Consider the following 230,686-nt stretch of genomic DNA (forward strand, 5'->3'; position numbering starts at 1 on the left):
CTTGTTCTTCCCGAAAAAAAATCGGCCTTATCGACCAATCCTCCTTCCGAAAACGCCCTGCCTCATCAGCTAAGCGGGTGCAAATATAAGAACGTTATTCCGACTCCACAAAATGTTTGAGCATATTTTTTTTGAAAAAAAATCGTCAAAATCTTAACCGCTTGTTTTTCAATATCCATTAGAAAATATTCCTCTAAAAAATTATGAGAAAAAATTCCAGACGAGTCCAAACCTAATCACAAAATCGCGATAAGGATAGTTTGGAGCCGAGTAATAATTAGGTTCAGAAAAGAGGGAATTTAGATGTTCTGCCTTAAAATAAATTCGGGTCTGGCGAATTTTGGCATTGATGAAAACATCCAACAATGGATATCCGCCCAATTCTTCATTGTTCTGAATATAGAATTCGCCCAACAATGGATTATAGGCATTCATATTATAGGAGGTGAAATATTTAAAAGTTACCCCGGTTTGCACAAACATGGCCTTTTTGAACACATCACTGGAAAAGTACAAGGTATTGCGAGTGACCAATTCCGGCAAATTGAGCACTTGGCTATCCTGCGTGACATCTTGGTACATGACCGTGTTCATAAGGGCCCATTTTCGCCATTTAAGCTCCTTGGTGTATTTGACCTTTAGGTGATTGATGGTCGAAGTCTCCTGAAAGGGTTTTACAAATGCAGTTTCCTGCGCGTTATCAATCTGATCCTGGGTGGCGGTGGAGGCGAAATAGGTATAATTATCAATAGCACTATATTCAGCCTCCAATAATCCCAACCATTTGGAATCAAATCCGAAGGAAATGTTCTGAATGCTTACGTTGTCAAAAGTGTCATTGTTCTGCCAGTTAAAGTTTCGATAATCACTTTGGTAGAGCAGAAAGTTGAAATCCGGCATGCGGGATGATGCATGAATGGCACCTGTTACCGAGTTGTTCTCGTTCAATTGATATTTGGCCATAGCATCAAAATTATTCCCGGTAAGATCACCTACCACCGTATAATTGACATTACCACTAAGCGATAACGGTCCTATTTTATTGGAATAGGTACCGCCAACGGATATTTCTTCCCCTTGTAACTTGTTCTGGATGGTACCTTCGTCCGTGATCAATACACTATTAAAGTAGTAGTTGTAGTTGAAAAGGCTGACGTTTCCTGCCAACTTGCCCAACGTTCTATTGGAAAACTGAATGGTCCCTTTATTGAACATGGTCTTCAACCTTGCCCTATCTTCAATAGGCACCAAAAATGGATCTTCACCCAAGGCATCATTTTGGGCCGTTTGTCTAAAATCGTACATTTTGGTTTCATATCCGAATTCATGACCAATGGCCAATGAGGTGGGATCGGTGTCCGTGGAATCCTTTTTATGGTTCACCAATTTATAGCGTTGTTCCAAAACATACCGCTTACCCAATATTCGGTTGCGCGCATTGGTGTAGAGCAGGTCTATTTTGGCACGATCCTGAAAATCACCGGTCACATCGTCCTCAAACTGAGTTCTATCTTCCAACCCACCACTTTCCTGATCTTCCAATTCCTGGGCAGCAATATGACCCCTTACATCATAACGACCATTTTCCGTTACATAATTAAAGGTAACCCTGAACTTACCATCCTGGGCCTGTTCATACCTATATTTACCCAAGGACCTAAAACCTGTATATGCAACGGAGGCATTAAATCTTTTGGACATATTAAAGGTAAGCAGTGCGTCCAAGAACTGTCCCTGCTCCATAGTGGTCTTGAACATAAGTTCCGTCATGGGCGTGGGCACATTGTAGTATTTGATATCCTCCTTTTCAGCATAGCCAACGTTTTTTGCTGTGGCACCTATACTTGGATAATAAGAAACGTGCGAAAAATCCTTTCCCAATTCATTGTACTGTTGCCCCATATTGGCAAAGGGCATCAGTTCAAAATCATCGGCCCGTAAATAATTGTATTTGTATTCCTTCCTTATAGTAAGTGTGGTATCTAAATATGTAGTGTCCCTTAGGTAGGAAATGATTTTGTAGTCCTTGATCGTAATCGAGTCCTTTTTTTGGGGTTTTAAGGGGGTTTTGGCATTTCGAGCCTTCTTAGACCTCAGGGAATCCTTTGTAATAGAGTCAATTTGTTTGACCCCCAGTACATCGGAATGTTCTAATTTCAAAGAATCATTAGTCTTTGCTGGTGGCAACGAATCCTGTTGTGCGAAAATGGCCGGGGCCACAAAAAAGAATAGGGCAACAAATAAAAATCTCATTCTTTTATATTGGTCTGGCAAAGGTAAAAAGTTTTGTTTCTAAAGAAATGTGAAAACTCGGCGAATAAAAAACCCCTGCAATGCAGGGGTTTCGTTACTATATTCAAATAATTAAAGGCTAGGCATTAATAGCCGTCGTTCTGTACCATGTTGGAGTTGGCGTTGATCTCCCCAATTGGGATAGGGTACGCAAACAAGTCGTTAGGATAAGTTAAAGTTCCCAGACTATTCTGGGTGGAGCCCCAATAAGGTACTGTCTCACCGGTTCTCATTAAATCATCAAAACGGAAACCTTCGAACATAAGTTCTTTTCTACGTTCGTTAAGGATATCGTCCTTGGTCACACTTCCATACGGAGTCGCTCCTCGGTTATTGGCTATCAAATTGATCTGTGTAAGTGCATCGCCACCTGTTTCCAACAATGCCTCAGCATAGTTTAGAATTACTTCTTCATATCTGAACAATGGAATATTATCTGACCCAGTTGCCGTATCAGGGTATTTACCCATGTTACGCAAGCGTGTTCCACCATCTTGGTAACCCAAAATATCTTTACGCACATCGCCATCTTCAAAAAGGTCGATTACAGTACTTACCACTTGAAGGTCTCCATAGCCACCTGGAGCATCAGCTGGGTAGCGATAAATATAAGACAATGCATTTGAGCCTTGGTTATCGGCACCACTGAAGGCAAGCTCGAACAATACGTTTGAACCACCGTCTGTAGCCCAACTACTTACAAAGGATCCGGCCCCGATTACAGAATACAATCCTGAATCTATTACGGCCTCAGAAGCTGTAACCGCCCTACTCCAGTCTCCAAAGTAAACAGCAACCCTGGCCTCAAGGGCCTTGGCTACATATTTGGAAACAATGGTCTTAGAGGAATCATAACTGGCATCCATCATATCGAATGCAGTTTGCAAGTCGCTATAAATAGCCGCTTTCACTTCATCCACAGTGTTTCTAGGAGGAAAAAGGTCCTCTCCTTTGAACTCGGTTACGATAGGTACACCAAGGTTTCCACCTGCATGCTGTTGTCCAAAAACGCGTAGAAGATCATAATGGGCAAGCGCGCGAAGAATCAACGCCGCACCTTGAAGGTGCTCACCATAAGCCTGATCACCTTCCAATGTGGTTACATCGGTATTGATGACGATATTGGCATTGGCAATCACTTCATAGGCTTCTTCCCACATAAAACCTGTGTTTGCATTATACTGGTATTCCCCTTGTGTGGTAAACCTACCTGAGTTACCGTTGGAGAAACAGTTGTCCGAACGTACTTCATTCGTTGCGATCATATCGCGACCATAATAACCTGAGCCTGTCAGTGTATTGTGCGCTCCCTTCAAAATACTATAAAGGTTGTCCACCTTGGTCACACTACCCTCCACACTCTTGTTCTGAGACAGGGTAGGTTCAAGGCTGTCCGCTGTACAGGATCCCAAAATAAGACCTGCGGCAGCCACTACAGCCATATTAAATTTGTTAAATATTCTTTTCATCTTCTTTTTCTTAGAAATTTATGTTTACACCTAGAGAAATTGATCGAGATGGAGGAGTTTCAAGTCCTGTTTCCCCTGGATCCACAGTACCATTTTGGCTATCGATATCAACTTCTGGATCGAACAACAAATTGTCGTCCTTCACCCAAGTCAACAGATTGTTACCTCTTAGGAATATACTCAATTTGGTCAAACCAATGCTTTCCAAAGCCTTAGAAGGCACATCATAACCCACAGTTACAGCCCTCAAACGCATAAAATCTGCATCGTAAAGGTATTTTGAGTGTCTCTGCCATGGCGTTGCAGAAGTAGTGAACTTTCCATTTCTGGCAATATCACCAGGCTGCTGCCATCTGTCCAACAATGAGGTGTAACCATTGAAGGCCAATATTGGATATGCATTAGGCTGGTTCAAATACAAGTGCCATCCTTCATACACTTTATGTCCTCCAGCGTAGTAACCGGTAGCATTCAAGAAAAACCCTTTATACTTAAAGTTCAAGTTAAGACCTGCTGTTGTGGTAGGAACGGCATTGCCTCCTTGGAACACGGCCTCGGCTTCATTAAAATTGGTAGTAGTGGCGCCATCAACACCATTAACATACCATTCTTCAACACCTGTATCTGGGTTAACTCCTGCCCAAGTTGGCATGTACCAAGCATAAGCTGGGTGACCTGTTTCAATCCTGGTTCTTACAGTGGTAATGGTTCTTTCCTCACCATTTGGATCTACCGGGAGTTTGGTGATCTCGTTTTTCACATGCGACAAGTTACCACCAATGCTCAAGCTAAGGTCTTCGGTATTGATAACATTGAAATTCAAATCCAACTCAAAACCTTTGTTGTTCAGCTCACCAATGTTTTGAACTTGGCTTGAAAAACCTGTTGTTCTGGAAAGTGGCACATCCAATAGAAGATCCTTGGAATCCCTATTAAAATAGGCCACACTACCACTTACCACGTTTTTGAACAATCCGAAATCCACACCAACATCCAATGTATGGGATGTTTCCCAAGTCAAATCATTGTTACCGAAGGTATCCACATACTGCGCACCTTCACCTCCGTAATCGGCAGAGTAACCAAACAGGGATTGATATTGGTTAAGATCGATAAGCGCGTTACCGGTAACACCATAAGAAGCACGTAATTTAAGTGCATTTACAATGTCTGAATTGGCCAAGAACTCTTCTTTGTTCAGGTTCCAAGCAGCACCAACAGACCAGAAATTACCCCAACGATTGTCTTTGCTGAACCTTGAGTTACCTTCCCTTCTATAGGATAGATCCAATACATATTTACTATTGAACGCCGAGTAGTTTAATAATCCCATGTAGGCGCCAACGTACCAATCACTAAAAGATGAACTAACCCCGGTAGGAGTTCCCAAGTTATCCAAGTTCTGTAGGCCTTCGTCAGCAAAATTCTGACCATCGCCGCCTAAGAAGTAACGACGATTGGACTGGTATTCCTGAAGTAACTTGAACTTGAAGCTATGGTCCTCGTTCAAGTCAAAATTGTAATCCACATAGTTTTGGAACACATAGAACACGTTGGTCCTGTCATATTGACTGGCATCACCACTCGTCGCTTCTCCATAACCATAGGTTGGATTGGAATAGGTTCTGAAATTGTACAACTGAAAGTCAACGTTGAAAGTAGAGCCAAAAGTAAATCCTTTAGCAAAATCATAAGTTACGCCATTGTTGGTCACAATACGGGTCAACCTATTTTTGCTAGAATTGTTCTCTGTCAAATACAATGGGTTTGGCAAAGATCCACCAAAAAGATTGTAGCTTCCATCTTCGTTGTAAGGCAACAATAGAGGTGAAATAAAGTATTTCACGGTTCTTGGGCTTTCAAAATAAGCACTTGTTTCCAAGAAAGCATTTTGAAGCATGTGCGAAGCTTGGTTGCTGGATGAGAAAGTAACCTTATCCGTCAAATCCTTGGAAAAGTTCAAAGACCCAGAGATTCTCTCAAAATCAGAACCAATTACGGTTGCCTCTTGCTGCATATAACCCAAAGATGCGAAGAAAGTGTGCCCTTCGCCACCTCCAGATGCAGAAAAACTATGTTGTTGAATGATGGCATCCTTATTGGCAACAGCTTGGTCCCATCTTGCTTCTGGACGGCCATTGGCATCCCATTCAGCAAAAGGACCGGCAAGAAGGTCAGTCATGGCCTCGTCCTTTGACGTATAGAAACCATCATTAAAATATGCTTCAGCGGCAAGCTCCAAACGATTGGCTGCCGTCAACGGCACTGGACCAGTGATGGCATCATTTTGAAAACCATAGGTACTGTTGATACTGAATACGGTTTTACCCGCCTTACCACTTTTGGTTGTGATCAAAATAACACCGTTAGATCCACGGGCACCATATTGAGCAGTGGCAGAAGCATCTTTAAGAACAGTAATGGACGCAATGTTGTTTTGATCCAAACCTGCCAATGCAGACAAAGACGAATATGCACCACTGGTACCAACATTTCCATTGGTTACTGGCACACCGTCGATAACGTAAAGTGGGTCGTTACCTGCGGTAATGGAACTAATACCCCTAATACGGATATTGGCTACAGAACCTGGAGTTCCCGATGTGGAAGAAACCGTAAGACCGGATACGTTCCCCTGTAAGGCCTGATCCACGGAAGGCGCAATGATCTCGCCCAATTTTTCAGAATCCACCTTTACGATAGACCCAGTAATGTCAGACCGTTTTTGAGAGGTGTAACCTGTTACTACCACCTCTTCCAAGGCTTGGGCATCATCTTCCATATGAACGTTGATACTGCTGGATGCCCCAACGGTCATCTCAACAGTTTTTTGACCTACGTAGCTGAAACGCAACACTTGGCCAACAGAAGCGGAAATGGAATAATTTCCATCGAAGTCAGTCTGTGTTCCATTAGTGGTTCCCACTACCACCACTGAAACACCAGGCAATGGCAGTCCGGTTGCATCCGTTACATTACCCGAAATGGTTTTCTCTTGTCCAAAAGAGAAGGACATACACAATACCAAAAAAGGCATGAGCATGTACAAAAATTTAGTTCTCATTTACTATATTTTTTGAATTAGCAAGGCTAAAAATCTTTATAAAAAGTTGAGAAACAAAAAAATTAACAGCCCACAAGCCAGCGGAATTAACAGTTCGTTAGGTTAAGTTTTGTTAACTTTAACACTCACAAGAAACACAACATTCTGATTTCATGCGTTGTAAGAAAATATTTCACATTTATTTAACTTAATTTTCCATTTTAACAGCCTCAGTGTTAAATTTTTAGTCTCCATGTTAAAGTCTTGTTATCGGGACATTTTTGAAGCTGGAACGGACGAAGCAGGCCGTGGATGTCTTGCCGGACCCGTCACCGCCGCTGCCATTATACTCCCAGAAGGTTTTAAAAACCCTATCTTGAACGACTCCAAGCAGTTATCCGAAGCCAAACGGGATTTCCTCAGACCTATCCTCGAAATGGAATCCATCACCTTTGGGGTATGCCATGTTTTTGAGGATGAAATAGACGAGATCAACATCCTCAACGCCTCCATTTTGGCCATGCACAGAGCCTTGAAATTGATGGCCAAACCACCTTCCTTCATTCTGGTGGACGGCAATCGGTTCAAACCTTATCACAACATTGCCCATGAATGTATCGTGAAGGGCGATTCCAAATTCATGAGTATTGCAGCAGCTTCCGTTTTGGCCAAAACCCATCGGGATGAATACATGGAAAAAATCCATGAAGAATTCCCCATGTACAATTGGAAACAGAACAAAGGTTACCCCACAAAGGAGCACCGAGAGGCCATCAAACAATACGGATTGACGAAATACCATCGAAAAAGCTTCAGACAACTCCCCGAACAATTGACACTGGATATTTAAAAATCCTAACTTTGTTTCAAACTTCGACCATGAGACAAAAGCTGTTGTTCTGTTTGCTCACTCTTTTTATACTGGTATCGTGCACCAATGAGGTAAAGACCAAAGCCACGTTACTGGACCAACTCCCCCCCAACCCATCATTGATCTTAAAAATCAACAATCTCACCAATTTAAGGAGCGAGTTGAAAAACAATGCTTTTTTGGAAAAAATGAAAGGCCTGGCCAACCTGACAAATATCCTTGACAAGTTAAAGGGAATGGAATCCCTATCTAGTGAATCTACCTGCTTATTGGCCGTTTATGAAGTGGGCAAGGACTCCTATGATTTTGTTTTGATCACCAATACAAAACCAGAGCTATTTAATATTGAGGACGTGGCCAACAAAACAGTGGAAACGCTTACTTACCAAGGCTCCCAAATCACTAAATATAGCCTAGACAGTGTAGAGATTTACAGTTTGTCTCGCGATAAAGTAATGGTCTTCAGCTCTTCCAACCTGCTTGTGGAAAATATAATCAGGGCCAAAGAGGAAAATCCGATCGACCCTACTTTGAGAAAATTATATGAGGCGGCACCATCCAAGAAATCGGCCACCTTGTTCCTAAATTTGACCACTTCTCCATCCATATTATCTTTTGCTACATCTGCGGATGAAAAAGCGAGTCCCCTAGCAGAATGGGTTTCCCTTGATTTTACGGCCAATTCCGATCAAGTGAACCTTACCGGGATAGCCATGGCGCCCGATTCCACCAAAAACTTCATCAACCTGTTCAAGGGTACAAATCCACTGACCAATAAAACCCCTCAATTTGCGCCGCTCAATGCCCAAGCGGTGGTGTCGTACACTTTTGATGACTACCAAGTTTTCGCCAAAAACCAGAACACCTATTTAGATAGAACTAAACCAGTGGACACTTTGTTCAATACCATTGAGGAAATTGGCATCATCTACTTGAACAATCAAAAAGCGGTCCTTTTGAATTCTTATGGTACCGAGAGCCTCTACAATTATATGGACACCCATAAAACCGGTTCCGAATCTTATCAAAGCAGTGAGATCATGGAACTACCCGATAAAAATTTCATCACCTCAAGCTTCAACCCTTTGGTCAAAGATTTTGAGTCGAATTATTGCACCATTCTGGAAAACAGCTTTATCTATTCACAGGACAAGGAAACACTCCAGACCATAATCAGCAATTACAAAAGCACCTCTTCCTTTATCAATTCGCCCGTTTACATGACCGCGAAGACCCCTTTGGCCAGTGAGTCCAGCGTACTTTTTGTAGCTGATGGTTCCGGCATCCAATATTTCGCGGAAAAGGAACTTGCTCCGGAAGTCTTTCAATCCATTCAAAAAAATGATCTGGACAATCAGGCTTTTGCTTCGCAATTGGTGGCTGATAATGATTTTGCCCACTTCAACATGCTGGTTTCCAAAATTGGAAAAACCCAGGAAAGCAATTCGGTTTCGCCACTTTTCACTTTGGAACTGGATACCGATTTAGCCATAGACCCCCAATTTGTGACCAACCACAGGACCAAAGAACAAGAGATTGTGGTGCAGGACCAAAACAATGTACTGTACCTTATCTCTACCGATGGAAAGGTTTTATGGACCAAACAACTCGAAGGGAGGATTCAACCCCCTATTCAACAAGTGGACATATACAAAAACGGAAGGTTACAACTCGCCTTTTGCACCAATGACCAATTCATGCTAGTAGATCGTAATGGAGAGGATGTTCCACCTTTCAAGATCGATTTTGAAGGAGGCAACCTTAATCCGCTGGCTGTCTTTGATTATGAGGGCAAAAAAGATTACCGCTTTGTAATCACCCAGGGCCGCAAAGTATTCATGTACAACAACCAAGGGAAAATTGTGAGCGGCTTTACATTTAAAGAAGCACCGAGCAATATTGTTGGGGTCCCCCAGCATTTTAGGGTAAGCAACAAGGATTATCTCGTTTTCAAACTGGAGGACAATACCCTTAAAATTTTGCATAGGACCGGTAGCGATAGAATCAAAGTGGCAGAAAAAATCGATTTTTCCAACAACGAAGTCTTCCTGTATAAGAACAAGTTTTCTTTGACCAATAAAACTGGGGTGCTGCATCAAATCGACACCAACGGAAAATTGACCGCGACCAACTTCAACCTGAACAAAGACCACGGTATGTATGCCACCAGCAATACGTTGGTGTTCATGGATGATAACATATTAACAATCAAGGGAAGAAAGGCGGAATTGGACCTTGGCGTGTACACCAAACCTAAGATTTTCTACATCAATGATAAGATCTATGTAAGCGTGACCGATATTCAGAACCAGCAGATTTACCTCTTTGACAGTCAGGCCAAACCCATTCCCAATTTTCCGGTATTTGGCAGTTCGTTGATCGACCTGACGGATATGGACAATGACAAAAATTTGGAATTGGTGGCCAAGGATCAGGACAACTCTTTGATCGTTTACAAATTGAATTGACCCTTGGTTACGACCTATACAATTCTGGGTGCAGGTCATACATTTTCATTTAGTGCCAGTACATGATTTTGGTAGTTTCGGTAGCATTGCTTTTTCGATACAAACCAAAACACACTAAAATGAAAACCTCCAACAAACTATTCTATTGTTTAACCCTGTTCTTGCTCATCGGATCGGGAACACAGGCGCAGTTCTTGAAAAAACTGGCAAAAAAAGCCGAGGATGCCGCGCAACGAACGGTGGAACGTAGAGTGGAAAATGAAACTTCCAAAAAAACGGACCAGGCCTTGGATAGCATCCTTGAACCGGAATCGGGCGAGAAAAAAGCACCCACAACCTCTGGCGGGGGCGGTCAGGTAGAAAATCCTGAAACCCCTTTGGAAACCAAAGATGCACCGATAACCACCGGTTCCAAATCCATGACGGTGTACAGCAAATTCGACTATGTTCCAGGCGATAAAACCATTTTCTTTGATGATTATGCCCATGATTTCATTGGCGACTTCCCCTCCAAATGGAACACCAATGGATCGGGTGAAGTAGTCACTGTCAACGATTCGCCACAGCGATGGTTGGAATTGATTCCAGGTTACGGTATCTATTTTATCCCCAACGTGCCAGACCTACCCGAAGAATATACCATTGAGTTTGATATGTTGACCTACGGCTTGGACGATCAGACCTCTTCCACGGCCAACCTAAAAATTATGCTGAGTGACGACAAGACCTTTAATGAAGGGGACCATCATGTAGAGGTCTATATCCCAGTAGGGCAATACGCTGCGTTCAGCATAAGCATGCGAAACTACCTACGTGCCGAAGGATCTCCCATCAACAGTGAAGTCCGTGCCGATATTAGAAAGGCCGTACTTAACCAGCCCCATATCTCCATAGCCGTGAACAAATCAAGGTTTAGGCTATGGGTAAACGAGGAAAAATATGTGGACATTCCCAAACTAGTTCCGGAAAACAAGATCAGCACCCTCAAGTTCAATTCTAATGGCCTTCAGGATGGAAAGGAGAAAATCTTCATTTCCAATCTTAAAGTGGCCGAGGGAGGCGTAGATCTTAGACGAAAACTGCTTGAAGAAGGAAAAGTATCCACCAATGGCATCCTTTTCAATTCTGGTTCCGCCAATATCCAGCCCCAGTCCATGGGCATCATCCGCCAGATTTCACAAGTGCTTCAACAGGATACCTCCATCAAACTAAAGATTGTGGGCCATACGGATTCCGATGGGTCCGATGCAAATAACCTGAAACTTTCCAAGGACAGGGCCGAAGCCGTAAAAAACAGTTTGGTTACCGTTTACGGAGTGGCCGCGGACCGTTTGGTTTCCGAAGGAAAGGGTGAAGGCGAACCTGTGGGCGACAACAATACCCCTGAAGGCAAATCGCAGAACCGCCGAGTAGAATTCATAAAACTTTAAACCAAGACACTATATCATGAAATCGAAAATTTTAATTATCCTGACCACCTTTTTTGCCCTGAACCTATCCTTTGGTCAAACCTCCTGCAGCCAATACTACCCCATGGTAGAAGGCGCCACTTTTGAATACACCAGCTATGATAAGAAAGGTGGCGAAGAAGGCAAGATCAATTATAAAGTTACCAACGTAACGGGTTCCGGCGACAACATTTCGGCCACCATGGTGATGGATATTTCTGATAAAAAGGGCAATACCTATTCGTCGGAATATGACATTATGTGCGATGGCAATGTGGTAAAAGTGGATTTTAAATCGCTGATGAACGAACAGATGTTGAGCCAAATGGGTGATATTGAGATGGACATTACCGGAACAGATATTGAATGGCCCAATAGTTTGAATGTGGGGCAATCCCTCCCTGATGGTAACCTGAACGTAAAAATGAAAATGAGCGGGGCCATCAACATGAACATGAATGTGGAAACCATTAACCGCAAAGTGGAAAAACAGGAAAGCGTAACCACGCCCGCCGGTACGTTTGACTGCTACGTGGTTTACAGCGAAACCAAGACCAAAATGATGGTGGGCAACCAAGTTTCACCTTCACGCGTTTGGTTGTCTGAAGGTGTGGGCATGGTAAAACAGGAATCCTACAACAAAAGCGGCAAACTGATGACCAGCTCCATGCTGACACAGTTCAGTAAATAATTTTACTTTTTACTTAAAATGGAAACCCCGAGGCAATGCCTCGGGGTTTTTGTTATGTTATGTTTGGAAAAAATTTATCAGTTTTTCAGGTTGAATTTATCGGCTCGTATAACCGTCAGTTACAGGTTTGTTGGACGTATTGTCGTTTTGCATACAATGTTCCGTAATTCCAAATGGATTCCAGCCTGCCCTGAGCGAAGTCGAAGGGTAGTCGAATCCGTAGTATTTGTGGTAATAAATTGATGTGTAAAGTGTTTTATTACTCTCTATTTATCCATCTCCATTCAATATATTCAGATAAACCTTGTAAGTCTTGATAAACTGAAAAATGATTGTATCCATAACGGTGCAATTCAAATTTTAGTTTTTTACGATATTTCCTATCAATGATAATTTTTTCTAAAGCTCCTTTTGCAGGTGCTTTTGAAAAGGATTTAGAAGGATTTGGATGAATTGTAAATAAACCTTGTTGCGCAATTATTCTTTTAGTTATTGATCTTGGTTTATAAACTGTAACACTTTTAAATTCAAAAGGGTCTTTATCAGTTATTGCATAATTTTCGTATTGAAATTTATATACGGCAGCATCATAATCTGCGTCATTAGCAACTGCAAAAAATACAGCTATCATAGGATTTTGTGTCCAATCCAAAAGCCGTGTCGGAACTCCGTGATGTTGAGCAAAGGCAAGCCATTCCCAATTGTTTTCAGGTTTAATGCTTAAAAAAGGCAAAGAATTATCTTTAAAATATTCAATGGCTGATTTGTCACTAACTTTATTAAATGGTTCTCTTCCAGCCTTTGGCAATAATTCCCAATCAGCATTTGATTGTCCACGATATATTGTTGAGCGATTTGAGCTTTCAAGTAAATCGTGTAAATCACCAAACTTATTTATTTTGAATTCTTTCATTCACATTAAGGATATGAATCGCTATTAATGATTTATTTCGACCGATACCGAATCAACTTCAGCACAAGTAAGTGAAGTTAGCCTTTTTAGCTGAATTAAAACTGCTCCTTTTCTTGCTCCAATTCCGTTTCAAACAAACCTACAAACTAACGACCAGCCCCATGTTAACGAAGTAAATAAAGGATTTACCATTGCTGGATTATCAGACAAACCTGTCCATCCCGCAACGCAAATTCTTTGGCTCCCCAAGGTCGAAGTGTGATTTTGCTGAGATTGGGATGCAAATATTCTGGATGTGATAAGCTAATCCTTTTATAGGCTTCTTCAATGTTATTTGTTACAAGCCTAAACTCAGGTTGATGTTCCTTGGCCAATGCTTCGTGCTCAAAAAGCATGAGATGGAACTCATTGCTTTCAATCACACAAAATGGTTCCTTTGAACTCAATTCCTCATGCCCCATTCTAAGTCCAAGACAATCTACAAAAAACTTGAGACCGTCATTAATATTTTTATAGTAGACATTAGGAACCAATCTGTTAAAATCCATAGTTGACTTCATTTGACATTGACAGTTAAGGATTAGCTAAACTTCGTTTCAATGATTTTTAGCCTGAGATGAGTGAAGTTAACCTTTTTTCAAAACTAAAGTTCCAACTTCTTCAGAACTTGGTCCTTATCAACTTTTCGCAGCACCACAATACCAATGATAAAAAGTGGCAGCACCAATAACATGGGCACCATATATTCTATGATTTGACCTACCAAAGAGGTTGTCCCCAGGGCATCTTCTGGAATGTTCTCAGAAACTTTGATTCCTGGAAGCGTGCCAAGCAAAAAGAAGAAATTTATGAGTCCATGTGTAATGGCAAGTGGAACCAACTTGTTGGTTTTCAATAAAAGTACCCCAAAGAAAAAACCAATGAATGTTGCATAAATGCACTGCACCAACACTTGTGGGACATTGTTATTTACAGTTAAGTTCAAAAGATGTGTAGCACCAAAAAACAATGCCGGAAACAAGATTCCCAAAAACAATCCATTCCTTTTTAATATCAATTTTTGGATGAAAAGAGGTTGTAAAAATCCCCTGAACATAAACTCTTCGGCAAAACCAACCATTAAACATCCAAACAATAACAGTAAAACATCTGATATGGCTATGGACGAAATATCGCTTCCTATGAAAGAGGCCAAACCAAGTAAGAAGAGATACGCGGGTATGAGGTTTAGCCACTTCGAAGTCCATTTGTATTCCAAGGATAAACCGGACAAGGATTTGAGCCATATCTTTTTAATTCCCCAGGCACTCAAAGCAAAAAGGACGAACATTTTTAATGATCGTGATATGTACTCCACCTGAAAAGATGAGAAGTACCGCTCGGGAAGAATTTCATCAATAGGTATTAACATAATCGACCCAATAATGAGTACCATTAAAATACCGATAGCGAAAGGGGAAAAGTTTTTCATTTAGATTGATGGATTTGCCTTACGACGATGAATCCCCAGGTTTGTTACGTCGCGAAGAAATATGGGATGTCAATCAACTTTTGAGGTAATGCCCATAAATATTCAAATTATGGGACTGAAAGGAACGGGTAAAGGTCAAAGGCATTCAAACCCTTATGAAATGTTTCAAATGGCAGTCAATTATAGACTAAGAACAGAATGTAATTATTGTATAACTTATACTTCTGCCTTTTCGCAAACCAATTCCGCTTCAAACAAAGCAGCAAAATGTTTCAGGAGTTTGGTTTTCACTTCCTCCACATCCACTTCTTTTTTGCCCAGTTCCACATTCAGGGAAGTTACCGCCTTGCCTTTGATGCCACAGGGGATCATCATATCAAAATAGCCGAGGTCGGCATTTATGTTCAGCGCAAAACCATGCATGGTCACCCAGCGGCTGGCGCGTATGCCCATGGCGCAAATCTTTCGGGCGAAGGGAGTGCCTACATCCAACCAAACACCTGTTTCACCTTGGGAGCGTTCGGCTTTTATGCCATATTCGGCCAAGGTTAAGATCACCATTTCTTCCAAAAAACGCAGGTATTTATGAATGTCCGTAAAGAAGTTATCGAGATCCAAGATTGGATAGCCCACTATCTGTCCGGGTCCATGATAGGTAATGTCCCCACCGCGATTGATCTTGTAAAAAGTGGCACCTTTTGCAGCTAGTACCTTTTCATCCACCAACAGATTGTCGATATCGCCACTCTTGCCCAAGGTGTACACATGGGGGTGTTCCACGTACAAAAAATGATTGGGGGTTTCCACGTTTGTGCCTTCCCTTCGGTTCTTCACCTTGGTATCCACAACCTCCTTAAAAAGAGCTTCTTGGTAATCCCAAGTCTCCTTATAGTCTTTTCGGCCCAAATCCTGTACGGCAACTATCTTGTTCATACCGCAAAGGTACAAAGACTGCGGTTGAGAACCTATTTTTCCAGTTCTACCTCAAGGTCCAGCAATGCCGGGTTTTTCATGAGATCTAAGAAGTCCACTTGGTAGATCATGGTCTTTCCATCGGCACTAAAGGTGGCACCTTCGGCCGTGGTGGATTTTACTTTTTTGGGAAAGTGATATTTGAGGGTATACGAAGATCCCGAAAGGAACATTTCAGCACCTTGCATACTATCCAATTGCTTTTGAAAAAGTGCTTCGTTTACAATCTTGGCAGTGCGGGTAAACTTGTTTTTGGCAAAGGAATAATACACTTCCGTGGCTTGCTCCGAAGCCGGCATGGGCGCAGGTGCCTGTTGACTGTTCGGGCCCAACATACTGGCTTCCTGGAAGGTATTGAAAGCATTGTTCACCTCGCTGATATCCTTAAAATCGCTAAAAAGGTCGAACAACATTTCCTTCTTTTCAGGGTCCATCACCATGCGAAGGTTGAAGGGTTCCAATCGTTTCAGTTTGGCCTGTTCCTCTGGCGCCAATTGGGCAATACTGTCCTTATGCTCTTCCAAAAATTCCTTGAAAGAAATGATACTGTCCACGGCCTTCTCATTGGTTTTGGCCAATTCTTCACCGCCCATCTCCATCATATCGGAACCATCAAACTTAATGGAAAGCTTTCCGGAGCCGTCTTCCTGTATATCTATTTCCTCGGTAAAATTGCAAGAACTAATAAAAGCAATGGCCAAAAGACCAACCAACAACTGGATTTTTCTGATCATGGTTTTGTGTTTAATGGCCTATCCCTTTTTCGGACATACCAACTTTGGGGCTAAAAATAGCACAATAGCCTTTCTTCCACAATAATGGAACTCAAGTTATTGGAACGAATGCAACCTTTTCGACAAAATACGCCGAGACCGATCAATTGGGATTGTTCAAGATGATCAATGCTGCAATAACGCCGGGCACCCAGCCACAAAACGTCAGCAAAAGCACAATAAGGAACGACCCACAGCCTTTACCGATCACGGAAAGGGGCGGAAAAAGTATGGCCAACAAAACTCTCCAGAAACTCATTTTTTTGATTTTGATTGATGATACTTATAGGTAGCTGAATACCTCGATTTGTTACATAAAACCATTATTTTTAACAACCATCGCACGCATTATGAGATTTTGTGTTTTTGTCTTCCTGTTTCAAATATCATTCCTGTCGGCGCAGTATCGCTTTTCAGGGGAGGTGTCACTTGAAAATGCGGGTAATGCCATCTATTTGTCTTTGGTGGAGGACTACCGAAAATCTTCACGAATCTACTTGGACCAAATCGTGAACAAAGTAGCCGTTGATTCTTTGGGCGGGTTTCTTTTTGAAGGCGATAATCTTAGTACCGAAAACCGCATGTATCGGATTCATTTGGATGGTTGTTCGGATGAATCCGCAGGGGCCCACTTTTTAGGCCAATGCAACAACAGTAAAAGTGTTCTTTTCATTGCGAACAATACGGATATGGTGGAGTTCCCCACCTCCTTTGAGGAACAATCCCTCTGCACGATCAACTCCACCAATCCGAAATCTTCCTTATTGTTGGAATGGGAAATCCTAAAGGAGCGCATGGCCTATGATTTTGTGGATTACCCCAGTGAGACCAGCAAAAATCTCAACATGAAAAAATGGTTCTCGGAGCTGCAGAATTTTGGAGAAAAGACCAACGAACCTTTGGTTGAACTCTTGATCTATGATTTTTTATCGGACAAAAGGAACGAAACCTATTCCCATTATCTTCAGGATGTAAGTGTTAACCCATATTATGAAGAATTGTCCAACCGATTGGAACAAACCTATCCCGATGCCAGTTTTACACAAGAATATGAGGCCGAAATTAGTACGGACAAGGATTTGGCCAGTTTCAAGCAACCCAAAATAGCCAAATGGATGTGGGTGGCACTTTTAGTATTGGTCTTATCGCTTTTGGGGAACCTGTACTTTTTCATCAACCGAAGGGCAAAAATTAAGTCCCAAAATGATGACCTGATGCAGAAACTCACCCCACAGGAACAAAAAATTGTGCACTACATCTTGTTGGACAAAAGCAACAAAGAGATTGCCAATGCGCTTTTTGTGAGCCTCAGCACCGTGAAGACCCACATCAACAATCTGTACAAAAAACTCGATATTTCATCCAGGGAAGAAATCGTATTGCTCTTCCAAAAATAAAAATCGACCCCGGGTCTAGTCCCCATTTCCATCTACCAAAATCTGCATAACACCCTCATTTTGATGAATTTTCCAGCGAAAACATAAATCTGGAACATCATGAAACACACATGCACCTTTTTGTTGATCCTGATCTCGTTGGTCGGTTTTTCGCAGGAATTCAACAAGGAAATCAAAATGGAAAACGGCCAAACCTTTATGGTGGGCAAAATCAATCTGGATGGCTTGACCACTGCACCTTATGCCCAATGGTACCAAAAAGGAATGCAGGACTATGCCGTAAACCAAACCTTGGTCGACCTTTTCAAGAAGAACCTCAAAACCTACCATATCCAACTTTTTTTGGGTACTTGGTGTGGTGATAGCAGGCGGGAAACCCCACGGATCATCAAAATTCTGGAAGCGTCCGAATTTCCAATGGACCAATTGGAAATTATGGCACTGGACCACAGAAAGGACCAATACAAGAAAAGTCCGACTGGCGAAGAGAAAGGTCTGAACATCATCAAGGTGCCAACTCTCATCTTTTTCAAAGACGGCAAAGAGGTCAACCGGATCGTGGAAAGTCCGTTGGAATCACTTGAGGAAGACATGGCCCAGATCATCCTCAACAAACCTTACACGCCCCATTATGCATATTAAAGCGAGCCAAGGCAAGGAATTAAAGCGCAAAAGTGTAATTTTGCGCTTTAATTTTTTATAGACTATGCAACTATCGGAACAAGAAATCGTTCGAAGGGAAAAATTGACCAAACTCAGGGAGATGGGCATCAACCCATACCCCGCAGCATTGTATCCTGTTGATGCCACTTCCAAGAGCATCAAGAATGATTTTGAGGAAAGTAAGAAGGTGGTGATTTCCGGTAGGTTGATGTCGCGCAGGATCCAGGGTAAGGCATCCTTTGCCGAACTTCAGGATAGCGAAGGCCGTATTCAGGTATACTTTAACCGTGATGAAATTTGTCCTGGTGACGATAAAGACCTGTACAACGAAGTCTATAAAAAACTGTTGGACATAGGAGATATCATTGGTGTGGAAGGCGAACTGTTCACTACCCAAGTGGGTGAAAAAACGGTGATGGTGAAAAATTTCACGCTGCTCAGCAAATCCTTGCGCCCCCTTCCCCTACCAAAGGTAGATGATGAAGGAAAAGTGTACGATGCCTTTAACGATGCCGAGTTGCGTTACCGTCAACGATATGTGGATTTGATCGTGAATCCCCACGTGAAGGACACCTTCATTAAAAGGACCAAGATCACCAACAGTATTCGGGAATTCTACAACCAAAAAGGATATTTGGAGGTGGAAACACCCATTTTACAGCCCATTCCCGGTGGTGCTGCGGCACGGCCGTTCTTAACGCACCACAATGCGTTGAACATTCCCTTGTACCTGCGAATTGCCAATGAATTGTATCTAAAAAGATTGATTGTTGGTGGTTTTGATGGTGTTTATGAGTTTGCGAAGGATTTCCGTAATGAAGGGATGGACCGTACCCACAATCCAGAGTTTACCGTAATGGAACTTTATGTAGCCTACAAGGATTACAACTGGATGATGGACACTACCGAAAAACTTCTGGAAAAGGTGGCCGTTGATGCCACAGGCAGTTCCAAAGTACCGGTTGGCGACCATGAAATTGAGTTCAAGGCTCCCTACCCAAGGGTTCCCATTTTGGAGGCCATTAAAATCCACACGGGTTATGATGTGGCCGGGATGGATGAAAACCAGCTTCGTGAAGTGGCCCAAAAACTGGGCATTGAAGTGAATGAAACCATGGGTGTCGGTAAATTGATCGACGAAATTTTCGGTGAAAAATGTGAACACCATTACATTCAACCCACTTTCATTATCGATTATCCAAAGGAGATGAGCCCATTGACCAAGGAACACAGGGAAAATCCGAGGTTGACCGAACGTTTTGAATTGATGGTGAATGGGAAGGAATTGGCCAATGCCTATTCCGAGCTCAACGACCCCATTGATCAAAGGGAACGTTTTGAGGATCAGTTGAAACTTTCCGAAAAAGGAGATGATGAGGCCATGTTCATTGACCAAGATTTCCTTCGGGCCTTGGAATATGGAATGCCACCAACTTCCGGAATCGGTATTGGCATAGATCGTTTGGTCATGTTGTTGACCAACAATTCTTCCATTCAGGAAGTGCTGTTCTTCCCGCAAATGCGTCCCGAAAAGAAAAAAGTGGAACTATCCGAAGAGGAAAAAATCATCATGGACCTATTGAAACCTGTTGGTCAAATGCTTTTGGGCGAACTGAAGGATAAAAGTGGTTTGAGCGGCAAAAAATGGGACAAGAGCACCAAAAACTTGGCGAAACTTGGCATTTTTGAGGTCTCCAAAACCGATGATGGGCTTTTTGCAATCGACAAAAGATAAACCTTTGCACAACAATCGGTTTATCTAAAAATCAATTTTGAAAATAAACCTCAAAAACAGGGTGGGTCTTGATTACCTTTTCAATGGCCTGATTATTTTTTGTACCCTTATCGGAAACAAGTTCTATTTCGCCTTCACCATAAAATTGATAGGTATAAACAGGAATTTTCACTCCCAATAATTGGAATGTTCCATAATCTTTGTCCTTAACCCTGAAATTCTGGATACCCTCTTGTAAAAACTGCTTTACTTCATCATTTGAGTATAATTGAGGTAAATATTCGCTTAAAAGTTCCATTACCTCATTATTACTGGCCAATCCATTATAAAAAAGATGCGGCAGCAACTTTTTTATGGCTTTATCCAATTTACCCAAACCGTGATACGTTTTTGCGTACATAACATCAGTATAAATGGCATCGGCTTCCAATTCATTACCACAAAAATGTTTGTAGGGATAAATGTTGTCAAAGATTTTGATATACTTCAAAGCCGCTATGAAGTTTTCTTCCTCTAAATAAATTTCAGCAAGGTGCTTGGCACTCCTATTCTTGTATAATGTATACTGTTCCATTATTCCACCATAATTCTCATATTCATTAAACTCTTCCTCCATTATTCGCTCAAAGATCTGCTTGGCCTCCTGTTCCTTACCTAACTCTCTCAAAAGAAATCCTTGATTAAAAAGTGCTCTTGGTGCCAATTCTGAATCTGGATACTTTTCCAAGAATTTTCCAAAACCCAAATAAGCGGTCATAAAATCTCCTTGATAACTGGTTTCGGATAGTTCCTCAAACCATTCCAATTCCGCATCACTTTTATTGTTTTGCGCGAATACCATCAAATTAAAACCTAGAAATAACAACACTAACTTTCTCATAATTAACTAGTTTATATGCTCAATTTCTAAATTGGAAAGTTGCCACGCCAATGATTTTTAGGCAATCATGACTTTAAATGAGTGATAATAGCTTCATGATGAGTGAACTGGAAATCTGAATTATATGCTACTCAAAAAACAGCATGGTAATACCTAGATGATTTTCAAAATTTAACAAAAAAGCATAGCTTAGGATCCCATATGGAACTAAGCAAGAAAATAGGGCTGATTCTTGGGCCCATCGCCTTTTTTATTTTAACCAATTTGCCCTTTGAGTTGGTCTCCGCCAAAGGGGATCCTGTAATTGCCGTTGCTACTTGGATGCTGATCTGGTGGATTACGGAAGCGGTGTCCATATCGGTAACGGCACTGTTACCGCTGCTCCTTTTACCCATTTTAAAGATTTTGCCTATTGCCGAAGTTGGCGCCAATTATGGTAGTCCCATCGTGTTCTTGTTCTTTGGGGGCTTTGTGATGGCCCTGGCCTTGGAAAAAGTCAATCTGCACAGACGTATTGCCCTTAATATTATTCGACTCACGGGAACTACACCTAACAAAGTAGTATTGGGCTTTATGATCGCAACGGGGTCTTTGAGTATGTGGATCAGCAACACGGCCAGTACCGTGGTGATGCTACCCATCGCCCTTTCCGTTATCAATCTTTTGGTGGATGATGCCGATGGATTTACAAAAAACGACCAAAACTTTGCCCTCAGTGTAATGCTCGGAATTGCCTTTTCAGCCAACTCAGGCGGCATTGCAACGGTTATTGGAACACCTCCCAATTCTGTTCTGATCGGTCTTTTGGAAAATGAATACAATACCGAAATCTCCTTCCTAAAATGGATGACTATCGGTTTTCCCTTTGCCGTGATCATGATCGGCATCTGTTATTTGGTGCTCGTCAAATGGATGTTCCCCAACCGGGATTTAAAGTTCAATGCATCCAAGGATGTGATCCATGCCGAATTGGAAAAATTGGGACCTACCTCCGGCAAGGAAAAAATGGTATTGGTGATATTTGGGATTACGGTCTTCTTATGGATCTTTAGAACCTTGATCAATGCCCTTTTCCCAAAATTGGGATTGACGGACACCATGATCAGTATTTTTGCCGCCATTGCACTCTTTGCCATTCCCTATAATATCAAAAAAGGGGATTTCATCATCGAATGGAAGGACACTTCACGTTTGGCCTGGGGTATTTTGATCCTTTTTGGTGGTGGCTTGGCCCTTGCGGAAGGAATGTCTTCCAGCGGAATCGTGGACATGGTGGCCAACGCCATTGCCGAGAGTCAGATCAGTGTGTTGCTCACCGCCGGTCTGCTTATTTTCTTGATGCTCTTTATGACCGAATTAATGAGCAATGTAGCCTTGGTGGCCGTTCTGGCCCCCGTAGTTGCCGGTATTGCCATCGGTCTGAACATTCCTATATTGTATTTATTGATTCCGGTGACGATTGCCAGTAGTTGTGCCTTTATGTTACCGATGGCCACACCACCCAATGCCATTGTTTTTGCCAGCGGGTACGTAAAGATTCCTCAAATGGCCCGCGTAGGTTTTGTATTGAATCTGATTGCAGTGGTATTGTTGATTTTGGTCTTCAAGTTTGTGATTCCCGTATTGTTTTAAATAATAAATGACCCTTCCGGGCGGAAGGGCCATTCACAAACTAACTAACTCAAAAAAATGTAAGAAACTAACTCAACCTTACTCTACTCAATTTTATGGTAAGTGGGCATCTGCCCTTGAATTCATTGATACAAATGTATGACTGATTAAAGTGAAGATTTTTACAATTAGCCTTTTGTTAACGATTGATGCTTAGGACTATAAAAAATATTCTTCAGTGATTTAAGCCTTATCTTGACAAACTTTCAGTCTCTTCTTTAAAACGCTGACTTTTTTATCGGGAACTTGTCCTTTTCATACTTTTCGGCACAATATCCTCAACGGTGTTATTTTTTTGTTAACCCATATTTATAGGGATTTCATTAACATTAATGGCCAAACAAAAAGCCCTCTTACGAGGGCTTTTCATAACTAACTAACTCAAAAATTTTGTAAAATGAAAACTAAACCATCTTACCAGATTGCCCCGGCGTACGGGTCAAAATTTTCTGGGAGATACACTGAGGCATCAAAACCCAATTCAATTTTTTCTTCTTCTTCCATATAGTTGATGGATCCGATCGCCACCACATTGGTGTAGGGATCAAAGTTGGCAGGCAACAGGTATTCGCTATCGATACCCAATTCCAGTTCCACTTCATCATCCTCTATATAGGTAAAGGATTCTAGATCTACATAAACCTCGTAAGGAGAGAAACCTTCAGGTAGATAATCCTTGGTATTGAATCCTAGATCCATGTCCTCATCCTCAATGTAGTTGATCGAGCTCACGCTCACCACGTCGGTGTAGGCGTCAAAATCCGCAGGTAAATACTTTTGGGTATCAAAACCTAGGCTGGGTTCAACTTCGTTTTCAAGGTATATGATGGAATTCAAATCAAAATAGTTTTTGTAGGGGTTGAAACCTTCCGGAAGATAATCAGCGGTATCAAAACCAAGATCGACTTCCATATCGTCCTCTATATATACTATTTCATTAAGATCCAACTCATACGACCAATCTGATATGTTACTCAGATCCAAAGTTGATCCACTACCCTCCGCATTGATGTTCAATGCAGTATAACTGTTTTCCAATGTGCCCTGACTATCAGATTTAGACTGACTAGTAACGGCGTTCTGCTGTTCGTTTGCTATGGCGGCACTACTTATAAGAACACATCCATAGACCATTAATAACTTGTTCATTTTTTGATTGAATTTTTTGATTGATGTTATGCTTATAAGACTATACGGATTTTAAATTGTTACACCAATTATGATTTTTTTACGAAATTCCGATGTCGCTTAAGCCCAGCAATACAGGGCGTTTCAGCCCAAAGCACCAGTAAAACGCAGGACTGCCGAAGATTCGTATATCACGCGAAAAAAATGTGCGTTAATATTTATTTAACAGTAACTTTTAATGATTTTTAGGTTCTTTGAAAGCTTATAGTTATCCAAACTGACATCTAATGATCAAAAAAAATCTACCTAAACTAATTGTATTGTTCCTTTTATTGGGTTTCTACCAACCAGCGGAAGCCCAACTTTTCAAAAAGAAGAAAAAAGAAACCGAGGAAAAGAAAGAGTCGAAACCGAAACCTGGAGAGATCCAACCGTATGATAAGGTGATCACCAAGGACGCCAAAACCGATGCCGGACTTTTTAGCGTACACACGGTGGATGACAAATTTTATTATGAAATTCCAGATTCCCTTTTCAATAGGGAAATGTTGATGGTGAGTCGAATTTCCAAAACCGCTACCGGAATTGGCTTTGGTGGTGGAAAGATCAACACCCAAGTGCTCCGTTGGGAGAAAAAACCAAAACAGGTATTGCTTCGTGTAGCCTCTTATGAAAACGTGGCCGCCGATTCGCTTCCCATCCATGAGGCGGTGGTCAATTCCAACTTTGAACCTGTGTTGTATGCTTTCGAAATTAAGGCCATCAACAAAAAAGACAGCTTGAACCCGGCTACCGTTATCGAAGTAGACCCTTTGTTCACCAAAGATGTGAATGCCCTTGGTCTTCCTGATGGCATTCGCAAAAGATACAAGGTTACCCGCTTGGACAGCGATCGTAGTTATATCGAATCCGTTAAAAGTTATCCGCTGAACATTGAGGCGCGTCATGTAAAGACCTATATCTCCAACGAACCTCCCAGCAATGAAAGTTTGGGTTCCATTTCATTGGAAATCAACAATTCCATGATCCTATTGCCCAAGGAACCTATGAAACGCCGTTATTTTGACGAACGTGTAGGATGGTTTGCCAGAGGTCAAGTAGATTACGGTCTGGATGCCCAAGAAAGTAAAACAGTTACCTATTTGGACCGATGGAGGTTGGAAGTAAAGGATGAGGACATTGAAAAGTTCAAGGCCGGGGAACTGGTAGAACCTAAAAAACCTATCATCTATTATGTAGATCGTGCCACCCCAAAAGAATGGGTGCCATTTATTAAACAAGGTATAGAGGATTGGCAGGTTGCCTTTGAGGCCGCCGGTTTTAAAAATGCCATCTTGGCCAAAGACCCTCCATCCCCTGAAGAAGACCCAGAATGGTCCCCTGAGGATGTACGTTACTCCGTGGTGCGTTATTTGGCATCGCCTATTCCCAATGCGAACGGTCCCCACGTGAGTGATCCCCGTAGCGGTGAAATTTTGGAATCGGACATTAACTGGTACCACAATGTAATGAGCTTGTTACGCGGATGGTATTTTGTACAGACTGCCGCCATTAACCCAGAAGCCCAAAAAACCCAGTTCAAAGAAGCAATCATGGGTCGTTTGATTCGTTTTGTGTCTTCGCACGAAGTAGGTCACACTTTGGGATTGCCGCACAACATGGGAAGTAGCCCTGCCTATCCTGTAGATTCATTACGCTCCAAGGCCTTTACCCAAAAATTTGGTACGGCACCATCCATTATGGATTATGCCCGTTTCAACTACGTGGCACAACCAGGTGATGAAGGCGTTGCCCTAATGCCGAACATCGGTGTTTATGACAAATATGCTATTAGCTGGGGATATCGTCCTATTTTGGATAAATCCGCTACAGAAGAAAAACCAATTTTGAACAGTTGGATCCTTGAACATGCCGATGATCCCATGTACCGTTTTGGACACCAACAAGTGGGTGACATCCATGATCCAAGCTCACAAACCGAAGATTTGGGTGATGATGCCGTAAAAGCAAGTTTATATGGTATAGCAAACCTAAAACGAATTGTTCCCAAATTAATGGATTGGACCACCGAACCCGGTCAAAACTATGACGATTTGGAAACCATGTACGGACATGTAGTTTCCCAATTTGCACGATACATGGGCCACGTAGCCAACAACATTGGCGGTGTTTACGAATACCATAAAACCGCCGATCAAGAAGGTGCCGTGTACACCCATGTGAGCAAGCAACACCAAAAAGACTGTATGGACTTCCTACAGGTACAGTTGTTCGAAACTCCAGAATGGTTGATTGACCAGAATATTTTCAACAAAATTCAATATTCGGGTTCTGTGGAACGTATCCGTGCCTTGCAGGAGCGTTACCTGAACACCATGTTACAAATGGGCAAATTGGCCCGGGTCATTGAAAACGAAACCATCAATGGCAATCAAGCCTATGGTTTGTTGGAAATGATGCGCGACCTGCGCAGGGGCATTTGGTCCGAAACCCGAAGTGGTAAATCCATCGACACCTATAGAAGAAATCTTCAAAAGGCACATATTGACCGTTTGGGGTATTTAATGACTGCCGAGGATGAATCAAAACTTTCTGATTTTGGAGGATACCGCAAGTCTACCCCAGTAAATGGTAGCCAGTCCGATATACGTTCGGTGGCAAGGGCGGAACTCAACAATCTGAAAGGGGATATCCGATCTGGATTGTCCAGAATTTCAGATCCCATGAGCCGTTATCACCTTCAAGATGCCTTGGAGCGTATCGACATGATCTTAGATCCCAAATAAAGGAAATCCCTTTAGGGATAATATTAACGGGGTGTAATCGTACTTAATGTCGGTTACACCCTGTTTTTTGTTCCCTTCACATCTATAAAAAGGTATTTCGCAACATATCGTGAAGATTAAAATATGGTTTGATTATCTTAGTTATCCCAAATCTCATCATCATGACCTACAAAATCAAGAGCCTACTCTATTTCTGCTGTTTTATGCTGGCATCCCTAGCCTATTATATGGTAGACCAACACGACCAGTTCAAAGAACAGATCGTGGACAAATCCTATGTGGAAGCCGACTTCCATGATACCCAAAACTTGGAAAAACCCAAAGAAGACCAAGAGGAAGTACTGCCGTAAACCCTCCCAAAACCTTTTACTGTTAAAAGCGTCATAATTGTTGTTTGAATGATTAAACCTATGGGCCAAGCCTATGTCAAAGGTTCAAATCATTTAAAATTTAAACATATGAAACGATTAGCAGTAGTATTGGTCCTGCTCGCCACCCTTGGTGTTGCAGCCCAAAAAAATGATGGCCCAAGAATGCCGAAGGGTCCAAAAATGGACATGACGGCCGAAGAGATGGCCACCTTGCAGACCAAACACATGACATTGGCCCTTGATTTGACCAAAGCGCAGCAAGACAAGGTAATGAAGTTGAATTTGGAAGAAGCCAAACTGAGAAAGGTCAAGTGGGATGAGATGCAGGCGTTAAAAGAAAGTGGTGAGTGGAAAAAACCCACCGCTGATGAAAAATTTGAACGCCAGAATGCCCGATTGGACCAACAAATTGCTTTCCAAGCCAAAATGAAGGAAGTATTGAACGAAGATCAATACCAAAATTGGAAAGACATGAGAAAACACAATGCCAGGCATGGCGATAAAAAAATGCAGGAGAGAGGGAGAAGAGGATAGTGTTTTTTGTTGATTTTAAGGAGCCGCGCCTGCCATGGACGCGGCTTCTTTAATTTTAGGAATCCCCTATTTGTAATTCTTCACGCGGTCATCATTGATCACACCTCCCCAGTTAAGTCCGAAGGCAAAATCGTAGGTATTGCCCTCAGCATCAACATAAGGTTGCATATCACGAGGTACATCTTCAAACTGCAGTTCAACAGTTTTCATATCTGCAGGCATCTGAAATGGCAACAAAGCCGAAGGTTCTACTTTGCCAGATACCAAATCCATCAACGCTTGGTCCTGAACGCCCATTTGCACCAAAATGGCCGATGCATAAGGTTCGATTTCGGCAAAAACCATAGGTTTGGAAACCCTGACCAAAACTACAACCGGTTTTTCTCCCATTATTTTTTTGGTATCCTTTACCAAATCCAGATCGGTGGTATTGGAGGCCAAGAAGGTTTTTCCTTTGTAGGTACGGTTGGTAAAATCTTCCATTGGACTTCCCCCCGCCATACTACTATCCCTGGCAAAGGTTGCCGTGTAAGGACCGTATTGCAAACTAATGGGCACATAACCATTTCCTCCTTCTTCACTATCGGAAACTTCATATCCTACACCACCATTCGGGTTTTCAATACCAACTAGGGCAAAATCCGCTGCGGAAGGATCCTCTACAACATCATAATATTTAATGATCACATCCATATTGAAAGGAACTTCGTTACGCTCAGGCGTCGCGATCCCAAACCAATTTTTACTGGAGGCAACAAAGCGTTGTGGCACATAAACCTTTTTCTTTTCCTTCATGGGCAATACATTGCCTTGGTTTTTCAACATGACCACGGACCGCAATTGTGCCTGGTACCCAGCAGCCATAAATTCAGGCTTACCCACGGTCGCTTCTGTTGTGGCCACGTCCAAATACGGATTTTCAAAAAGTCCGGTCCTAAAAATATTCTTCAATAACCGAACTGCTGACAGTTCAAAACGTTTGCGCATATATTCCTCCCCATGTTCCTTCACCCCCATTTGGTAGGCCTCGATCACAGGATCCATATCATTGTTACCACCAAATTGATCGCATCCTGCTTCAATGATCTTGTAATGCCGTTCAGCAACACTCAAGTTTTCCACACCCCAAGGTTTTCCTTCAAAAACATATACAGAACTCACATCTCGGGTAATTCCCCAATCGGTACACACTACTCCATCGTACCCATACTTTTCCCTCAATAAATTGGTAATCAAATATTTATTATAAGCATTGCCTATATTTTCACCATTAACGGTATCCCTACCAGTTGAAATGGTATAATACGGCATCACCGCCGAAGCCATTCCTGTGGCACCTTTCAATTTAAAGGCTCCTTCCGTGAAGGGTTTCAAATGATCTTTCAAATTATTACCTGGATAAACGGCATAGGCACCATAACCAAAATGTGCATCACGTCCTCCTTCTTCCGGACCGCCTCCTGGCCAGTGTTTTACCATGGCATTCACACTTTGATAACCCCAACCGCCATCATCCGATGATTGAAATCCTTCCACGTAGGCCCTTGCCATATCGGTAGCCAATTTAGGATCTTCGCCCATGGTTCCATCAAAACGGGACCAACGGGGTTCCGTAGCCAAGTCAATTTGGGGGGAAAGTGCCGTTGCAATACCCAAAGCCCTATATTCTTTGGATGCTATATCCCCAAACTGTTGCATAAGTGCTGGATCAAAACTGGCAGCTATACCCAAACTGCTGGGCCACATGGATATGCGCCCACCCGCACCGGCATTGAATTCTGCATAAGAATCGCTTCCATGCCTTGGGTCGGAACTGGTATTCACGGGTATTCCCATCCCAATACCTTCCACAAAAGCCTGTGCATTGTTGTTCCATTGGGCGGCCACACCTGGGGTTTGTACACTGGTAATCAGCACATGCCGAAGGTTATCATCTTTTAAAAAAATCTTTTGGGCATCGGAAAGGTCGCTTGCCTTGGCCCCACTTTCTTCAAAAGGTTTACCATTGTAGGTCACTGGACCAAAAAATCGGTTACCACCCCCCGGTATGGATTGGTGGGCACTGTACAACATAAGTCCCGCGATCTGTTCCACCGTCATTTTGGAAGCCAAGTCGGTTGCCCTTTCTTCCACGGAAAGTCTCCAATCCTCATAGGGATCCAAAGTGCCATTTTTGTTCAAGTCCTTAAAGGCAAACCGGTCTACCGTTAAAATTTGGATCCCCGATTCAGGGGCATAGCCAAGAGTTGCGCCATCCGTATTTTCAACTAATTTATAGCCCTCCTTTTCGGCTTCCTTCCATTTGGGTCCACAGGCCACCACCAAAAAAGGTAATATAGCTACCAAGAGGTGTTTTTTTGCATTTTTCATTTTAAAGTTTGTTAGTTAATTGTAGTTGAGAATTTAATCCATTGAATTTACGGAATGATGGCCGAGTACGGAAATCCTTTTTACCAATTTCTGGCGTATATAACATAACCATCCTGAGAACTGCCTTTATCGTAACCCTTTAAATCCAAATAAGATGAAAGCACGTTTCTTGATTACCGTTATAACCACCCTTTTTGTTTTGACCATTAATTTCGCATAGGAAAAAATGCATTGTCCGCCTTCGGAATGTGCATTTCAACCAGGCGATCAGGCCTATGCCTTTGGGCACAAGATCAAACTGAGGGCCGAACCCAATACCACCTCTGCCGTTTTGGAAGAACTAAAGATCGGGGAATGGGTAAAAATTCTGGAAAAGACCCCATTTTCATGGCCCTACAAAGGCTTTGATTCTCCCTTTTACAAAGTAAACTACAATGGTATGACGGGCTATATCCTCGGGGGATTGCTCTCCGTGGAACGAAAAACCGTTGCTGGGCAACATTACTTTTTCACGTATTCCCAAGAAGGGGAAACAACCTTTTTGAACATTAGGACCGTGGTACATCGTTCGTATATGGAAAAGAAAGTGCCGCTTAGAAATCCGCATTTTACCATCAATACTTTGGGAAGTAAAGGCGTGCCCAATTTGGATGGCATCCTTTATGTGGATTACCAGGCTAATGCCTCCAACCTTGATGACGGGGGTATCTATCTGTTCCTCAACCATTTCAACCTATGTGATGCCGTGGCCATTTCCCAAGTTATGGACCAAGGTTCGTCCAATTATCTTTCGGAGCGATTGATCTTTCCTGATGATACGGATGGAATTCCGAATAAAGTATTGTACAAAATGGAAAAGGGCGAAAACCTGGACTTGGCTACTGAATGGAGACAAACGTCCATGGAATCACGTATTCTGACCTGGGCGGATGGGACCCTTTCACCGAATATTCGGGAGAAAAGAAGAATACCCTAATACTTGCTCAATAATTTATTCATTTTATCGTTTATATATCCGATATTTTTATTTATCGATTTTTTTAACGATATTTGAATAAATCGATTAATTAACCGATATGATAGCGATTCTCACAGGGGATATCATTCACTCTAAAGACCATAAGGCCAGCAAGTGGTTACCCATATTGAAGCAGGCTTTGGGCACATACGGCCCGGAGCCTCTAGCATGGGAAATTTATCGAGGCGATAGTTTTCAATTGGAAACCACCCCCGAACGAGCGTTGGAAGCAGCCATTTACATCAAAGCTTGTCTTAAACAGATACGCCATTTAGATGTTCGTATCGCCATCGGACTGGGAGAAAAAGACCATCAGGCCGAAAAGATCACCGAATCCAACGGAACGGCATTTTATCATTCCGGTGAGCGATTTGAAACCCTCAAAAAACAGACCTTGGCCCTAAAATCAGGGCATGAGGATTTTGATGAAACCATCAACCTAATGCTGCAATTGGCCACCTTGACCATGGACAACTGGCTCCCGGCAACGGCCAAGATTGTCTGTGCCGCATTGGAACATCCTAAAGCCAATCAGAAAGAGATTGCCTCCCTTTTGGACAAATCGCAAAGCACCATAAGTGAAGGATTGATCAGGGCAGGATTTGACGAAGTGCAAAAAATGATCCATTTTTACAGTACACAACTCACCCGATTATGACACTTTTAGCGCTACAACTGTTACTGGCCCATTTTGTGGGGGATTTTGTGCTGCAACCCACTAAATGGGTAGATGACAAGCTCCAAAAAAAGGGAAGATCCAAATACCTGTACTTTCACGTGGGTGTACATTTGTTGCTCCTGTTGCTCTTTTTGCAGTTTCAGCATTTGGGGGCCATAGCCGTTATTGTGGTGTTGCACTATGTGATCGATCTAGGAAAACTCACTTTTACCAACCCTAAAAATTACCGATGGCTTTTTGTAGTGGATCAAGTATTACATCTTTTGGTATTGGCCGTTGTGCTGTATTGGATCGAGCCCTATCAAATTCCGTTTGCGGACCTGTTCCAAGAAAAAAACCTACTGTTGGTCACCTTTTTGGTATTCGTGACCTTCGTTTCCGGTATTGTTATGCGGATGCTATTGGCACCTTATATTGATGAAATCGCCAAGGACGATGAACCAGGCGAAGGTGGTTCCCTAAAAAATGCCGGAACCTATATCGGAATGCTGGAACGGCTCTTTGTATTTGGGTTTATATTGATGCAGCAATGGGCAGCTATCGGGTTGTTGATCGCGGCAAAGTCTGTGTTCCGGTTTGGGGACCTCAACAAGGGCAAAAACCGAAAACTGACCGAATATGTCCTCATCGGCACCTTGCTCAGTTTTGGACTTGCTATCCTCTCCGGGATGTTCTACATGTATCTGGCCAACTAGTGCATAAAAAAACCGTCCCAAAGGGACGGCTCTCTCAATGAACAAATTAAAATAATGGGCACTATTTTATTTTAAAACCTGCTGATCACTCAGCACTTTCATACTTTCCAGAATATTACTTACCGCCAAAGTCATGGACTTGGCAGAAATGGTGGCACCTGAAATACCATCGATATCCTCTCCATAAGTCAAGGTTTTCCCAGACTTTCTTCCAATGAATTGTTGCAACCAACGTTGGCTGCCTACTTGTCGACCATGATCTTCACGATAGATTAAAATCTTTGATTTCTTAACGGTCAAATCTGGAGTGAACAAGACCACGTAATCAAAAACATTTTTCATACTCGGAGCTTCTCCCAAATACACAAAACCTATGGTTTCCTGACCTGATTTAACCCTGAAAAGGTTCTCGCCACCCAATTCCGAAGGGGTCTTTTGGTTCAGAGTTGCATCCACTTGGATCCATTCCAAGGAAAAATCCTCCAACTCAAAAGTAGTCTGTACGGCGCTATCCAGTTTTTCCTGAAGCTTTGGCGATATCTTGGGCAGTTGGAAGGCTACAAGAAAAAAGGCCGTGCAGAACACGGCCCAACCAAGGGCCTTAAACCTATTTTCCCTCGGCATTTGTAGCATGTTTTTTATCCGTGATAAACTTGTTGATGGTTTCAAGAATCTGAGCCTTATTGGCACCCTGTTCTTCCAATTGGTAGAAATGCATAAAGAGCGGTTGACCGTCTACCTGCTTCAACAAGGTCAGATCACCTTCACGGTTATAGACCTCATCCCAGGCAGCACGTGCAACGGCCCAAAAATCTTTGTGGGATGCCCACCAATCTGCGGCTACCTTGCAATCTGTATCGGCTACTTTTTTATAAATATTGAACCCTTTTTCTTGGGCCAAAAGCACATCAACCTTACCGTCTTTTCTAATGACCTTATCGTTGTCCTGTTCGTGCAACCAACCATAAGCAGTGATTTCCTGGCGGTTGCCACGGCTCATCACATTGTAATCACTTCGCTTGGAATACTCCCTTCTTGGAAGGGGTGAATCACTGGTATTTTCCCAATAATGTTTGCCATCTACATGCACCCAAGAAGACGAACCGGCATACCTTGGGCTATCATCAACCTGATATACTTTTTGTGTCCATTGTCCTTTTACGGCATTGGCAGGTAAGGTGGAGAAAGTCCAGTTATTGTCCTTGTCATAGTGATATACGGCTTGATTCTCGAATAACCAATCCTGTCTCCAGTGTTTGATCACGGTGCTATCATTGATCACCAATAAATGCTGAAGGGAAATTTTGTTGTCCTCATCAATAATGGGCAAAGCCAATTCCAAGGCCTTGGAGGTATAATCCAGTTTCTTTTCGTAATCGATTTCCGGAGCAAAGGTCTCGGTGTATTTAAAGGTCACTTCGTAGCATCCGCACATGTCCAGAATGGCTTGGCGGTCCAAATCTTTCTTTTTTTGAGAGAAGCCAATAGTTGTTCCCATGGCCATAAGCATCAGGAAGAGGGTTGTTTTTTTCATAATGGTATCAGTTAGATCTTTTCAAATTGTTCTGGACAAAAATACTAAACTTATTTAGATTGAATAAAAATAAAATATATATTTGCCCAGAAAAATAAAATAGAATGAGTCTAAATAAAAATACTGTACTGGTTTACATATCTTTCCTTATCTGTGCATTGGCGCTTTCACAGGAACAGGAAACCGTACAAAAAGACTCAATGGCTATGCAGAACCTCTCTGAAGTGGTGGTCACAGGCGAAAGTCAAGTGATGTCCCTCAGCAAAAAACTCTTTAAGGTTGGAGTGCTCAACCAACAGGATATAGCCAAAGTTGCAGGCAATAATCTGGCCGATATCCTCAATTACAATCTAAATATTACCGTTACCCCAAGTCCTTCTACAGGGAGGTCCACCATAAACATGTTTGGCCTTGATGGACAATATGTAAAAGTATTGATCGATGGGATTCCCATGGCCAGCGACAATGGCATGGGGAACAATATAGACATCACCCAGATCAACCTAGAGGATGTGGAACGCATCGAAATTGTAGAAGGTTCCATGGGTGTACTGTACGGGGATAACGCGGTTGCCGGGGTCATCAATATTGTTACCAAGCGCGGTTTGGAACAAGATGATTCTTGGCAGGTACAACTTTCCGTGCAAGAAGAAACTGTTGGCAAGGAGTATTCTTTGTTTGATGAAGGCAGACATATCCAAAACCTAAAAGCAACCCATCAGATCAACGATAAAGTTTCATACGCCATTGGTGCTTCCAGAAACGATTTTGCAGGTTTCTTTAATGGATACAAGGGTAAAAACTATGTGAAAATAGAAGACAACCGAGTGGTCAATGATAGCCTTCGTGGACAGGAATGGAACCCTAAAGAACAACTCACTGTTTTTGGCAACCTGAACCTAAACCTTGGAAAGCACAATGTTTTCTACAAAATCCAATATTACGATGAGTCGGTAAACGTGTACAACCACAACGTAATAGGAAGATTGGACAATAATGGCAAACCCAACCCTACCGCGTTGGATGAGATCTTCGACACCGATCGTCTATTGAACAACCTCAATGTTTCAGGACCAATTAACGGGCAGACCATTTACAACCTTTCCTTCTCCTATCAAAACCAAAAAAGATACTACCAACAATATGTGTACAACATTTTGCAGCAAGGTATTGAATCCTACATTGCCAATGACCTGAGTCAATCTTCCAAGATTTGGTATTCCAAGGGGTTTGTGAGCAATATAGTTCCCAAATCGGATTTTTTTAATCTGCAGTTAGGTTATGAGTTTACCCACCAGACCGGTTTTGACGCCATCGCAACCGGAGAATATTCCACTGACGTAGTGGAAAACACTTTGGAAAACTATGATTTTTTTGGGGTGGCGGATTTCAACCTATCCGATAAATTTTCAGTTTTTCCCGGCGCCCGGTATACCAATAATTCACAATTCGGAAATAAATTGATTTGGTCGCTTTCATCCACCTATAACATCACCAATACCTTCAAAATAAAGGCCGTATTGGGTTCCGCATTCAGGGCACCCAATTTTGAGGAGCTGTTCTTCTATTTTGTGGATGCCAACCATAATGTTCAAGGGAATCCTAATTTGAATCCAGAAGATGGTATTTCGGTTTTCCTCGACCTTGAAAATAAATATCAAATTGGGGATAGCGGCATCTTTAGAGCCGGTATCAAGTCCTTTTATTTTGATATCCAGGATAAGATTGCCAATGTACAAACGGATGATGGGGAAAACGGAACTCTGTTCACCTTTGACAATGTGGACTATTCCAAAATCTTGGGATTCTCCTTGGAGAACAGTATCAACCTGAACAATTGGCAAGCCTCACTTGGGGCCACCTACATGGGCGAATCCACAAGAATTGACGCATCGGAAAACAGCAACAGCGATTATTTATGGAGTTTTAACCTGCAATCGTCCATAGGCTACACCATTCCATCATGGGATACGACATTATCTGCACAATTAAAATATACCGGAAGAACCCAAGTGGTTCTGGAAACCGACGAAGACAGCCTAGTGGTTGGGCAAACCGACGACTTCACTTGGCTCGATGCATCCGTAAGGAAGGGCGTCACCAAGAACTTCGACATTACCCTCGGTGCACGGAACATCTTCGACATCGTTACGGTCAACTCAACGTCTGTGCCCACGGGAGCCCATGGCACCACTGCAGCATCCAGTAGGTTGTTCGGTAACGGAAGATCATTTTACCTAAAACTTTTATACAACTTAAATTTCAATTAAAACCAATGAAAAAATCAATTTTACTATCTGCGGTCATGCTATTGTTCCTTTTAGGTTCCTGTAGTGATGACGACTCCAAAGACCTTATCGACTTTACCGTAAGTTTTAATAGCGCTACGGTGAGCACCACTGAGGAAGATACTTCCAAAGATATTACCCTGAATTTCTCAAGGTCTGCTACCGAAGCAGGAACCATTACCATTTCGTACACTGGGGTAAACGCAGAATATGGAACCGATTTTAGCACAGATCCTGCCGGAGATTCCGGGACCATCTCTGTTCCCGTGACCGTGGGCGACCTAAGTGCGACCTTTACATTCAACAAGTTGGCAGATGCCATTGAGGGAACCACAAAAACAGTGACCTTTTCCCTGGACGGATATAGCAATACGGATTGGTCCAATGGATCCACCTCTTCCACTATGGTAAGCTATACCGAAATTGCCGCTACCGAAGGCGTAGTGGATACGGAAAATGGAGGATCTAACATACCCAACCAAGTGTATTTTGACTTCAGCTCTGCCACACAGACTGCCGTTAAAAGGGATACTTGGGAACTTGCCTTTTACAATGGCACCGAAAATAGGGTGTTCCTGAATTCCTCTCTTTTGGTTTCCGCGGTGGAATTGACCGGTGTGACCGACTTGCTTTCCATTACTGAGGATAGCGAGATTGATGCCCCAACAGACTTGTATACCCTTAATTTCTCCACCTATCAACAAGATCCGGTAACCGTAAGTACCGTTTCTGAATTATTGGTTGGGCTTCCTGTGGGATATACCCAATATGGGAATATAGATGAAGGCATCGTGTTCACGGATAATAAGGAAGGGGCCTTGGAAGGTACTGCTTTTGCAGAAGTGTCTACCACAGCTGGTGAAAACTACGTATACCTTGTAAGCTTAGGAAAAGAAATCCCAACCGAGCCCGCTGATCCAGGTAGTATTTCCACAACTGGTGGGGATAGAGGATTCATGAAGGTCAGGATCTTGACCGATGGGAACAGTTATACCATACAATATGCGGAACTGAACGAGACCGAAAGTTATTCAGAAATAACGGTAGCCAAAGATACCAACTACAACCTAACCGCCTTTAGCCTAACGGATGGACAGACCGTAAGTGTGGAACCAGCGAAAGGCCAATGGGACATCAACCTTAGTGGGGTGTTTTCCTATTATGGGGACTCAGGGGGTATTGTTGCCGGCCTAACATATTCCGATTATGTTTTGCACAACACCTTGGGCGATGTAGGAGTATATCAGGTTGTTGTTGAGGGAGATGTACCTTCCTACTCCAACTTTGGCATGGCCGATGTGGACGAAGCCTCTTTTGAGTATGACAACAGGGCCCTGATCGGTAGCGGCTGGAGAGATGCCTTTGGTGGCACCATCTATGAAGACCGCTATTATGTGCTTAAAGATGCTGATGGCAATTACTACAAGTTCAGGTTCACCGCTTATGTGAGTGCCGAGGGTGAGCGTGGCAATTACCAGTTCACCTACGAACGTTTATAAGAATCATTTATTCAGTGCTCAAGGCATAACCGCGCCATTCCCTTTGTTATCAAATCCATTCTTGCGGTTATGTTGAGTTAGTTTGTGTGAGAAGCGGGGCCTTGGTCCCGCTTTTTTCTTTTTTACGATACGATTAAAACCGATTGCGTCAACCCTTCCTCCCTATCTGTGGTACCTTGCTGTTAAAACACACAAATGCAGAAAGATATGGGAGTCATAGCAACGAACAAACGGGAATTGAATCTATACTTTAACGCCGATAGCAGCATCGGGATGCAGACTTTGGCCTTTGTGGAGGCCTCCAACAAAAAGGTTTTGGCCGTGGATTTGTCCAAGACCAAGGTCACAGGAACCCAATGGGCCGAACTGGCCGATCTTTTGCACATCCCCATAAAAGATTTGATCAACACGGAACACCCTGATTTTATACAAGCGTATGGCAAAAACCACGACTTGGCAAGTGATGACGATTGGCTCAAGATATTGCAAAAGAATCCAAAGGTGGTGAGCCAACCCATTTTGGTAAATGGCAACAAGGCGATGCAGGTGAACACCCCTTCGGACGTGTTGGCTTTTTTGGGAGAAATAAGCTAAATCCGCAATATCTCGCGTAGATACTACAACGAACCCATTCGGAAAGATATGACGGCAAGCCAAAAATCACGAATAGCAAAAATAGGAATAGGAATTCTGGTGGCCCTTTTGGTTGCTGGGGTTGCCGCCCATTTGTGGCTTACCCAAAGGGTAAAGTCGATATTGTCCGAAGAAATCCCTGCCCACATCCACCTTAACTATGAAGGATTGACCACCAATGTATTCTTGGGGAACATCAAGTTGAAAAATGTCAAGGTTCAGGATAGCACAACATCATTCCACTTAAAGGCGGAAACTGTTTCGCTTTCTGGGTTGAAATACCTACCCCTTCTTCAAAAGGGTAATATCACTATTTCAGAATTTCTGGTGGAATCACCACAAGTCACCTATCAAAAGAAAAAAACAGAACATGATTCCATTACGTCCAGTCAGAATCAAAGGGAACCAAAAAACATCAACATCCAAAACTTTCGCATCCATAACGGACAATTGAAACTGCTTCAACCCGATTCCGATAGCACCTTGGCACAACTTGAAGGCGTGGAGGTCTTGGTAACCGACATCATTCACAGCGCTGAAATTGCTTCCCAATCATTGCCCTTCACCTTTGGTGAATATGAAATTGAAACACAAAAAGGGTACTACGATTTAGGCCCTTTGGAAGATTTGCAATGGCAATCCGCAAAACTCAATACCACGGAAGGAAGCATTCAAAAATTGCAATTGCATACCAAATACAGTTGGGAGGAACTCTCCAAAAAGCTGGCCGTGGAACACGACCACTACAATTTGGTCATCGACTCGGTCCTGTTAAAGCAACCGGATTTTGGCATGACGGACCACTCGCCCAAATTCCATCTGGAAGCTCTGGAACTCCACCACCCCATTTTTGAGGTGTATCGGGACAAGTTGTTGCCAGACGACACCACCCATAAAAAATTGTACAACCAGGCGTTGCGCGACCTCGATTTTGATTTGCTCGTGAACACTATCCACATTTCCGAAGGAATGGTCGCCTACGAAGAACGGTTGGAGGCCGATGTAGAACCTGAAAGTCTTCGGTTTACGGATATTTCGGCCACCATCCGCAACCTGCATAGCAAAGGCAGTGGCATGGTCTCGGTGGCCGCCCAATCCCAATTGATGGGCGACGGGCAACTGACCTTGGATTGGTCCTTCGATCCGCAGAGCCAGAGCAACGACTTTTTGGCCTCTGGTTCGCTGAAACAGTTCCGAACCGAAAACATCAGTCCGTTTTTGCGAACCAACCTTGGTGCAGAGGTAAAAGGGACCATCGATCAAATGTATTTTACCATCAGTGGTAATGAAACGGAATCGCAGGGCGATATGAAAATGGCCTATGACCAATTTGAGTTCGTGGTGCTGAAAAAGGATAAATTGGGCGTGAACAAACTGCTCACGGCCCTCGTGAACATCTTTGCCAAGGAAAGTTCCAAGGCCGATCGCGACGGGTTCCGGCACGGGGATTTCAAAGTAAAACGCCAACCTGATAAATCGTTCTTCAACTACCTGTGGCTGAACGTAAAAAGCGGTTTGGTGGACACCATGACGGGCAAGGGCAAACAACGAAAAAAATAACCATGGCGAAGCAAAAGAAAAAAATATACAAGCGCAAACGGTACGTACTGCCCACGATCCTGATCGTGTTGCTCCTCGCGTTCCGCTTGGTGCTGCCCTACATCGTAAAAAACTACGTGAACAAGGTTTTGGCCGACATTCCCGGCTATTATGGCCATGTGGAAGACATTGATTTGTCGTTGATCACGGGGTCGTACACCATAGATCGGCTGTACCTGAACAAAGTAAATGCCGGTTCCCAGATTCCCTTTCTCGATTTTGAAAAAACGGGCATTTCCGTGGAGTGGAGTTCTCTGTTGAAGGGCAAGGTGGTGAGTGAAATCAACATGACCCGCCCCACGGTCATCTATGTGTTCGAGGACCAACAGAAGGAAAGCGAAGGCGATGCCGATTTTGATGATTGGACCAAGGCCTTGACGGACCTAGTGCCTATTGACATCAACAAATTGGAAATCCATGGTGGCAAAATGGCCTTTGTGCAGCTTTCGGCCGATCCTAACATAGACTTGCACCTTGAAAAAATTGAACTGTATGCCACCAACCTCCGCAATGTGGTGCGCAAAGAGGCCAAACTGCCCAGCAACCTGTCTGCCGATGCCATCAGTATTGGTGGGGGCAACCTGCATTTGGAAGGCCAGATGGACCTCGTAAAGCAGATCCCCGACATGGACCTTGCCCTGTCCCTTGAAAATGCGAACGCCACCGCCCTTAACGACTTTACCGACCACTATGCGGGACTCGATTTTGACAAGGGCACCTTTAACCTGTACAGCGAACTCGCCATTGCCGATGGCTACCTGAAAGGCTACCTAAAACCCATTTTAAAGGACACCAAGCTCATTGGCAAGGAAGATGCCTTTTTGGAGACCCTCTGGGAAGGATTTGTGGGCTTTTTTAAGTTTGTGTTGAAGAACCACAAGGAAAACACCCTCGCTACCAAAGTCCCTATTGAGGGCAACCTGAACGATGTAAAGACCAAGATCTGGCCCACGGTGACCAACATCTTCAAAAATGCCTGGATCAAGGCGTTCAAAGGGATCGTGGACAACGACATCGAGTTTGAAAAGGTGCAGGAAACCGCCAAGCAAAAAAGCTCAAAGGACAAAAAGGGTTAAGGGTTTTGGGTTGAAGGTTTCTGATTATTGTTTATTGGTCATTGCTAATTGTTCATTGTAAATTGTAGAATTCCCCTAGTTTTTTTATGGTTTTTACCCCATTCCAATTAGTTGAATATTAGTAATTTGCACAACATAATCCCGCCCCTTTTTTATTCCAGCTTAAGTACCCATTGCATATGGTTTCGTATACTAACCCATTAGGTGATGAGAAACGTTGTTGCAATCATTTTATTTCTGATGTCCACTTCCCTATTCGGCCAACAGACCGATACTATTGGGGAGTACTTTCTACAGCCCATTGAAGTACAAAAAAATGACAACCTATGGCAACTGGCGGAAAGACACTACCAGGACGGGCGGCAATACTCCAAATTCTGGACGGTTTCCAAAACCAAGGGACTTACGAATAACCCAGACAGCATTTACCCGGGTATGGTACTCTACAAACTTGCCAAAAGAACCCGGTTGCCTGATTATCATGAGCATAAGTTCGATTCGATTTATGCAGCTTTATTCAAGCAAAAAAGAGATTTGGATTCATTGAGTGTTAAAATAAACAAGATAAAAAAAGAAGTTAACGAACTAAACAAGGATTTGGTACTATCCATGTCTCAAAAAACTTGGCGCATACTTGTGAGTATTATTTTGGGCATTATATCCTCACTCATTGCAAGCAAAATTTATGACCGTTTTGGACCAAAAAATAAAAATAAATGGGCCGCCATTATACTACCAGGGCTACTTACTACATTACTATTTCTTACTGGGTTTGATGTGGATTGGGATATTCAATTGTTTGGGAATAATCCGTTGATACAGAAATGGGGGTATAGCACTCTTTTAGTTGTATTGATAGTTCTAGTTTTTTTGGCATTGTCAGGCAAAGAAGATCAACAAAATAAACCTATAAATACTTCTCAACTCCAAAATGTTATACCAGAATTTTACAAGTTTTTATTATCCGGTAAAAAGACTTCGATTGAATTTAAATATTGGATTGAACTCTGGGAAATGTATGGGGAAGAAAAGCTTTCGATCGAGATTCAAAACCTCCGCAATGCAAGAAGAAAACAAGAAAAAGAATTGATAGCAGATAATATAGAAAGCATGCTAAAATCAATAATCAAGAAATAAGTGATTACGGTTTTCCGTAAGGCCAAATGTTTGGGAATTAGTATTTTGGTTACTCCCCTTAAAGCTTACTGGGACACATTTATGCTTTGCATAAAGAAGATTAAATGCCTCTATAAGAATGCTTTTGGGATTTTTATGGTCTATATAAACAAGTTGTACGCAATATGAGCAAGAAAAGTGAAATTTAGATTAGGAAATTGGAAAATCGACTCAAGTAGTCTTGTTAGAGTTCATTGGAAAAAATACTATCCAAAACTAATCGTGCACGAAAAATTTGAGAAACCCGTAAAGTGGATTTTGAGAATTATAACGGTAGTCGGAATTACGACAAGTTTTCTGACTTTACCATATTGGGCGGGAATAGTAATATCCTTTGCTTTATTTGGAATTGAACAGTTTTTTGAAAAGACTCTTTTTGAATATTCTGTGATGATTCTTCAACCATTCCCAGAGTTTGAAATTGATTATGACCAATGGTTAACAAACGGATATTTTTTATTGAATCCAGAAATTGAGAACCACGCAGGTTATTTAAATTATTTCGGACCTGCTTATGCGGACAAAGAATATGCCATAAAATTCTTCAATTATATCAGATCTTGGAATCAAGACAATGATGAAGATAAAGAAAATAATATTTGCATTTCATTCATAATTGAAAGTGATGTCAGTTACTCGACTTATTTATATGCTAATCCTAACAGGAAATGGCTCGACCCAATGTTTGCGGAATATAAAAAATCGGTTGAACTTGAAAAATATGGAAAGCAACAGCAATCAATGGTAATGCAAATGGTCTTTTGGAAAAACCTAAAGATGAAACAAGGTATGTTTTTCCATAAATTTAGAAAACAACAAAAAGATGACGAACCATTTTATTTTGTTCCTTTTTACATTGATGATGGGAATCCAATTCCAATACAAGAATTAAGAGTTTGGAAAACTCATTATAAAATTAAAGGGCGTTCTAAACTAACACCAAACGAAGTTGAATATCATCATAAATAATAAAATACTGCACAGGACAATGGCTATAAGTTATTACTTATCCTGGATACTGCAGTCTAATAATCAATTTGACCCAAAATAACAAAAAATGGGATTTCATATCATCAACATAGAGAATGGCCGCTTAAAGCATGATTTTGTAGTTTCTTTTGAAGAGTTATCCTATATTGATTTTATCACTGAGAATTCTGTAATCTATCAAGGTGAAGAACACTGGAAACCATTCAAAATTTCGGAGTCAGAAAAATACTGTCATTTTGCAAAAGGCTGGTATAGGACAGGGATACGAGCACAAGAACTTTTTAAAGACCAAGCCATGGCCTTCGGTCTAATTTTGGAAGAATTAAATCAAGATCAGAAAAGCTTCATATCATACACGAGGAACGCAAAAAAACTATCCATAAAAAGAGGTGATTTTCTTGTCAGGAATTATGCAAATATTGAAGTTGATGTTAAATGTAGAGGGTTCAGGAGATATAACGGTGAAATATGTTTTGACTTCAAATGTGAAGACGCCGATAAGCATTTTAACATGCAAACTTTTACAAAAACCCCAGTCTTAATTGCAGTATATGAGAATGTAAACAGCAAACCTAGAGATACTGATGTGTACTTTTTTTCAATAAATGACCTAAAAAACAGTCAACTTGAAACTCATCATCGAAGTGATGTTGGAGAGTGTTATCGAATCCCTCTAAGTTTCACAACAAAAGGATTTGGATTTATTGAAGAAACCTTCGCTAAGCATACAGGTGTCAGGGAGAAATCATACACATTAGAAGAAAAAAGAATTAATCATCCCAATGCCTATCTAAAATGGACAGAGCAAGATGATGAAAAACTCGAAATTTTATATTGTGAAGGAAAGACAATAAGGGAACTGAGCGAACACTTTGGTCGCAACAATGGAGCAATAAGGTCAAGAATTGATAAGTTGGAACTGAAAGAAAAATATGATAGCTGATTTTCCCAAAAGTCATTGATTTTCCTATCTCCCCAATCATCATGTCCATCCGCGATGTCATTTCGAACCGACCGAAGGGAGCGTGAGAAATCCCAACCTCAAAAATAGATTTCTCAATCGTCGCTGCGTTCCTCATTTCGAAATGACACGGAACCCACTTGTCATTTCGAACCGACCAAAGGGAGTGTGAGAAATCTCGAAAGGAATAGATTTCTCAATCGTCACTACGTTCCTCATATCGAAATGACACAGAACCCAAATTGTCATTTCGATCGAACGGGAGAAATCTTCCAAGTTATCCCAATCTTCTTATTCAAATTGATTAATTTGATTCTCATTAAAGAGCCAAAACCATGCCCCCTTTCAAAATAATAAACCTATTGATTCTTTTAGTTTTGGTAATCCCCTTGCATTCCCAACAAGCACAAGAAAAAGACCTTTGCTCTCAATTGGTCACCTTGGTGGAGCGGGACCAACAATACCGGGGCACCAATGATATTATAGCCGATCATGTTAACCAAGTATTGGATTCCCTGATCCAAGCAAAAGGGCTTACCCCACAACAATTTGAGGCCCTGCCCGCACAGGAACAAGGCCCAACCAAACAATTGGCCATTAAGATTGCCGGGCAACAAATGAAACCCATTATCACCAATGATTCCTTGGCCCAACTAAAACTGGCTTTAGACCTTGAAAACACCAAAACCCTTATTGATCTGGTGCAAAAACACGGTTGGTTAACTTCCAAAAACTTGGGCTGCAGTCAATCCTCCAAAACGGTCTTGATCTTTAGGCATGCCCCAAAAGTGTACTGGGAGCAGGTTCGTGAAATCATAGAAAATGAAAAGGCCGCCAACCGTATTTCGGGTTATGAGTATTACGTGATCGATAACCATTTAAAGGGCAGGCCACCCATGACCAAAAAGTATGCTGATTTTACAAACGAGTAGATTATCCATACCAACTTTTTGTCATTTTGAAAAGGATAGGAAATTGGTGGTTGCATAAGTAGGTATAAAATTTTATTTTCATAATCACACATAACCACAACTATGAAAAATACCCTTGTATTTCTAGCGCTTATTTTAGCTGGAATTTTTGGCGTTCAAGCTCAAGTTTCCGTTTTAGACAACCTAAGCATAGAGGTACTCAAGGCCAAGGGCGTTTCCCGTAATTTCAATGTACGGTCCTTGAATACATCCAATACAAAGGAACTAACCAAAGTACTTACGCGGTGCCAAATAGAATCTTTGGATGAAGGCCCTGTTGATGTAAATGCATTCTCTTTATTGGACACCAGAAACAAAATCCGATATAAAATGGGGGATTTTAAAGCTTACAGAGCTGTTGGGGGGCAATCCAAAATGATGCTCAACGAAGAAATCTTAAACGAGAAAGGAAAGCCATATGGTGATTTACCTGACTATGACCCCAGCCATATGACTACACTTTTGACGGCTATTCCAATTTGGCCGTACCTGTCAACTTTGGCTCAGGAGGAAGTTACTTTTCCAAAAAGAAAAAACCAAGAATTCTTTACGTGCATTATGATTATGTAGACTATAAAAAATTCACAGCAGAGATATACTTTTACATATTGACCAATCCAAGGTATCAACCAAAGTTTGAGCTATATTATGGTAAAAGATTAGTGAGTGAAGTTGAATTTTAATCCATCCCAAAAATGAAGAATTTAGTATTATCCCTTATCCTTGGTTTCTTTTCTGTCGGCTTTGCCCAAGCCCAACAAACATCAACCCCACCCTCCAAAGAATCCATAGAAATGAAATTGAAATTTTTGGGGTATCGTTTTTACCAAGATGGGGAGCGTCTTTCATGGAAGGAACTCGTTGATGCAACAGAAAGAGCGGAAGAGGCCAATTTGCTCATTAAAAAAGCCAAGACACAACGTTTGATCTCCAATCTTATGGCAGGGGTTGGTGGTTTTATAACGGGAATACCTATTGGGCAGTCAATTCGTGATGACAATCCCAACTGGGAACTGGCATATATTGGTGGCGCTTTGTTTATTGTTTCCTTACCCATTTCATTAAAGGCCTTCAACAATGTCAACAAAGGAGTGGACACCTACAATATTGCCGTTGCCCCTTCGGCTGGTTATCATTTTCAACCAGAAGTATTTGTCATAAACAATCAAAATGGGTTTGGGGTGTCCCTAAGGTTCTAAAACCCTTCCCCACCACCTCAATCGTCCTATCCATCTTCTTTGTCATTTCGAACCGACCGAAGGGAGCGTGAGAAATCCCAACCTCAAAAATAGATTTCTCAATCGTCACTGCGTTCCTCATATCGAAATGACACAGAACCCAAATTGTCATTTTGAACCCTTGTCCCGAACTGTTAAAAAAAACCTAAAGCCTGCCCATTCCGTAACAACCCTATCCTAAAACCGTCTTGTAGGTAATCATCAAAAAACGTAAAAATGAAAAAAGCCTACGCCATCGTAGCCCTGGCCTTGTATTTCCTTTCCGCATGCTCCAAAAGCGACGACCCTTCCGACCCCAACGATACCTACCTACAGATTCCAGACCCGGTATTTGAAACCATTTTGGTGGAACAGGGTATAGACACGGATGGTGCGGTGAACCAACAAATGCTACGCACCGATGCCCAATACGTAAGCCATTTGGACCTTAGCTCTTCGGGCAGTTTTGACGACATCAGCGATTTGACCGGTATTGAAGGTTTCACCGACCTTACCTATCTGTCCGCCGGCGGGCACCAAATAACGGATATCGATTTAAGTGCAAATACCCAATTGGACACCCTGTACCTGCAGGCCAATTATTTGACCAGCATTGACCTGGGCAAGAACCCCCATCTTCTATTGGTGAACTTGGAATCCAATGAACTGGAATCCATGGATGGGTTGTCCAACGCCACCAAATTGAAAAAGCTGTTCCTGTCCTTTAATTACATGGAAGAACTGTATTTGGACAATGCTTCTTTGGAACTATTGCACATGGGGCAAAACGTGTTGAAATCCATCGATATCCGTGGAGCGGTGAACCTCAAGAACCTCTTTATGATCAGCAATGACCTCACCGCTGTTGACCTGAGCAGTAACGTGTTGTTGGAAACGGTATTGCTTTCGGACAATGCACTCCAAACGGTTGACTTTGCACATAACAGCAAGCTTACGCACCTTTATATTTCAAGTAATGCGCTGAACGGTCTGGATGTGAGCAATAACCTAGAATTGGTGGATCTGCGAGCAGACCGTAATCCGACGTTAAGCTGTATCAAAATTGCAGCAGGGCAGGAAATCCTCACCGTATCAAAATCGGATTACCAAGAATTGAACACCGTTTGCCAGTAAAACTGAAATGTACTAGAACACCTTCCCCACTGCCTCAATGGTCTTGTCCATCCAAGATGTCATTTCGAACCGACCAAAGGGAGTGTTAGAAATCTCAACCTCAAATTAGATTTCTCAATCGTCACTGCGTTCCTCATTTCGAAATGACACAGAATCGACTTGTCATTTCGACCGAATGCGAGAAATCTAAACCACTTGATTGTTCAAAAATTCCCAATCTGGATTAATGGAAGAAATCAGCCTATCCTTCTTTTCCCGTCGCCACTTTTTCAGTTCCCTTTCTCTAGCAATTGCCAGTTCAATGGAATCAAATCGCTCATAATAAACCAAATAAAAACAATTGTATCTTCCAGCGAATGATTTCTTTGCATGTTGACTATCAAACTGGTGCTGGGAAAGTCTGTCTTGGATATTATTGGTTACTCCAATGTATAATACGGTCCTTTTTTCATTAGTAGTGATGTAAATGAAATAAGGTGATAGCATACTTAATTTTATATAGATTTCTCAATCGTCACTACGTTCCTCATTTCGAAATGACAACCCTAACGTCATTTCAACCGAACGGGAGAAATCTCAGAACCACTCCAATAGATTTCTCAGTCGTTTCACTCCTTCGAAATGACACGGAATCGATTTGTCATTTCGAACCGACCGAAGAGAGTGTGAGAAATCTCGACCTCAAATTAGATTTCTCAATCGTCACTACGTTCCGCATTTCGAAATGACATGTAGTGACTAAAATACTTTTTTTACCGCCTCAATGGTTCTATCCAAATCCGAATAGCTGAGGGCATCGTTTAAAAAGTAGCTTTCAAAGGCAGAGGGCGGCAAGTATACTCCGTTGTTCAACATCCCGTGGAAGTATTTTTTAAAGGTATCGTTATTTCCCTTGGCCGCACTGGCAAAATCCACCACCGGTTCTTCCGTAAAGTGTACAGAGATCATACTACCAAAGCGGTTGATCTGGTGGGCCACCCCTTTTTCGGTCAAGGTTTCTGCAATGCCCTTGTGCAAATAGGCTGTTTTGTCCGCCAAACTGGTAAACACTTCGGGGTGGTTGTTCAGTTCAGTGAGCATAGCGAGTCCGGCACTCATGGCCAAGGGGTTTCCGCTCAAGGTCCCCGCTTGGTATACGGGTCCTTCGGGCGCCAAGTGCGACATGATTTCGGCACGGGCCGCAAACGCCCCCACGGGTAGTCCGCCCCCAATCACTTTTCCGAACATCACAATATCGGCATCAATGCCCAAGGCTTCCTGCGCCCCGCCCTTTCCCAATCGAAAGCCGGTCATCACCTCATCGAACAACAACAAAATGCCTTCTTGGGTACATAGTGCACGCAAGTCGGCCATAAACCCATCTTGGGGAATAATGCAGCCCATGTTGCCCGGAACGGGTTCCAAAATAATGGCCGCAATCTCACCCTTATTGGCTGCCACCAGAGCTTTTACACTTTCCAGATCATTAAAATTGGCCAGCAACGTATCCTTGGCCGTGCCCTGCGTTACCCCAGGACTGTTGGGACTACCAAAGGTAACGGCCCCACTTCCCGCCTGTATCAAAAACGAGTCGGAGTGACCGTGGTAGCAACCCGCAAACTTGATGATCTTGTCCTTGCCCGTGTACCCGCGCGCAAGGCGCACGGCACTCATACAGGCTTCGGTGCCACTGTTCACAAAACGGATTTTATCCACATTCGGCACCATAGAAACGGCCAGTTGGGCCAGTTCGGTCTCAATTTCGGTGGGCATCCCAAAAGAAGTGCCCTTTTTGGCCTTTTCGATCACGGCATTGATCACGGGTTCGTATGCATGACCCAAGATCAGCGGCCCCCACGAGGCAATGTAGTCGATGAGTTGGTTGCCATCCACATCATAGAGGTAGGCACCTTTAGCCTCCTTTACAAAAATGGGGTCGCCCCCTACCGCTTTAAACGCCCGAACGGGTGAGTTAACGCCTCCTGGAATGTATTTTTTGGCCTCTGCGAACAAGGCACTGCTTCGTTGGTAGATCATATCGTATTCTGTCATTCCCGCGAAGGCGGGAATCTATTTTATGTTTATGGATTCCGCATCGTGCTTCGACTTCGCTCAGCATCCGTGCGGAATGACAAATCGAAGACAAAGGTACATATCCTGCTTATTTCATGGAAACGGATTTTGACTACAATGCATCGTCATGCTGTCCCGATGGCTATCGGGATCGTTTCGGCATCCCATAATAAACTGTAAAAAGATGCTAGTGAGAACCTGAAACCAGTTCAGGTTGACGCGGTAAATGTAAGTCAGGGTGTTTCCTGAGCGGAGTCGAAGGAATATGGAGAACTATTTGCCTGTCATTCCTGCAAACGCAGGAATCCATCATGAACTTGTGGATTCCGCATCGTGCTTCGACTTCGCTCAGCGTCCGTGCGGCAGGCAAGAGTTAAGATTGACGTGGTAAATGTCAGTTCGAGCGGAGTCGAGAACGACATTTCACAGCATATCTCGACTGCGCTCGATATGACAGCTGTTGTAGATAAAAAATTACTGCGCTCTTCGGATGTTGAGTACCTGCCCGATGGAGATGATGTTATCGTTGAGGTTATTGAGGCGTTTGATCTCGTCCACAGAAATGTCATACTTTCTGGAGATGGCATACAGCGTTTCGCCCTTTTCCACCGTATGGGTCACCACTTCTTGAACCACGGGAACTTCATCCGTTGAAGGTTGACGTACGGTTTCCATGGGCGTATCCACTACGGCTTCGTCATATTGGTGCAGGTTGTAACGCTCGATCAAGGCAATCAACTTTTGCGGATATTGCTTATCCGTAGCATACCCCGCCTGCCGAAGTCCATGGGCCCATTTTTTATAATCGTCCCTTCGGTAATCGAACAAAAAGGCATAACGGGAACGTGAGGTCAAGAAAAGACTGTGATCCCTGAACGAAAACATGGGGTGATTGTATTTACGGAAACACTCGCCTTTGGCGTCGTCATCATGAAAATCGAACTCCCCTTCCCAACCTGTATGGCATTTGATCCCAAAGTGGTTGTTGGTTTTCAAGGTAAGCTCCCCGCGACCGGAACCACTTTCCAAAATACCTTGTGCCAACGTGATACTGGCAGGAATACCAAAGGCACGCATTTCGTATTGGGCTACCTCGGCAAAGGTCTTGATGTATTCTTCGGTATTGGAAATGGGAAAACGTTCAAACCTCCCCGGATCCTCTGGCATGGGATACAATTCCGAACCTTCGGCACTGCCATTTGGGAGGGCCGCAGGTTGTTTGGTCTCCGTCCTGCTCACTGTTGGAGCTCCATTTCGGTGGGTGGATCTTCTTTTTTTGGCCCCGCAACTGGAGAGCAGCAGTACTACCAAAAGTGCAAATCCGATTCGCTTGATCATACGTCCAATAAGGGTAAATTCTTCTTTTTCAATACCAGGTTCATGCCCTGAATGCCCTGTAATCCACCGGTATGAATGGCCAAGATTTGGGTATTTCGGGGGAAAACTTTCTGGTTTACAAGGTCAAAAATACCAAAAAGCATCTTTCCTGTGTAAATTGGATCTAAAGGAATTCCAGTTTTGTTTTTAAAGTCGTTGATGAAATGGATGAGTTCCCCCGTCATTTTTGCATATCCACCAAAATGATAATCGGTCATCAATTGCCACCGATCATTATGAGCGAAGTGGCTAATGGACTCGTTTAAAAAATCTCCTTTCAATGCAGGAAAACCTAGCACCTTCTGATGTTTTTGGGAAGCATTGATGAGTCCGGCCACAGTGCTACCCGTTCCCACGGCACAACAAATGACATCGAAAGTTGCATCGGATTCCGTCAATATTTCGGCACAACCCTTCACGGCCAAATCGTTGGTTCCACCTTCGGGCAAGAGATAAAAATCCCCAAATAATTTTTTAAAAGATTCAAGGAAGGATGCTTCTTCTTTTTGACGATAATCCTCCCTCGACACAAAATGGAAACGCATCCCTTGCGCATGGGCCAAGGCCAAAGTTGGGTTATGTTGCCATTGATCCTGTAATTCTTCGCCCCGGATGACCCCGATGGTATGAAAACCGTGTTCCTTACCTGCACAGGCAACGGCCGCAATGTGGTTGGAAAAGGCCCCACCAAAGGTGAGCAAGGTGGAATGGCCCTGATTTTTAGCTTCAACCAGATTGTATTTGAGTTTGCGGTATTTGTTCCCGGAAATCAACGGATGGATGGTGTCTTCCCGTTTGATGTACAGGGTCACGCCCTTTTCTTTCAAAAGGGGATGGTCTATATGCTGATTGGGGGTGTTCAATCCAAAGAATTAACGCGTCAGGTATCGTAAAAAACCAAAGGTTTTCCGCTTTTCAAGATACTGCATATCCTTTTCATGGGCATAGGCCTCGCGCTCAAAGCTGATGTTCTGGTAGGCTCGGTAACTGTCCAGATACAGCAATGTACGCAGCAACCATTCCGAAATGTAGAGGATGTAAAAAGGCAAGATCAACAGTTCGCGCTGTTGACGCAGATGGATACGTTCGTGGTTGATGAGCACCTCATCGTCCTTCAGGGAATCCTCCTTCAAGATGATGAACGGCCATAGGGAAAGGCCCACATAATTTTTATAGAAGACATGTTTAAAAACGAGTATCACCTGAAATGTATCAAAGCTTTCCTTACAAATATAAAGGCATAGCATCCAGAAAATAAGGCCATCCCGATAATAATAGTAACAATTTCGGTGAATAACCCTGTTTTCAAAATCTTAAAACCTTGGTTGCTTTGATCGGAAAGCCGTAACTTTCAGTAACGATAGGGTAATTTCATACATGAAAGAGCACATTCCCTTGGAAGAGGGCGATTTTTACTTTTCGGAAGAGGGATATAGGGTTTTTACGGAGCAGTACCTTTTAAAACGGGGCTATTGTTGCGAAAGTGGTTGCAGGCACTGCCCGTACGGGTACAATCCTAAAACCAATTCGAGACCGTAAATGCCTGATTCGGCATAATATTTGTGCATGTTTTACCAATCTCAAGAATTTAAAAAAAGTACTATGAAAAGTTTAAAACGTATTGCACTGGTCGCCTTCACTCTGGGTCTGTTCGTTTCCTGTAGCTCTGTTCAGGTAGTTTCCGATTACGACAAACAGGCCGATTTTAACACGTATCGAAGCTATGCCTTCTACAAAACAGGTATTGACAAGGCCCAAATTTCCGATCTGGACAAAAAACGCATCTTGCATGCCATTGAAACCGAACTGAGCTCCCGTGGATTTGTAAAATCGGACAACCCGGATGTTTTGATCAGCATTTTCACCAAGGAGCGTGAGCGTGTTGATGTGTACAACAACTACGGTTGGGGTTGGGGCGGATTCTACAATCCCTATGTTTGGGGTCCCGGATGGGGCTGGGGTTGGGGCAACAATGTGAGCACCCGCACCGAAGGGTCTTTGTACATTGATGTGATCGACGCCAACAAAAAAGAATTGGTATGGCAAGGCCGCGGTGTAGGCACCTTGAGCAACACCAAGAGCATTGAAAAGAAAGAGGAACGCATCCAAGAATTTGTTTCCCAGATCTTGAAGGAATATCCTCCCCAAACGGCAGTCGCCGTTAACTAAAATATTAGGAAGCTTTCCAAGCGCAAATCAACGTCATTCTGAATTTATTTCAGAATCTTATGATGGGAACCTGAAACAAGTTCAGGTTGACGAAATGAATTCTTTTTGGAAAGCTTCTTTTTTTGCCTCAACTTTTCCCTAAAGGGAAACCGATAACGATTTCGTATCTTTATGTTTGTTTAAAACTTGTGTGCATTTGGCAGGATCTTTAGGTCAAGACCGCCAATTCGAGTGAAATTCCAAAGGAATTTTGTATCGAGAAATCAAAGATTCAGCGCAGCTAATCGGTTTTGAATCCTGAAATTCTGGTTCTCGATACGATTTTTAAAAAGAAAAATCACTCGAACTGACAAATTTCAGCCCGAATGCATCCGTGACACATTAGAATTATTTATGACATACGAATCCAATCCCATTCTGGACAAACTTCCCAAGCACCTCAAACAGTTCATCAAACCGCAGAACTATGAAGACTATACGGCCATAGACCAAGCTGTTTGGCGCTATGTGATGCGTAAAAATGTGGATTATTTGAGCCAAGTGGCACACAGTTCCTATGTGGATGGGTTGAAGAAAACAGGCATTTCCATAGACCAGATCCCGAATATGTATGGCATGAACCGCATCCTGAAGGAAATTGGTTGGGCGGCCGTGGCCGTGGACGGATTTATCCCCCCTTCGGCTTTTATGGAATTCCAAGCGTACAATGTATTGGTGATCGCTTCGGATATCCGTCAACTGGAAAATATCGAGTATACTCCTGCCCCGGATATCATCCACGAAGGAGCCGGACACGCCCCCATCATTGCCAATCCCGAATATGCCGAATATTTAAGGCGCTTCGGGGAGATTGGCTGCAAGGCGATTTCCAGTGCCAAGGATTACGAACTGTACGATGCGGTGCGCCATCTTTCCATCATCAAAGAGGCCCATGGAACACCCCTAGAAGAAATTGAAAAAGCCGAAAAGCATATTGAATATCTGCAAGAAAATATGGGAGAACCAAGCGAAATGGCCCTTATCAGAAACCTACATTGGTGGACTGTGGAATACGGCTTGATAGGTACCTTGGAACATCCGAAAATCTATGGGGCAGGACTGCTTTCCTCCATTGGGGAGAGTGCTTGGTGCATGACGGACCAGGTGAAAAAAATTCCCTACTCCATTGAAGCGGCACATACCGAGTTTGACATTACCAAACCACAACCCCAATTGTTCGTAACACCTGATTTCGCTTTTTTAAGTCAGGTGTTGGAAGATTTTGCCAATACCATGGCCGTACGTAAAGGCGGACTTTTGGGTATCAAAAAATTGATTACTTCCCAAGCGTTGGGTACCATCGAGCTGAGCACAGGGCTCCAAATTTCAGGGGAGTTCCATAATGTAATCGAGCATGATGGCAAACCTATCTATATACAGACCAAAGGTCCGACAGCCTTGGCGTATCGGGAAAAAGAACTCGTGGGACATAGCACCGCTTACCATGCAGAAGGTTTTGGGTCGCCCATTGGGAAATTGAAGGGCATCAACATTGCCATTGAGGATATGGGGCCCCGAGATTTGAAGGCTTATAAGATCTATGAAGGGGAGCAAATTTCCTTGGAGTTTGAAGGCGGCATCAAAGTGGAAGGAACTATCATCACCGGCACCCGTAATCTGATGGGTAAGATCATCCTTATCACTTTTAAGGATTGCACCGTAACTCATGGGGAGAGGGTTTTGTTCCAACCCGAATGGGGATTGTACGACATGGCCGTTGGCCAAAGTGTGGTTTCCGCCTACAACGGTCCGGCCGACCTCAATAGTTTTGACCTCATCACCCATCAGTTGACCGAGACCACTATCAAACCAAAGAAAAGTGCCAAAAGGTTGCAATTGGAGCAATATTACCAGCAAGTGCGGGATTTTAGGGAAGGTACAAACACCACCATCTCGCGAAACAAGGTGTTCCAGGTCATCAAAAGTGAATTTCCAGAGGATTGGCTATTGCCTGTGGAATTATACGAACTGGCCAAACAAGGTGATGATTACCAGTTTCAAAAAGAGCTATTGGACCATTTGGAAAACATCAAACGCAACAATCCGGAAGTGGGCCATTTGATTGATGACGGCATCAAATTGGCAGAGGCCAGCTTGGTAAGTTAAAATCCTAATTTTTTAATATTGGATTCGGTTTCCTTCAGTTGGGGTACCATTGCCTTTTTGATGGGATAGAAAGCCAATTTCAAGGTTTTTCCATTACGTTTTACTCCGAGTTCCACCTCGTGGTCAATACTACCTTGCCAAATGCTGCGGGAAAACACCTCATCCCCTTCACGCAAACCCGCTTTCCAGGCGGCACTGCCTTCCACAACACTTTGGATTCCTTTTCGGTCTTCGGTGAATGTAAAGCCCAGCTCGTAGATGTCGTTCATGGGGTCATACTCCAATCCCAACTCATCAAACAATGCGTAAAGGTCCACCTTAAAGCCTTCTTCAATATGTGTCTGAAAAAAGGCTTCAAAATCATCACCCAAAAATTCCTGCATCACTTTAATGAAATAGGCATGGGTCAATTTTTGATCCTTTGCCTTGACATCGTTATAAATTTGATGCATCACATCATCCAAACTTTGTTTTCCCTCGGAGGTTTCACGGATTTTCTGGTCCAAATAGAAGGCAAACACCGCCCCTCGCCAATAGGGTAGTTTGGAATAATCCCGATTTCCCCAAAAATTATCATAGTTGATTTCCGCATTGGGGGCTTCTGCTACTGGCGAAGCATATAGATCGCGGATGGTGCGATTGATCTCATGGATATAAAAAGCTCCTGACAGACCATTGATTTTGTTTGCAGCGATATTCTTGAAAGTATAGTATTCTGTAAACCCTTCGCTGAACCAATACTGTTCCTCTTCGTTCGAATTTTTGATCGTATGCCCGATCCAGTTATGCATCAGCTCATGGTTGAACAGGTACACCAACTGTTCAATATCCGTAAAATCGTTGTTGGAAATGGAGGTGGCAAAGGAATTGGTGAGCCCTGTCCCTTGAAAACTGCTTCCTGTTTCCTGCGGAAAAGGCTGCATGGTCACCGTGAAATATTCCTGTGAATGGTCGTTCCAGAAATTACGTTGGCAGGTCAAGGTCTGCTCCAAAACTTGAAAGACATCCTCTTTTTGGAACGGAATCCATTCCCCTCGCGTGGCCAAACTGATTTGATTGCCCTGGATTTCGCCCGAAAGCACTTTAAAATCACCTCCCACAAAAATGGCACTTCCAAAAAGTTCCTTGTCCATTTGTTTCAACAGTTGTTTCCTTTCCTGACTCCCAAAGCTATTGTGGATGGTATAGTTCTCTGGGAAACCGGTCCAGTCCAAGGAAATATCCAACTGATCTTTGGCATTTTCAGGAACCATGAACATATTGTGTGAAAATGCATGGAAATAAGCATTGCTTATAATAGGTCGATAGATCCTGCCCGTTGACAAGTCACCATCAAAGTCCTGCTTGAGAAAATACTCAAACTCCAACTGTTTGGTGTCCTTGGGATACATCAAAACAATATGACTGCTATCGGCATCTTTTTCCACCACCCCTTCCACATTCAACAAACGCATCTCGCCTAAGGTGTTGAACAGTTTTTCCTGACCCCACGCCTCATTGGGAAACGACAAGGTGGTCACCCCACTGGTATCCGCGGGAATACTCATGTGTATTTTCAGTTGGGAAACACTATCCACCTTAACCGGGGTTATGGTGTAGCAGATATCGGCTTTGGGTTTTTTATTACAGGAAAAGAGAAAAGTGGCTAAAAGGCCGGTCAGTAGAGCTCTTTTAAACATGGATTAGATTGATTGATGAACTATAAAGACGCAAAAAAATGGAAAATGTGACAGCTTAATCCAAAATTTGACCCAAATCTTGCATATTCTGTACTGGAGTGTCTTCAAAAACCAGGGTCCAACCCATGGAATGGGTGAGCACCAAAATACGGGAAAGCTCGCTGACCAAGCGGTTTTCGGCATTGGAACGCAGGGTAGAAGCATCAATTTTTTTCATCAAGGAGGCATTCACATTGCGTTTGATCAAATTGTAATCTTCCGCCTTGAAAGGATTGAGGTAATCGGCAGTGACATCGTAATATTCAAAATCGGGGTTCATCTTGATCTCAGGTTCCGGAATGTTGGTGATCTTAACGGTCTTGTTCTCCTCATCCAGATCATAAGTGACCTGGGAAAGATCATAGACTACCATTACCTCGGCATTCACCACCACCAACGCTTTTTTCTGGGCGGTGACCAAAGGACCAAAGAGTTCGCGCGAATCTTTATAATTGTAGACTTCCGCAAAATGACCTTCCGTGACGATCAGCTTGGAAACGTTTTTGAGTTCTTGCTGAATCAACATGGAATTCTCCTGCAGAATGGTCTTTTTTTCCTTATCGTCGGTACATGATCTATAAATCAGAACCAAGGCAAGGGCAATAACAGCACCAATGAGTATTTTCTTCATTTATTCGAATTTCATGAAAGGATACCTTTCTTGAAGATACGTAATTTTTGCCCGGAGCGATGTTTTGAACTTCTGGTGCGCCTCCGATCCTGGGTTAAAGGGACGGTGCTGCAACCCTTTTCGAACGCTTTCCACTTCATCCATAATAGGGTATTCTTCGGAAGAAATCCAGACCGTTTTGAACTTTTCCCAGATGTAATCCACCGCCAACGCATTGGGATGCACCATATCCTCAGCATAAAAACGATAATCACGAAGTTCGTCCATCATGATCTCGTAAGCCGGAAAGTAGGACACATCTCTCGACTGCGCTCGAGATGATACGATTTGATGCAATGCCGCAATCAGATGTGACTTACTCCGTTGGTTTTCCACAAAACCATCCTTCAGGTGCCGAACAGGGGAAATCGTAAAAATGAGGTTTGCCTTGGGATTTGCCTTGCCAATCAAACTCACCAGATTTTCCAAACTGGACTGGATGGCATCCACCGAAAGCAATTTTTTAGTGAATTCTTTTTGGGGCACCTTGTGACAATTGGCCACTATTTTTTGGGAAGCCATATGTTCGTATACCCATGCCGTACCCAGAGTGATGATGATGTGTGAAGCACTTTCCACCCATTGCCTGGTTAGTCGCAACCTTTGGTTGACCAGTTCCAACAAAGTTTTTTGGTCATCGGAACGCACCTCGGAATGCGCATCGAAACAACGCCAGATGCCTTCTTGGCAAAACACTTCTTCTGGATGATAAAAAATACCTTCCAAAGCACGTTTTACCAAATTTTCCAAAGCCAAAGGCTGGAACAACACCCCGAAAGGATTTTGGTATTGGGGAAACTGATAGTATTCCAGCTTTTCCCCCATGTTTTCCACAAAACAAGAACCCAACAACAGCACTTTTCCCTGATAATCGATGGGATGATCTACTGGCTGTAAGGGTACTTTGGTCTGTAGTTCCATGTTTTAAAAATAGGTCATTCGAGCTTAATCGAGAACCACAAACTCAATTATCTATGGCATCTCAGGAGATCCTTCGACTCCGCTCAGGATGACATCCGGATGTTAAATCACTGATTTGAAACACCTATTATTTAAGATAATCCTTCACTTTATCCAAAGCTTCTGGAATACCGTCAGGGTTTTTACCCCCAGCGGTTGCAAAGAAAGGTTGGCCTCCACCACCGCCCTGGATGTATTTGCCCAATTCGCGGACAATGGTACCAGCGTTCAGGTTTTTGGAAGCTACCAATTCTTTGGAAATATAACAGCTCAACAAGGCCTTACCCTCACTTTCGGAAGCAAGCATTAGGAAAAGGTTATCCACTTGTCCGCCTATCTCAAAAGACAAATCCTTAATGCCGGCGGCATCCAAATCCACTTTTTTTGAAAGGAACTGGATTCCGTTGATTTCTTTCAATTCAGCGATCAGGTCATTTTTCAACCCTTTGGCCTTGTCCTTCAACAATTGCTCCACTTGCTTTTTAAGGGCAGTATTCTCTTCTTGCAAACTCGCCACAGCCTTAACAGGGTCTGGGGTATTGTGCAACAAATCTTTGATCTCGAACAACATGCGATTGTTCGTAAAGTAAAATTCTTTAACAGCATCGGAAGTGATGGCCTCGATCCTTCGGATACCAGCCGCCACGGCACCTTCGGACACAATTTTGAAATGCCAGATATCACCTGTGTTCTTCACATGGGTACCCCCGCAAAGTTCAATGGATTGTCCAAAACGGATGGTACGCACGGTATCGCCATATTTTTCGCCAAAAAGGGCCATGGCCCCATCTTCCATCGCTTGTTTGATGGGCACATTACGGTGTTCCTCCAATGCCAAGTGCCCATCGATTCTGGCATTGACGAAGTTTTCCACTTTTCGCAACTCCTCAACGGATAGCTTGGCAAAGTGCGAAAAATCGAAACGCAAGTATTTGGAATGTACTGCGGATCCCTTTTGCTCCACGTGGGTTCCCAAAATATCACGAAGTGCCTGGTGCAACAAATGGGTGGCCGTGTGGTTGCAGGCCGTTCTCCAACGTTGCTTATGATCCACTACCGCTTTGAAAGTCTCGTTTACATTATCTGGAAGTGATTCCGCAAAATGGACAATCTCGTTGTTTTCCCTTTTGGTGTCCACAATATAGGTGACATCACCGTTCGGGGCTTCCAAATAGCCTTTGTCACCCACTTGGCCTCCGCCTTCTGCATAAAAAGGAGTAAAATCAAGAACTAAATGATATTGCTTCCCATCCTTTTTACTGTCTACCTCTCTATATTTTACGATTCTTGCTTCTAGCTCCAAATTATCATAACCCCTAAATTCACTACCAGTTTGCCTTAAGATTATCCAATCTCCCTTTGAAACTTCGGATGCAGCTCTAGAACGATTTTTCTGCTGCTCCATAAGCTCATCAAATCCATCAACATTTACCTTAAGTCCTTGTTCTTCAGCTATAAGTTGAGTTAAATCCAATGGAAAACCACAAGTATCGTATAAATAAAATGCCATTCCTCCACTAACCATATCCTCATGGCCATTACCAATTACATCAGGACTATCCTTCATCAATTTTATAGTCTCTATTTGAGCTTGTAATTGATTTATCCCGAATTCAATAGTTTTCAAAAAGGAACTCTCTTCTTCCTTGATCACATTTTCTATCAATTGTTTTTGATTCTTCAACTCTGGGAAAGCGGTTCCCATTTGTTCACCCAACACCTTCACCAATCGATGGATAAACGGTTGATTGGTATCCAAAAACGTAAAACCATATCGGATGGCACGTCTCAAAATCCTTCGGATGACGTAACCAGCTCCTGTGTTGCTCGGCAATTGTCCGTCAGCAATGGAAAAGGAAACCGCGCGGACGTGATCGGCAATCACACGAATGGCAATATCCGTTTTTTCATCCTCACCATATTTACGACCTGTAATGACCTCGATTTCATGAATCAAGGGGGTGAACACATCGGTATCGTAATTGGATTGTACCCCTTGCAATACCATGCAGAGTCGTTCAAAACCCATTCCGGTATCAATATGCTTTTCAGGGAGAGGTTCCAGACTTCCGTTGGCCTTACGGTTGAACTGCATGAATACCAGGTTCCAGATTTCCACCACTTGCGGATGGTCCTGGTTCACCAAAGAGGCTCCCGGAATTTTTGCTTTTTCGGCCTTGGAACGAATGTCCACATGGATTTCGGAACAAGGTCCGCAAGGTCCTTGATCGCCCATTTCCCAGAAATTGTCCTTTTTGTTCCCTTTGATGATACGGTCTTCGGGCACAATGGCCTTCCAAAGATCATAGGCTTCCTGGTCCAACGGCAGACCATCGTCCTCGCTTCCCTCAAAAACGGAAACATATAGGCTTTCCTTATCTATTTTGTACACCTCGGTGAGCAATTCCCATGCCCACTGAATGGCTTCTTTTTTAAAATAATCCCCAATACTCCAGTTGCCCAACATCTCGAACATGGTGTGGTGGTAGGTATCCTTCCCCACTTCTTCCAAATCGTTGTGCTTTCCGCTTACACGTAGACACTTTTGAGTATCGGCCAAACGTTTGTGCTTGGCAACGGAATTCCCCAAGAAATATTCCTTGAACTGGTTCATACCTGCGTTGGTGAACATCAAGGTGGGATCGTCCTTCATGACCATTGGGGCGGATGGAACGATCTTGTGGTTCTTCACTTTGAAAAAGTTTAAAAACTGGGCTCTAACTTCTTGGGATATCATTGAATTCCTAGGGTTTTCTTAAATTTAACACTTAAAGCAAAACAATTTTTATATTTGTCTGTTTTGATAAAAGAGTGAGCAAAAATAGGATAAAATCCATACATGTCTAAAGTTAAGTACTATTACGACCCGGACACCCTTTCCTATCGAAAGATCGAACCGAAGAAATCCAAAAGGTACAGGAATGTCCTGCTATTTATATTGGGTTCTGCCTTGTTCGGACTTCTCGGTCTTGTTATCCTTTTGAACACCCGTTGGGTGAACACACCAAAGGAACTTTCTTTGGAGCGCGAGGTAAGGAATTACGAGTTACAGTTCGATATTTTGAGCAAGAAGATGCAACAAATGGAGCAGGTTTTGGCCAATATCGAAGATCGCGACAACAATATTTACCGATTGTATTTTGAAGCCAATCCCATTCCCGAAGAACAACGCAAGGCCGGATTTGGGGGAATCAACCGATACAAATCCCTTGAAGGTTTCAACAATTCCGAAATCATTATTGATGCCACCAAACGGTTGGATATCATCCAAAAACAAATGGTGATACAGTCCAAATCATTGGACGAAATCGCCAAACTTGCCGAGGAAAAGGAAAAATTGTTGGCGGCCATTCCTGCTATTCAACCTATTAATAATGAAGAGCTTACAAGAATGGCATCTGGTTATGGTTGGCGTTCCGATCCCTTTACCAAAGCGCGTAAAATGCACTGGGGAATGGACTTTACCGCACCAAGGGGTACGCCGATTTATGCTTCTGGTGATGGAAAGATTACCCGTGCCGATAACAAATCTTCGGGTTATGGAAAACACATCCGAATAGATCATGGGTACGGATATATTTCCTTGTATGGCCACTTGAGCAAGTACAACGTGACCGAAGGCCAAAAAGTGAAACGTGGCGACCTTATTGGGTTTGTGGGCAGTACCGGCCGTTCCGAAGCCCCCCACTTGCACTACGAGATCTTTAAGGACGGGGAACGCATCAACCCCATTAACTTCTACTACGGAAGTTTAACTGCCGAAGAGTTTGAGAACATGCTCAAACATGCCAATCAAGAGAACCAATCCTTGGATTAATGCACATAGAGCTTCCTGAAAAAAGATATTATGGCATTGGTGAAGTGGCCAACGCCTTTGGGGTGAACACCTCCCTTATCCGTTTTTGGGAAAAGGAGTTTGATGTGCTACAACCCAAAAAGAACGCCAAGGGAAACCGAAAGTTTACTCCTGAGGACATCAAGAACCTTCAGATGATCTACCATCTGGTCAAGGAACGGGGGTTTACACTTGAAGGGGCAAAGACCCATTTGAAGGAAGAAAAGCAAAAGGCACTTTCCACTTTTGAAGTGATTCAAAAACTGGAAAAAGTAAAGGCGGAACTCCTGAAAATAAAGGAACAACTATAAAACACTAAAACCATACGAAAATGAAAAAAGGCATCATTGCCATCATAGTACTGATCGTTATCGCAGTGCTTATTGGCGGTTGGTACGTGAGCACCAACAACAAACTTGTGGACATGAAAGGTCAGGCGACCAAACAATGGGCCAATGTGGAGAGTTCCTATCAACGTAGAAGCGATTTGATCGGAAACTTGGTGAAAACCGTTCAAGGCGCTGCCGATTTTGAGCGCACCACCTTGTCGGAAGTTATCGAAGCAAGGGCAAAGGCTACTTCCACCACAATCGATGCGAACAACATCACCCCAGAGCAAATGGCACAGTTTCAGGAAGCACAGGCCGGACTTTCCTCTGCACTGTCCAGATTATTGGTCACGGTGGAACGCTATCCTGACCTAAAAGCTAACCAAAACTTCCTGGAACTCCAATCCCAATTGGAAGGCACTGAAAATAGAATCAATGTAGAACGAAACCGTTTTAACGATTTGGCCGGGGAGTACAACATCAAGATCCAACAAATTCCCACCAATTTTGTGGCCAGTTTGGGCAATTTTGATCCTATGGCGCTTTTCACTTCCAAACCAGGAGCAGAAAATGCCCCCGATGTGAACTTCGAATTCAATTAAGCATGCCGAACATGTCGCACGTAGAGGAATTTTTGAGTGCCGAGGAGGAGCAGGACATCATCAATGCCATTGTTGAGGCCGAGAAGAACACTTCCGGCGAAATCAGGGTCCATATTGAGGCCTCTGCCAAAATAGACCATTTTAGCAGGGCCCAGCAAATTTTCCACTTTTTGAAAATGGATAACACCAAGGAAAACAATGGTGTGTTGATCTATGTGGCCGTGGACGATAAAAAATTCGTCATTTATGGGGATACAGGCATAGACAGAGCCGTGCCGAATGGATTTTGGGAAACCACTAAGGACACAATGGCCTCGCATTTTTCAAAAGGAAATTTTAAACAAGGAATCGTTGAAGGGGTTTTAATGGCCGGAAAGGAACTGCAGTCCCATTTTCCATGGAACCAAAACGACACCAACGAGCTGAGCGATGCCATTTCCAAAGGGTAGTTTCATACTTGCTTTTTTATGTGTCTCACTGGCTTGGGGGCAATTCACCATACCCGAAAAACCCAATGTTCAGACAAGCGTTTACGACTATGTAAACCTCTTGTCCACTTCCCAAAAAAGGGAGTTGGAACAGAAACTCATCCGTTATTCCGATAGTACTTCCACACAAATTGTAGTGGCCATTATCAGTTCCACCGAGGGAGAGGACATTACCTATCTTGGTGCGCAATGGGGCCACAAATGGGGCATTGGTCAGGCCGACAAGGATAATGGTATTCTTGTACTTTTGGCCAGGGACGACCGGAGGATCGCCATCAATACCGGTTACGGTGTGGAAGGCTCCCTTACCGATTTAATGTCCAAGCGCATCATCGAATCCGTCATCATCCCCGAGTTTAAAAAGGGTGACTATTACGCTGGTCTTGACAAAGGTTCCGATGCCATTTTTAAAGTATTGACAGGAGAGTTCAGTGAGGACCGCACCTTTGGTAATGCTACCCGATTCCCATTTGAAGCCCTGTTTCCCTTCATCATTTTCATCGTGATCCTGATCATTCTTTGGAGCAGAAAAAACAAAGGTGGTGGCGGCAATGGTGGCCGCAGGGGCAGTGGACTTGACATTTGGGACATGATCATCCTCAGCAATATGGGCCGTAGTTCCGGCTCTTCCGGTGGATTTGGCGGCGGTGGCGGATTTAGTGGAGGTGGTTTTAGTGGTGGCTTCGGTGGAGGTGGCTTTGGAGGCGGAGGAGCCTCTGGAGGTTGGTAGCTTTACCCACATAAAATCTTCCAAGACACATTTTCCCTGAAAATCACATCTTCCTAAAACCTAATAAACCTTGGACCTCCTCCACGCTGGTTCGGTGCTCCTTTACCTCCAAAGGAATCGAATTTGATGGTCAAACTTCCCATAAAATAACGCTTCAGTACGGTTCCCTGATAATCCTGAATAAAATCCTGTCCGGTAGTTCGTTGTGAGTTGATGTTCTGGTTGAGCAAGTCAAAGGCCAAAACTTTTAAAGTGGCTTTCTTTTTAAACATCTGAAGTCCCAAACTCATGTTCCAGAAAATGGCATCCTTATCAAAACCAGACCCTAAATTTCCATTGTAGCTGTAGGTGATATCATTCCCCCAGACCAAATTTTCAGGCCAAAAGGTCGTCAACTTAAAGGCCAAGTTATGGGTGATGTAATCGATATCGTTCACATTATCAAGATTATATCGAGTAGAATAGATACCCAATCGGTATTCTGGCTCCAGTTCTATTTTTTCCTTAAAGTTGAACAACAACCCGATCCTTGGGTTCAGGTTGAGGGTTTTGGCCTCTAACCTACTCCCATTGGTAAAACCGACTTGACGGCTGATATTGGCGTATGGATTGATGGTAAACTTCATGGTGTACAGGCTATCCTTTTTGATTTGCTTGGAATAACTGATACCCATCCAACCCCGGTAGTTTCCTGCCACATTTTGATAATTGGTGGTCCTGATAAAATTTTCATCCGTGGTAGTGCTTGAAACAATCTTGTCCTTTTCAAGGGTCATCCCAGAATAAACAAAGATTCCGGTCCGATCTTTCCAGTTGTAATTGTTATAATTCAAATAGATATTATGATTGATCTCTGGGCCCAAATTGGGGTTACCTATAATGATGTTCAAGGGATTGCTAACGTTCGGAACAGGTTGTAACTGGTTGACCGAAGGTACATTTAAATTGGTGTTGTAATTCGTGCTGAATCTTTTCCCATTACCTATGTCATAATTTAGGTATGAGTTGAACAAAAGATTACTGTAATCCTTGGAAAAGGTGGTGGATTGAATAAAATCCTCATTGTCCAAACCTATCTGTTCCAGCCTTGCCCGAAAGTTGAACCGTAGCTTTTTTCCGTTGGAACCAAACCCGATTTCGGGAATGTGTTTGTTTACATTGAAGTTAAAATCTGAGCTCAACGTTGAATTGAAAACATAGTCACCTGTTACCTCATCAAAATCGGCAACAGACCGTTCGTTGTTCTGCTCATTGTTGTTGTAGCTGTATCGGAAATCCAGATATAGATCTTTGTTCAGGGAGTGACGGTACGAAGCTCCCAACTCATAGGAATCGTTGGAATTATCGATCATGGTTCGCTGATCTTGGGTCTGCTCACTGGGGTTGTCCCCAAAAATACTGCGCTGTGTGTTCAAAAAAGATTCCGAATCGTTCACCCGGTTGTTGTTATCAAAATAAGCACGGACATAACTACCCAAGGTGTCAAGTTTTTTCATGATCTCCAATCGATTGCTAAAGTTTCTTTGGAAACCGTCCGTGGTCTGTAAACTGGTACTGCTGTTGATTAAATTTCCATCCTCATCCGTAGAAACCGTGTTGGACGCATCTGTAGAACGCGTGCTGTTCACATTCAAATTGGGCTGGATAGTGATCCTAGTGGTTTTGTCCACATCAAACTCCAAATTGGCAGCCCCTTGATTGGAAATGGTAGCCCCCACAAAACTGGATTCGGTATCGGTAAAATAACTACCATCGGGTAAAATGTTTTCCCGGAACGTTTTTTCGTCATTGTACGAATCGCTGTAGGCATAAAAATAGTTGCCGTCGGTTTTATACTTGCCTTTGTCCTGGTCCGCATAACTGGCTCCCAACGTGGACGAGGTGGTAATCCCCTGTCCAAACCCGAACGACATGTTGCCTATGGCAAACCCTCCATTGTTATTAAAGCTAAAGCCTCCTCCACGGGAATTTCCGACCATTTCATAAATTTCGTCAAAGGAAAACCCAGGATTATTGATGTTATTGGTACTCCCCAAAACACTAATGCGCTTGGTATCGTTAAAATAATTGAGCAATCCGTTGGCCTGGTACCGATCATCCGTGCCATAACCGCCTGATAATCTACCCATATAGCCTTTGTTCTTGTCCTCTTTGAGCGTAAGATTGATCGTTTTAGTCTCCCCATCCCCTTCATCACCCACAAACTCCTGCTCCTTGGTCTTGGTATTGGTAATTTGAATCTTGCTAATCACATCTTTGGACAAGGTTTTTGTGGCCACCTTCGGGTCGGTGCTAAAAAACACCTGCCCGTTGACCAACACTTGATTTACTTCCTTGCCGTTCACGGTGATTTTTCCATCGCTGTCCACTTCCACTCCGGGAAGTTTCTTCAACACATCTTCCACCGTGGCATCGGGCCGGACCTTGAAGGAATCCGCATTGAACTCCAACGTATCTTTTTTGATGGTGATGGGAACCCGTTCCCCGATCACATCGATTCCCGCGAGTTGTTGCACCCGCTCTTCAAGTTTAATATCACCGAGGGTTACTTCAGGTTTTAACTCTACTTCTTGGGCCACGGATTGGTAACCGTTGGATGAGAAGGCCAACCGAAGGTTTTTGTAGGCTGATTTTCCTTCCAAGGCAAAAAGTCCATCGGCATTGGTGATGGTGTACGTGACCAAAGTGCTGTCCTTTATGGTTTCGGCATAAACCGTAGCCGCTTCAATAGGGGTTCCCGTGGCGGCATCCACAATTTTGCCCTTCACCAAAAATTCTTGGCCGGACATTGAGGAAAAACAAAAAAATAGGGAAACGTAAACGAGGTAAACGTAGATTTTTTTCAAATGGCAGTTTGTTTTTGATTGACTTAGCTGTGAACCAAAATATTGCATTGAAATTTTATTAGCGATCCTTTTAACGAAACTTTGAGAAAATTTCAAGGAAAATTGCGCTTGGGCATAAAAAAATCATAAAAAACGCACGTAACAAATCCGTTGTTAAAAAATCGTTCGTAAATCCTAACACCCCATTCATCAACTTACCGGGATCCCATCCCTATTTTTGGCTATATTGTTGTACCAAATTCATAGATTAATTTTTTATACTTTTTGCCATGTCCCGGTTATTAAAAATCACCCTGTTTGCCTTCCTGATTTTTGTTTCATCCTGTAAAAAAAAGGAGGCCGTTGTTGTGACGGACAATCTCTTCAAATTCAAGGATTATATCAGTTACCATACCCATGGCAACCAAAGCATTTCTGCTCCCATTACCATTGCTCTGGCCCAACAATTGGAGCAATTTGAACTGAACCAGGAATTGCCCAAGGAGTATTTACAAATTTCACCAAAGGTGGATGGCAAATTGATCATTGAAAACGGTCGGGAACTGACCTTTCAACCTTCCGAATATTTAAAACCGAACACGGAATATGTGGTCACTTTGGCCCTGAACAAACTGTTCGAGAACATCGACAAGGAATTTAAGACCTATACTTTTAGTTTCAAGACCATCACCCCAAACTTTAAGATCAATTTGGGCAACTTGCAATCCTACAGCAAAGAGCTGCAATATTTAACTGGCACCTTGGATGCTTCCGATATTTTGGATGCCTCCAAAATAGAGAGCATTCTTTCCGTAAAGCAGGGCGATAAAAATGTTCCCGTAAGCTGGGACAACGCTTCGGAAAATGCCCAGTACTTCAGTTTTAAGATTGATAGCATCTCTAGAAAAACAGAAGATAGCGAGCTCACCATCAGTTGGACCGGAAAGGAACTTAGTATTGAAAACGAAGGTTCGGAAAAGTTCACCATTCCCGGATTGAACAAATTTGTTGTGGTGGATGCCAAGACCACTTCATCCCCTAATGCTGTTCTAACGTTGAATTTCTCGGAACCGCTGAAACAAAATCAAAACCTGAACGGTTTGGTGACCATTGAAAATGCCGAAAGCCTTCGGTATGAGATAAACGGAAACTTACTTAGAGTGTACCCTTCCAACCGGATTTTGGGTGAAGTACGGGTTAATGCTTTTGAGGGAATCAAAAGCGAATATGGGTTTACCTTGAAGAACACTTTTTCCGAACTGGTTTCTTTTGAACAGTTGAAACCTGCTGTACGATTGATTTCCAAAGGAACCATTCTGCCCAATGCCGCTTCCACGCCCATCTATTTTGAGACGGTGAATTTGTCAGCCGTTGAAGTCCGAGTGATCCAGGTTTTTGAGAACAACATGCTACAATACCTGCAGAACAATGACCTTACAGAAAGCTACAGTCCCGATTTCAGACCAGTGGGAAGAAGGGTGGCCTTCAAAGTGCTTCCCCTTGCAGAAAATGGGGAAGAAAATTCCAGTTATTGGAAAGCCCACGCCCTTGACCTGTCGAGCTTGATCAAAGTCAACCCAGGTTCCTTGTACCGAGTTGAATTCAGTTTTAAAAAGGAGCACACTACCTATTCCTGTGATGATTCTGAAACAACAGAAGATCAAACGGAAACCTATAAGTCCAGCGCGGATGAAGAATCCATGGAAGAACGCTATTGGGACAACGAGATCTATTATTGGAGGGACTATGATTACGATTGGGAGAACCGCGACAACCCTTGTCACCAGGCGTATTACAACTATGACAGGATTGCATCCACCAATCTTTTAGGCAGCGACCTTGGCTTGATCGTGAAAAAAGGAAAAAACCATTCCTATCATTTTGCGGCCACCAATTTATTGACCACCCAACCCGAAGCCAACACCAAGATAAAACTGTACAATTATCAACAACAATTGTTGGGAGAGGTGACCACGGATGCCTCCGGATTATCCATTTATGACGGGGATAAGAGCGTTGCTTTTGCCGTCGCGGAAAAGAACAACAATTTTGCCTATGCCAAACTTTTGGATGGCAACGCACTGTCTTTGAGTACATTCGATGTTTACGGAGAAGAATTGCAGCGGGGACTTCAAGGATTCCTGTATACTGAAAGAGGGGTTCACCGTCCTGGCGATGTGATCCATCTCACCTTTGTTTTGGACGATAAAGCCAATCCGTTGCCCAAAGGTCACCCCGTAACTTTGGAAGTAAGTGATGCCCGTGGAAAATTGGTACAGCGCAATGTGCTGACCGAAGGTACTTTGCCCATTTCTGAAGGCTTGTTCGCCAAAAAAGAGAACAAATTCTATTATTTCCCTATACCGACCCAAGCGGATGCCCCAACGGGAAATTGGTCCGCTAAAGTGATTGTGGGCGGTGCCCAATTCAACAAATACCTTAAGGTGGCCACGGTGAAACCCAACCGGTTAAAAGTGGATTTTTCCTTTGATAACGAAGTGTTGAAGGCCAACTCAAATAATAGCGGCAAGGCCATCGTACAATGGTTGCACGGAGCTCCCGCCCGCAACCTCAAAATTGATATCAATGCCAACTTGAGCAAAGCTTCCAATGCCTTCCCAAAACTGAAGGATTATGTTTTTCAAGATCCGGCACGCGACTTTTATGATACCGAACTGCAATGGATCTCTTCCAAATTGGATGGAAACGGTGAGTTGGCCATCAACGAAAAAATCAATGTGAACGGTAATGCCCCAGGCATGTTACAAGCAACTTTCACTACCAAGGTTTTTGAAGGTGGCGGGGATTTTTCCATAGACGTGTTCACCAAAAATGTGGCGCCCTACCCCTATTTTGTGGGATTACGATCCCCAGAGGCCAAGCAATACGGTTCTTTTATGACCGATGAGAATAATTCCTTTAGTGTGATTACTGTGGATGATCAAGGTAAACCGTCTGGCAATCGAAAACTGAAAGTTCAGATCTATAAAATTGAATGGCGTTGGTGGTGGAACCGTGGGTACGATAACCTATCCCGATATGAAAATGCATCCGTTCACAGTCCGTTCAAGGAAATGACGGTTACCACCGGAGCGGACGGCAAGGCCAACTTCAACCTAAAGGTACCCGATGATGATGGCGGACGTTTCCTAATTCGAGTGATCGATGAAGCAGGACATGCAACTGGGCGTACAGCTTATTTTTATCGCAATTGGTGGAAAAGGCCATCCGGAGATTCCGAAAGCTCCAAGATCTTGGTATTCTCGGCAGATAAGGAAAACTACAAATTGGGAGAACAGGCCAACATCACTTTCCCTTCGGATAAAGGTGGAAGGGCTTTGATCAGCATTGAAAACGGTACCGAAGTATTGTCCCAACAATGGGTAGAAACTTCTGCCAAGGAGACCAAGGCCACCATTCCGATTACAGCAGAAATGGCTCCGAATGCCTACATCAACATTTCCTTGTTGCAACCGCACGGACAGGCCACCAACGATTTGCCTATCCGATTGTACGGAGTGGTGCCATTGTTGGTGGAAAACCCGGCCACAATGCTCGAACCTCAAATTTCGATGCCCGAAGTTCTGGAACCCGAGTCATCGTTTAAGGTTACTGTTTCGGAAACCAACAAAAAACCCATGACCTATTCTTTGGCTGTGGTAGATGACGGACTTTTGGACTTGACGCGTTTTAGGACCCCGGACATCCATGCTTCTTTTTATGCAAGACAAGCGCTAGGAGTGAAAACTTTTGACATTTTTGATGATGTAATGGGTGCCTACTCCGTGAGCGTGGACAACATCTACGCCATCGGTGGGGGTGATATTGGCGCCGGGGCGAAAAATCGAAAGGCCCAACGCTTTAAACCTGTCGTCACCTATTTGGGTCCCTTTACCCTGAAGGCTGGAGAAAAAGCATCTCACACCATCGATATGCCAAATTATGTAGGCTCGGTTCGTACCATGGTCGTTGCCGGTAACTTGAACAGTGCCTACGGAAACGCCGAAAAAACCACTCCGGTTCGTAAACCTTTGATGGTGTTGACGTCCATCCCGAGAAAATTATCTCCTGGAGAAACCGTGACCATTCCGGTTACCGTTTTTGCCATGGAAGCCAAAGTGAAAAATGTAAAAGTTTCCATCAATGCCGGTAAAGCGTTAGAGGCTATTGGGGAAACAACCAAGAACATTACCTTCAATGCTGTTGGGGAACAAATCGTAAACTTCGACTTTAAGGTGAAACCTGCTTCCTCCTTCCAAACCATAACCGTAACGGCCAGTGGTGCAGGGGAAAGTGCGAGCAGCAAAACCGAAATCGATGTGGAAAATCCAAATCCCATCACCACCAAAAGCGAGTTATTCACTGTGGATGCCAATGGCAGCATGGCCATTCCTTTTGAAACGTTTGGCACTTCTGGCACCAACGAGGCTTTTATCGAATTCTCCACTTTGCCTCCAATGGATTTCAGTAAGCGATTGGATTACCTGTTGAGATATCCCCATGGCTGTGTGGAACAGACTACCTCGGCGGCCTTCCCACAATTGTTTTTGGCGGATGTGTTGGACATCACTTTTGAAAAGAAAAAGGATATTGAGAAAAATGTAAAGGCAGCCATCAAAAAATTGGGTGATTTCCAAACCCCGAACGGTGGACTCAGCTATTGGCCTGGTTATGGAAATGCCGATGATTGGGGTACGTCCTACGCAGGTCATTTTATGCTGGAAGCCAAACAGCAGGGTTATCAGCTACCGTTGACGTTCTTGACCAATTGGTTGAAATATCAAAAGACGGCAGCCCGTCAATGGAGCAATCAAAGTTCTGGTTATAACGATGATATTTCCCAAGCGTATCGCCTGTACACCTTGGCTTTGGCGCAACAGCCCGAGTTGGCTGCCATGAACCGACTTCGGGAAACTAAAAACTTGAGCAATGAAGCCAAATGGCGTTTGGCAGCTGCCTATGCACTGGCCGGGAAAAAAGAAGTGGCCCAAGAAATCGCCCAAAAGGCAAACATCAACTTTACACCAAGCAATTATGATTACCGAACCTATGGTTCCGTTTTCAGAAATAGGGCCATGGCACTGGAAACATTGGTGATCTTAGGAGATTCCAAACAGAGGGATTTGTCCATTTCTTTGGCCAAGGACCTTTCTTCCCAAAATTGGTACAGTACGCAGGAAACGGCTTTTGCCTTATTGTCCCTTTCCAAAATGGTCATGAAAAATGGAGGCAAGTCCATCGACCTAACTTATACCAGCAACGGAAAGGAAATTTCAGTGAAGACCGATAGGGTCATTGCACAAAGAGGGCTCACCATCACCTCCTTCAAAAATGAAATACAGGTGAAGAACAAACAAGGGAACACCATTTATGCCACCCTCACCCAGACCGGAAAATTACCCGTTGGACAGGAATTGGCCCTTCAACAAAACCTCAACCTCAATGTGGTTTATAAAGATGCCATGGGAAATACCATGGATGTTTCTGAACTACGGCAAGGAACTGAATTTCAAGCAGAAATTACCGTTTTCAATAGTTCCAATGACTATGTCGACAACTTGGCGTTGACCCATATTGTACCCAGTGGTTGGGAGATTGTGGACACTTCTTTTGCTGGCGGGGACAATCCGAATGCATCTAAGGCAGATCATGTGGATACCCGTGACGATCGCACCCATTTGTATTTTAACCTTGGGGCACGCAAGTCGGCCACGTTTACTGTTAAACTAAATGCCTCCTTCCTTGGAGATTACTATTTGCCGGGAGCCCAAGTAGAAGCCATGTACGACAACAACTACCAAGCACGAAACAAAGGAAATTGGATTAAAGTGGTACAGTGATGTGTTTCGAATGATCAATTTTTGGGAACGATTAAAAAGGTTTGCATACCGACATAAGATCAAGTTGGCCATTTTTATGGCCTTCTTGGTCTTGTGGTTGTTCTGTTTGCCTAAAAATCTGTTTGAAGATCCCACCTCAACCGTGGTAAACAGCGCCGATGGTTCTTTGATCGGAGCGCGGATTGCCAATGACGGTCAATGGCGGTTTCCTGAAATGGATTCCGTCCCCAAACGTTTTGAGGAATGCGTTCTTCTTTTTGAGGATGAATATTTTTACCAACACCCCGGTTTTAATCCCGTTTCCATTGTTAAGGCCATTGGTCATAACCTGACCAAAAAATCCCGCAGGGGTGGCAGCACCATTACCCAGCAAGTCATCCGTTTGAGCCGAAAGAACAAGTCACGGACCTATGGGGAGAAAGTGGTTGAAATCTTCCTGTCCACACGACTGGAATTGAGGTATTCCAAAAAAGAAATTCTCAGATTATATGCCTCCCACACCCCTTTTGGTGGCAATGTGGTTGGGTTGGAAACCGCGGCTTGGCGCTATTTTGGTATTCCGGCCCATGAACTGAGTTGGGGCCAGGCAGCCTCTCTGGCAGTGTTGCCCAATGCACCGGCCCTTATTTTTCCAGGAAGAAATGAGTCCATTTTTCTTGAAAAGAGAAATCGGTTGCTGGAAAAATTAAAGGATAAAGGTATTTTGGATGAAACCACCTATGAACTGGCCAAAGCAGAACCCCTTCCTCAAAAACCGGTTCCGTTACCAGATGTGGCTCCCCATCTTACGGAGCGCATAAGAACCGAACACCCGGGACAACGCATTACAACTTCAATTGACAGGACATTGCAACAACGATTGAACCTCTTGGCCGAAAGACACTACCATCAATTGAAGGGAAACGAAATCCATAATCTGGCTATTTTAGTGCTCAATGTGGAAACCCGAAAAGTGTTGGGGTATGTGGGCAACTCCCCTTCGGGAAAGGAACATGCCAATTACGTGGACATCATCACCAAAAAACGAAGTACGGGAAGCACCTTGAAGCCATTTTTATTTGCGTCCCTGTTGGACGAAGGACAATTGCTGCCTCATAGTTTGGTAGAAGATGTACCGACCGTGATTAACGGGTATCATCCTCAAAATTTTGATAAAAAACATGTGGGTGCCGTACCGGCCAGCAGGGCCCTTTCACGGTCCCTGAATGTTCCAGCCGTGCGATTGTTACGAGAATACGGTTTGCCAAAATTCTACAACAAACTCAAAAAAATGAACATGGCGTCGTTGGACAAGTCTTCTTCCTATTATGGGCTATCCTTGATACTCGGCGGGGCCGAAAGTTCCCTTTGGGAAATCACGCAGACCTATGCCGCCATGGCTTCCACTTTAAACTATTTTGTGGACCATTCCAGCACCTATCGCACCCATGAATTTGTGCAACCTTCGTATGTATCCAATACAGAAATTGATTTGGGAACACAGCAATTTGACCCACCCATTTTTGGAGCTGGGGCTATCTATTCCACTTTTCAATCCATGTATGAAGTAAACCGTCCGGAAGGAGATGAAAACTGGCACTTTTTTGATTCCTCCCAACCGATTGCCTGGAAAACCGGGACCAGCTTTGGTTTTAAGGATGCCTGGGCGGTTGGGGTAACACCCGAATATGCCATTGGGGTTTGGGCCGGTAACGCCGATGGCGAAGGAAGGCCCGGATTAACGGGAATCACAGCAGCAGCTCCTTTGTTGTTTCAAGTTTTGGATGCCCTTCCCCACAGCGGTTGGTTCCAGGAACCTTTTGATGATCTAGTTGAAGTGGAAGTGTGTTCGCAAAGTGGTTATCGGGCTTCGGTCTTTTGTGACGATGCAAAAAAAGAATATGTTCCTACTTATGGTACTCGAAGTGGCCCCTGCCCTTTCCACCAGCAATTGTTTTTGGATGCATCGGAAACCTATCGTGTAAACTCGGAATGCTATCCTTTGGAAAATATGAAAGCCAAAAACTGGTTCGTGCTCCCTCCTACCATCGAGTACTATTATGCGCTTTCCAACCCCAATTACAAGGAATTGCCCTCTTATTTGGCCAATTGTTCGGAAATGGAGAACCAATTGATGGAATTCATCTATCCGAAAGCCAATGAAGCGGTATTGCTCCCAAAAGACCTGGGAACCAAAACCAAGGACATCCTATTAAAATTGGCACATCAACAAAACAATGCCATCGTATATTGGTATTTGGACGGCACCTATATGGGCAAAACGGAAAACTTCCACGAACTTATTCTGGACATTGAACCAGGGGAATATATCCTTACGGCTGTGGATAACTCCGGCAACCGGATTCAGCAAAAACTGGAAGTTCTTTTGGCTTCTGAGCAGTAAAACCCTACTTCTTCCTCATAAAGATGGTCACCGGCACGCCCGTAAAATCGAAATTCTCCCGTAACTTATTTTCCAAGAACCGCTTGTAGGGATCCCGCACGTATTGCGGTAGATTACAGAAGAACGCAAACTGTGGATACGGTGTCGGCAACTGGGTACAGAACTTGATCTTCACATATTTACCCTTGTACGCTGGTGGCGGAGTATGCTCAATAATGGGCAACATGATATCGTTCAATTTTCGGGTAGGCACCTTTTTAGAACGGTTTTTGAACACTTCCACTGCTGTTTCAATGGCCTTATAGATCCGCTGTTTATTCAATACCGATATGAACAGAATTGGTACATCTTCAAAAGGGGAAATGGCTTCTTTGATCTTGGCCGTATATTCTTTTACTGAGTTCGTGTCCTTCTCCACCAAATCCCATTTGTTCACCAGAATCACGATACCCTTATTGTTGCGCTGTGCCAGCCAAAAAATATTCTCCACTTGACCATCAAAACCACGGGTGGCATCCATCAATAAGATACAAACATCGCAATGCTCAATGGCGCGAACGGAACGCATTACAGAGTAAAACTCCAAATCTTCCTTCACTTTGGATTTCTTCCGGATACCGGCAGTATCCACCAAATTGAATTCAAATCCGAACTGATTGTATTTGGTATCAATACTGTCCCTTGTGGTTCCGGCAATATCGGTCACAATATAACGGTCTTCCCCAATCAAAGCATTGATGAAGGATGATTTCCCTGCATTAGGGCGACCTACCACTGCAAAACGGGGCAATTCACTTTCTTCCTCTTGAATATCGGGCAACACCTTAACAAGTGCGTCCAACAATTCTCCTGTACCACTTCCGTTCACACTGGAAAGTGTAAAATATTCCCCAAGCCCCAAAGCGTAGAATTCCACTGCATCGGCCACACGTTGGGCATTATCTACCTTGTTCACGGCCAAAAAAACAGGTTTATTCACCTTGCGGAGTAACTTGGCCACGTCCTCGTCCATCCCGGTCACACCAGATTCCACATCCACCATAAAAATGATGGCATCCGCTTCCCCGATGGCCAATTCCACTTGCTTATCGATTTCTTTTTCAAAAACGTCATCACTCCCAAGCACATATCCACCGGTATCGATCAAGGAAAATTCCTTGCCGTTCCAGTCGCTTTTTCCATAATGACGGTCACGGGTAACGCCACTCACGGCATCCACTATCGCTTCACGGCGACGGATCAATCGGTTGAAAAAAGTGGATTTGCCCACATTGGGCCTCCCTACGATAGCTACAATAGCTCCCATCTGCATTAAATTTTGGCAAAAGTACCATTTATTATGAAGAAAAAATGATACCTTTTTTTATCATTTTCAAACTGTTATGAGCGACCTGACCAATGAGATCGTTTTAAGGCCCCGATTCCATGTTGCCTTAAAGACGGATATGGAGGCTTTAAAGCATATTTATGATGGCTGCAAAAAGGAAGGATTTTTGATCAGCAGGCTAGATGAGCATGTTTTTATCAAGTTCCGAAAGGCAGACACCAATTTTTGGACCCCACAATTACACCTTGAACTTTCTACCTATGAGGAAGGAATAAGCAACATTAGAGGTGTTTTTGGGCCCAACCCAACGCTTTGGACGTTTTTCATGTTTCTTCATTTTGGAGTGGGGACGCTCTTTGTGATCTTGGGGATTTTTGCCTATTCCAACCATTCATTGGGTAAGGACATTACTTTTTTGATGGTGGGCATGTTTTTTTTGGTGTTGCTCTGGTTTGCCCTATACGCGTTTGGGCGTTTGGGAAAATCGAAAGGGGAAGGACAAATGGAACAACTGAAATCCTTGTTCAGGGAAACCATTTCCGGGTTTCAAAGAATTTGAGGAAACCTATCCGTTATAGCCAAATCGTCTTAACTGTTGGGCATTGCTCCTCCAGTTTTTGTTGACTTTCACATAGAGTTCGATATGCACCTGCTTGGCGAAGAATTTTTCGAGATCCTTTCGGGCTTCTACCCCAACTTTTTTTAGGGCACTACCCTTATGACCGATAATGATTCCCTTCTGCGTATCACGCTCAACCATGATCACGGAACGGATTCGGATGATGTCCGCATCTTCTAAAAACTCTTCGGTTTCCACCTCAACGGAATAGGGAATTTCCTTTTTATAGTGAAGCAAAATCTTTTCACGGATGGTCTCGTTCACAAAAAAACGTTCGGGTTTGTCCGTCAGCTGATCTTTAGGGTAATACGGTGGTCCTTCAGGAAGCAGTTCTAGAATCCTTTCGAATACTTCCTTCACATTAAAATTTTCCAGGGCGGAAATGGGATGGATCTCTACACTGGGCAACTGCTCTTGCCAATATTGGATCTGTTCTTCCAAAATCTGTTGATCGGAAGTATCAATTTTATTGAGCAGCAACAACACTGGAATCTTACTGTTCTTGATTTTTTTGAAGAACTCCTCGTCCTTTAGTGCCTTTTCGCCAATCTCCACCATATACAACAACACATCGGCATCCTCAAAAGCGGATTTCACGAAATCCATCATGGAGGTCTGAAGTTCGTAAGCTGGTTTAATGATTCCGGGGGTATCGGACAAAATCATTTGAAAATCTTCCCCGTTCACAATGCCCAAAATCCTATGGCGGGTGGTCTGCGCCTTGGAAGTGATAATGGAAAGTTTTTCACCCACAAAGGCGTTCATCAATGTGGATTTACCCACATTCGGATTTCCAATGATATTTACAAAGCCCGATCTATGCACCTTTCTTCATTTTTTGAAAATATTGTTTGGAGGCTGCGTTTACCTTGGGCGAAAGATACAACACTGCGATCATATTCGGAATCACCATCAAGGCATAAGATAGATCGATAAGATTTTTGACAAGCTGCAAAGAGGCCACAGCTGCAAATACGATCATAATGACAAAGAACACGTTATACCATTTTCCAATTTTTGGATTGGTCAAAAACGAAAGGCTCTTCACCCCGTAATAGGAATACGTAAACAGGGTTGAAAGTGCAAAAGCGGCCACGATCACCATCAATAAAGTATCCCCGATGCCATACAATGTTTTTTCAAAAGCGGACATGGTCATGGTAATGCCGCTGCCATCTTCCAAATAAGCCCCGCTCAAAATGATAACCACTGCAGTGAAGCTACAGACCATAATGGTATCAATAAAAGGCCCCAACATGGCCACAAGGCCTTCCTTGGTAGGTTCATTATTTCGGGATTGGCCATGGTACATGGGTGCGCTACCCAAACCTGCCTCATTGGAGAACATGGCCCTTCGAACACCGATTATGACCAATCCCCAAAATCCACCGGTGACCATGGTATCAAAATTCCAGGCTTCAACGAAAATCATTTTAAGGGCAGGGAAAATATCACCCGCATTGCTGGCCATTACAAATATTACGGCCAATAGGTAAACTCCCACCATAAAGGGCACAATGGCAGATGCTACCTTTGCAATTTTGTTCAATCCCCCAAAAATGACCCCAGAGGTAACGATGGCCAAAAAGAACCCTATGGCCAATTTCCAATTGTATTCCGATGTGACAAACAAGGTTTCATGAGGTTTTACTACGCCCATAAATGCTTCGGTAAACTGATTGGCGGTAAAGACCCCCAAGAATCCGACCAACCCACAAATACTAAAAAATACGGCCATGGGTTTTGCCCAATTCCCCATCCCCTGGGTGATGTAAAACATTGGGCCGCCCTGTAATTTTCCTTCGGAATCGGTGCCACGGAACATGATGGCCAAGCTTCCGGAGTAAAATTTAATGCCCATACCCAGAAGGGCTGTAATCCAAATCCAAAAAACAACACCTGGCCCACCATCATGTATGGCAATGGCCACGCCAGAAATATTGCCCAGTCCCACGGTTGCGGCCACGGCGGCAGACAATGCCTGGAACGAACTTACATCGCCCTGGGCATTCTTGTCATCATATTTCCCAGATACCACTGCGAGTGCATGTCCAAAATACCGGAAAGGAATAAACCTGGAATAAAAAACCAAAAAGAGTCCCCCACCAATTAGAAGGATGAACATGGGCCATTCCGTGTAGGGTAAAATACTGGTGAGAAAATCGTTTATTGCTTCCATAAAGTCAAAATCCCGAATTTATGGATTTTAGACTGGATTGTACCCAATGAAAGAAGAATATTGAGATTCATTTGGAAATGATGTAAAAAGGGTTGTATATTTGCCGTCCATATCGCGGGATAGAGCAGTAGGTAGCTCGTCGGGCTCATAACCCGAAGGTCACTGGTTCGAGTCCAGTTCCCGCTACTACAAAGGGTTCTCCAAAAGAGAACCCTTTTTATTTGCCCTGTGCAATCACAATTTTTTTGATGTGGCAATCAATCTTTTGATCGCCAAATGATCGACTCGTCCTCTTCATTCAACTTTTCAATGAAATAGGAAGGCAAAATCCCCAAACGCTTTTTAAAGGCTGAATAAAACGTATTCAGATTGTTGAACCCACTTGTTGTAGCAATATAGGTCAACTTGCTGTTCCTGTACTCTTTATCTTCCAACAACCTATTTAATAAATGATTGATCCTGAGCTCATTGATATAATTATTGAAATTGGATTTCTTTTCGTGGTTAATAACCTGCGAAAGATATTTTTGATTCGTTTGCAATGTATTGGCCAGACTGCGAAGACTGCATTTGGGATCCAGAAAAAAGGTTTCGTCCTCCAACCGGTTGAGTTTTGTCAAGATAATTTCCTTGACATCTTCATCCATATAATTTGATCTTGAACTTTCTTTGACCACCTGCCCACTGGGATTTCTAACTTTATCCATAGCGACCAACTTTTTTTGGTTCAGCTTTTCAACGGCCAATTCCTTGGTCCTTGCAAATAACAATTTGTTTTTCTTACTGACTCTAAAGTATGAGAAGGTAGCGATGCTGCCCAAAGCCAAGGTAAGCACAAAAATGATGGTCATAAAGCGATAGCGTTCATCTTGAACCTCTGCTTTGATCTCAAGAATTTCTTTTTGCTTAGATATTTCCGAAATCCTTCTTTTGGCCTCCAATATTTTTACCCGTTGCTCCGATTCAATAGAGAACAGGGAATCACTGACCCTAAGATACAGATCAGAAAAAAATGCAGCCTCGCGTTTTTTGCCCAATGCCCTGTTTATGGAACCCAACGATTTGCTCACTTCCTTGATCACATCAAAGGCATTGATTCCTTTAGCGGACTCGTAGGCCAATTCATAATCCCTTTTGGCACTGATACTATCCCCCTTTTTTAAGTGCAGGTCGGCAGTGAGCAGATGAATACGTGGTTTTCTAAACCTGTAATTGTTGGAGTCAATAATATTTTGTGCTCTCAGGAGAAAGTCCTCAGCCTGCTTAAATTCAGATTCTTCTATATAGATGGTGGCTATGTTCATATAAACCACGCTCTGAATATAACTTCCCGGGCTTCCAAAGGATTGTTCAAGCTCTAGGTAAAAATCATAAATTTTAAGGGCTTCCTTGCTCCCACGAAGCTTGTGTGTCATTCTGGCCATTTCGTCAATCTTTGGAAAAACGTACCGTACCTCCTTCAATTCAAGTATAAAATCAAGTCCCTTTAAACAATTTTCCAAAGCCTTATCATATTCTCCCAATCTGAGATAAAAGTGGGATATGGCAGAATAGGCCCTCATCATGCAATATTGGTTCTTTGTCGCCTCCCCTTTCTCCAATAAATTCAATGCGGTCTCGTATGCCAGATCATATTCTCCCCTCTCTGTAAAAATGTAGGATTTGAGGGTTTCACCATCTGCTTCTATTTCGGTATAAAATTGGCACTTGTCATTGGTTTCGACCCGATCGATAAGGTCAATGGCACTATCAAATTCACCTTGGATGAAAAAAATAAAGGCCTGGTTCAAATTGGTTCTTAATAACGCACCATCGTAGCCCATGTTTGAAGCAAGCTGGTGAGCTTCATCATTATACTTTTTTGCCTTTTCCGTAGATTTGAAAATGTACCGTGTAAACAATTCCAAACAGAGATCTACCCTTTCCTTGCCTTCGGCATGTGATTTTTGTTCGAGGAGCGCTTCCAAACTTGGCAACCGTTGTTCATCAACCAGTCTTTCAATTCCCCTAAAGTAGGAATCCAGTTGTAACGGTGGTCTTTTTGGTGGTTCGTGTTGACTATATGCTGGCGCCATTGCCCAGAAAAGCAGTATAACCAATATATTCTTTAGCGACATTGGAGTGTTAGTTAGTTAGTTTATTGTGCTGTAAATCAATGCCCTTGAAGGCATCCAACCTTATCCAGGCAGGGGAACATTACCCAGATAATATTGCCATCCTATGTAATCTACAACTTACTTTCAAATCTTTTTCTATTTTTCCAAACATTTTTTTTAACTAAGCTTTAACATATAATGATGATGTAAAAGGCAAGCTAAAAAAAAGCAATGTTGAACAATTACAACATTGCTTTTAACTAAACTTGAATTAAACCTCAACTAACTCAAAATTTGACGGAAACTAATCCATAAATAAATCTTGAAGACCAGTTAACAGCATAATAAAAAACTAACTCAAATAAATTTAGCTCATCCAAAGAGTTAAAACACAATCAATTGAAACAAAACATCTTCAAATTCATGAATTTTAACCCGCTTTATCATGTTGTATTAGATTGACCTCTTTTTTGGTCATGGCCCTTTTCTAAAGCGCCATCTTTTGATTGCTCTTGGGACCGGAAAATTGTTTAAATACCAATAATTTTCCTTTGTTCTGTGTCACCAAAAACAAACTTTCCCCAACTGCATTTTTCACTGTGGCAATTGCCTTTGCATCTCCAGGGACCATAAACCCGCTGGTATTTGTTTTTACCGATACAAATTTTCCATTGCCATTCCCTTTTAAATACACCCCATTGAAAGCATCGTATCTTCCAATGAAGGTTTCGTTACCAAAGTCATTCCCCACTCCAAGGATGTCCACGTTCCCATCTCCATCCACATCGGTCAGGAGTATGTCGTTCAATGGGGCCAATTGCGCTTCAATGGGTAGCGTATGCAAAGCAAACTTGCCTTCTCCCAAGTTTTCTATATAAACACTTTCATCAAAATTGCCTTCCAAGGTCAATGCGCCTTTCAATTCCTCCTCACTAAAAAGAGTATTCAGAGAAGCTTCCGCATAATCGCGGAAGTAATCGAACTTTTTCCTGAAAAGTGGGCTTTGCAAATTCAAATCGCCCCAAAAATTCACAGGATAAGGTTGAAAATCCCCGTTTTTATCCTTCAAATAGGCAAAGAAGATAGGGTCTTGGGTACCATTTGCATCAAAATCCTTGGTGACCAAATGGACAGGTCTTTCTTCAGAAGGTTGAAAAAAATTGTTCTTGCCCAAGTTGCCGGCGACTAAATCAATATCGCCATCGCCATCCATATCCTTGGCCTTGATGGATTCCCACCAACCTATTTTACCTTCCAATCCAGTTGCTGCAATTTTCTGAAACGATGTGGTTTTATTTTTGAAAAATGTGATAGGCATAAATTCGCCAACAACAACCAAATCCGGTCTCTCATCTTTATCGAAATCGGTCCAAATGGCATCGGTAACCATTCCGATTTGTACCAGTTCAGGAGCCCACTCTTGGGTAATGTCCCTTAAAATTCCATTTTCATTTTTAAGCAAATAACTCCTTTCGGCCATGGGATATTGACCTGCCGGGGTTCTTCCGCCCACAAAAAGGTCCATAAAACCGTCATTGTCAAAATCCATTGCCCGGACCACCGATCCACTGGCATTAATCTTGGGCATCCTATTTTCATCCACAGTAAAATTTCCATTACCATCATTGATCAACATACGATCGTTGTAAAATTCACTTCCTACAGGAAATTCATTACTACCGGAAACCAGATAAAGATCAAGATCCCCATCGTTGTCTATATCGAACAACTCCATACCCAATTCCTCATGACCCATATCCTTTTTGTCCGTAAACATTTGGTGCTCCTTAAAATTTCCAGAGCTATCTTGGAATAAGATAGTGGGTGAATACCCTGCCGAACCTCCAATAATTACATCATCGAAAGTGTCACCATTAATATCACCTACCACCAGACATGGTCCATTTTGTGTCAATTTATGCGGAAGGATCCTTTGTTGGGAATTGAAATCCACAAAATCCTGCTCCATATGTTTATAGTCAATTCCCATTTGTGTAGACACCTCTGCCACCATTGGATTTGTCAACGGATTGGTTTTCAGCTCCAAAATATCTGGATTTTCTTGGTTTTGGCTGGATTGATAATCCAATTGCACCACTTGATTGGCAGGCACATTATTCAATTTACTGTATTTACCATCGGGCCATTGCACTTCGACCTCGGCAATGGTTGGATTGGTTCCCACACCAAAATGCACAATGGGTTCCATGGAAGACATATAACCCCTACTGAGATAGTGTTGGTAGTATTGTTGTTGATCATCTCCGTAGTGAATCAATATTTTTGTGCCGATGGCCAAAGGGTTTTCCTTGCTACCTTTTAATTGAATGCGGAGAGAATTATTCTTACCAAAAGCTTCATTTTCGGACTGGTTTTCGAAAACAAATGCTTCCTCGTTAATATTGTTGACCACATAATCCAAGTCGCCATCACCATCCAGATCGGCAAATACGGCTCCATTCGAAAAAGAGGGAATATTCAAACCCCATTGGGTACCGACTTCCTCAAAGGTCCAGTCTCCTTTATTTCGGTAGGCATAATTTGGAATTTTCACCACAGGAATGGAATCCAGGATTTGAGCGGGAGATAAAAACGATGCCGCTCCCAGTCTAAAATCTCCAAAATCCCGATCTGTTACATCCCTTGGAAATCCATTGGTAATCAATAGATCGCGATATCCGTCGTTATCCACATCCATAAAAAGAGGTGCCCAACTCCAATCGGTTTTGGATATTCCGGCCATAAGACCGATTTCACTAAAATTACCTCCAACACCGGAACCTTTATGCAACATGTTCCGCATGTACTGGTATTGGTAATCATATCTTTCGTTCAGAATGTACTCCAAATAATTGGTGCTCCCTATTGTAGTTTTCATGCGTTGGTTGGTTTCCCCCAACATGTCCAACGTAATAATGTCCAAGAAACCATCGTTGTCATAATCCGCAATATCGGATCCCATGGAAAACTTACTTTGATGTTTTATAAAATCCTCTATTTTGTTGGTGAAGGTTCCATCCCCGTTGTTGATATAGAGAAGATCATTGGTTAAATAATCGTTGCTTACGTGAATATCCGGCCATCCGTCATAATTCAGATCGGAAATGGCAAGCCCCAAACCGAATCCTTCGTAAATGATTCCGGCCTGTATGGTGACATCGGTAAAGGTACCGTCCCCATTGTTGTGATATAACCTATCATTGCTTATGGCCGTACCATCATTGATTTTTGGACGATAGTTGGTGGGCAAGGTGTGTACCTGTTGGTTGTTCAAAACGTAAAGGTCCAAAAGCCCATCTTTATCATAATCAAAAAAAGTGGCGTTCATGCTGTTGCTAGGGTCATCAATGCCATATTCAGCCGCCATTTCACGGAAAATTGGAATTCCGTTTTTATCAAGACCCTGATTTACGAAGAGTAAATTTTTTCGATGCTCCCCTTCTTCCTTCATGGCCGTGCAGATGTAGGCATCCAACCATCCGTCCAAATTGATATCGACCACCGCTACTCCGGTGCACCATTTGTTCTCTGCACCAATACCCGATTCCTTGCCTACTTCCTTGAACTTAAAATCTCCTTGGTTCAGATACAATTGATTTGCAACCTGATTTCCTGTGAACAACAAATCGCTTTTGCCATCATTATTGAAATCTCCAACGGCCACCCCACCGCCATTAAAAATGTACTCACTGGTTAGAATGTTGAAACTATCCGTTTCCACAATGTTATTGTTGAAGTGAATACCGGTATCATCAGCATGTTTTTGCTTGTACAAAACCAATGGGTCCTTTTGGCATGAAGCAAAAAAAATGGCAAGTATTAAAAGGGGGATACACTTTTTCATGTTAGTTTGTTTAGCTTATTGGACAGGTTTTTCACCTGTTAAAATCACCAATTTCCAATAATTTCAAAAGGCCGTGATAAAAAAATATCATGGCCTTTTGATTGTTAGGCTACTAATTCTAAAAATAAAAAATCATTTTTTTAGTACGCTGGATCTTGTGTTAAGGTTGGCGCACCGTCTTTCACAGACCTATCGATAGCCTCAATAGGAATTGGGAAATACTCATTCTTATTCTGTTGGAAAGATCTTCCTGACAAATAGGTCCTGTGCTGTGATTCACTTTGCAAATATGCATTCAAAACACTAGAGGATATTCCCCAACGTTGAAGATCGAAAAAGCGGTGACCTTCCATGGAGAATTCCAATCTGGTCTCAAAACGTACTGCTTGCCTGGCCACATCCTTATCGGTCCAAGCCGTGGTATATTCAGCAATGTCATAATTGGCAGCAGGAGTTCCTTCAACAATGGTAAAGTCATTACGCTCAGCACCTTGGGTAGCCATTGGAACAAAACCATCTGGATTTGCAGCCCTGGCCCTGATTTGGTTCACCAAACCTCTGGCCACTTCCAAATCTCCAACCTCAACCTCAACTTCTGCCAACCAAAGGATGATCATATCCAAACGCATAAGCCTGTAGTTGTTGGCAGAAAGGTTACCCCATCCACCTTGTCCGAATGCCTCTGGTTCTGCAACATGCTTCATACTGAAGAATGGTCCGGCATAGGTAAGGTCACGAACGAAATCGGTTTGGTAAATCTTAAACCCTTTGTAAAGGATACCTGGTCTACCCACGGAATGGTCGATACGTGGATCTAATGTTCCATTATAAGTTGACAAGGTAGTCACCGGATCTACAGTTGATGGCACATCGGCATCATCAAAAGTATCCAACATTGGTAGTCCGCCTTCTGTTTTGAAAGCATTCACCAGATTTTGGGATACTTGGTAGAAACCACAACAACCCCATGGATCAATGTATGGGTGAGCCAAACCGATACCTCTGTTGGCAGCATCACCGGTAGCACTGCTGATGGCATACTGAACTTCAAAAATAGATTCTGAATTGTTCCGTGTAGCCACTAGGAAATTGTCTTGGTACTTGTCCACCAAAGAGAATGGACCATTGTTCAAGATGTCTTCTAAAATAGGCTTGGCCTCATTCAATTTGGTTGCATTGGCAGACCCATCAGAATTCCATCCCTGGTACATTTTGGCCTTTGCCAAAAAGGCTTTGGCTGCCCAACTTGTTGGTCTTCCCACTTCACTTTGCGTTTCTGGCAAAACAGCGGCCGCTGCGGCAAAATCAGCTTCAATGAAAGGCCAGATCTCACGGTCGTTCGGGATCTTGGTGCTTTCAAGGTCGTTAAGATCAAAGTTCTCATCGCTAATATAAGTGGGCATTCTCCACATTTTTCTAGCTTCAAAATGGAACAATCCTCTTAGGAATCGAGCTTCAGCAATAATCTCTTGTTTTTGCTCCTCGGTAGCATCCTCTACTTTTTCCAAAGTTTTGATAACGTTATTGGTAGCGGCAACACCTTTGTAAAGTCCTCTCCATTTGTCACGGATATGAACATTGAACGATTGGAAGTCATATGCCTCAATAAAGGATTGCTCTGGCTGGTCACCAGCATCGGTTCCTTTCAAGGCATCATCAGAGGCCAAATTGAACACCCAGTTTTGAATGTCGTTATGCCATGTTTGACCTTCCAAACCTCCACCAGGCACCATGGTATATGCTCCAAGCAGAAGACCGTTGACACCATCCAAAGTGGCAACATCGGATTCACTGAATTGACCCTGTGGTTGTCTATCCAAAAAATCGTTATTACAACTCAGTACCAAAGCCAGCAAGCCAAGAGTTCCAAGCAATGTCGATATTATCTTTTTCATTTCTGTAAACATTAGTTTTCGTTATTTAAGTGTAACATTTAACCCCAAACTTATTGTTTTGGCCACTGGCTGGGAACCTCCATCATAACCTAGGGTAAGATTCCTTCTTGAGTCATCCGCGTTGCTCAATTGAACTTCGGGGTTAAGACCTGTGTATTTGGTGAAGGTGGCTATGTTCTGTGCCTGTACATATACTTGGGCCCTGTCCAAACCAATGGTAGATATAATTTTCTCAGGAAAGTTATAGGTCAACTGAATGTTTTTCAACCTGAAGAAACTACCATCTTCGATCAAATAGGAAGAAGGCCTACTGCTGATCTGGTCATTGGCATCCATGATAGGCGATGTGGCACCAGGATTGGCAGCAACCCAAGTACTAGGATCAGCCGTTGGATTGGTCGGTTGCCATGCATCAAAAAGTGCCCTTCTACTTCTGTTCCCTTGGAAGGTGTTGAAGTCAGCAAAATACCTTACGTAGTTGAACACATCGTTACCTTGTGATCCGTTACCAAAGATGTTCAAATCCAAATTTTTATAGCTCAAATTAATGTTGATACCATAAGTAAAATCAGGGTGTGGACTACCAATAATGGTACGGTCATCATCATTGATGACGCCATCGTTGTTAATGTCTGCCACTCTAAATTTACCTGGCGCATTATAATCACCATATGGAGCCCAAGCATCGGCCTCTGCTTGTGATTGGAAAATTCCTAGGTTTTTGAATCCATAGAAAGAAGACAATGGTGAACCTGCTTCGGTGATAGACAAAGCCGGAATCCTTCTACTTTGACCAAAAATACGGGTGCTTTCTCCTTCAAGAGCATCAACATTGTTCTTGTAAGTAGAAATGTTGGCACTTACCTCATAGGAGAAATCTCCTTTCTTATCCCCATAACTGATTCCCAAATCGATACCCTTATTGGTCATTTGCCCAACGTTAAAAGCTGGTTCATCTGCTTGTCCTGCCGTATAGGTAACTGGAACGTTGATCAACATGTCGGTAGTAACCCTTTTCCAAACATCTAGGTTAACAGACAACTTATTGTTCAACATTACCAAGTCCATACCGATGTTGTTAGAAGTTGTGGCCTCCCACTTGGCATTTGGATTTCCGAAAGCTCTTGGAGCGAATCCAATCTGTGGAGAACCAGTGGAACCATCAATTGGATAACCTCCAGTTAAGATATCCGAACGATAGGTTGTGTAGGCATTGTAGTCACCAATTTGCTGGTTACCTGTTTTACCCCAACCATAACGAAGTTTTAAGTTGTCAATCCACGTAACATTATCCATGAATTTTTCATCTGACATCCTCCAACCCAAACTAAAGGCAGGGAAAAATGCACTTCTGGAAGCTTGTTGGAACCTGGACGAGGAATCGTTCCTCAAGATAACCTGGGCTAAATATTTTCCGTCATAGTCATAGTTCAACTGACCGAATTGCGACCATAATGAATAATCCTGAAATACATATCCTCTGTTGGTTGCCGTAGTGGCATCACCCAAATCCAAATAGCTCAAAATATTGGTGGTCCCGAAAGCATATCGTTCACGACGTGCCTCAAAACGTTCTTCAAACTGTTGAATGGATTCCACACCTACATACGCCTTGAAATTATGAACTTCATTAAAGGTTTTGGCATAGGTCAATGTATTGGTCCATGTCCACTGATATTCATATTGCTCTCTAGCTTCGGAACTACGGATAAAGTTACCCTCTACATATTCAGGCTGTGGACGGTCCAAATTCTTTACTCTTTGCACCCTTGCATCCACACCAAAACTGGTACGTAGATCAAGTCCTGGAATCAACTCATAGTTTGCATAAGCATTCCCCAGTAGTCGTAGACCGTATCTTCTATCATCTTGATCTCTATGTAGTCGTGCATATGGGTTAAAGTTGTTTCCTAGGTTGGCTCCCCTACTACCCGCAAAATTACCGGCAATATCATAAATGGGAAGCAATGGATGGTGCTTGTAAGCACCGGAAACCGGGCTTTGCTCATCATCATTGGAAACGTTTCCTTTTAGGTTATCAAAGGAAGTCGTGAAATTTTCCCCAATGGTCAATTTCTTGTTCAACGTTCTAAACTCTGTATTGGCCCTCAAGGACACCCTATCATAGCTCGCGAACTTCACGATACTCTCTTGAGAGAAATAACCAAGACTAAAGGCATAACGTGCAGCTTCTGTTGCTCCCGAAGCCGAAATGTTATGGCTTTGAATTGGCGCCGATCTTGTTACTGCATCCCACCAGTTGGTATCGGCGGAACGGGTAATGGCATAAATATTACCTGGTTCCAAGGCATAAAGACTTGGATCCGTACCAGCATCGCCTTCATTGGCACCACTAGGGAATACATAGTCTGGAATGGTTACCTCGCCATTAGGTCCAAAAGTATACTGGCCATGGCTTGGTGTCTTACCAGCGTATAGATCGGCCAAATACAAGTATCTTCCGAGTTCTTCAGCGTTCAATGATTCCGCATCTTTTGCAGGGGACTGAATACCATAGTACGTATTATAGGTTATGGTGGGTTTCCCCATTTTTCCTTTTTTGGTAGTGATGATGATAACCCCGTTAGCCGCCCTAGAACCATAAATGGAAGCAGAAGAGGCATCTTTCAATACCTGTAGTGATTCTATATCATTTGGGTTCAGGTTAGATTGGCGTTGGGATGGCACACCGTCTATGATGTAGAGGGGGTCGTTGTTACCCAATGTACCAAAACCACGGATACGTACCGTAGCCTCACCACCTGGACGGGCATCGTTGACAATGGTTACCCCTGCGGCCCTACCTTGCAATTGTTGCGAAAAGGTAGTGGCAGGAACCGATTTCAACTCATCGGTATCCACAACCGTTACTGCACCGGTCAAATCTTTCTTGGCCTGTGAGCCGTAACCCGTTACCACGATTTCATCCAATCGGTTGGCGTCTTCTTCCATGGTAACATTAATTGTGCTTTGACCATTGACGGCCACTTCCATCGTTTTATATCCGATGTAACTGATTACCAATGTTGCATCGCTAGGGGCATCGATGCTAAAATTCCCGTCAAAATTGGTCTGGGTTCCATTGGTTGTTCCCTTGACCAGAACATTGGCCCCCGGTAAGGGCCCCGTCTCATCAGACACCGTACCCGTTACCGTTTGGGCTTGTGCAAAACCCATACAAAGTACAGCGGCCAAAAAAATAATTCTCTTGAAAAAAGGTTTTTTCATAAGTTCAATTTTAGGTTTGTGTTAGTTAATCAATTGAGATTCCATCATCTCCGACAGATGGAAAAAACATACAGTTTGTGTATGGTAAACTTAATTTTTAAAGGCTATACTTGTTGAGATATACACTATTATAAGCCTTCAAATTCATGAATTTTATAATAAATCATTCTTGTTTTTGTGCTTTTGGAAATAAATTTCTTAAAATCAATCGAAGGTCGTGTTTTAAAAACCCCGTCCCGATTATTTCAATCAGGTCAATAGATTCCCTTGTTCGTCCCATTCCGCAATTTCGTTGCGCTTACTTTGGTCCACACATTTGGCTATCCAAACAGAATCATAGGCCACACCATGTTGATCGAGCACATCTTGGGGAACACCATCCCAAACATTGGGCTGGTTTCCTTTATATCCCAAATCGGCAATTCCTACTTTGGACGTATAATATCCAGTCACAGTCAAGTTTCGCATCAAGGCAAAAAATTGAATTTCCAAAGGCTGTTCATCCAATGGAATTTCTGCATCCTGAAATGCAATGGTGTCCAAAATTTGCTTTTGTTGTTCCAGCGATGCGGTTTTGAATTCTTTATCAAAATGGGTATTGCATTGATGATCGAGCCACATAAGTCCACCCTTTAAGGTGAGTTCCAGTTCAGGAATATCTTTGGAAATGAACTCAATGAATTCGGGAACCTCGGCTTCAATGGGTCCCCCATGGGGCTCTTTTGGAGGCAAAATGATGGTGCTCAAAAGGGTGATGGTCTCCATTTCATGCTCATTGAACAACCGGATGGCCTTCAGTTTTTCTATGCGTTCCAATTCTTCCGAGGTCCTTCCAAAATAAGCATCATCCGATGCCGCAGGCACCTCAATCTCCGTATCGGTCTTGCAACCATGAAACATTAGGGCAGAAGCACCAGCCCCCATAATGATGGTTTGTATACTTTTTCTTCTGTCCATTTCCTATAGGTTTTGTTGTTTCAATTGTTCAATGATGTAGTCCGAGGCTCGCCATGAAAGTGCCAAAATGGTCCAGGTACAGTTCTTATCCGCTTGGGATGTAAATGGCCCGGCATCCACAACAAATACATTGTCCACATCATGCAATTGGTTGAATTTGTTGGTAACCGAAGTTTTGGGATCATCACCCATCCTAGTGGTGCCCACTTCATGTATGATTCGCCCCGGTGTGAGCAGTCCATAATCAACATCTGCCGAAGGTTTGTCCCCCAAAGGTTCGCCACCCATGTTATGGATGATCTCCTCAAAAGTGTCCTGCATATGCTTGGCCTGTTTTACCTCTAGGTCAGACCACTTGTAATTGAATTTAAGTACCGGAATCCCGAACTGATCAACCGTCGTGGGGTCGATCTCACAGTAATTTTCCTTTCGGGCGATACTTTCCCCCCTACCTGCCATGTGCACCACAGATCCGTAATATTTTTTCACATCATCCCGTAAAACATCACCATACCCCCCAACATTAAGTCCAAAAAACTTGTTGAATTCATTGGCATCAAATCCGAATCCGTAATTGGGTTGGCGCATTCCTCCCCCTACTTCAATATGGTAACCACGTGGAAAATCCAATTTGCTATTATCGCCCCACCATGGAGAATACACGTGCATACCCCCGGTTCCATCTTCGTTATAAGAAACTTTTCGGTTCATAAGGGCCGGAACAAATGCTGCGCGACTTGCTCCGGTTGAATCATGAAGGTATCTACCCACATGATCACTACTGTTACCCAATCCATTGGGATGTTGTTTGCTCTTGGAATTCAGCAGAATACGGGCAGAACTACAGGCAGAAGCGGCAAGTACCACAACCCTGCCCCTTAGTTTATATTCCTTTCTATCATCCTTGCTGATGTAAGACACCCCAGTTGCCTTTCCTTCTTCGTCCGTGGTTACTTCCCGCACAACGGAATTGACATAAATTTTGACTTTTCCCCCACTTTTTTGCGCTGGGAATATCAAGCAACTACCTGATGAGAAATCGGCATAAACAGAACAAGACCGGGAACATTGTCCGCAGTAAAAACAAACGCCCCTATCCTTGTTTATCCGCTTGGTCAACATGGAAAGTCGACCAGGGATTACGGGCACTCCAGATTTTTGGGCTCCGTTAATGTAGAAAAGCTCATGCAGTCTTGGTTTTGGTGGAGGCAGAAAAAATCCATCGGGATCATTCTCCAATCCTTCATTGGTCCCGTACACCCCGATAAGTTTGTCCACTTTATCGTAATAGGGTTTTACATCATCATAACCGATGGGCCAATCGTCCCCATGACCGTCACGGGTTTTTCCTTTAAAATCCTTTGGCCCAAAACGCAGGGAAATCCTTCCCCAGTGATTGGTTCTACCACCCAACATATGGGAACGGAACCAGTCAAACTTTGTTCCAGGTTCATGGGTATAAGGTTCCCCTTCAATCTCCCAGCCACCATAGGCCATATCCCAGCCACCAAAAGCCCTTGTGGTTCCTGCGCCTCTGTTGGGCGACTCGTAGGGCCACTTCAATTGGGTCATGGTTTTGGGGTCGGCCGGGTCAAAAAATGGACCTGCTTCCACTACAGCCACATTCAGTCCGGCGTCGGCCAATTGTTTGGTCGCCATGCCCCCTCCAGCGCCAGAACCCACTATGATCACATCATAAAATTCTGGTGCTTCTTTGATCTGCATCATACCTTTTCTTTGAAAAATTTGTTAGGGAAAATAGTATTATGACCAAAGAATCTTGAGGAGTTGGGAATAAAATAGACCCAAATTCAAGAATTTTATAAAGAATAGTGGTTTTTAGAAATTTTTGAAAGGGTATGATTTTTTTAAACCCTGACCGAACATGGAGATTTATCTGCGCTTTTGAAGCACTCCATCCACATAGATCCCGATAAGATGGGTGCGGATATCCACCGAGGTTTCCTTGTTGTCATTTCCCAATTTCACCATCATGGTCTGGGATGGAAAAAGTGGCATATGGCAACTGATGCAATTGGTAGGTTGGGATGTATTAAAATCCTGAGCAGTGTGCAGTTCTTTAGGTGACGAGTGGCATTCAATACATTTTGAGTTAAAATGTTGTGCATCTCCCCGCTGTTTTTGATGAGGATCATGACAGGTGGTGCAGGTCATTGTATCCGAATTTTTAAAGCATTCACTACTAGTTAACAGGCCATATTGATTGCCATGAACATCCAACTCTGCCTGCGTACGACCAAAATTGTAGTTTTTGGCATATTTGTCCAAACGTTCGCCAGCAACAAAGGAAAACGGATTGTCCTTGATCTGTATGGCACGCAACCCGGAATGGCACTGCACGCAAACATCCATTTTTAACTGGCGTGCTAGGGAATCTATCCTAACCACAGGGTCTATATTGTTTTGGTCAAGCTGTCCTGTCCTGAAATCCACATGCTTTTTTAACGGACCATGGCAACGCTCGCAGTCGATGCCATACATAAAGGATTCTCTCTCATAAATATTGGTGTTTCCCTTAAAATCCCCATTCTTGGCAAAGGTTACATGGCATTTGATACAATTATCGGTCACAGACCGGACAAACTTGTAGTTAGGATAACCAGGACTATTGATAAAATCATCGGTGAGGGTAAAATAAGATACCTGAAGTTGTGTGAGAAAATCATCGTTGAAAGACAAATACGATTGTCCCTTAACACCTGAGCCTACAACAATGTCCAATCGGGATCTATCCAAAACCTTGCCTGTTGATTTGGATGTTATGATCTGATAAAAATCCTCCCCATCTTGCTCAATTTTTGCAACGGCATCGATTAGATCAACCCCATGGGCAGAGCTATCGAAAGTACCCTTTAATGTTTCGGGGCTGGCCAATGCCGACGTTTTAAAATGAGGTGTTTGTATGTGGCTTTTATAAATATCTTGGTGACAGGCGATACACGTTTCCGATCCTGCAAATTGTTCCCCGTTGTAATGGGTAGGCATTACTTTTGCCACGGTTTGATAGACTTCTTCTTTCCCTTGATAAACCCAAAAAAATAAAACCGTCAATACCGCTATCAAAACGATAATTGTATATGCTATTTTAGATTTGAAAGTCACTGGCCAGATTATATTAACCTATTTTGAAAGGTAACTAAGGAACACATTTTTAATGGGATATCGAAATGGAAATGAAAAAGAAAAGCTTTACCCATTAAATTAGACCTATTCTATATCATTGATTATAAAATAGATACATGACTACAAGGAACCGAAGAAAATGTCATTTTACATTTAGCTTTTAAAAATTTTGAATGGTTCCCATCCAATACATTTAACAATTTTGTGCTCTGACTAAAACTACCATAAGGATTCCGCAACACTATTACAAAAGAGAAGCGGTAAAGCGAAATCAGATCGCATAACCTGTCCCTAACCTAGGGATCTAGTTTTATCCAACATGTACAGAAACCACTTGCCAATAAATGAGATTGTAATGAGTCTAGGGTGATGTTTGGTAGCTTTTCTTAGAATACCAATTTTGTTAAACCGACCTCAAGAAAAAGTGCAACAAACGTTTAAGTAAGCCTTATATTAAATTTAATACTGTGACAACTGACATTTGAAAAATAGCATCCCGACTTTCAAAATTGGCTTAAATAATTAGATTTTCAGAGTAAATTATTATCGGGGCTTACCTATTTTTATAGTTCATTAACGAATTTAACGGTTGTTTTCACTAAATTGTTAACAACGCTAATTCATCATCAATCAAAATGGGGCAATTTTCCAAAAATATTGTCTTCACTTTACTATTGTGCTATGTTGTTTGTTTACATGGGAATGCTCCCAACGCAATAAATGGCAAGGAATTCTATAACCTAACTTTTCAGGATTCCATCGAATGGGCAGATTACTATTATAATATTCACCGATACGAAAAAGCCATTCCACTCTATGAAAAGAGTTTAGAGGAATTGGATACTCCTGAAAAGGTTCATTCCTTAAAAAAATTAGCCTTAAGTGAAGCCGCCCTACATCAATCCAAAGAATCGGTATCCCACATCTACGATTATTTTAAGATCGATTTTCAACCCAATTTCCTTCAGCATGAAGACTTTGATGAAATTAGGGAAACCGAAGAATTCAAAAAACTGTCAGGTTCAGTTTTGCCCAAAATTTCCGCTTGGTCCATTTTGTACTTCTTTGTTTCCATTATTGGGTTTTATGTGATGTTCGTGCTCTTGTTGAACAAAAACATTGATCTACAGGCCAGGATCCTGATTTCTTTGTTTGTTTTTATTCACTCCCTGTTCATTTTGAACATCTGCGTGAACAACACCAACTACGTTTTTGAATTTCCACACACCTATTTAATGTCCACTTGGTCCTCCTTTTTATATGGCCCACTGCTTTTCTTTTATTTTAGAAGGGTGGCCAAATCCAGTGAGTTCAAATGGACAGATATTTGGCATTTTCTGCCAACAGTGGGGCTATTGATCTATATGATCTTTTTTGTCTATGCTTTTAGTGGCCCTGAAAAAATAGACCAAATGCTTACAAGGTTACAACAAGGCCTGAACCCTGGCGATTCCACAAAATTGACCTTAATGGTCATCATAAAGGCCATTTCATTAGCGATTTATGCCTATTTCGTGCATTTGATCATCGTCAGAAATAAAAACGGACTCGCCAAAAAAACACGGATTTGGCAAAAAAACATGTATGGTATCCATGTAAGTTATGTAGTCATCTATTTAGTTTATGGACTTTCCATTATGGCCGGCAAAAACAGTGGATTCCTATTTCATGCCCCCATTGTTTTAATGAGCACCATGGTACTTTATATTGGTTATGCAGCCAACGTACAGCCCAATGTGTTTAGTGGGCAATACGATTATACCAATATCTTGTTTCCCAAATACGTGAAATCAGGATTAACCGAAAGTCTGTCACAAGAACTAAAGGAAAATCTTCACTCCATTTTTCACCACGAGAAATTATACCGAAGGAACGATATCAGTTTAGATCTGGTGGCTGAAAAATTGGGCACTACACGCCACAATGCCTCGCAACTGATCAACGAGCACTTTAACATGAGCTTTCATGAGTTTGTAAACAGTCATCGAATAAACGATGCCAAGGAATTACTGGAAAACGAAAATGAACGCAACATTATAGACATAGCTTACGAGGTTGGATACAACAATAAAGTTTCGTTCAACAAGGCCTTTAAAAAAGACACCAATCTTACCCCGAGTCAGTATTTGGGAACCATCAAAACAAGGTAAACTCTTATCGGGAACACCCAAATTAACAAGGATTCTTCCTAACTAGTGGTCATCAATCAAAATCATCGAACAATGAAACGACTACTAACTAAAATCCTATCTAGGTACTTGGACGAAGAAAAGTCCATGAGGATTCCGGAAAAATCCTCCTGTAAAAAGTACAAGAAATCGGGACTCACAAGGGAACAGGCCGCATCCATTAAACAGAAAATCCAAATAGCACTGGAAGAAGACCATCTTTATCGGAACAATGCCCTTGGACTGGATGACCTTGCGGACCATATTCAACATAATCGATACAAGGTTTCCCAAGTAATCAACACGTATTTTGCCAAAAACTTTTACTCCTTTTTAAATGAGTATCGTATTCAAGAGGCAAAAATCCTTTTGGAAAAGGACCCAGAACTAAGTGTAAAGGCCATCATGTACGAAGTTGGTTTTAATAGTAAGAACAGTTTTTATTCATCATTCAAAAAAGTCACCGGACTAAGTCCAAACGATTATAGAAATATAGTCGGTTACGAATATGACGTACAAATGGCATAGGCAACAGTAAACATGTCCATTTCTCCTCAATTCGGTAAAGGACCTCTTCATTTTTGAAGGGGTCTTTTTGTTTTTAGTCCTTCTCTCAAAACCATCAAATCCACAAATGTTAAAAAAAGTCCTTCCCCATGGGCGCCCTTATTTTTAGGGTACTTGCCGTTTTAAAAGTACCCCTCCCCGTGTTTTAATGGGTTGATTTGTTATGCAATTGTAAAGGTAGGGCGGTGAGAGGCCTTACTTCTAAAAAAACAGAATCCATTAAGTTTTGTTCTCTTCCCAGAAGTACTATTTGAATTAGCTATCATTTTTTCCTAGCTCCGCCCACCTTTCTCAGTTGCCTGACTCAATTCAATTACTAACAAAACTTTATTCGTATGAAAGTAAAGAATCTGTTTGGAGCACTTCTGGCCTTGTGCCTGACCATGGCTTTTGCCTATGCTCAAGAAAAAACGGTCACCGGAACGGTCACGGACCAAGATGGTGTACCCTTGCCCGGGGTAAACATTATTGTGAAGGGCACATCCAATGGAACACAATCCGATTTTGATGGACAATATCGTTTGTCTGCCAGTACGGGAGATGTACTGGTTTTCTCCTATTTGGGACAACGGACCATTGAACGCAGCGTAGGTGCCGAAAGCACCATCAATGTTCAGATGGAAGAAGATGCATCCCAATTGGAAGAAGTAGTGGTCACCGCCCAAGGTATCGTAAGGGAAAAACGCTCTTTGGGTTATGCGGTAACCACGGTAGAATCTGAAAAGGTGGAGGCCCGACCAGAGGCGGACATCGCCAGGGTTCTGAACGGAAAGGTGGCGGGGGTCAACATTACCTCCAACAACGGACTGTCCGGTTCCGGCACCAATATCATCATCAGGGGATACTCATCGGCCACACAATCCAATCAACCTTTGTTCATAGTTGATGGTATCCCTTTTGATTCTGGCACCAACACCCAAACCAACTTTTTGGACGGCAACACGGAATCGAGCCGATTTTTGGACCTTGACCCCAACAATATTGCCAGCGTAAGCGTATTGAAAGGTTTGAGTGCCACCGTACTTTATGGTAACCGGGGTAGAAATGGGGTAATTTTGATCACCACCAAAGGTGCCGCTTCCGGTGATGCCCCTACCAAGACCGAAGTGAACGTGACCCAATCGGTTTTCATGTCGAATGCGGTTTTGCCCAAATTCCAGCAAAATTATGGAGGTGGATTCCATCAAGGTTTTGGGTACTTCTTCAGTAACTGGGGACCTCGATTTGATCGCACCGACGATGATGGAATTGCCAGTGCAGGGCAGTACATCGGTACAGGACCCAATGGAGAAGCCATTTTAAGACATCCCTTCAACTATATGGCAGACCCAACCTTGATTGCTGGTTTTGAAGATTTGTTGGATGACGAATATCCGTATAAACCATACAACGGGGTTGAAGAATTTTTTAGAACGGGATATGTGTACAGCACCTCGGTAAATGTCCGCGGTGGTTCGGAGAAAATCAGTTTCAACGCCAATTATGGCCGTACCGAAGATATAGGGGTAACCCGTGGCAACCGATTGTTGCGAAACAATTTTAGCTTAGGGGGCAATGCCAAACTATCGAACAATTTTACCGTTTCCGGTGTATTCAACTTTGCAAGAACGGGTTACAAATCGCCACCTAATGCGGTGAGTACGGGAAGTGGAGCTGCCTTTAATGGTTCTGCCATTTTTGGGGATGTACTTTACACTCCGATCAGTGTAGACCTTACCAATATCCCTTACCAGGCCGTTGACGGTCGAAGTGTGTATTACCGCTCCGGTAATGATATCCAAAATCCATATTGGACCGTAGCCAACTCCAAAACATCACAGGAAACCGACCGTTTCACCGGCAACATGTCCATGAGCTACGCTTTGAACGATTGGATGAACCTGACCTATCGAGTTGGGTTGGATACTTATACAGAATTAAACTCCTACGGGCAAAACAGAGGAGGTGTAGATGGACCTACCTTGGGTATTTTGAGAACCACTTCCGTACGGAATTCCATTTGGAACCATGACTTGATATTGAGTGCCGAAAAAAGCTTGTCTGAGGACCTTAACCTGACCGCCACCTTTGGTGCCAACAGCAGAAGGGATACCTATGCACAGGACGGTATTGAGAGTCAAGGACAGTTGGTATTCGGGGTTTTGGAACATTACAACTTTACCACCCCATCCTCGGTGAACTCGTTTTCCGGGGCCAACCTCAACCAAAATTTTGAGGAAAACCTAGTGGGTGTTTATTTAGACGCTACCGTTTCCTACAAAGATTTGCTCTATTTGAACGTTGTGGGCAGAAACGACTGGTCTTCCACCTTGGAAACTGAGAACAACTCTCTCTTTTATCCTGGGGCCAGCCTTTCGTTCATTCCAACAACTGCTTTTCCTGCCATTCAAGGAAATGCGCTTAACTACGCCAAGGTTCGATTGGGCTATGGTTCATCGGCCGGATTCCCTACACCCTTCAATACAAGGGATGTGTTGACTTTGGGTGCTAGGACTTTTGTTGACCTCAATGGAAATGTCGTCTCGGGCAATTCCGTTTCCGATGTATTAGGAAATAGGGATTTGTCGCCAGAAAAAGTCCAAGAATTGGAAATAGGCCTGGATACCAGATTGTTCAATAGGTTGAATTTCAACGTGAGCCTTTTCAAAAAATCGACCAAAGATTTGATCACCAACCGTACCCTGGATAGTTCCACAGGTTTCCGTTCCACTTTTGTGAATATCGGGGAAGTGGAGACCAAAGGTGTGGAAGTGGATTATGACCTCAACATCTTAAGGGAAAGCGAAGCAGGTTTTGGATTTAACTTGGCAGGTAACTTCACTGCCAATGAAACCATTGTAACCGATCTAGCCGAGGGCACCAACAATATCCTATTGACCTTTGCTATCTCCGGCGAGGCTGCCAACTATGCCGTTGAGGGAAGACCATTCGGTGTTTTCTTGGGTTCCACCATTCTTAGGGACGACAACGGAAACAAAGTGGTTGGCAACAACGGTCAATATTTGGTGAACAACAACATCACCGAAATTGGTGACCCCAATCCAGATTGGACCACAGGATTGATTCCGACCTTCACCTATAAAGGATTCTCACTTTCTGCCAATTTACAATACAGACACGGTGGCGATGTGTATTCTGTGACCACAGCCGGTTTGATCGGTCGTGGAGTGGTAGATCCGGATAAGCCCATCGACAGGGAAGCCAATTATATCCTTCCTGGGGTTTTTGCAGATGGAACGCCTAATAATGTGGCCATTACTTCTACCGAGTTCGGTTTCAACACCTATTTCGCAGGAGGAATCAACGAAGTGAACATTTACGATGGTACTACCATCAGGCTTCAAGAGGCTTCATTGGGTTATTCCCTTCCGAAGAAATTTTTGGACAAAACGCCGTTCGGAAGCATGTCGTTCACCCTTTCCGGTTCCAACCTTTGGTACAAGGCGGTAAACTTCCCCGATGATGTGCGGTATGACACCAACTCCTCCAGTACCGGTGTTGGCAACGGACAGGGAATCGATTTCTTCACTGGACCTTCCACAAGAAGATATGGACTCACCGTTAGGGCCTCATTTTAAAAACAGCTAACTCGTTTTAAAAAATACATTATGAAAAAAATATCAAAGATCATTTGTCTCCCATTTGTTGCCCTGGCCATTTTGGCGGGCTGTGAGACTACCTCCCTCGATGTTATTGAGAGCCCCAATGCCCTCAATCCATCACAAGCGAGTGTTGACTTCTTTTTAAATCAGATACAATTGATGACCGCCCAGATCCATTCCGGGGAAGAAGGTCGTGCAGAAAACGGATTGAGCCAATTTGGAATGGAACCCGTTCGTATACAACATGGATTTGGTCCTACCTATCGTGAAAATTACGATCCATCCAATTTTGACAGGGTCTGGGACAATGTGTATGCAAGGGCCTTAATCGATATCCGCACTATGAACCCATTGGCGGAGGAAGCAGGTCAATATACCCATATTGCCATTGGCCAGATCTTGGAAGCTTATATAATGATGTCCATGGTCGATTTCTTTGGCGATGTTCCTTATTCCGAAGCGGCAAAAGGTGGTGAAGGTATCCTGAATCCAAAACTGGATTCCGGGGCATCCATTTATGCGGCTGCCGACCAACTCTTGCTAGATGCCATCGTCAATCTAAATAAAGATGAAACAGCACTTCCGCTGAACGATTTGTTCTATAAAGGAGATGAGAGTCAATGGATCAAAGTGGCAAACACCATGCGCCTTAAACTGTACCTTCAAACTCGCATTGCCAATGCAGAAGGATTTGGGGCGGCGGTGTCCACGGCTCGTATCAATGAATTGATCAGTGGCAACCAATTGATCATGGACTCCGCTGATGATTTCTTTTTCCAATGGGGAACCAACAATGCGTCCCCAGATAGTAGGCACCCTTATTTTGATGCCAACTACGATGGTGCAGGGCCAAGTTCCGACTTCTATACCTGCAACTACTACATGAACCTGATGGCCAACCAATACAGTGAGCCCGATCCAAGGATTCGGTATTATTTCTATCGTCAACAAAGTGATTTCTCAGGCGCAGATGTAATTACCAAGGAATGTGTCACCGAAATTTCCCTACCCTCTTGGTGGGATCCTAGCGAACCATATTGTACTGTGCCAGCCACCAATGGCCTGGATGGTTATTGGGGAAGGAATCACTTGGACAACGATGGTATCCCTCCTGATGATGCCTTTAGGACTCTTCATGGAACCTATCCGATCGGTGGACCTTTTGATGATGATTCCTTTAGGAATGTCTCGGGATCTGCAGCAGTGAGCGAAGGATTGGCAGGAGCGGGCATTTCGCCCATTATGATGTCTTCCTATACTTATTTCATGTTGGCTGAGGCATCTTTGACCTTGAACACCACTGGAAATGCCCGTGATTATTTGGAATCCGGAATTAGGCAATCCATCGGCACCGTAGTTGAATTTGGAGCGTCCCTCGCCAGTGGAAGCGGATTTGAACCAACCAGTACTGCCATTGACAACCACGTTTCCGAAATTTTGGGCAATTATGATGCAGGCAACGATACTGACAAACTTCGCATCATTGTAGAACAATATTTCATTGCCCTTTGGTGCAGTGGAATAGAGGCCTATAACACGTATCGAAGGACAGGTCAACCAGATAACTTGACTCCTGCCTTTGCATTACAGGATCCTGGAACTTTTTTAAGGTCCATGTGGTATTCCCAGACTGCGGCAGACAGCAATACGAACATCACCCAGAAAAGTGCCCCTGACACTCCCGTGTTTTGGGATACCAACCCTGAAGGTTTTGTTGATTGATAAATATTAAAAATGACAAATATGAAAAGTACTTTTAAATATATTTTCGGTTTTCTCATTGTACTGCTGGCTTTTGCCGCATGTGAGGACAAGGACAAAAACCCGCTCAACGTGTTCGATTTGGATAATTCCAAGGCGCCTTATGTTCGTATAAAGCTGGATCAGACCATTGTTGCTAAGGGCGATTTGGCCACTTCTTCCTTATCGGGTACCGTGGATGATGCAAGTGACAATGTAGCCTCATGGGAACTTAGTGTTAGCATTGAATCTGGCGGGGTGGCAACTGACACCGTTGCTTTGACGACCATTACACAATTTCCTAGTGATATTTCCATCCCCTATACCGACATTGCCAGTGCATTGGGCATTACAGTGGACGATATTTCAGGTGGGGATTTTATTCGTTTCTTGGGTAAATCCACAGGTACGGATGGTACTGTGACCACTGTGGACAACTATAGCGCAAACGTAACAGGGCAGCCGGAACAATTGCAGGCTTTCAATTTTATTGTTCTGGTAAAATGTTCTCCTATTTCTGATGCCACCGTACCTGGAACCTGGATCATTGAGATGCAGGACCTTTTCGGGGATGGTTGGGATGGTGCCTTTGTTACCTTCGAAATAGATGGCGTTTCTACTAATTACACCTTTACCTCCGGAGATGCCGCAACGTTTAATGTGGATGTTCCCGCAGGAACAAGCCAGTTGGTGATTTCGTACACCAGTGGAGCATTTGAAGAGGAACATGTATTTACCATCCAAACACCAGATGGTGATGTACGCGGACCATTCGGACCAAATCCAAGTCCGTGTATTAATTAGCATACTATGTAACTCAACCTTAGAAGGCCCTGTTTATACAAAACAGGGCTTTTTGTTTTTCTTCAGGGTAAACCCAAATAGATTATTGTAAATATGGTTGTAAGTAGATTGATGGTTACCTCGTACCTTTGCATTTTCGTTTCAACCTCAACCTTAAACCTAGCCAATTTGGACAACCACTCGAATACAACCAATAAAAAGGCATTACTGTCCTTAGCCATCGGAGGTTTTGGCATTGGCCTTACGGAATTTGTGATTATGGGAATTCTTCCCAACATTGCAGATTCCATGGGCATTTCCATCTCCAAAGCGGGGCATTTCATTGCCATATATGCTTTGGGTGTTGTGGTTGGAGGTCCATTCATGGCAAGGATTACCAGTAAACTTTCCCCTAAGAAAACCTTGTTGTTCCTCATGGTTTGGTTTACAGTTTTCAATACACTGTCTTCCTTTTCAGGGAACTATTGGACGATGATGTTATTCCGGTTTTTGTCGGGTATGCCCCATGGTGCCTTTTTTGGGATAGGAGCGGTTGTATCTGGATACTTGGCAAAAGCCGGTAAAGCTGCACAGGCCATGGCCATTATGTTTTCCGGGCTTACGGTGGCCAATATCATCGGGGTGCCCCTTGGCACCTATATCGGTCAGGAATGGCACTGGAGTTTTTCCTTTATGTTGGTGGGAGTAGCAGGTATTGCAACATTGGCCAGTCTATATTTTTGGATGCCCAAACAATCCTTGGAAGAAACAGATGCTTCCAACACCAATAGTGCTTCCGAAGGATTGAAAAGCAAAAAGCTTTGGGCTTTGATTGCCTTAACTACCATCGGTACAGGGGGATTTTTTGCTTGGTACAGTTATATTGCCCCATTGGTCATCAACATCACCAATTTATCCGAAGCTACTGTAGGTTACGTGATGATCGTAGCTGGTGTGGGCATGTTCGTAGGTAATTTTTTAGGCGCCAGAATGGTAGAACATTTTCCTCCGGTAAAATGTGTTGTGATCAGTCTCTTGAGCATGACTACTATTTTGTTGATCAACTCTTTTCTTGCCAGTAACACTATCGCCGTTTTTGTAATCAGCTTTATTGTGGGTATGATTACGTTCTCCGTGACAGCACCAATCCAGATTGCCATCATCAAAGCCGCCAAAGGAGCCGAGAAATTAGGTTCTTCCATGAACCAGAGCGCGTTTAATATGGGCAACGCCTCTGGAGCTTATTTTGGTGGACTTCCTATGGTCTTTGGACTTCCTGTCACCTATGCAAGTGTGGTGGGTGCTATTTTAGCCTGCATCGGGGCCGGAATCGGAATTGCCATTTTGTACGCCCAAAAAAGCATATCCAAGAAAAAAAGTAAGGAATCCGTTTGTGCCTAGTGGCCAAACTACAATGTATTAATTTGTTCAGGTTTCATCATAAATAGTATCTTTAAGTATAGGCAACCTTAATCCAATACATTTAGATTTGAGAACATCATTCCTTTGGACAAGCTTCCTTTTCTTGGGGCTTTTGTTCCCTTCCCAAAAATATACTGCAGACGTTTCCAATTTCACATTCAATACCTTGGTCTTTTCCGATGAATTTGATTATTCAGGTAGTCCGGATATCAAAAAATGGCATCATCAAATCATCCCACCCGAAAATGGCGGATGGTACAATGGTGAGCTGCAACATTACACGAACAGGATCAAAAACTCGGAAGTGAAAGATGGTTCCCTCTTCATTAGGGCTTACAAAGAGCCATATACTGTTGATGGTTCCACCAAATCCTATACCTCTGCCCGATTGAACGCCAAATTTGAGTTTACCTATGGTAAAGTAGAGGTGAGGGCCAAACTCCCAACGGAAGCCGGTACATGGCCTGCCATTTGGACTCTGGGAAAAAACGTGAACGAACCAGGCAATTATTTTGGCGACCAATTCGGAAAAGTGGGGTGGCCGTTATGTGGGGAAATTGATATTTTGGAACAAACAGGATGGAATAAGAATAGTACCATTTCCCATTTTCATTGGGGCGACCTGAATACCAAGGAATATAAAAATGAAGGAGGGACACTTTCCTTTCCAGAAACGGAAGACGGATTCCATATTTTTTCCATGGAATGGACCGAAAAAAGTATCAAAACCTTTGTGGATGGCAATTTGGTGCATGAATTGCCCAACGGGGATGATAAACCCTTCAACCATGGACATTATTTGATCCTTAACCTTGCCCTAGGCGGTAATTTGGGTGGTGAAGTCCCGGATTCTTTCACAGAGGCCACCTATGAAATCGATTATGTGAGGATTTATCAATAGCTATTGACCCAATTCCCTGGCTTCAAACCCTACCAACTCTTGGTCCTCAAAGGTTGCGGTTACCTCAATAGGGTTACAACAAACTTCACAATCTTCAACATAGGTTTGGTTGGAAACAGAGGTATCCAAAAGAAATGAAATCTCTTCCCAGCAATACGGACATTGAAAAAAGTGTTCGTACATCGCACCTAAAATTCCACATTGAGCAACTGGCCGCTCACCTGTAACATGAACAGTTCAGCCAGTTTTGCATTGTATTTGGCCTGACTCTTAGCAAGCTCGGCGTTCAACAAATTCAATTGTGCCTGTCTAAATTCAATGGAGGTTACCCTACCTAATTTATAACGTTCATCGGTACGGTTAAAGTTGTTTTGGTTGGTCTGAAGGTTTTTTTCCTGCACCTCCAACACATACAAGGCATTGGAATAACTATCCCAAGCATTGCGGATATCACGCTCCACTTCCAATTCAATCTGCTTTTTCGCCAATTCTTGGTTCGCAAAGTTGATCTTTGCATTCTTGATTCCGGTTATGGTGCTTCCTCCATCAAAAAGGTTCCAAGACAAATTGATGGACCCCGTAACCCCAGTAGAAGTCGTTTGCAAGGTAAAAGCTAAGGGGCTATTGTTGTTGGATTCGTTCCAGCCATAGGTGCCAGTAAGGCCAATGGTAGGCAAAAAACCGCTTCTGGCCACCTTGATGTTGTTATCACTGATATTAATGTCCTTTTCTACAATTTGAAGCCTTACATTGTTCATTTTAGCTTCATTGTACATGTTTTCCATTTGCAAACCAGGAATAAATTTCACGGTAGTATCGGCAACAAAAAGATTGGTAAGGTCCCTATTCAAGATTAAATTCAGGTCACGCATGGTATTACGCAACAATTGCCTTGAATTCAACAGGTTGATGCTATCCGTATTGATATCCACCTCGGCATTAAGTACATCTAACCCGGTATTCTGACCAAATTCAAATTGGTATTGGGCACGTTTTAATCTATCCTTGGAAATTTCCATGGCCTGCTCCAAGGTATGGGTGTTTTCGGTCAAACGGGCCACTTCATAATAGACGGAGAACAACTGAAGAATGGTATTTTCAATAGTTTGCCTAACCTGAAGTTCTGTTTGTTGCGAACGCTCCTGAAAACTTTTGTAATTGTAATGTCTGCCCAAACCATCGAACAAAATATAGTTAACGTTAACTGAAGCATTGTACCTACGGGTCTCCGCACCTTCCGCGGTACGGGTGTCACCATTCGCCAAAACCCCTTCAGAGTTCTGCTTGTCTATGCTACCACCGGCATTGGCAGTCACCGTTGGCAGATAGCCCGAGTTCAGGATATTGGCATTGTTATCCCCTATCAATTTGGCATTCTTGGCCACTTGAATGCTCAAGTTGTTCTCCAAGACCATATCGATGGCCTCTTCTTTGGAAAGTACTTGATCTTGCGCATGCACATAAAGACCAAAAATCAAAAATAAAAGTGCTGTGTAATTACGACTGTTCTTCATTATCGTGTGGTCTCTTCTTCTATTGAGGTTCCGTGTTCTTCTGCGTGGATTCCATCATGATCAATTCCATTGCTACTGGGCAAACTTTCCTTTATCAACAACTCTTCTTCATCCCGTTCCCTAATGGCGCGTTCTACCTCTTCCGGGGTTACTTTTTCCCCTGTCCACAATCTTTTTGCTACCACTTTTACACTGTTTCCAAAGGAAAGGAACAGTGGAAGCATAAGAAGGGTAAGGATAGTTGCAAATGCAATTCCGTACGCAATGGAAATGGCCATAGGCTTTAAAAACTGGGCCTGTCTACTTCTTTCCAAAAGAAGCGGCGCCAAACCTGCAATGGTGGTGGCCGATGTTAAAAAGATGGCCCTAAAACGGGAACGACCCGCTTCATACAGTGCCTCGTCGAATTTAAGACCATTTCTTAGGTTGATGTTAAACTTACCGATCAACACCAATCCATCGTTTACCATGATCCCAATCAAAGCGATGATACCCAACATGGACAATATGTTGATTGGGAAACCATGGATCCAATGGCCCCAAGCCACTGCCGTTAAACTGAAGGGCACTAAAAGTATCAACAATAAAGGTTGACTGATACTTCTAAAGGTGAAGGCGATGGTGATAAAAATAAGGAACAACACTATTGGCCCTACAAATCCTAACGAACCGAAAAGTTTGTTGGCTTCCCTGTTCTGTCCTTCATAGGATGGTGTTATGGAGGGATATTTGGAAACGATTTCGGGCATTACCTCACTCCTGATCCACGCCATGGCATCGGTACCACTCGTAGTCTCTGCATCGGTCAAATCAGAAGACACTTGAATTTCTCTTCTTCCATCCAAGTGGTTGATGGCCACATCCCCACGTTCAATGGTGTAATTGGCAATTTCGTTAAGGGGAATACGGTCTCCGTTGGGTGCCACAATGCGCATTTCATCCAAATCGGTGATAGAGGATCGGTTCTCACGATCATAGCGAACCCAAACCCGTATCTCATCCTGTCCGCGTTGGAACCGCTGTGCCTGGGTACCGAAGAAACCAGCCCTTACTTGGTTCATCACCGTTCTTAGATCCAATCCCAACAAATAGGCATTTTCTTTAAGCTGCAACCGTATTTCCTTGATACCAGCCGGATCGTTATCGGTAACATCCTTGAGGTTGGCATTGTTAAGCATGGCCTGTTTCAATTCGTCTTTGGCCGCTTTTAATTCTGCAATATTATTGCCCAATAGGGAAACAGAAACTGGGCTTCCCCCAAAATTTCCACCAGATCCATAGATCAAACTCTCCACACCGATTACGGGTCCCACGAGTTCCCTTAACCTACCGGTGACCATATCGGTTCGGATGTTGTCCGGACGCTCCTCTCCTGGCAATAGGTTGATTTCCAATCTTGCCGAAGATGATCCAGGACCCAAATTCTTGATCATGTTCACAAAGAGCTTTTTGTCCATTCCCTTCAGGTATTTCTCCGATAACTCATCATTTACGATATGGGCCTTTTCCTGAATCAAGCTTATGATGGAATCGGTAACCTTTTCATTGGTACCGTTCGGCATCCGAAGTTCTATGGAAATCTGGTCGCTGGCCACCATAGGAAAGAAGGCAGTACGTACAATCCCTCCGCCAATAGATCCAAAGGTGAGTACCAAGGCCATAAAGAATAGGGCAAACGTCAATATTTTATATTGAAGGGCAAATTTTAGTGCTGGGCCATACCATTTGTCGCGCATGTAGGCCATGATATTATCCCCTATTTTGTTGATGACACGCAGCTTGGCAAATACCTGGGCAATGCCGGTCTTGGGTTTATCATCCAGCTTGTGCAATGCCTTGGAATGTGCCAAGTGGGCAGGAAGAATAATCAATGCTTCTACTAAAGAAACCAAAAGCGTAAGAATAACGATTACGGAAACTTCCCCGAAAAACTCCCCTATACGGCTATCCAAGAACAAAAAGATGGAAAATGCCAGAACCGTGGTAATAATGGCCGAAAGAATGGGCGGTATCACCTCCATGGTCCCTTCAATGGCCGCCTGAACCGGAGGTTTACCATCTTCGTAATGCTGATAAATATTCTCGGCAATCACAATCCCATCATCCACCAAAATACCGATTACAATGATCATCCCGAACAAGGACAACACGTTGATGGTCACATCGAACATCGGCGCAAAGATGAACATGCCCAAAAACGCAATGGGAAGTCCGAATGCCACCCAAAAAGCCAACCTCGTGTTTAGAAAAAGGGATAAAAAGCCCAAAACCAAAAGCATCCCCACAATGGCGTTCTCGGTCAACAATTGGGTACGTTGGTTCAAGGTTACCGATCTATCATCAATAATTTGAAGCTGAACATTGGTGTATTTTTCGTTGAAGTCTTTGATATATTCCTTCACATTGTCTGAAGAACCCAACAAATCCTCCGTATTGGTACTGGTAATGGTAACGTTTACCGCTAATTCTCCATTAAAATAGGAAGCATTGGGCGTTTCGGAAAAGCGGTCACGGATGGTGGCCACATCTTTCAAACGTACAGTACGACCTTCACTATCGCCTCGTACCACAATGTTGGAAAGTTCATCCCCAAAATAGGAACGGTTGTTCGCGCGAATCAAATATTCCTCAGTATCGGTCTTGATGTTACCCCCTGTAACCAAAATATTGTGATTGGCCACTGCTTGCGACACTTCATTGAAGGAGAGATTGTAGGCCAAAAGCCTGTTCTCGTCTACGGCAATTTCAATTTCCTCATCCGGGTATCCATCAATCTGAATTTGGGAAATACCATCAATGGCCCTCAGGTCATTCTCAATTTGGCGTCCAATTTGTTTTAGGGTAGCCAGTGGAATATCCTTGCCGCTGATGGCAAAACTGATGGTGGGCCGAACGGCTTCCAATTTGGCCACGATCAAAGGTTCCATACCGGTTGGGAAGGTCGGTACACGGTCCACCGCATTTTTTACTTCCAAAAGCATGAAATCCACTTCCCTGCCCTTTTCTATTTCCACATTGATAGATCCACTGTTCTCCCGTGAGGTAGAGGTCACACGTTCAACCCCTTCCAACCCTTTAAGGTTGTCCTCGATCTTTAACACAATACCCTCCTCAATTTCTTGGGGAGATGCCCCAGGATAGGTAATGGTAATCAGTATATTTTTGGATTCAGATAGCGGAAAAAAGGAGGATTTTAAGGATAGCATCCCCACAATTCCGAACACGACGAACGCCAATATAAAAATATTGACGGCCATGTGGTACTTTATAAAATAGGAAATGACCTTTCTCACGGCTGGGCAGTTTTATTGTATACTTTCACCAACATGCCAGCATAGGCTCCGGACAAAGGCCTCGAAACGATTACCTCCCCATCGGGAACATTTTTAAGCACTACGGTCTTGTCCGTAAAATAAACAGGGTCCACGTACATCAAATCGAGGATGGAATCTTTCACCACAAATATTTGGTCGTTGTCCAATAGCAGGGAACGGTTAATTTCTATAGCGTTGGCTTCTTCCCTGGCCTCCAGACTGGCCTCCAGATATTGGCCTTCTTTCAGGTCTGCACCATCAACCTCAATAGCCACGGTAATGGTCTGAGAACCTTGGTCTACCCTTCCATTTACGCGTGTAACCTTGCCGGTATATGTATTGGTCTTGTCCAAGTTGTGGAGTTCCACTTCCTTACCCACTTTTAAGAAATCGCCATAGGTTTTACTCACAGAAACTTCCAGTTCGTATTCCCCAGTGCTAATGAACTCTCCCAGTTTTTGTCCTGATCGGATCAAGGTACCTTCGGTAACCAAGGCTTCCGTCAACACCCCACTAAAAGGAGCGGAAATAATATATTTTGATAGACGCTGCTCCAAATTTTTAACCGCGTAGTAGTTGGAAATAATTCCTCTTCCCGTAATGAAAAACTTCTCCTTTTCCGAACCCATTTCAGGTAAGGCAGGCGTAGTTTTTTCCATGTCAAAACTATTAAGGTAGGTTTGCCATTTGGGATAGATTTCAGGATAATCCAATCGTAAATCCGGCATAATGGAAGTAAGCAGATTGTACAAAGTACTTTTTGCCGACTGCACGGAAGCGTAATATTCATCAGCATCGATACGGATCAAGGTCTGCCCAGCGGCATATTCCTGGCCACTTCTGAAAAGTTTGCTACCTGGCCTAAATACCCCTTGCACTTCGGAATAAAGCTCTACCCTCTTTTTGGCCTTTAAGTTTCCATTGGCAGGAACCACCAGTGGGATTGTTTTGTTCTTAACGGTATCCACAAAAACGGTCTTTACTACTTTGGGGGACTGTGGCCTTCTATTTTCTTTGCTACCTGCTATAACGCCCGCAAAATATAGGGATGCCAAAATGAGGATGCCGCCTATCACGGCCGAAATGATGAGCTTTCGCATGAGTCACTTGAATTAGTCGTTGCAAAACTATTCGCTACATTCTTTGTAATGGTTAAAGAAATCTTAAAAAGCATCCTAAACCATTAAAACAAAAAAGGGGATACATGCCTGTATCCCCAAACCAAACAAACTAAAGTAATAACTAACTACTCATTATTTTCATTGTTTTCATCGTCCTCAAACTTGGTATCCGCCATTCGGGAGCGATCAAACTCTATACTGTTAAATCTAGGATTAAGGGATTTGTCATCGGCATCGAACACCAAAAATTGCTTGGCATCCATGGCCTTTAAGCCCGTGTAGGCATTGAATCGATTGTTTTGTATCTGCAAGATTTGAAGGCTTGCCAATTGTGAGAACTCCACAGGAATCTCACCACCCAATTGGTTATTGGCCAAAACCAGTTCCTTCAATTGACCCAATTTGCCTATTTCAGCCGGAATTTCCCCTTCCAAACCGTTCTCGAACAGACCCAAAGCTTCCAATTTGGAAAGGTTTCCTATAGATTTTGGGATGATGCCTTTCAAGTTATTACTTGATAGGTTCAGTTCCTTCAAGTTTTTGATGTTCCCAAACGTCTCCGGAATGGGGCCGCTTAAAAAATTGTTGAACATGGAAAAGACTTCCAAATTCTTCAATTGTCCTATTTCTTGTGGGATGGATCCTTTGATCCTGTTCATTTCCAAACGGAATTCCTTTAAACTTTCCAGCTTCACAATATCCTTGGGCAATACCCCGGTAATATTGTTAAAGGCCAAGTTTAAACGGGTCAGGTATTTTAACTTGCCCAGACTTTCTGGCAAGGTACCGTCCAAATTGTTCATGAAAAGGGTTATTCCTACAACATGTCCATCCTGTACCTCAACACCTTTCCATTTTTCAACAGGGGCCTCAAGGTTCCAAGTAACCTTCCATTGCTCTCCTTTGGTACTATTGTATAGGTCAACTAGAACATCCCTTTCCCTTTGGGAAACTTGTCCGTTTGCCATGGAGATGCCAACTGAGGCAGTCAACAAAAAGAAGAAAATGGCCAATCGTTTCATTTAATACTTATTTACCTGTACGGAATTTACCTACAAATTAATAAGAATATGAAAAACCTTACAAATTAAATCGGCGAACTGATAAAAATTTGTTGTGAAGCAGCCCTAATCTGTGGTCAACTTTCAAAAGTGTTTATTATCCTAGGATTTCCAGTTCATTGGAGATGCTTTCCCATTCCTTCATTTGGGTCTCCAATTCCTTCTTTTTTCCTTGATATTTATCAAAAAAACCGGTTTTGGCGATGGTAGTGTCGTAGTCCATTAACAATTGATGGTCAATGTCGGCAATTTCCTTTTCCAATTGTGAAATGCGCTTTTCAACACCGCTCAATCGGTTCTTCAAGGACTTTAACTTTTTCTGGGTATTATAGTCGTTTTCCTTTGTTTCAGATTGTTGCTTTTCTTCTACCTTTTTGTCACCTTTCTCAATTTTTCTGAAATCATCAACTTTTCTTTGCTCCAGATAAAAGTCGATATCACCTAAATATTCCTTGATGTTTCCATCCTTGAACTCGTAGACCCGGTCTGTAAGCCCTTGGAGAAAATCCCTGTCGTGGGAAACCAGAATCAAAGTTCCTTCAAAGTTTTGAAGGGCCTGTTTTAGTACATTTTTGGATTTGATGTCCAAGTGGTTGGTAGGCTCGTCCATCACGAGCACATTGAAGGGCTGCAACAGCATTTTGGCCAGTGCCAAACGGTTTCGTTCCCCTCCAGAAAGCACCTTTACATACTTTTCCACGTCATCACCACGGAACAAAAAGGACCCTAAAATATCACGGACCTTACTTCTGTTGCTTTCATTGGCCGCTTCCAACATGGTATCGAGAATGGTTTTGCTGCCATCCAGATATTCGGCCTGGTTTTGGGCGAAATATCCCAACTGTACATTGTGACCTGTTTTTAGATTGCCATGATAGTCCAACTCCCCGACCATGATCTTAGCTAGGGTAGTCTTCCCTTGACCGTTCTGTCCTACAAAAGCGGTCTTGCTTCCTCTTTCCACCAAAAGGTCTATTCCTTCCAATACCTTTTTTTGACCATAGCTCTTGGAAAGGTTTTCTACCTCGGCAACCACCTTACCTGGAGTTACGGACACGGGGAAACGAACGGTCATTACACTGTGATCTTCTTCATCTACCTCTATTCGTTCTATCTTGTCCAGTTTTTTGATGAGCGACTGCGCCATGGAGGCCTTACTGGCTTTGGCCCTGAACTTTTCAATCAAACGTTCGGTCTGTTGGATTTGCTTTTCTTGGTTCTTTTGTGCACTGAGCTGTTGTTCCTTGATCTCCTTCCTCAGTTCCAAAAACTTGGTGTAGGGTTTGCCGTAATCATAGATCCTACCTAATGATATTTCTATGGTACGGTTGGTTACGTTGTCCAAGAACATCCTATCGTGCGAAACAATTACAACAGCGCCGGAATAATTGTTCAAAAACTGCTCCAACCAAATGATGGATTCAATATCCAAGTGGTTGGTAGGCTCATCGAGCAACAGCACATCGTTACTTTGTAAGAGAAGTTTGGCCAGTTCAATACGCATACGCCATCCACCGGAAAAGGTATCCGTAAGTTTTTCAAAATCGGCTCTTTTAAAACCTAGTCCCAACAATACTTTCTCGGTATCTCCTTGGTAATTGTATCCCCCTAAAATTTCATATCGATGGGTCACATCCGTAAGGTCCACCATCAACTGGTGGTAGCCCTCGCTTTCATAATCGGTGCGTTCCGCCAAAGCTGTATTGATCTCGTCCAACTGTTTTTCAAGGGATTTGATCTCGGCAAAGGCTTGGTAGGATTCCTCCAAAACGGTTCGTCCCAGTTCAAAATCGATATCCTGCTTTAAGAAACCGATCTTGATGTCCTTTTCCATGGCAATGGTGCCTTCATCCGGACGCATTTCCTTGGACAATAACTTAAGCAAGGTAGATTTACCCGCTCCATTTTTACCGATCAGACCGACCCTATCACCGCCATTCAATCGAAATGCGATTTCTTCAAAAAGATATTCGCCCCCAAAGGCTACGGAAAGATTGTGAACATTTAGCATTTTATGTGACCTGAATTACATATCAAAACTCGCAGTATCTTTACTTTTGCGTAAAAATCGGTGCAAATGTTAAAAAAAGGAACCAAAATCTACAGCATTTTAACAGGAAGTTGTCCTAGGTGCCAAGAGGAGAGCATGTATCAGGCCTCTAATCCCTATGCGCTTTCCCAAATTTTTAAGATGCACGAACGTTGCTCCCACTGCGGATTAAAATATAAAATCGAGCCCTCTTTCTTTTATGGGGCCATGTATGTGAGCTATGCCGTAGGTATTGCGTTTGCTGTTGCCGCTTTTGTGATTACCTATCTTTTTATCGGTACTTCATTGAAGACTTCCTTTATTGCCATCGTATCTACTTTGGTGGTTTTTATGCCGGTGATCATTAGGTTGTCCCGTAACATTTGGATCAATTTCTTTATCAAGTATGATGCAAATGCCATAGAGCATCATCACCCTATAAAAGGTTAATTTTTATAGTATTTTTTGGTGAAGCGTTTGATATCGATATCGGGATCGAGTGTAGTCCCATTTTCGATGTGATCGAACAATTGTCGTGAGGCATAGGGAGCGATTAGTACGCCCCTGGATCCAAATCCGTTCAATACATACAGATTTTGATGTTCCGGATGTCTGCCCACCAAAGGTCTGCGATCTGCTACGGTAGGACGGATTCCTGCCACGTGATTTAAAATCTCAAAATCGCATTTTAAAAAGGTGGCCAATTTTTCCAAAAGTTCATTCTTGGATTCTTCCGTGGGAATATTGGTCTTATCCTGCCATTTGTAGGTGGCCCCGACCAAGTATTTATCCCCGCCCATGGGAATGGTGAATACAGAAGACTTGATTACATTATCCTCCTTAAAATCGGGCGCCGAGATGATCAACAACTCACCCTTGGTCCCGTTCAAAGGCAGGTACCCAAAATTGGGATCCCGTGTTAGGCCATAACCGCATGCAAAAACAATTTTTTTCGCCTTTGCACCTTGGTATTCCACATAATCATTGTAATGAACAAGGGAATTATATTCAAAAGAATTTCTATCGAGAATGCCTTTTTCTTTCAGATAGGACCCATAGGCATTTACCAACGCTGCAGTATCTATCCTGCCCGTATGGTTTACTTCGCCAAAACCGAATGCCGCCTCAATGGACGGGTTTTGGTTCTGAACCAAATCTGTGGACAGAAAATGGTCCAATCCGGGTCGGTCGGCCGCTTCGAACCAGATATTCTGTTCCTCTATGGAGGCAAATTTGCGCAATACCCGTAGGGGGTAATCCAATTTAACCCCCAATTTTTGCTCCAACCCTGCGTAAAAAGGTTTGGCCTGTTCCAGTTGCTCGTTGGCCTTCCAGGCCATGGTAAAACGTTTTAAAATAACGGGGTTGTACAACCCGCCCGCTACTTGGGAAGCTTGTTGCGAACTGTCAGCAATAACCTTGAAAGATTTTCCTTCCTTTTCCAACACCTCACAAAAAGAAATTCCGGCCAAGCCCAAACCTACTACTATATAATCCAGCATGGACCAAAATTAGCCATATACAGCCTTCTTATTGCCAGGGTCAATGAAGTTTTTGCAAAAAAAACGCCGCACAATTGTGCGGCGTAATTTGTATTGAATTGGAAATTTGTCTTTTGGACCGAATTAGTAGGCCCACATGTCCTGCTCCCTATCCCTGATGGATTCTTTTATCCTCTGGGCTTCAAGCAACTGGAACAATGCATTGTCAAAAATGTAATCATCAATTTTGCGATCTTCATGTACGTTTTCCTCTTTGTAGATCACTGCATTGAAACGTCTAGCGTTCAACAGCATATCAAAGGAAAGAGGTCTTGCAGAGTTCCTCTGGTTGTATACCTTGGCCTCATGCAGGATCTGCCTGGCCGCTGGGAACCATACCCAGAACAATTCAACTTTATTGGAATTTGGATCTACAGACTCATCGTCAATAAAATTCACGTCGGGAGCAACAGGTGCAATCCCCAACAATCGATATTTAAGCTCTCCCTGGCGCTTGTCGAAATACCAGATACCTTTTATGTGGTACTCTTCGATGTCCGCAGCGGTAAGATCCCTTTTGTTAATGAACTCTGGGGAAATTTGCTCACCGGCATTCAACTGTTCGTAACCTAGGTCCGTGGTATCGATTTTGCTCAAGGTAGCGGAAAGATCTTCCAGTTTCCTCTTCTCAGTGAAATAGGAATCGGTATAGATTTCCGTTAGCTTTCCATTTCTGATGTTCTTCATCAGAACATCGTACAAAGACCTTCTATCTGCTCCAATACCTATGGTATCGGTTGGATAGTACAACGGAAAGTTTACACGCTCGTCAAGATCGACAATTTCCCATATGGTTTTGGACCAAAGGATATCCCTATCATCCACATAACCATATTTTAGGGGTTCATCGGCGTCCTGCTCTATTTGAGCTTGGGTCTTCTTACCAATATCATCGGGCAACTTGGCATTCAAAATGTTTGCCTGACCCATCATTGATACGGGCAAAACGCCCAACAATCCGATTATTAATACATTTTTCCAATTCATGATCACTTGTATACTTTTATACTTTATTAGTTTGTAAGCTCAACCATTACCGGGGATACTTTTTTCAACTTGTAATCCCTGTTGTTGGTGATGTAAGCTTGGATATCAAAGATTTGAATTGCATCTCCCCTACCAGCTCTTCTAAGAACTGATTTGGCCTGATCATTCAATTTGTTTCCGCTAACCACTACAGTAGGTTGACCAGGAACTTTGAACTTGAACTCACTTACAGAAAGATTCAAATCGAAATCGAAGTCTTCCAACATAGCGCTTACTGTGGAAATCTCTAGGTTGTTCTTTGGCATCTTGATGCTACCAGCTTCACCACGTACGGTACCACTAGGTCTTGGAATATCCTTGATACGGAACTCAGATTTGGTGGAGATACCTTTACCGTCAGGCAAAGTACCGGAAGCAGTGATGGTTACTGTTCTACCTGTACCTGGGTTCATGATGTACTGGCTACCACTTCTTCTGGTCAAACCGGCAGCTGAAGCAGACACTTTGTTATCAGGAATACCAGGAATGGAGATTGTCATTGGGTTGGCAACACCACGGTAAACCACGTTCATCTTATCTGCAGAGATAACGGCTGCGTTAGGCATAGAGATGGTGGCAAAAGTGTTGTTCACTTCTACAGGTACCTCGTTTCCGTCCTGCATATAGGTCATGGTTCCTTTAATGGTGTGGTCACCTGGGGTACCGGCACTAATCAACATTTTGATACCACCAGCTTCCAATGCGTAATCGGTTCCTTCCTTCAATGGTCTACCATCCAAGGTCAATTCAGCTTTTACCGGAGTAGAAGTCTTATCAGTCTTGCTCACAATAATCTTACCATCGTATTTTTCACCGGAATAGTAAGCTGTTTTAGGAGCTTGTAGGGCACTGGCAAAGTTGGTCAAAGAAACCGCCTCTGTCAACTCACCTTCCAAAAGGGTCTTCAATACTTCTTGTTCAGTAGTCTTGATATCGGCTTGCAACTGGGTAAGTTTGGTCAAGGAGGCTACCAAAGGAAATCCTTCAAAGTGGTAGTTGATCCAATCTTGACGGGTACCATCCCTAGTTTCTACCTTACCGTCGTCTTTTTTACCATCATTGGTAGCAAAACGGGTCTTAACAGATGCCTTCAAAGATTCGAAACCTTCAGCTGGCAAAGTACTGATCACACCTTCACGGTAATCATTGATCTGCTTCATGAACTCTTTTCCTTCAGGAGCCAAGTTGTCTCCTTGCCAGAATTTTTGATCCAAGAAATCAGATTTGTCCATGACCACGTAATCTTTAGGATCTTCAAGATCCTGGGTCATTCCTTTTTTCAATCCTTCCAAATACGTATAGTACGTATCGGAAAGCTCTTTGATCTTCTGAGCATCTTGGTAAAGTTCACCGTATTCTTCAGCATTTTCTTCCGCTTTTGTGCCCAAGCTGGCCAAAAAGTCAGAGTTACTTGCGTCCATACTGGTGTTTGAAGTCTCCAGTTTTTCGTTCATTAGTCCGAAAGCTGCAAGAACTTCCTTGCTCATATTCAGGGCCAACATCGCGATGAAGATCAAGTACATAAGGTTGATCATCTTCTGACGTGGTGTTTGTTTTCCTCCTGCCATGTTTTAATTAGATTTTAAAAATTAATTTGATTTGGGGTTGTTTTCTGTTGATCAAAAACTCTAATTATTTTCTACCTCCCATGGCGGAAAGCATACCTCCATAAACTCCGTTCAAAGAAGAAAGGTTGGTGGCCAAAGATTCCATTTGATCTTTCAAGGCACCAGCGTTCTGTACTACTTCTTCGTTGATAGAAGCTTGACGGCTAGCGCTTTCCAATTGTACTTTGTACAAGCTGTTCAATGACTCCATTTGAGCGGCTGCATGAGACAACTCTTCAGAGTATTTTTTGGTGTGTTGGATAGCATCTGTGGTAGGCGCGATGTTTTTAGCGGCACCTTCAAAACTTTTGATGCTCTCACCCAAGCTAGAGAATAGATTGGCGTCGATGTTGGCTTCTTTAAGCAACTCGTCCAATTTTCTGGAAAGGATACCTTCAGCTTCTTTGGCGTCTTTGGCATCTTGCTTTTTGCTAGCGGTTTGCTGACCACCTGCCAACTCTGGATAAACCAAAGCCCAATCGTATTCGTCATCTACTGGTTCAAATGCACTGATAGCGAAGATCAATGCCTCGGTAATAAGTCCAACCGCAAGAAGTAGTCCACCTGTAAGGGGTCCAAACTCCCAGTGAAGGATCTTGAACAATGCACCAATAATTACTACCGATGCTCCAAGCCCGTAGGCCATGTTAAACAATTTTTTTGTTGATTTTGACTGTGCCATAATTCTAGTTTTAATTAAGTTATATAAATAAGTATTTGGTTACAAACTTTGATTTATATAGCGTTCTCTCGATAAATGTTGTTTTATAATCCTCCTCTTCCGTTGGTAGAGTCTTCCTCTCCCATGTAATCCTGTACCGTTCTAAAGCCGATGTAGCTCCTTGCAGAATCCTGGTACTCGTAATCCCTGGTGCTCACCTGTAGGAAGTATGCAACATCCTTCCAAGATCCACCTCTAATTACCTTTCTCTTGTTTTGGCCAGATCCCACGTTAGGGTTCATGGTTGAAAGGTATTCGTAGGCTCCCGAATCGAAACTGGAATTGGTCCATTCCGAAACGTTCCCTGCCATATTGTACAAATTGTAATCGTTAGGTTCAAATGATTTGGCCTCCACGGTGTACAAAGCAGCGTCTGCAGCATAGTCACCACGCTGTGGCTTAAAGTTGGCCATAAAGCAACCGGTATCGCTGATCACATATGGTCCACCCCAAGGGTAGGTTCCCCCTTCAATACCACCTCTGGCGGCATATTCCCACTCGGCCTCTGTTGGCAACCTGAACTGGTTCACGAACTGCTTGCCACGAGATTTTTGATCGTCATTCTTGAATTTGGTCCTCCAGTTACAGAACGCCTTGGCCTGCATCCAGTTTACACCCACAACAGGATAATCACTGTAGGCATCGTGCCAGAAGTAATCGTTGTGCATGGGTTCATTATAGGAATATTCAAAATCCTTGATCCAAACCGTGGTATCGGGATAAATCTCCAATTCCTCGTGTCTGATAAAATCTTTTCTTCCTCCGGTCTTTGCCCTGGCGGCAGCCTCAATGTCCATCCAGCTGTACTTGTACTTCAACTTGGTCACATCGATAGACCTAAGTCCATTATAGCTTTCTTCTTCAGGAAGATAGATGGAATCCATTACTTCGGAATAGTATTCATCCGGATATTCTGAAGTATCCCAGATCAAATCCACATCCTTATTCAACGCCCTACCTTCATAGCCTGTTTCACCAAGTCCGGCATAGTTGTCGAGCATATATTTGTCATAAGCGGACAATTCGGTTGTATCAGTATCCTTAAAAGAATATTCACCAATACCTTCATCTTCCGGTCCAATGCCAAGCTCGTCGGCCAAGATGGCCAATCTGGTCCTAACAATGGAATCCTTTACCCACTCCACAAACTGACGGTATTCGCTGTTGGTGATTTCCGTATCATCCATATAAAAGGAACGTACGGTAACCGTTCTTGTCGGAGCGTTCAATACTTTCGCCTGATCCTCCTCAGCCTTACCCATTACAAAGGCGCCGCGGGGAATCAGTTCCATCCCATAGGGTTTTTCTGGATGCCATTGTTTTCCACTGACCCCAACTAGTTCACCTTTTGACTTGGATTTGGAGCCACAACTGCTCAGCAAAAAAACAAGTGCTAGAGATGAAAAGAATAGCTTTCTCATACTTTAGGTTAAATTATCGATTCAAGATTTTAGACTGTGAAACACATTTTCATTATTCTCAAAACTGATTTTTGAATAAATTATTGTGCAAACACAAGCAATGCTCAAAATTTTAATTTGTTTAGTTAAAGCCTTTTCTGTAGGCTTTGAACCACCTTTCTGGGATAATTTGGTTGCAAGCATCCAAATAGTCCTCTTCGGTGCATGGTAATAACGCAACCGAATTTGTTTTAGTATGTTCTGCTAAAATTGATGGCACCTCTACCCACCAACGTTCCGTAACATGGCTTTTGAAAAATACCAGTTCCTCGGAGTCCGTGGGTACGGTGAATTTTGTGAAGTCTTCGCTCTTGGAGCTGGGCTGTTCCTTGATCCTGAAACTCAACCCTTCTATAAAATACCAAATGATCTGGGCGATCATCTGAAATGCCTGTGGTGAATTCTCCCCTTCGTAAATACCGAAAAGGGAAACCCTGTCACTAATACCCGCATACCGGGCTATGGCGCATATCTCCCTTCCCGTGAATCCGTTAGGTGAAAAGTTTTTGGACATGCCTATTTCCGCAGCTCGGATGGCCCTCAGATCCAAGCTTACAATATCGCTACTTCTCAGCACAGGTTCTGCCAGACCAATATTGTTAGCAATCTCACCCAATCGGTACGCATCAAAGAAAAGACGCTCCATAAGATCCATCTCTTCCTGCGCATTAAAATAGCTCTGATAACCAATGTTGGAGAAATTGAAAAGATTGTTGGGTTTATCGGTAATGATCTTGCTCATATAGGAGTGGGAAGAGATCAATTCCTCATCTTCACCAAAATCAAAACGGCTATCTATGGAAACCAAATTGACCATATCCTTGATCTTGTCAAAGGCACGATAGGTGGGATACGTTATATCCTGGGTAAGTCCGATCACCACCGGAATGATGTTTTCTTCCAAAAGTCCGGCCACGATTTCCTTTACCACAAAATAGGTATCCTCCACGGAATCACCTTCTTCCACATCCCCAATATCGATGATGGTGGAGTTCCAATTGCCCATCATGAGTTTGTACAATTGGATGCGGACTTCACTCAAATCGAGTTTCTCCGGTTTCTTTTCAAAAGCGTTCCTGGATTCCAATACACCAAAAATGGCAACATCTGCTTGGGCGAAGACGGGAAGGCCGTCCTTTTCGGTGTGCATGAAAATGTTTTTGCCCAATGCCTGTTGTGGCAACAATTCGGAATGTGCCAATACCTTGTCCGAAACAGGGATCAAAAAATCGAACGCCATATTATTTCTTAGCTTTTGTCGCGGCTTTTTTCTTTGGTGTCTTCTTATCAATTAGGGCCTTGGCTTCTTCCAGTGTCATCTTGGCGACATCCACATCTTTGGAAAGCTCCACTTTTACCCTACCTTTTATAATGGTATGTCTTCCCCATCTGGCCTTTTCGATCCTGATCTTTTCCTCTGGCCAATCTTGGACCACTTTTTCGGCTTCCTTAATTTTTTTATCCTCGATCAATTCGATCACATCGGCTTGTGACAAATGATCAAAGTCGTATTTCTTGTTCACATTGATGAACATTCCATCCCATTTGATGAACGGTCCGAACCTTCCCTTGCCTTTGGTCACTTCTTTTCCTTCATAAGTGGCAATGGGCGCATCGGCCTTTTCCTTCTCTTCGATCAACTCAATGGCGCGGGCCAAATCCACATCAAAGGCACTTTCACCTTGATCCAGGGAGATGAATTTTTTACCGAAACGTACATAAGGGCCATATCGACCCACGTTGGCCTCTACTTCCTCTCCTTTGTGCACACCCAGTTTTCGTGGCAATTGAAAAAGTTCCATGGCTTCCTCAAACGTGATGGTACCGATGGATTGATCGGGCAACAAACTGGCAAAAAGGGGCTTTTCCTCTTCTTCCGCAGTACCTATTTGTACCATAGGACCAAATCGGCCCAAACGAACGGACACCTGACGACCGGTTTTTGGATCTACGCCCAAAACACGTTCCCCGCTAGCGCGCTCGGCATTTTCTTCAACTTGCAACACATTGGGATGAAAATCCTTGTAAAAGTTTTTCATCATTTCCTGCCAATCCTCATCACCTGCGGCAATCTCATCAAAATCTTCCTCTACCTTGGCAGTAAAATTGTAATCGAGGATTTTGGTGAAATGATCCACCAAAAAGTCGTTCACGATCATTCCGATATCCGTAGGCACCAATTTGCCTTTGTCCGATCCTACCATTTCGGAGAGATTCTGTTCCGATACCTTTTCAGATTCCAAAACCAATTGAATGTACTTTCTTTCGGTACCTTCTATGGTTCCTTTTTCCACATATCCCCTGTTTTGGATAGTGGAAATGGTCGGCGCATAAGTAGATGGTCTACCGATACCCAGTTCTTCCAACTTCTTCACCAAAGAAGCCTCTGTGTAACGATAAGGCGGCCTGGTAAACCTTTCTGTTGCAGAAATGTATATGTTTTGAAGAGGCTCTCCCACTCGAAGAGCAGGCAACATCCCTTCTTGTTCTTCCAAAATATCCTCGTCGTCCGTACCTTCTAGATACACCTTTAAAAACCCATCAAATTTGACTACCTCACCATTCGCGATAAATTCTTCATTATGGGTGGTGGCTTTGATCTTTACATTGGTGCGTTCCAACTCGGCGTCGCTCATCTGCGAAGCAAGGGTCCGTTTCCAAATCAGTTCATAAAGCTTGGACTGGTCCCGCTCCAAGGAAGGGGACTGTAATTTCATATCGGTTGGGCGAATGGCCTCATGGGCCTCTTGGGCACCTTTGGTCTTGCCCGTAAAGTTCCGTACTTGGCTGTATTCTTCGCCATAACTTTCAACGATGGCATCCTTGGCCGCAGCTAGCGCTTCGTTGGAAAGGTTGACGCTATCCGTTCTCATATAGGTGATCAAACCTGCTTCGTAAAGACGTTGGGCCACCTGCATGGTGCGGCTCACCGAAAAATACAGCTTACGTGATGCTTCCTGTTGAAGGGTTGACGTAGTAAACGGCGGTGCAGGGGATTTTTTGGCCGGTTTTTTGGCCAGATCGGCAACAGCAAAATCAGCACCGATATTATTTTTCAAAAAAGCCTCGGCAGCAGCCTTGGTCGGGAAGGTATTGTTCAACTTTGCAGCGAACACACTGCCCCCATTTGTTTTGAATTCTGCTTTTATCCTGAACGAACCTTCGGGAGTGAATCCCTCAATTTCACGTTCACGTTCCACAATCAAACGTACGGCAACGGATTGTACCCTACCTGCCGAAAGTCCTGGTTTTACCTTTTTCCAAAGCACTGGTGACAATTCATAACCCACCAAACGGTCCAATACCCTTCGGGCCTGTTGTGCATTTACCAGATTGTAGTTGATGTCCCTCGGATTTTCAATGGCCTTTTGAATGGCAGATTTGGTAATGGAGTTAAAAACGATCCTTTTGGTCTTGCTTTTGTCCAACTTCAACTCTTCCGCCAAGTGCCAAGAAATGGCCTCTCCCTCGCGGTCCTCATCACTTGCGAGCCAAATAACTTCCGCTTTTTGTGCAAGGTCCTTGAGTTTTTTCACCAAGGTCTTTTTCTCTTTGTCTACGGTATATTTTGGCTTGAAATCGTTCTCAACATCTACACCCAATTCTTTTGAAGGAAGGTCGACGATATGTCCGAAACTAGACTCAACTTGATAATCTTTTCCCAGAAATCGCTCTATGGTCTTTGCCTTTGCAGGGGACTCTACAATAACTAAATTCTTTGGCATGCACAGGGTTTTGTGGTAACAAAAGTATATTAAAATTTAAACTTTAAGATTTGAATGCTTTGATTTTGATACAAATCACCTAAAATCTTCATCAAAATTGAAAACCGACAATTATAAGTATGGGATTAAAATTGCAGTTGAATTAATTAGTATTTTTAAGGCTATAACTAGCTAAACCTCTTTAAAATGAACCATCGTTACTTGATCTTGGCGCTTGCCATGGTCTGTTGGCATCCAACCTTTGCACAAAAAAAATCGAACAAAAATACTCTAACCTATGACCAATCCCTCTACAGCGGAATGGAGTGGCGTATGGTGGGTCCGCACAGGGGTGGACGTGCAGGAACCGTAACCGGAGTTCCCAGCGACCCCAACCTATATTATATGGGTACTGCCGGTGGTGGCGTTTGGAAATCTACTGATGCAGGAAATTCTTGGGAGTGCATTTCCGATGGATATTTTGGTGGTTCCATTGGAGCGGTCGCTGTTTCGGAATCCGATCCCAACATTATGTATGTAGGTGAAGGGGAACAAACCCTTCGCGGTAACGTTTCCTCAGGGAAAGGACTATGGAAAAGTATGGATGCCGGGGAAACTTGGCAGTTTATTGGTTTGGAAGATTCCGAACATATTGCCCGTATTCGTATCCACCCAAAAAACCCGGATATTGTTTATGTAGCGGCCATTGGTAATTTATGGAAACCCAACAAGACTCGCGGCGTTTATCGTTCCATGGACGGCGGAAAAAACTGGGAAAAAGTGCTATACATCAGCGATAAGGCCGGCGCCGGAGATTTGATCATGGATCCCAACAACAGCCGTATCCTGTATGCGGCCACTTGGGAAATGAAACGAAACGGGTACCGCATGGACAGTGGCGGACCAGATAGTAAAATGTTCAAAAGTACCGATGGGGGTGATACTTGGACCGATATTTCTGAACATTCAGGCTTACCTGGATTTCCTTGGGGCATTGTGGGCATAGCAGTTTCTCCCTTGGATTCTGATCGGGTTTGGGCCATTATCGAAGCTAAGGACGGTGGGGTTTTCCGTTCGGATGATGCTGGGAAAACATGGAAAAAAATCAATGAAGACCGCGCCCTTCGTCAAAGGGCCTGGTATTACAGCAGAATTTATGCCGACACCCAAAATATTGACAAGGTCTGGATCATGAATGTCAGTTATGGAGTTTCTACGGATGACGGCAAGACCTTCACACTAAAAAATGCGCCCCATGGTGATCACCACGACCTTTGGATAGACCCCAACAACAACCAGCGCATGATCATAGCCGATGACGGTGGCGCTCAGATATCGAATGATGGCGGTAACAACTGGACCACCTATTACAACCAACCAACGGCCCAATTTTATAGGATTGCCACGGATAGTATATTCCCGTACCGTATTTATGGTGCCCAACAGGACAATACCGCGCTCCGAATTTCCCATCGTACATCAGAAAATGCCATTACGGAAGCGGATTGGGAACCCACCGCCGGCGGGGAAAGCGCGCATTTGGCCCCTGACCCTAAAAACAATCAACTGGTATATGGCGGAACCTATAAAGGATACATGAACCGATTGGACCATACCACGGGGCAGACCATTTCTACCAATGTGTGGCCGGACAACCCTGCAGGTTCCGGAGCGGAAATCATGAAATACCGTTTTAACTGGAACTATCCGGTTACCTTTAGTAGGCATGATTCCAATGTACTTTATGCGGGATCCAATTACCTTCATGCCACCACCGATGGCGGTCAGTCCTGGAAAACGATTTCCCCTGACCTTTCAAGAAGTCTCCCAGAAACCATCATGTCGTCCGGTGGACCCATCACCCAAGACAATACAGGGGCAGAGTTTTATTCCAACGTTTTTGTGATCAGCGAATCCATTCTGGAAAAAGGAGTCATATGGACCGGAAGTGATGACGGACTCATCCATGTAACACGGGATAATGGGGTAACTTGGGAAAATGTGACGCCTCCAGCTGCCATGTCCCCAAAATTGAATATGATCAACTGCATCGACCCAAGTCCATTTAAAAAAGGAACCGTGTATGTTGCGGCTTCTGCCTATAAGTTTGGGGATTACACTCCTTATTTATACAAGACCGACGACTATGGAAAAACTTGGAAAACGATCACCAATGGCATCACCGATAATTATTACACTAGGGCCATCCGGTCAGACAAGACAAGAGAAGGATTGCTTTATGCCGGTACCGAATGGGGCATGTTCGTTTCTTTTGATAATGGGGAATCTTGGGTGCCTTTTCAGTTGAATTTGCCCATAACCTCTATCAGGGACCTTCATTTAAGGGACAATGATCTTATTGCCGCCACACATGGTAGAAGTTTTTGGATGATCGATGACCTTACCCCTTTGCACCAACTTTCGGACGAGGTCAAGAACAGTGCTTTTTATCTGTACAAGCCCGATATGGCCTACCGAATGCATCAAGATGGGGGCTGGCAGGAGCCCGATACCAAATTAGTGGGCGAAAACCATCCCAATGGTGCTATTATCAATTTCTACTTGAAGGATTTGAAGGAAGGCGACAAGGTCTCTTTGGATATTTTGGAAATGGACGGAACACTCATCCGAAGCTATGCCAACACCGCATCACCGGATAGGATGAAACCATCGTCCATCCAAAAATTAGAGGTGAAAAAAGGGGGGAACCGAATGGTTTGGAACATGCGATACCCCGGTTATGAAGAATTCAAGGGGATGATCTTTTATTCGTCTCCCAATGTGGGCCCAAAGGTGGTGCCAGGTAGTTACAAAGTTCGCCTGACCTATAATGGGACCACCATGGAACAGACTTTTTCCATTGAAAAAGATCCCCGCATTCCGTTGACCCAAGATGATTTTCAACAGCAATTTGATTTTTTGATGAAAGTCCGCGACCAAGTTACCCGAGCAAACAAGGCCATTATCAACATTCGAGACATCAAGAAGGATTTGACCTATCTCAAGGAAAAAACAACGGATAATGCCGAGATCAAAAATTTGGTGGACACATTTGAATCAGAGCTTTCTGTTATCGAGAACAAGATCCATATGACCAAAAATCAAAGTAGCCAGGATCCTTTGAACTTTGGAATCCGGATTAATAACAGACTAGCTTTCCTTTTGGCAGACTCACAACGTGGAGATCAACGCCCTACCAAACAAGCCCAGGAATTTTTTGGGGAAGTCACCAAGGAACTTGATGTTCAGATTAATGAATTAAATGCTTTGGTCAAAAAACAAGCCACGGCCATTAATGAAAAAGTGGAGGAAAACCACATCAAAATGATATCCATGGAATAACCTAAACCATGCCGATAATAAAAAAACGCCCTTTAAAAGGGCGTTTTTATTTTTTAGAAATCCTATCAATCCAAACCAATCTGGCTCAACAGTTTAATATTGTTGTCCAAATATTCATATTGATACAGGACTCCGTCCCCTACCATGATCAAATGACTTTCCAACGGAATCACATCAAAGGTGACAATGTCTTCAAAATGGTTTAATTGCTGAAGATCATGGATATCGGTTTTATCATAAACCTTCAACCCTGAAGCTCCATCACAAACAAATAGCTTTTCATCCTTGATGCCTAATCCGTACGGACCATCCAAAGGATAGGATTCGGCTAGGACCGGACTTTCAATGGTACTGATGTCCACAATGAAGAGTCCACTTTCCGTTGCACCACACCAGTTACCTCCGCGAAGGGTTACATAAGCATAATCCCCATCCACCACCACGGGATCACAAGCGGTTCCATGTTGAAATTCGGATACGAACGTTGGCGTTGCAGGAGTGGTAATATCATAAATGTACATGCCGCGCATGCTGCCCAAAAAAAGGTAATTGCCTTGATTGAAAATGGTCTCAATATCGAATCCAGCGAATACATCCTCCAAATCCTTGGGATTGTCCAAATCGGAAATATCAAAAATGTTGATGTTATGGCTATCCACAGCGTACAAGTATTCCGCCACAATCTTGAATCGGGCCAACGAACCTCCTTGTCCTGTGCCGCTATCGGACGATTCTGAGGCGGCCAAACCATCCATCAGCACAAAGTCACCGTTTCTTTGTTCCACCTCCGATTTTAATCTTCTTTCGGTTGTGGTCTCCCAACCCACAACAATCTCCATATCATAGTCATAATCTTCGTACTCGAACAAATCGGCCTCCATCGGAAAAAATACGTTGTTGTACAGTACATCTTCCAACCGATTGACCTGCTGAATGTTATTGATATCGGATATATCAAGAACTACAAGATCCATCATGCTATCCGCAAACAAGTAATCATTTTTGATGGAGATATCGATATTTCCGGGAATGTTGATAAACCCAACTTTTACGGGTTGTTCTGGATTGCTATTGTTGATGACATGGATACCTCGGTATTTATCATTGATAAAGATGTATTCGCCGTAAGCATACACTTTTCCCGATTCTTCAATAGGTTTGGGCGCAATGATGGTAACGCTGGTGGCAAATTCCGCCTTGGTCATGACCAACGGTCTGGCCACGATATATTCGGCATATTGATCATCCGAATTATCATTGGAACAGGAAACCAAGAACAGTATGTTCAGGGACATTAAAAGGAAAAGGGTCTTTTTCATAGCGGTTTGTGTTTTAATCACATAGATGGAAATTTCATGAAAAGTTGCGCCATGTACGGCCGAAAATTTACTACGACCTCTACATGAATAAAGGCATCAACGGACGTAAACCAAGATGATTAACGGTTTCCTCAATTTAATCTTAAAAAATACTGCCATATTGTCACTAAAATGGAATAAGCACTATCTTTGCACCCCATTGAAGTAATATGATCAAGGACGAAAGCGTAGAGAAAATGATAGACGAGAGCCAACAGGGAACTCCCTTGGCGCTTCAACATAATGATAAAAACACCCGCAAACTTTATATTGAAAGTTATGGGTGCCAGATGAATTTTTCCGATAGTGAGATCGTGGCCTCCATCTTGTCCAAGGAAGGTTTTAACACCACCCAACTGTTGGAAGAAGCTGATTTGGTATTGGTGAACACCTGCTCCATTCGTGAAAAGGCGGAACAGACCGTACGCAAGCGTTTGGAAAAATTCAATGCCGTAAAAAAAATAAATCCGGGAATGAAAGTCGGCGTTTTGGGCTGTATGGCCGAACGTCTGAAAAGCAAATTCCTGGAAGAAGAAAAAATTGTGGACATGGTCGTGGGTCCCGATGCCTACAAAGACCTGCCCAACCTGATCCAAGAAATTGATGAAGGCCGAAACGCCGTGAACGTGATCCTCTCCAAGGACGAAACTTATGGCGATGTGGCCCCTGTTCGTTTGAACAGTAATGGTGTCACTGCATTTGTATCCATCACCCGAGGTTGCGACAATATGTGTACTTTTTGCGTGGTGCCTTTCACCCGTGGCCGTGAACGCAGCCGCGACCCACAATCCATTTTGGAAGAAGTGAACGACCTTTGGGAAAGGGGTTTTAAGGAAGTGACCCTTTTGGGTCAGAATGTGGACAGTTACCTTTGGTATGGCGGCGGACTCAAGAAGGATTTCGAGAAAGCCTCGGAAATGCAAAAGGCCATATCGGTGAACTTTGCCAAACTTTTGGAAATGGTGGCAGAGGCACAACCCAAAATGCGTATCCGTTTCTCCACCTCCAACCCGCAGGACATGACCTTGGATGTGATCGAGAGCATGGCCAAATATGACAACATCTGCAAATACATCCACTTGCCCGTTCAAAGTGGTAGCAATAGGATTTTGAAGGAAATGAACCGTCTTCACACCCGCGAGGAATATTTTGAACTGATCGACAACATCAAAAAAATTATTCCCGATTGTGCCATTAGTCAAGATATGATCACCGGATTCCCAACAGAGACCGAAGAAGATCATCAGGACACCTTGAGCCTTATGGAATATGTAAAATACGATTTCGGTTTTATGTTCGCCTATTCTGAAAGACCCGGAACCTTGGCAGAACGCAAAATGGAAGACGATGTTCCCGAAGAAACCAAGAAAAGACGTCTATCTGAAATCATCGACCTGCAACAAAAACATGCCCACTTCAGAACCCAAGAACACTTGGGCAAGGTTGAGGAGGTGCTGATCGAAGGACCTTCCAAAAGATCCGACGCCCACTGGATGGGTCGAAATTCGCAGAACACCGTAGTGATATTTCCAAAGGAACACTACCAAGTGGGCGATTTTGTCAACGTAAAGATCAATGAATGTACTTCGGCCACCTTGATCGGTGAGGCCTTGGAGTATTCAAAAAATAATTAACCACTTTTTGTTTCCCGGTTTGTTCACTGAGCGTAGTCGAAGTGCAAATCGGAATGCAAGAAAGAAAAGACACCTGCCGATGCAGGCAAAATAGAAAATGGAAAGTGTACAATCCATAAAACAACGGTTTGAGTTGATCGGTAACGATGTAAAACTCAACCGGGCCATAGAAAAAGCCATTCAAGTGGCACCAACGGACATCTCAGTTTTGGTGACAGGGGAAAGTGGGGTTGGAAAAGAATCCATCCCCAAGATCATTCATTCCCTATCGCACCGTAAACATGCCAAATATATTGCAGTAAACTGCGGGGCCATTCCCGAAGGGACCATAGACAGTGAACTTTTTGGACACGAAAAAGGCGCCTTTACCGGGGCCACCCAAACCCGAAGCGGTTATTTTGAAGTAGCTGATGGCGGGACCATCTTTTTGGACGAGGTAGGGGAACTTCCCCTCACCACGCAAGTACGTTTGCTCCGTGTATTGGAAAATGGGGAATTCCTGAAAGTAGGTTCTTCCCAAGTACAAAAGACCGATGTGCGCATTGTGGCCGCAACCAACATCAATATGTTCGAGGCCATCAAAAAGGAAAAATTCAGGGAAGACCTTTATTATAGGTTGAGCACCGTGGAAATCCATATTCCACCGTTAAGGGAAAGACGGGAGGACATCCACTTGTTGTTCCGAAAGTTCGCTTCGGATTTTGGACAGAAATACAAGATGCCCACCATCCGTTTGGAAGATGATGCCGTGCATTTGTTGCTAAAATATCACTGGCCCGGGAACATCAGACAGTTGCGTAATATTGCCGAACAAATTTCAGTATTGGAAGAAAACCGCACCATCTCCGCAGCCACTTTGAACAGCTATCTGCCCGATGCCGCCGGTTCCAATTTACCTGCCGTGGTGGGTCAGCCTAAGAAGGAAAGCGATTTCAGCAATGAACGGGAAATTCTGTACAAGGTTTTGTTCGATATGAAAAGTGACCTGAACGACCTTAAGAAATTGACCTTGGAACTATTGAAGGACAACGACACTTCCAAAGTGCAGAAGGAAAACGAAAACCTGATCCGAAAAATTTACGGCAACCATGATGAGGAAGAGGACATTGATCTAGAGGAAAATGTGGCAACCGAAGTTTTAGGGCTCCCAGAACCGGTGATGGAAGCTACAACTTCATCTGGTGTAGTGCTGCAACCCCAAGAGGACCGATATCATTTTGCCGAAGAAATCCAAGAGGAAGAAACCTTATCTTTACAGGAGAAGGAAATCGAATTGATCAAAAAATCGTTGGAGCGTAACCGCGGTAAGAGAAAAGCTGCGGCAGCTGAACTGGGCATTTCGGAAAGAACCCTTTACCGAAAAATTAAACAATATGATCTTTGATCTTCGATTAAAATGATTGCAAAACACATGAACATACAAAATGGATTTAGGGTCGCAGTGTTGGGAATAACCTTATTCCTTTCCGGTTGCGGGGCCTATAATTTTTCTGGAGCCGATGTTGGCGAAGCTAAAACCTTTCAGGTGAACTTTTTCCAAAATTACGCCGATCAAACTCCGGGTTCCGTGATTGTACCTGGATTGGACAGGGATTTTACTTTGTCCCTTCAGGATATGATCAACAACCTTACAAGCCTTTCTTTGACCGGAAACAATGGAGATTTGCTCTACGAAGGTGAAATTGTGGAATACAAGGTCATCCCGATGACGGCCACTTCCGATCAACGGACCGCGCAGAACCGACTCACCATGAGCGTGAACGTTCGATTTTTCAACAAGAAAAAACAGGACAACGATTTTGAACGAAGGTTCTCCTTCTTCTATGATTTTGATGCCGCCGCATCCCTGACATCGGTTCAGTCCGCGGCACATGAAGAAATTTTTGAACGACTGACACAGGATATTTTCAACGCATCCTTAGGTAATTGGTAACTACATTATGAACGTTTCGGATTTTATACATATTCTTCAGAACTCCAATACCATCCTTTCCCCGAAACAAACACGGGAACTGGAGGATATGATCGAGGAATATCCCTATTTTCAAGCGGCAAGGGCCTTGCACCTGAAAGGGTTGAAAAATCTGGACAGCTACAAATACAACAATGCCCTAAAGGTAACCGCAGCGTACACCACGGACCGCGATGTCCTTTTTGATTATATCACTTCCAACGAATTCGTTCAGAACAATATCGCCGACGCCATTGCGGGAAGAGGCTCTAAATTGGAGGACCAAAAGGCTATATCCGAAGAAATTGAACCCAACCCACATGCAGAAAGTATGTTGGTGGAATCCGAGGAACCAGCATTACCTCAAAACCTTCAAGATGCCGAACAGATTCTGAATCCAGAACTCTTTAAGACCAGGCCAAAGGAGGAGCCCGTAGTTCCCATTGAAAAGGAAAAAACTTCTAAACCTGAAAAGGAACTCAATCTGGGCAAACCCATTCCCTTCACCAAAAAAGAAAAGCATTCGTTCACGGAATGGCTGCAACTAACCTCCAAAACCGAGGAACAGGAAGTTGAGGAAAACGGGATGGAAGAACTGGAGCGGAAGAAGAAATTCGAGCTTTTGGACAAGTTCATCGAAAACAATCCCAAGATCGTACCTGCCGAAAATATGAACCCCAAAGTCAACATTAAAGAGTCCACGAAGTTCGATAAAAACGAGTTGATGACCGAGACGTTGGCCAAGGTGTATTTGGAGCAAAAAAAATATAAAAAGGCAATTCAAGCCTTTAAAATATTGAGTTTGAAATATCCAGAAAAAAGTGGTTTCTTTGCAGACCAAATTCAGGCGGTGAAGAAGCTGCAGAACGAAAAAGAGTAAAATAAAGAAATGAGCACGTTTACAATTTTTTTGATATTGATCATTATCGTGTGCCTTTTATTGGTGTTGGTCATCATGGTCCAAAACCCTAAAGGTGGTGGTTTGTCCTCTTCATTTGGAGGTGGAGGAACCCAAGTTGTGGGCGGTGTAAAGAAGACTGGTGACTTTTTGGACAAAAGTACCTGGACCCTTGCCACCCTGTTGATTGTGTTGATCTTACTTTCCAACGTTTCCTTGAAAGGAAACTATGGCAGTGCAGATTCCAAACTGTTGCAGGGCGATGACATTGAGTCGGTTCCAGAAACGGTTCCTGAAGAAGTGCCAGAACAACTTCCACCTGCCGGTAACACCAATCCAACGGATACTATCGGAGGATAATTCGAAGTGACAAAGTATACCAAAATGCCAGCTTGAATGACAAGCTGGCATTTTTGTTCCACAGAATGTCAGTTTTTGCGCATTGGCACAATTTCTGCCCAATTGATTCGAGAATTTTTAAATCAAATACCTAAAAATTAATAATATGGCTAAAGTAAATATCAAACCATTGGCAGATAGGGTGCTGATTGAGCCGCTACAGGCCGAGACCAAGACTGCCTCAGGTATCATCATTCCTGACAATGCAAAGGAAAAACCACAAAAAGGAACCGTAGTGGCCGTTGGCCCTGGCACCAAAGATGAAAAGGTGACCGTTAAGGTAGGTGATACCGTGCTTTATGGAAAATATGCCGGGACCGAACTTAAATTGGACGGTACCGACTATTTGATGATGCGAGAGAGTGATATTTTGGCAATTGTTTAATCAAAAAAATCAACTAAAGAGACATGGCAAAAGATATTAAGTTTGACATAGATGCACGTGATGGCCTGAAAAGAGGCGTTGACAAATTGGCCGAGGCCGTTAAAGTTACCTTGGGCCCTAAAGGTAGAAACGTCATCATCAGCAAAGCTTTCGGCGCACCCCAAGTAACCAAGGATGGTGTTTCCGTGGCAAAAGAAATTGAATTGGAAGACGCCCTTGAGAACATGGGTGCTCAAATGGTGAAGGAAGTTGCTTCCAAAACCAACGACCAAGCCGGTGACGGTACCACTACCGCAACCGTTTTGGCACAGGCCATCGTAAAAGAAGGTCTTAAAAACGTTGCCGCAGGTGCAAACCCAATGGATTTGAAACGCGGTATCGACAAAGCTGTTGAGGCTTTGGTAGTGGACTTGGAAAAACAAGCCAAAAAAGTAGGCAACGATTCTGATAAGATCAAGCAAGTTGCCTCTATTTCTGCCAACAACGATGAAGCCATCGGGGATTTGATCGCCACCGCTTTCACCAAAGTTGGTAAAGAAGGTGTGATCACTGTGGAAGAAGCCAAAGGTACAGATACATATGTAGATGTTGTTGAAGGTATGCAGTTTGACCGCGGTTACCTTTCTCCTTATTTTGTGACCGATACCGATAAAATGGTTGCCGATCTAGACCATCCTTATATCCTTCTTTTTGACAAGAAGATTTCCAACCTTCAAGAGATTCTTCCGATCCTTGAGCCAGTAGCTCAGTCAGGAAGACCTTTGTTGATCGTTGCCGAAGATGTGGAAGGTCAGGCTTTGGCCACTTTGGTAGTGAACAAATTGAGAGGTGGACTTAAAATCGCGGCTGTTAAAGCTCCAGGTTTTGGTGACAGAAGAAAGGCCATGTTGGAAGACATCGCTATCTTGACCGGTGGTACCGTTATCTCCGAAGAAAGAGGTTTCTCTTTGGAAAATGCTTCTTTGGATATGTTGGGTACTGCTGAAACCGTGACCATCGATAAGGACAACACTACAATCGTGAACGGTTCTGGTAAACCTTCTGACATTAAGGCAAGGGTAAACCAGATCAAAGCCCAAATCGAGACTACAACTTCTGATTACGACAAAGAGAAATTGCAAGAGCGTTTGGCTAAATTGGCCGGTGGTGTTGCCGTTCTTTATGTTGGAGCCGCTTCCGAAGTGGAAATGAAGGAGAAGAAAGACCGTGTGGACGATGCCTTGCACGCTACCCGTGCCGCTGTTGAAGAAGGTATTGTTGCCGGTGGTGGTGTTGCTTTGGTAAGGGCCAAAAAAGTCCTAGAAAAATTGACTACCGACTCTTTGGATGAAACCACAGGTGTACAGATCGTTGCAAAAGCCATTGAGGCTCCATTGCGTACCATCGTAGAAAATGCTGGTGGTGAAGGTTCTGTTGTAATCTCCAAAGTTTTGGAAGGCAAAAAGGACTTCGGTTACGATGCCAAATCAGACAAGTATGTAGATATGCTTGAGGCTGGTATCATCGATCCCAAAAAAGTGACCCGTATCGCTTTGGAAAATGCCGCTTCTGTTGCTGGTATGATCTTGACCACAGAGTGTGCCTTGACCGACATTAAAGAGGATTCCCCAGCTGGACCTCCAATGGGTGGCGGTATGCCAGGCATGATGTAATGCGCAACGCATTTATATAAAAATAGGACGCCCTGATTTTCATCAGGGCGTTTTTCTTTTTGTTTAGTAGGGAATCCACTAGTGGACCCAAGTACCAAGTTACTTTTTCTTACCAGTAGCTTGGGTAGTCTTCTTAGCAGCTGGTTTTACAGCTTTTGCAGGAGATGACTTTCCAGTTGACTTCGCTTGTTTCATGAGTCAAATAAATTAAAAACTATAGTAAATGTATTTCAGTTTTGAATCCAAAAATTTTTATTGGCTAAATATTAACTAAAATCCTTTCAAAAATTCAAGAAAATTAAATGCAATAACTTGTATTTCAGCAATTTAATCCATTTCAGCAACCACACTTCCACAGGTAAGCATAGCATCACCATAATAGGGATTTTTGATTTTCTTTTCAAGGCTCAACCAATTGGCTCCCTTATTATTGTCCGCCATAGGACAATGTTGCACATATAGTTTTTTGCCAATTCCCTTCATCTGATTACCGATCAAAATCATGTTTTCCGACAATGAGATAAAAACTTTGCGTTGTTCCTCAATCGTAGCTTTTTGGGTCATTGTTTTAAAATCCTCTGCCACCTTAGATGCATGGGATTGGCCCATGGCATCCATTTCTTTGGAAACCAATTCCTTTGCTTGCTTTGCCCCTGTTTCTGCCAATTGCTTCACTTTTTGTTGGTCAGAAGCCACCAAAGCATCCTTTAATTGCAGGTAATTGTCCAAAAGCCCATCAAATGTTTGTTGGGCCGCTTTGGAAAAATCCATTTTCATCCCAGTGGCCCCATGACCTTCATGCCCGGTCATGCTCATTTCTCCTTTGGGGTTCATCATGGATTTTTTGCCTTGTAACTGAGCGGCGGCGTCTACTGTGAAAGTTCCTTTTGCCACTACTTCTTCGCCTGAATCTAATCCTGAATGTACCTGATAATTACCCTCCATCAAATTACCCAATTCTACCTCCCTAAGTTCAAAAATAGGCTCGGTTGGATTTGGTTTAACATAGACTACGGAACGTTTTCCTGTCCAGAGCACTGCACTTTCTGGAACGGTCAACATTTCCTTGGCCCCATGATTTGCAACATCAATTTTACCCTGTACAAACATACCAGGTTTCAAAAGGCCTTTTTTATTATCGAGTTCGACCCTCACTTCCACTGTTCTCGTGGCATTATTCAAAAGGGGGTCTACAAAAGAGATGGTCGCACCAAAGGTTTCGTTGGGATAGGCACTGGTAGTCACTTCCATGGACTGTCCTTTTTTAAGTAGTGACAACTGGCTCTCATATGCATCAAAAATGGCCCAAACCGAATTAAGATTGGCCACTTTTACCAAAGACATACCGGTCTTTACATAATCTCCTTCTTCTACCATTATGGAGGACACTACACCCGAAACATTGGCATACACCGGAAAATTTTCCACTACTTTACCCGAGGCTTCTATTTGATCTACTTGGCTATCGGACAATTTCCACAATTTAAGTTTGTTGCGAACGGCCGTATACAATTGTGGTTGAGTGGATTTCAATCCAGAAGCAGTTAAAAGTTCTTGTTGCGCTGCTACCAATTGTGGTGAATAGATAGTGGCCAATTTTTGCCCTTTTCGCACTTCCTCCCCTTCAAAATTGATGTTCAATTGCTCAATCCTTCCATCAAAATAGGCCGATTGCACCGCGTCCGATTCTTGGTTTACCGCAACTTTTCCGGATAATTTTAGCTGGTCCGCGCCAGCATTTCCGGAACCGATCACTACCGTTTCCACCCCTGCCAAGGCAATGGCATTATCCGTCATTTTAATTTGATTTTGGGACAAACCCTCGCCAGCAGCATCTGCCGGGATCAAATCCATGCCACAAATGGGGCAGCTACCTGGTTCGGGTTGCATGATCTGCGGATGCATGGAGCAGGTCCACATCTGTCCCGAGGCCATTTCGGCTTCATGATCGTGGTCGGGTTCCGATTTTGTTTCGGAGCCATTTCCAAAAATAAGGTATCCCAAGAACAGTCCTATGACCACTGCGATCCCTACGTAAACTAGATTTTTATTTTTCATACCAATTATTTTTTTCGTTGTATGCGTTTCCTAATAGTTGGGGAAGATGTGAACCACAACAAAAATCCACTCAAAACCGTAATTAATCCCAAAAGGGAAAATGCCCGCAAAACCGTTGTGTTAAAATCGTCCCTTCCCTCATAATCCATAGTGTGGGTCATCCAAAGAAAATCGAACCAACGCCAGTTCCGATGCCTTACCGTTTGAAAAGATCCATCGGCCACGGAAACATAAGCCTTGATATTTTCTGGGGAATCATAAGTGATAACATAGGCAGGCAACCTTTTCTCCCTATATTCATGGTGCTTGTCGGTTTCGGTCAACAAGCTCACCTCTTTTACTTTTAGGTGATGTGCCATTTGTTTTTTGGCAACGGCCAAGGCTTCATCTTTAGTGATACCTTCCTTGACTTCACCACTTCTTGCATCTACCAAAATCTCATTGTTGATCCAATAGTATGGTTTGCCATCAATTTCCTTTAAACTCACCGAACTGATCTTGGACGGTACATTAATTTGGGATAGGCCTATCAATCCATCAAAAGCCATCGGTTCATGATGCATATTTCTAAAATGGTCGCCGTGGATCTCATCAATATCCGTCCAACTAAAATAAAGTCCACTTGCGGTCCACAGGATGAATTGGATGCCTAAAAACAGTCCCAAATATCTGTGGGCCTTACGAATCTTGATTGCGGTGTTGCGTTTTACCATTATGTATTAGTCGATTGATTTTGTTCTTAACCTTAAGGCGTTGGTGATTACGGAAACAGAGCTGAAACTCATGGCCAAGGCTGCAATCATGGGTGAAAGCAAAATACCAAAAATAGGATAGAGCACTCCCGCTGCCACCGGAACCCCGATGGTATTGTACACCAAGGCAAAGAATAGGTTTTGTTTGATGTTTTTCATGACAGCCCCACTCAGGTTTCTAGCTTTCACGATACCGTGTAGATCTCCTTTTACCAAGGTGATCATAGCACTTTCTATGGCCACATCGGTGCCAGTGCCCATGGCAATACCCAAGTCACTTTTGGCCAATGCCGGCGCGTCGTTAATACCATCCCCTGCCATGGCCACTACTTTTCCCTCGGATTGAAGTCGCTCTACTTCCTTCATTTTGTCTTCGGGAAGCGTTTCGGCTTTGTAATCATCCAAATTCAACTCTTGGGCCACGGCCTTGGCTGTGTTTGCATTATCCCCAGTGAGCATGATTACTGAAATACCTTTCTCTTGAATTGCCTTGATTGCTTTGGCACTGGTTTTCTTGATCTTGTCTCCAATGGAGACATAACCTTGACAAACCCTGTCAATGGCAAGGAAGGAAACTGTCATTCCCTGTTCTTGGGATTTTTTCACTTCTTCCTTCATGCAATCTTCAACCACAACCTTTGCCTTTTCCATCAACTTTAAATTGCCGAGATGGACTTGCTTGTCCTTGACCGTTCCTTCAACCCCCATACCGGAAACGGCATTGAATTTTTCAGTCTTTAAAATTTGAATATTGTTTTCCTTCCCGAATTGCACGGTTGCTTGGGCCAAGGGATGTTCGCTATTGACATTGATCGAGACCGCGTATTGCAAAAGTTGTTCAGAAGTATAGGCATCGCCAAAAGTACCCAAATGATCAAAAGTCGGTTTTCCTTCGGTAATGGTTCCCGTTTTGTCCACAATTAGGGTATCCACTTTGGCCATTTTCTCCAAAGCCTCGGCATTTTTGATCAATACCCCATTTTGGGCTCCTTTCCCAACTCCTACCATGACCGACATTGGCGTAGCCAATCCCAAAGCACACGGACAGGCAATGATCAACACCGCAATGGCATTGATCAAGGCAAAAACATAGGGCGGTTGTGGTCCAAAAATGGCCCAGACGGCAAAAGTGATGATGGAAATAATTACCACGGTAGGCACAAAATAGGCCGATACCCTGTCCGCTAAATTTTGAATGGGTGCCCTGCTTCGGCTCGCATCGTTCACCATGTTTATGATTTGGGAAAGCAGAGTATCACTACCCACTTTTTCGGCCTTCATCAAAAAGGTTTGGTTCCCGTTGATTGTTCCACTGCTAACCTTGTCATCTACTGTTTTTTCAACAGGGATGGGTTCTCCAGTGATCATGGATTCGTCCACGGAGGTTTCCCCTTCGATAATGACTCCATCCACAGGAATTTTTTCACCTGGTTTTACCCTTAGGATGTTTCCCAATTCAATGGCATCGATGTGGACTTCCTTTTCCTCTCCATCTACCAATTTAGTGGCTTTGTTAGGAGCCAGTTTCAACAATTCCTTGACCGCGTTGCTTGTTTTACTATGTGCCCTGGCTTCCAACAATTGTCCCAAGAGAACAAGAGTAAGAATCACCGTTGTAGCTTCAAAATACACATGTACCGCCCCAGAATGATCCTTGAACTGGTCAGGGAAAACATCAGGGAACAGCAACCCTAGAATGCTAAATACAAATGCCACCCCTGCTCCCAACCCGATCAGGGTAAACATGTTCAAATTCCAAGTTTTTACACTTCTGTAAGCACGTTCAAAAAACATCCATGTTGCATAAAAAACTACGGGCAATGAAAGGGCAAATTGCACCCAGTTCCAATAGGTTGGGGATAAAACCCGATACAATGGATTATTGGGTACCATATCGCTCATGGCGATCAAAAAGATGGGTAATGTGAAGCCAACGGCCAACCAAAACTTTTTCAGGAGTTTTTGATAGGTCTTTTCTTCGGAACTTGCCTCTGGCTTCATGGGAACCAGATCCATTCCACAGATGGGGCAAGATCCAGGCTCATCCTTAACCACTTCAGGATGCATGGGACATGTCCATTTTTCCTCTGACGACTTTGAAAGATTTTGTTCCTCCACCAGGTCCATCCCGCATACCGGACAATCGCCGGGTTTGTCATAAGTTTTGTCGCCCTCGCAGTGCATAGGGCAGTAAAAGGTACCCGTTCCTCCTTGGGTAGGTTGTTTTTTCTCCTTTTTAGGTTCATTTTGATGGTGGCCCGGCATGTGAATGCTATACCTGCCGCCATCTTGTGCCAATGCCTGCTCAAATGTTTCAAGGGGAATATGCTTCTCCATCTCAATCACAGCTTCGGCCTTTTCCAAATTCACCTCAACCGTGTCAACACCCTTTACTTTGGAAAGGGTTTGTTCAACATGGCTTCTACATCCATTGCAGCTCATTCCATGTATGTGATAGGTATGCTTCATCTTCTTATTTTTTTCAAAACTAAAGGATCGACATTCGCAGGCCTTTTACAATTTTGGGTTTCTTTTATACAATTTGATCCAACGATTTTCTGTTCCAATCCTGTACATTTCGATATTCGGACATGGACATTCCCGTGATTGTTTTGAACTGCTTTGCCAAATGACTGCTACTTTTATAGTTCAGGTCATAGGCTATTTCCGAAAAAGTTTTGTTGTCCATCTGAATTTCCTCCTTCACCTTTTCCATTTTTAGAAGGATAAAATATTTCTCAATCGTCAATCCTTCTTTTGCACTGAACATTTTGCTGAGTACCGAGTACTCCTTGTTCATCTTTTCCGAAAGGTATGTCGAGAGATTCTGGGAAAGATCCTTTTCAATAGCTTCAATCAGATATTTTTTAATGTCCGCTATGATGCTTTCATTCAAATTGGCTATCCATTCAAAGCCATTTTGATTCAGAATCTCTCGTATACGCTCTCTTTGGTTCGCCATGTTATTGGCAAATTGTATTTCACCCAAATCCATTTGTTCCACCACAATGCCTGCCTTCTGAAATTCATTTTTCAGAACGCTCTTACATCTGTCACATACCATATTTTTGACCTTGATGCGCATTGAAAATGGTTTTATGGGTTCAAATCGGTCTTTTAATTTTCGGCCTGAACCTCCTTGTAATCCTCGTTCAAAACATAGGTCATTCCACAAACAGGACATTTTCCTTCCGTGTCACTGCCACTTCCTTCGCAATGCATTGGGCACACATATTTGGAGGTATATTCCTTACCTTGTTTGTCTGCAGTTCCCATTTCATCCATGTTGTGGTCTTTATGGTCCATGCTGTCCATGTCATGGTCCTTGTGATCCATATCGTGGTCCATGGTCTCTTCCGTTGCAGCCTCATTGCTTTCAGCAGTTTTTCCTTTGCACGATACCGTAAGCACCAATACTGATGCAAATGCAATTCCGATAATTGTTCTGATGTTTGTTCTCATGTGATATATAAATTTACTTGTTAATTAAATAATTGATGGTGACAGACTGCATATAATACAGCTGCGTAGATTGAATTTGATTGGTTTGGAACTTTAATTGCAATTCCTGAATGTCCAGCACGTCATTAAAATTGATGGTGCCGGTCTCATAATTTTTTATCAAGATTTCTTCAGCATCCTTGGCCTGTTCCAAGTTTTTGGACTGGGTCTCGAAAGCGATTCTTGCTTCATTTCGCTGCGAAATGGCCTTGGCATAGGTATTCTCCAACACATTCAACCGTTCCACTTTCTGTAATTCGATTTCCTTTTGACGCAATTGGTTCTGTTTGGTCACCGATTTAAATTTATTGTTGAAAATGGGAATGGAGAAAGTGACCATGGGCATCAAAACGTCTTTTCCATTGTCACTCATCATCATATCCGTGCGTTCCGAAACGGGAATATAGTCCAACCCAATTCCAAAACTTGGGGCATTTTCCTTTTGATTGACCAATTCTGATTGGGCTACTGATTGAAACAATTGATCGTACTTGATCAGTTCGGGGTTCATGGTTAATCCTTTCTTCTCCAATATCGGGTCTTCGAACGGAATCTGCATTTCTTCCACCACTTCCACGCCAATACTTTCATCACGATTGAGCAAATTGTTGAAGACCGCTTGTTCCGCTAGATATTGTTGATCTAAAATTTGGCGTTGTTGCTGAAGTTCGTTCTGGCGTATCTGTAGTTTCAATACATCCACAGCCGAAGCCTTGCCAACCTCAACCGACGTAAGTGCCAATTTTTCATAGGTCTTCAATAACGCTATGTTCTCTTCCAGCACTCTTTTTTTCGCCTGAATGCCATACAACACATAATAGGATTGTGCCAAGGAAAGCGCCAATTTGCGTTTGGCAATCACAATTTCAGTGTATTCGGCATCTGCCATGGAACCGGCATAGTTTTCGCGTGCCGTGATTGTCCCGAACCAAGGAAGCATTTGGGAAACCGAAAAACGGGCCCTCTGTGCCCCAACACGGGTTTCGGGTTCACTCACAAAATATCCTGCCCCAAAAGTGGTATTGGGCAAGGTGTTCATTTCGTTCACTTTTTCCTCTGCGATGTTATATCTGAGTTCCATTGCCTGGATCACAGGGTTGTTCTGTTCTGCTTCTTGCAAATACGATTCAAGCGTCTGGGCTTTGGCACTAAAGGCCAATACTGCTATCAAAAGGAATAGGGTTTTCTTTTTCATCGACTTTGCATTTTAAGTTGTATTTCTCTTTTCCAACTATACAATACCGGCACCACAAAAAGGGTGATCAATGCGATCAACATACCCCCAAAACTTGGAATGGCCATGGGAATCATGATATCGCTTCCCCTACCGGTACTGGTCAACACGGGCAAAAGTGCCAAAATGGTCGTAGCGGTGGTCATCAAACAAGGTCTGATCCGTTTTTCTCCAGCTTCAAGCACGGAGGCCCGAATGCCTTTTAACGTTTCAGGACTGTTTTTATCAAAAGTTTGGGTCAGATACGTGGCCATTACCACTCCATCATCGGTGGCAATACCGAAAAGGGCTATAAAACCGACCCAAACGGCCACGCTTAAATTGATGGTATGCATCTGGAACAGATTCCTAAGATTTTCACCCATAAAACTGAAGTTCAGGAACCACTCCTGCCCATAAAGCCAAATCATCATGAAACCGCCTGCAAAAGCTACGGCAATTCCTGAAAAAACCATGAGTGATGTTGCCACGGATTTAAACTGAAAATACAGGATAAGGAATATGATCAATAAGGCCAATGGTACTACAACAGACAAGGTTTTCTTGGCCCTCAATTGGTTTTCGTAGGTACCTGTAAACTTATAACTGATGCCCTTGGGAACCACTAATTCGCCATTCTCTATTTTCTCAAGAATCTTGGCTTGGGCATTTTCGACCACATTCACTTCGGCAAAACCATCTTGCTTGTCAAAAAGAACATAGCCCACCAAAAAGGTGTCCTCGCTTTTAATGACCTGAGGCCCTTGCTCGTATTTAATGGTCACCAATTCACTCAATGGAACTGGATTTCCTTTGGCTACCGGCACATAAATATTTTCAAGATCGGTCGGGTTATCCCTCAATTCCCTGGGATAGCGAACCCTAATCCCGTAACGTTCCCTCCCTTCAACGGTTTGGGTGAGCGACATACCGCCAAGGGCCACTTCAAGTACCTGTTGCACCTCTTCGATCACTAGCCCATAGCGCCCCAATTTTCCTCTATCAATGTCGATCAACAAATAGGGTTTACCTACTATCCGATCGGCAAAAACAGCTTCATCCTTTACCCCATCGGCTTCTTTTAAAATAGATTCCAATCGAAGGCCAAAACTTTCAATCTCCTTTAAATCCTGTCCCTTAACTTTAATCCCCATGGGGGCTCTCATTCCAGTTTGAAGCATGACCAAGCGGGTTTCAATGGGTTGTAGTTTTGGTGCCGAGGTAACCCCAGGTATTCTGGTAACCCTAACAATTTCGTTCCATACGTCGTTTGGACTTTTAATCTCCGGTCTCCAGTTCCTAAAATATTCCCCATCGGTGTCAGGGATCAAAAGTGATCTATCGATCTTAAGGGGTTCCGCAACATGTAGTTCCTTATACTTTTCGTCCTGGTCCACTTCCAAATTTGGATTGGCAGCGAACTTGCCATTTTTCAGTTCGAAGTAACCATCCTTGTTTACCTTAAACCTTTGCGGATTTCCTTCCTCGTTCTTTTGGTACTCCGACCGATATTGAATGATGTTCTCGTACATGGATAAAGGTGCGGGATCTAGAGCGGATTCGGCCCTACCGGATTTGCCTACCACCGTTTCAATCTCCGGGATGGTGGCCACTGCCATGTCCAATTGTTGAACAACCCGCTTGTTCTCCTCAACCCCTGCATGAGGCAACGAAGTGGGCATCAACAAGAAGGAACCTTCATTGAGTGAAGGCATAAATTCCTGACCCGTGTTGCGCATGATCCAGAATCCGAGTACTGTGATTATGGTAGGAATGGACAGAAACAAGAGCTTGTTTTCCAAGGCCCAGGTCAAAATGCGGCTGTAATATATTCTGAAAAGATAAAAACCGCCCAAGAGCACACCACAAATCAACGCCACAAAAATCAGGTTGATGGCGATGCTTCTATCAAATCCCAAAGGTCTCCAATAGGTAGCCAACAGCGCAACAATTGTGGCAATGCTTATTCCAACATTTAATGTGCTCCAATGCTTTCCGTTGATAACATCCTTCAACCTCAACATCCCAGAAACCCCAAAGGCAATCAACACCAATCCCAGCCAATACCCAAAAATGATGGCCAACAATCCCAAGACAATCAACAGACCGTTCCATAGTTGTTTGAAAATTGGTTTCCGATCGTTTTTCTTAAAAATGATGGCAGCAAAAGGGGGTATCAGAAACAAGGCCACAATAATGGATGCCGTTAAAGCCGCGGTTTTTGTAAAGGCCAACGGGCGGAATAATTTCCCCTCAGCGCCAACCATAGTAAAAACAGGGATAAAACTGATGATGGTGGTAAGTACCGCAGTTACAATGGCCCCAGAAACTTCGGAAGTAGCGTTATAGACCACTTCGTCAATGGATAAATTTTCTTCATTCTCGTCCATATGACGAATAATGTTTTCGGACAAGATCACACCCACATCTACCATGGTTCCAATGGCGATAGCGATACCTGAAAGTGCCACAATATTGGCGTCTACTCCAAAATACTTCATGGCGATAAAGACCATGAGTACGGCAACGGGCAAAAGTCCTGAAATCAACACCGATGCCCTGAGGTTGAACACCATGACGACAATTACCAAGATGGTGATCAAAATCTCCAAGGTGAGTGCCTCGTTCAGGGTACCCAAAGTTTCTTGGATCAATTCAGTACGATCATAAAAGGGAACGATGGTCAATTGGGAAGTGGTTCCATCTTTCAATTGTTTGGATGGCAAACCGGCACTCAACTCCTTTATTTTTTCCTTCACATTGTTGATGACTTCCAATGGGTTTGCACCATATCGGGCAACTACCACCCCGCCAGCCACTTCTGCACCTTCCTTGTCCAAAATACCTCTTCGGACCGCTGGACCCAAGGAAACATGGGCCACATCTTTCACACGAATTGCCGTGTAATCAGTTGAAGTGACCACTGCGTTCTTGATGTCATCCAATGATTTGATGTAGCCCAAACCACGGACCAAATACTCTGCTTTGTTGATCTCCAAGGTTTGGGCACCAATGTCGCGATTGCTTTGTTTTACGACTTTCACCACTTGGTCCAAACCTACCTTATATTGTTTCATCAACTCGGGATCCACATCCACTTGGTATTCCTGAACAAATCCACCAATGGAAGCTACTTCGGATACCCCTGACGCCGAAGACAAGGCATATTTTACATAGTAATCCTGAACGCTACGCAATTCTTGAAGGTCCCAACCGCCTGTAACATTTCCGTCCTTGTCCCGGCCTTCCAACGTATACCAAAAAATTTGCCCCAAAGCTGTGGCATCGGGTCCCAAAGCAGGGTTTACGCCATCGGGCAACAGGTTATTGGGTAGTGAATTCAGCTTCTCTAGGATGCGACTTCGGCTCCAATAGAATTCCACATCTTCGTCAAAAATGATATAGATGCTCGAAAACCCGAACATGGACGAACTCCTGATGGTTTTAACTCCGGGAATCCCCAATAAGGAGGTAGTCAAGGGATAGGTAATCTGGTCCTCGATGTCCTGTGGTGAGCGACCTGGCCATTTGGTGAAAACAATCTGCTGGTTTTCGCCAATATCCGGAATGGCATCTACGGCCACAGGGTCACTGGGCAAAAAACCGGTTTCCCAATGGAAAGGGGTATTCACAGTTCCCCAGCCCAAAAAGAGCACAAGCAGCAAAATGGCCACCAATTTATTTTCGATTAGAAATTTGATGCTTTTGTTCAGCATAAAAATTTGATTTAGACAATAGATCGAGTGAAAAAAGCGCATAAACGCACTAGCCCGACCGTTAGGATCGGGAATGAATCAATCTATGTTAAATCAAATAAGGAAAGTCTGGTCCAGAACCTGTACATCCCGTATTAAGGGTGGTGGGTTGTACTCACTAAAATGATTGGGTTCCTTCTCATCTACTTCAATAAAATGAAAATAGGTATATACAAAGCTTACAATGAAGAACTGTTGGTCCAGACTAAAATCGTCAAAGGTGATTTTCAGGTCATGTTGACCCTTAACCGTGAAGGTTTCGTCGTTGCAACAGCCTTTTTCCATATCCATGGACATACCACAGTCATCCGCATGGGAAAACAAGGCAACATCCATCACCCGGCCCATACAAATATGCTTGTCCACCGTCCAGGAAACGGTAGAGGCCAGCACTAAAATGGCCATTAGGGAGGTTAGAAATTGATGGAAAATCTGCTTCATCTGACAACAAAACTACAAAATATTAACATTTATTGCTTTGCTTAACAGAAGTTTATGCTGCAATAAGGTAATTTTTGATTCATTTGTCGGACAAAATCCCAATTCAATACATTTGCAAAAAAGAATCCCATGCTTACATCTTTGGAACCCGAAGTACTCAAAATCCTTGACGATAAATCCCAATCCGTTGAAGCCCGTTTGGGTGAAATCTGCGAATTATTACGCAGCCATGTGAACTATTATGATTGGGTGGGATTCTACTTCAGAAATGGTGACAAAGAGGAATTGAAACTTGGACCTTACGCCGGAGCACCAACCGACCATACCATTATTCCCTTTGGTAAGGGCATCTGTGGCCAGGTGGCCTTGAGCAACCAGAATTTTGTGGTGCCTGATGTTGCCGCCCAAGACAACTACATTGCCTGTAGCATAACCGTTAAAGCAGAAATTGTGGTGCCCCTTTTTGTGAATGGTGAAAATGTGGGTCAAATCGATATTGATTCCAACACCCCTGACCCGTTCACTGAAGCCGATGAACGCTTTTTGGAATTCGTGAACCGCGAGGTGGCCAAAATTCTGTAAAACTTCTACAATTTTGTTGATAAACCGTTCTTCTTTTTCGTGACAAAAGGGGTAATTTTGTGCGCTTAATAAATTGATTCTAAGACACAGAAGATGACTGCCAAAAAAGCCTCCGCTGCATTGATTTCCGTATTCCATAAAGATGGTCTGGAACCCATCGTTAAAAAACTGGACCAACTTGGGGTAACCCTTTATTCTACAGGGGGAACCGAAACCTTTATTCGTGATTTAGGTATTGAGGTTGTTCCGGTCGAGGACGTGACCAGCTACCCTTCCATTTTGGGCGGACGTGTGAAGACCCTTCACCCTAAAGTTTTTGGTGGGATCTTGAACAGACAGGACAATGAAAGTGATGTGGCCCAAATGAAGGAATTCGATATTCCACAATTGGATATTGTGATCGTGGATCTTTATCCATTTGAAAAAACTGTGGCCAGTGGTGCTTCCGAGCAGGACATCATCGAAAAAATAGATATCGGTGGTATTTCCCTCATCAGGGCTGCCGCCAAAAACTTTAAGGATGTACTTTGTGTTTCCTCAATGGAAGATTACACAGAATTTTTGGAAATCATTTCCAACGGAAAAGGTTCCACTACGTTGGAAGAGCGCAAGCGATTTGCCACCAAGGCATTCAACGTTTCTTCCCATTACGATACAGCTATTTTCAACTATTTCAACAAAGACCAGGAAGAAGCTGTGTTGAAAATCAGTGAGACCAAAGGTCAAGTGCTGCGATATGGTGAAAACCCACACCAAAAAGGATATTTCTTCGGTGATTTTGATGCCATGTTCACCAAATTGCACGGTAAGGAACTTTCATACAACAACCTTTTGGATGTGGATGCCGCCGTTAACTTAATTGGCGAATTCAAAAATGACAATCCTACTTTTGCAATCCTAAAACATAACAATGCCTGTGGTTTGGCTACGCGAAGCACCATCAAACAAGCTTATGTGGATGCGTTGGCAGGCGACCCTGTTTCGGCCTTTGGAGGTATTTTGATTTCCAATGTTGAAATTGATAAGCCTACTGCGGAAGAAATCCATGATCTTTTCTGTGAAGTGGTCATCGCTCCCAGTTATTCCGATGAGGCATTGGAAATTTTACAAGGCAAAAAGAACCGAATCATTTTGGTTCAGAATGAAATAGAATTGCCCGAAACTTTGGTTCGCACTTGCTTGAACGGGGTTTTGGTACAAGATAAAGACTCCAAGACCGATGCCAAGGAAGACTTGGCCCCGGTAACGGACAAAAAACCGACCGCAGAGGAAATCGAGGACCTTTTGTTCGCTTCCAAATTGTGCAAACACACCAAGAGCAACACCATTGTTTTGGCCAAAAACAAACAGTTGTTTGCTAGTGGAACCGGACAGACTTCAAGGGTAGATGCCCTGAACCAAGCCATCCAAAAAGCAAATTCCTTCAATTTTGACCTGAATGGCGCTGTTATGGCCAGTGATGCCTTCTTCCCATTCCCTGATTGTGTGGAGATTGCGGACAAGGCGGGCATCAAAAGTGTCATCCAACCAGGAGGGTCTATCAAGGATCAATTGAGCATTGATTATTGCAATGAAAATGGAATGGCCATGGTGATGACAGGTACTAGACATTTTAAACATTAATTTTAGTACTTTAGCCGATAATTTTTACCGTTAATCCGAAAATAGACGCTTTTGTATGGGATTTTTTGATTTCATGACCGAGGAAATTGCAATTGACCTTGGTACTGCAAACACCCTGATCATCCACTTGGACAAAGTGGTGGTAGACAGTCCTTCCATTGTGGCAAGGGACCGTGTAACAGGAAAGATAATCGCGGTGGGCCGCGAAGCCAATATGATGCAGGGGAAGACCCATGAAAACATCAAAACCATACGACCGTTAAAAGACGGGGTAATCGCCGATTTCGATGCTTCGGAAAAGATGATGAACATGATGATCAAGAGCATTCCCGCTCTTAAGAAGAAATGGTTCCCGCCTGCCCTTCGTATGGTCATCTGTATTCCATCAGGTATTACCGAAGTGGAAATGCGTGCGGTTCGTGAGTCCGCTGAACGTGTAAACGGTAAGGAAGTCTATTTGATCCACGAGCCAATGGCCGCAGCCATTGGTATCGGCTTGGACATCATGCAACCCAAAGGGAACATGATCGTGGACATCGGTGGTGGTACCACAGAAATTGCGGTAATTGCACTTGGCGGTATTGTTTGTGACAAATCGGTGAAAATTGCGGGTGACGTTTTCACGAACGACATCATTTATTACATGCGCACACAGCACAACCTGTATGTGGGGGAAACCACGGCAGAGGCTATTAAGATAGAAATCGGTTCCGCTACGGAAGATTTGAAATCCCCACCTGAAGATAAAAGCATTCAAGGCAGGGACTTGTTGACCGGGAAGCCCAAACAAGTACAAGTTTCTTATAGGGAAATTGCCAAAGCACTGGACAAGAGTATTTTAAGGGTTGAAGATGCCGTAATGGAAACTTTATCACAAACTCCTCCAGAGTTGGCCGCTGACATTTACAATACCGGTATCTATTTGGCCGGTGGTGGTTCCATGCTTAGAGGTTTGGATAGAAGATTGTCCCAAAAAACCGATCTTCCAGTTTACATCGCAGAAGATCCCTTGAGAGCTGTAGTACGTGGTACGGGAATCGCCCTTAAAAACTTAGAGCGCTATAAAAGTATTTTGATCAAATAGGGCTGTTTTGAACAGTTCTGTTACTTTATAGGTATTCAACCTTACTTAACGATACGATTGCATGCAACGCATCATCAACTTTATTTTACGCTATAGAAATGCATTTCTTTACATTTTTCTTGCGCTCATTTCGTTGGTGATGACCATTCGGTCGCATTCGTATCATCAATCCAAATTTTTCAATTCTTCCAAATGGCTTTCCGGTAATGTTTATGGAACCGGACACGATATTTCATCCTATTTCGGGCTACGTGAGGAAAATGAAAGATTAGTGGAAGAAAACGAACGGTTGAGACGAATCCTATTCAACAAACCAACCGATCCTATTCCTTCTTTGGATTCTACCAATGTTGCTTTTGGTCTACTGAGTGCAAAACTCATCAAAAACAGTTTTTCATCACCGCGAAACTATCTCACTATTGACAAAGGAAGCAATGATGGGGTAAAACAAGACATGGGGGTAATTACCACCAAAGGTATTTTGGGAATCATAGAAAATGTGTCAAAAAATTTTGCCACGGTACAGAGTGTGCTCAATACCAAATCTAATATCAACGCCAAGATCAAGCACACCAATTATTTTGGATCATTGATCTGGGGGGGCGAGGATTACACCACTGCCCAATTGGTCGATATTCCCAGATTGGTGCCATTGGTTGTAGGCGATACCATTGTTACAGGTGGCATGTCGAGTATTTTCCCTGAGAACATACCTATTGGAATCATCAAAAAATATGACCTCAACGCTTCGCGAAGCTTTTACAATATTGATGTGGAACTGTTCAACGATATGGCCAACATCAAAAATGTATACTTGATCGAGAACCGAAACAAGGAAGAAATCAAAGAACTGGAGAACCAAACCGTACAATGAATAGCACAATTTTACTCAACATATTCAGATTTGTGCTGTTGATCCTGACCCAGGTCCTGATTTTCAACAATCTTAATTTTATGGGGTTCATCAATCCAATGGTGTATTTGATTTTCTTTTATTGGTATCCCATCAAAGTCAACCGGGCTATTTTCATGTTGGTGGCCTTTTTATTGGGCTTCACCATCGATATCTTTTCCGATACCATGGCCTTGAATGCCTTGGCATCCTTGACAATTGCCTATGCCCGTCCTGTTCTGATGCGGTTCTGTTTTGGGGTAAACTACGAGTTTCAGAATTTCAGTTTTAAGAATACCACCAATATTCAAAGGATCACCTTGTTGGCGTTGATGGTACTCATCCATCATTTTATATTCTTTTCGCTTGAAATTTTAAGTATTGACCATATCCTTTTAATTTTGAAAAAGGTTTTTGCCACAGGTATCGTAACTTTAATACTTTGTACATTATTTAGTTCACTTTTTAGTCCGAAAAGTGAATAAATTTGAAACTACATCGTTGGTAATAAAGGACTAGCGCCTACAAATCTGGTCGAGTATGAAAAAATTGCTTTTATCGTCAATTATCGTCATTATTGGGTTCACCTTTATTGGGAGATTGTCCTATTTGCAATTGTTCCGATTTTCACCAGATCAAATCCTTGACGATCCCGCCATCAAAAAAATATACGACTACCCAGAACGGGGGTACATTTACGATAGGGATGGTAAACTAATGGTAGGAAATCAACCTGCATATGACGTCATGGTCATCCCGCGAGATGTAAAGCCACTGGACACGTTGGAGTTCTGTCAGCTTTTAGGAATTGAAAAATCGGAATTCATCAGCAAGATGGAGAAAGCCCGGATTTATTCGCCTAGGCTACCTTCCGTTTTGGTGCCCCAATTATCCAAAGAGGACTACGCCAAACTTCAAGAAAAAATGCGGCATTTTGTTGGGTTCTATATCCAAAAAAGGTCGCTCAGGTATTACAACACCCATAGCGCAGCCAATGTTTTGGGGTACATCAGTGAGGTGAACGAAGGCGACCTTCTCAACAACCCTTACTATGTTGCAGGTGAACTGAAAGGTAGAACCGGTATTGAAATGCAGTACGAAGAAATCCTAAGGGGCAGAAAAGGGGTAAAACACATTCAAAAGGATCGCTTCAACAGGGATATTGGCCCATACAAAGATGGAAAACTGGATACTTTGCCCAAACAAGGCAAGGAAATCCACATTACCCTGGACAAAGAATTACAGGAGTATGGTGAATTATTGATGCATGGGAAGCGAGGAGGAATTGTGGCCATTGAACCCAAAACAGGGGAAATTTTGGCCATGATCTCTGGTCCAACCTACGACCCCAACCTTCTAGTGGGCAGGGAACGTTCCAAAAATTACAGTAAACTCCATTACGATACCATTGCTAAACCAACATGGGACCGTTCCATTTTGGCACAACCTTCGCCCGGATCACCGTTTAAGACCTTGAACGCCCTTATTGCACTCCAAGAAGGGGCAATCGACCCCAATACCAAGTTTACTTGTTACCACGGATTTTATGTGGGCAATACCCTAAGAGGATGCCACTGTGGTGGTGGTGTACGGAACCTGAATTCCGGTATCTACCTATCCTGTAATGCTTATTTTGCTGGCGTTTTTAGAAAAATCTATGATAAATATGGCTCCACCGATGAAGGCATGGATGCTTGGGACAAGCATGTCAAAAGCTTTGGGTTGGGCGATTATTTGGGAACCGATCTTCCTACAGGTGCCCCAGGAAGGATTCCGGATAAGGAATACTATGACAAATGGTATGGCGATGGCAGATGGGCCGCTTCCACCATTATTTCCAATTCCATTGGGCAAGGAGAAGTAGCCGCAACACCCCTTCAATTGGCCAATATGACGGCCGCCATTGCTAACAGGGGATATTTTTATACTCCTCACGTGATCAAAAGTGTGGGCAATTCTGGGGATATCGACCCCAATTTTACCACACCACATTACACTACCATAGACCGAAAATACTTCGAGCCCGTAATTCAGGGAATGGCCGATGTATACAACTACGGAACAGCTAGATGGCTTAAGATTCCGGGAGTTGATATAGCGGGCAAAACAGGTACAGTGGAAAACTATATCAGGGTAAATGGAGAGCGGATGCAGTTGACAGACCATTCCGTATTCGTAGCTTTTGCACCGGTTGAAAATCCGCAGATTGCCTTGGCCGTGTACATCGAGAACGGTTATTTCGGTGCCCGATACGCTGGACATATCGCTTCTTTATTGATCGAGAAGTATATCAAGGGTGAAATTACCCGAAAAGATTTGGAAACACGCATGCTGGAAAGGACTTTGGAGCACGAATACGCCAAACCTTATTCCGGTGAACCTTTCAAGATCAACGAGCGTGAGTGGTAAAGGCCCTTTTGGAAGGATAGATTGGATTACCGTGATCCTTTATGCGTTATTGGTTTTTATAGGTTGGATCAATATCTATTCCACCTCGCTGACCGACACAAGTCTTTCCATTTTTGATTTCTCCACCCTTTATGGCAAACAACTATTTTTCATTGGGTTGGCGTTTCTCGGTATCATTTTCGTGCTCTTTGTGGAGTCCAGCTTTTTTGAACGGTTCGCATCCATTTTCTATGTGGTTTCCATTGTTTTGTTGTTGGGGCTCTTTGTTTTTGGGAAGAAAATTGCTGGGGCCACTTCTTGGTACGATCTTGGATTTTTTAACTTTCAACCTTCGGAATTAGCAAAGGTGACCACTGCTTTGGCATTGGCCAAATTCTTAAGTGACATCCAAACAGACATACGGAATGGAAGGCATCAGTTGTATGCCCTGACCATAATCCTATTACCTGCAATACTGATTTTACCGCAGCCCGATCCGGGGAGTTCGTTAATCTATTTCTCCTTGTTCTTTGTCCTTTTTAGGGAAGGGTTCCCATTGTATTACCTCGGTATTCTTTTGGTGACGGTTATCTTGTTCGCTACCACATTGATGTATGGAACCGTTTGGGTGGTCATCGGATTGGTGATTTTGGCTTTATTGGTCTATACCTTTAAAAGAGCGTCGCTTAAAATTCCCGTACTGCCCGTAATTGGAGCCATTGTGGTTTCAACGCTTTTTTCACTTTCTGTAAATTTTGTGTTTGAACATGTGTTTGAACAACGTCACCGTGATCGCTTCGCACTATGGCTAAGCTTGGAAAAAGATGAGAAGAAATTGGAAGAAATCCGGAAAACCATTGGCTACAACACCTATCAATCCGAAAAGGCCATTGAATCTGGCGGTTTTTTTGGAAAGGGATTTTTGGAAGGTACCCGTACCAAGGGTGATTTTGTTCCAGAACAGCATAGTGATTACATTTTCAGTTCCGTTGGCGAAGAATGGGGATTTTTAGGCACAGCTACGGTCATCATTCTATTTTCAGTTTTCTTTCTTAGGTTGATTTTTATTGCGGAACGACAGAAAAGTGACTTTAGCCGAATGTACGGTTATGGAGTTATATCCTTATTGGTCTTTCACTATTTCATCAACATCGGAATGGTAATCGGTCTGCTGCCCACCATTGGGGTTCCGTTGCCCTTCTTTAGCTATGGGGGATCAGGACTCATCTTTTTCAGTATGTTGCTGTTCATCTTTTTGAAACTCGATTCCAATCGATTAAAAGACGGTATCTAAAATTTCCAGCCGGAAGTTTCCACTCTTTTTTCAATAACTTCTTGCCAAGCTTCAGGTTGGTTATGGAAAAAATCGATTCCAGTTTTTTCTTCCAAGTCATCCACCGATACCAAAAAACGCTGTAGCGGTGAATCACTTTCAGTTGCTGGAATTAAAAAAGCCAAGACTTCAGGCGCTTCCTCATTCTTTTTAAGTACGATCTTGTAAAAAGCCTTGGGAACGTCAACATCTTCCTCCCCAATTTCTTCCAACCCGTTCTCCAAAACACCACCTGTTACCACTACAAGGTCCCCATATTTTTTGCACCATTTTCTCACCTGCTGTTCCAATCGGTTCCAAACCCCTGCATTGAAATCTTTATCCTGGGGACTTATATTGCTCGTGTAAAAAGTTTCGTTATAAGCCTGTTCGGAAAATCGGCGATCGCCTGCTGGGCAAAGATGTCCACGATCATACCCTGAACCACGATAGTTTCTCCAATCGGCCGACTTAGTGCTCACCTTGGGGTCTTCAATAAAGTAAGGTCGCTTTCTGTCGTCATAGGTCAATTGGCTTTTTTTGAGTTCATAAACCACCCATTCCGCTTGTTCAAAGGGTTCATTATAGGAAAGAGAATAAAATTTGTGATGTACCACTTCACCTGTGGTGGAACTTGGCAAAAAATCAGTGTTAAACTCAACATTTTCTGGCCCATTGGGGTTAGAATAAGTGGAAGGCGTGTAAAAATTTTCGACCACCCAAAACGCTATCAAGCATAGGGCAAATAGAACGGTATAAAGTGTTTTTCTCTTCATGGATGTCCAAAATCGACACAAAACTAACCAAAATTGAAGGAGTAGTTTTAGCTTATTTACGTTGATTTGTCATTACTTTTATACAGCATCCTAAGGCATCAAACGATGATTACCAAACAGATTTTTCCCATAACATACATTTTTAGTGAAATTAAAATCTCCCTACTTACCGTCACGCTCATTGGTGTAGTGGTTGATGTTTTTCCACTTTTTTTTCCTGGTATTTTACCTGATATTCCCATTTCCATAGCAACCACATTGGGTATTGCCATTTCTATTTTGATTTCGTTTAAAGTGAATCAATCCTATGACAGATGGTGGGAAGCACGCAAGGTTTGGGGAGAGATAGTGAATGACTCCCGTACCCTGGTTTTACAATTAAAAATGTATGCAGATGCGAATAATCCCATGATCAAGACGATAGCTTACCGTCAAATTGCCTGGTGCTATTCCTTGGGGCAATCTTTGCGAAATACCGACCCCTTTAAAAATTTGAACGGTTTGATCTCGGATGCAGAATTGAAGGAAATTCAAGCACAAAAAAATATCCCTTTGGGTATTCTTAATTTTCAGACCGAATCTATTAAAAAGCTTTTTGACGAAGGAAAATTGGATGGCTTTTCCAGACTGCAATTGGAAGGAACTTTGGCCCAGTTGACAGCTTCGATGGGAAAATGTGAGCGCATCAAAAATACCGTGTTTCCGACTACTTACCGAAAAGGGTTGCACTTGGCCATTTACCTTTTCGTTATTTTTCTGGCCATGTCTGAACCGCTTCGTCTGTCCGTGATATTGGAGGTTTTCATTTTGGTCATCATCTCCATGGTCTTCTTTTTTCTGGAAAAGGCAGCTTTCAGATTGCAAGATCCATTTGAAAATCAACCTACCGATACCCCGGTAACCTCCATAGCAAGGACCATTGACATCAATTTAAGACAACTTGTTAGTGAAACAGATTTACCGAAACCCGTTGAATCCGACGATTTTTACATCATGTAATATTTGAACATAAAAAAAAACCGACTCGTTTTGGAGTCGGTTTTCTTTATTTTGAGAAATTGGTTACCCTTTTACGCTGACCAATTTTCTTTCTTGTTGTTTGATGTTGTTCAAATGCAGATCTTTTAGCACGTTAACAGCTTCTTCCACATAAATATCGCGGGCCAAATCCTTGTGCCATCTGTCCCTTTTCTCCCTTAGTACGGAGTCCTGGGTGAAAAGTTCAGTCTCATATTTCAAAGAACCGAAGGAAAGTTTGGAATCATAATCCCTCAATGTCTTGAACTTATCGGACTGCTTTTTGGCTTCTTCCGCTTTTTGAACATACGCATCATAGTTAAGAGAGATTACATTCTCATCTTGCTGAGCCTTGATCCATTTGGCGTTTTCCTCGATCAACTCGATCTGCGGATTGTTTTCCATTCGTTTTTTGCTGTTGGACACAGCTGTTTCAAAATCGATGTACCCATCCCAAATTTTATAATCAGCAGGAGTGATCTTGTCCCAACCCAATGGGTTTTGCTGATCACGCTCCCCAAGGTCGATATAGCTGTATTTATCCGGCATTACGATATCACTCTTCACACCTTCCAACTGGGTAGAACCACCATTGATCCTGTAAAACTTCTGAGTGGTCAATTTAATGGCTCCCAAATCACCTTGATCGTTGCTTCTCACGATACCATCCAATGGAATCACGTTTTGAACAGTTCCTTTTCCAAATGTCTGTTTGCTACCGATGATAACGGCCCTTTTGTAATCCTGCATGGCAGCAGCCAAAATTTCCGAAGCAGAGGCGGACAATTCGTTCACCAAAATCACCAGTGGTCCATCCCATTGAATACGTTCATCCTTATCTTCATGCACTTCTTTGCGCTGTCCTGAGGAACGAACCTGTACAATTGGACCATCCTTGATGAACAATCCAGCCATTTCCACAACAGTTTTTAAAGAACCTCCGCCATTATCCCTAAGATCTAGGATGATACCTTCGGCACCAGCTTCCTTCAATCTCTCCACTTCTTTGGCCACATCGGTAGCCGCATTGCGTTCGGTGTAATCTTCAAAATCCACATAGAACTTGGGCAGGTTGATCAACCCATATTTGTGGTCGTCACTGTCAATGGTAGCTGACTTTGCATAAGACTCTTCCAACTCTACCACATCCCTGGTTATGGATACGATTTGAATGGTTCCATCCACTTTTCTTACGGTTAGGTCCACAGTGGTGCCTTTTGGGCCTTTGATCAATTTGATGGCATCATCAAGGCGCATCCCAACGATATCGATAGGCTCCTCTCCTTGCTGGCCTACTTTCAAGATTTCGTCACCCACTTCAAGGGTTTGATCTCTCCAAACGGGCCCACCGGAAATGATTTCCACGATTTTGGCACCTTCAGGCTTTTTCTGTAGTCGGGCACCGATACCTTCAAACTTACCGGACATTCCGATATCAAATCTCTCTTTTTCCTCTGGAGCAAAATAAAAGGTGTGTGGATCAAATTCTTCCACGATGGTGTTCAAATATTGTACAAACCAGTCCTTACGTTCCAAATCGCCAACAAAGTCAAAAAATTCGTCCAAAGTGTTTTTGGTCACTTCCCTGGCTTCTTCTTCAGTGGCAACTCTGTCCACATTGGTTGGAATGTCGCTGAATGCCAAAATGGCTTCTGCGTCCACATTGGCTTCTTGGTTGGCATCAGAAATTTTGTTGTCAACCTTATTCTCGAATACGGTTAAGGTATTGTATTTCAATTGTTTTCTCCAACGTTCTTTCAACTGCTTTTTATTGGCAGCGAACTCTTGGTTCTCGTAGTCGATGTTGATGGTTTCATCAAGGGTGTAATCGAATGGTTCCGCCAATACTTCCTTGTAGATGTCTTTGGCTTCTTCCATACGCACCATCAAACGTTGGTACACGGCATTGAAAAAGGTGATATCGGTGTTCCTGATCTCGTCATCGATCATGAATCGATATTTTTCAAATTCCCTGATATCGCTTTCTAGGAAATATCTTTTTGTAGGATCAACAATGTCGATGAAGTCATCGAATACATTGGAGCTAAAATTGTCGTTAAGGTCTTTGGGTTCATAATGTCCCCTTTCCAAAACATAAGTAATCAAATCCAGCAAAAGCTTATCCTTGTCGTCGTTATCGAAAGACTTATTGGTAAAGCTACAAGAGGCTACTGCAACAAGAATAACCAAAAGTGCCAAGATAAAGTTCTTCTTCATAATGTGATTTTTTTCTGGAGCGAAATAATCTGACCTCATACCGTCAAATCTTCGTTACGTCATCCGTCGTTCTTAATTGTATGAATTCTCTAAGATACAGAAAAAACCGTGCCAGTTCTGATCGCCGCTTTTAATTTTTTGTTAAACGGCAGAGGCTCCATATCCTTATGAAAAACGTATTTTTATGCCTTTAATTATAATGCATGGAAAAACCACTCATTTTGGTCACCAACGATGATGGAATCACTGCTCCCGGGCTAAGGGCACTAATTCGCTCCATGAAAGAACTTGGTGAGGTGGTCGTCGTGGCTCCAGACAGCCCCCAATCGGGCATGGGACATGCCATTACAGTAGATAGCACCCTATTTTCCAAAAAAGTGGTGGTAGACCATAAAGAAGGTGCGCCAAGTGAGTACAGTTGCAGTGGAACCCCAGCGGATTGTGTGAAATTGGCCCTCCGCGAAATTCTGGACCGAACACCGGATATCTGTGTGAGCGGCATCAACCATGGTTCCAATTCTTCCATCAACGTTATATATTCCGGCACCATGAGTGCTGCCATTGAGGCAGGCATTGAAGGTATTCCAGCTATTGGCTTTTCCCTTTGCGACTATTCTTGGAACGCCGATTTTGAACCTTCCTTGGACGCCGTGAAGAAAATTGTTTCCGAGGCTTTGACCAACGGGATGCCCAAAGGAACCGTTCTCAATGTAAACATTCCCAAAACGGAAAAACCCAAAGGAATCAAGATCTGTAGACAGGCAAGGGGCAATTGGAAGGAAGAATTTGACAAACGCAGAAGCCCATCCGGAAAGGATTATTACTGGCTTACCGGGCAATTTGAACTGTTGGACAAAGGCGAGGATACCGATGAATGGGCGCTATCACAAGGTTATATTTCAGTGGTACCGACGCAGTTCGACCTAACTGCCCACCATGCCATACCACTAATCAACAATTGGAACTTAAATGAACAATAGAAAAGAAATCATTATTGGCTTTGTGGTAGGGATCATTGCCAACACCTTTGGCACTTTACTCTACATAATGCTATTTTCAGATTTGAGCATCGTCGACACCTTTAACGCCGCAGTGGACCAGGGCCATATTGGCAGTCTGCTTGCCTTGGGAGCCATATTGAACTTGGTTGCCTTTTTTGGGTTTTTGAGGATCAAAAGAGATAATAGAGCCAAGGGGGTGATGCTGGCTACATTGGTTACAGCGTTGGTTATTTTGTTGTATAAAGTGCTATCTTAAACCAACATTTTTTGCTTTTGAAGTTTCAAGAGCAAGACCAAAACCAAAATAAAATGTCCCAAATACCTACTAAAAAATATGACTTGGAGGATAGAATAGTGGAATTTGCAGCAAATGCGGCCTTATTCTATCAAGATTTGCCAAAAGACGCTATCGGCAATTACTATGGAAACCAATTACTGCGTTCAGGAGGAAGTGCCGCGCTAAATTTTGGTGAAGTACAAGGAACCAACTCTGGTAAGGATTACATCAACAAAGCTAGTCTTAGCCTGAAGGAACTCAAAGAATCAAGAGTGAATTTGAAAATCCTGAAGAAATTGGATTTTGGCAACAGTATTCGAAGAAACAATCTTTTGGATGAAGCGGAACAGTTGATAAAAATCATCGCAACGATCATTAAGAACAAAAAGGAAAATCCTTGAACTGCCAAAGTTTGATTCTTTAACTTAATTTTGAACTTGAACTTTTCCCATGAAATACTACATCATAGCTGGTGAAGCCTCTGGGGACCTGCACGGTTCCAACTTGATCAAGGCCCTCAAAAAAGAGGATACCTCAGCGGATATTCGTTGCTGGGGTGGTGATTTGATGGAACAAGCTGGAGGAAAATTGGCCAAACATTACAAGGACATGGCTTTTATGGGTTTCTTGGAAGTACTCAAGAACATTCCTACCATTTTCAAAAACATTGCCTTTTGCAAAGAAGACATTCAAAAGTTCAAGCCAGATGTCATTATTTTCATTGACTTTTCGGGATTCAACCTCCGAATAGCCAAATGGGCCAAGGAACAAGGTTTCAAGACCAATTATTATATTTCCCCCCAAATTTGGGCATCGCGTGAGGGCCGAATCAAAAAAATAAAACGGGATATTGATGCCATGTATGTGATCCTTCCCTTTGAAAAGGAATTTTACGAAAAAAAACATGGTTTCCCCGTTCAGTTTGTGGGACACCCGCTCATTGATGCCATAGAAAATACTGCTGTGGAAGAGAATCAATCCTTCCGAAAAGAAAACGGATTAGACCCTGAAAAACCTATTATTGCACTGCTCCCTGGTAGCCGAAAACAGGAAGTACAGAAAATGTTGGATGTAATGCTCTCCGTGAAGGGGGATTTTCCAGATTACCAATTTGTGATTGCTGGGGCACCCAGCCTTCCCGATGAATTTTATGAGCCATTTTTAAAAGGGAACAAAGTCGGGTACGTTTCCAACAAAACCTATACCCTGCTCAAACATTCGCATGCCGCTTTGGTGACCAGTGGAACAGCCACTTTGGAAACGGCACTTTTCGGTATCCCTCAAGTGGTGTGCTACAAAGGCAATTGGATTTCATATCAAATTGCGAAGCGCATTATCACTTTGGATTATATTTCGCTGGTGAATCTTATCATGGACCGAGTAGTTGTTAAGGAATTGATTCAGAATGATTTGACAACAAAAAATCTCACAACGGAACTCTCCAAAATTGTAACAGGACCTGAACGGGAACGCATTTTATCGGACTATAATCTGCTGCGGGAAAAATTGGGAGGAAGTGGTGCCAGTCAATTGGCGGCCAAATTAATCGTTGAAAATGTGTAGTTTTATCTTCCAAGAAAGAAAATCTATTCTTGGATGCTTCGTAAAACCATAATCTTACTGTTATTTTTTGCCATAATAGCCTGCGGCCCCGGCAAGAAAAAACGAACCTACAGCAAGACCCGGACCGTAACGGTTGAGGGGTCGACCGAAGACACTCTCCCCAGAAAATCCAAAAAAGAAGAGCGCATCAGCGAAAAGGCAGAGGCCATTATTTCCACAGCCATGTCCTATTCCGGCACGCGCTACAAGTATGGGGGTACCACCAACAAAGGCATGGACTGCTCCGGTTTGGTGTATGTTTCCTTAAAGGAAAATGATATTATGTTCCCAAGGAGTTCCTATCAGATGGCCATGGAAGGCCAAAAAATTGAAGTGGAGGAAGTCCAAAAAGGGGACTTGCTTTACTTTCAGACCTCCAAAAGCGGTAAACGGATCAACCACGTAGGCTTGGTTGTTGAAGTAGATGGGGACGACATTAAATTTATTCACGCCACAACCTCAAGGGGCGTTTTAGTATCCTCGTTACGGGAAGGATATTGGAAGTATGCCTTTGTAAAAGCTATGCGTATCCTTTAAGTGCGCCAATTGGATTTTGTGTCCGTTAAACTCACTTTGTGTGTGATGGCGGGCATTGTTTTGGGGTTTTATGGTGAATTGCCACCATCACCGTTTTTGTTAATATTGCTGATCCTACTTCCCGTTTTGTATTGGACCGGCAAAAAACAGTTAAGGGACGGGTTACCTATTTTTGAACTGTCTACAGCACTTTTTTCAATAGCCCTAGGTGTTTTTGTGGTGGGATTGGCCATTTTCCCTCTAGGTTCCTATCGAGTTGATCATGACCTGAACAAAGAGAAAACTTGGCATCTTAAAATCACGGAAACCTTAAAACCGAATGCTTATTCACAAAGGTTTGTTGCACAAGTTATTGCCGTTGAAGGCCAAAATTCTTCCGGGAAAGTCCTGCTGATTCTTCCTTCGGACAGTGTTGGTACAACTTTTAGGGTTGATAATGAACTGCTTGCTTGGGCACGAACTGAAAGTGTTCCACCTCCCGTCAACTCCCATCAATTTGATTACAAAGCTTATCTCGAAAAGCAGGGTATTCATCATCAAATAAGGGCCCGAAAAAGCACCTTTTTGACCTTGGAGAATTCATCCCAAACCCTTTTCGGGATGGCTTCGAATTTTCGGGAAAGCATCATCGTAAAATTAAAATCTTATGATTTTGGCCAAGAAGAACTTGGCGTTATCCAAGCCCTGTTGTTGGGGCAACGTGATGACATTTCCGAAGACACCTACAACAACTACATCAATGCCGGAGCGGTTCATATTTTGGCCGTTTCCGGACTCCATGTGGGCATTTTGTTGCTCTTATTGCAATTTCTACTAACACCATTGGAACGACTTCCCAAGGGCAAAACTTTAAAATTGATTCTCGTTGTAGCCCTGCTCTGGGCATATGCCTTTATTGCCGGGGCTTCCCCTTCCATTGTGCGTGCCGTGACCATGTTCTCCTTTTTGGCCTATGCCATGTACCTTAATCGACCCACAAATTCCTTCAACATTATTGCTCTGTCCATGTTGTTCATTTTGTTGGTGAAACCTTTGTTCTTGTTTCAAGTGGGTTTTCAGATGAGCTATGCCGCCGTGTTTGCCATTGTTTGGATCTATCCCAAAATGCAGCGATTTTGGTATCCTGAAAATTATTTCCTTCAGAAAATTTGGCAGCTGCTATCCGTTAGTGTAGCAGCACAATTAGGTGTTTTGCCCATTAGCCTGTTTTACTTTCACCAATTTCCGGCCTTGTTTTTTGTGACCAATCTGTTGATCATTCCATTTTTGGGGTTGATATTGGGACTGGGCATCTTGGTTATTTTTTTAGCATTGATAGATGCATTACCAACAACATTGGTGCTCATTTATGACCAAATCATCAGATTGATGAATGCCATTGTAGGTTGGGTGGCCCAGCAGGAAGGATTCCTTTTTAAAAATATTCCGTTTGATTCGGTGCAACTAATTTTGGGCTATGTTGTGGTCGTTGCCTTAGTGGTCTTTCTTTCTCGACCCAAATGGAAGTTGGCATTGATTCTCCTAACGGGAATCATCGGCTTTCAAGGTTGGAACTTATGGAACCAAGTGCAAATCCAAAATAAAGAGAACCTCATCTTGGCGCATCGGTCCAGGAATACAGTTTTATTACATCAAACAGGAAGTACCCTTCAGGTTTATACAACAGACTCCCTTAGTTTGGGAAGCTTGATCAGAGATTATTCCGTTGCCGAACGGATTCAAAAATCAGAAGTGGAACCAATCAAAAACTATTATTCCATCAACCAGCAAACCTTGTATGTAATGGATAGCTTGGCCCTGTATCCACAAACTTCAAAAATTGATTATTTGCTATTGACACAATCACCAAAAGTGAATTTGGAACGTGTACTGGACTCCATTCGACCTAAAATGGTATTGGCAGATGGCAGCAATTACAAAAGTGTGGCGAAACGTTGGGAGAAGACTTGCAAACAAAGAAAAATCCCTTTCCACTACACGGGTGAAAAGGGATTTTTCGATTTTAATATTGTAGTTCTGAAATCTACTAGGTAACGTCTCCCATCCATTTTTTAATGAACGGGCTGGCTGCAAAGAATATGATTCCCGCACCAACCGACACCCACACTACGTTGAGGAAGATATTCGGCATTTCCAACACGTTTTCGGGATCGAAGTTACCTCCGATCAAACCAGCGATAAGGTTACCCAAAGCGGCACCAACAAACCAGATACCCATCATTTGGCCCAAATATTTTCTTGGCGATAATTTACTGGTGGCACTGAGACCGACCGGACTAATGGTCAACTCACCGATGGAGTGCAAGAAATAAGTAAGGATCAAGGCGAACATTCCAGCCTTGGCGCCACTCGCCGCAACATGGGCGGCCTCCACCATCACCCAAAACCCGATTCCAAGTAGAATAAGCCCAATGGCAAATTTAAATGGGGTCCTGATGTTAATGTTTCTTGCGGCCAATTTCACCCAAATGGCACCAACGATTGGCGCAAAAATGATAATGAAACCAGAGTTGAAGGATTGCAACATTCCCGCTGGCATTTCCCAACCGCCGATGAATCTATCGGTAAAATCCCGTGCAAACAAATTCAAGGAAGATGCCGCCTGTTCAAAACCTGACCAAAAAATGGCAATACCCACAAACAGGATGAAAATAACCGACACTTTTTTCTTATCCGGCACAGAAAGGCCACCATTGAAAAGAATATTAAGAAAATATCCCATGGTTATCACTACGATAATAAGACCCAAAGCTTGTGCAATACCGGTTGCCGTAGTCACATCTATACTACCTGTAAATTGTAGCACAACCAAAAGAATCAATACCACTGCAACTATGGCATAGGTACCTTTTGAGTTGGATTTTCCAGTTTTTTCCAATTGTTTTACTTTGGGAACCATTCCTATATCGCCCAAATATTTTGGAGCAAAGAATTTATAGGAAATAAGTCCAAATAACATTCCCACTGCAGCCAGACCGAAACCTAAATGCCAGTTGTATTCTGCCAAAAGCGGAACCAATATCTGCCCCACGAAAGATCCCAAGTTGATTCCCATGTAAAAAATGGAGAATCCGGCATCTCGCTTCGCTCCATCTTCATTTTCATAGAGCTCGCCAACCAAGGTACTGATGTTACCTTTCAACAAACCGGTACCTAACGCCACAAAGGCAAGTCCTGTGAAAAATATGATAGGGGAACCCGGAATGGCCAAGATCAAATGGCCTATCATGATCAGAACACCTCCATAAAAAACGGCCTTTCGCTGTCCAAAAATATTATCGGCCAACCACCCTCCCGGTAAGGTCATCAAATAAACCGAAGCGGTGTAAAGTCCATAAACGGCACCCGCGGTTTCCGTAGTCAACCCAAGTCCTTCTTGAGCAGCATCAGTAGTCATGAACAAAATGAGGATGGCCCGCATACCGTAGTAAGAAAAGCGCTCCCACATTTCGGCAGAAAACAGCACATACAATCCTCTTGGATGCCTGAATTTTGGTTTGCCTCCGGTAGATTTTAAAACATCTGACATAATTTTCTAGTTAGTTTGATTATAAATTTTCCTTGACGAAGTTGGTCAACTTTGTAAAGAGATGTAGTCGAGTATTACCCCCGTAAATACCATGGTTCTTATCGGGATAAATGGCCCAATCGAACGGCTTGTTGGCCTGCACCAATGCCTCGATCATTCGCATGGTGTTCTGCACATGTACGTTGTCATCACCAGAACCGTGTACCAATAAATATTTGCCCTTCAACATTTCAGGATAGTTGAACGGGGAGTTATCATCATAGCCACTGGCATTTTCCTGTGGGGTCTGCATGTAGCGTTCCGTATAAATGGAATCGTAAAATCGCCACGAAGTAACAGGGGCAACCGCTATGGCCATTTCAAAAACATCATTGCCTTTTAAAATACAATTGGTTGACATGAATCCGCCATAACTCCATCCCCAAATCCCTGTTCGGTTCTCATCGATATAAGGGAGTTCACTCAATTTTTTGGCAGCGGCGATCTGATCTTCCACTTCGTATTTGCCCAATTCCTTTTGGGTCAATTTTTTGAAGTCCCTGCCTTTTAATCCGGTTCCCCTGCCATCCACGCAGGCCACAATATAACCTTCGGACGCCAACATTTCATGCCAGTAGTCATTGCTGCTGATCCAGCTGTTGGATACCGACTGTGACCCTGGACCACTATATTGGAACATGAAAAGAGGATATTTTTTATTGGGGTCGAAATTGGCAGGTTTGATCATCCACATATTCAGGTCGTACCCATTGATGTTGATGGTGGAAAATTCCTTTGGCGTCATTTCGTACCCATCCAATTTTTCCAAAAGGGCCGAATTATCCTTGATTGCCTTTACCATCTTACCATCCGAAGCAGTATGCAATGTAAACTCATAAGGTGTTGTGGCATTGGAAAAGGTATTGATGTAATAGGTATAGTTGGTACTAAATGCGGCCGAATTGGTGCCCACTTTGGTAGAAAGTCGTTTCTTTTTCTTCCCGTTGGTAGAAATGCTATACACATCACGATTGATGGAACCGTTCTCCACCGACTGATAAAAAATCCTGTTGTTCTTTTTATCGTACCCATAATAACGGGTCACTTCCCATGGGCCCTGTGTAATCTGATTCTTCAATTTGCCATCCTTGCCATATAGGTACAAATGGTTGTATCCATCTCCTTCGCTGGTCCAAATGAAACTGTCATCAGCCAAAAAAGTAAGGTCATCATCAATATCCACATAAGCATTGTCCTTTTCTTCCAACAGAAGTGAAACGGAATTGTCAATTGCCTTAACATCGAACAATTTCAGATCATCCTGATGTCTGTTCAACGTTTGCACGCTCAAATGATCAGGACTGTTCATCCATTTGATCCTAGGAATGTAATAGGCATCGTTCAAATCCACATTTGAAATGGCACCAGAAGCCACATCGAACATATGTAGGGTAACCAAGGAATTGTTCTCGCCGGCCTTGGGATATTTGAACTCATATTGATAGGGATACAGATTGGTCCCATAGATATCCATGGAGAAATTGGGCACCTCTGTTTCGTCAAAACGAAGGAAAGCAATCTTGGTTCCGTTACTGTTCCATTCAAAGGCGCGGACAAAGCTAAATTCTTCTTCATACACCCAATCGGTCACCCCATTGATGATGGTTCCCTTATGTCCATCTGTGGTCACTTGTTGGACCGATTTGGAAGAAAGATCCAAAATATAGAGGTTGTTGTCCGACACATAGGCCACTTTTGAACCATCAGGGGAAAGCGTTGGCTCCTGTATTTTGGTTTCGGAAATTTTCACCAAACCTTTTGTTGCAATATCATACACATAATAGATGCCCAATCTGGATCTTCTAAAAATAGGTTCCACTTCGGTGGCCAACAAAACTTTCGATTCGTCATCACTAAAAGAATAGGACGAAAAATAGGGAACGGTTTCCGAGGAAGCCACAATGGTCTCCACCTTTTCCAAAGTTTCATAATCGTACTTGTCCAAGCTACTGGATCGTGGGGAACGGTTAAAATTGAGGATGGTGTATTGCTTACCGTTGTTCATGGATCGCAAAACATCCATATATTCTGTACTGAACGCTCCTCCCCAAATTTCTTCGAGGGCTATTTTTTTCTTTTGTGCTGTAGAAAAAGTCAAAAAGCCAAAGAGGGTGAGCAATAGGAAAAACTGCTTGTTCATGCGGTATAAATGGATTAAAAACCTCCAAGTTTACTAATATTTATCCGAAAAATAAACTTTGATGTTGCATTTGCAACAAGAAGCATGGAGTTAAATTTCTCCAAATCGGTTCAAATTTTTGATGGCAATCGTCCAAAGTGGCAATATCCTTATATTTGAGTCCTTTTACCAAACACTATGAAGACGCCAGTTGAAGGATTTTCCAAACTTTCCAAAGCTGAAAAGATAGATTGGATCGCCAATCAATGCACAACGAATCCCGAAGCCACCAAAAAACTGTTGGAACGCTATTGGAACCCTGATTCCCAAGTACAAAAATTGCATGATGAGTTTATAGAAAATACCCTCACTAACTATTACTTGCCATTTGCGGTAGCGCCCAACTTTTTGATCAATGGGGAGTTTTATGCCGTACCCATGGCCATTGAAGAAAGTTCAGTTGTGGCCGCCGCCAGCAAAGCTGCTAAATTTTGGTTGGACAAAGGTGGATTCAAGACCACCATTTTGGGAACCGAAAAAGTGGGACAAGTGCATTTTATGTACAAGGGCAATCCTAAAAAATTGCAGGAATTTTTCAAGAAAATCCACCCGAATTTATTGAGTAGCGTTGCCTCCATCACCCAGAACATGGAAAAACGGGGAGGCGGTATCAATGCCATTGAATTAAGGGATTGCACCCATAAGATTTCTGGATATTACCAGTTGCACTGCACTTTTGAGACCTTGGATGCCATGGGTGCCAATTTTATCAATTCGTGCTTGGAGCAATTTGCCAAAACTTTGAAAGAACAGGCCAAAGGCCATCCGGATTTTTCCGAAGAAGAGAAAAATATAGAGGTGGTCATGAGCATCCTATCCAATTATGTTCCCAATTGCTTGGTGAGGGCCGAGGTGGAATGCCCTGTTGAGCAATTGGTTATTAAAGACATTTCCCCAGAGGAATTTGCCCAAAAATTTGTGCAGGCGGTGAACATTGCCAATGTGGAACCCTATCGCGCGGTGACGCATAACAAAGGTATCATGAACGGAATCGATGCCGTAGTGTTGGCCACGGGGAATGATTTTAGGGCCGTGGAAGCTGGGGTGCACGCCTATGCCGCAAAAAATGGGAGCTATTTCAGTTTAACACATGCTTCGATTGAAAATGATATTTTCAAATTTTGGATCGAGATTCCATTGGCTTTGGGCACCGTAGGTGGACTTACCTCTTTGCATCCATTGGTGAAGTTGGCGCTAGAAATTCTTCAAAATCCATCGGCCAAGAAATTGATGCAGATTGTTGCCGTTGCGGGATTGGCCCAGAATTTTGCCGCTATTAAAAGCCTGGTGACCACCGGAATCCAAAAAGGTCACATGAAAATGCACTTGCTCAACATGCTCAACCAAATGGGAGCCACCGAAAGCGAAAAAGCACAGCTTGTACATTACTTTAAACATGAAACCGTCACAAATGCTTCGGTAAAAGAAGCGTTGGAAAAGCTGCAAAGAACATGATGCAAAAGGAATTTTATAGCAACGGAAAATTGTTGCTCACAGGTGAATATGCGGTGCTGGATGGAGCACTAGCACTTGCTATTCCTACTAGTTACGGTCAATCGCTTAAAGCCGCACCTACCCATTCTGGACACTTGAATTGGGTCAGTTATGATGAATCGGACCGTGAATGGTTTCGAGCGGAATTTGATATTGAAGAACTGAAAATCATTTCAACCACGGACGCAAAAACTGCCGAAACCTTGGTGGTTTTGCTGCAACAGGCTAAACTGGACAACCCCCTATTCCTTTCAGACCATGAGGGATTTTTGGTGGAGACCCACTTAAGTTTTCCTCGGTCTTGGGGTTTGGGCACCTCATCTACTTTGATCAACAATTTGGCCCAATGGGCCCGGGTAGATGCCTATGAACTTTTATGGAAAGCCTTTGGTGGAAGCGGTTACGACATTGCCTGTGCGCAACACAATTCACCCCTAACCTACCAATTGAAAAAAGGTGAACCCCATGTTGAGGAAACTTCATTTAATCCCTTTTTCAAGGATTCATTATTCTTTGTCCATCTCAACCAAAAGCAAAGCAGCAAAGAGGCTATTGCAGCCTATAAAAATCGGTCAATAGACAAGGAATCTTTGGTCAAACGAATTTCTACCTTGACCCAAAAAATGATTGCCGCACCCAATTTGTCGGAATTTGAAATTTTGATGGAAGAGCATGAAACCATTTTATCCGAAACACTTGGTATTCTACCCATTAAACAAAAATTGTATCCTGATTATGCCGGAGCCGTTAAAAGTCTGGGAGCCTGGGGAGGTGATTTTGTAATGGCGACTGGAGATGAATCATCCATCGCATACTTTCATGACAAAGGATACCCAACCGTTATTCCTTATTCCAAAATGATTCTCTAATGCTTTCTTGATGAAACAATTCCTTCTTTTTTTGGCTCTATTAGGATTGATGGGATGCAAAACATCCATCCCTTCTGAAAATTACGTCACTCCCACTTTAAAAATAGAACCGCTTACCGAGCACACCTATTTGCACGTATCGTACTTGGAAACCGAAAGTTTCGGAAAAGTGAGCTGTAACGGAATGATTGTGGTGAACAATGGTGAAGCCATTGTGTTTGATACTCCTGTTAACAATGACGTTTCAGAAGAGCTTTTGAAATGGTTAAAATCGAAAAAATTGAAAGTCAAGGCAGTTGTGGCTACGCATTTCCATGATGATTGTTTGGGCGGACTTGAAGCATTTCATGCTGAACAGATACCTTCCTACGCCAACCAAAAGACCATTGAATTGGTACAGGACAAGCCGGTAACCATTCCATTGAATGGATTTTCAAAATCTTTGGATTTGCAGGTTGGGGATGAAACTGTGATTCTCGATTTTGTGGGAGAAGGACATACTGTGGACAATATTATCGGTTATTTCCCAAAAGAGCAGACCATGTTCGGTGGCTGTTTGATAAAATCCGTCGGGGCCGGCAAAGGTTATCTCGAAGATGCCAATGTTAAAGAATGGTCCCAAACCGTTTCAGAAATCAAGAAAAAATATCACCAGACCAAACTTGTGGTTCCAGGTCATGGCCAGTATGGTGACCAAAAATTGCTTGACTTTACTATTGAGCTCTTTAGGGAGTAGTTTGAATTTTTAACCAATCCAAATCCATCATTTATAAATCCATAGAGGTTGTTCGTCAATTGAAGGCCTTATCTGATGCTTCTTTTTTACACTTTTCTACTCAACTATGTAAAATTGAGTATTATGGCCATTTGGAACAATCCCTTGTTTATCAGTAAAAAAGAAAGATTCCTCAATCTAAGAATGCCTTTATTTTTGGCATTGGCATTACTTTCAAATTTGATCATGCTGTTTATGTTATGGGTGGATAAAGATCAAACTTCAATGAAACTTGTTGGACTGGCACAACTGGTTTCCTTTATGCTTTATGCCATTCTAATTTTGACACTGTTCATTTATCCCCAAATGCACAACAAAGAATCATTAGGATTCCTTTCCCTTCCGAGTATGCACCATCAGAAGTATGAAAAAACAGGACTTTCTGATGCCTTTTCGTTAGAATTGAAAGAGAAATTAGAAGATGTCATGAACAATCAAAAGTTGTATTTAAAACATGAACTTAGATTGGACGATATTGCAGAATTGCTGAACATTTCCAGGCATCATGCCTCCCAAGTGATCAATGAAAATTTCAACATGAATTTTTATGATTTTGTGAATGCATACCGGATTGAAGAAGCCAAGAAAATACTTTTATCCGGATTTGAAAGCAACTCCGATTCCATTTCGGACCTTGCCTATCAATGTGGTTTCAATAACCGTGTTTCTTTTTATAAGGCCTTCAAGAAAATTACACAAACCACTCCAACAGAATTTATGAATAAAGCTGTTTAAAATCCATGAACACATGATGCACTTTTATACGGCCTATCCTGCATTTCCTCCTTTTTGACCAAATGCTAACCGTGTTTTCATTTCTTATTCCCAACCAAAAATCACAAGAATTCCTTTTTGAAAATCCACTGGAAATTGTAAATGTAAATCCCTATCGGGAATGTTGTAAAGGTTTTTAAGCCTTAACAAGTGCCGTTGAATCTTTTAGTTTTTTTGCTCGGCAATCCACAAGGTGGGGGCTCTAAAACTTACTTCTTCCCCAAATTTCATTGTTTAGGAAGATTATTTGATTTAGCCTACAAATAAGATTTTACCTCCTGCCTTGCGCGATTGCGCTAACTAACTTTAATCAAATTTGTATGAAAACCAAAAAGTATTGGATGGTGCTCGGGCTGTTTCTCTTTGTATTTGGAACAGTTCTGGCTCAAGAAAAAAATGTTTCAGGTACGGTGACCGATCAGGATGGCCTACCACTTCCGGGGGTATCGATCTTGGTAGTGGGAACTTCCGTCGGAACCCAAACCGACTTTGATGGAAATTACTCCATCATGGCAAGCGTAGGAGGCACCTTGCGCTTCAGCTACATCGGACAAAAAACTGTGGAACGGACAGTTGGTTCCTCTGCTGTAATAAATGTCCAAATGCAGGAGGACGCCCAAGTTCTCGCAGAAGTGGTCCTTACTGCATTAGGACTTGAGAAAAAGAAAGATGAAGATTTAAGTTCATCAACTGCAGTTAATGTTGACGCTCTTAAAAAATCTGGAGAGACCGGGGTAATTCAGAGCCTGACAGGAAAAACATCAGGATTGCTTATTACAAAATCTACAGGAGACCCAGGAGCAGGCGCATACATTCAAATTAGAGGCCAAAATACAATTTTAGGAAGCGGATCTCCTTTGATTATTCTTGATGGGGTTCAGATTTCAAATACAAGTGTTGGCAGCAATACAGCTGGAGTTGTACAACAATCCAGGTTAAATGACATTAACCCTGAAGATATTGAAAGTGTAACCGTACTAAAAGGAGCTGCCGCTGCTGCCGTCTATGGAACCGGTGCAGCGAACGGTGTGCTTGTCATCAAAACAAAAAGAGGTGCTTCGGGGGGAAGGAAGCTATCCGTAAGCATTAAAAGTTCCGTTGCCTTTGATGAAGTCCTTGTGGAGCATGAAAAGCAAGGGAAATTTGGTCAAGGCTATCCTTTGTATTGGTCAACTGGTGACATAGCAGACCATAACGGAATTTTTGTCCCGAATACTGGTTTCTCATGGGGAGACAAGATTAGTGAAAGATCTGGAGCTGCTGATGAAATTGATGCTTCGGCAGGTTATTTTGAAGCAAGGGATGGATCAATATATAATTATATTGTCGCGCAAGGAAAAAATTCAAGGTCAGTTTACAATCGCTCAAACAGAGATCAAATTTTCAGGACAGGACTCACACTTGAAAACAACCTTTCGATTGGTTTCAATGGTCAAGATAGTCGTTCATTGTTCAGCATTTCAAATCTGGATCAAGAAGGTATTATTAAGGGGAATTCCAATTACAAAAGGTTTAACGTTCGATTTAACCATGAGGCTGAATTAACCGATAAAATTACGTTGAAGTTAAACTCTCAATACTCTAAAGTCAATTCGGATAGGATTCAAACCGGATCCAATACAAGTGGTTTATATCTGGGATATCTGAGAACTTCCCCTGATTTTGACAATTCGGATTATATCGGAACCTATTATAATGCCAATGGTGTTGCAACCCTAAACTCCCATAGGGGATATCGAAACCAAATTGGCTCATCAACACCTGCTTATAACAACCCCGGATGGACCATATATGAACAGGACAATCCAAACGTGGTTGAACGGTTCATAATCAATCCTGAGCTGGTTTGGATGTTCCTTGATAAGCACAGCGTAACTGTCAGATATGGTATCGACTATTACAATGATATCAGAGAAACTTTCTTCCCGGTTCGATCAAGTAGTTTTCCATCTGGTTCATTCTCAAGGGATGAAATCAAAGAAAAAAGTCAGACGCTCAACACATTTTTTACCTCTAATTGGGTACAAAATGAAAACTTTGGATTCACAAGTATTTTGGGTGCTCAATTGGAGTCAAATGATTATCATAGATTATCAGGTTCCTCAACCAATTTTACCAATCCCTTCGTGGATGACCTCAGAATCTTTGGAAATGCCGAAGGTAGCAATGAACTCCCTTCATCCTTTATGCAAGAAACAAGAAAATCTGGTGTATATGGGGTTTTGAATGCTGAAGCATGGCAACAGTTATATTTTGAACTTACTGCCAGGTATGAGAGGCCCAGCACCTTAGATAAAAATATTTTTTACCCAAGTGCGGCAATAGGATGGTCCTTTTCCAAGCTTATTGGAGAATCAGATATTTTGAGCTTCGGTAAATTGCGTGCATCCTATGGAGAAGTTGGTATTGAACCATCTGCTTATGCATCTTCAACTACTTTTAGTCCAGGAGGTTTGGTCTCCGGATGGGGAGATGGGCTTGCTGCTTCTGTTTATGGCAACCCTTTTACTCGTAGCACAACCCTAGGTAATCCAAATTTAAAGGAAGAAAGGGTTAAAGAATATGAGATTGGAGCTGATTTGAGATTCTTCAATAGTCGTCTTTCTATAGGTGGTACTTATTACGATAGGGTAACCGAAGATGTTATTTTACCGATTGATTTAGCACCGTCAACAGGGTTTTCAAACTATTTATCAAATGCAGCCGAAATATCCAATAAAGGGATAGAGCTTGATTTGAGTTATAAAATCATATCTACCCAAGATCTTTCTTGGGAAATTACCGCCAACTGGTCAAAGAACAAGAACATGGTTGAGGATTTGAGCGGTGTGGCGGAATATAGTCTTAACGGATTTACTGGAAGTACTTCCTCTGTAGTAGAAGGGCAGCCTTTCGGTGTAATTTGGGGAAATGATTTTCTTAGAAATGAAGATGGCACGTTACAATTGGACAGCAATGGTTTCCCAATAGCAGATCCTGAAAGCTCTGTTCTTGGAGACCCAAACCCCGATTGGCGTGGTGGTTTAGGGACAACATTCTCATTTAAAGGCTTCAATATTTCTGCCTTTGTAGATACTTCACAAGGCAATGATATGTGGACAGGTACAGAAGGTGTACTTAAATACTTTGGTATACACCCAGAAACCGCAAATGAATCAACCTCTGACATACCATTGGCCAATTACTATGGAGAAGTTTATCCGGCCGGAACCACTTTTAGAGGAAACATATATGATTTTGGCGGGGGTCCTGTAGCATTGGATGCAGATTGGTATACTGATTTAGGCGGAGGATTTGGAGCCAACACAAGTCAATTTGTTAAAGACGCCTCTTGGACAAGGTTGAGGGAAGTTTCGCTAGGATATTCCTTGCCGTCAAAAGTTGTTGAAGCAATAGGATTCACTAGTCTTGATTTTTCATTGACCGGCAGAAACTTGGTTCTGTGGACAGATATTCAAGGAACCGATCCTGAGTCAAATTTGACCGGAGCTTCAAAAGGAAGAGGATTGGATTATTTTACCAACCCCAGTACAAAATCTTATTTATTCACTGTTAGGCTAACTCTTTAATTAAAAAAAATGAAAAAGCAATTTAAAATATCATTTGTATTTCTGGCAATCCTTGCCATAATATCCTGTGAGAGTTATGTTGAAGACATTAATATTGATCCCAATAACTTTACAGATGCCCCAGGATCATTAGTTATCGGACAAGCTATGCTAACCGCTTCAAAAATATCGGAGAGTCAAGCCGCTAGGTACGCTGGTATTTTTACTGATCAGTTTAGTGGTTGCGACAGACAGTTCATCTCTTATGAAAACTATAATGTAATTGCAGGTGACTTTGACGATACCTGGACCGATATTTTTGCCTCTGGTATTGGACAAGCCAAATACGTGCAAGAGAAAGCTTCAACTGACGGGGATATTGTTCTCGAAGGGGTGGCACAGATAATGGAAGCATTACTTACAGGTGAAGCAGCAGCATTATTTGGAAATGTTCCTTTTACAGAAGCGGCCAACGCTACTGAGTTTCCAAATCCAACTTATGACAATCAATTGCAAGTTTTAGAAGGTGTACAACAAATTCTTGATCAAGCGATTGTAAAAGTTGAAAATACGACTGTTTCAAATGGATATGGATCTTCCATATACGTCCAGAACAGTGCAACTTGGAGAGAAATCGCTTTCAGTTTAAAAGCAAGGTATTATCTTATTGCAAAAGAGTATGAGAATGCCGCATTAGCAGCAGCGAACGGAATTTCGGCACCAGAAGGCGACTTACTTACCTATCATAGTGCAACAGATTTTCAAGAGAACATGTTTTGGCAATTTATAGTTGAACAAAGGGCCGGTTACTTAGGTATATGTAATGATCCTCTTTTAGTACAACTTTTAGACGGCACAAAACCAAGACTGTTGGAAACCCCCTGAGATTCAGAAAGATTAATACACTATTTCGATGTTGAAAATCTTGAATTAAACACCAATCAAGGAGGTTACTTTGCTATTGATGCTGCCTTCCCGGTTGTTTCATATCTTGAAACTAAACTAATTCAAGCGGAATCCTTAGCAAGAGCTGGAGATGATGGACTTGCTCCTTTTAATGAAGTTAGAGATTATTTGGCTGGCAAGTATAATGCAGAATTTCCTCATTCAGGAGCTAGCGGAAACGATCTTGTATCTCAAATCATTGAGGAAAAGTATATTTCACTACCTGGCTCACTACAAGTATTCCATGACGTAAGAAGAACAAATAATAGTATTGGTGTCCCAATAAAAAACAATCAAGCGTCGGATATTCCGCAGAGGTTTTTATACCCACAAGTTGAAATTAATGCCAATGCCAATTATCCAGGTTCCGAAAGTCTTTTTACCAAAACACCTTCAAACCAATAGACTTCAATTTCCAGTTTTTAATTACTGGAATCTGATAAAGAAATAAATAATTCAAACATTTAAAATTTTGGGAGGCCTGGTTTCTACTTGGCCTCCTTTTTGTTTTATAAAAATTATATTAAGCCAATCCAATTTATCCCCCCATCCATCCAAACCCCATATTCATCAATTCTACCCCATATTTATAAATCGTAGCCATTAAGTTTGGTGCTGATCATTAAATGCAGCTACCATGTTATTTCACAAAAGCATTGTCCTAATCTTGAGCATGGGATTTTACTTTACCAATTACATTGGTCACTGCCAAAGCAACAAACTCGCCACTGAACGCTTGGATCGTTTCATGCAAGAAAATTGCAAGTCCTATTACACAGAAATGGATTCGGTCAACATTGCTAAAGTACTTCGGCACAAAGTATACCACATCAACCAGGAAATCCAAAACCTGTATGGACAAAAAAATAAAGACTCCAATTTGTTCATTGTAATTGATGACGGACAACAAGTACAACCATTTGAAACTATCGGCAAAAACACCAACTTACCCAAACTGATGCATTTTATAAGGGAAGATTTCGTTTTAAATGACAAATCCGCTCCTTTATTCCAAGTCGTATTGGATGCCATTTATCCTCTCCCGGAATGGAAACCGGATAAAAGAGAGTATTTTTTCCGCGATGGTAAATGGTATTTTCTGCGTGATGCCTATTTCCGGACCAAACAAGGTTTTGAAATCACTATTGATGCAGATGGGAAGATTACAGGAATCTGTTATAAAATGAAATGGGACGACCATGAACGGTCGTGATTTACATAACAATTCTTCTTAAACAAAAAAACCTCCCAATTTGGGAGGTTTTCTATTTCTAGTTGTAAAGAATCCTAGTAAAAGATTCCTCTGTTGTCCTCGATTTCTGCCTTTTCTTTCAAGGCATTGTAAACGGCACCGTTCACCCTAGCAGCAGCACTGCTACGCAAAGTATTGGCATAGGTACTGAAGTTATCTACCTCAGGAGCAGCTTCTTTTTTGGTCACTTTTAGCATGAAAACACCAGTTTCCCCTTTGATCAAATTGGAGGTCTGTCCTTGGTCCAATCCAAAAGCAGTTCCTACTACCAAAGCCTCACGACCTGCACCTGGCAATGTTGGGGCTTTCATGGTTACGGCAGAAGCATTACTTAAACTTACATTGTTATCTGAAGCAATGGCCTCCAAAGCTTTCCCCTTGTTGGCGGCAATGATTCGTTCCGCTTTGATTTCCTTTCTGATCTCAGGTAATGCCATGGCAGAAGCATCTTCTGTGGACATCAATCCCTTTTTGTATTTTTTCGTCAACTGAACCACGGCATAACCATTGGTTACATTGAATCTTTTAATATCCCCTACATTGGTATCCGCATTAAATGCCCATTGAACCACACTTCGTTGTGCACCAAGACCTGGAAGGTTTTCATCCATTTCCCCTATTTTGTTCACTGGTCTGACCGTAAAGGAACTTTCCCTGGCAATGTCACCAAAATTCTCTGGTTCAGAATCCATGCTGGCCATCTCAAACTTGGTGGCATCGGTAAAAATACCGTTGATGGTTTCTTCGGAAGGTTGAAGTTCCCTCGCCAAAGTAGCAACTTGTACAATGTTCTGCTTATCATCAATTTTTATCACGTGGAAACCGAAAGGGGTTTCTACCATTCCTATTTCTCCCGTTTCATGTGAAAAGAGAAACTTGCGATAAGCCTCGGCCAATCTCACATTGGATTCTTGAAAATATCCGATATCCCCAGCACGTTGCGCAGCTGTTGGGTCATCAGAGTTTTCCCTTGCCAAAGCGGCAAAATTGGCATCTGCACCTTTAGCTTCCGCCAACAATTTTTTAGCTGTTTCCTCCGCTTCCTCTTTGGTTCTTGTAATCTCGGATCCCGCTCTTTCCGCACCAGCATAGGCAATAAGAATATGGCTGGACTTTACCGATCCATTGGATTTTTTATCCATGATCTTAGAAAGTTTGTAGTAATCGCCATCCTTGTAAGGACCATAGATTTCACCTACTCCTAAAGCCATCAAAGTATCGGCTACAGAAGAAGGTAAGTCATTTTTAGCCTTGTAGATGGTATCGAATTTGATATCGGAGTGTCTATCCAAAAATGCGGCCATGTCCTTGGTAGTCCTGAAACCTGGAACGGTATCATAGGAATCACTTCCTTCAGAATACTCCACGGTATCATCCAACAAAGCAGTAATTTCTGCTTTTACGTTGTTTTCATCTGTTCCAGAAGGCTTTTCTTCAAAATAAACGAAACGGATATCACGGGCCACATTCTGTTCGAACAAAGTTTTGTGAGCATCAATATACTTTTGGATCTGCTCCTTGGAAACTTCAATGGTACTATCTGCAATTGACGTATACGGAACTCGAACAAACTGCATGTCCACTTTGTCATTGGCCAATTTGTAATCGAATTTTCCCTCGGCCAATGTAGCACCCACACCACCTTTGATCAAGTTGAAATACATTCGCTCTTTGGCAGCTTCAATAATGGCTTTTTCATCCTGTAACCATGCATCATAGCGCAACGGATCGTTGGCCCTCCAATCGGCAATGGCACTTTTGAAAACCTCTTCATTGAATATTCCGTTCTCATCCTGAAAATCTGGGATTTGGGCGTAACCAGAAGTTTTTACAAACTCAATGATCTGATCGCTTTCCACATCAATGCCCAAATCTTGGAACTGTTGGTTCAGGATGGCTTTACGAACTTCTTGATCGTATACCATGTTCACCAGTTGCATGGATGTAAAACTTGGGGGATAGCTTCTAGAAGCGGTTTCTACCTTACTCCTAAAATCCTCAATGGAAATATCCTCACCATTTACTTCGGCCACAGAAGAACCTACTTTACCCCCTCCAAAACCATCACTTTTGAAAACTCCGGATATTACAAATGCGAACAAAGCCAGACCTATGATCAAGATCAAAACGGTTGTCCGTTTTCTAATACTCTCTAATATTGCCATTTTACTGCGTGTTTCTTTAAATTCAGTGGGCGAAAATACCACTTTCTTTTCAAATAGGAAAGCTTAAAAAGCTGCGGAAATTGTTAATCCTCAGTATTGATACGAACACTAACCAAATCAATTTTGGTATTGGACACTTCGAGGATTTTAAAGGTAAACCGATCTACGATTACTTCGGAGTCCTGTTCCGGGATTTCCCCGGTCTTGTTCACTATCAAACCTCCCAAAGTTTCGTACTCTTCCCCTTCGGGCAGCTCCAGTTTATAGTTTTCGTTGATGTAGTCCACCTCTAATCGGGCCGAGAAACGGTACTCGTTATCGCCGATCTGCTCTTCCAACAGATCAGTGGTATCATGCTCATCCTCTATTTCGCCAAAAAGTTCCTCGATGATGTCCTCCACGGTCAAAATACCTGCGGTTCCGCCATATTCGTCCAACACCACCGCCATGCTCTTGCGCTTTTTGGTCAACACGTTCAAAATATCTTGGATCAACATGGTCTCAGGAACCAACTCCACTGGCATTAATATGCTTTTGATGGTCTTCGGTTTTTTGAACAATTCATAGGAGTGGACATAGCCAATGATCTCATCAATATTTTCCTTGTAGACCAATATTTTGGAATAACCTGTCTCGGTGAACAGTTTGGTCAGATTTTTTGGGGTATCATTAAGTTCCACGGCCGTGATTTCGGTCCGGGGCACCATGACCTCCCTTGCCTTTACGGTAGAAAATTCAAGGGCATTCTGGAAAATCTGTATTTCGGAATCCACTTCATCTTCTTCCTGTACCGTTTCCATTTGTTCGTTGATATAGTCGCCAAGTTCCAATTTGGTAAAGGAAAGTTGCACCTCATCCCCTTTGGTCTTAAAGAACACCCGAAGGATAAAATCGGATACCTTGATCACGAACCATGAAATGAACGAAAACAGCACATAAAAGATATAGGCCGGAATCGCAAACAATTTCAACAGGGTGTTGGCGTAAATCTGGAACAAGACTTTTGGCAAAAACTCCGCCGTCAGTAAAATGATAAGGGTCGATATGATCGTTTGGGTCAATAGGCTGAAATCGGTCAGGACGGAATTCAAAAATTCGGATCCGGTGGGCAACATGCCCTGGAACCATTCCATAAGTACTTCACCCATGAACATTCCATAGACCACCAAGGCAATATTATTGCCAATAAGCATGGTTGCAATAAACTTGGAAGGTTTTTCCGTAAGAAGTCCCAACACCTTTGCCAAAAACCCTTCCTGCTTTTTCTCGATCTCAATATGGATTTTATTGGCGGAAATGAATGCAATCTCCATTCCCGAAAAAAATGCCGAGAACAGCAGGCAAAGGAGTATGATGATGATCGAAGTGTCCAAGACGGTTATTGGTTTTCCTTCTGTCTCTGTTCAAAACGTTTCCGGTAGCGTCTTCTAAATACGAACATGGCCACGGAAACCACGGCAAAAAAGATAAAAATGTAAGTATCCTTTGGGTTGATGCTCCAAAGGGTGGCTATCTTATAAAGTGATAATGCGGCTACGGCCAAGTACAGGTATTCGGTGTATCTTAAAATCTTGATCATTGTAGTTCCTCTTCTTCTTTTATGGTCATAAGACCAAAGGTCTTGTTGGCTTTAAAAAAGCTAAAATCTTTGTTGAAATCCATTCCCTCCCCGTCCATTACGGTTCCGTCATCAGGATTGGTATAAGTAAAAGCGGCCTCGGTAAATATCCAGTTGTTGCTTCTATCCAAATATAATTGCTCGGTTTCAAGTTTTTTTCCGTCAAAACTTTCAATGACCACGTTACCCTGCAAATCAATCAAATTGGTCTGTGAATAAATAATTCCGAAATCCGCGGTAACCACACTTTTTTGGCCTTTCTCGTCAAAGAAATCCACCTTGAGTCCTTTAGGAAAGGTACGGAATTTAAAGCTTTGGTTATCGAAATCTTCAGAAATGGGACTGGTAAGCACTGCGATGACCTTGGAGTTGGCAGAATCTTGCGAACTCATTGCTTCTATGGTTTCGGTATAGGTCAAGGTGAAGTTTTGGGCAACACCCTGGGGAAAAATAGGTTTGACGGCTTCTTCGCCTACCCTTTTGTATTCATCCTCACAGGACATAAAAAGGATTGCCACGGTAAAAACCGTGGCAAAACACTTTAAAATATTTCGTGATGTTCGTATCAAACTTATAGATTAGGCACTGTAACGCTACCACCTACCCAGCAGCTAAAGCTCACCGTTTTACCTGCCATACCGGAACTGAATATCATTTCCTTGGTAGGTGCTTTGGCATCATAGCTGGCCGCAGTTTGGCTAGCATGGCCACTAAGCGCAGGGTCTACCCTACCAGCTTTTCTTGCCATTTCAGCAGCTTTCCAGTAAATAGCCCTTTTCTCGAATGGTGTGCTACCACAATCGTTGGCACTACCGGCATACAAGTTGGCGATCAACAAATACGCTTTTCCATTGGATGCGTTGGCCTCTATGGACTTAAGGGCATAGTTTCTTGCTTGTGATGCACTGCTTCTGCGTACACTGGTTGCAATTTTGTATAGGATGTTGGATTTTTTATAGGAATCCGTCTCCAAGGATACCGCTTTGTTGAAATCGGCTACAGCTCCGCTGTTATCTCCAGCTTTTTGTTTCAATACACCTGAATACATATAAGCATCGGCTGATGGATCAAGGGCCAACTGGGCCTCGAACAATTTCCTGAACATAGGGTCATCGGTACATTCCTTAGAGAACATTCTACCAACGGCACCTTTAACCCATTTCACGTCTCCTTTTTTCTCCTCGTAGTTTTTCTCGTAAAGAGGAATCAAGTTGTTACAATCGGCAAGGGCACCCAATTTAGAATCGACACTACTGGCCACTTTACCGAAAGATTCGGAGTTGGTTTCATAGGCACTTTTCAATTTGGCCTCTTTAGAGGTTAGAGCAGTACCAGCATCCTCTTTTTCCAACAACTTTTGAAGGGCATCCGTCAACTTTTGGTTTTCCTCATCCAATTTGGCAGTTACGTCATCATAGGTATCAAAAACGTCTTGAAGTTCTTTTTTACCGGCACCGTGCAAATCTACCAAGCTGGAGAAATACAGATAAAGCGCCTTTGGATTGGTGAAGTTTTCCCTGTCCTCTTTAAAACCTTTGTCCAACATACTGAACAATTGCTCATCAGAAGCCATTTTATTTTCATACAACAACAAAGCCTTGTCTATGGCCACATCGGCCTTAGAATAGTTTGTTGGGAAATATTTGATACTGTTGTCATACAGGGCTAGCAAATCTTGGATGAAACCATCTTTTTCCGCTCCGGATGACTTGTCAATTTTATGTTCCAATATTCTTTCCCCATAGGAAAAGTTGGCCTTATTGATATCGGGGCAGCTTTCGTAAACCATTTTCCATGGTTCGTAAGCTGCATCATAATTTTTCACTTTGGCATGTTCTGCGTAAATGGAAAGATTCGTCATGCACTCGGGGTTCTGTGCCTGGGCCATACTTAATCCCGTCAACATAACGACCGTTATCATTGTTAAGTAGTGTCTCTTTTTCATCTTACTAATTTTAAAGTGGTTAAAGTACAAATTTTCATTATAAAATCCTCCTAAAGGATCCCTAATGGGTGGTTATTTATCAATTTTTAAAAAAATGGCCCCATCAATTTATTTTTCTTTTCTGAAACCATACGTCATTTAAGGATAAACCTATATTGATCTTCAAATAACTTTCCTCTATGAGGTTTGCGTCCGTGGTTCCCCGTCTACCCAACTCAAAACCGATGTTTGCATTGGAGAAGGAACCACCCAACGGCATACCTAGACCAAAAGTTATGCCAAAATTGTTTATCTCTTTTCCATTGACCTCCAAACCGCTTACATCATAGCGTAGCCCTGCCCGGTAGGTAACCCTTTTAAAATATCCGGAAAGTGCCCTGTAATCTGGAACCCAATACCCCCCGAAGGCATACGTAGAGGCATCATTATAGATTACATTTTGGAGCCCCAAGAAGCTATTGTCGAAATCGCTGTACTGTTGAAAACTATACTCGGCCCCCATGAACCATTTTTTATCCTCCCCAAAACCTAGGCCCAAAGTGGTACGGGTCGGAATCTTCAACTCGGTGTTCCTTAAATTGGTGGCATCCAAATTTACATCCACCACTTCCACATTGTTGCCATTGACAAGGGAGAACGACCCCAATGTTTGGGTGTTCTTTGATACCAAATTGCCTTGTGTGTTCACCAAAACGGAAGCAAACAAGGTGTACTTATCCTTGATCTTGGGGGTATAGTTCAAGGCATAATTAAAATCGTAGCCGTTGATCTTTGACTGACGATCGTCCAAGGTTCCAAATTGCACTCCTTCCACGCTTTGTATCCTTTGGTATTTGAAGGACCCAAAATTAAAATTGGCGGTGACTCCCAGGCTCAGATTTTTTAAGGGCTCAAAACCGATGGAAGCATACAAGCGGTTCAATCCGCCATCACCCGTATAAATATTGGTCACTTCTGCCCCATTGCTATTGGTCTTGGTATCGTTAAGGCTATACCCTACCGAAGTAAACGGCATAACCCCGAACCCCATTCCTATTTTTTGGGAGAGCGGAAATGCAATCGCCAAATAATCCAAGGTGGTGACCGAGGTGTTCTGTTGTTCGGACCAATCCTTCAATCGGTATTCTTTACGTGAAATTCCAGCGGTATAGGTTGTCAACCTTAGCTTGGAGTAGGCAGCAGGGTTGGTCAAGTTGATGTGGATACTGTCCCCATACATGGAGACACCTCCCATCATTTGGTTTTCCACAGAACCTTGGTCCCTATGATCCCCGATACCAAAATAAGAGTATGGTGAAATGGTCCCATTTTGCGCGAACATGCCATGGGCCATCACGCAAAAAAATGCAATCAGAATTTTTTTAACCATTTAGTCTTTGTTGTATTCCAGCAGGCCATTAAGCCCCTCCAAGAGAAATTTGGAGTTCGCAAATATGGTGTTTTTTAGCCTTTTGGCAAAAAAATGGGAGTCACCGCCTGTTAAAATAACTGTTAAATGTTGAAAGCGTGCACGATACTGGTCAATCACCCCGTCCACTTCACAGGCTACCCCGTTGATCACACCACTGTGCATACAGGATTGGGTGGCATTTCCGATGAAGTCGATAAAATCCTCAGGCTCCAATAGTGGAAGTCCGGCAGTTTGGTTGTGCATGGCCCTGTAGCGCATACGAATACCTGGCGAGATGGCCCCACCCATATATTCACCTGCATTGTTCACCATCTCATAGGTAATGCAGGTACCCGCATCAATGACCAAGGTATTCCCTGATGGATTTTGGTAAAACGCAGCTGTGGCCAACGCCAAACGATCTACTCCCAAGGTGTGGGGGGTGGCATAGCTGTTTTTGAAAGGTACTTTGGAAGCACTGGAAAGGACATGCACCTTGCAGAACAAGGCTAGAATATCCCGCTCCTTGTGGTCCAATTTGCCAACAGAGGAAATGATGGCATGACCGATTTTAGGATACCGCTCAAAGAGTTCCTTGACCTTGGACAAGAACAATCCCGACTCAGAGGCTTGGTCGTAAATGATCTTTCCGTTTTCAAAAACGGCATATTTTACCAAGGTATTCCCGATGTCGATCACAAGGTTCATGATACAAAGATCGAGAATTGGAAAAAATTCGATGCCTTTTTTCTTCTTTTTGTTTGTATATCCTAATTTTGAAATTATATTTGCACCCGCTTTAGGGCATGGTACCTTAGCTCAGTTGGTAGAGCAACGGACTGAAAATCCGTGTGTCCCTGGTTCGATTCCTGGAGGTACCACCACAAACCCTCGCATCCACAAGGATTGCGGGGGTTTTGTTTTTTAGCATTATACAAGAACAAAAAACCGAACAAAGTCCAGCTCAAGCAATAAGGAAACAGAGAATTGGGATGAATTAAGAAATAGCCAACAATGAGGTCTGCAAATCCGAGAACGCCTCTTTTTCAACTTCTTCTTGGGCAGCATTCACCTGAACGAAATTGCGTTCCACCAAAGCATATAAAGGTTCCGGGGTATCGTTATGAACAGATAGCTGTCCGTTTCGGCAATCGATTTCCAAAACGATAAGGGAAAGGTAATCCATTAAATGTTCGGCTTCATTGATCAAAATGCGAATGACCTGTAGTTGTACCGCATACTCCAAATTGATGCGCTGTACTTGGTCCAGTGCCTTTGCCGCCGATAGATGTCTCCAATGAATCTCCAAACCTTAATTTTTTACAAAAATAGGATAAATCGCAAAATAAGTTTACGATTACGAAACATTAAATTAACATTGAAATGGATTTAAACCGGATAGCCTCTACTTTCGCTTGCTGGTCATAAAGTCGCTAGGGCTTACCCCAAACTTTTCCTTGAAAATCTTGGAGAAATAGCTCCTACTGGTAAAACCTATGGAGTATACCACTTCCGAAATGTTCATCTCTGAATTGGCAATCAGGTCGCGGGCCACTTCCAGCCTGGCATTCCTGATGTATTCCGTTACCGTTTTGTTGTACAGCAACTTAAAACCTTCCTGCAATTTGGCCTGGGTAAGTCCGGTTTCAGCGGAAATCTCTTCCAAAGAAAATTCCTTGGCAATATTGTCCTCTATTTTTTTGGCGTAATCCCTTATTTCCTTCAACTCTCTCTTTAACAGCGAAGTAGGAAGATGCTTTTTCTTTACTTCCTTGTTGTGCTGCATAATGTGCATGGACAGGATCTGGTAGACCAATCCTTCAATCTGCATGATACGGATCATTCCCTTGCCCTTCACTTGGCGTAGAGCCGTCATCAAATCGGCCATTTTTAGGTTGTACGACCCGAAATAAGCGAAAACCCTTTCATGGTCGGTATCCAAAAACACCTCGTACAAGTGCTTGTTGAGAGAGTCGCCCTGATTCAACCTTCTATTCAAAAATTCTTTTCTGCGCACCTGGATCACACTTAGGGAAACGGTCACATCTTTTGGAAAATAACGATCGCTCACCCCTCCGTTCCTATTGGTCAAGATCACGGACTGAAATTGTTCAATGAATTTGATCTCATCAGTGGATTCATGACCAAACTTGTGCCCACTATACCCTTCCAAACAATAGTAAAAATTGATCGGGTTAAATTTTGAGGTGTCCACCATGATCATCACCTCATCAAAAAAGGTCAACTCATACTCCACCAGGCTAACACCCCACTCAAACTCAATAAAGCTCATATGGCCGCGGGCCTTATCACTATCAACGTTGAGGGTATATTGCCCCCATCGTTCCGTAATGGTACCACCTATAACTTTTCGCACTTGCTCCACCGAGTCGGCGGTTTTCTGTGCTTCTATATAAATTTTTATCATAAGTGTACCAGGCTGATCAAGGTTTATACATTTTGCGCCAACCCATAAAGATAGGTTTTGTTTGATCCTACGCAATCACCATTCACATTTATTTTGAATTCTCAGATTTTAACGCAAAAGCATCATCATTAAACCCTTTTGAGTCAACCAATTTTTGAAATAACCAGTTACTTGTGCCAAAATTGAAAACGCTATGATTTACAAACTTTCAAATGCCGCGGAAAAAAATGACATTGAAAAGGAGTTTGGCATTCCTTTTAAGTATCCCAACCTGTATACCCAAAATCCGTTGATCAACGGGTTCCACGAGACCAACCTTTCTGTGGTCACTACGGATAACCAACGGGAGATTACTTTCGCCATTTGGGGACTTATGCCCCAAAACTTTAAGGAAGATTGGTACATATTCCAGAACAATGCCAACACCCTGAATGTTCAATTGTCTGATTTGGAACAGGTAGATTGGATGAAGGAATCGTTCCACAAACGAAGGTGCCTGATCGTGGTCACCGGATTTTACACCCATATGATCAAGAATGGGAACACCTGCAGTTATTATTTATGTAAACCTGATGAACGACCTTTTTTATTGGCCGGGGTCTACAACACCCTGGAAGATGGGTTTCAGTGCACCGCTCTCATCACCAGTAGGATGGGTTCCTTTGTTTCGAGCTATCACGACATCAGCAATCTGGCCCCTATCATCGTTCCCAATGAACAGACCGATTTTTGGTTGTCCAATGATACCAAAGTTGAAGATCTTAAGGATTTCATCCAGAATCCACCTGAAGAAAACCTTAAAGCTAACCTCATGTCGAATGAATTCTTCCTGAACAATATCACTTATAATATGTAAAGCATCATGTTGGTCAATTGCTATAGCTAATGAGTCAACATAAAAACCGATAGCGACAACGACCCAGCATTTAGATCACGAAATTTGTAATGTACTGATTAAGAGTTAGTCAGGCATTAATCTAAAACCTGAAAATATGTTACGTTGGACAGTCACTTTTATAATCTTGGCCATTGTGGCCGGAATTTTCGGTTTTGGTGGAATCGCCGCAGGTGCGGCCAGTATAGCCAAAATCCTATTCTTCATCTTTATTGTATTGTTTATCATTTCGCTGATAACCGGTAGAAAAAGGATCTAGAAATTAGAAAACAAATAGAATCATTAACTTAAAAACACAGAACCATGAGAAAATCAATTAGTTTATTAATACTGTTCATGTCCATGGCCTTTACCATGAGTATGACCAGTTGCAGGGAAACAAAGGAAGATAAGATGGAAGACGCCATAGAAGAAGTTAAAGATGGTGTTGAAGAAGCCGGGGATGAGATTGAAGATGCCGCTGACAAGGTCGGCGACAAAATTGAAGAGGTCACCGATGACGATCCCCAATAGGATATCGTTATTCCATATACACAACTCTGGCAATTACTGCCAGAGTTTTTTGTTGGGGTATCATTCCCCGATTTGAAAAACTTGAAATTTCAATTTTACGCATTAGCTTAGTTGAACACTTGAACAAATCCCGTGAAAGCACTATTCACCATACTATATCTGGTTTTGACCGTTTGGGCCATTGGTGCCGTGATCTACCATGGTAGGCGCCCTTCCCGATCCATAAGTTGGGTATTGGCCATTGTTGCGCTGCCTTATCTTGGAGTGGTGTTGTATTATCTCTTCGGGATGAACCGAAGAAAGTTCAAGTTTTACAACAGCAAGGATTTTGAGAGAAGAAGACATTATAGATTCCCTGGACAGTCTACCCTTGAAAAGTTTCGGGTAAATTTTGATTCCGACATCCGGAAGAAGAGACTCAGCACCCTCATTAATGCCAATGCCGATACCATGGCCACTTGTGGCAACAAAATCACCGTGCTGCAGGATGGTGGCCAAACCTTCAATGCCCTTTTCAAGGCTATGGAAGAAGCCAAACACTTTATCCATATGCAATATTACATTTTGGAACAAGGCGGACTTTTAGACAAAATGCTGGAACTGTTTGAAAGGAAAATCAAGGAAGGGGTGCAGGTAAGAATCTTGTATGATTCCCTCGGCAGTTACCACCTCAGAGGGGAGCCCAAAAAAAAGTTTCAGGATATTGGGGTCGACATACATCCAGTGATGCCCATTCGGTTGAACAACCTATTGTTTTCCCTCAATTTTCGTAACCACAGGAAAATTGTGGTCATCGATAACAAAGTCGCCTTTACCGGAGGGGTCAACGTTTCGGACAAATACATCAAGTGGAAGAGCGAACTGGGCAAATGGAAGGATACCCACTTAAAATTGGAAGGCCCAATTGTTAATGACATCCATCTGGTTTTTTTGAAGGACTATTATTTTGCTAGCAAGAATGAACATTTTCAGATAAAGGACTATTTATTTGAACAGGATGAAGTAGGTTCTGCTTGTGCCCAGGTGGTGGTCGGCGGACCAGATTCCGATCATCCGGCAATCATGCAGCAATACATCAGCATGATGAACCAGGCCCAACGATCCATTTTAATCGCCAATCCCTATTTTTTACCTGGGGAAGCCTTTCTGCAGACCTTAAAGATCGTTGCCCTCGAAGGCGTGGATGTCACCTTGCTCATACCAAAAAAATCAGATTCCATAGCCGCCCAATTTGCCATGTTTTCCCAGTTTGAAGAATTGCTCACCATTGGGGTGAACATTTATTTGCGGGAAGATTTTTCGCATAGCAAGATTTTGGTGGTGGATGATGATCTTGTCTCCATCGGGTCCGGAAATTTTGACATCCGTAGTTTTGAACTCAATTACGAGGCCAACATCCTGATCTACGATCAGCAGATCACTTCGGAACTCAAGGAAGAATTCTTTGCCGTGTGTAAAAAAGCGGATATCATGACCTTGGAACGCTTTCGCAACAGGCCCTTTTGGCGCAAGTTTCTCGAAGGGCTCTTCAAATTCCTCAAGCCACTTCTTTAACAATTCTTTAATTGGTAATGGATCAATGTTTGATCGAAATGAGACAAGCCTCCCATCGGCCCTGATCTAGTTTTGTGTCAAAATAAACACATCATGAAAAATATCTTTATCATTCTTTTTTTAATGGGAGCCACAGCGATGAGCGCCCAGAGTATAGCCAAAAACGCCCTGGGTATCCGTGTTGGGGACAATGACGGTTTCGGCGGGGAAATCTCCTATCAACGGTACTTAAAAGAAAACAACAGATTGGAATTTGACCTCGGTTGGAGGGATTCAAATAACGTGGATGCCTTTAAATTGGTAGGTCTTTATCAGTGGGTAATGCCAATTGACGGAGGATTCCATTGGTATGTGGGTGCCGGTGGTGGTGTAGGTTCCTTTGATGCCGGTGACAACGATGGCGCCTTTGCCTTGGTTGCCGGTGACTTGGGTATTGAATACGATTTTGACATTCCATTGGTGATCTCCCTGGATATGAGGCCGGAGCTCGGGTTTAACGATAGTTACTCAGACGATCTGGACCTCGATATTGCCTTGGGTATCCGATACCAGTTTTAAAAATAAACACTAACACCTTAAAAAGGGGGACAACCATAGGTTTCCCCTTTTTTTACCTATTAGTTTTGAGAAAAAGACTTAAACAATTATTACTGTTCATAACAGGTTTATCGATCATATCACAATTTGTGTCACATCCCCATAAAAAAATACCGAAAAGCATAGAAAAAGAGGTTCGGATTGCCTTGATGCACTATCCTGAACTGAAAGATATTCCTATTGAATTCAAGTTCAAGAAGAACATAAAAAAGTCGGTGATGCAGGCACAACCTACCTTTGGGGCATTGTTCCGATCCAAGGACAAGCGGGATTACACCATCTTGATCAGTGAAAAGTTCAAGATAACCGGGGAAGAATTTAAAACTGTTGACGTTCCTTCGGATGTTTTGGTGGGATGGCTGGGTCACGAAATGGGACACATCATGGATTATCAACACAGAAGTGGGCTCAACCTCATCGGGTTTGGGTTTAGATATGTTCTTTTGAAGGAATTTGTAAAAAAAGCCGAACGTGCCGCGGATTCCTTTGCGGTAACCCACGGTATGTCCGACTATATTTTGAAGACCAAACGATTCATTTTGGACAATTCTGACATTCATCCCACCTACAAGGAACGGATCAAGCAATATTACTTATCACCGGACGAAATCTTGGAAATGGTTGAAGAAATGGATTCGACCAAAAACGGTTAGCTTTCCATTTCCTGGGCCACAAAGGCTTCCCATTCTTCAAACTTTTCCTCACCCATTACCCTTTCCATTTTTACTTGACCTCCCTTTTTCTTGTTGGCCCCGCTCCATTCGGCAAATACTTCTTGGGACACAAAAGAAACCTTAACCCCTTCCAAAGCTTTGGATCGGGCCACCTTGTAATTTTTGTTGGCCTGTTTTAAAAAGGAATCGAGGATTTCGGCCGTTTTGGTAGTGTCCTTGGATTCGTCTGATCCCAAATACCAGGAATGATAGAACCCATCATCAAAACGTTTGGCGCAAAGGGTATATTCCGGAATCTTGATATCCAGTTCTTCTTCCAGATGCTTCACGGCATCGTTCAACTTGTTCACGGACAATTGGGACCCAACGGTATTCAAAAAGAATTTGGTCCTACCCGTTATTTTGATTTCGGCCTTTTCCACATTTGTAAAGGCAATGGTGTCGCCGATTTCATACCTCCAAGCTCCTGATACGGTGGAAATGATCAACACATAATCCTCATCCTCTTGCACTTGACCCAAGGTGAGGGATGGTGCATTTTCAACCAAAGATCCATCTTCATTGATGTATTCGGGTTTAAAGGGCACAAATTCAAAATAGATTCCATTATCCGTGATCAAGGTCATGGCGTTAGTATCTGGCCTGCTCTGAAAAGCCATAAAACCTTCCGAAGCCAAATAGGTATCTATGATTTGAATGGGTTTGCCCAAAAGGGCATTAAAACTCTTTTCATAGGGATCAAAAGCCACCCCGCCGGAGGTGTACACTTGCAAATTGGGCCAAATTTCATGGATGTGCCCCACATTATGGTATTCAATGACCTTTTTCAACATCAGTTCCATCCACGAAGGAATACCGCTCAGTGCGCCAATGTCCCAATTTTTGGCTTCCTTGGCAATGGTGAGCACACGCTCGTCCCAATCGTCTATTTTGGCGATCTCATCCCCCGGCTTGTAATATTTTTTGAACCAAAAAGGGATGTTGCTGGCACTAATTCCGCTAATTTCCCCTTCTTTATGCCCTTTTCGCTCGCGTAGATCGGTGGAACTGCCCAACATCATAATTTCCTTTTCGAAAAAATCGGCGGGCATATCAAAATTGCTCAAGGCCAATATTTGCTTGATCCCGGCACTTTTGATGGAGGACAACATATCTTCGGTCACGGGGATTCTTTTCGACTTTTTACCCGTAGTCCCTGAACTCAGTGCAAAAAAATCGGGACTGCCGGGCCAAGTCACATCAGCTTCGCCATTTAAAGTACGTGACCACCATTCCTCGGAAATTTTGTTGTAATCAAAATAAGGCACCTTTTCGGCATAAGCTTTTGCGATGTTCTCCGATTCCAATATACTACGGAATTGATAGTGCTCCCCAAAATGGGTATCCTTGGCTTTTTCCAAAAGATCTTGAAGTACTTTTTTCTGTTCTTCAATGGGATTACGCTCCTTGCTCAAGGTATCCCTCGCTTCAATAAATCCTTTTATAATGTTTCCAATAATTGCCATATCGAAAGTTTTTAAATTGTATAAACCGAAACTACCGATGGATTTTTTGAAGGCTTTCCTCAATTCATTTTAAGGTTGACTTAAATCATTCAAAACAGAAAATTTTAAACCTGAACAGGCTAAAAGGAAACGGTTATACCGCCATTTTAACATTTTATAAAGTATTGAATTTTAAACTCTTAATGTTTTCATAAATATGAAAATCTGATGGTTCCATAGCTAGAAAATATAATGGCATGAACTATATTTAACGGACGGAGCATAACTTTAAACGAAAATGACACAAGAGTTACTAGCACACGCCGCGGAGTTTGAAAACAGACCCATGAGCCACATGTCTACCAGTGACAGGGTAGAAGCCTCCAGAGAGGCCAAAAAACTCATTCTTTCCATAAACGAGATCTACAAAAAGACCAAGGACTCCAAATTAATGGAGGTAATGAAAAGCCTGACCGAAAAAAAGCGTAAAATAGAAAAGCGCTTGAACGGGACACCGTTGGTTTAGACCTTTCACTTATCCCATTCATTACCAAAGCTTTATATTCTGGATTAAAATCGAAACTTACCCAATTTTTAAGTGTTTGATTTACAATTTATTGGAGATGCTTTTCAGTAAAAAACCGCTCTTTTGGCGGTTTTTCCATTTACAAAGCATTTTTTACCAATTATGTTCTTATTCCTGCAACGAATAAAATTGTAATTTGTAGGGAAAGTGTTTTGACTAATTTCGAAGAGCAATTAACTCAGAAGAAAAGCTAACACTCAATAAAATGAACACTATAGAAGCAAAATTAGGATACCTCTTTTGGTATTTTGCCATTGCACTTTCCGTTTATTCCCTCATTAGCAGTCTTTACAATTATATTTTTTGAGCTTACCTAAACACTAACCTTAAGAAATTCCTGTAGTTATTAATGTCTCTATTAAGGCACCTTCCTAGGTGCCTTTTCCTTTTAATCACCATTCCATTTTGGGCAACATGACTTCTTTTTTATCATGGGAGTTTTCCATGTTCACCAACACCTCATCCAAAAAGGAAATGGCTTTATGTATATGAGGCCCTTTGTTCAACATAACGCATTCTGCTTGTACCGAAGAGGTAATATCGGTAATCTCGGACCGGGAAGGTATTCCTTTTTTGGCCAAACTTTCCAAAACCTGGGTGGCCCAAACCACAGGAATATGGGCCGCACTGCAAAAGGACAGGATTCCTTCCTGCACCATGGCCATATTTTTCCAACCTACTTCCAATGCCAAATCGCCACGGGCAATCATCACCCCTATTTTCTTGGCCTGCATGGCGGTGATCAAAATGCCGACCAAATTTTTGTAGGCCATTTGCGTCTCGATCTTCAAAATAAGACCGAGGGAATCCTTTACGCCGAGCTTTTCCATTTCCTGTAAAAGTTCCCGAACGTCATCTTCCGTATTTACAAAGGAGAAGTTTACGATATCGGCATGCTGGGCCACAAATCTTAAATCTTCCTTGTCCTTTTCAGTCAATCCGGAAATACCCAAATCGATGGTCGGCACATTGATGCCCTTTTCCGATTTTAATTTTGAACCTTTGGCATCAGCCCTTGTAATTTCCACCTTGAACCATTCAGGATGGGTTTCCACCACAATCCCTTCAATCTTCCCGTCATCAAATAGAATAGGTGCGCCAACTTGCATGCGTTGAACCATTTCTGGGGGACTACAACCAATTCTTGCTGGCTCCTTTAGATTTCCTTCTTTATCAAAAAGGGGCAAAACCGCTTGGTCCCAATGGGAACCGACCAAAAGAAAATCGCCTTCCCGAAGCAACACATGCTGCTCCATACCCGGAAGTTTCCCAACGGTTCCTGTTTTTAATTTTTTCCTGGATGGTTTTAACGTGGTACCCGTTGCCAAGGTGATGGATTTAGGACTCAGTAAAAGGACATAATCATCATCAATTTGCACTACTTTGATTTTTCTTGATCTTCCACTAGCATCCTTTAGTTTGATGTCATCCCCAACACGAAGACTCTCCATCCATTGTTTATCCACAGGAATTTCATTGGATTTTAGTTCCCTATCCCCTTCCGCAACCAATTTGATGAATGCCATTCCCTTTTCTCCATGGGCGCTCTTTAAGGATTTGATTTTCTTGATTTTCGGACCTTCGGGGATTACTCCTGTCCTGATTTTGGGCCCTGCAAGGTCCATGGCAATGGTCACTTTAGTGGCACACTCATGCTCTGCTTTACGAATGTTTTCAATGATTGATTTCCAAACTTTCGAACCATCATGGGCACAATTGATCCGGGCACAGTCCATCCCATTTTTCACCATGCCCAAAACTAGGTGATAGTCGGTGGCCGCTTCCGAAGGTTGGGTTACCATGATGCGAACCCTCCTATCTTTTATAGGTGCTCCAAAAATCTTGTCGGTGTGTTTGTGCAACATTTTCTTTCCCTCACCAATGGATAAATAGTTGGCATCGGCAGTATCTGATGGTTTGGATCTCAGTCCGTCCACCATGGATTTTAAATTCACCAAACTTCCCAAAATATTTCCTTCGGCATTTGCCAAACGGGTTAAGCCCAACTGTTTCAAGGATTTTTGCATTCCCCGCACATCTAGACTTCGAAAGGCTGCATAATGCATCAGATTTTGAGCGCTTGTGACATATCTAGGGCACACCAAGGTGGTTTTAGAATGAATCTCCTCATCCTGTTCCCTGACCAAATGAATGACCTCCTCCAATTGGACGGCCAAATGATCAAGTTGTTCCTGGGTGGCAGGCATGGAAATAACTTTTCCTAAAGATCGGAAGGAAGTAGTTCAAAAAAACTGACAATGGTCAGACCCCAATCCAATTACCAAATAGATTCCATTTTTTTGATACTTTCTACCGTTACATTGGCTTCAGGATCCTTATTTTGAATGGTGATGGAATTATAAGGCTCGTTCGGGAAAATTTGTTCCGTCATTACCAACAAACCATCGTTGATAAATACCTCAATGGAAGATTGATCCAACAGAATTTTCAACTCCAAATCATCACCATCTAAAAGTTGTAGGGGCGCAATATGGATTTTGTTTCCAAAATCCTCTTGAAAATCTACTTTTCCAGATTTTCTTCGATCCAAAATAAACTGATTGTTATCGGCGTCCAAGGTCAAAACCAAAGTCTCTCCCAAGGCATTCTTAAAATTGATACTAAAATCTTTTGATGTGGTTTTTAGTTGGGTCACGGATTGATTCATCCCCTCAATAGTTTTTGTAGTCGTTTCACTTGGACCCACAATCCATGTTTTGGAAAGTTCCGAGGAGGCCAAACCATCTATTCCACTTATAGGGTAATTGGTCAAATAATACTCCAATCCGATTTTTTTGAGTTTCAATTTTCTTGGAACGGTCATGGAGCTTCGCCATTTTTCCGTTGGTGTATCCCTGGCATAAGTCCAATTGCTCATCCATCCAATAAAAATTCGATCACCGTTAGGCTCATTATTATAAGTAACCCCAGCATAGTTATCGGTACCGTAATCTACCCATTTGGGTTCCTTTTGATCAGTGGTAAAGGTTTCACCATCAAAATTTCCAATAAAATATTGGGTGCCACTGCCTCCATTGGGCGCTCCTGGGTTTATACTGATGAGCAATACCCATTTGGACTCCGTCTCTCCCTCCACCCGTAACGGAAAAAGGTCTGGACATTCCCAAACACCACCATGAGCTCCATATTCCTTTCCAAATTGCCCTGCTAATGTCCAATCCTTAAGGTTGGGCGAGGTATAAAATTGGGCGTGGTCCCCTGCCACTAAAGTCAAAATCCATTTTTTGGATGCTTCATGCCAAGTAACCTTGGGATCCCTAAAATCCTTGATGCCTTCATTGCCGATAACGGGGTTGCCCTCATATTTGGTCCAGGTTTCGCCGTTATCCAGACTGTAAGCGATCCCTTGTGTTTGAAAATCAGTTCTACCAGCTTTTTCCCCATCCATGTTGTGATACGTAAAAATAGCCACCAAAGGTGTTTCCCCATTTGTGGCAAACCCAGAAGTGTTTTGTTTGTCCACAACGGCACTTCCTGAAAAAATCAATCCATGCTCGTCCGGATATAAGGCAATGGGTTTGTGTTCCCAGTGGACCAAATCCTTGCTCACGGCGTGTCCCCAGTGCATAGGTCCCCAAACGGTATCGTCAGGATAATATTGATAGAACAAGTGGTACACCCCATCATGGTAGACCATGCCATTGGGGTCGTTCATCCAATTTGCTTCTGGGGAAAAATGAAACTGTGGTCGGTAAGGTTCTGAATAATACTCGGGTTCTTGGGCAGTTTCAACTTCCGTTTGCTTTTCCTTGCAACCCAAAACCAATAGGACCAAGGCCCAAAAAAAGTACAACTTGTTCATCAATGTGCATTTGGTTGAAGATAATCATTTTATGCGGACAGAAAGTATCCTCTCCACTTTTGGAAGAAGGTTAACATTAAATAAAGCAAACATCAATTGGCCATCGAAACAGAAAAATCTACCTATCTTTAAACTGCATTTTGCAATCTCTTTCTAAATTCAAATGTGTTGAGCAAAAGCCTTCTTTTGATCCTTACGCGAAACCCCGAACTTGGTAAATGCAAGACCCGATTGGCCGCTACGGTCGGGGATTCCGCTGCGCTAGAAATCTATAAGTTTCTCTTGAACCACACGGTTTCACTGACCAAAGGTTTAAGCGTGGGTAAATGGGTCTTTTATTCGGAGGAGATTTGGAAAGATGATATTTGGGACAACCACATCTATCAAAAAAAAATACAGGTGGGCAAAAATCTTGGGGAACGGATGTTGAATGCTTTCAAGGAAGGTTTTCAGGCTGGGTTCGACCAAGTCATCATTATTGGAAGTGATATGTACCACTTGACCCAGAAGGATCTTGAAGAAGCCTTTCACCAGTTGAAAAATCATGATTATGTGGTAGGCCCAGCGGAAGATGGCGGATATTACCTATTGGGTATGAGGCAATTGAATGAAAAATTGTTTCAGAACAAAACGTGGGGAACGGAAACGGTACTTGCATCGACATTACATGATTTAGATGGAGCCAACATTGCCCTTTTGGACGAACGAAACGATGTGGATTATTACGAAGACATCAAAGATATTGGGGTGTTTCAGCCCTTTTTAAAACATATAAAAACATGACGCAGGAACAATTAGAAGAATCTGTTGAATATTTGAAAAAACGGGGATTCGAAACCCCAGAAATAGGCATTGTGTTGGGCACAGGCCTAGGCCAATTGATCGATCATATCGAAAATCCAATCGAGGCCCATTACAACCATATCCCGCACTTTCCATTGGCCACGGTGGAGTTCCACACCGGTAAATTGATCTTCGGGATCATCGAGGGCAAAAAGACCGTGGTGATGCAGGGTCGTTTCCATTTGTACGAAGGGTACGATTTTGTGGACATTACCTACCCCATCCGGGTCATGCATTTGTTGGGCATCAAAAAACTGTTCATTTCCAATGCGGCAGGTGCCATTAACCTCAACTTTAAAAAAGGGGACATCATGCTGATCGAGGACCATATCAATCTGCAAGGTGGGTCTCCTTTGGCATTCCGCAACGTATCCGAGTTCGGCAATCGGTTTGTGGATATGAGTGAACCTTATGATGTGGACATGTGCAAAAAGATCCATGCCATTGCCACAAGGGAGAAGGTTTCCATCCAAAAGGGAGTTTATGCCTCTGTGGTAGGACCTCAACTAGAAACCAAGGCGGAATATCGGATGTTGAAAATTTTAGGTGCAGATGCCGTAGGAATGAGTACGGTACCCGAAGTAATTGTTGCCAATCATTTACGACTACCTGTTGTAGCGGTATCTGTTATGACGGATGAATGCGACCCGGATAACCTGGAACCTGTTAATATTCAGGAGATTCTGGACATAGCAGCCAAAGCAGAACCCAAAATGATCAAATTATTCAGAGAACTAATCAAGGAGATATGAGCTATTTAGATGCTACCCAAGACCTTTACAAAGAAGCAGCCCTCACCCCAGATGTTGGGCTTTGTTGTACCACTACACCCGTTTGGCAATTCCCAGGATTGTCCATTCCCAAGATCATGCAAGAAATGAACTATGGGTGCGGAAGTACGGTTTCGGCCCAAGATTTGGTCAACAATCCCAAAATTCTCTATGTGGGTGTTGGCGGAGGCATGGAACTGCTTCAATTTGCCTATTTCTCTAGACAAAAAGGAGGGGTAACTGGTGTAGATACTGTGGATGAAATGTTGGAGGCTTCAAAAAAGAACTTCAAAATAGCAGAAGAAGAAAACGATTGGTTCCAAAGTGATTTTGTGAACTTGGTAAAGGGTGATGCACTAAACCTTCCTGTTGAGAATGAAAGTATTGATGTGGCTGCACAGAACTGCCTTTTCAATATCTTTAAAATGGAAGACCTTAAAAAAGCCGTTGGTGAAATGTACCGCGTACTGAAACCCCACGGGCGATTGGTGATGAGCGATCCCATTTGCGAACAGCCGATGAACGATACCCTCCGAAATGATGATAGGTTGCGCGCTCAATGTTTAAGTGGCAGTATTCCGTTGAAAGATTATGTGAAGGTGCTTACTGATGCAGGATTTGGGACCATCGAAATAAGAGGTAGAAGATCGTACCGTGTTTTATCTCCCAACCATTACCCTACAGATGAACTCATCCATATTGAATCTATAGAAATTGCTGCCATTAAAGATCCCATGCCTGCGGATGGCCCTTGCATGTTCACGGGCAAAACAGCTATTTATTATGGGAACGAGGAATATTTTGACGATAAGAAAGGGCACGTACTTTTACAGAATCAACCTTTAGCAGTTTGTGACAAAACGGCGGCCGCTTTAGCCAAAGAATCGGATGAAATCCATGTAAGCGAAAGTACCTGGCACTATAATGGCGGGGGTTGTTGCTAATTATTTGGCAGTAAAATCTTTGGAAGATTCATAGTCCAAAAGGATTCCTTCTGAAATCCATTTTGCTAAGGCCTGTCTGTTATCCGGATCCAAAATACGGCGTTGGTCGAGCTTGCTTCGGATGTTCCCTATTTCAATATAGGCCATGGCCGGAAGGGTATTTTTCACCAAGTAAAGGCCACTACGCTCCATAAAAGTGCCGCTGTACACCCTATTCGGTTGAAATTTCTTGTATTTCGCCAAAAACGTTTGGTGTATGCTTTCGGCCAATCGTTGACCGTTTTTGCTTTTTTCGTGATGGTAAAAGAACACATCGATATTGGTTCCTTTACTACGACTATCCACATGAGTCACTAAAAGACGTTGGTATTTTCCCTTGTTCTTTAAGTATAAGTCGTTAACAGCTTCGGTGCGTTGTTTTAGTCGTGCCAACTGCCCAAGTGGAATGGCATTGGAAAGTACGGTTTCATCTGTATCGAGTTCCAGAACACGTTGATCACGGATTCCATCATTTTCATCCTGAACAATGATATGTACCTCAGCACCATGCGACATCAACTCACGCGCCAGGCGCAAGGTCACGTCATAGGCGTACTCATCCTCGGCAATCAGTTTGTCTTCATATTTTTCAACGGCTCCCGGATCGGGACCACCGTGACCTGAGATTAGATAGTAGACCGTGTCATCCAAACGGTTGCTAACGGAATCAATTTTGGCGAAATCCTTACCGAAAATAGGATATGAAATCCCCGTATCTGTTTCTTCGACCTTTTTTAAGGCCAAGGTATCCGGCAATATATATGAATGGCCCACGTATAGGGATTCGCTTTCACCCAATCGTTCGGAATTGAGCTCCACAAACCTGTTGTAATATTTGGTGGGACTGACATTGTATCGGCGCAGTAAAGAATAAATGCCATCGCCTTTTTCGGCCACCACACTGGACAAAGATTTTTGTGCCCCAACGAAAATGGGGAACAACAACATACATATCAATAGAAATGAAAAGGGGTTCTTTTGGTCTATCATTTAATTTTCAATTTCCAGGTCCACGAAGTCGTTTATGATCCCGTTGCTGATCCAACCTGCAAATTTCTTCTTGTCAGGACGGACCGCAATTTTATCATTCGATTCCTTGGAGGTGTTCTCCAGTGTCAGCAAACTAATGGCTGGCAGCATATTTTTTGCCAAATATAAGCTGTTCTGGTCTTCAAAAATCATATTGACATCTTTATACGATTTATTGGAAATACTGTTCTTCCTAAAAACGTTCTTGATATTCTCGGCAAATCGCTGTCCTTGTTCACTTTTGTTGTAGTGATACACGGCAACATCCATATTGGTCTTTTCAGTTACATCATTGGCACGAATGATGAGTGCTCGTTGGTATTTGCCGCTGTTTTGAAGGTATCGTTTGTTGATCACTTCAACATACTTGCCCATTCGTTGGTTTTCTGTTAGCATGATACTGTCTGAAACCTCCGTTCCCGGCATTTCTTTTCCCAAGATGTATACTTTGGCCCCATTCACCATAAGATCGGCGGCCAGACTTTGTGCAACCTCTTTCACAAAGCTGTCATCCGCATTTTTATTGGAATCCACAATGAGGTAATACACCGCATCCTTGAGTTTTTCGCTCTTTAGGTTCATTTGGGCCAGTTCCTTGTCAAAAATAGGAGTCTCGGTACCTTCAGTGGGTTTGACCAATACACCCGTTTTTTTAAAGGAATCCGGAGATTGCGGAATTTTGTATTCCACCCCGACCTTCAAATAACTGCCATCCTTGATCTGGTCGGCATTTAACGTCACAAATTCCTCATAATGTTTAGCGGGATCTAGCCCTTGTTTCCGAAGCATGGAAAATATCCCATCCCCTTGTTCGGCCACGACTTTGTAATACGGTTGTTCCTGGGCAAAAATTGCAAAGCACGCCCAAGCCCAAATAATGAGAGTTGATACTGATTTCATTACTGTAATTTTTAGGGGAAGGGGTGTACTACAAAGATGGCGAAAAAAGAGAAACCATGGCCCCAGGATCGCAAAAAAATTCGTGCAATCCCATTCAATACTTAAAGGTTGTATCTATGAAGCTTGGCATACTGCTTCCTAATTACGGATTCTGCTGGTTTGTTTTGGGGTGTAAACCGATTGTCGGCCAACCCCCCTACTTTATCATGGTGCATGAACCATTTCCAAACAAATCCGCCCGCGAACCAGTCCTCGTCCCAAAATTCCTCAAAAAGCACTTGCGTGGCATCGGCTTGGGCCTGTAGGTTCACCTTTTCCTCGTTCCGTTCCACCAACCAGGGTTTTTTGCCCGCATAGTCCATGCTTCTGTAACCAAACTCCGTGAACAACATAGGTTTTTTTACTTCCAAGGCAAGTTCCTTCAGTTTGGTTTTCCAGGGTTGCCATCCTTCCCGCATGGTCTGCATGGTAGGGTTTTGACGCTCGCAAATAGGAAAATAAGCATTTACCCCTATAAAATCGAGCTTGTTCCAAAATGGTGTTTTGGCATATTCGTCCCAATTGGCAGCATAGGTAATTTTACCTTTGTAAACTTTCCTGACCTCAGTAATAAGACGGTTCCAGTATTCGGGACGGTTCTTCACAAAGGAAGCGAGTTCAGTACCGATACAAAGAATTTCGGTATTGGTCTCTTGGGCCAATTCGGCATACAACAAAATAAACTTGGAATAGGAATCTTCGAGGTTCTCCCACTCGGCTTCACTTTGCATGGTCAGGTTTCCCGTGAATTCCCCATGGCGAATCCAAATTTGAGGCTTCATCATAGTGTGCACCCCATTTTTGTGCAACATTTCTATATACTGTTTTGCCCCAATCCTTGTTTCCCCGAACCATTGCCGCTCAGAGTTGAAAATCAATTCGGAAGAGTCGGCCTCGGGAATAAACCCGAAGGGCATAATGGCCGCATAATTGGCATGGATGTCCAAAACGGGATTTACATGGATCTGTGCCACTTCATCCCCAGAACTCACAAAACTTACCCCATTCACCTTGTCCTCCACGTTGTTTTTACAGGAGAGGGAAATCAGCAAAACAAGCATTATCAATTTCTTCATAGCCAATAAAATACTCTTCTAAAATACATTTTTATACAAAGTGTTGCTCCTTAAAATCATACTAATTTATTGAGATTGTGTTAAGTTCCATAATTTTAGTACGACTCAAGTTTTTAAACAGACCAAACCCATGGAACACATCGTCATTATCGGAAATGGGATTGCCGGCGTAACCGCTGCCAGACATATCCGTAAACTTTCCGATAAAAAGATCACCATCATCTCTTCGGAAACCCAATACTTTTTTTCCAGGACCGCTTTGATGTATGTGTATATGGGCCACATGAAATTTGAGCATACCCAGCCTTACGAAAATCATTTTTGGAAAAAGAACCGCATTGATCTGATCCAAGGTTTAGTAACCCAAATCAACACCGCCGACAAAAGCGTTTTGTTGGAAGACGGCCAATCTATTCCTTACAACAAACTCATTATTGCCACTGGATCCAAACCGAATAAATTTGGTTGGCCCGGCCAAGAGTTGGAAGGCGTTCAAGGGCTTTATTCCAAACAAGACCTTGACCTTTTGGAAAAAAATGCCCCGAACAACACCTTTTGCAAACGGGCAGTGATTGTTGGGGGTGGATTGATTGGTATTGAACTGGCTGAAATGCTTCGGACACGCAACATTCCTGTAACCTTTTTGGTTCGTGAAAACAGTTTTTGGAACGGTGTACTGCCCAGCGGGGAATCCCAAATGATCAATGAACATATTCTGGAACACCATATCGACCTTCGGTTGAATGCAACTTTAAAAGAAATTGTGGCCGATGAAAACGGAAGGGTAAAATCGGTGGTCTTGGCCGAAACCGGTGAAGAAATTCCATGTAATTCGGTGGGATTGACGGCTGGTGTGACGCCAAATATCGATTTCTTAAAAGATTCGGGCATAGCATTGGGCCGTGGTGTTAAAGTGAACCGATTCTTGGAAACCAACATTACAGATGTGTATGCCATTGGCGATTGCGCGGAGCAACACCAAGCCATTGGCAACCGTAGACCTGTGGAAGCCGTTTGGTACACGGGCCGTATGATGGGCGAAACTTTGGCCCAGACCATTTGTGGCAACAAAAAGGAGTATAATCCAGGACATTGGTTCAACTCTGCCAAGTTTTTGGACATTGAATACCAGACCTACGGATGGGTTTTCCCTGAAAAGAAGAAAAAGGAGAACGAAACCCATTTTCATTGGAGGCATACCAGAGAAAAAAATTGCATCACCATAGCTTTTGATCGAGATTCCAAACAACTGTTGGGCATCAATACCTTTGGTATCCGTTTGCGTCATCAGGTCATTGACCAATGGCTCAACGAGAAAAGGGATATCGATTTTGTGATGGCCCATCTAGCCGATGCGAATTTCGACCCAGAATTTTACAGGACCTACGAGAACGATATTATTTCCAAATTCAATGCCGATTTTGGGAAATCCATCAAACCGAAAAAGAAAAGCCTTAAAAGAATCTTCCAATTAGGTTGATTGGTTTTGGGCTTAAGGTCAATGGTCAATCGATAGCTTAAATGACAGCAATAGAAAAATTTGAAAGTGTAGAAGTTTTCGAGTTGACCAAAAAGATGGATCATGAAAGACCTGAAACAGCAATAAACAAAATAAGAGCATTTATGTTCTAAGGGGAAAACCAGAACGAAGGAACAACAAACAATGAACTATCAAACAAACAACAAAAGTATGGCCCTCACTGGGCAACCACCCAAAAGTTTAAGCCTTAACCAAAAACTTGCGACCGTTTTGGGCATGATGGGCATGGGCATTCTGTTATTGGCAACTTTCAATGTTGCTTTTCCAAACAAAACATTATGGTTAACGGTTTCCTTATTGGCCATATCCTTTGGAACTATTTGGTTTTCATGGGATGCCTATTCCAAAAAGCTCCCAGGTATCAAAAATGACGGGGTATGGTTCAAATCCATTTCCAGCAGGGGTTTATGGGGATGGATGGCCGGTCTGGCATTGACCGGGTTCTACATCATCCTCTATTTCTATCCCGAGTATTTGGGCCAAGTGAATGGTGGGGAAAATAAAGGTGTCATTGCACTTTTTGATCCTTTGAGCAAATTATTGAGCGGCAATCCCGCCAGCCAATGGTTTGTTTATGGCACGTTGTACACGGTGGCCATTTTAATTTTTGGGGTAAAATTCCTCTGGAAATACCGCCATAACCGTTATGAAAGATTACGAACGTTCAGCGTGATGTTCTTTCAATTGGCCTTTGCCTTTATTATCCCCGAAGTAATGGCCCGTTTGAACGGAGACAAAATTCTGGAAGGAGGCAGTCTACCCTATTACGACCTAAAAAGTGTATGGCCGCTGAACTATTACAATTTTGAAGGGTATCGTATCAAAGGATTTCTAAGTTCAGGGGATATCGGTTTTGCACTGTTGATTTTCGGCATCCTATCCATTTTTGTGATTACTCCCATCCTTACTTATCGCTATGGAAAAAGATGGTATTGCTCCTGGGTCTGCGGTTGTGGAGGATTGGCCGAAACTGCCGGGGATGCTTTTAGGCAATTGAGCGATAAATCTTTGAATGCCTGGAAAATAGAACGTTGGGTGGTCCACAGTGTAGTTGTTTTTGTTACGCTGATGACAACTGCGGTAGTCTATTCTTACTTGGGAACCGATACCAACAAATATTGGCTCACCAAAAGCACTTTTTTAATCGGGGTAACCGTATTGCTAACGCTCGTTTTCGGTTGGGTGATGATCTTTAAAAGGGCCCAGCTTCAAAAGGATGCCCAATATGGGGCCATTGGATATTTTGTAATCATCATCACCTTGATTGGGTTTCACTTCTTAAGCGGTGAAGGGCAGGTATTCCTCTTCAAATCGGAAACCCTTCGCAAAACCTATTCCTTTTTGATCGGAAGTATTTTTTCTGGAGTGATCGGTACGGGTTTCTATCCTATTTTTGGCAGCAGGGTTTGGTGCCGCTTCGGGTGTCCCATGGCTGCTATTTTAGGTTTCCAGCAGCGATTATTTTCAAGGTTTAGGATCACCACCAATGGCGGTCAGTGTATTTCCTGTGGTAACTGTTCCACCTATTGCGAAATGGGCATCGATGTGCGAGCCTATGCCCAAAAAGGCGAAAACATTGTCCGAGCCAGTTGTGTGGGTTGCGGCATTTGTTCCGCCGTTTGCCCAAGAGGCGTGCTCAAACTGGAAAATGGTCCGTTGGAAGGCAGAATCGATAGCAACCAAATTCTTTTGAGCAACGATGTGGATTTGATGAGTTTAGTGAATCAAAAATAAGCATCCCATAAATCTGTAGGCACTAACTTTCATTTCCAACTTAATTCAGCCCAAAATCCAAAGAAAAGGTTAGTTTTGGTCCCTCAAACACAAACCAAAATTGACCCCCTTGCATGGCGGATATTAGAGTCATTATTCCCGCAATCAACGAAGGAGATTCCATAGGAAAGGTCATTTCCGAATTGCCCGAACATGTTACTGAAATTATTGTCGCGGACAATGGTTCTCAGGACGATACGGCAGAAAATGCCCGTAAAGCCGGGGCAACAGTCGTCACCGAAACCCGCAAGGGATATGGCTATGCCTGCCTAAAAGGATTGGAATATATTTCCAAACAATCCAAAGTACCCGATATCATCGTATTTATCGACGGAGATTATTCAGATTATCCCGAGGAGTTGGATAAGGTGGTCGCCCCAATTTTGGAAAATGATGTGGATTTTGTGGTCGGTGCGCGAAAAAAGTCGCTCAGGGAACCCGGATCCATGACTCCGCAACAAGTTTTTGGGAACCAATTGGCCACTTTTTTAATGCGGGTACTCTTTAGGTCAAGATTTACGGATTTAGGACCTTTTAGGGCGATAAAATATGAAAAGCTCAAAGAATTGGGGATGCAGGACACAACTTATGGGTGGACTGTGGAAATGCAGTTAAAAATATTAAGAAAAAAAATGTCATATGCCGAAATACCAGTACGTTACAAACGAAGAATTGGCGTATCAAAAGTATCAGGTACGGTAAAAGGTACTATATTTGCAGGCATAAAAATCTTGGGTTGGATCTTTAAATACAGTTTAAAATAAATGGGACTTACTATCGCTTACATTATCATCGGCATTTACAGTACAGCCTTAATTTTGATTTTTATGTACAGCCTTTCGCAGTTGAATCTTCTGATCAACTACTTGGGCTATAAAAAGCGAAATGAGGAAGCTCCAAAATTCAATCTTTTGGATCCAAAGGAAATTCCCTTTGTCACCATCCAATTGCCCATATACAACGAAGAGTATGTAGTGGAGCGTTTGTTGGACAACATCGCCAAGATCGAATACCCTAAAAGCAAATTGGAAATCCAGGTTTTGGATGATTCCACTGACGAGTCCGTTTTAGAGACCGCCAGAAGGATCGAGGAACTTCAAAAAACTGGATTGGACATCCAACATATCCGCAGGGAAAACAGAAAAGGATACAAGGCCGGTGCCCTTAAAGAAGGGTTGGCCATTGCAAAAGGAGAATTCATCGCCATTTTTGATGCCGACTTTCTTCCCGAAGGCGATTGGTTGAAAAAGACCGTTCCTTATTTCAAAGATGAGGAAATCGGTGTGGTACAGACCCGTTGGGGGCACATCAACCGTGATTACTCCACTTTGACCCGTATCCAAGCTTTTGCTTTGGATGCCCACTTTACCCTAGAGCAAGTTGGAAGAAACTCCAAAGGACACTTCATCAACTTCAACGGTACCGCGGGTATCTGGAGAAAGGAATGCATCCTTGATGCTGGTAACTGGGAAGGCGACACCTTGACCGAGGATTTGGATTTGAGCTACCGCGCTCAATTGAAAAACTGGAAATTCAAATATTTGGAAGACGTGGAAACCCCAGCAGAGCTTCCAGTAGTGATCAGTGCAGCCCGTTCCCAACAATTCCGTTGGAACAAAGGTGGAGCCGAAAACTTTAGAAAATCCTTCTGGAGTGTGATTACTTCCAAGAACATTTCGGGCAAGACCAAGTTCCATGGTGTAATGCACTTGTTGAACAGTTCCATGTTCCTTTGTGTGTTTATCGTGGCCTTGTTGAGCATCCCTATGCTGTATATCAAAAACACTTTTGGACATTTGGGTTGGATCTTTGAAGTAACCAGCTTCTTCATCGTGAGTACCATAATCCTGTTCATTTGTTATTGGTTCACCTATAAGAGCATTCAGGGTAGTGGTTTCGATAATTTTGTGGACTATATCAAACTCTTTTTCACCTTCTTCTCGGTGGCATTGGGCTTCTCTTTGCACAATACCGTTGCCGTTTTGGAAGGACACTTGGGTAAAAGAAGTGAATTTGTCCGTACCCCAAAATTCAACATCAACAGCATTACGGATTCTTGGAAGGGCAACAAATACTTGGCGAAAAAGCTTTCCCCAAACATGATTCTGGAATTCGCCTTGATGATCTATTTCCTTTTCGGAATGTACAGTGCCGTACCTTTGAACGACTATGGATTGTTTCCTTTCCATTTGATGTTGTTCCTAGGATTTGGTTTCGTTTTCTTTAAATCATTGACCTCCAAGGCATAAACCATGCAATCTTATTGGCGACTGCACAGATACCCGATACTTTTTGCTATCGCGAGTATGCTGTTCTACGCCTCGTTTGCCTATGACCTTGTCCGAACGGACACAGTAAAACTGTTCATGCTCTTCGGTGCAACTTTTTTCCTGTACTACAAGATCATTCAGTTTGAAAAGTGGAACTTTAAGTTCCTTCTGGTAATAGGCATTCTTTTTAGATTGGTTTTTTTGGTTGCGGAGCCGAATCTATCCCAAGACTTTTACCGTTTTATTTGGGACGGGGAATTGATCAAGAACGGAATCAACCCCTACTTGTACACCCCGGACCAGTTGATGGAACAAGGGAAGGTAGTTATTGCTAACATGCAGGAACTGCATGCAGGTATGACCGAACTGAATGCACGCCATTACAGCAACTACCCTCCCGTGAACCAAATCCTCTTTGCCCTTTCCGCTCTTTTGGGTGGTGGTAGTGTTTTGGGATCCATAATTGCCATGCGATTGCTCATCATTTTGGCCGACTTGGGTGTGTTGTACTTCGGGCGGAAACTGCTCATACAACTCAACCAGGCCCATCATAGGGTATTCTGGTATTTCTTAAATCCACTGGTCATTATAGAACTCACGGGCAACCTCCATTTTGAAGGGGTCATGTTGTTCTTCTTCGTTTGGTCGCTCTACCTGCTTGCCAAACAAAAGTGGATATGGGCCGCTCCTGTTTATGCCCTTTCCATCATGGTCAAATTGGTCCCGTTGTTATTGTTGCCTATCCTACTCAAATACCTTGGTTTTAAAAAAAGTACAGGATTCTATGCGCTAACCATAATAGGATGCTTGGCCTTACTTCTCCCTTTTTATTCCCCAGTTTTTGTTGACAATTATTCCGAGACATTGAAACTTTGGTTTTCCAATTTTGAGTTTAACGCCAGCGTTTATAATGTGGTGAAAAAAATTGCGGTGACCTATTACGAAGCAAAACCGTGGGAACTCATTGATGCCTACGGTACACTAGTCACCAAAATTGTAGTGGTAGTTACGCTATTGATAGCCTTCATCCTGAAAAATCAAAAACTACCTACAGCCGTCACCTCAATGGTTTTGGCACTTTCCTGCTATTACTTTCTGACCAGTACCGTGCATCCTTGGTACGTGGTGTTCCTCATGGGGATTTCCATTTTTTCATCCCTTAGGTTTCCATTGATTTGGTCCTTGATGGTCATTTTAAGTTATCAAACCTATGCCAATGTAGACTTCAAGGAGCAACTTTGGTTATTGGCCATTGAATACATTTTGGTGATTGGCTATTTTATTTATGAAATGATAGGAGTGCTATCAAAAAAGTTATATTTCTTCAAAAAATAGTACCCATTCCTAGGCTTATTGGAATTAATTTGTACTTTTAACCCTCGAATGAAAGGACAAGAATACATATCATACACGTTGAGCGTACCCGCTCCAATCAGTCCATTTAGTCCCCGTCGCCGCCCGTAAGGGTGCAGTCTTTTATTGGAAATAGGTGAGTCCATTTCCCCAATACAATCAACAATTTATTATTTTATTACTGTTTAAACGCTTGCAATGGATATTCTAGTTGCTAACGAATCACATTTTAAATACGCACAGATCATCTGTGATACTATAGCTGAATCTGCTAAGGTTCGCGGAACCGGTATTGCCAAACGTACCCCCGAATACATCATGAAAAGGTTGCAGAACGGCAACGCCATCATTGCTTTGGATGGAGATAAGTTCGCTGGGTTTTGCTATATCGAAGTTTGGGGTAACAAGGATTTTGTCGCCAACTCCGGATTGATCGTTCATCCCGATTACCGAAACCAAGGATTGGCCAAGCAGATCAAAAAGGCCGTGTTCGACCTATCCCGAAAAAAATTCCCAGATGCCAAGATTTTTGGTATCACTACCGGTTTGGCCGTAATGAAGATGAACTACGAACTGGGTTACAAACCTGTTACCTTTTCGGAATTAACGGACGACCCTGAATTTTGGAAAGGTTGCCAAACCTGCAAAAACTTCGACATCCTTACCCGTACAGAGAAGAAAATGTGCCTTTGTACCGGTATGTTGTACGATCCCGAAGCCAAAAAAACCGAACCTAAAAAAATTGATAGCAAGGTTTTCCAAAGATTGAAACAGATCAAGGAAACCCTTTTTCTAAAAAAGAAACAATAAAAAGTCTCCCTTCGAGTGAAGTCGAGAATGGACATTGAATTTAAAGAATTATAAAAATGAAAAAATTAGTTTTAGCCTATAGCGGCGGATTGGATACCTCATATTGTGCCAAATCCCTTTCACAGGACGAAGGGTTTGAAGTCCACGCAGTGAGCGTGAATACAGGAGGTTTCTCCAAAACCGAAATCGAGGAAATCGAGAAAAAGGCCCTTGCCTTGGGTGCTACAAGCTATACCTCTATCAATGCGGTTTCTACCTTTTATGAGACCGTGGTAAAATACCTCATCTTCGGAAATGTACTTCGTAACAATACCTATCCGCTTTCTGTAAGCGCGGAGCGGATTGTACAAGCTTTGGAAATTGTAAAGCACGCCAAAAAAATCGGTGCCAAATATATTGCACACGGAAGTACCGGAGCAGGCAACGATCAAGTAAGGTTCGATATGATCTTTCAGATTTTGGCCCCTGAAATTGAGATCATCACCCCTATCCGAGACAAAAAATTGGCCAGGGAAGTAGAAATCGAATACCTAAAGGAAAATGGCATCGATTATCCTTGGGAAAAAGCCAAGTATTCCGTCAACCGGGGACTTTGGGGAACATCCGTTGGTGGTTCTGAAACCTTGACCTCACACTTATCCCTACCGGAAAGTGCCTATCCGAGCCAGTTGGAAAAAGAGCTTCCAAAAGAAGTAAAACTTACCTTCAAAAAAGGAGAATTGGTGGCCATTGATGGCGAAGAGAACAATCCAGTCGCCAATATTGAAAAACTATCCGAAATCGCTTCCAAATATGCTATAGGCAGGGACATCCACGTGGGTGATACCATTATTGGGATTAAAGGAAGGGTTGGTTTTGAAGCCGCTGCACCTTTGATCATTATCAAAGCACACCATTTGTTGGAAAAACACACCTTGAGCAAATGGCAACAGTTCCAAAAAGAACAATTGTCCAGTTTTTATGGCATGTTGTTGCACGAAGGCCATTATTTGGATGAAGTGATGCGAAACATCGAAGCCTTTTTGACCGATTCACAGAAGCACGTCTCTGGCGATGTTTTTGTGACCCTTCACCCCTACCGTTTCGAATTGAACGGGATTTCATCCGAACACGATTTGATGAACGCTTCCTTTGGAAGTTATGGGGAAATGAACAAAGGTTGGACGGCCGATGACGCCAAGGGCTTCATCAAGATTTTGTCCAACTCTGGGAAAATTGCCAACCACGTAAACCAAGATTATGATTAAAACGGGAATCATTGGCGGTTCCGGGTACACGGGTGGAGAACTGATCAGAATTCTGCTCAACCATCCCCATGCCGAAATCGACTTTGTATATAGTACCACAAGGGCCGGAAAACCGATATCCTCGGCGCATCCTGATCTTTTGGGGATGACCGACCTTCAGTTTACTGGAGAAATCAACTCCAATGTAGATGTCGTATTTCTATGCCTAGGTCACGGGAATTCCACTTCCTTCTTGAATGAAAATCCATTCTCGGCAAGCACCAAGATCATCGACTTGAGCAATGATTTTAGATTGCAGGCGGATTCCATGTTCAATGGCAAACGTTTTATCTATGGCCTACCAGAATTGAACAAATCTGCCATTCAATCTGCAGAAGCGATAGCCAATCCCGGTTGTTTTGCCACAGCTATTCAGTTGGCATTGTTGCCTTTGGCAAAAGCAAATTTGTTGAAGCATGAAATCCATGTGAATGCCGTAACGGGGAGCACTGGTGCAGGTGTTGGATTGTCCGCCACCTCACATTTTAGCTGGAGGAACAACAACGTTTCGTGGTACAAGCCTTTTACCCATCAGCATTTGGGTGAAATTGGGGAAAGTTTGAAATCTTTTGGCAATGCGGTGGGCAAATTGATGTTTTTACCGAATCGTGGCAACTTCACAAGAGGAATTTTGGCCACGGCCTACACCCAGTTTGAAGGTTCGCTGGACGATGCTAAAAAACTATATGCAGCTTTTTACCAAGATGCGGCATTCACCCACATGTCCGAAGAGGAAATCAACCTAAAGCAAGTGGTGAACACCAACCAGTGCCATATCCATTTGCATAAACATGATGATCTTTTGCTGGTAACCTCGGCCATCGATAATTTGTTGAAAGGCGCCTCCGGACAAGCGGTACAGAATATGAACCTGATGTTCGGTTTCCCAGAAACCGAAGGTCTGTTGTTAAAAGCGGGAGTTTTTTAATAGACCACAGATAGAGCTGTCACATCGAGCGCAGTCGAGATGTGAGCCTTGAATTGATGAAAATATATATCTCTCGACTGCGCTCGAGATGACAAATAAGAAAAATATGAAAATAGCCATCATAGGAGCAGGGAATTTGGGATTGGCCATTGCCAAAGGAATTTTACACACCAACGGCGCCACCACCATGTACCTCACCAAAAGAAACACCAAATCCATCAAGGATTGGGAAAAATACGGGAATGTGACCGTGACCTCCGACAATTTGGAGGCCATTAAAAATTCCGATATCCTGATTTTCGCCGTTCAACCCGGTCATTTTACAACCTTGCTGGAGCAAAGCAAAGACCTGTTGACCGAAAAACACGTGATCATCAGTACCATCACTGGATACAGCATACCAAAAATTGAAAGTATCATCGGGGAGGATAAATTCATCATCCGCAGTATGCCCAACACGGCCATTTCAGTTGGCAAGTCCATGACTTGTATTTGCAGTAACGAATTGGGCAAAAAACGCATCGATTTGGCCAAGGCTATTTTCAACCGCATGGGGCACACCATGGAAATTCCAGAGGACCAAATGCAGGCTGCCACAGTGATCTGTGCCAGTGGAATTGCTTTCTGGATGCGCTTGATTCGCGCCACCACCCAAGGAGCTATTCAGTTAGGGTTCGACGCTAAGGAGGCCCAAGAACTGGCCATGCATACCTGTAACGGTGCCGCTAGCCTCTTGATCGAATCAGGTAGCCACCCAGAAGAAGAAATCGATAGGGTAACCACACCTAAAGGGTGCACCATTGAAGGCTTGAACGAAATGGAACACCAAGGTTTGAGCTCCTCCTTGATCAAGGGAATCGTGAGTTCCTATGAAAAAATTAGCCACATTAAAAAGGGATAAAATGTCACATCGAGCGCAGTCGAGATGCGAAACTTTATTGATGAAAACATACACCTCTCGACTGCGCTCGAGATGACAAACAAAGGATTATGAAATTATTCGACGTATACCCACTTTATGATGTAACCCCCGTATCCGCCAAGGGTATTGAGGTTTGGGACGACAAAGGACAAAAATATTTGGATTTTTATGGCGGACATGCCGTAATTTCCATCGGACATACGCACCCACATTACGTAAAACGCATAGAAGACCAATTGGAGAAAATTGCCTTTTACAGCAATTCCGTACAAAATCCTGTGCAAGAAGCATTGGCAGTGAAATTGGGTAAACTTTCCGGCTGTGAGAATTATGACCTGTTCATGTGCAATTCTGGGGCCGAGGCCAATGAAAACGCCTTGAAAATGGCTTCGTTCCACAATGGAAAAGCTAAAGTGATCGCTTTCAAGAATAGTTTTCATGGACGTACTTCCGCAGCTGTGGCCGCCACGGACAACCCAAAGATCAACGCACCCATCAATTTACAGCAAGAAGTGACCTTTTTGCCTTTGAACGATTTTGAAGCCTTTGAAAAAGCCATTACCTCTGATGGGTATTGTGCCGTAATCTTAGAAGCCATTCAAGGAGTGGGCGGCTTGGATGAACCCACCACTGCATTTTACCAATTCATTGCTGAAAAATGCAAGGAGAACCATGTGGTTTTGATTGCCGATGAAGTACAAAGCGGTTATGGGCGAAGTGGAAAATTCTTCGGATTTCAGCATCACGGCATACAGCCCGATATCATTTCCATTGCCAAAGGCATGGGCAACGGTTTCCCTGTAGGCGGTGTATTGATCCACGAATCCTTTAAACCTTCATATGGACTGTTGGGTACCACCTTTGGTGGCAACCATTTGGCCTGTGCCGCAAGTTTGGCCGTTCTGGAAGTATTGGAATCCGAGAATCTTATCGAAAATGCTTCCGAATTGGGAGTCTATTTTAGGGAAAAGGCCGCCGAGGTACCCGAAATCATCAAAGTGAAAGGCAGAGGGTTGATGATCGGGCTCGAATTTGATTTTGAGGTAGCCGAACTGCGCAAAAAATTGATCTATGATCATCACATGTTCACCGGTAGCGCCAACAACAAAAAGTTGCTGCGATTTTTACCGGCATTGAACATCACCAAGGCACACATCGACCTATTCTTTGACGCGCTCAAAAAAGCATTGAAATGAAGCATTATTTATCCGTAAACGATATCGACTCCCTCCCCGATTGGGTGGAGGAAGCAATCAACCTAAAAAAAGACCCCTATCAATTTGAGGATTTGGGCAAACGCAAAACCTTGTGCCTATTATTTTTCAATAACAGTCTACGTACTCGTTTGAGCACCCAGAAAGCGGCCATGAACCTTGGTATGGAAGTTATGGTGATGAATTTTGGCAACGAAGGTTGGGCCTTGGAATACGGGGATGGTACCGTAATGGATCAAGGCACATCGGAACATATCAAGGAAGCGGCACAAGTGGTTTCGCAATATTGCGACATTGTGGCCATCAGGGCATTTGCCGGTTTGGTGGACAAAGCAAAAGACGAATCGGAGGAGGTAATCAACGGGTTTGCCAAATATGCTTCCATTCCAGTGGTGAATATGGAAAGTTCAGTGGGGCACCCCCTTCAGGCTTTGGCAGACGCCATCACCATGGCAGAAAACAAGAAAAAAGCAAGACCTAAAGTGGTTTTATCCTGGGCGCCACATCCAAAGGCATTACCCCATGCGGTGGCCAATTCCTTTGTGCAGATGATGAAACTGCAAGATGCCGATTTTGTTATCACCCATCCAAAGGGATATGAATTGAATCCGGAGATCACGGAAGATTGCCATATTGAACATGACCAACAAAAGGCCCTTGAAAATGCGGATTTTGTCTATGTGAAAAACTGGAGCAACTATGCCGATTACGGCAAAGTGGTGAACAAGGATTTGAACTGGACCATGACGGAGGAAAAATTGGGAAAGGCCAAATTCATGCATTGCTTGCCCGTTCGTAGAAACGTTGTGGTGGAAGATGCCGTGTTAGACGGAACACAATCCTTAGTGGCCGAGCAGGCCAAAAACCGGATTTTTTCGGCCCAGATTGTATTGAAAAAGATTTTGGAGCAAAACAAATGAAATTAAAGGATAAGGTCTGTATTGTAACCGGTGCAACAAGCGGTATGGGGAAAGCCATTGCCGAAACATTTTCTTCGGAAGGTGCCAAGCTTGTGTTATCCGGTCAAAATAGGGAACGGGGCCAAAACCTGGAAAAGCAATTGGGCAATTCCGTTTTTTTGGCTGGCGATGTTACAGACCCTTCCTATAATGAAAAACTGGTACAATTGGCCATGGATACCTTTGGTCAGTTGGACATCCTTTCTTTGAACGCGGGTATTCTTGGGTTAGGAAACGTTGAAGCGTTGGAAATCGACACTTGGCACAAGACGCTCAATACCAATTTGAGTTCCATATTTTATCTTTGTAAGTATGGATTGCCCTTCTTGAAAGAAGGGTCCGGGGGACACATTTTGATCAATGCTTCCATAGCAGCATTCAAGAGTTTTCCCAATCACCCGGCCTATTGTGCATCTAAAGCTGGTGCCGTTGCATTGATGAAACAACTGGCCGTGGAATACGCTCCAAAAGTTCGGGTGAACGCCATTTGTCCTGGACCAGTGGACACCCCGTTACTGTGGGAATCGGCCAAGGCCTTTGAAAATCCGGAAACGGCGGTGGCCAAGGCAGAAAAAGCAACGTTGTTGAAAAGATTGGGTACCCCAGAAGATATAGCCAAGCTGGCCCTTTTCATGGTTTCGGAGGATAGTTCCTGGATTACCGGGACCACGATAACCATTGATGGGGGCATAATAAACACATAAAATGAAGCAAAAACTATCCGTAATAAAAATAGGGGGCAACCTCATTGAAGACCCAAAAGGGTTTGAACATGTCCTAGGCCTATTTTCCAAAATGGAAGGGAATAAAATTTTGGTGCACGGCGGTGGTAAAAAAGCAACCGAGCTGGGCAACAAATTGGGCATTGAAAGCCAAATGGTGAATGGAAGAAGGATTACCGATCCTGAAACCCTTGATATTGCCGTAATGGTTTATGGGGGCTTGGTGAGCAAAAACATCGTGGCCAAACTGCAGGCCTTGGGAACCGATGCCATAGGCATGAGCGGTGCCGATGCCAACACGATCCATGCACACAAAAGACCCATTAAAAAAGTGGATTTTGGCTTAGTGGGCGATGTGGACAAGGTGAATGCCTATGCCATTTTCAAATTGCTACAAGCCGGATTTACTCCTATTTTCTGCGCTTTAACACATGACGGAAGAGGACAATTGCTCAACACCAATGCCGATACGATTGCCGCCGAACTAGCAATTGCCATGTCCGAACAATTCGAAACCACCCTGTATTACTGTTTTGAGAAGAAAGGGGTTTTACAGGATGTGGAGGATGAAAATTCGGTGATCAAACACATCGATTCCAAGACCTATGATGAGCTTTTGGCCTATGGGATCATTGCCGATGGAATGCTCCCCAAATTGCACAATTGCTTCTACGCTTTGCGCAACCATGTAGCGAAAGTTTGTGTGGGGAACAGTGAAATGCTCGATCAGAGCAATGTGGAATATACGACCCTGACTTTATGACGATTTCCCAAGACATATTGACCCAAAAAGCCATAGCACTGCTGAAAGAGCTCATTTCCATCCCATCCTTTTCTGGTGAAGAGGACAAAACCGGGGATGCCATTGAAGCATTCTTACAGGGTTTTGGCATAAAATCGGAACGCCAATACCACAACATCTATGCTTTCAACAAGTATTTTGATGAAAGCAAACCTACCCTATTGCTCAACTCGCACCACGATACGGTAAAACCGAACAGCGCCTACACCAAGGATCCTTTTCATCCTCATGTTGAAGATGGTAAGTTGTACGGTTTGGGCAGCAATGATGCAGGTGGATGTTTGGTTTCTCTTCTGGCTACTTTCGTTCATTTTTACGACAAAGAAGGGTTGAGCCACAACATCATAATGGCGGCAACTGCAGAGGAAGAAGATGCAGGCGATAAAAGTTTACGCGGCCTGTTACCCATCCTACCAAAAATTGATGTGGCCGTGGTGGGCGAACCCACTTTGATGGACCTTGCCATTGCTGAAAAAGGTCTTGTGGTCTTTGATGCCGTGGTAGAAGGCACGCCTTCACATGCCGCGCATCCCAACGACAACAATTCCATTTACAATACCATACCTGTATTGCAATGGTTCAAGGATTACAAATTTGAAAAGATTTCCGAAGCCTTGGGTGAAGTGAAAATGACCGTTACCCAGATCAATGCTGGAAAACAACATAATGTGGTGCCCGCACAAGTGGATCTGGTGGTAGATGTTCGGGTGAACGACTGTTATACCAATCAGGAAATTTCGGATAGGTTGCAACGAGAGGCCCCTTGCAAAATGACACCCCGCTCGTTACGCTTGAATTCATCCTGCATTGATCCCAACCATGCCTTGGTAAAAAGCGGTCTGGCGTTGGATAGAAAAACCTATGGTTCTCCTACGTTGTCCGATCAGGCGGCATTGAGTTGCCAATCGGTAAAACTGGGACCTGGCGACAGCACACGTTCCCACTCTGCCAATGAATTCATTTATGTGGATGAGATTGAGGAAGGAATCGACCTGTATATCAAAATCCTTTCAGGATTTTTACAATAAACAAAATTGGGCCCTGAGCGTAGTCGAAGGGTAATAGATATCGAAATTATAAGATTCCCCTTTTCACGGGAATGACAAAACGGAAATTATGAAACTCTGGGACAAAGGTTTTAGCACCGATAAAAAAATAGACCATTTTACCGTGGGCAACGACCGCGAACTAGATCTGGTACTCGCCAAATACGATGTGATCGCCTCCACAGCCCATGCCAAAATGCTGGGCAAGGTTGGGTTGATCACCGAAGAGGAAGCCAATGATTTGGTCAAGGCATTGGGTGAAATTGGTAAGGATATCGAAAAGGGGAATTTCACCATTGAGAACGATTTTGAGGACATGCATTCCAAAATAGAATTCATCCTGACCGAAAAATTGGGCGATACCGGTAAAAAAATCCACTCGGCCCGATCTAGGAACGACCAGGTTTTGATAGCCATGCAATTGTATCTGAAGGAAGAGCTTACCGAAATCAGGGAGCAGGTAAAAACCCTGTTCGACCTTTTAATGAAGCTTGCCGAAAAACACCAGAATGTACTTTTACCAGGCTATACCCACCTACAGATTGCCATGCCCTCCTCATTTGGACTTTGGTTTTCTGCCTATGCCGAAAGCTTGATCGATGATCTGTACTTTGTACAGGCCGCCCATAAAATCGCGGACCAAAACCCGTTGGGAAGTGCTGCTGGATATGGAAGTTCCTTTCCTATCGACAGAACATTTACCACATCTGAAATGGGTTTTGAAACCTTAAAATACAACGTGGTGGCTGCCCAAATGGGACGCGGAAAAGTGGAAAAAGCTGCTGCTTTTGGCATTTCCAGCGTGGCTGCCACCCTATCCAAAATGGCAATGGACATTTGCCTGTACATGAGCCAGAACTTTGATTTTATTTCGTTCCCGAACGAACTCACGACGGGCAGCAGCATCATGCCGCACAAGAAGAATCCCGATGTGTTCGAGTTGATCCGTGCCAAGTGCAACCGGATTCAAGCAGTGCCCAACCAATTGACCTTGATCACCAACAATTTGCCTAGTGGCTATCACCGTGACCTTCAATTGGTAAAAGAAGTGATCGTACCCGCTTTGCAGGACATGCAGGCCTGTTTGGAACTGATGACCTTTAGTTTGAAGGAAATCAAGGTGAACCCCAAGATTTTGGACGACCCCAAATACGATTACCTCTTCAGTGTGGACACCTTGAACGAACTCGTAAAAAGCGGAATGCCATTCCGGGATGCCTATAAAACCATGGGCAAGGCCATTGAAAATGGCAATTTTAAACCCAAAAAGGACATTGAACATACCCATGAAGGCAGTTTGGGGAATCTGTGTTTGGAGCAGATTAAAGCCAAAATGGAGAAAGCATTGAGTTTGTAAAAAGTGCTAACTTCAAAACTTGTTTCAGCATCCATCGCTATTATGTAATTAAAACCACCTTTAGCTTTATCGTTGACAACCATAATCGAACCCTATGTTTAATGAAGACTTTGAAAAACATTTAGCCAAATTTACAACATCCCCATTCATATTTGTGGGCTCAGGAATGTCGAGAAGGTACATCCATGCAGAAACTTGGTATTCTCTTTTGGAAAAAATGTCAAAGGAAATTGGCCTAACAAAACCTTTCGAATATTATGTTTCAAATTCTAATAATGATCTTCCGAAAGTAGCTTCATTAATGGCCGAAGAATTTAATTCGATATGGTGGACAAACTCAAAATATGCAGAAAGTAGGCTTGCTTACTCCAAAAAGGCCAAAAAATCTGATTCGCCACTGAAATTTGAAATTTGTAAATATCTTGAAAACAAAGAGAAAAATACCTCTGCTGAATTGAACAGCGAGCTTAATTTATTTAAAAAAATTAATATTGATGGCATCATAACTACCAACTGGGATCTTTTATTAGAATCTATTTTTCCTGAATTTACAAGATACGTGGGCCAAGAGGAACTAATTTTTTCAGAAACTTATTCAGTAGGTGAACTATATAAAATCCATGGATGTGTATCCAATCCTGAATCACTTACTTTAACTGATGCTGATTATTTAGAATTTCACAATAGAAATGCATATCTAGCAGCTAAACTTCTGACCATATTTGTTGAGCACCCAGTTATTTTTATGGGCTACAGTCTGGATGATTCTAATGTTCAGGAAATACTTAAGTCAATTATAAAATGTCTTACCAAGGATAAAATTGAAAAACTCAAAGACAGATTAATCTTTTGTCAATGGAAAGAAAATGTAGAAACTCAAATCTCAGATAGCACTCTTTTTATTACAGATACCATAATTCCAATAAAATTAATAACCTTAAGTAAGTATTCTGATGTCTTCACAGTATTAGCGAATAACAAAAAAAGACTTCCTATAAAGGTTTTGAGACAAATGAAAGGAATGATATACGAGTTTGTTAAAACATCTAATCCAAAATCAAAAGTTTATGTCTCGGATAATTTAGACGATTTAGAGGATGGCAAGGATGTTGAGTTTGTTTATGGAGTTGGACTGAAGGATAAGTTTTCAGAAGTTGGCATAGTCGGGATTACCAGTCGAGATCATTTTCGTGATATTATTCTTGATAATAAGTGGGATTCAGATAAAATATCAAGACTTCTGTTACCAACACTTACAAACAAATATTTCCCTCCTTTCAAATATTTACGAAAAGCAGGATATTTAAATGATGAAAATCAAATCGAATCGGATAGTTCAGTAAAGGAATTCACTCCGGCATTCATTGAGAAAATCAATAGAATAAATTTTGAAACCTTTGAACCTCAAGCAACTTATAAAGCAAAAAAAGAAGAGGTAAATGAAAAGTATTCAACATTTAAAGAGTTGCGTGAAGATTGTGGATTTTTACATATTTTAGTATATACACCACTTCTAGAGCCTTCCAAAATAGACTTAAGTGATTTGTATTCCTTCCTTAAATCAAATTTGGATAAACTTGTTGATGCCAAGTATGGAACTCACTATCGAAAATTGATATGCCTATTTGATTTTTTAAAATATAAAATCTCTAACAAGAACTAGATTTCATAAAAACGCAGTTTAGCCAATCTGACAAGTACCATTGTCACCCCCGTCTTATAGTTCCCCACAAAAATTACAAAAGCTCTGTCCCAAAATTGTATCTTGAACCATTAACTCAAGTGGTATAGTGATGCAACAAAAAATTCTGACCTCCCTACTGGCTTTTGCCTTGTTTTCCCTTTTAGGAAATGCCCAAGATCTTTATCCCAAAAACGAAGCGGTAGATATCCAAAACTATGTTTTCGGACTCAGCCTGAACGATGAAAGCAATGCAATAACGGGTGAGGCTGAGATTACGGTTTCATTTAAATCCGGAGCTGTTCCTTTTTCCTTGGACCTCATTCAAAAATCGGGGGAATTTGGGATGGAAGTCACCGAAGTTTTGGAAGGAGCAGCACCTGCCAATTATTTCTATGCCGATAACAAGATCAACATCATTCCAGCTAGCTCAGCAGGAACGACACAAACCTATACTGTAAAATATCAGGGCATTCCCGAGCGGGGCCTCGTCATTGCCACGACCAAATTTGGAAAGCGTTCCTTTTTCGGGGACAACTGGCCCAATTTGGCGCGCCACTGGCTTCCCTCCGTGGACCATCCATATGACAAGGCAACTGTGGAATTCCGAATCACCGCCCCCGACCATTACGATGTGGTGGCGACCGGTAAAAAACAGGAAGAGAGCAATCTGGAGAACGGCTACAAACTCACCATCTACCAAGAACCTGCTCCTGTGGCCACCAAGGTGATGACTATCGGGGTGACCGAATTTGCATCAAAGGTTGTTGGTGAAGTGGACAACATTGAGGTTTCTGCATGGGTATACCCACAAAACCGATTGGAAGGCTTTGGCGATTATACTGTGGCCAAGGACGTTCTGGAATATTTTATCAATCACATCGGCCCCTATTCGTATGCCAAATTGGCCAATATGCAGGCCAAAACCCAATGGGGCGGACTCGAAAATGCAGGCACCATCGCCTATTTTGAAAATTCGGTGACCGGGAACAAAACTGTGGAACCCTTGATCGCCCATGAGATTGCCCACCAATGGTTCGGGAATTCGGCCACCGAAAAAAGCTGGAACCATGTTTGGCTCAGTGAAGGGTTTGCCACCTATTTCTGCATTCTATATTTGGAAAGCGTGTATGGCGATGAGCGAAGAAAGGAGGAATTGGCCATTGACAAAAAAGAAATCTTTGAATACTACCTCAAAAATCCGTCCCCGATCGTGGATCTTACCATCCAAGATCCGATGAAAGTTTTGAGCACCAATACGTACCAAAAAGGAGGCTGGGTGTTGAACATGCTCCGTCATAAACTGGGCAACCACACCTTTTGGGATGGCATCCAAAAGTATTATGCCACCTACCAAAACAGCAATGCCCTTACCGATGATTTCCGCCATGTAATGGAAGAGGTATCAGGCAAAGACCTTGAAACCTTCTTCCAGCAATGGTTGTTCACCAAAGGGCACCCGCAATTAAAATGGAATTGGGAATACAAAAAAGGGAAGGTCATTCTTCATTTGGAGCAAATGCAGGAGCACCATGTATTTCAATTTCCTTTGGAAATCGGCTTGATCAAGAATGGGCAGACCACAGTGGAAACCATAGAAATGAAGGAACGGTCTAAAAGCTTTGAAATCAATATCAAAGAAAAACCTGATTCCGTACTGTTAGATCCCAACCAATGGACCTTGTTCCAGGATATGGGGAAATTGTGACTTTACCCTTAATACTGAACCATTTATACAAACTTGGTGAATTTTTTGGCCCGTAAGGACTATCTTCCTGTATCGGCATTATTATTCACCACAAAAATGAGAGTACCCTCTGAAAATCAATTTTTTATAGGAACTGCCATATGGTTTCTATTGACCGTTTTCTGGGGATTTGCTCCTTCCTTTTACCTTTCCAATCTTTTTGAAAATTCAGGGCCCTTACCCATACATTTGATTGTACACGGCATCGTATTCTCTATTTGGAATCTGCTTTATGCGGTTCAGGTTTTCTTGATCAGGTCTAAAAATTTCAAATTACATCGTACACTGGGAATTTTTGGCCTTTGCGTCATGATCGCCATGGTTCCAACTGGCATTTATCCCTCCATTTATAAAGTTTATGCTGGAACAACAACTCTGGATGCAGCCGGCCATAATGTTTTTAGATTAGCTTCTGGTTACTGCCTTTTTGCATTTGCCTTCATTTACAGAAAAAAAGGATTTTATCATAAAAGATTGATGTTGGGATGCATGGTGATGCTCATGAGTGCCGCAATATTTCGGATCTCTTTCGATTTTAATATGCAAGACAGCCAAGTTTTCAACAAAGGTTTTCAGATATTCCCTGTAGTAATGTTGTTTTTATTTGATTTGGTCAAATACAAAAAGGCCGTCTTGGTTGACCTTATCCCTGTGGTGGTTGTTTTCTCGATTCTTTTCTTTGCTGATTATTTTTGGCTTTCCCCCATGGGTGAAGCTTTTATGGGATTTTTAATCACCATTTTTGTTGAGCCTTTCACTCCAACATTGGCCTCCTTATGAAACGTAGGTCGGAACATATAAAATTTCTCGTTTTTCTTTTCTGTATTGCTTCGTCATCAACTTCATCTGGCCAATTGGATATTCAGGAAACAGGTGCTTTTGGAACGTTTTATACTTTGGAGAGGTCTTTTGATGATTCAACAATTGACGGGTACAACCTATACATTCCAAATTCATGTATGGACACAACCAATTCCTGTCCCGTCATCATTTTTTTGCAAGGGAGCGGATCTGTGGGAAAAGAAGTTTCCAGCATATTTAATTGGGCTCTACCTAAAAATGTGAAGAAGGTCAAAAACCTGAATTCGGAGTATTCTATGTTAATTGCAGATACTTTCATCATTATCATGCCCCATTTACGCGAAGGGCAATACTACGATAATGTGGATGCCGTAAAAACCATTTTGGAAGAGGTGTCTGAAAAAAGTAATATCAATCGCTCCAGAATATATTTGACGGGTTTAAGCAGAGGTGGCCATGGCACCTGGGGATTGGCAAGTAGAATGCCGGGGGTTTTTGCCGCAATCGTTCCTATTTGTGGCAGACCTGACGGGATATCCGATTATGAAGAATTGCGGAACTTACCTGTTTTAGCCATACATAATATAGGCGATGATGTGGTACCCGTTCAATCTTCAATTGAAATCATCGACAATTTGGAGTCACGGTTTGGCTATAATTTTAAGAAAGCAAAATCTTCAAAAGAGGTTGATTTTTTAACCGATAGCTATGTTTTCATATCGCCTAACAAAAAATCACACGATGCTTGGACCAAAACCTATAAAAATCCCGAGCTTTTTAAATGGTTATTACGATTTCAATCGGGCCAATAACCGGAATGTGAATAGTTTATCTTTGATTCGGAATTGCTAACTTTCCCTAAACGTTCGGATATGAACAGAATAGCCTCTTTTCTCTGTTTGACACTTTTCACAATGATATCCTGTAACGAAAACAAAGCAGAAACGGATATAATGGTTACAGAAATAGAAGAAAAAATGACTTTTGAAAGTGGATATTCCCCAGTAAATGGCCTGAGCATGTATTACGAAATTTACGGTCAAGGCGAACCACTTGTCCTTGTTCATGGTGGCGGCTCTACCATTCAATCAAACTTTGAAAAAATCATTCCCTTGCTTGCAAAAAACAGAAAAATAATCGCTGTTGAGCTACAAGCCCACGGACGTACAAGTGATAGAAACGCAGACTTGTCATTTGAACAAGATGCAGATGATGTTGCAGCACTTCTCAAAAACCTAAATATAGAAAAGGCGGACATTTTTGGTTTTAGCAATGGCGGAACTACAACATTACAAATCGCCATTAGACATCCCGAAATTGTCAAAAAAATGGTTTTGGGTTCAGCACTTGCCAAACGAAATGGGGTTCCAGAATGGTTTTGGGGATTTATGGAACAGGCGAAATTGGAAAATATGCCCGAACAACTTAAAACTGCCTACAAAAGGGTGTCTCCTGATTCAACCGGCTTACAGGTCATGCACGATAGGGATGCTAAACGAATGGTAAGCTTTAAAGACATTCCAGATGAGCAGTTAAAATCCATAAAAGTACCTGCTTTAATTATTATTGGTGATAAAGACATCATTATACTGGAACATGCCATTGAACTTCACAGACAAATCGCGAACTCAGAATTGGCAATAATTCCGGGTGGTCATGGAGAATATATTGGTGAAATCACAACAATAAAACCGGGTTTCAAGGAAAGTGAGCTTGTTGTACCAACGATCGAAAAGTTCTTGGACAAAAAAGAAAAATAATACAAGCTATCCCCAATAACTTTTCAAAATCAGTTTTTACAAATCCCTCAATCCAATACCAGAAAAATTACACTCTTTTTGATTTATCATTATAAAACCGGGTAATTTCTTATTTTTAGCACACAAACTAAAAATGACCAACCCATACTTGAAATCCCCTGCATTCCTATTGGCCTTGCTACTTTTTGGTGTCTACTCTTCTGCCCAAAAGAAAAACGCAGATTTTAACATCCACATTAAAAAAACCGAGGAAACCTTTACTATAGATGGTAAGGGTGATGAAGCCACCTGGCAAACGGCAGAACCCGCCAACGATTTTTTCATGGTATTGCCCATGGACGATCGCAAGGCAACGCAACCTTCGGAAGTGAAAATGGCCTATGACGATAAACACCTGTACCTCTTGGCCACCTTCTTCAAAACTCCCGGGAATACCTATGTGGTAGAATCGCTGCGAAGGGACTTCAGTTTTGGGGGGAACGATAACTTTCTGTTGTTCATGGATCCCTTCAACAACCAGACCACAGGATTCAGTTTTGGGGCCAATGCTTATGGCGCACAATGGGACGGCACCATGTCCAACGGTGGTAGTGTAGACCTGAACTGGGACAGCAAATGGGTTTCTGAAGTGCAGAATTATGAAGATAAATGGGTAGTGGAAATGGCCATTCCCTTTAAATCCATCCGCTACGAAAAAGGCGTGAAGGAATGGAGCATCAACTTTTCCCGTTTGGATATCAGCACCAACGAAAAATCGAGCTGGACGCCTATTCCGAGGCAATTTCCAACAGCTTCTTTGGCATTCACCGGTAATATGATTTGGGACAATCCACCCCCCGACCAAGGGCTCAACTATTCCCTGATTCCCTATGTTTTGGGTACGGTTGGCGACTCCAGTATTGACGGCATTACTTATGATAATGACTTTAAAGTGGGAGGGGATGTGAAGTTGGGACTTTCCTCTTCCTTGAACCTGGACCTGACCATCAACCCAGATTTTTCACAGGTAGATGTGGACCGACAGGTGGCCAACTTGACCCGTTTTGAGCTCTTTTTTCCTGAAAGAAGGCAGTTTTTCCTTGAAAATGCCGACCTATTCTCCAGTTTCGGGTACGAAACCATCCGACCGTTCTTTTCTCGTCGAATTGGTTTGGGTGTACCGATCATTGCGGGGGCTCGCGTTAGTGGCAACCTCAACAGGAACCTTCGGTTGGGCCTTATGGACATGCAGACGGAAAAAGTGGACGAGACCGGATTGCCCAGTCAGAATTTTGCCGTGTTGTCCTTGCAACAAAAGGTATTTTCGCGGTCAAACATCGGCCTAATGTTCGTCAATAAGGAATCCATGGATTATGATGCCTTGGCCGATAGTTTGAAGACCACTTATAAAAAGTTCAACCGAAACCTTGGCTTGGAATACAACTTGGCATCCAGCGACAATAAGTACACCGGAAAAATGTTCATGCTCAAATCGTTTGGTCCGGAATCAACGGAAAACGGTTTTGCCCAAGGAGCTCATTTGGCCTACAGCAGCAGACAATGGAACTGGCGAGTGCAGCAAGAGTACATCTCCAAAAACTATGTTTCGGAAGTAGGATATGTGCCTCGTAACAATTACATCAAGTTCAATGGCTCGGCCGGTTATTTATTCCTGCCAGCAAGTGAAACAGTGGTCAGTCATGGCCCTACTTTCACCGGACAATACTTTTTTGACCCTAGTATGCATTCCACGGATTATGTGAGCATTTTGGGTTACCAAGTGAACTTTATAAACCGAAGTGCCTTTAGCCTCGATTTCTTTAACGAATATGTGGAACTTTTGGCTCCCTTCGACCCTACCAATACGGATCAACCAGAGTTGGCTACTGGGTCACGGCACCATTGGAACGGGGTGTATATGGAATACACTTCAAAACCGAAAAGCCTTTTTACCTATACGGTCGCGAGTCGATTGGGACGCTATTTTTCCAGTGGATATCGCACCAACTTGAACGCACAATTGGGGTATCGTTTTCAGCCGTATGTAAGTTTGGCGGCCACGTTGAGCTATAACAATTTGGATTTGCCGAGTCCATGGTATACCACCGATTTTTGGCTGGTAGGTTCGGAGGCCGATATCACTTTTACCAACAAATTGTTCTGGTCCAACCTATTCCAGTACAACGAGCAGAGCCGAAACTTTAGCCTCAATTCACGGTTTCAGTGGCGATATACTCCGGCATCCGACCTGTTCTTGGTATTCAACAGCAACGAACAATTGTCCCCGCTTGAAGGAAAAGTGTGGTCGTTGACCCTAAAGATGACGTATTGGTTTAATAGATAAGGTGTTGGTTTTGTTAACTCCTTCTTTTTTTCGATATTGAAAATGCATAGTCAGATGTAAAAGTTAGGCAATTGCATATGCCAACTTCGCTAAAATTGAAAAATGAAGCCAGATTCAGTCCACATCACACAAATCATCCACGAAAACACTTTAAAAGAAAAGCAAGACCATTATGCCGTCTGTTGGATCAAAAATGAAGTGAAATGGATAGAAATCAACCATGTGAAGTACAAAAATGTATCCAACTCCATTTTCTTCCTTGACCCCAAAACAACATGGAAAATCAAAAAGAAGGACGGTTCCACTTCCTGTGGTTACATTTTATATCTGGACAATGAGGTCTTGAACCATCCCTTATTGAGCAATTTGCATATCAATCAGGTTAGGATCTTTAATGCTGGTGAAATTCCATTGTTTAAGCTGAGTCCGGGGATAGAGAAAAGAACTCAGGCCATTTTGGAGATGATCGATGAGCTTTTGGGCTCTCCTTTAAATCATAAAGACGATGCCATCCTGTCTTTGCTGAATACATTTTTTGTGTACTGCGATGGGCAGTGCAATATCAAATCCGTGGCTTCCAATTCCGATTCCAAGACCAATGTGGTCTACAATTTTAAAACGTTGGTGGACAAGCATGTGGTTGAATATCATGAAGTGGCCGAATATGCCGATTTGCTCAACATATCCCCCAAATATTTGAATGAATGTGTGAAGGATGTGTTGAACGTGGGTTCCAAAAGTATCATCATCGAGCAATTGCTGATGCGATCCAGGCATGCCCTTAAATTTTCGAGCAAGACCATTAAGGAAATCAGTTTTGAGCTGGGTTTTACCTCTCCCGATTATTTCAGTTATTTTTTCAAAACGCATACCGGAATCACCCCTTCCACCCTCAGAAACGGATAATTACTCCCAAAATC

Annotated in this window: 181 protein-coding genes and 2 tRNA genes; 108 read left to right on the top strand and 75 right to left on the bottom strand. The window is 42.9% G+C overall.

From position 1 onward, the window contains the following. Positions 1 to 201: 201 nt before the first annotated feature. The 3 genes from LKX84_RS05255 to LKX84_RS05265 all read right to left on the bottom strand — a co-directional run bounded on the left by LKX84_RS05255 (position 202) and on the right by LKX84_RS05265 (position 6,825). Complete coding sequence (locus tag LKX84_RS05255; protein WP_228236090.1) at positions 202 to 2,253, bottom strand: putative porin; 2,052 nt, start codon at positions 2,251 to 2,253, stop codon at positions 202 to 204. 125 nt (positions 2,254 to 2,378) lie between these two features. Continuing rightward, positions 2,379 to 3,761 carry a RagB/SusD family nutrient uptake outer membrane protein gene (locus tag LKX84_RS05260; RefSeq protein ID WP_228236091.1) on the bottom strand — a complete coding sequence of 461 codons (1,383 nt, stop codon included), beginning with the start codon at positions 3,759 to 3,761 and terminating at the stop codon, positions 2,379 to 2,381. Positions 3,762 to 3,771: 10 nt separating this feature from the next. Next, positions 3,772 to 6,825, bottom strand: coding sequence for a SusC/RagA family TonB-linked outer membrane protein (locus LKX84_RS05265; RefSeq protein ID WP_228236092.1), 3,054 nt, complete (start codon positions 6,823 to 6,825; stop codon positions 3,772 to 3,774). A 232-nt stretch (positions 6,826 to 7,057) separates the two neighbouring features. Here LKX84_RS05265 and LKX84_RS05270 point away from each other — a divergent pair, with 232 nt between their 5' ends. The 4 genes from LKX84_RS05270 (at position 7,058) to LKX84_RS05285 (ending at position 12,282) form a co-directional block, all read left to right on the top strand. Next, the gene (locus tag LKX84_RS05270; protein WP_228236093.1) at positions 7,058 to 7,654 is read left to right on the top strand and encodes a ribonuclease HII; all 597 of its coding nucleotides are present in this window, start codon (positions 7,058 to 7,060) and stop codon (positions 7,652 to 7,654) included. 29 nt (positions 7,655 to 7,683) lie between these two features. Continuing rightward, entirely contained in the window at positions 7,684 to 10,143 is a 2,460-nt protein-coding gene (locus LKX84_RS05275) for a ribonuclease HII (protein WP_228236094.1), read from the top strand. Between the two features lie 119 nt (positions 10,144 to 10,262). After that, positions 10,263 to 11,573, top strand: a complete 1,311-nt coding sequence (locus LKX84_RS05280; protein ID WP_228236095.1) for an OmpA family protein — start codon at positions 10,263 to 10,265, stop codon at positions 11,571 to 11,573. A gap of 16 nt (positions 11,574 to 11,589) precedes the next feature. Continuing rightward, positions 11,590 to 12,282, top strand: a complete 693-nt coding sequence (locus LKX84_RS05285) for a hypothetical protein (RefSeq protein WP_228236096.1) — start codon at positions 11,590 to 11,592, stop codon at positions 12,280 to 12,282. A 259-nt stretch (positions 12,283 to 12,541) separates the two neighbouring features. On the opposite strand, the gene LKX84_RS05290 is transcribed toward LKX84_RS05285, so the two are convergent. The 6 genes from LKX84_RS05290 to LKX84_RS05315 all read right to left on the bottom strand — a co-directional run bounded on the left by LKX84_RS05290 (position 12,542) and on the right by LKX84_RS05315 (position 16,670). Then, entirely contained in the window at positions 12,542 to 13,195 is a 654-nt protein-coding gene (locus tag LKX84_RS05290; RefSeq protein WP_228236097.1) for an FRG domain-containing protein, read from the bottom strand. Positions 13,196 to 13,380: 185 nt separating this feature from the next. Beyond that, a complete protein-coding gene (locus LKX84_RS05295) occupies positions 13,381 to 13,743 on the bottom strand; it encodes a hypothetical protein (RefSeq protein WP_228236098.1) in 363 nt (120 codons plus the stop codon). Between the two features lie 95 nt (positions 13,744 to 13,838). After that, a complete protein-coding gene (locus LKX84_RS05300; protein ID WP_228236099.1) occupies positions 13,839 to 14,666 on the bottom strand; it encodes a CPBP family intramembrane glutamic endopeptidase in 828 nt (275 codons plus the stop codon). A 216-nt stretch (positions 14,667 to 14,882) separates the two neighbouring features. Then, a complete protein-coding gene (lipB, locus tag LKX84_RS05305; protein WP_228236100.1) occupies positions 14,883 to 15,599 on the bottom strand; it encodes a lipoyl(octanoyl) transferase LipB in 717 nt (238 codons plus the stop codon). Between the two features lie 32 nt (positions 15,600 to 15,631). After that, complete coding sequence (locus LKX84_RS05310; RefSeq protein ID WP_228236101.1) at positions 15,632 to 16,372, bottom strand: hypothetical protein; 741 nt, start codon at positions 16,370 to 16,372, stop codon at positions 15,632 to 15,634. 142 nt (positions 16,373 to 16,514) lie between these two features. Beyond that, positions 16,515 to 16,670 (bottom strand): YqaE/Pmp3 family membrane protein, encoded by a 156-nt coding sequence (locus tag LKX84_RS05315; RefSeq protein ID WP_163635590.1) that lies wholly within the window; start codon positions 16,668 to 16,670, stop codon positions 16,515 to 16,517. 91 nt (positions 16,671 to 16,761) lie between these two features. On the opposite strand from LKX84_RS05315, the gene LKX84_RS05320 reads away from it, so the two are divergent. From LKX84_RS05320 to lysS, 3 genes are all read left to right on the top strand, one after another. Continuing rightward, positions 16,762 to 17,808, top strand: a complete 1,047-nt coding sequence (locus LKX84_RS05320) for a response regulator transcription factor (protein WP_228236102.1) — start codon at positions 16,762 to 16,764, stop codon at positions 17,806 to 17,808. 99 nt (positions 17,809 to 17,907) lie between these two features. Beyond that, positions 17,908 to 18,450 (top strand): thioredoxin family protein, encoded by a 543-nt coding sequence (locus tag LKX84_RS05325; RefSeq protein ID WP_228236103.1) that lies wholly within the window; start codon positions 17,908 to 17,910, stop codon positions 18,448 to 18,450. Positions 18,451 to 18,514: 64 nt separating this feature from the next. Continuing rightward, on the top strand, positions 18,515 to 20,206 hold the full coding sequence (gene lysS, locus LKX84_RS05330) for a lysine--tRNA ligase (protein ID WP_228236104.1): 1,692 nt from the start codon (positions 18,515 to 18,517) through the stop codon (positions 20,204 to 20,206). 31 nt (positions 20,207 to 20,237) lie between these two features. On the opposite strand, the gene LKX84_RS05335 is transcribed toward lysS, so the two are convergent. Next, the gene (locus tag LKX84_RS05335) at positions 20,238 to 21,086 is read right to left on the bottom strand and encodes a tetratricopeptide repeat protein (RefSeq protein WP_228236105.1); all 849 of its coding nucleotides are present in this window, start codon (positions 21,084 to 21,086) and stop codon (positions 20,238 to 20,240) included. Positions 21,087 to 21,287: 201 nt separating this feature from the next. Here LKX84_RS05335 and LKX84_RS05340 point away from each other — a divergent pair, with 201 nt between their 5' ends. Then, a complete protein-coding gene (locus LKX84_RS05340; protein ID WP_228236106.1) occupies positions 21,288 to 22,718 on the top strand; it encodes an SLC13 family permease in 1,431 nt (476 codons plus the stop codon). A gap of 453 nt (positions 22,719 to 23,171) precedes the next feature. Here the strand turns inward: LKX84_RS05340 and LKX84_RS05345 are convergent, their stop codons facing one another. Continuing rightward, positions 23,172 to 23,906 (bottom strand): hypothetical protein, encoded by a 735-nt coding sequence (locus tag LKX84_RS05345; protein WP_228236107.1) that lies wholly within the window; start codon positions 23,904 to 23,906, stop codon positions 23,172 to 23,174. Between the two features lie 266 nt (positions 23,907 to 24,172). Between LKX84_RS05345 and LKX84_RS05350 the strand changes: the two genes are divergently transcribed. The 3 genes from LKX84_RS05350 to LKX84_RS05360 all read left to right on the top strand — a co-directional run bounded on the left by LKX84_RS05350 (position 24,173) and on the right by LKX84_RS05360 (position 27,576). Further along, on the top strand, positions 24,173 to 26,671 hold the full coding sequence (locus LKX84_RS05350; protein ID WP_228236108.1) for a zinc-dependent metalloprotease: 2,499 nt from the start codon (positions 24,173 to 24,175) through the stop codon (positions 26,669 to 26,671). 161 nt (positions 26,672 to 26,832) lie between these two features. Further along, complete coding sequence (locus tag LKX84_RS05355; protein ID WP_228236109.1) at positions 26,833 to 27,021, top strand: hypothetical protein; 189 nt, start codon at positions 26,833 to 26,835, stop codon at positions 27,019 to 27,021. A gap of 108 nt (positions 27,022 to 27,129) precedes the next feature. Then, positions 27,130 to 27,576: a hypothetical protein gene (locus tag LKX84_RS05360; protein WP_228236110.1), complete on the top strand. Its 447-nt coding sequence runs from the start codon at positions 27,130 to 27,132 to the stop codon at positions 27,574 to 27,576. 66 nt (positions 27,577 to 27,642) lie between these two features. Here the strand turns inward: LKX84_RS05360 and LKX84_RS05365 are convergent, their stop codons facing one another. After that, entirely contained in the window at positions 27,643 to 29,946 is a 2,304-nt protein-coding gene (locus LKX84_RS05365) for a glycoside hydrolase family 3 protein (protein ID WP_228236111.1), read from the bottom strand. A 226-nt stretch (positions 29,947 to 30,172) separates the two neighbouring features. Here LKX84_RS05365 and LKX84_RS05370 point away from each other — a divergent pair, with 226 nt between their 5' ends. The 3 genes from LKX84_RS05370 (at position 30,173) to LKX84_RS05380 (ending at position 32,338) form a co-directional block, all read left to right on the top strand. Beyond that, positions 30,173 to 30,922, top strand: coding sequence for an SH3 domain-containing protein (locus tag LKX84_RS05370; RefSeq protein ID WP_228236112.1), 750 nt, complete (start codon positions 30,173 to 30,175; stop codon positions 30,920 to 30,922). Between the two features lie 100 nt (positions 30,923 to 31,022). Next, on the top strand, positions 31,023 to 31,622 hold the full coding sequence (locus LKX84_RS05375; protein WP_228236113.1) for a SatD family protein: 600 nt from the start codon (positions 31,023 to 31,025) through the stop codon (positions 31,620 to 31,622). Next, positions 31,619 to 32,338, top strand: a complete 720-nt coding sequence (locus LKX84_RS05380) for a DUF3307 domain-containing protein (RefSeq protein WP_228236114.1) — start codon at positions 31,619 to 31,621, stop codon at positions 32,336 to 32,338. Before LKX84_RS05375 ends, LKX84_RS05380 begins: the two co-directional genes overlap by 4 nt. A gap of 66 nt (positions 32,339 to 32,404) precedes the next feature. Here LKX84_RS05380 and LKX84_RS05385 read toward each other — a convergent pair whose 3' ends face one another. Then, on the bottom strand, positions 32,405 to 32,962 hold the full coding sequence (locus LKX84_RS05385; RefSeq protein ID WP_228236115.1) for an FMN-binding protein: 558 nt from the start codon (positions 32,960 to 32,962) through the stop codon (positions 32,405 to 32,407). Beyond that, the gene (locus tag LKX84_RS05390) at positions 32,946 to 33,872 is read right to left on the bottom strand and encodes a DUF6607 family protein (RefSeq protein ID WP_228236116.1); all 927 of its coding nucleotides are present in this window, start codon (positions 33,870 to 33,872) and stop codon (positions 32,946 to 32,948) included. The genes LKX84_RS05385 and LKX84_RS05390 overlap by 17 nt, the downstream gene beginning before the upstream one ends. Before the next feature lie 104 nt (positions 33,873 to 33,976). Here LKX84_RS05390 and LKX84_RS05395 point away from each other — a divergent pair, with 104 nt between their 5' ends. From LKX84_RS05395 to LKX84_RS05450, 12 genes are all read left to right on the top strand, one after another. Next, positions 33,977 to 36,142, top strand: coding sequence for a TonB-dependent receptor plug domain-containing protein (locus LKX84_RS05395; protein WP_228236117.1), 2,166 nt, complete (start codon positions 33,977 to 33,979; stop codon positions 36,140 to 36,142). 5 nt (positions 36,143 to 36,147) lie between these two features. After that, complete coding sequence (locus LKX84_RS05400) at positions 36,148 to 37,659, top strand: HmuY family protein (protein ID WP_228236118.1); 1,512 nt, start codon at positions 36,148 to 36,150, stop codon at positions 37,657 to 37,659. Positions 37,660 to 37,854: 195 nt separating this feature from the next. Further along, entirely contained in the window at positions 37,855 to 38,253 is a 399-nt protein-coding gene (locus LKX84_RS05405) for an arsenate reductase family protein (protein WP_228236119.1), read from the top strand. A gap of 48 nt (positions 38,254 to 38,301) precedes the next feature. Beyond that, the gene (locus LKX84_RS05410) at positions 38,302 to 39,852 is read left to right on the top strand and encodes a DUF748 domain-containing protein (RefSeq protein ID WP_228236120.1); all 1,551 of its coding nucleotides are present in this window, start codon (positions 38,302 to 38,304) and stop codon (positions 39,850 to 39,852) included. Between the two features lie 2 nt (positions 39,853 to 39,854). Beyond that, positions 39,855 to 40,967 (top strand): DUF748 domain-containing protein, encoded by a 1,113-nt coding sequence (locus LKX84_RS05415; protein ID WP_228236121.1) that lies wholly within the window; start codon positions 39,855 to 39,857, stop codon positions 40,965 to 40,967. Between the two features lie 207 nt (positions 40,968 to 41,174). Beyond that, positions 41,175 to 42,104 (top strand): LysM peptidoglycan-binding domain-containing protein, encoded by a 930-nt coding sequence (locus LKX84_RS05420; protein WP_228236122.1) that lies wholly within the window; start codon positions 41,175 to 41,177, stop codon positions 42,102 to 42,104. 261 nt (positions 42,105 to 42,365) lie between these two features. After that, positions 42,366 to 43,112, top strand: coding sequence for a hypothetical protein (locus LKX84_RS05425; RefSeq protein ID WP_228236123.1), 747 nt, complete (start codon positions 42,366 to 42,368; stop codon positions 43,110 to 43,112). An 88-nt stretch (positions 43,113 to 43,200) separates the two neighbouring features. Beyond that, complete coding sequence (locus LKX84_RS05430) at positions 43,201 to 44,076, top strand: hypothetical protein (RefSeq protein ID WP_228236124.1); 876 nt, start codon at positions 43,201 to 43,203, stop codon at positions 44,074 to 44,076. A 380-nt stretch (positions 44,077 to 44,456) separates the two neighbouring features. Next, on the top strand, positions 44,457 to 45,026 hold the full coding sequence (locus LKX84_RS05435; protein WP_228236125.1) for a hypothetical protein: 570 nt from the start codon (positions 44,457 to 44,459) through the stop codon (positions 45,024 to 45,026). A 102-nt stretch (positions 45,027 to 45,128) separates the two neighbouring features. Beyond that, positions 45,129 to 45,635, top strand: coding sequence for a hypothetical protein (locus LKX84_RS05440; RefSeq protein WP_228236126.1), 507 nt, complete (start codon positions 45,129 to 45,131; stop codon positions 45,633 to 45,635). 125 nt (positions 45,636 to 45,760) lie between these two features. Continuing rightward, positions 45,761 to 46,264, top strand: a complete 504-nt coding sequence (locus LKX84_RS05445) for a hypothetical protein (RefSeq protein WP_228236127.1) — start codon at positions 45,761 to 45,763, stop codon at positions 46,262 to 46,264. A gap of 255 nt (positions 46,265 to 46,519) precedes the next feature. Further along, positions 46,520 to 47,416, top strand: a complete 897-nt coding sequence (locus tag LKX84_RS05450) for a leucine-rich repeat domain-containing protein (protein ID WP_228236128.1) — start codon at positions 46,520 to 46,522, stop codon at positions 47,414 to 47,416. A 186-nt stretch (positions 47,417 to 47,602) separates the two neighbouring features. On the opposite strand, the gene LKX84_RS05455 is transcribed toward LKX84_RS05450, so the two are convergent. The 5 genes from LKX84_RS05455 to LKX84_RS05475 all read right to left on the bottom strand — a co-directional run bounded on the left by LKX84_RS05455 (position 47,603) and on the right by LKX84_RS05475 (position 52,047). Beyond that, positions 47,603 to 47,902, bottom strand: a complete 300-nt coding sequence (locus tag LKX84_RS05455; RefSeq protein ID WP_228236129.1) for a GIY-YIG nuclease family protein — start codon at positions 47,900 to 47,902, stop codon at positions 47,603 to 47,605. A gap of 252 nt (positions 47,903 to 48,154) precedes the next feature. Further along, a complete protein-coding gene (gene hemL / locus LKX84_RS05460; RefSeq protein ID WP_228236810.1) occupies positions 48,155 to 49,432 on the bottom strand; it encodes a glutamate-1-semialdehyde 2,1-aminomutase in 1,278 nt (425 codons plus the stop codon). 510 nt (positions 49,433 to 49,942) lie between these two features. Then, positions 49,943 to 50,806, bottom strand: coding sequence for a glucosaminidase domain-containing protein (locus LKX84_RS05465; RefSeq protein ID WP_228236130.1), 864 nt, complete (start codon positions 50,804 to 50,806; stop codon positions 49,943 to 49,945). After that, complete coding sequence (locus LKX84_RS05470; RefSeq protein WP_228236131.1) at positions 50,803 to 51,708, bottom strand: 1-aminocyclopropane-1-carboxylate deaminase/D-cysteine desulfhydrase; 906 nt, start codon at positions 51,706 to 51,708, stop codon at positions 50,803 to 50,805. Before LKX84_RS05470 ends, LKX84_RS05465 begins: the two co-directional genes overlap by 4 nt. A 9-nt stretch (positions 51,709 to 51,717) precedes the next feature. Further along, on the bottom strand, positions 51,718 to 52,047 hold the full coding sequence (locus tag LKX84_RS05475; protein ID WP_228236132.1) for a hypothetical protein: 330 nt from the start codon (positions 52,045 to 52,047) through the stop codon (positions 51,718 to 51,720). A 175-nt stretch (positions 52,048 to 52,222) separates the two neighbouring features. On the opposite strand from LKX84_RS05475, the gene LKX84_RS05480 reads away from it, so the two are divergent. The 3 genes from LKX84_RS05480 to LKX84_RS05490 all read left to right on the top strand — a co-directional run bounded on the left by LKX84_RS05480 (position 52,223) and on the right by LKX84_RS05490 (position 55,159). Further along, on the top strand, positions 52,223 to 52,384 hold the full coding sequence (locus tag LKX84_RS05480) for a DUF5522 domain-containing protein (protein ID WP_228236133.1): 162 nt from the start codon (positions 52,223 to 52,225) through the stop codon (positions 52,382 to 52,384). Positions 52,385 to 52,447: 63 nt separating this feature from the next. Next, on the top strand, positions 52,448 to 53,014 hold the full coding sequence (locus LKX84_RS05485; protein ID WP_228236134.1) for a DUF4136 domain-containing protein: 567 nt from the start codon (positions 52,448 to 52,450) through the stop codon (positions 53,012 to 53,014). A 393-nt stretch (positions 53,015 to 53,407) separates the two neighbouring features. Next, positions 53,408 to 55,159 (top strand): aromatic amino acid hydroxylase, encoded by a 1,752-nt coding sequence (locus LKX84_RS05490; protein WP_228236135.1) that lies wholly within the window; start codon positions 53,408 to 53,410, stop codon positions 55,157 to 55,159. Here LKX84_RS05490 and LKX84_RS05495 read toward each other — a convergent pair. The 4 genes from LKX84_RS05495 to alaS form a co-directional block, all read right to left on the bottom strand. Beyond that, the gene (locus tag LKX84_RS05495; RefSeq protein ID WP_228236136.1) at positions 55,156 to 56,838 is read right to left on the bottom strand and encodes a M1 family aminopeptidase; all 1,683 of its coding nucleotides are present in this window, start codon (positions 56,836 to 56,838) and stop codon (positions 55,156 to 55,158) included. The genes LKX84_RS05490 and LKX84_RS05495 overlap by 4 nt on opposite strands. A gap of 55 nt (positions 56,839 to 56,893) precedes the next feature. Continuing rightward, positions 56,894 to 57,508, bottom strand: coding sequence for a DUF4230 domain-containing protein (locus LKX84_RS05500; RefSeq protein WP_228236137.1), 615 nt, complete (start codon positions 57,506 to 57,508; stop codon positions 56,894 to 56,896). Then, the gene (locus LKX84_RS05505; protein WP_228236138.1) at positions 57,509 to 58,468 is read right to left on the bottom strand and encodes a GSCFA domain-containing protein; all 960 of its coding nucleotides are present in this window, start codon (positions 58,466 to 58,468) and stop codon (positions 57,509 to 57,511) included. It lies immediately after the preceding gene. A 127-nt stretch (positions 58,469 to 58,595) separates the two neighbouring features. Next, a complete protein-coding gene (alaS, locus tag LKX84_RS05510) occupies positions 58,596 to 61,244 on the bottom strand; it encodes an alanine--tRNA ligase (RefSeq protein ID WP_228236139.1) in 2,649 nt (882 codons plus the stop codon). A 102-nt stretch (positions 61,245 to 61,346) separates the two neighbouring features. On the opposite strand from alaS, the gene LKX84_RS05515 reads away from it, so the two are divergent. Genes LKX84_RS05515 through LKX84_RS05535 form a run of 5 tightly spaced genes read left to right on the top strand, consistent with a single transcriptional unit; the run spans position 61,347 to position 64,491 of the window. Next, positions 61,347 to 62,324, top strand: coding sequence for a M23 family metallopeptidase (locus tag LKX84_RS05515; RefSeq protein ID WP_228236140.1), 978 nt, complete (start codon positions 61,347 to 61,349; stop codon positions 62,322 to 62,324). After that, on the top strand, positions 62,324 to 62,653 hold the full coding sequence (locus LKX84_RS05520; RefSeq protein WP_119640027.1) for a MerR family transcriptional regulator: 330 nt from the start codon (positions 62,324 to 62,326) through the stop codon (positions 62,651 to 62,653). Before LKX84_RS05515 ends, LKX84_RS05520 begins: the two co-directional genes overlap by 1 nt. A gap of 20 nt (positions 62,654 to 62,673) precedes the next feature. Continuing rightward, positions 62,674 to 63,273 carry a LemA family protein gene (locus LKX84_RS05525; RefSeq protein WP_228236141.1) on the top strand — a complete coding sequence of 200 codons (600 nt, stop codon included), beginning with the start codon at positions 62,674 to 62,676 and terminating at the stop codon, positions 63,271 to 63,273. Positions 63,274 to 63,284: 11 nt separating this feature from the next. Beyond that, positions 63,285 to 63,722, top strand: coding sequence for a TPM domain-containing protein (locus LKX84_RS05530; protein WP_228236142.1), 438 nt, complete (start codon positions 63,285 to 63,287; stop codon positions 63,720 to 63,722). Further along, positions 63,703 to 64,491, top strand: coding sequence for a TPM domain-containing protein (locus LKX84_RS05535; RefSeq protein ID WP_228236143.1), 789 nt, complete (start codon positions 63,703 to 63,705; stop codon positions 64,489 to 64,491). The genes LKX84_RS05530 and LKX84_RS05535 overlap by 20 nt, the downstream gene beginning before the upstream one ends. Before the next feature lie 53 nt (positions 64,492 to 64,544). Here LKX84_RS05535 and LKX84_RS05540 read toward each other — a convergent pair whose 3' ends face one another. After that, positions 64,545 to 67,259, bottom strand: a complete 2,715-nt coding sequence (locus LKX84_RS05540; protein ID WP_228236144.1) for an outer membrane beta-barrel protein — start codon at positions 67,257 to 67,259, stop codon at positions 64,545 to 64,547. Between the two features lie 347 nt (positions 67,260 to 67,606). Here LKX84_RS05540 and LKX84_RS05545 point away from each other — a divergent pair, with 347 nt between their 5' ends. Beyond that, positions 67,607 to 73,156 carry an alpha-2-macroglobulin family protein gene (locus LKX84_RS05545; RefSeq protein WP_228236145.1) on the top strand — a complete coding sequence of 1,850 codons (5,550 nt, stop codon included), beginning with the start codon at positions 67,607 to 67,609 and terminating at the stop codon, positions 73,154 to 73,156. Positions 73,157 to 73,166: 10 nt separating this feature from the next. After that, positions 73,167 to 75,539 carry a penicillin-binding protein 1C gene (gene pbpC / locus LKX84_RS05550; protein ID WP_228236146.1) on the top strand — a complete coding sequence of 791 codons (2,373 nt, stop codon included), beginning with the start codon at positions 73,167 to 73,169 and terminating at the stop codon, positions 75,537 to 75,539. A 4-nt stretch (positions 75,540 to 75,543) separates the two neighbouring features. Here pbpC and der read toward each other — a convergent pair whose 3' ends face one another. After that, the gene (der, locus tag LKX84_RS05555) at positions 75,544 to 76,845 is read right to left on the bottom strand and encodes a ribosome biogenesis GTPase Der (RefSeq protein ID WP_228236147.1); all 1,302 of its coding nucleotides are present in this window, start codon (positions 76,843 to 76,845) and stop codon (positions 75,544 to 75,546) included. A gap of 76 nt (positions 76,846 to 76,921) precedes the next feature. Here der and LKX84_RS05560 point away from each other — a divergent pair, with 76 nt between their 5' ends. Beyond that, positions 76,922 to 77,425, top strand: coding sequence for a GTP-binding protein (locus LKX84_RS05560; RefSeq protein ID WP_228236148.1), 504 nt, complete (start codon positions 76,922 to 76,924; stop codon positions 77,423 to 77,425). Between the two features lie 6 nt (positions 77,426 to 77,431). Here LKX84_RS05560 and era read toward each other — a convergent pair whose 3' ends face one another. Beyond that, on the bottom strand, positions 77,432 to 78,310 hold the full coding sequence (gene era, locus LKX84_RS05565) for a GTPase Era (protein ID WP_228236149.1): 879 nt from the start codon (positions 78,308 to 78,310) through the stop codon (positions 77,432 to 77,434). Further along, positions 78,303 to 79,664 (bottom strand): alanine/glycine:cation symporter family protein, encoded by a 1,362-nt coding sequence (locus LKX84_RS05570; RefSeq protein WP_228236150.1) that lies wholly within the window; start codon positions 79,662 to 79,664, stop codon positions 78,303 to 78,305. Before LKX84_RS05570 ends, era begins: the two co-directional genes overlap by 8 nt. A 113-nt stretch (positions 79,665 to 79,777) precedes the next feature. On the opposite strand from LKX84_RS05570, the gene LKX84_RS05575 reads away from it, so the two are divergent. Further along, positions 79,778 to 79,850 (top strand) — tRNA-Met (locus LKX84_RS05575). A 71-nt stretch (positions 79,851 to 79,921) separates the two neighbouring features. Here the strand turns inward: LKX84_RS05575 and LKX84_RS05580 are convergent. The 7 genes from LKX84_RS05580 to LKX84_RS05610 form a co-directional block, all read right to left on the bottom strand. Further along, the gene (locus LKX84_RS05580) at positions 79,922 to 81,781 is read right to left on the bottom strand and encodes a helix-turn-helix domain-containing protein (protein WP_228236151.1); all 1,860 of its coding nucleotides are present in this window, start codon (positions 81,779 to 81,781) and stop codon (positions 79,922 to 79,924) included. 466 nt (positions 81,782 to 82,247) lie between these two features. Continuing rightward, positions 82,248 to 85,604 carry an FG-GAP-like repeat-containing protein gene (locus tag LKX84_RS05585; protein WP_228236152.1) on the bottom strand — a complete coding sequence of 1,119 codons (3,357 nt, stop codon included), beginning with the start codon at positions 85,602 to 85,604 and terminating at the stop codon, positions 82,248 to 82,250. 140 nt (positions 85,605 to 85,744) lie between these two features. Continuing rightward, positions 85,745 to 87,499: a RagB/SusD family nutrient uptake outer membrane protein gene (locus LKX84_RS05590; RefSeq protein ID WP_228236153.1), complete on the bottom strand. Its 1,755-nt coding sequence runs from the start codon at positions 87,497 to 87,499 to the stop codon at positions 85,745 to 85,747. A gap of 21 nt (positions 87,500 to 87,520) precedes the next feature. Further along, entirely contained in the window at positions 87,521 to 90,727 is a 3,207-nt protein-coding gene (locus tag LKX84_RS05595) for a SusC/RagA family TonB-linked outer membrane protein (RefSeq protein WP_228236154.1), read from the bottom strand. Positions 90,728 to 90,976: 249 nt separating this feature from the next. Then, positions 90,977 to 91,684, bottom strand: coding sequence for a gluconate 2-dehydrogenase subunit 3 family protein (locus LKX84_RS05600; protein WP_228236155.1), 708 nt, complete (start codon positions 91,682 to 91,684; stop codon positions 90,977 to 90,979). 3 nt (positions 91,685 to 91,687) lie between these two features. Further along, on the bottom strand, positions 91,688 to 93,409 hold the full coding sequence (locus tag LKX84_RS05605) for a GMC family oxidoreductase (protein ID WP_228236811.1): 1,722 nt from the start codon (positions 93,407 to 93,409) through the stop codon (positions 91,688 to 91,690). Between the two features lie 168 nt (positions 93,410 to 93,577). Continuing rightward, positions 93,578 to 94,702: a multiheme c-type cytochrome gene (locus tag LKX84_RS05610; RefSeq protein ID WP_228236156.1), complete on the bottom strand. Its 1,125-nt coding sequence runs from the start codon at positions 94,700 to 94,702 to the stop codon at positions 93,578 to 93,580. 761 nt (positions 94,703 to 95,463) lie between these two features. Between LKX84_RS05610 and LKX84_RS05615 the strand changes: the two genes are divergently transcribed. The 7 genes from LKX84_RS05615 to LKX84_RS05645 all read left to right on the top strand — a co-directional run bounded on the left by LKX84_RS05615 (position 95,464) and on the right by LKX84_RS05645 (position 106,011). Further along, complete coding sequence (locus LKX84_RS05615; RefSeq protein WP_228236157.1) at positions 95,464 to 96,978, top strand: AraC family transcriptional regulator; 1,515 nt, start codon at positions 95,464 to 95,466, stop codon at positions 96,976 to 96,978. Positions 96,979 to 97,050: 72 nt separating this feature from the next. Next, a complete protein-coding gene (locus LKX84_RS05620; protein WP_228236158.1) occupies positions 97,051 to 97,524 on the top strand; it encodes a helix-turn-helix domain-containing protein in 474 nt (157 codons plus the stop codon). Between the two features lie 374 nt (positions 97,525 to 97,898). Further along, positions 97,899 to 101,141, top strand: a complete 3,243-nt coding sequence (locus LKX84_RS05625; RefSeq protein WP_228236159.1) for a SusC/RagA family TonB-linked outer membrane protein — start codon at positions 97,899 to 97,901, stop codon at positions 101,139 to 101,141. Between the two features lie 30 nt (positions 101,142 to 101,171). Then, on the top strand, positions 101,172 to 102,887 hold the full coding sequence (locus tag LKX84_RS05630; protein ID WP_228236160.1) for a SusD/RagB family nutrient-binding outer membrane lipoprotein: 1,716 nt from the start codon (positions 101,172 to 101,174) through the stop codon (positions 102,885 to 102,887). A gap of 21 nt (positions 102,888 to 102,908) precedes the next feature. Next, on the top strand, positions 102,909 to 103,709 hold the full coding sequence (locus tag LKX84_RS05635) for a hypothetical protein (protein WP_228236161.1): 801 nt from the start codon (positions 102,909 to 102,911) through the stop codon (positions 103,707 to 103,709). Positions 103,710 to 103,877: 168 nt separating this feature from the next. Next, complete coding sequence (locus LKX84_RS05640) at positions 103,878 to 105,089, top strand: MFS transporter (protein ID WP_228236162.1); 1,212 nt, start codon at positions 103,878 to 103,880, stop codon at positions 105,087 to 105,089. Between the two features lie 88 nt (positions 105,090 to 105,177). Continuing rightward, on the top strand, positions 105,178 to 106,011 hold the full coding sequence (locus LKX84_RS05645) for a family 16 glycosylhydrolase (RefSeq protein ID WP_228236163.1): 834 nt from the start codon (positions 105,178 to 105,180) through the stop codon (positions 106,009 to 106,011). Here LKX84_RS05645 and LKX84_RS05650 read toward each other — a convergent pair whose 3' ends face one another. The 6 genes from LKX84_RS05650 to LKX84_RS05675 form a co-directional block, all read right to left on the bottom strand. Next, the gene (locus LKX84_RS05650) at positions 106,012 to 106,194 is read right to left on the bottom strand and encodes a CPXCG motif-containing cysteine-rich protein (protein ID WP_228236164.1); all 183 of its coding nucleotides are present in this window, start codon (positions 106,192 to 106,194) and stop codon (positions 106,012 to 106,014) included. It lies immediately after the preceding gene. 5 nt (positions 106,195 to 106,199) lie between these two features. Beyond that, positions 106,200 to 107,525: a TolC family protein gene (locus LKX84_RS05655; RefSeq protein ID WP_228236165.1), complete on the bottom strand. Its 1,326-nt coding sequence runs from the start codon at positions 107,523 to 107,525 to the stop codon at positions 106,200 to 106,202. After that, the gene (locus LKX84_RS05660; protein WP_228236166.1) at positions 107,525 to 110,818 is read right to left on the bottom strand and encodes an efflux RND transporter permease subunit; all 3,294 of its coding nucleotides are present in this window, start codon (positions 110,816 to 110,818) and stop codon (positions 107,525 to 107,527) included. The genes LKX84_RS05655 and LKX84_RS05660 overlap by 1 nt, the downstream gene beginning before the upstream one ends. After that, complete coding sequence (locus LKX84_RS05665; RefSeq protein WP_228236167.1) at positions 110,815 to 111,939, bottom strand: efflux RND transporter periplasmic adaptor subunit; 1,125 nt, start codon at positions 111,937 to 111,939, stop codon at positions 110,815 to 110,817. The genes LKX84_RS05660 and LKX84_RS05665 overlap by 4 nt, the downstream gene beginning before the upstream one ends. A 146-nt stretch (positions 111,940 to 112,085) precedes the next feature. Then, positions 112,086 to 112,982: a hypothetical protein gene (locus LKX84_RS05670; protein ID WP_228236168.1), complete on the bottom strand. Its 897-nt coding sequence runs from the start codon at positions 112,980 to 112,982 to the stop codon at positions 112,086 to 112,088. A gap of 136 nt (positions 112,983 to 113,118) precedes the next feature. Beyond that, the gene (locus tag LKX84_RS05675; protein WP_228236169.1) at positions 113,119 to 115,032 is read right to left on the bottom strand and encodes an ABC-F family ATP-binding cassette domain-containing protein; all 1,914 of its coding nucleotides are present in this window, start codon (positions 115,030 to 115,032) and stop codon (positions 113,119 to 113,121) included. A 66-nt stretch (positions 115,033 to 115,098) separates the two neighbouring features. Between LKX84_RS05675 and LKX84_RS05680 the strand changes: the two genes are divergently transcribed. Continuing rightward, on the top strand, positions 115,099 to 115,500 hold the full coding sequence (locus LKX84_RS05680; protein ID WP_228236170.1) for a DUF983 domain-containing protein: 402 nt from the start codon (positions 115,099 to 115,101) through the stop codon (positions 115,498 to 115,500). On the opposite strand, the gene LKX84_RS05685 is transcribed toward LKX84_RS05680, so the two are convergent. The 7 genes from LKX84_RS05685 to topA form a co-directional block, all read right to left on the bottom strand. After that, complete coding sequence (locus LKX84_RS05685; protein WP_228236171.1) at positions 115,497 to 116,552, bottom strand: NAD(P)/FAD-dependent oxidoreductase; 1,056 nt, start codon at positions 116,550 to 116,552, stop codon at positions 115,497 to 115,499. The two genes, LKX84_RS05680 and LKX84_RS05685, sit on opposite strands and share 4 nt — an antisense overlap. A gap of 123 nt (positions 116,553 to 116,675) precedes the next feature. Beyond that, on the bottom strand, positions 116,676 to 117,578 hold the full coding sequence (gene gldN / locus LKX84_RS05690; protein ID WP_228236172.1) for a gliding motility protein GldN: 903 nt from the start codon (positions 117,576 to 117,578) through the stop codon (positions 116,676 to 116,678). 26 nt (positions 117,579 to 117,604) lie between these two features. Then, on the bottom strand, positions 117,605 to 119,185 hold the full coding sequence (gldM, locus tag LKX84_RS05695) for a gliding motility protein GldM (protein ID WP_228236173.1): 1,581 nt from the start codon (positions 119,183 to 119,185) through the stop codon (positions 117,605 to 117,607). 64 nt (positions 119,186 to 119,249) lie between these two features. Continuing rightward, positions 119,250 to 119,906 carry a gliding motility protein GldL gene (gene gldL / locus LKX84_RS05700; RefSeq protein ID WP_228236174.1) on the bottom strand — a complete coding sequence of 219 codons (657 nt, stop codon included), beginning with the start codon at positions 119,904 to 119,906 and terminating at the stop codon, positions 119,250 to 119,252. 83 nt (positions 119,907 to 119,989) lie between these two features. After that, positions 119,990 to 121,366, bottom strand: a complete 1,377-nt coding sequence (gldK, locus tag LKX84_RS05705; RefSeq protein WP_228236175.1) for a gliding motility lipoprotein GldK — start codon at positions 121,364 to 121,366, stop codon at positions 119,990 to 119,992. 121 nt (positions 121,367 to 121,487) lie between these two features. After that, positions 121,488 to 122,645: a formimidoylglutamase gene (locus LKX84_RS05710; protein ID WP_228236176.1), complete on the bottom strand. Its 1,158-nt coding sequence runs from the start codon at positions 122,643 to 122,645 to the stop codon at positions 121,488 to 121,490. Between the two features lies 1 nt (position 122,646). After that, a complete protein-coding gene (topA, locus tag LKX84_RS05715; RefSeq protein ID WP_228236177.1) occupies positions 122,647 to 125,130 on the bottom strand; it encodes a type I DNA topoisomerase in 2,484 nt (827 codons plus the stop codon). Positions 125,131 to 125,316: 186 nt separating this feature from the next. Between topA and LKX84_RS05720 the strand changes: the two genes are divergently transcribed. Further along, positions 125,317 to 128,451: a WD40/YVTN/BNR-like repeat-containing protein gene (locus tag LKX84_RS05720; RefSeq protein WP_228236178.1), complete on the top strand. Its 3,135-nt coding sequence runs from the start codon at positions 125,317 to 125,319 to the stop codon at positions 128,449 to 128,451. A 65-nt stretch (positions 128,452 to 128,516) separates the two neighbouring features. On the opposite strand, the gene LKX84_RS05725 is transcribed toward LKX84_RS05720, so the two are convergent. After that, entirely contained in the window at positions 128,517 to 129,770 is a 1,254-nt protein-coding gene (locus LKX84_RS05725; RefSeq protein WP_228236179.1) for an LVIVD repeat-containing protein, read from the bottom strand. Positions 129,771 to 129,979: 209 nt separating this feature from the next. Between LKX84_RS05725 and miaB the strand changes: the two genes are divergently transcribed. The 7 genes from miaB (at position 129,980) to groL (ending at position 136,728) form a co-directional block, all read left to right on the top strand. Then, on the top strand, positions 129,980 to 131,443 hold the full coding sequence (gene miaB / locus LKX84_RS05730; protein ID WP_228236180.1) for a tRNA (N6-isopentenyl adenosine(37)-C2)-methylthiotransferase MiaB: 1,464 nt from the start codon (positions 129,980 to 129,982) through the stop codon (positions 131,441 to 131,443). A 97-nt stretch (positions 131,444 to 131,540) separates the two neighbouring features. Beyond that, on the top strand, positions 131,541 to 132,827 hold the full coding sequence (locus LKX84_RS05735; protein WP_228236181.1) for a sigma-54 interaction domain-containing protein: 1,287 nt from the start codon (positions 131,541 to 131,543) through the stop codon (positions 132,825 to 132,827). A 27-nt stretch (positions 132,828 to 132,854) separates the two neighbouring features. Then, a complete protein-coding gene (locus LKX84_RS05740) occupies positions 132,855 to 133,376 on the top strand; it encodes an LptE family protein (RefSeq protein ID WP_228236182.1) in 522 nt (173 codons plus the stop codon). 7 nt (positions 133,377 to 133,383) lie between these two features. Further along, positions 133,384 to 134,274: a hypothetical protein gene (locus tag LKX84_RS05745; protein WP_228236183.1), complete on the top strand. Its 891-nt coding sequence runs from the start codon at positions 133,384 to 133,386 to the stop codon at positions 134,272 to 134,274. Between the two features lie 9 nt (positions 134,275 to 134,283). Next, positions 134,284 to 134,652 (top strand): preprotein translocase subunit SecG, encoded by a 369-nt coding sequence (secG, locus tag LKX84_RS05750; RefSeq protein WP_119647919.1) that lies wholly within the window; start codon positions 134,284 to 134,286, stop codon positions 134,650 to 134,652. A gap of 145 nt (positions 134,653 to 134,797) precedes the next feature. Next, positions 134,798 to 135,076, top strand: a complete 279-nt coding sequence (groES, locus tag LKX84_RS05755; RefSeq protein WP_119640084.1) for a co-chaperone GroES — start codon at positions 134,798 to 134,800, stop codon at positions 135,074 to 135,076. Positions 135,077 to 135,099: 23 nt separating this feature from the next. Beyond that, positions 135,100 to 136,728, top strand: a complete 1,629-nt coding sequence (gene groL / locus LKX84_RS05760) for a chaperonin GroEL (RefSeq protein ID WP_163635672.1) — start codon at positions 135,100 to 135,102, stop codon at positions 136,726 to 136,728. 327 nt (positions 136,729 to 137,055) lie between these two features. Here groL and LKX84_RS05765 read toward each other — a convergent pair whose 3' ends face one another. The 8 genes from LKX84_RS05765 to LKX84_RS05800 form a co-directional block, all read right to left on the bottom strand. Next, on the bottom strand, positions 137,056 to 138,786 hold the full coding sequence (locus LKX84_RS05765) for an efflux RND transporter periplasmic adaptor subunit (RefSeq protein WP_228236184.1): 1,731 nt from the start codon (positions 138,784 to 138,786) through the stop codon (positions 137,056 to 137,058). Between the two features lie 5 nt (positions 138,787 to 138,791). After that, positions 138,792 to 139,499 (bottom strand): hypothetical protein, encoded by a 708-nt coding sequence (locus tag LKX84_RS05770; protein WP_228236185.1) that lies wholly within the window; start codon positions 139,497 to 139,499, stop codon positions 138,792 to 138,794. Between the two features lie 6 nt (positions 139,500 to 139,505). After that, positions 139,506 to 142,007 carry a heavy metal translocating P-type ATPase gene (locus LKX84_RS05775; RefSeq protein WP_228236186.1) on the bottom strand — a complete coding sequence of 834 codons (2,502 nt, stop codon included), beginning with the start codon at positions 142,005 to 142,007 and terminating at the stop codon, positions 139,506 to 139,508. Positions 142,008 to 142,071: 64 nt separating this feature from the next. Then, the gene (locus LKX84_RS05780; protein WP_228236187.1) at positions 142,072 to 142,623 is read right to left on the bottom strand and encodes a helix-turn-helix domain-containing protein; all 552 of its coding nucleotides are present in this window, start codon (positions 142,621 to 142,623) and stop codon (positions 142,072 to 142,074) included. A gap of 32 nt (positions 142,624 to 142,655) precedes the next feature. Then, complete coding sequence (locus LKX84_RS05785) at positions 142,656 to 143,000, bottom strand: heavy metal-binding domain-containing protein (RefSeq protein ID WP_228236188.1); 345 nt, start codon at positions 142,998 to 143,000, stop codon at positions 142,656 to 142,658. Between the two features lie 13 nt (positions 143,001 to 143,013). Continuing rightward, the gene (locus tag LKX84_RS05790; protein WP_228236189.1) at positions 143,014 to 144,234 is read right to left on the bottom strand and encodes a TolC family protein; all 1,221 of its coding nucleotides are present in this window, start codon (positions 144,232 to 144,234) and stop codon (positions 143,014 to 143,016) included. After that, positions 144,231 to 147,968, bottom strand: coding sequence for an efflux RND transporter permease subunit (locus tag LKX84_RS05795; protein ID WP_228236190.1), 3,738 nt, complete (start codon positions 147,966 to 147,968; stop codon positions 144,231 to 144,233). Before LKX84_RS05795 ends, LKX84_RS05790 begins: the two co-directional genes overlap by 4 nt. 93 nt (positions 147,969 to 148,061) lie before the next feature. After that, on the bottom strand, positions 148,062 to 148,448 hold the full coding sequence (locus LKX84_RS05800) for an HYC_CC_PP family protein (RefSeq protein WP_228236191.1): 387 nt from the start codon (positions 148,446 to 148,448) through the stop codon (positions 148,062 to 148,064). Between the two features lie 129 nt (positions 148,449 to 148,577). Between LKX84_RS05800 and LKX84_RS05805 the strand changes: the two genes are divergently transcribed. From LKX84_RS05805 to rodA, 7 genes are all read left to right on the top strand, one after another. Continuing rightward, a complete protein-coding gene (locus LKX84_RS05805; RefSeq protein ID WP_228236192.1) occupies positions 148,578 to 149,030 on the top strand; it encodes a GAF domain-containing protein in 453 nt (150 codons plus the stop codon). A gap of 93 nt (positions 149,031 to 149,123) precedes the next feature. Continuing rightward, positions 149,124 to 150,653, top strand: coding sequence for a bifunctional phosphoribosylaminoimidazolecarboxamide formyltransferase/IMP cyclohydrolase (purH, locus tag LKX84_RS05810; protein ID WP_228236193.1), 1,530 nt, complete (start codon positions 149,124 to 149,126; stop codon positions 150,651 to 150,653). A gap of 55 nt (positions 150,654 to 150,708) precedes the next feature. Continuing rightward, entirely contained in the window at positions 150,709 to 151,737 is a 1,029-nt protein-coding gene (locus LKX84_RS05815) for a rod shape-determining protein (protein WP_228236194.1), read from the top strand. 61 nt (positions 151,738 to 151,798) lie between these two features. Beyond that, complete coding sequence (gene mreC, locus LKX84_RS05820; RefSeq protein WP_228236195.1) at positions 151,799 to 152,611, top strand: rod shape-determining protein MreC; 813 nt, start codon at positions 151,799 to 151,801, stop codon at positions 152,609 to 152,611. Next, positions 152,608 to 153,114, top strand: a complete 507-nt coding sequence (locus tag LKX84_RS05825; RefSeq protein WP_228236196.1) for a rod shape-determining protein MreD — start codon at positions 152,608 to 152,610, stop codon at positions 153,112 to 153,114. The genes mreC and LKX84_RS05825 overlap by 4 nt, the downstream gene beginning before the upstream one ends. Positions 153,115 to 153,169: 55 nt before the next feature. Beyond that, a complete protein-coding gene (locus tag LKX84_RS05830; protein ID WP_228236197.1) occupies positions 153,170 to 155,038 on the top strand; it encodes a peptidoglycan D,D-transpeptidase FtsI family protein in 1,869 nt (622 codons plus the stop codon). Continuing rightward, complete coding sequence (gene rodA, locus LKX84_RS05835; RefSeq protein WP_228236198.1) at positions 155,028 to 156,311, top strand: rod shape-determining protein RodA; 1,284 nt, start codon at positions 155,028 to 155,030, stop codon at positions 156,309 to 156,311. The genes LKX84_RS05830 and rodA overlap by 11 nt, the downstream gene beginning before the upstream one ends. Here rodA and LKX84_RS05840 read toward each other — a convergent pair. After that, positions 156,308 to 157,105, bottom strand: coding sequence for a DNA/RNA non-specific endonuclease (locus LKX84_RS05840; protein WP_228236199.1), 798 nt, complete (start codon positions 157,103 to 157,105; stop codon positions 156,308 to 156,310). The two genes, rodA and LKX84_RS05840, sit on opposite strands and share 4 nt — an antisense overlap. A 105-nt stretch (positions 157,106 to 157,210) precedes the next feature. Between LKX84_RS05840 and LKX84_RS05845 the strand changes: the two genes are divergently transcribed. Continuing rightward, positions 157,211 to 158,104, top strand: a complete 894-nt coding sequence (locus tag LKX84_RS05845; RefSeq protein ID WP_228236200.1) for a bestrophin family protein — start codon at positions 157,211 to 157,213, stop codon at positions 158,102 to 158,104. A 63-nt stretch (positions 158,105 to 158,167) separates the two neighbouring features. Here LKX84_RS05845 and LKX84_RS05850 read toward each other — a convergent pair whose 3' ends face one another. Continuing rightward, entirely contained in the window at positions 158,168 to 160,339 is a 2,172-nt protein-coding gene (locus LKX84_RS05850; protein WP_228236201.1) for a carboxy terminal-processing peptidase, read from the bottom strand. A 203-nt stretch (positions 160,340 to 160,542) separates the two neighbouring features. Between LKX84_RS05850 and surE the strand changes: the two genes are divergently transcribed. Genes surE through LKX84_RS05880 form a run of 6 tightly spaced genes read left to right on the top strand, consistent with a single transcriptional unit; the run spans position 160,543 to position 165,790 of the window. Continuing rightward, complete coding sequence (surE, locus tag LKX84_RS05855; RefSeq protein WP_228236202.1) at positions 160,543 to 161,319, top strand: 5'/3'-nucleotidase SurE; 777 nt, start codon at positions 160,543 to 160,545, stop codon at positions 161,317 to 161,319. After that, the gene (locus tag LKX84_RS05860; protein ID WP_228236203.1) at positions 161,309 to 161,596 is read left to right on the top strand and encodes a hypothetical protein; all 288 of its coding nucleotides are present in this window, start codon (positions 161,309 to 161,311) and stop codon (positions 161,594 to 161,596) included. Before surE ends, LKX84_RS05860 begins: the two co-directional genes overlap by 11 nt. 53 nt (positions 161,597 to 161,649) lie before the next feature. Further along, the gene (locus LKX84_RS05865) at positions 161,650 to 162,018 is read left to right on the top strand and encodes a four helix bundle protein (RefSeq protein ID WP_228236204.1); all 369 of its coding nucleotides are present in this window, start codon (positions 161,650 to 161,652) and stop codon (positions 162,016 to 162,018) included. Between the two features lie 49 nt (positions 162,019 to 162,067). Further along, positions 162,068 to 163,180 (top strand): lipid-A-disaccharide synthase, encoded by a 1,113-nt coding sequence (lpxB, locus tag LKX84_RS05870; RefSeq protein WP_228236205.1) that lies wholly within the window; start codon positions 162,068 to 162,070, stop codon positions 163,178 to 163,180. Between the two features lie 33 nt (positions 163,181 to 163,213). Further along, positions 163,214 to 163,756, top strand: coding sequence for a C40 family peptidase (locus LKX84_RS05875; RefSeq protein WP_228236206.1), 543 nt, complete (start codon positions 163,214 to 163,216; stop codon positions 163,754 to 163,756). Between the two features lie 45 nt (positions 163,757 to 163,801). Then, positions 163,802 to 165,790: a ComEC/Rec2 family competence protein gene (locus tag LKX84_RS05880; RefSeq protein ID WP_228236207.1), complete on the top strand. Its 1,989-nt coding sequence runs from the start codon at positions 163,802 to 163,804 to the stop codon at positions 165,788 to 165,790. Here the strand turns inward: LKX84_RS05880 and LKX84_RS05885 are convergent. Both LKX84_RS05885 and LKX84_RS05890 read right to left on the bottom strand, forming a co-directional pair. Continuing rightward, positions 165,783 to 167,285, bottom strand: a complete 1,503-nt coding sequence (locus LKX84_RS05885) for a peptide MFS transporter (protein WP_228236208.1) — start codon at positions 167,283 to 167,285, stop codon at positions 165,783 to 165,785. The two genes, LKX84_RS05880 and LKX84_RS05885, sit on opposite strands and share 8 nt — an antisense overlap. A gap of 19 nt (positions 167,286 to 167,304) precedes the next feature. Beyond that, entirely contained in the window at positions 167,305 to 169,464 is a 2,160-nt protein-coding gene (locus LKX84_RS05890) for a S9 family peptidase (RefSeq protein ID WP_228236209.1), read from the bottom strand. Between the two features lie 177 nt (positions 169,465 to 169,641). Here LKX84_RS05890 and LKX84_RS05895 point away from each other — a divergent pair, with 177 nt between their 5' ends. The 7 genes from LKX84_RS05895 (at position 169,642) to LKX84_RS05925 (ending at position 179,121) form a co-directional block, all read left to right on the top strand. After that, positions 169,642 to 170,958, top strand: coding sequence for a hydroxymethylglutaryl-CoA reductase, degradative (locus LKX84_RS05895; RefSeq protein WP_228236210.1), 1,317 nt, complete (start codon positions 169,642 to 169,644; stop codon positions 170,956 to 170,958). After that, positions 170,955 to 171,866, top strand: coding sequence for a GYDIA family GHMP kinase (locus LKX84_RS05900; RefSeq protein WP_317206459.1), 912 nt, complete (start codon positions 170,955 to 170,957; stop codon positions 171,864 to 171,866). Before LKX84_RS05895 ends, LKX84_RS05900 begins: the two co-directional genes overlap by 4 nt. Positions 171,867 to 171,876: 10 nt before the next feature. Beyond that, positions 171,877 to 172,602, top strand: a complete 726-nt coding sequence (bla, locus tag LKX84_RS05905; RefSeq protein ID WP_228236211.1) for a subclass B1 metallo-beta-lactamase — start codon at positions 171,877 to 171,879, stop codon at positions 172,600 to 172,602. Positions 172,603 to 172,866: 264 nt separating this feature from the next. Further along, the gene (locus LKX84_RS05910) at positions 172,867 to 173,376 is read left to right on the top strand and encodes a helix-turn-helix domain-containing protein (RefSeq protein WP_228236212.1); all 510 of its coding nucleotides are present in this window, start codon (positions 172,867 to 172,869) and stop codon (positions 173,374 to 173,376) included. A 359-nt stretch (positions 173,377 to 173,735) separates the two neighbouring features. Further along, a complete protein-coding gene (locus tag LKX84_RS05915; protein ID WP_228236213.1) occupies positions 173,736 to 176,984 on the top strand; it encodes a SusC/RagA family TonB-linked outer membrane protein in 3,249 nt (1,082 codons plus the stop codon). Positions 176,985 to 176,993: 9 nt separating this feature from the next. Further along, positions 176,994 to 177,848, top strand: a complete 855-nt coding sequence (locus tag LKX84_RS05920) for a SusD/RagB family nutrient-binding outer membrane lipoprotein (RefSeq protein ID WP_228236214.1) — start codon at positions 176,994 to 176,996, stop codon at positions 177,846 to 177,848. A 697-nt stretch (positions 177,849 to 178,545) separates the two neighbouring features. Then, positions 178,546 to 179,121 (top strand): hypothetical protein, encoded by a 576-nt coding sequence (locus LKX84_RS05925; RefSeq protein WP_228236215.1) that lies wholly within the window; start codon positions 178,546 to 178,548, stop codon positions 179,119 to 179,121. Between the two features lie 74 nt (positions 179,122 to 179,195). On the opposite strand, the gene LKX84_RS05930 is transcribed toward LKX84_RS05925, so the two are convergent. The 7 genes from LKX84_RS05930 to LKX84_RS05960 form a co-directional block, all read right to left on the bottom strand. Continuing rightward, positions 179,196 to 181,325 carry a peptidylprolyl isomerase gene (locus LKX84_RS05930; RefSeq protein ID WP_228236216.1) on the bottom strand — a complete coding sequence of 710 codons (2,130 nt, stop codon included), beginning with the start codon at positions 181,323 to 181,325 and terminating at the stop codon, positions 179,196 to 179,198. A gap of 83 nt (positions 181,326 to 181,408) precedes the next feature. Continuing rightward, positions 181,409 to 182,698 (bottom strand): hemolysin family protein, encoded by a 1,290-nt coding sequence (locus LKX84_RS05935; RefSeq protein ID WP_228236217.1) that lies wholly within the window; start codon positions 182,696 to 182,698, stop codon positions 181,409 to 181,411. Positions 182,699 to 182,703: 5 nt separating this feature from the next. After that, positions 182,704 to 182,904: an NfeD family protein gene (locus LKX84_RS05940; protein WP_228236218.1), complete on the bottom strand. Its 201-nt coding sequence runs from the start codon at positions 182,902 to 182,904 to the stop codon at positions 182,704 to 182,706. Beyond that, positions 182,901 to 183,512, bottom strand: coding sequence for an LPS export ABC transporter periplasmic protein LptC (lptC, locus tag LKX84_RS05945; protein ID WP_228236219.1), 612 nt, complete (start codon positions 183,510 to 183,512; stop codon positions 182,901 to 182,903). Before lptC ends, LKX84_RS05940 begins: the two co-directional genes overlap by 4 nt. A 2-nt stretch (positions 183,513 to 183,514) precedes the next feature. Further along, entirely contained in the window at positions 183,515 to 184,888 is a 1,374-nt protein-coding gene (locus tag LKX84_RS05950; protein WP_228236220.1) for a hypothetical protein, read from the bottom strand. 103 nt (positions 184,889 to 184,991) lie between these two features. Beyond that, positions 184,992 to 186,257, bottom strand: coding sequence for a hypothetical protein (locus LKX84_RS05955; protein WP_228236221.1), 1,266 nt, complete (start codon positions 186,255 to 186,257; stop codon positions 184,992 to 184,994). Beyond that, positions 186,258 to 186,986: a type III pantothenate kinase gene (locus LKX84_RS05960; RefSeq protein WP_228236222.1), complete on the bottom strand. Its 729-nt coding sequence runs from the start codon at positions 186,984 to 186,986 to the stop codon at positions 186,258 to 186,260. 100 nt (positions 186,987 to 187,086) lie between these two features. Between LKX84_RS05960 and LKX84_RS05965 the strand changes: the two genes are divergently transcribed. Continuing rightward, positions 187,087 to 187,162, top strand: a tRNA-Phe gene (locus LKX84_RS05965). 113 nt (positions 187,163 to 187,275) lie between these two features. Here the strand turns inward: LKX84_RS05965 and LKX84_RS05970 are convergent. Then, the gene (locus LKX84_RS05970) at positions 187,276 to 187,587 is read right to left on the bottom strand and encodes a hypothetical protein (RefSeq protein ID WP_228236223.1); all 312 of its coding nucleotides are present in this window, start codon (positions 187,585 to 187,587) and stop codon (positions 187,276 to 187,278) included. A 96-nt stretch (positions 187,588 to 187,683) separates the two neighbouring features. Further along, entirely contained in the window at positions 187,684 to 188,706 is a 1,023-nt protein-coding gene (locus tag LKX84_RS05975) for a helix-turn-helix domain-containing protein (protein ID WP_228236224.1), read from the bottom strand. A gap of 193 nt (positions 188,707 to 188,899) precedes the next feature. Between LKX84_RS05975 and LKX84_RS05980 the strand changes: the two genes are divergently transcribed. From LKX84_RS05980 to LKX84_RS06005, 6 genes are all read left to right on the top strand, one after another. Continuing rightward, the gene (locus LKX84_RS05980; RefSeq protein ID WP_228236225.1) at positions 188,900 to 189,562 is read left to right on the top strand and encodes an SOS response-associated peptidase family protein; all 663 of its coding nucleotides are present in this window, start codon (positions 188,900 to 188,902) and stop codon (positions 189,560 to 189,562) included. A 136-nt stretch (positions 189,563 to 189,698) separates the two neighbouring features. Then, positions 189,699 to 189,860: a DUF1328 family protein gene (locus tag LKX84_RS05985; RefSeq protein WP_228236226.1), complete on the top strand. Its 162-nt coding sequence runs from the start codon at positions 189,699 to 189,701 to the stop codon at positions 189,858 to 189,860. Between the two features lie 44 nt (positions 189,861 to 189,904). Further along, positions 189,905 to 190,114, top strand: a complete 210-nt coding sequence (locus LKX84_RS05990) for a hypothetical protein (RefSeq protein ID WP_228236227.1) — start codon at positions 189,905 to 189,907, stop codon at positions 190,112 to 190,114. A 132-nt stretch (positions 190,115 to 190,246) separates the two neighbouring features. After that, entirely contained in the window at positions 190,247 to 191,668 is a 1,422-nt protein-coding gene (gene cls, locus LKX84_RS05995; protein ID WP_228236228.1) for a cardiolipin synthase, read from the top strand. A 93-nt stretch (positions 191,669 to 191,761) separates the two neighbouring features. Further along, positions 191,762 to 192,226: a hypothetical protein gene (locus LKX84_RS06000; protein WP_228236229.1), complete on the top strand. Its 465-nt coding sequence runs from the start codon at positions 191,762 to 191,764 to the stop codon at positions 192,224 to 192,226. A gap of 128 nt (positions 192,227 to 192,354) precedes the next feature. Beyond that, the gene (locus tag LKX84_RS06005) at positions 192,355 to 192,918 is read left to right on the top strand and encodes a hypothetical protein (protein WP_228236230.1); all 564 of its coding nucleotides are present in this window, start codon (positions 192,355 to 192,357) and stop codon (positions 192,916 to 192,918) included. On the opposite strand, the gene LKX84_RS06010 is transcribed toward LKX84_RS06005, so the two are convergent. After that, positions 192,915 to 194,444, bottom strand: coding sequence for a GH3 auxin-responsive promoter family protein (locus tag LKX84_RS06010; protein ID WP_228236231.1), 1,530 nt, complete (start codon positions 194,442 to 194,444; stop codon positions 192,915 to 192,917). The two genes, LKX84_RS06005 and LKX84_RS06010, sit on opposite strands and share 4 nt — an antisense overlap. Before the next feature lie 277 nt (positions 194,445 to 194,721). Between LKX84_RS06010 and LKX84_RS06015 the strand changes: the two genes are divergently transcribed. Next, positions 194,722 to 194,949: a hypothetical protein gene (locus LKX84_RS06015; RefSeq protein ID WP_228236232.1), complete on the top strand. Its 228-nt coding sequence runs from the start codon at positions 194,722 to 194,724 to the stop codon at positions 194,947 to 194,949. A 452-nt stretch (positions 194,950 to 195,401) separates the two neighbouring features. On the opposite strand, the gene LKX84_RS06020 is transcribed toward LKX84_RS06015, so the two are convergent. Beyond that, positions 195,402 to 197,216 (bottom strand): pyruvate kinase, encoded by a 1,815-nt coding sequence (locus tag LKX84_RS06020; RefSeq protein ID WP_228236233.1) that lies wholly within the window; start codon positions 197,214 to 197,216, stop codon positions 195,402 to 195,404. A 71-nt stretch (positions 197,217 to 197,287) separates the two neighbouring features. Beyond that, a complete protein-coding gene (locus tag LKX84_RS06025; protein WP_228236234.1) occupies positions 197,288 to 198,832 on the bottom strand; it encodes a glycoside hydrolase family 32 protein in 1,545 nt (514 codons plus the stop codon). A gap of 168 nt (positions 198,833 to 199,000) precedes the next feature. On the opposite strand from LKX84_RS06025, the gene LKX84_RS06030 reads away from it, so the two are divergent. The 3 genes from LKX84_RS06030 to arsM are packed head-to-tail and all read left to right on the top strand — an operon-like array spanning position 199,001 to position 201,389. After that, positions 199,001 to 199,615, top strand: coding sequence for a TIGR04282 family arsenosugar biosynthesis glycosyltransferase (locus tag LKX84_RS06030; RefSeq protein ID WP_228236235.1), 615 nt, complete (start codon positions 199,001 to 199,003; stop codon positions 199,613 to 199,615). Beyond that, the gene (locus tag LKX84_RS06035; RefSeq protein ID WP_228236236.1) at positions 199,612 to 200,427 is read left to right on the top strand and encodes a purine-nucleoside phosphorylase; all 816 of its coding nucleotides are present in this window, start codon (positions 199,612 to 199,614) and stop codon (positions 200,425 to 200,427) included. The genes LKX84_RS06030 and LKX84_RS06035 overlap by 4 nt, the downstream gene beginning before the upstream one ends. Further along, entirely contained in the window at positions 200,424 to 201,389 is a 966-nt protein-coding gene (arsM, locus tag LKX84_RS06040) for an arsenosugar biosynthesis arsenite methyltransferase ArsM (protein ID WP_228236237.1), read from the top strand. The genes LKX84_RS06035 and arsM overlap by 4 nt, the downstream gene beginning before the upstream one ends. Here arsM and LKX84_RS06045 read toward each other — a convergent pair whose 3' ends face one another. The 3 genes from LKX84_RS06045 to LKX84_RS06055 form a co-directional block, all read right to left on the bottom strand. Further along, entirely contained in the window at positions 201,390 to 202,418 is a 1,029-nt protein-coding gene (locus tag LKX84_RS06045; protein WP_228236238.1) for an N-acetylmuramoyl-L-alanine amidase, read from the bottom strand. It lies immediately after the preceding gene. Further along, the gene (locus LKX84_RS06050; protein WP_228236239.1) at positions 202,419 to 203,357 is read right to left on the bottom strand and encodes a hypothetical protein; all 939 of its coding nucleotides are present in this window, start codon (positions 203,355 to 203,357) and stop codon (positions 202,419 to 202,421) included. Between the two features lie 101 nt (positions 203,358 to 203,458). Continuing rightward, positions 203,459 to 204,472 carry a glycoside hydrolase family 113 gene (locus LKX84_RS06055; RefSeq protein ID WP_228236240.1) on the bottom strand — a complete coding sequence of 338 codons (1,014 nt, stop codon included), beginning with the start codon at positions 204,470 to 204,472 and terminating at the stop codon, positions 203,459 to 203,461. A 130-nt stretch (positions 204,473 to 204,602) separates the two neighbouring features. Here LKX84_RS06055 and LKX84_RS06060 point away from each other — a divergent pair, with 130 nt between their 5' ends. The 22 genes from LKX84_RS06060 (at position 204,603) to LKX84_RS06165 (ending at position 230,672) form a co-directional block, all read left to right on the top strand. Further along, positions 204,603 to 205,952 carry an NAD(P)/FAD-dependent oxidoreductase gene (locus LKX84_RS06060; RefSeq protein WP_228236241.1) on the top strand — a complete coding sequence of 450 codons (1,350 nt, stop codon included), beginning with the start codon at positions 204,603 to 204,605 and terminating at the stop codon, positions 205,950 to 205,952. Positions 205,953 to 206,135: 183 nt separating this feature from the next. Continuing rightward, on the top strand, positions 206,136 to 207,746 hold the full coding sequence (locus LKX84_RS06065) for a 4Fe-4S binding protein (RefSeq protein ID WP_228236242.1): 1,611 nt from the start codon (positions 206,136 to 206,138) through the stop codon (positions 207,744 to 207,746). A gap of 113 nt (positions 207,747 to 207,859) precedes the next feature. Beyond that, positions 207,860 to 208,549 carry a glycosyltransferase family 2 protein gene (locus LKX84_RS06070; RefSeq protein WP_228236243.1) on the top strand — a complete coding sequence of 230 codons (690 nt, stop codon included), beginning with the start codon at positions 207,860 to 207,862 and terminating at the stop codon, positions 208,547 to 208,549. Continuing rightward, positions 208,550 to 210,034, top strand: a complete 1,485-nt coding sequence (locus LKX84_RS06075) for a cellulose synthase family protein (RefSeq protein WP_228236244.1) — start codon at positions 208,550 to 208,552, stop codon at positions 210,032 to 210,034. 3 nt (positions 210,035 to 210,037) lie between these two features. Next, positions 210,038 to 211,390, top strand: coding sequence for a polyprenol phosphomannose-dependent alpha 1,6 mannosyltransferase MptB (gene mptB / locus LKX84_RS06080; protein ID WP_228236245.1), 1,353 nt, complete (start codon positions 210,038 to 210,040; stop codon positions 211,388 to 211,390). A gap of 216 nt (positions 211,391 to 211,606) precedes the next feature. After that, entirely contained in the window at positions 211,607 to 212,218 is a 612-nt protein-coding gene (locus LKX84_RS06085) for a GNAT family N-acetyltransferase (protein ID WP_228236246.1), read from the top strand. Positions 212,219 to 212,274: 56 nt separating this feature from the next. Then, the gene (locus LKX84_RS06090; RefSeq protein WP_228236247.1) at positions 212,275 to 213,465 is read left to right on the top strand and encodes an argininosuccinate synthase; all 1,191 of its coding nucleotides are present in this window, start codon (positions 212,275 to 212,277) and stop codon (positions 213,463 to 213,465) included. Beyond that, complete coding sequence (gene argC, locus LKX84_RS06095; protein ID WP_228236248.1) at positions 213,458 to 214,432, top strand: N-acetyl-gamma-glutamyl-phosphate reductase; 975 nt, start codon at positions 213,458 to 213,460, stop codon at positions 214,430 to 214,432. The genes LKX84_RS06090 and argC overlap by 8 nt, the downstream gene beginning before the upstream one ends. A 106-nt stretch (positions 214,433 to 214,538) precedes the next feature. Further along, positions 214,539 to 215,333, top strand: coding sequence for a pyrroline-5-carboxylate reductase (gene proC, locus LKX84_RS06100; RefSeq protein WP_163635736.1), 795 nt, complete (start codon positions 214,539 to 214,541; stop codon positions 215,331 to 215,333). 89 nt (positions 215,334 to 215,422) lie between these two features. Then, positions 215,423 to 216,550 carry an aspartate aminotransferase family protein gene (locus tag LKX84_RS06105; RefSeq protein WP_228236249.1) on the top strand — a complete coding sequence of 376 codons (1,128 nt, stop codon included), beginning with the start codon at positions 215,423 to 215,425 and terminating at the stop codon, positions 216,548 to 216,550. Next, positions 216,547 to 217,488, top strand: coding sequence for an acetylornithine carbamoyltransferase (locus tag LKX84_RS06110; protein ID WP_228236250.1), 942 nt, complete (start codon positions 216,547 to 216,549; stop codon positions 217,486 to 217,488). The genes LKX84_RS06105 and LKX84_RS06110 overlap by 4 nt, the downstream gene beginning before the upstream one ends. Beyond that, positions 217,485 to 218,231 carry an SDR family NAD(P)-dependent oxidoreductase gene (locus LKX84_RS06115; protein ID WP_228236251.1) on the top strand — a complete coding sequence of 249 codons (747 nt, stop codon included), beginning with the start codon at positions 217,485 to 217,487 and terminating at the stop codon, positions 218,229 to 218,231. The genes LKX84_RS06110 and LKX84_RS06115 overlap by 4 nt, the downstream gene beginning before the upstream one ends. Position 218,232: 1 nt before the next feature. Continuing rightward, entirely contained in the window at positions 218,233 to 219,012 is a 780-nt protein-coding gene (gene argB / locus LKX84_RS06120; RefSeq protein ID WP_228236252.1) for an acetylglutamate kinase, read from the top strand. Continuing rightward, positions 219,009 to 220,079, top strand: coding sequence for a M20 family metallo-hydrolase (locus LKX84_RS06125; RefSeq protein WP_228236253.1), 1,071 nt, complete (start codon positions 219,009 to 219,011; stop codon positions 220,077 to 220,079). The genes argB and LKX84_RS06125 overlap by 4 nt, the downstream gene beginning before the upstream one ends. Before the next feature lie 88 nt (positions 220,080 to 220,167). After that, on the top strand, positions 220,168 to 221,454 hold the full coding sequence (gene argH / locus LKX84_RS06130; RefSeq protein ID WP_228236254.1) for an argininosuccinate lyase: 1,287 nt from the start codon (positions 220,168 to 220,170) through the stop codon (positions 221,452 to 221,454). A gap of 94 nt (positions 221,455 to 221,548) precedes the next feature. Next, positions 221,549 to 223,117, top strand: coding sequence for an SIR2 family protein (locus LKX84_RS06135; protein WP_228236255.1), 1,569 nt, complete (start codon positions 221,549 to 221,551; stop codon positions 223,115 to 223,117). Positions 223,118 to 223,247: 130 nt separating this feature from the next. Further along, the gene (locus LKX84_RS06140; protein ID WP_228236256.1) at positions 223,248 to 224,843 is read left to right on the top strand and encodes a M1 family metallopeptidase; all 1,596 of its coding nucleotides are present in this window, start codon (positions 223,248 to 223,250) and stop codon (positions 224,841 to 224,843) included. Between the two features lie 96 nt (positions 224,844 to 224,939). Beyond that, complete coding sequence (locus tag LKX84_RS06145) at positions 224,940 to 225,662, top strand: hypothetical protein (protein WP_228236257.1); 723 nt, start codon at positions 224,940 to 224,942, stop codon at positions 225,660 to 225,662. Continuing rightward, the gene (locus LKX84_RS06150) at positions 225,659 to 226,495 is read left to right on the top strand and encodes a hypothetical protein (protein ID WP_228236258.1); all 837 of its coding nucleotides are present in this window, start codon (positions 225,659 to 225,661) and stop codon (positions 226,493 to 226,495) included. Before LKX84_RS06145 ends, LKX84_RS06150 begins: the two co-directional genes overlap by 4 nt. Positions 226,496 to 226,555: 60 nt before the next feature. Beyond that, the gene (locus tag LKX84_RS06155; protein WP_228236259.1) at positions 226,556 to 227,443 is read left to right on the top strand and encodes an alpha/beta fold hydrolase; all 888 of its coding nucleotides are present in this window, start codon (positions 226,556 to 226,558) and stop codon (positions 227,441 to 227,443) included. Positions 227,444 to 227,576: 133 nt separating this feature from the next. Next, positions 227,577 to 229,766, top strand: a complete 2,190-nt coding sequence (locus LKX84_RS06160) for a DUF5916 domain-containing protein (protein ID WP_228236260.1) — start codon at positions 227,577 to 227,579, stop codon at positions 229,764 to 229,766. A 102-nt stretch (positions 229,767 to 229,868) separates the two neighbouring features. Then, the gene (locus LKX84_RS06165; protein ID WP_228236261.1) at positions 229,869 to 230,672 is read left to right on the top strand and encodes a helix-turn-helix domain-containing protein; all 804 of its coding nucleotides are present in this window, start codon (positions 229,869 to 229,871) and stop codon (positions 230,670 to 230,672) included. Positions 230,673 to 230,686: the final 14 nt, after the last annotated feature.

The sequence above is a fragment of the Allomuricauda sp. M10 genome (assembly GCF_020782875.1).
Taxonomy (GTDB): domain Bacteria; phylum Bacteroidota; class Bacteroidia; order Flavobacteriales; family Flavobacteriaceae; genus Flagellimonas.

Excerpts from the sequence above, each read along its gene's own strand:
- LKX84_RS05845 (WP_228236200.1), top strand. The coding sequence starts at position 157,211 with ATGATTACCAAACAGATTTTTCCCATAACATACATTTTTAGTGAAATT.
- LKX84_RS06090 (WP_228236247.1), top strand. The coding sequence starts at position 212,275 with ATGAAAAAATTAGTTTTAGCCTATAGCGGCGGATTGGATACCTCATAT.
- LKX84_RS05890 (WP_228236209.1), bottom strand. The coding sequence starts at position 169,464 with ATGAACAAGCAGTTTTTCCTATTGCTCACCCTCTTTGGCTTTTTGACT.
- LKX84_RS05740 (WP_228236182.1), top strand. The coding sequence starts at position 132,855 with ATGAACATACAAAATGGATTTAGGGTCGCAGTGTTGGGAATAACCTTA.
- LKX84_RS05480 (WP_228236133.1), top strand. The coding sequence starts at position 52,223 with ATGAAAGAGCACATTCCCTTGGAAGAGGGCGATTTTTACTTTTCGGAA.
- groES (WP_119640084.1), top strand. The coding sequence starts at position 134,798 with ATGGCTAAAGTAAATATCAAACCATTGGCAGATAGGGTGCTGATTGAG.
- LKX84_RS05725 (WP_228236179.1), bottom strand. The coding sequence starts at position 129,770 with ATGAAAAAGACCCTTTTCCTTTTAATGTCCCTGAACATACTGTTCTTG.
- purH (WP_228236193.1), top strand. The coding sequence starts at position 149,124 with ATGACTGCCAAAAAAGCCTCCGCTGCATTGATTTCCGTATTCCATAAA.
- LKX84_RS05910 (WP_228236212.1), top strand. The coding sequence starts at position 172,867 with ATGAAACTTGTTGGACTGGCACAACTGGTTTCCTTTATGCTTTATGCC.
- LKX84_RS05380 (WP_228236114.1), top strand. The coding sequence starts at position 31,619 with ATGACACTTTTAGCGCTACAACTGTTACTGGCCCATTTTGTGGGGGAT.
- LKX84_RS05670 (WP_228236168.1), bottom strand. The coding sequence starts at position 112,982 with ATGAAACGATTGGCCATTTTCTTCTTTTTGTTGACTGCCTCAGTTGGC.
- LKX84_RS06110 (WP_228236250.1), top strand. The coding sequence starts at position 216,547 with ATGAAGCATTATTTATCCGTAAACGATATCGACTCCCTCCCCGATTGG.
- LKX84_RS05440 (WP_228236126.1), top strand. The coding sequence starts at position 45,129 with ATGAAAAATACCCTTGTATTTCTAGCGCTTATTTTAGCTGGAATTTTT.
- LKX84_RS05530 (WP_228236142.1), top strand. The coding sequence starts at position 63,285 with ATGTCGCACGTAGAGGAATTTTTGAGTGCCGAGGAGGAGCAGGACATC.
- LKX84_RS06060 (WP_228236241.1), top strand. The coding sequence starts at position 204,603 with ATGGAACACATCGTCATTATCGGAAATGGGATTGCCGGCGTAACCGCT.
- argB (WP_228236252.1), top strand. The coding sequence starts at position 218,233 with ATGAAGCAAAAACTATCCGTAATAAAAATAGGGGGCAACCTCATTGAA.
- gldN (WP_228236172.1), bottom strand. The coding sequence starts at position 117,578 with ATGAATTGGAAAAATGTATTAATAATCGGATTGTTGGGCGTTTTGCCC.
- LKX84_RS05980 (WP_228236225.1), top strand. The coding sequence starts at position 188,900 with ATGATTTACAAACTTTCAAATGCCGCGGAAAAAAATGACATTGAAAAG.
- LKX84_RS05350 (WP_228236108.1), top strand. The coding sequence starts at position 24,173 with ATGATCAAAAAAAATCTACCTAAACTAATTGTATTGTTCCTTTTATTG.
- LKX84_RS05675 (WP_228236169.1), bottom strand. The coding sequence starts at position 115,032 with ATGCTAAATGTTCACAATCTTTCCGTAGCCTTTGGGGGCGAATATCTT.
- gldK (WP_228236175.1), bottom strand. The coding sequence starts at position 121,366 with ATGAGAAAGCTATTCTTTTCATCTCTAGCACTTGTTTTTTTGCTGAGC.
- LKX84_RS06165 (WP_228236261.1), top strand. The coding sequence starts at position 229,869 with ATGAAGCCAGATTCAGTCCACATCACACAAATCATCCACGAAAACACT.
- LKX84_RS06055 (WP_228236240.1), bottom strand. The coding sequence starts at position 204,472 with ATGAAGAAATTGATAATGCTTGTTTTGCTGATTTCCCTCTCCTGTAAA.
- LKX84_RS06140 (WP_228236256.1), top strand. The coding sequence starts at position 223,248 with ATGCAACAAAAAATTCTGACCTCCCTACTGGCTTTTGCCTTGTTTTCC.
- arsM (WP_228236237.1), top strand. The coding sequence starts at position 200,424 with ATGAGCTATTTAGATGCTACCCAAGACCTTTACAAAGAAGCAGCCCTC.
- LKX84_RS05880 (WP_228236207.1), top strand. The coding sequence starts at position 163,802 with ATGGCGGGCATTGTTTTGGGGTTTTATGGTGAATTGCCACCATCACCG.
- LKX84_RS06145 (WP_228236257.1), top strand. The coding sequence starts at position 224,940 with ATGAGAGTACCCTCTGAAAATCAATTTTTTATAGGAACTGCCATATGG.
- LKX84_RS05735 (WP_228236181.1), top strand. The coding sequence starts at position 131,541 with ATGGAAAGTGTACAATCCATAAAACAACGGTTTGAGTTGATCGGTAAC.
- LKX84_RS05355 (WP_228236109.1), top strand. The coding sequence starts at position 26,833 with ATGACCTACAAAATCAAGAGCCTACTCTATTTCTGCTGTTTTATGCTG.
- LKX84_RS06075 (WP_228236244.1), top strand. The coding sequence starts at position 208,550 with ATGGGACTTACTATCGCTTACATTATCATCGGCATTTACAGTACAGCC.
- LKX84_RS05395 (WP_228236117.1), top strand. The coding sequence starts at position 33,977 with ATGAGTCTAAATAAAAATACTGTACTGGTTTACATATCTTTCCTTATC.
- hemL (WP_228236810.1), bottom strand. The coding sequence starts at position 49,432 with ATGATCTACCAACGAAGCAGTGCCTTGTTCGCAGAGGCCAAAAAATAC.
- LKX84_RS05805 (WP_228236192.1), top strand. The coding sequence starts at position 148,578 with ATGCTTACATCTTTGGAACCCGAAGTACTCAAAATCCTTGACGATAAA.
- LKX84_RS05300 (WP_228236099.1), bottom strand. The coding sequence starts at position 14,666 with ATGAAAAACTTTTCCCCTTTCGCTATCGGTATTTTAATGGTACTCATT.
- LKX84_RS05795 (WP_228236190.1), bottom strand. The coding sequence starts at position 147,968 with ATGCTGAACAAAAGCATCAAATTTCTAATCGAAAATAAATTGGTGGCC.
- LKX84_RS05415 (WP_228236121.1), top strand. The coding sequence starts at position 39,855 with ATGGCGAAGCAAAAGAAAAAAATATACAAGCGCAAACGGTACGTACTG.
- LKX84_RS05345 (WP_228236107.1), bottom strand. The coding sequence starts at position 23,906 with ATGAACAAGTTATTAATGGTCTATGGATGTGTTCTTATAAGTAGTGCC.
- LKX84_RS05290 (WP_228236097.1), bottom strand. The coding sequence starts at position 13,195 with ATGAAAGAATTCAAAATAAATAAGTTTGGTGATTTACACGATTTACTT.
- LKX84_RS06025 (WP_228236234.1), bottom strand. The coding sequence starts at position 198,832 with ATGAACAAGTTGTACTTTTTTTGGGCCTTGGTCCTATTGGTTTTGGGT.
- LKX84_RS05370 (WP_228236112.1), top strand. The coding sequence starts at position 30,173 with ATGCATTGTCCGCCTTCGGAATGTGCATTTCAACCAGGCGATCAGGCC.
- LKX84_RS05950 (WP_228236220.1), bottom strand. The coding sequence starts at position 184,888 with ATGAAAAAGAGACACTACTTAACAATGATAACGGTCGTTATGTTGACG.
- LKX84_RS05560 (WP_228236148.1), top strand. The coding sequence starts at position 76,922 with ATGAGCGACCTGACCAATGAGATCGTTTTAAGGCCCCGATTCCATGTT.
- miaB (WP_228236180.1), top strand. The coding sequence starts at position 129,980 with ATGATCAAGGACGAAAGCGTAGAGAAAATGATAGACGAGAGCCAACAG.
- LKX84_RS05985 (WP_228236226.1), top strand. The coding sequence starts at position 189,699 with ATGTTACGTTGGACAGTCACTTTTATAATCTTGGCCATTGTGGCCGGA.
- LKX84_RS05895 (WP_228236210.1), top strand. The coding sequence starts at position 169,642 with ATGAAGACGCCAGTTGAAGGATTTTCCAAACTTTCCAAAGCTGAAAAG.
- LKX84_RS06155 (WP_228236259.1), top strand. The coding sequence starts at position 226,556 with ATGAACAGAATAGCCTCTTTTCTCTGTTTGACACTTTTCACAATGATA.
- LKX84_RS06035 (WP_228236236.1), top strand. The coding sequence starts at position 199,612 with ATGACGCAGGAACAATTAGAAGAATCTGTTGAATATTTGAAAAAACGG.
- LKX84_RS05830 (WP_228236197.1), top strand. The coding sequence starts at position 153,170 with ATGAAAAAATTGCTTTTATCGTCAATTATCGTCATTATTGGGTTCACC.
- LKX84_RS05445 (WP_228236127.1), top strand. The coding sequence starts at position 45,761 with ATGAAGAATTTAGTATTATCCCTTATCCTTGGTTTCTTTTCTGTCGGC.
- LKX84_RS05590 (WP_228236153.1), bottom strand. The coding sequence starts at position 87,499 with ATGAAAAAGATAATATCGACATTGCTTGGAACTCTTGGCTTGCTGGCT.
- LKX84_RS05780 (WP_228236187.1), bottom strand. The coding sequence starts at position 142,623 with ATGCGCATCAAGGTCAAAAATATGGTATGTGACAGATGTAAGAGCGTT.
- LKX84_RS05930 (WP_228236216.1), bottom strand. The coding sequence starts at position 181,325 with ATGGCAATATTAGAGAGTATTAGAAAACGGACAACCGTTTTGATCTTG.
- LKX84_RS05450 (WP_228236128.1), top strand. The coding sequence starts at position 46,520 with ATGAAAAAAGCCTACGCCATCGTAGCCCTGGCCTTGTATTTCCTTTCC.
- LKX84_RS06065 (WP_228236242.1), top strand. The coding sequence starts at position 206,136 with ATGAACTATCAAACAAACAACAAAAGTATGGCCCTCACTGGGCAACCA.
- LKX84_RS05840 (WP_228236199.1), bottom strand. The coding sequence starts at position 157,105 with ATGAAGAGAAAAACACTTTATACCGTTCTATTTGCCCTATGCTTGATA.
- LKX84_RS05265 (WP_228236092.1), bottom strand. The coding sequence starts at position 6,825 with ATGAGAACTAAATTTTTGTACATGCTCATGCCTTTTTTGGTATTGTGT.
- LKX84_RS05635 (WP_228236161.1), top strand. The coding sequence starts at position 102,909 with ATGAAAAGTACTTTTAAATATATTTTCGGTTTTCTCATTGTACTGCTG.
- groL (WP_163635672.1), top strand. The coding sequence starts at position 135,100 with ATGGCAAAAGATATTAAGTTTGACATAGATGCACGTGATGGCCTGAAA.
- LKX84_RS05570 (WP_228236150.1), bottom strand. The coding sequence starts at position 79,664 with ATGGAAGCAATAAACGATTTTCTCACCAGTATTTTACCCTACACGGAA.
- LKX84_RS05260 (WP_228236091.1), bottom strand. The coding sequence starts at position 3,761 with ATGAAAAGAATATTTAACAAATTTAATATGGCTGTAGTGGCTGCCGCA.
- LKX84_RS05955 (WP_228236221.1), bottom strand. The coding sequence starts at position 186,257 with ATGGTTAAAAAAATTCTGATTGCATTTTTTTGCGTGATGGCCCATGGC.
- LKX84_RS05400 (WP_228236118.1), top strand. The coding sequence starts at position 36,148 with ATGAAAAAATCAATTTTACTATCTGCGGTCATGCTATTGTTCCTTTTA.
- LKX84_RS06115 (WP_228236251.1), top strand. The coding sequence starts at position 217,485 with ATGAAATTAAAGGATAAGGTCTGTATTGTAACCGGTGCAACAAGCGGT.
- LKX84_RS05365 (WP_228236111.1), bottom strand. The coding sequence starts at position 29,946 with ATGAAAAATGCAAAAAAACACCTCTTGGTAGCTATATTACCTTTTTTG.
- LKX84_RS05320 (WP_228236102.1), top strand. The coding sequence starts at position 16,762 with ATGAGATTTTGTGTTTTTGTCTTCCTGTTTCAAATATCATTCCTGTCG.
- LKX84_RS06070 (WP_228236243.1), top strand. The coding sequence starts at position 207,860 with ATGGCGGATATTAGAGTCATTATTCCCGCAATCAACGAAGGAGATTCC.
- LKX84_RS05325 (WP_228236103.1), top strand. The coding sequence starts at position 17,908 with ATGAAACACACATGCACCTTTTTGTTGATCCTGATCTCGTTGGTCGGT.
- topA (WP_228236177.1), bottom strand. The coding sequence starts at position 125,130 with ATGCCAAAGAATTTAGTTATTGTAGAGTCCCCTGCAAAGGCAAAGACC.
- LKX84_RS05360 (WP_228236110.1), top strand. The coding sequence starts at position 27,130 with ATGAAACGATTAGCAGTAGTATTGGTCCTGCTCGCCACCCTTGGTGTT.
- alaS (WP_228236139.1), bottom strand. The coding sequence starts at position 61,244 with ATGATATCCCAAGAAGTTAGAGCCCAGTTTTTAAACTTTTTCAAAGTG.
- LKX84_RS05960 (WP_228236222.1), bottom strand. The coding sequence starts at position 186,986 with ATGAACCTTGTGATCGACATCGGGAATACCTTGGTAAAATATGCCGTT.
- LKX84_RS05770 (WP_228236185.1), bottom strand. The coding sequence starts at position 139,499 with ATGGTAAAACGCAACACCGCAATCAAGATTCGTAAGGCCCACAGATAT.
- argH (WP_228236254.1), top strand. The coding sequence starts at position 220,168 with ATGAAACTCTGGGACAAAGGTTTTAGCACCGATAAAAAAATAGACCAT.
- LKX84_RS06085 (WP_228236246.1), top strand. The coding sequence starts at position 211,607 with ATGGATATTCTAGTTGCTAACGAATCACATTTTAAATACGCACAGATC.
- LKX84_RS06010 (WP_228236231.1), bottom strand. The coding sequence starts at position 194,444 with ATGGCAATTATTGGAAACATTATAAAAGGATTTATTGAAGCGAGGGAT.
- LKX84_RS05900 (WP_317206459.1), top strand. The coding sequence starts at position 170,955 with ATGATGCAAAAGGAATTTTATAGCAACGGAAAATTGTTGCTCACAGGT.
- LKX84_RS05940 (WP_228236218.1), bottom strand. The coding sequence starts at position 182,904 with ATGATCAAGATTTTAAGATACACCGAATACCTGTACTTGGCCGTAGCC.
- LKX84_RS05515 (WP_228236140.1), top strand. The coding sequence starts at position 61,347 with ATGTCTAAAGTTAAGTACTATTACGACCCGGACACCCTTTCCTATCGA.
- LKX84_RS05685 (WP_228236171.1), bottom strand. The coding sequence starts at position 116,552 with ATGCTGGATTATATAGTAGTAGGTTTGGGCTTGGCCGGAATTTCTTTT.
- LKX84_RS05520 (WP_119640027.1), top strand. The coding sequence starts at position 62,324 with ATGCACATAGAGCTTCCTGAAAAAAGATATTATGGCATTGGTGAAGTG.
- LKX84_RS05490 (WP_228236135.1), top strand. The coding sequence starts at position 53,408 with ATGACATACGAATCCAATCCCATTCTGGACAAACTTCCCAAGCACCTC.
- LKX84_RS05270 (WP_228236093.1), top strand. The coding sequence starts at position 7,058 with ATGTTAAAGTCTTGTTATCGGGACATTTTTGAAGCTGGAACGGACGAA.
- LKX84_RS05375 (WP_228236113.1), top strand. The coding sequence starts at position 31,023 with ATGATAGCGATTCTCACAGGGGATATCATTCACTCTAAAGACCATAAG.
- LKX84_RS05720 (WP_228236178.1), top strand. The coding sequence starts at position 125,317 with ATGAACCATCGTTACTTGATCTTGGCGCTTGCCATGGTCTGTTGGCAT.
- LKX84_RS05975 (WP_228236224.1), bottom strand. The coding sequence starts at position 188,706 with ATGATAAAAATTTATATAGAAGCACAGAAAACCGCCGACTCGGTGGAG.
- lipB (WP_228236100.1), bottom strand. The coding sequence starts at position 15,599 with ATGAACAAGATAGTTGCCGTACAGGATTTGGGCCGAAAAGACTATAAG.
- LKX84_RS05535 (WP_228236143.1), top strand. The coding sequence starts at position 63,703 with ATGCCATTTCCAAAGGGTAGTTTCATACTTGCTTTTTTATGTGTCTCA.
- der (WP_228236147.1), bottom strand. The coding sequence starts at position 76,845 with ATGGGAGCTATTGTAGCTATCGTAGGGAGGCCCAATGTGGGCAAATCC.
- LKX84_RS05920 (WP_228236214.1), top strand. The coding sequence starts at position 176,994 with ATGAAAAAGCAATTTAAAATATCATTTGTATTTCTGGCAATCCTTGCC.
- LKX84_RS05765 (WP_228236184.1), bottom strand. The coding sequence starts at position 138,786 with ATGAAAAATAAAAATCTAGTTTACGTAGGGATCGCAGTGGTCATAGGA.
- LKX84_RS05915 (WP_228236213.1), top strand. The coding sequence starts at position 173,736 with ATGAAAACCAAAAAGTATTGGATGGTGCTCGGGCTGTTTCTCTTTGTA.
- LKX84_RS05390 (WP_228236116.1), bottom strand. The coding sequence starts at position 33,872 with ATGAAAAAAACAACCCTCTTCCTGATGCTTATGGCCATGGGAACAACT.
- LKX84_RS05630 (WP_228236160.1), top strand. The coding sequence starts at position 101,172 with ATGAAAAAAATATCAAAGATCATTTGTCTCCCATTTGTTGCCCTGGCC.
- LKX84_RS05275 (WP_228236094.1), top strand. The coding sequence starts at position 7,684 with ATGAGACAAAAGCTGTTGTTCTGTTTGCTCACTCTTTTTATACTGGTA.
- gldL (WP_228236174.1), bottom strand. The coding sequence starts at position 119,906 with ATGGCACAGTCAAAATCAACAAAAAAATTGTTTAACATGGCCTACGGG.
- pbpC (WP_228236146.1), top strand. The coding sequence starts at position 73,167 with ATGATCAATTTTTGGGAACGATTAAAAAGGTTTGCATACCGACATAAG.
- mptB (WP_228236245.1), top strand. The coding sequence starts at position 210,038 with ATGCAATCTTATTGGCGACTGCACAGATACCCGATACTTTTTGCTATC.
- LKX84_RS05385 (WP_228236115.1), bottom strand. The coding sequence starts at position 32,962 with ATGCCGAGGGAAAATAGGTTTAAGGCCCTTGGTTGGGCCGTGTTCTGC.
- argC (WP_228236248.1), top strand. The coding sequence starts at position 213,458 with ATGATTAAAACGGGAATCATTGGCGGTTCCGGGTACACGGGTGGAGAA.
- LKX84_RS05580 (WP_228236151.1), bottom strand. The coding sequence starts at position 81,781 with ATGTCGCTAAAGAATATATTGGTTATACTGCTTTTCTGGGCAATGGCG.
- LKX84_RS05545 (WP_228236145.1), top strand. The coding sequence starts at position 67,607 with ATGTCCCGGTTATTAAAAATCACCCTGTTTGCCTTCCTGATTTTTGTT.
- LKX84_RS05665 (WP_228236167.1), bottom strand. The coding sequence starts at position 111,939 with ATGCGAAAGCTCATCATTTCGGCCGTGATAGGCGGCATCCTCATTTTG.
- secG (WP_119647919.1), top strand. The coding sequence starts at position 134,284 with ATGAGCACGTTTACAATTTTTTTGATATTGATCATTATCGTGTGCCTT.
- LKX84_RS05410 (WP_228236120.1), top strand. The coding sequence starts at position 38,302 with ATGACGGCAAGCCAAAAATCACGAATAGCAAAAATAGGAATAGGAATT.
- LKX84_RS05500 (WP_228236137.1), bottom strand. The coding sequence starts at position 57,508 with ATGAAGAAAATACTCATTGGTGCTGTTATTGCCCTTGCCTTGGTTCTG.
- LKX84_RS05340 (WP_228236106.1), top strand. The coding sequence starts at position 21,288 with ATGGAACTAAGCAAGAAAATAGGGCTGATTCTTGGGCCCATCGCCTTT.
- LKX84_RS05680 (WP_228236170.1), top strand. The coding sequence starts at position 115,099 with ATGTTAAAAAAAGGAACCAAAATCTACAGCATTTTAACAGGAAGTTGT.
- LKX84_RS06135 (WP_228236255.1), top strand. The coding sequence starts at position 221,549 with ATGTTTAATGAAGACTTTGAAAAACATTTAGCCAAATTTACAACATCC.
- LKX84_RS05405 (WP_228236119.1), top strand. The coding sequence starts at position 37,855 with ATGCAGAAAGATATGGGAGTCATAGCAACGAACAAACGGGAATTGAAT.
- LKX84_RS05615 (WP_228236157.1), top strand. The coding sequence starts at position 95,464 with ATGGGGCAATTTTCCAAAAATATTGTCTTCACTTTACTATTGTGCTAT.
- LKX84_RS05775 (WP_228236186.1), bottom strand. The coding sequence starts at position 142,007 with ATGAAGCATACCTATCACATACATGGAATGAGCTGCAATGGATGTAGA.
- gldM (WP_228236173.1), bottom strand. The coding sequence starts at position 119,185 with ATGGCAGGAGGAAAACAAACACCACGTCAGAAGATGATCAACCTTATG.
- LKX84_RS05620 (WP_228236158.1), top strand. The coding sequence starts at position 97,051 with ATGAAACGACTACTAACTAAAATCCTATCTAGGTACTTGGACGAAGAA.
- LKX84_RS05465 (WP_228236130.1), bottom strand. The coding sequence starts at position 50,806 with ATGATCAAGCGAATCGGATTTGCACTTTTGGTAGTACTGCTGCTCTCC.
- LKX84_RS06125 (WP_228236253.1), top strand. The coding sequence starts at position 219,009 with ATGACGATTTCCCAAGACATATTGACCCAAAAAGCCATAGCACTGCTG.
- LKX84_RS05625 (WP_228236159.1), top strand. The coding sequence starts at position 97,899 with ATGAAAGTAAAGAATCTGTTTGGAGCACTTCTGGCCTTGTGCCTGACC.
- LKX84_RS05255 (WP_228236090.1), bottom strand. The coding sequence starts at position 2,253 with ATGAGATTTTTATTTGTTGCCCTATTCTTTTTTGTGGCCCCGGCCATT.
- LKX84_RS05595 (WP_228236154.1), bottom strand. The coding sequence starts at position 90,727 with ATGAAAAAACCTTTTTTCAAGAGAATTATTTTTTTGGCCGCTGTACTT.
- LKX84_RS05605 (WP_228236811.1), bottom strand. The coding sequence starts at position 93,409 with ATGCAGATCAAAGAAGCACCAGAATTTTATGATGTGATCATAGTGGGT.
- LKX84_RS05600 (WP_228236155.1), bottom strand. The coding sequence starts at position 91,684 with ATGGACAGAAGAAAAAGTATACAAACCATCATTATGGGGGCTGGTGCT.
- LKX84_RS05710 (WP_228236176.1), bottom strand. The coding sequence starts at position 122,645 with ATGGCGTTCGATTTTTTGATCCCTGTTTCGGACAAGGTATTGGCACAT.
- bla (WP_228236211.1), top strand. The coding sequence starts at position 171,877 with ATGAAACAATTCCTTCTTTTTTTGGCTCTATTAGGATTGATGGGATGC.
- LKX84_RS06000 (WP_228236229.1), top strand. The coding sequence starts at position 191,762 with ATGAAAAATATCTTTATCATTCTTTTTTTAATGGGAGCCACAGCGATG.
- mreC (WP_228236195.1), top strand. The coding sequence starts at position 151,799 with ATGCAACGCATCATCAACTTTATTTTACGCTATAGAAATGCATTTCTT.
- LKX84_RS05865 (WP_228236204.1), top strand. The coding sequence starts at position 161,650 with ATGTCCCAAATACCTACTAAAAAATATGACTTGGAGGATAGAATAGTG.
- LKX84_RS05885 (WP_228236208.1), bottom strand. The coding sequence starts at position 167,285 with ATGTCAGATGTTTTAAAATCTACCGGAGGCAAACCAAAATTCAGGCAT.
- LKX84_RS05295 (WP_228236098.1), bottom strand. The coding sequence starts at position 13,743 with ATGGATTTTAACAGATTGGTTCCTAATGTCTACTATAAAAATATTAAT.
- LKX84_RS06050 (WP_228236239.1), bottom strand. The coding sequence starts at position 203,357 with ATGAAATCAGTATCAACTCTCATTATTTGGGCTTGGGCGTGCTTTGCA.
- surE (WP_228236202.1), top strand. The coding sequence starts at position 160,543 with ATGGAAAAACCACTCATTTTGGTCACCAACGATGATGGAATCACTGCT.
- LKX84_RS06045 (WP_228236238.1), bottom strand. The coding sequence starts at position 202,418 with ATGATAGACCAAAAGAACCCCTTTTCATTTCTATTGATATGTATGTTG.
- LKX84_RS05285 (WP_228236096.1), top strand. The coding sequence starts at position 11,590 with ATGAAATCGAAAATTTTAATTATCCTGACCACCTTTTTTGCCCTGAAC.
- LKX84_RS05815 (WP_228236194.1), top strand. The coding sequence starts at position 150,709 with ATGGGATTTTTTGATTTCATGACCGAGGAAATTGCAATTGACCTTGGT.
- LKX84_RS05455 (WP_228236129.1), bottom strand. The coding sequence starts at position 47,902 with ATGCTATCACCTTATTTCATTTACATCACTACTAATGAAAAAAGGACC.
- LKX84_RS05825 (WP_228236196.1), top strand. The coding sequence starts at position 152,608 with ATGAATAGCACAATTTTACTCAACATATTCAGATTTGTGCTGTTGATC.
- LKX84_RS05335 (WP_228236105.1), bottom strand. The coding sequence starts at position 21,086 with ATGAGAAAGTTAGTGTTGTTATTTCTAGGTTTTAATTTGATGGTATTC.
- LKX84_RS05310 (WP_228236101.1), bottom strand. The coding sequence starts at position 16,372 with ATGATCAGAAAAATCCAGTTGTTGGTTGGTCTTTTGGCCATTGCTTTT.
- LKX84_RS05850 (WP_228236201.1), bottom strand. The coding sequence starts at position 160,339 with ATGAAGAAGAACTTTATCTTGGCACTTTTGGTTATTCTTGTTGCAGTA.
- LKX84_RS05800 (WP_228236191.1), bottom strand. The coding sequence starts at position 148,448 with ATGAAGCAGATTTTCCATCAATTTCTAACCTCCCTAATGGCCATTTTA.
- LKX84_RS05280 (WP_228236095.1), top strand. The coding sequence starts at position 10,263 with ATGAAAACCTCCAACAAACTATTCTATTGTTTAACCCTGTTCTTGCTC.
- LKX84_RS06150 (WP_228236258.1), top strand. The coding sequence starts at position 225,659 with ATGAAACGTAGGTCGGAACATATAAAATTTCTCGTTTTTCTTTTCTGT.
- lysS (WP_228236104.1), top strand. The coding sequence starts at position 18,515 with ATGCAACTATCGGAACAAGAAATCGTTCGAAGGGAAAAATTGACCAAA.
- LKX84_RS05430 (WP_228236124.1), top strand. The coding sequence starts at position 43,201 with ATGGGATTTCATATCATCAACATAGAGAATGGCCGCTTAAAGCATGAT.
- LKX84_RS05650 (WP_228236164.1), bottom strand. The coding sequence starts at position 106,194 with ATGTACGAACACTTTTTTCAATGTCCGTATTGCTGGGAAGAGATTTCA.
- LKX84_RS05655 (WP_228236165.1), bottom strand. The coding sequence starts at position 107,525 with ATGAAGAACAGTCGTAATTACACAGCACTTTTATTTTTGATTTTTGGT.
- LKX84_RS05505 (WP_228236138.1), bottom strand. The coding sequence starts at position 58,468 with ATGGAACTACAGACCAAAGTACCCTTACAGCCAGTAGATCATCCCATC.
- LKX84_RS05925 (WP_228236215.1), top strand. The coding sequence starts at position 178,546 with ATGTTATTTCACAAAAGCATTGTCCTAATCTTGAGCATGGGATTTTAC.
- LKX84_RS05315 (WP_163635590.1), bottom strand. The coding sequence starts at position 16,670 with ATGAGTTTCTGGAGAGTTTTGTTGGCCATACTTTTTCCGCCCCTTTCC.
- LKX84_RS05485 (WP_228236134.1), top strand. The coding sequence starts at position 52,448 with ATGAAAAGTTTAAAACGTATTGCACTGGTCGCCTTCACTCTGGGTCTG.
- LKX84_RS05860 (WP_228236203.1), top strand. The coding sequence starts at position 161,309 with ATGAACAATAGAAAAGAAATCATTATTGGCTTTGTGGTAGGGATCATT.
- LKX84_RS05525 (WP_228236141.1), top strand. The coding sequence starts at position 62,674 with ATGAAAAAAGGCATCATTGCCATCATAGTACTGATCGTTATCGCAGTG.
- LKX84_RS06015 (WP_228236232.1), top strand. The coding sequence starts at position 194,722 with ATGACACAAGAGTTACTAGCACACGCCGCGGAGTTTGAAAACAGACCC.
- LKX84_RS06020 (WP_228236233.1), bottom strand. The coding sequence starts at position 197,216 with ATGCCTGCCACCCAGGAACAACTTGATCATTTGGCCGTCCAATTGGAG.
- LKX84_RS05745 (WP_228236183.1), top strand. The coding sequence starts at position 133,384 with ATGAACGTTTCGGATTTTATACATATTCTTCAGAACTCCAATACCATC.
- lpxB (WP_228236205.1), top strand. The coding sequence starts at position 162,068 with ATGAAATACTACATCATAGCTGGTGAAGCCTCTGGGGACCTGCACGGT.
- LKX84_RS05585 (WP_228236152.1), bottom strand. The coding sequence starts at position 85,604 with ATGAAAAAGTGTATCCCCCTTTTAATACTTGCCATTTTTTTTGCTTCA.
- LKX84_RS06160 (WP_228236260.1), top strand. The coding sequence starts at position 227,577 with ATGACCAACCCATACTTGAAATCCCCTGCATTCCTATTGGCCTTGCTA.
- LKX84_RS05875 (WP_228236206.1), top strand. The coding sequence starts at position 163,214 with ATGCTTCGTAAAACCATAATCTTACTGTTATTTTTTGCCATAATAGCC.
- LKX84_RS05790 (WP_228236189.1), bottom strand. The coding sequence starts at position 144,234 with ATGAAAAAGAAAACCCTATTCCTTTTGATAGCAGTATTGGCCTTTAGT.
- LKX84_RS05420 (WP_228236122.1), top strand. The coding sequence starts at position 41,175 with ATGAGAAACGTTGTTGCAATCATTTTATTTCTGATGTCCACTTCCCTA.
- proC (WP_163635736.1), top strand. The coding sequence starts at position 214,539 with ATGAAAATAGCCATCATAGGAGCAGGGAATTTGGGATTGGCCATTGCC.
- LKX84_RS05785 (WP_228236188.1), bottom strand. The coding sequence starts at position 143,000 with ATGAGAACAAACATCAGAACAATTATCGGAATTGCATTTGCATCAGTA.
- LKX84_RS05495 (WP_228236136.1), bottom strand. The coding sequence starts at position 56,838 with ATGTTTAAAAGAGCTCTACTGACCGGCCTTTTAGCCACTTTTCTCTTT.
- LKX84_RS06105 (WP_228236249.1), top strand. The coding sequence starts at position 215,423 with ATGAAATTATTCGACGTATACCCACTTTATGATGTAACCCCCGTATCC.
- LKX84_RS05990 (WP_228236227.1), top strand. The coding sequence starts at position 189,905 with ATGAGAAAATCAATTAGTTTATTAATACTGTTCATGTCCATGGCCTTT.